This window comes from Microbacterium sufflavum, from assembly GCF_023101165.1.
Taxonomy (GTDB): domain Bacteria; phylum Actinomycetota; class Actinomycetes; order Actinomycetales; family Microbacteriaceae; genus Microbacterium; species Microbacterium sufflavum.
The window spans coordinates 1236867-1466346 of the sequence record NZ_CP078076.1 but is presented as its reverse complement, the minus strand read 5'-3'; the positions used below and the strand labels follow the sequence as shown (position 1 = coordinate 1466346).

Here is a 229480-nt window from a genome sequence, read left to right as displayed (position 1 = left end):
CTCGTCATCTTGTCGCCGGGGTCGTCGCTCGCGATCAACAGGTTGAGCAGGTAGTCGGAGCTGCCGAGCGCGCCGGTGATCCCGGCGACGATGGCCGCGAAGAACGGGTCGCCGAAGAACCGCGTCGTGTCTTCCGGCACGATCAGCGCGATCGCGTGCGTCTGTCGCGAGGCGAGAGAGCGGGCCGCCCGGTTGGGCACGTAGTTGAGGTCGTCGATCGCGGCGCGCACGGCCGCGAGGGCCTCGGGGCTCACCGCCGTCGAGCCGTTCACGACCCGCGACACGGTCGAGCGGGAGACACCCGCCGCGGCCGCGACCTCTTCGATGGTCGCCCTGGGCGACATCACCGCACGCTCTCTTCCATGGCCCTATTGTCGACCACGCGATGCCCCGCCGGAGACCACGGATCGCCGGGCGACGCCGCGCCGCCCGCCCCGATCAGGCCCTGGCCGGCTCACCGGGGACGGGCGCCAGCTCCCTGGCCGCGATGATGCGACGGTACTCGTGCGCCGAGTCCTTCAGCGCGCGCTCCTGGGTGTCGTAGTCGACGCGCACGATGCCGAACCTCTTGTCGTAGCCCCACGCCCACTCGAAGTTGTCGAACAGCGACCAGTAGAAGTAGCCGCGCACATCCACGCCCCCCTCGACCGCATCGAGCACCGCGTCCAGGTGCAGGCGCAGGAACTCGGTGCGGTCGGCATCGTGCACGCGCGTCTCACCGTCCTCCACCACGGGCTCGTCGTCGTAGGCGGCGCCGTTCTCCGTGACGTACAGCACGACCCCGGCGGGCTCGGCGTACTCGGCCCACACGCGCTGCAGCAGTCGCGTGAGCCCCTCCGGCTGCACCTCCCAGTGCTGCGCCGTGCGGGGCAGCCCGCGCTCGACCGCGTGGATGCCGTCGCTCGACGGGTACGGGCTGCGCGTGGGCCGGGAGGTCGCCGGGCCGCCCTCCTCGGCGGTCGCGGTCGTCGCGGGCGCCGTGCCGGAGACGAGGTCGCCGTGGTAGTAGTTCACGCCCTGCGTGTCGATGGGCTGCGCGATGGTCTCGAGGTCGCCGTCGTGCACCGCGGCCTCGAACCGCGCGACCGCCTCAGGGTCGACCGCGCGGATGTCCTCGACGACGTCCGCGGGGTAGGAGCCGCGGTAGATCGGGTCGAGGAACCAGCGGTTGAACTGCCCGTCCAGGCGCCGGGCGGCATCCACGTCGGCGGGGTTCTGCGGGTCGGCGGGGTCGGCGACGGTGTGGTTGAGCGTGATGCCGAGGTTGAGCGACGAGTCGCGCCCGCGCAGCTCCTTCACCGTGGCGCCGTGGGCGAGCAGCAGGTGGTGCGACGCGAGCAGCCCCTCCGCGATGCTGGTGTGCCCCGGCGCGTGCTCGCCGCCCGTATAGGAGAGGAACGACGAGCACCACGGCTCGTTCAGCGTCGTCCACACGTTCACGCGGTCGCCCAGCGCGTCGTGCACGGTGCCCGCGTAGTCCAGGAAGCGGTCGACGACGTCGCGGTTCGTCCATCCCCCGCTCTCCTGCAGGGCCTGCGGCAGGTCCCAGTGGTACAGCGTGAGCCAGGGCAGGATGTCGGCCTCGAGCAGCTCGTCGACCAGGCGGCTGTAGAAGTCGACGCCCGCGCGGTTCACGGCCCCGCCGTCGGGCCGCACGCGCGACCACGACGTGGAGAACCGGTACGTCTGCAACCCGAGGTCCTTCATGAGCGCGACGTCCTGCGGGTACCGGTGGTAGTGGTCGCACGCCACATCCCCGTTGTCGCCGCCGACCACCGCGCCGGGCTCGCGCGCGAACGCATCCCAGATGGAGGCGGTGCGCCCGTCCTCGAAGGCAGCGCCCTCGATCTGGTAGGCCGCCGTCGCCGCGCCGAAGAGGAAGTCCGAGGGGAAGGCACGCGTCATAGGGGTCATCCTTTCACCGCGCCCGCCATGATGCCACTGACCAGCTGCCGTCCCGCCGCCACGAAGAGCACGAGGAGCGGGAGGGTCGCGAGCACCGCACCGGCGAGCACGATCGAGTAGTCGATGTAGTAGCCCGACTGCAGCTGGCTGAGGGCCGTCTGCAGCGTGGGGTTCTGAGGGGAAAGCACGATCAGGGGCCACAGGTAGTCGGTCCACGCGGTCATGAACGTGAACAGGCCGAGGATCGCCATGGCCGGACGGGCGGCGGGCACCCCGACCGTCAGGAACGTGCGGAACTGTCCGGCGCCGTCCATGCGGGCCGCCTCGATGAGCTCGTCCGGGATCACGTCCACCAGGTACTGCCGCATGAAGAACACCCCGAACGCGGTCACCAGGGTCGGCACGATCACCGCGCCGATGGACCCGGTCCACCCGAGCTCGCGCATCAGCATGAACAGGGGGATGATGCCGAGCTGCGTCGGGATCGCCATGGTCGCGATCACGAACACCATCAGCCCGTCGCGTCCCCGGAACCGCAGTTTCGCGAAGGCGTAGCCGGCGAGGGTGGAGAAGGTGACGACCGAGAGCGTGATGATCGAGGAGATCAGGACCGAGTTGCCCAGTGCGAGCCAGAACGGGATCGCGTCGAACACCTTGGCCGCGTTGGCGAGGAAGTTCCCGCCCGGGATCAGCGGCAGCGTCTCCCCCCTGGTCGCGTTGGTGCCGCTGGCGACCACGAACGACCACCACAGGGGGTAGGCGCTGCCGAGCACGAAGGCCGCGAGCAGCCCGTAGGTGAGGAATCCCGGGCGGCTGCCGATGCCGGCGGTGCCGGATGCGGCGCCCCGACGGCGGCGGATGCGCTCCGGGACGCTGAGGGCCTGCGTGGCGGTCATCGCGCCTCCTCCTTGCTGGTGCGGGCGCGACGGCGGGCCGCGCGGTTCTTCGGGGCGTCGCCGGTGGAGATGCGCCGCGAGACGAGGAAGTTGATCAGGCCGATGCCCACGATGAGCAGGAACAGCAGGATCGCGACCGCGGAAGCCTCACCCAGGTTGCGCCGGAAGAAGGCCAGCTCCCACAGGAACAGCACCGTGGTCTGGAACTGCCGGTCGCTGCCGCCGATGCCGCCCGCGGTGGAGACGTCGAACAGCCGCGGTTCCGCGAAGATCTGCAGGCCGCCGATCGTGGCCGTGATGATCACGAAGATGAGGGTGGGGCGGATGGTCGGGATCGTGATGGAGAAGAAGCGCCGCGCAGATCCGGCGCCGTCGAGCGCGGCCGACTCGTACAGGTCCCGCGGCACGGCCTGCATCGCGGCGAGGAGGATGAGGGCGTTGTAACCGGTCCACCGGAAGTTCACCATCACCGCGATCGCGATGTGCGACAGGACCGTGTCGTGCTTCCACTGCTGATCCGCGATGCCGATCAGGTTCAGCAGGTTGTTGGCCAGGCCGTCCGCCTCGTTGAAGATGCTCGAGAAGATGATGGCCACGGCGACCGGGGTCACCACGAACGGGATGAGCACGCTCATGCGCCAGAACGTCGGGGCGCGCAGACCGCGGTCCAGCAGGTAGGCGATCAGCAGGGCGACCGCGAGCTGCGGGATCGCGGAGAGCAGGAAGATGCTGAGCGTGTTGCGGATCGAGTTCCAGAACATGCCGTCGCCGAGGATCTCGACGAAGTTGCCGAGCCCGACGAAGTCGCCCTCGCCCTTCAGCAGGTCCCACTCGTGCACGGCCACCCACACCGTGTACAGCAGGGGGAAGAGGCCGACCAGTCCGAACAGCAGGAAGAACGGCGAGATGTAGAAGTACGGCGACGCGTTCTGGTCGAAGCGGGAGAGGCGGTGCCGCCAGGGCCGCTTCGCACCGGTGTCGGCGGGCGGACGCTGCGACGACGCGGGCACCGTGTCGGGGCGGTCGTGCGTGAGTGTCATGGGGTGTCCTCGTTCGGTGGGGGCGCCCTTCGTCTCGCTCGGCTCGCTCAGGAACCGGAGGCACCGGTTCCTGAACGAGGAGCGCCGGCGACGAGACGAAGGACGCCCCGAGTGATCAGCCGACCAGCTCGTTCAGCAGGCCGATGGACTGGTCCCACGCGCCCTGGGTGTCGGTCTCGCCGCGGTCGAGGCTGCTGAGCGCCGGACCGAACACGTTCTCCTGGATCACGGAGTCATCGGCGCCCTTGAACTGCGCGACGACGCCCTTGGCACGCTCGGCGAGGATCGCCCCGGTCGGCGCGTCGTTGAAGAACGCGTTGGGGGTGGCGTCTGCGGCGAGGGTCTCCTGGGCCTTCACGGTCGAGGGGAAGTTGCCCGCGGCGGCGGACTGCTTCACCTGCTGCTCGGGCTGCGTGAGCCAGTCGGCGAGCTCGGCCGCCGCCTCCTTGTGCTGCGAGGTCTCCGGGATGGAGAGGAACGCACCACCCCAGTTGGCCGCGCCACCGGGGAACACGTCGGCGAAGTCCCAGCCGGTCGAGGCGTCGCCGCCGCCGGCCTCGATCTGCCCCTGCACCACGCCGAGCATCCAGCCCGGGCACACGAACGTCGCGAAGGTGCCGTCGACGAACGACTTGCCGCCGTTCCAATCCCACGCGGTCTGCGCGGCGGACTGGCCGCCTTCGGTCGCGGCGCCCAGCAGCTCGAAGCGCTTCTTCAGCTCGTCGTTGCCCTCCACGTTGAGCTCGCCGTCGGCGGTGTAGTAGCCCTCGTCGAGCTGGTTGACCATGGCGTTCCACACGAAGCCGGAGTGGTCGTACCAGGCCTTGCCGGTCTTGGCCGTGTAGTCGGCGCCCACCTGGAAGTAGTTGTCCCAGTCGCCGTTCAGCAGCTCGGCGACGGACTCGCGGTCGCTGGGCAGACCGGCGGCCTCGAACGCGGCACCGTTGTAGCAGATGCCGCTCGGGCCGATGTCGGTGCCGTAGCCGATGACGCGGCCCTCGGCGTCGGTGGCCTGGCCGTACTTCCAGTCGACCCAGTCGTCCTTGCGGTCCTCGATGCCGTAGTCGCGCAGGTCGACGAACGTGTCGGACACGTCCATGATCGCGCCGAGCCAGCCCTCCTCGATCGCCACGATGTCGCTGAGGCCGGAGCCGGCGGCGATCTTGGTGAACGCGTCGGTGCGGGCGTTGCCGCCGGTGTCGATGTTGGTGGCCTCGATCTTCACGTTCGGGTGCGCCTTCTCGTACTCGTCGTAGAGGTCGTCGTAGCCGAAGGTTCCGAACGTGGTGACGGTCAGCGTGATCTCCTCGTCGGCGCTGCCGGCGTCACCGCCGCCGTTGCCGCCGGAGCAGCCGGCGAGGGCGAGGGCGGCGACGGATGCCAGGGCGACGGGCGCCAGGATCCGGGTGCGGGCACGTGTGTTCACAGTTCACTCCTTTGTGGGTGGTCGTGCGGTGTGGTGCATCGGGATGGCATGGGAGCGCTCCCACGGCCATGGTCTGCAACCATATGGGAGCGCTCCCACGGTGTCAAGCGCGGCAGCACCCGGGAACGCGGCGTACCCTTGACCGGTGCCCGAAGCCACGCTCTCCCCCGCCCTCATCCGCGCCGAGTCGCTCATCCGCAGCATCCCCGACTACCCCGAGCCCGGGATCGTCTTCCGCGACATCACCCCCCTCCTGGCCGACGCCGAGGCGCTGCGGGTCACGACCGAGGCGATCATCGAGCCCTTCGCCGGGCAGTTCGACGTGGTCGCGGGCATCGAGGCGCGCGGCTTCATCCTCGCCGGCGCCGCCGCCATCGCTGCCGGGGTCGGGCTCATCCCCATCCGCAAGGCCGGCAAGCTCCCGCGTCCCGCCGCCTCGGTCGACTACGCCCTGGAGTACGGCACCGCCACGATCGAGATGCACGACGACCTCCCGGCGGGCTCCCGCGTGCTGCTCATCGACGACGTGCTCGCCACCGGAGGCACCCTCGCCGCGGGCCGACAGCTCGTCGAGCGTCTGGGCAGCCACGTCGCCGGGATCTCCGTGCTGTTCGAGATCGACGGCCTCGGCGGCCGCGACGCGATCGGCGACCTGCACACCGTCTTCCACTCCGCCTGACCCCGCGGGGAGCGCCGGTGCGAGGGCAGTAGACTGGGGGCGCCCGTCCACCCGCGACTCCTGGAGCCGTCATGCCCACCATCGTCGTCGACGTCATGCCCAAGCCCGAACTGCTCGACCCCCAGGGGAAGGCCGTCTCCGGCGCTTTCGCCCGCCTGGGCGTGGACGGCTTCACCGACGTGCGCATCGGCAAGCGCTTCGAGCTCACCGTCGAGGGCGAGGTCACCGAGGAGGTGCTCGCCGAGGCGAAGCGCCTCGCCGACGAGGTGCTCTCCAACGCCGTGATCGAAGACGTCGTCGGCATCGAGGTGGCCGAGTGACCACGCGCATCGGGGTCGTCACCTTCCCCGGCTCGCTCGACGACGTCGACGCACAGCGCGCCGTCCGCCTCGCGGGCGCCGAACCCGTCGCCCTGTGGCACGGCGCACACGACCTCGAGGGCGTCGACGCCCTCGTGCTGCCGGGCGGTTTCAGCTACGGCGACTACCTGCGCGCCGGGGCCATCGCCGCCCTCTCCCCGATCATGACCGAGGTCAAGGAGGCCGCCGCGAAGGGCCTGCCCGTGCTCGGCATCTGCAACGGCTTCCAGATGCTGGTCGAGGCGCACCTGCTGCCCGGCGGACTGATCCGCAACAACCACCAGCACTTCGTGCGCCGCGACCAGCGCCTCACGGTCGAGAACGCCGACACCGCGTGGACGAACGCCTTCCGCACCGGCCAGGAGATCGTCATCCCGCTGAAGAACGCCGACGGCGGCTACATCGCCGACGAGCAGACGCTCGACCGCATCGAGGGCGAGGGCCTGGTGGCGTTCCGCTATGCGGGCGTGAACCCGAACGGCTCGCTGCGCGACATCGCCGGGCTCACCAACGAGGCGGGCAACGTCGTGGGGCTCATGCCGCACCCCGAGCACGCCACCGAGCCGGGCTTCGGCCCCGACACGACCGCGGCCATGCGCAGCGGCGTCGACGGCCTGGGCTTCTTCGCGAGCGCGATCGCCGCGGTCGCCCGCGTCGCCGCCTGACGCACGGGCGCACGCCGAAGCCTCAGCCGCGCGACCTCTGACGCACGGGCGCCCCGCAGGTCGGCCGCGGCGTCACTCGCCCGAGGACGCGGCGGCCGCGGGAAGCGCGAACGGGTTGTCGGCGGCTGCCGCCAGCAGGTACCACGCGGTCGTGCCCGTGTGCAGGCTCGCGTAGTAGAAGTCGCCGAAGCCGGAGTCGAGTCCGTCGGTCGAGGTCGCCACGATGCCCTTGCCGTCGCCGTTCACCGCATCGCGCTGCGCCAGGCGGATGTCCGCGAGCAGCTCGTCGGCCTGGGCGGCGTCGCCCGCGGCATCGCGCAGCCGGAGTGCCAGGGCCAGGTGCCCGCTGCCCTCGAACCACGCCTTGGACACGTCCACATCGCTGATCGAGGGGCCGCGGTACGGGCCGTCCGTGGCCATCAGGTGCCCGAGCGTCCAGTCCAGGGCGGCACCATAGCGGGCGTCCCCCGTGCCGAGCGCGCTCCAGGTCTGCGCATCGAGCGGGACGGGACGGGTGTTGACCGTGCTGCCGTCGAGCAGGGTGCCGGTGTCGACGTGGCCGTCCGCGCTCTGCATCGCGGCGACGAATCCGGCGGCGACGGCCGAGCGCTGCGCCCACACGGCGTCGCCCGTGAGCTGGGCGAGCTGGGCGAAGAAGCCCGCGACGTCGGTGTTGTGCTCCGTCGACTTCCACTCCAGCGAGGCCCCGGTGTCGGTCTGGCCTCCCGTGTAGCCGTACGGCGCCCTGGTCATGTCAGCGGTGTTGTCCTGGATCCAGTTCGCGGTGCGCAGCGCGCCGTCGAGGTACCGCTGCTCGCCCGTCGCGTGGAAGAGGCGCGCGAGGGCCATGCCCACCCAGGCCTGGTTGCCGGTGAAGCTGCCGGGCCCGGTGATCTCGACGCGCCCCTGACGGATGCCGTGGGGCTCGTAGGAGGCGCGCGTGCGCCCGTCGCCGATCGGGTCCTCCTCCTGCACGAACAGCAGGGTGTCGCCGATCGCGCGGGCGCGGCGCAGGTCATCCGGCAGGCCGCGGGCCGTGTAGGCGATCACGACCAGCGCGTCGTCGTACACGAAGGAGGGGGTGAAGTCCCACGTCGGGGTGGTGAAGAAGCCGCCCTGATAGCTGCGCGGGAGGCAGTGGCCCGCGCCGTCGCAGAACTCGTCCACCCTGGCGTCGAGGAACTCGTAGGCGAGTGCGACGGATGCCGCGGGGTCGGCCGTCACGTCGGTTCCGGTCTCGGCGCGCGGGGCCCGACTGTCCGACATCGCGGGTGCGGCACCGAGCAGGACCACGGCGGCGACGAGCGCGGCGACGGCGCTGATCGGGGCGGACCGGCGCACGGTGACCAGGGGCGACACGACACGAGCGGTGCCCGGTCGGCGCGGGGGACGGGACGGAGCGGGGGGCACGGTACCGAATGTGCCAGATCGCGACACGCCGCTGAAGAGCCTTTCGTCCACATCTCCCGTGCGATATGGCGAGGGCCCGCGCGTGTAGCAAAGCCGACCCGGGCGTGCAAGGCGTTTGCGGCCTCTCGGCAACGATCCGACGATGGGAGCCAGTCCACGATCCCCCGGAAAGGACGACCATGTCCCGCGACCAGTACACCTTCACGAACCCCGCCGAGCTCTACGCCGACATCCAGCCGCAGAAGCAGCACATGCCGGAGCCGGGCCTCGACGCCGACCTGACCCCGAAGGCCGACCTCGGCGAGGACACCTACCGCGGCACGGGGCGTCTCACCGGACGCAAGGCCCTGATCACCGGGGGCGACTCCGGCATCGGCGCCGCCACCGCGATCGCGTTCGCCAGGGAGGGCGCCGACGTGGTGATCTCCTACCTGCCCGAGGAGGAGGAGGACGCGAGCCGCATCGCCGGACTCCTCCGCGATGCCGGAGCGACGGTCGCCACGATCCCCGGCGACCTGCGCGACCCGGAGTACTGCCGCACGCTCGTGGCCGAAGCCGTGGCCGCCCTGGGCGGGCTCGATATCCTCGTCAACAACGGCGGCAAGCAGGTGTACCGCGAGTCGCTGACCGACCTGACCGACGAGCAGTTCGACGACACGTTCAAGACCAACGTGTACGCCATGTTCTGGATCACGAAGGCCGCGCTCCCGCACCTGCCCGCCGGGTCGACCATCATCAACACCACGTCCATCCAGGCGTACTCGCCGTCGGACATCCTGGTCGACTACGCCTCCACGAAGTCCACGATCAACGCGTTCACGAAGGGTCTCGCCCAGCAGCTCGCGCCGAAGGGCATCCGCGTGAACGCGGTGGCGCCGGGCCCGATCTGGACGCCGCTGCAGCCCAGCGACGGACAGCCCCAGGAGAAGATCGAGAAGTTCGGCGAGGACACGCCCCTCGGCCGCATGGGGCAGCCGGCCGAGCTCGCGCCGGCATATGTGTTCCTCGCGTCGCCGGAGTCGAGCTACGTGATCGGCGAGACGCTGAACGTGAACGGCGGCATGCCCACGCCGTGACCGTGCCCCCATCGCCCGGCCGCTGTCGGCGACGGGAGCGTCCGGGCGATGGAAACAGCACGCCACCGACCGGGTACGCGGACTGCTCCGAACCGATTCGATCCGCGTGGTGGTGAGAGTGTAAGCGTTTGCAGTAGCCTGTTCGCATGGCACAGCTCGAACAGTTCGCAGCCCCCGGTACCGAGTGGTGGCGCAGCGCCGTCATCTACCAGATCTACCCCCGCTCCTTCGCGGACGCGTCGGGCGACGGCATCGGCGACCTGCCGGGGATCACGCGCCGGCTCGACTCCCTGCAGGAGCTCGGCGTCGATGCGATCTGGCTCAGCCCGTTCATGACGAGCCCGCAGCGCGACGCCGGCTACGACGTCGCCGACTACCGCGACGTCGACCCGCTGTTCGGCACCCTCTCCGACTTCGACGACATGCTCGCCGCCGCACACGACCGCGGCATCCGCGTGATCGTCGACCTGGTGCCCAACCACTCGTCCGACCAGCACCCGTGGTTCCAGGCGGCCCTCGCCGCGGGACCGGGCAGCCCGGAGCGCGCGCGCTACATCTTCCGCGACGGCAGGGGCGAGAACGGCGAGCTGCCGCCCAACAACTGGGAGTCGGTGTTCGGCGGCGGCATGTGGCAGCGCGTGACCGAGGCCGACGGCACGCCCGGCCAGTGGTACCTGCACATCTTCGACGCCACGCAGCCCGACTTCGACTGGAACAACGAGGAGGTGCAGGAGGAGTTCCGCTCCATCCTGCGCTTCTGGCTCGACCGTGGGGTCGACGGCTTCCGGGTCGACGTGGCCCACGGCATGATCAAGACCGAGGGGCTGCCCGACTACACGCCCCCCACCGACGCCGACTCCATGGGCGGTGGCGAGTCGAACGTGCCGTACTGGGGCCAGGACGGCGTGCACGAGATCTACCGCGACTGGCACCGCGTGCTGGCCGAGTACGACGGCGACCGCGCGCTGTGCGGCGAGGCCTGGATGCCGACGCTCAAGGAGACCGCGCTGTGGGTGCGGCCCGACGAGATGCACCAGACCTTCAACTTCCCGTACCTCATGACCGAGTGGGACGCGAAGGCCCTGGGCGATGTGATCCGCGAGTCGCTCGACGAGTTCGGCGCGGTCGGCGCGCCCAGCACCTGGGTGCTGTCGAACCACGATGTCGTGCGCCACGCCTCGCGCCTCGCCCTCACGTCCGAGAACCCGCAGGGCGAGGGCATCGGGCCGAACACGCCCGACAAGCCCGACACCGCGATCGGCCTGGCGCGCGCCCGCGCCGCCACGACCCTGATGCTGGCCCTCCCCGGCTCGGCGTACCTGTACCAGGGCGAGGAGCTCGGGCTGCCCGAGGCTATGGAGATCCCGGACGAGTTCCGGCAGGATCCCACGTGGTTCCGCACCAACGGCGAGCGCTACGGCCGCGACGGCTGCCGCGTGCCGCTGCCCTGGGAGGCCGAGGCCCCCGCGTTCGGCTTCAACGACACCGGGCTGTCGTGGCTCCCGCAGCCCGCGGACTGGGCGGCCCATGCGCGCGACGTGGAGGAGGTCGACCCCGCGTCGACCCTCGCCCTGTACAAGCGCCTGCTCGCCGGGCGCCGCGAACACGGCTTCGGCACCGGCTCCCTCGTGTGGGAGGACGCGGGGCCCGACGCGGTCGCGTTCCGCCGCGGCGAGGTGCACGTGCTCGCCAACCTCGGCACCGCCGCGCTCCCCCTGCCGGACGGCGCCCTGATCGTGCTGCGCAGCCAGCCCTTCGACGGCCCCGACCTGCCGGTCGACACCGCCGTCTGGTACACCACCGCGGCCTGACCCGCCCGTTCCCGTCGCGGTCGCAGACGCTGCCCGCAGCGCGCGACCGCGACGGAACAGGAACCCCAGGAGGACCCATGGCGAGCATCGACGAGGTCGCCCGGCTCGCCGGCGTCTCCACCGCGACCGTCTCCCGTGCGCTGAGCGGACGAGGGCAGGTCTCGGAGTCGGCGCGCGAGCGCGTGCGCGCGGCCGCGCAGTCGCTCGGCTACGTGGTGTCGTCGCGGGCCTCGAGCCTCGCCTCGGGTCGCACGCGCAACATCGGCGTGGTGGTGCCGTTCCTCGACCGGTGGTTCTTCAGCACGGTGCTGTCGGGGGTGTCCGCCGCGCTCATGCGCGCCGGCTACGACATCACGCTCTACAACATCACCGCCGACGAGGACGTGCGCCGCGACGTGTTCGACACGTTCCTGCGGCGGCAGCGCGTGGACGCGGTGATCGCCGTGTCGATCGAGCTCGACGAGGACGAGACGCAGCAGCTGCTCGACCTCGGACTGCCGGTGATCGCGATCGGCGGCCCGAACCCGAAGCTCGACACGCTCACGGTCGACGACGTCGCGGTCGCGCAGCTCGCCACGGAGCACCTCATCGGACTCGGCCACACCCAGATCGCGCACATCGGCGCGAACCCCGAGTTCGACCTCGACTTCCACATCCCCACCAACCGCCGACTCGGGTTCGAGCGGGCCCTCGCGACGGCCGGGATCCCGCTGCAGCCGGCGTTCCTCGAGCCCGCCGACTTCACGGTCGAGGGCGGCTACCGGGCCGCGAAGCAGCTGCTGGGCCGCCCGGGCCCGCGCCCGACCGCGGTGTTCGCCGCCTCGGACGAGATGGCGATCGGGGCGCTCCTCGCCGCCCGCGACCTCGGATTCCGGGTGCCGGAGGACCTGTCGATCGTGGGCATCGACGGCCACGAGCTCGGCGAGTTCTTCCGTCTCACCACGGTCGACCAGTTCCCCCTCGGGCAGGGCGAGCGCGCGGCGGATGCCGTCCTGGCGAAGCTCACCGATCCCGAGGCCGTACGGCCCCCGGCCGCGCTGCCGTACGAGCTCAACGTGCGCGGCACGACCGCCCGCCTGGTCTGACCCGCTGCGGCCGAGACGGCCCCCGCGGGAATCACCCTGGTGATCCTGCGAGAGCCACCTGTCCCCCCCTTTGCGCCCTCGATACCGTGCCGAGCAGACACGTGTTTCGACCGGAGGGAGACATCATGGCTCGGGAGTTCCAGGGGAAGATCGCGCTCGACGTGCGGGATTCGACACCGGATTGGGGGGCGTACGAGCCGACCAAGGCTCCGGAGGGTGCACCCAACGTCCTGGTCATCCTGTTCGACGACACGGGTCTCGCGGCGTGGGAGCCGTACGGCGGGCGCATCCACATGCCCACCCTCCAGCGCCTCGCCGACAACGGCCTCACCTACTCGCAGTGGCACACGACCGCCCTGTGCTCACCCACCCGGTCGACGTTCCTCACCGGACGCACGCACCACCAGAACGGCTACGCCACGATCTCCGAGTCCGCCACCGGGTTCCCCGGCTACAACGGGCACATCCCGAAGTCGAACGCACCGCTGGCACGCATCCTCCGCGACAACGGCTGGTCGACGTACTGGGTCGGCAAGAACCACAACGTGCCGATCAACGCGATCTCCAGCGGCTCCGATCGCAGCGAATGGCCCCTCGGGCACGGCTTCGACCGGTTCTACGGCTTCATCGGCGGTGAGACCAACCAGTGGTACCCCGATCTGGCCGTCGACAACCACTACATCGACCAGCCCTACCAGCCCGAGGACGGGTATCACCTGTCCAAGGATCTCGCGGACCAGGCGATCCGGATGCTGCGCGACGCGAAACAGTCCACCCCGGACAAGCCCTGGTACCTGTGGTTCTGCCCCGGCGCGAACCACGCCCCGCACCACGCCCCGCAGGAGTACATCGACAAGTACAGGGGCATGTTCGACGACGGCTACGAGGCGTACCGCGAGTGGGTGCTGCCGCGCATGATCGAGCGCGGCATCCTGCCGGAGGGCACGCAGCTGACCGACATGAACCCGATGACGCCCGGCACGTTCGCCGAGGTCGACAGCGTGCGCCCGTGGGCGGAGCTCACCGACGAGGAGAAGGCGCTGTTCTCGCGGACCGCGGAGGTGTACGCGGGGTTCAGCGAGTACACCGACGCGCAGGTCGGCCGCATCATCGAGCACCTGGAGAAGTCGGGACAGCTCGACAACACGCTCATCATCTACGCGGCGGACAACGGCGCCTCGGGCGAGGGCAGCCCGAACGGCTCGATCAACGAGAACCTGTTCTTCAACGGGTACCCCGAAGACGTCGCGCGCAACCTGACGATGATCGACAAGCTCGGCGGGCCCGACGCCTACAACCACTACCCGACGGGCTGGGCGATGGCGTTCTCCACGCCGTTCCGCATGTTCAAGCGCTACTCCTACGCGGGCGGCTCGGCGGACCCGCTGATCATCCACTGGCCCGCGGGGATCACGGCGCGCGGCGAGGTGCGCAGCCAGTACCACCACTGCACCGACATCGTGCCGACGATCCTGGAGGCGTGCGGCGTCGAGGCGCCGACCGTCGTGGACGGCGTGGAGCAGACGCCGATGCCCGGCGTGCCGATGAACTACTCCTTCGACGCCGCCGACGCCCCCACCACCAAGCAGACGCAGTACTACGAGATGCTCGGCACCCGCGGCATCTGGAGCAAGGGGTGGAAGGCCGTCGCCGAGCACGGCCCCGTCCCGATCGGCCTGGGGCACTTCGACGAGGACCGCTGGCAGCTGTTCCACGTCGACGAGGACCGGGCGGAGGCCGTCGACCTCGCCGACCGGTACCCCGAGAAGCTGGCGGAGCTCACGGCGCTCTGGCTCGAAGAGGCGAAGAAGTACGACGTGCTGCCCCTGAACGACCTGGGCGTCGCCGACTTCATCAAATACGAGTACCACCTGCCGGTGCCCGCCGACGGCCGCTTCACCTACTACCCGGAGACGACCGAGGTGCAGGAGCAGCTCGCCGCGCGCACGCAGCAGGTGTCGTTCAAGATCCTCGCCGAGGTGGACTTCACCGCGGCAACCGAGGGCGTGATCGTCGCCCAGGGCTCCCGATTCGGCGGTTACAGCCTGTACGTGCAGGACGGCACGCTGTCGTTCGTGTACAACTTCCTCGGCATCCCGCCCGAGCAGCGGGTCAGCACCCCCGCGCCGACCGAGGGCCGGCACATCGTCGGCGTCGGCTTCGAGAAGGAGGGCACCGGCGACCACGGCGAAGCGCTCGGCACGCTCACGCTCTACGTCGACGACGAGGCCGTCGAGTCGATCCCGATCCGCACCCAGCTCGGCCGCTACGCCCTCACGGGCGAGGGACTGAGCGTCGGCTACGACTCGGGCGACACCGTGACCACCGCCTACCCCAACCGCTTCGCCTTCACGGGCGGTGAGATCCACCAGGTGGTCTACGACGTGGCCGACGACCACTACGTCGACGTGGAACGGGAGTTCGCCGCGAAGCTCGCCAGCGACTGAGGCCCCGCGACTCCGGCGCGCTACCGCACCGTGCCGTCACGCCAGGTGCGGTAGCCGCCGTCGAGGTTGCGCACGTCGCGTCCGTGCTGCCGCAGCAGCCGCGTCGCGATGTGACCGCGGAGCCCCACCTGGCAGTGGACGACCAGTGGCCCCGCCGGCAGCTCGTCGAGGCGGTCGCGCAACTCGTCCAGCGGGACGTTGAGCGCGCCGGGGATCGCGCCGGCCACGTGCTCCGCGGGGGAGCGCACATCGATGAGCACGGCCCCGGCGCGCACGGCGTCGTCGAGCCCGTGCCACTGCACGGTGGGGGTGGTGCCGGTGCGCGTGTTCTCGGCCACGTAGCCGAGCATGTTGACCGGGTCCTTCGCCGAGCCGAACTGCGGCGCATAGGCGAGCTCGAGCCGGGCGAGACCCGCGGCCGTGACGCCCGCCTGCATCGCGGTGGCGATCACGTCGATGCGTTTGTCGACCCCGTCGCGACCCACCACCTGCGCGCCGAGGATGCGGTCGCTCGCCGGGTCGGCCAGCAGCTTCATCGACAGCGTCTCCGCACCGGGGTAGTAGCCCGCGTGCGAGCCCGGGTGCACGTGCACGGCGTAGAACTCACGACCGGCGGCGTGGAGCTGCCGTTCGCTCCAGCCGGTCTTGGCGAGCGCGAGCCCGAACACGCCGACGATGCCGGCGCCGACGGCCGGTGACGCAGCCTCGACCCGGCCCGCGATGAGGTCGGCCACCATCCGGCCGTGCCGATTCGCGAGTCCCGCCATCGTGATGAGTGCGGGGCCGCCGCCCACCAGGTCGCTCTTCTCGACACCGTCGCCCACCGCGAACACGTCGGGGGCGCTGGTGCGGCAGGCGTCGTCCACCGCGATCCCGCCCGTCTCGCCGATCCGGATGCCCGCGTCCCGCGCGAGCCCGACCTCGGGCACCACTCCCGACGCGTCCACCACGAACTCGGCGGCCACGACGGTCCCGTCGCTCAGGGTCACGGCACCCGGCGCGGACGCGGTGATCTCGACGCCGAGCCGTACGTCCACCCCGCGCACCCGCAGCTCCTCGGCGAGCGGTGCGACCATCTCGGGGTCGAGCGGGGAGAGCAGCTGGGGCCCGCGCTGCACGAGCGTGACCGCGGCGCCACGGGCGACGAGGTTCTCGACTGCCTCCAGCCCCGTGTAACCGCCGCCGACCACGACCACGGGCAGCCCGGGCCGTGCCGCGGCGTGGATCGCGTCGGCATCGTCGACCGTGCGCAGGCTGCGCACGGGCGGTCCCGCGTCGGGCTCGTCGCGGCGCGGGCGGGCTCCGGTGGCGAGCACGAGGCGATCGTACGGCTGGAGCATCCGCTGCCCGTCGGGCCCTTCGACCTCGACGACGCGGCGGTCGGTGTCGATGTGCACGACCTCGTGGCGCACGCGCACGTCGAGCCGGAAGCGGCGGTGCAGCGACTCGGGGGTCTGCAGCAGCAGCGCCTCGCGGTCCTGGATCACCCCGCCCACGTAGTACGGGAGGCCGCAGTTGGCGTATGACACCTCCGGCCCGCGCTCGAAGACGACGATGTGCGCGGACTCGTCCAGTCGGCGCAGTCGGGTGGCGGCGGACATCCCGCCCGCGACGCCGCCGACGATCACGACCGTGAGGGGCGCGGCGCTCATCGGCCGAACAACCGCGACAGGAAGCCGCCGGTGGGCTGCTCATCGGCGTGTCCGCCGCACCAGTCCGACCTCGGTACGGTCTGGCGGACGGCGTCGACGTGCTGACCACATCCCGCCCAGGTGGTCTTTCCGCAGGTTCGGCAACGGACGGCTCGGCACATGGGTGACTCCTCTCGATACCCCGATGGGTATCCATCACTATACCCCTGGGGGTATAGTGGAGTTCTCAGCCGACGATCAGGGAGCCGCCATGTCTACCACCGATGCCGAGACGCAACGCAAGATCGCCAACCGCCTCAAGCGCGCACAGGGTCAGCTCGGCGCCGTGATCGCGGCCGTCGAGGCCGGCAGCGACTGCCGAGCGGTCGTCACGCAGCTCTCCGCCGTCACCTCCGCGCTCGACAAGGCGGGCTTCCAGATCATCGCCACCGCGATGAGGGACTGCCTCGACGGCCCGGAAGAGGAGGACGGCGTCTCCCTGCCTGAGCTCGAGAAGCTGTTCCTCTCGCTCGCCTGACGGCGGGCCGGACCGCCGCCGGGCGGTCGGGGTCAGACGGCGGGGACGTGCGGCAGGGCGTGGAACCGGCGGTCCACGTACACCAGCGGGCGGGCGGGTCGCCCCGGCAGCACCTCCAGGACCTCCGCGATCACGACCGTCGAGGAGCCGACGGGCACGGTGTGCAGCGGGCGGCAGCGCAGCGCGACCCTCGCCTCCGGGAGGTGCGGCTCGCCGGTCGGCAGCGTCGTCCAGCCCTGCTGCGACGTGAACCGCTCGGCACCGCTCACGGCGAAGCTCTGCGCGAGGTCGGAGTGCTCGTCGTCGATCAGGTGCACCACGAAGCTCGGCGCGGACAGGATCGCCCCGGCGCTCCCGGTCGCCCGCGTGACGGAGAACATGATCGCGGCGGGATCGACCGCCACGGACGACACGCTGGAGGCGGTGAGGCCCACCGGACCGTCGGGGCCCTGAGCCGTGATGATCGCGACACCGGCGGGGTGCGCGCGGAACGCGGCCTTGAGTCCCTCGCCGACGGCGGACGGGACGGGGGCGGCGGGGTGGGGGCGGGGGTCGATGGTCATGCGGGGAACTTCCGGGTCACCCATTAACCGTAAGACCTCAAACGCGCTTGAGCTCAAATCGAGCGATTCCGTCCGGCCGCCCTCGGCGCGTCCGCCTCAGCCGATGCGGAACCCCGCCGCCAGCAGCACCTCCTCGCGCGAGCTCGGGCCGACCAGCAGCGTGAACGCGCCGGGCTCCACCCGGCGCAGCCCCGCGGCGTCGACGATCGTGCACTCGGCGGCCGGCACCTCCACCCGCACCCGCACCGACTCCCCCGGCGCCACGTCGACCTGGCGGTACGCCTTGAGCTCCCGGTCGGTCCAGCTCACGCTCGTGACCTCGTCGCGCACATACACCTGCACGGTCTCGCGCGCGGGCCGGGCTCCCGTGTTCGTCACGGTCACGTGACCGACGACCGTGTCGTCCGGGGTGAGAGCCTCCGCCTCCAGCTCCAGGTCGGAGTACTCGACCGTGGTGTACGAGCGCCCCTCGCCGAACGCCCAGGCGGGCGACTGCGTGAGGTCGGCGTACCGGTCGCCGTGCTGTCCGCGGATCTGGTTGTAGTAGGTCGGCTGCTGTCCCACGTGGCGTGCGAACGAGATCGGCAGCCGGCCGGACGGCTCGACCAGGCCCGCCATGACCTCGGCCAGCGCGCGACCACCCTGCATCCCGGGGTTGGCCGCCCAGATCACGGCCGCCGCGCGCTGCGCCGACGCCGGGAGCACGAGCGGCTTCGACGCGAGCAGCACGATCACGACCGGCGTGCCGGTGTCGATCAGCGCGTCCAGCAGCGCGTTCTGGCCGCCGATGAGCTCGAGCGTGGCCGTCGAGCGGCCCTCACCCACGAGCTCGATCCGGTCGCCGACCACCGCGACCACGACGTCGGCGGCCTCGGCGTCGGCCACGGCCTCCGCGATCATGGCCGCGTCGGGCGCGCACGGCCGCACCACCGGCGGCCGCGGCTGCTTGTCGGGGAAGTGCGTGCCCCGCGGGTCGTCCTCGAGGGTGAGGATGTCGGCGCCGCGCGTGTGCGTCACCCGCCAGCCGTCCACCGCGCGCAGCCCGTCGAGCACGGTCGTGATCATGTCGCGCGGCTGCCCGTCGAGCCACCCCGCCTGACCCGAACCTCCCGCCCAGTCGCCCAGCTGCGTCTGTGCGTCGTCGGCCAGGGGTCCCGTCACGGCGATGCGCAGCGGGGCGGCGGGGTCGAGCGGCAGCACGCCGTCGTTCTCCAGCAGCACGAGGGAGCGTCGCGCCGTCTCCAGGTTCAGCTCGGCGTGCGCGGCGCTGCCCACCACGGACGACAGGTCTGCGCGTGGCAGTCGCGGATCCTCGAACAGCCCGAGCTCGAACTTGAGCGTGAGGATGCGGGCGACCGCGTCGTCGAACGCGTCGTCGGGCAGCAGCCCCTGAGCCACCGCGTCGAGCGCGCCCTCGAAGAACCCGGGCGTGGTCATGACCATGTCGTTGCCCGCGCGCACCGCGGCCGCGGCCGCCTGGGTCAGGTCGGGCTGGATGCGCTGCTCCCACACCATGCGCCCGACGTTGTCCCAGTCGGTGATGAGGGTGCCGGTGTACCCCCACTCGTCGCGCAGCACGTCGCTGAGCAGCCAGTCGTTCAGGGTGATCGGCACGCCGTCGGTGGTCTGGTAGCCGAGCATGAACGTGCGGCAGCCCTCGCGGGCCACGCGCTCGAACGGCGGCAGGAACCAGGAGCGCAGCTTGCGGCGCGAGATGTCGGCCTCGCTCGCATCCCGTCCGCCCTGCGTCTCGGAGTACCCCGCGAAGTGCTTGGCGGTTGCGAGGATCGCGGTCGGGTCGTCGAGCCCGTCGCCCTGGTAGCCGCGCACCATGGCGCTCGCGAGCTCGCCGATCAGGAACGGGTCCTCGCCGAACGTCTCGTTGATCCGGCCCCACCGCAGGTCGCGCGCGATGCACAGCACCGGCGAGAAGGTCCAGTGGATGCCGGTGACCGCGACCTCCTCCGCGGTCGCCCGCGCGACACGCTCCAGCAGCCCGGCGTCCCACGTCGCTGCCATGCCCAGCTGGGTGGGGTAGATCGTCGCACCCGGCCAGAACGAGTGGCCGTGGATGCAGTCCTCGCCCACGAGCAGGGGGATGCGCAGGCGGGTCTGCGCCGTGAGCTCGTTCGCCCGCACGATGCGCTCGGGAGACGTGTGCAGGATCGAGCCGACGTGACGCCGCAGCACGTGGTCGTCGAGGTCGTCACGGGCGTCGAGCTGCAGCATCTGCCCGACCTTCTCCTCCACGCTCATGCGGGAGAGGAGGTCGGCGACCCGCTCGGGGATCGGCAGGGAGGGGTTCTGGTACGGAAGGGTGGTCGTCGGGAGCAGAGAGGTCATCACTTCGTGTTCTGTGTCGTCGTATCGGTGGTGTCGGTCGTCGGCAGGGGGACGGAGCGCACGGCCGTGACCGGGGCGTTCACGTCGAGCCCCTTCTTCTTCATGGCCCGTGCGCGCTCTCCGGCGGAACGCAGCCGCGGGTTCACATACTCGTCGATCCCGAAGTTGATCAGCGACAGGGCCACGCCGATGATGGCGATGCAGAGCCCCGCGGGCACGTACCACCACCACAACCGGGGGAAGGCGCCGTTCTGCTGCGCCCAGAACAGGATCGTGCCCCAGTTGAGGTTGCTCACCGGGATCACCCCGATGAACGCGAGCGTCGTAAGGCCGAGGATCGCGGCGGTCACGGTGCCGACGAAGCTCGACGCGATGAGCGCCATCAGGTTCGGCAGCATCTCGACCGTGATGATGCGGCGCAGCGGCTCGCCGTTGGCGCGGGCAGCCTGGATGAAGTCGCGGTTGCGCAGCGACATGGTCTGCGCCCGGAGCACGCGCGCACCCCACGCCCACCCGGTGAGCCCGAGCACGGCGGCGATCACGATCAGCGGCGGGTTGTCGAACTGCGACGCGATGATGATGATCAGCGGGATGCCGGGGATCACGAGGAAGACGTTCGTCAGCGCCGACAGCGACTCGCTCTTCCAGCCGCGCACGTACCCGGCGATCACGCCGACCGTGATGGCGATGATGGTGGCGATGAACGCGGCGAGGAAGCCGACGACGATCACCCCGCGCGTGCCGTAGATGATCTGGCTCAGCACGTCCTCCCCCATGTGCGTCGTCCCGAGCCAGTGCTCCCACGACGGCGGCTGGCGGAGCGCGGTGCGGTCCTTCTGGGTGGGTCCGTATGGGGCGATCCACGGGGCCAGGATCGCGACGAGCACGAAGATCCCGAGGATGATCAGCCCGGCCAGAGACTTGGGGTTGCGGAACATCGCGAACGCCTGGCCGAGCTGCGACCGGAACGTCGCGCGGTGCGGGTCGCCCGACGGGGCGGTGCGCAGGGTCGCGGTCTCCGGCATGCCCGAGGCGACCGGGGAGCCGTCGGGGGCGGTGCCTGCGGCGGTGGTGGGAACGGTCATGTCAGGCCTCCGTCTGGCGGGTGCGCGGGTCGAGGTAGGCGTAGACCACGTCGGCGAGGATGTTGGCCACGAGCACCGACAGCGTGATCACCAGGAACACGCCCTGCATGAGCGCGAAGTCCTTGGCGTTGGTGGCGTCGAGCAGCAGCTTGCCGACACCGGGATAGCTGAACACCATCTCCATGACGATGGTGCCGCCCACGATGAAGCCGATCGACAGCGCGAAGCTCTGGATCTGCGGGAGCACGGCGTTGCGGGCGGCGTAGGCCCACAGCACGCGCCGGTTCGGCATGCCCTTCGCCTGCGCGACCGTGATGTAGTCGTCGTCGAGCACGGTCAGCATCATGTTGCGCATGCCGAGCACCCAGCCGCCCAGCGAGGCCACCACAATGGTGAGCGCGGGCAGGGTGCCGTGCATGATCACCTGCCCGATGAAGTCGAGGCTCCACTCCGGCGACTGCCCCTTGTCGTAGGCGTGCGACGACGGGAACCACTTGAGCGTCGACGAGAAGACGGCGATCGCGATGAGCCCGAGCCAGAAATACGGGATCGTGTTGAAGAAGGTGGTCACCGGGATGATCGCGTCGAGCCTGCTGCCGCGCTTCCATCCCACGATGGCCCCGGCGACCGTGCCGATCGCGAACGAGATGATCGTCGCGATGCCGACCAGCCCGAGCGTCCACGGGAGGGCGGAGGCGAGCACCTCGGCGACCGGACGCAGACCGTGCAGCGTGGAGATGCCCAGGTCGCCGCGCAACAGCATGCCCCAGTACTCGATGTACTGCTGCCACACCGATTTGTCGGAGTCGATGCCGAGCAGGATGCGCAGGGCGTCGGCGGCCTCCGGGCTCACGTTGGGGTTGCGCGCGAGGTACGAGCTCACCGCGTCGCCCTTCATGAGCCGGGGCAGGAAGAAGTTGATCGTGATCGCCGCCCACAGGGTGAAGAGGTAGAAGCCCGCGCGCCCGGCGAAGAAGCGCCACGGCACGCGACGCCGGCCACGGTCGACCGCCGTCGCGGTGGTGCCGACCTCGAGGGCGTCGCGCGCGACGAGGTCGTTGTCGTCCAGCTGGGGGAAGGCGGTACTCACCGCACACCTCCGTTCGTGGTGGCGGCGAAGTGCTTCTCCGGGTCGGGAGAGGCGGCGCGCAGCTCGCGGGTGTAGGGGTTCTGCGGGTTCAGGATGACGTCGTCGGCGGTGCCGTACTCGACCACGCGGCCCTGGTTGAGCACCATGATCTCGTCGCTGAAGTGGCGGGCGGTGGCCAGGTCGTGCGTGATGTAGAGCACGCCGAGTCCCTCGTCACGCTGCAGCTCGGCGAGCAGGCTCAGCACGCCGAGACGGATCGACACGTCGAGCATCGACACGGGCTCGTCCGCCACGAGCAGCGACGGGCGGGAGGCGAGGGCGCGGGCGATGGCCACACGCTGCCGCTGGCCGCCCGACAGTTCGTGCGGGCGGCGGTCGATCACGGCGTCGGCGTCGAGCCGCACGCGCGCGAGCAGGCGCCGCACCTCGGCATCGGTGTCCTTCTTCGGCACGACGTCGTCGAGGCGGATGGGCCGCTCCAGGTGGTAGCGGATGGAGTGGGAGGGGTTGAGCGAGGCGAACGGATCCTGGAACACCATGCGCAGCTGCTGGCGGTAGCTCCGCAGCCCCCTGCCGCGCCACGGGATCGGGGTGCCGTCGAGCAGCACCTCCCCGCTGGTGGGGGTCTCGAGCTGGGTGAGGATCTTCGCAATCGTGGACTTGCCGCTGCCGGACTGCCCGACGAGTCCGATCGTGCGGCCGGACTCGAGGGTGAAGCTCACGTCGTCGAGGGCCTTGATCTGGCCGGCGCCGCGCACGGTATAGCTCTTGGTGACGTGTCGGAACTCGAGCGTGGTCATCGCACCAGCACCCCTCTCTCGCCGGTCAGCCGGGGGAACGACGACAGCAGCCGCCGCGTGTACTCGTGCTGCGGCGCGTTCCAGATGCGCTCGGCCGTGTCGAGCTCGACGATCTCGCCCTCGCGCATGATCGCGATGCGGTCGCTGATCTCGAGCAGCAGCGGCAGGTCGTGGGTGATGAAGACGACCGAGAACCCGAACTCGCGCCGCAGCTGCGAGATCTGCTTCAGGATCTCGCGCTGCACCAGCACGTCGAGCGCCGTGGTGGGCTCGTCCATCACCATCAGCTGCGGACGCAGGGCGAGCGCCATCGCGATCATCACGCGCTGGCGCATGCCGCCCGACAGCTCGTGCGGGAAGGACCGGTGGCGCTGGCGGCCGACCTTCACGATCTCGAGCAGCTCCTCCGCCTCGGCCCTGCGCTGGCGGCGGTTCATGTCGGGACGGTGGATCTCGAACACGTCCTCCAGTTGCGAGCCGACCGTGGCGACCGGGTTGAGGGCGTTCATCGCGCCCTGGAACACCATCGACACCTTGTCCCAGCGGAATCGCTGCATCGCGTCCACGTCGAGCGCGTTGATGTCGATGTCCGCTCCGGAGGCATCGTGGAAGGTCACACTGCCCCCGGTGATGACGGCGGGAGCACGCAGCAGCCGCTGCACGCCGTAGGCGAGCGTGGTCTTGCCGCAGCCGCTCTCCCCGGCGAGCCCGAGGATCTCGCCGCGCTGGAGTTCGAGGGTCACGTCCTTCACCGCCGAGACGGGCGTATCGACGTCGTACACGACCGAGAAGTCGCGCACGGTGAGCAGGGGGTCTGGCATGGGGTGTCCTTCGTGGGAGGCGTCCGTCGTCTCGTCGCTCTGCTTCTCGCTCAGGAACCGGTCGCCGAGGGCGAACCGGTCCCTGAGCGGTCGGAGCGAGACGACGGGTCTACTCGGCGGGCTTCAGCTTCGTGAGGATCTGCACGATGTTCGGCTGCGTGGGGTCGGCCGACGCGTACGTGTCGGTCTCCGACGGCCAGCCGACGTAGTTGCGCGTGTTGAACTCGCCCAGCAGCGGGTGGGCGCCCAGCGGGATGGCCGGCACCTGCTCCGAGAAGATCGTCTGCAGCGTGTCGATCGCGGCGGTGCGCTCCTCGTCGGACGAAGCGTTCGCGTACGTGTTCAGCGCCGTCGTCGCGGCGGGGTCGTCGAAGCGGCCGAAGTTGAAGCCGGCCTTGCCCTCGGGGGAGATCCACCGCGGGTCCATGGTCGAGGTGTACAGGCCGTAGGCGGTGCCGCTGTCCTCCAGCCAGTGGATGATCGCGGAGAAGGTGCCGTTGTCGCGGGGGTCGGCCCAGCCGCCCCAGTCGGGCATGTCGATCTTGACCTCGGCGCCGATGCCGTCCTTCACGTCTTCGGCGATGAGCTCCTGTGCGGTGTTCCAGTCGCTCCAGCCGGACGGGACGGAGAGCGTGAACGACACGGGCGTGCCGTCCGGGTCGATCAGGGCGTCGTCCTTCCAGGTGTACCCGGCGGTCTCGAGCAGGTCGCGCGCCTTGTCGGCGTCGACCTTGTAGTCCACGCCCTGGAACTCGGGCTGGATCTCGTCCTCGAGGATCGACGACAGGCCGGTGACCGACCAGACGGGCTCACTGGCGCCTTCGCGGGCGATGTCGACGTAGGCGTCGCGGTCGATCACCCAGGCGAGCGCCTGCCGGAAGGCCGGGTCGTCGAACGGCTTCTGCTGCAGGTTCATGAACAGCGTGGCGGAGCCGGTGGTCGGGGAGGCGAGGAACTGGTTGTGCTCGGGGTCGGCCGAGAGGAACTGCTCCTCGATCTGCGGGATGAACGCCTGGGCCCAGTCGGCGTCGCCATTGGCGAGAGCCGTGGTGAGGGCGGTGTTGTCGCCGTAGGAGACGTAGTGCAGCTCGGGCACGGCGAGGTCGCCGGCCCAGTAGTCGTCGCGGGCGTCAAGCGTGACCGACTCGGTCGACCAGTTCGCCATCGCGTAGGGGCCGGTGCCGACGAGGTCGTCGCCCTTGACGGGGTCGGTGGCCGGGTCGTCGAACTTCTCCCAGATGTGCTTCGGCACGATCGGCACGTGGAGCACGCGCGCCTGGTTGACGTACTTGGAGTCGCCGAAGCTCAGCACGACCGTGTCGCCGTCGACCTCGGCTCCCTCGTACTTGAGGCCGGCGGTGTCGAGCGCGGGGATCGAGGCGGTCTCGAAGGAGAAGACGATGTCGTCGGCGGTGAACGGCTCGCCGTCGCTCCAGGTGACGCCCTCGCGGGGGACGACCGTGAGCTGCGTGTAGTCGTCGTTCCACTCGAGGCTCTCGGCGAGCCACGGCGTGGTACCGCGGTCTCCCGTCTGGTTCACCAGGGCCAGGGTCTCGAACACGACCTTGGCGTAGCCGTACTTCGACGCGGCGGAGTCGCCGACGAACGGGTTGTTCGACTCGGTGGTGATGGCGCCGTCCGGCTTGGCGATGGTGAGGGCGGCGCCGCCGGCTGCGGTGTCGTCCGACCCTCCGGACGAGCATCCGGCGAGGGCCGAGACCCCGAGTGCGGTGATCGCGGTGGCGGCGATCAGAGACGTTCTGAGCTTCATTGCTTCTCCTTGGGCACGGTCGTTGTGCGGCGGCGGTTTGCTTACTGTCGAGAAAGTAAGCTGAGGTGAGGTTACCGAGGAGTAAGTTGGTTGGCAAGCGGGGCCGGTTGAGGAGAGGACGACGCATGTCGGAGAGCGATCACGCCGTGCGGGTGCGCCCGGCGACGCGGGAGAAGCGCGAGCAGATCCTCAAGGCGGCCATCGAGATCTTCGGCAACAAGGGCTCGACCAACGGCACCCTCGCCGACGTCGCCGAGCAGGTCGGCATCACGCACGCCGGGGTGCTGCACCACTTCGGCTCGAAGCAGAAGCTGCTGCTCGAGGTGCTGGCCTACCGCGACCAGGACGACGTCGCCGGGCTCGCCCAGAAGCACATCCCCGACGGTCCCGAGCTGTTCCTGCACCTCGTGCGCACGGCCCTCACGAACGAGAAGCGCCCAGGCATCGTGCAGGCGTACACCGTGCTCTCGGCGGAATCGGTGACCGACGACCACCCCTCCCGCCCCTACTTCGAGGACCGCTACACGACCCTCCGCCGCGAGGTCGCCGCCGCCTTCGGCGAGCTCTGCGCGCAGGAGGGCGTGACCGAGCCCGACACGATCGCGGCGGCGTCGGCCGCGATCCTCGCCGTGATGGACGGCCTGCAGCTGCAGTGGCTGCTGCACCCGGACGCGGTCGACCTGGCCGACGCCAGCGCCTTCGCGATCCGCGCGATCGTGAACGGCGTGCTCCACCCCGGGCCGGAACTCGAGTCCTACGCCCGGCCCTGACCGCGGGCTAGGCTCGGCCCATGGCCATCGATCTCGAAGCGCTCTACATCGACCTCCACCAGCACCCCGAGCTCTCGTTCCAGGAGACGCGCACCGCGGGCATCGCCACCCAGCACCTGCGTGACCTCGGGCTCGACGTGGAGGAGGGCGTCGGCGTGACCGGCGTCGTCGGCGTGCTGCGCAACGGCGACGGCCCCGTGGTGTGGGTGCGCGCCGACATGGACGCCCTGCCCGTGGAGGAGCAGACCGGCCGCGCGTACGCGAGCACCGCCAAGGGCGTCGACCCGTCCGGCACCACCGTGCCCGTCATGCACGCGTGCGGCCACGACATGCACGTGACCGCGATGATCGGCGCGGTCGAGAAGCTCGTGGCGGAGCGCGAGGACTGGTCGGGCACGCTCGTGGTGCTCATCCAGCCCGCGGAGGAATACGGTGCCGGCGCCAGGGCCATGCTCGACGACGGCCTGCTCGCCCGGTACCCGAAGCCCGACGTGGTGCTCGGCCAGCACGTGACCCCGCTCCCCGCGGGCGTGATCGGGGTGCGCAGCGGCACGCAGATGGCCGCGTCGGACGGCCTCACCGTCACCCTCCACGGCCGCGGCGGCCACGGCTCCCGGCCGCACGCCACGATCGACCCCGTCGTGATGGCGGCCGCCACGGTGATGCGCTTGCAGACCATCGTGTCGCGCGAGATCGACCCGCAGGGGGTGGCCGTGGTCACGGTCGGATCGATCCACGCCGGCCTCAAGAACAACATCATCCCGGCCGAGGCGAAGCTCGAGCTCAGCCTCCGCTACCCGAACGACGAGGTGCGCGAGAAGGTGCTCGCGAGCGTGGAGCGCATCGTGCGCGCCGAGGCCACCGCATCCGGCGCCGAGCGGGAGCCCGAGATCCGCACCGACCACACCCTGCCCGCCACGATCAACGACGAGGAGGCGACCGAGCGCGTCACGACGGCACTCCAGCGTGCGCTCGGCGAGACCGCCGTGATCGACCCCGGCATGTTCACCGGCAGCGAGGACGTCTCCTGGTTCGCGCGGGACGCGGGCGTGCCGCTCGTGTTCTGGTTCTGGGGTGGCGTGGATCCCGCACGGTTCGCCGAGGCCCTCGCCGCCGGCCGCCTGGAGCAGGACATCCCCACCAACCACTCGCCGTTCTTCGCCCCCGAGATCCACCCCACGATCGAGGTCGGCGTCACGGCCATGTCGGCCGCCGCGCGCGAGTTCCTCGGCGCGTAGCGGGGCGACACCCGAGCTGGGCGACGCCGGAGCGGGGCGGCTCCGTTCGGCGACGCGCGGGGGGCTGCGACCCACGGCGACGCGGATCAGTGGCCGCGGATCAGATCCCGCGCACCGTGACGCGCTCGCGGCCGAGCTGGCTGCTGCGGTTGTTGAGGCACCGCGTGCACAGCAGCTCCATGCGCCGCGGATGGCCGCCGCCGCAGACGCACTCGGTCGTCACCCGCCACGCGGCCGCCCTGCCGCACGACACCGGGGCGTCGCGACCGGCGTCGACGGCGGTGTGAGGGGTGTCGGACCCGGTGTGCGGACACTCGCAGCGCGGACCCTCGTCGAGGTCGGGCAGGAGCGCCGGGTCGGTGTGCGGACGGTCGTCCGTCGCGTGCGACGTGCGGGCGGGCGAGGCGGCGGAGGTCATCGCCGTCATGCTCCCACGATCCGCGGCACGGCGCGACGGGTGGCCCGGGTCACACGCCCACGATGCGCGGAGCCGGCGGGGGCGGCGGGGCGAGCTGCCGGCGCGGGACGCCGTGCGCCTCGCGGTGCAGGCGCTCCATGCGGCTGTCGAGCTCGGCGGCCGCATCCGCCGCGTCGGTCAGGCTCTGCACGAGGTGCGAGGGCACCTGGTTGGAGAACTTGTAGTAGATCTTGTGCTCCAGGCTCGCCCAGAAGTCCATCGCGATCGTGCGGAACTGCACCTCCACCGGCACCGAGAGCGCGCCGGTCGACAGGAACACGGGCACCTCGATGATCGCGTGCAGGCTCTTGTAGCCGTTCGCCTTCGGCTGCGCGATGTAGTCCTTCACGGTGCGCACGGTCACGTCGTCCTGCGCGGTGAGCAGGTCGAACAGCCGGTACACGTCGGCGACGAAACTGCACGTGACCCGCACCCCGGCGATGTCGGTGATCTCGGCGCGGATGCGCTCGAAGTCGGGCTCGTCGATCCCCTTGCGCGCGAGCTTCTCCACGATGCTGTCCGGCGACTTCAGGCGGCTCTTCACGTGCTCGATCGGGTTGTAGGCGTGGTCGTGCGTGAACTCGTCGCGCAGGATCGAGATCTTCGTCTCCACCTCCCGCATGCCGAACTCGTACTCGCGCAGGAAGCGCTGCAGCTGATCGCGCAGCTCCTTGGCCTCGCTGATCATGGCTTCGTCGACCGGGATCACGCTCATGGGATCGACGTTATCGATCCGTGATCGGAAAGCGCTGTGGATTATCACGGTCACGCGGGAGCGTCCGGCGCGTCCCGACCGAGCCCGGCCTCCCTGGCACGGACGATCAGCGCGCTGCGATCGGGCACCGCGAGCTTCGCGAGGATGCCGGACAGGTAGTTGCGCACGGTCTTCGACGACAGCACGAGCCGCCGGGCCACCGCCTGGTTGTCGAGGCCGCGGGCGATGAGGTCGAGCACCTCGCGCTCGCGGTGCGTGAGCTCGGGGAACACCACGGGCCCGGTCGTGCGCGCGCCCGACAGCAGGTCGATCGCGCGGCGCCCCACCTCGGCCGTGAGCAGCACGTCACCCGACGCCACGGCGCGCAGCCCCCGCTCGATCTCGTCCGGCAGCGCGCTCTTGAGCAGGTAGCCCCTGGCGCCGGCGCGGAGGGCGGCGAACACCGAGTCGTCGTCGCCGAGCATCGTCACGATGAGCACGCCGATGCCGGGGGCCGCCCGCACGATGCGCCGCGTCGCCTCGATGCCGGATCCCGCCCCGAGATCCACGTCCATGAGCACCACGTCGGGCTGCGCGGCCAGCACACCGTCGACCGCCTCGTCCTCGGTGCCGGCCCTGCCCACGACCCGGAACCCCTCGATCGACTCCAGGAAGCTCGACATGCCGAAGGCGAAGACCGGGTGGTCGTCCACCACGAAGATGCGCACGGCACTGTCCGCCGCGTCCACCGCGCTGGACTCCTCTGGCATGCCGCTCACGCTAGCGCTCCCGCCCCGCGGCGCACCACCGCGGGCCCACGCTGCTCCGGGGGGCGACGTGCGGGGAGGGACACCCGGCGGGAGCAGCCCCCGCTCCCGCCGAGTCCGCCGTGCGAGCCCGCAGCCCGCCGGCGGTCGCCTCGCCCGCACCGGTCCCCATGATCCCGCTGCGACGACCGCGACCCGGTCCCCTCGTGCGCTCGTCGACCCGATCGACCGCGCATTGTCCCCTCCTCCTGCCGACCCGCGTCGGCACGGTGTCCTCCACCGCCACCGACGCTAGGGGTCCCTGCGTCCCGGCTCCGAGGGCACCGTGTCCCGACCGCCCGGGAGATCCGGCCCGGGACGCCCCGCGACCCTGGTCAGGCCGCGCCCCCTCCGGCACACTGAGGCTCGGAGAGGAGCGCCGATGAGCGGAGCCGCCGCCCCCACGGCGCGAGCGCACGGACCCTCGCGCGTGCTCGGAGTGGCGACGACGGCTGCGCTCCTGCTGGCGTCGTGGGGTCCCGCGCTGATCGGTGCGCTGCTGTGCCTGCACTCGTCCGGCGGCATCGAGGCCGTCGGCACGCTCAGCGCCGCCCTGGCGTTCGGCGGTGCGGCCGCACTCCTGCCCGTCCGCGGCGGTCACGGCGGTCGCGGCGGCCCCCTGCTCCCGCTCACCCTCGCCACGACGGGGGTGGGCGGTGGGGCGGCCACGCTCGCGGCGGGACTGCGCGCGGCCGGGGTCGACCGCGGGCTGTGGCTCGACCTGCTGGGCGTGGCGTGGATGCCCGGTGGTCTCACGGTCGCCGGGGTACTGGGGGCGGCGGTGCTGCTTCACGCCCGAACGCTGCTCGCGGCGGGCGCGTCACTGTCCACGGCCCTCGCGGTGTCGAGCGCCGTGGAGCTGGACCGCGGGACGCCGCTTCCGTTCACGGCCGCCCTGTGGATCGTCTGGCTGGCGCTGGCGCTGTGGTCGGGCGCGACGATCCTGTGGGTCGCGCGGCGACGCTCCTCCCCCGACCGGGAGGCGGCCGTATGGCTCGCGATCGCCCACTTCGCCCTGCTGCTGTGCGGCGTGGGCGGCTTCACGGTCACGACGGACGGCGGCGGCTCCCTGCTCGGCACCGCGTTCGCCGCGGCCGTGCTGCCCGCGTGCGTGCTGTTCGCTGCGGCCTCGTTCGTGCTCACCGCGATCGCCCGCGCCCCCGACGCCGTGGAGCCGGCGCGGGCCCGGTTCGCGGTCGGAGTGCTCCTGGTGTCCGCCCTGCTGGCCGCCTACGGTGCGGTCGCCGCGACGATCGCGCAGCTCGCGCCACTGCCGCCCACGAGCGCGGGCATGGTCGCCGTCGTGCTGATCGCGGTCGGCGCGGAGCCCGTGCGCCGCGGCGTGCAGCGCGCCGTCGACCAGCTGCTGTACGGCCGCTCCGCCGAGCCGCGTGCACTGCTGCGCACCGTGAGCACGGAGGCGGGCGGCGGCAGCGGCCGCGCGTCGCTGGAGGTGCTGGCCGAAGCGCTGCGCCGGTCGCTCCGCCTCGGCGGGGTCGCGATCGCCTCCTCCGGCCCCGAGCACTCCCGCGGACAGGCCGGCACGCTCGATCCCGCGACGCGGGAGGTGGTCGCCCTGCTCGCGGCCGGCGGCGCGTGCGGGACGGTGGAGGTGAGCGGCACCGCCGGTCGGCGCGTGGAGCCGCGCAGCCTCGCCGCGCTGCGCCGCATCGGCGGGGTGCTGAGCGTGGCGGTGCTGCTGGCCGACGCCGACGAGGGTCTGCGCGTCGCCAGAGACGGCGCGCGGCGGATCGCGGCCAGCGAGCGGCGGTTCGCACGGGGCGAGATCGAAGCGGGACTCGAGCCCGTGCTCGTCCGGGTGCGCGGGGCCCTGCGCGCGCTCCCGCACTCTCCGCGACCCGACCTCGTGCTGCGCGAGGCCTCGGCAGCACTGCAGGCGGCGACCACCGAGGTGCGCGACCTCGCCCGCACCCTGCTGCCCGGGGCGCTCGACGCGGGCGACCTGACCGGCGCGCTGACCGAGCTCGCCGCGCGCTTCCCGGAGCCGGTGCTGCACGCCGAGGTGCGGCGGGCGCCCGAACACCCCGAGCACCTGTACCACCTGGTCGCTGAGGCGATGCTGCGCGCCCGCCGGGAGGGCGGGGTCGAGCGGATCGAGGTCACGGTGGGCCCCGCCGACCGCGCGGTGCTGCGGGTGGTAGGGGCCGCGGTGCGGGTTGACCCGATCGTGCGGGCGCTGCACGCCAGGGTCGCCGAGCGCGTGCCCGGGGAGGAGCCGACCGGGCGCCGCGCGGTCACGGTGACGGCGGTGCCCGCATGACCGGCGGCGGTGCTCGGCGTCTCGCGGGGGTCGCGGTGCTCGCGAGCGCCTGGGGTCTGGCGGCCGCGTCGATCCTGCTGGCGTGGCGGTTCGAACTCCCGGCGGCCCCCGTCGCCGGCACCTTCCTCGCTCCGGCCCCGCCGGCCGCGCAGGCCCGGTTCGACGACATCGGCCTCACGGTCGCGGCGGTGTACGCGCCCCTCGCCGCGGTGCTCCTGGTGCGTCGTCCGCAGCCGGTCGCCGTGCTGCTCGCAGTGCACGCCGTGGGCTCGGGGCTCGCGGCGTTCGGCGTGCAGTACGGCCTGCTGGCGGTGGACCGCGGCGGACTCCCCGGAGGCGCACTGCTCGCCTACGCGGGCGGCTGGGCGTTCGTTCCCGGGACCTTCCTGACCGCGGTCGTGCCGCTGCTGCTGCTCCCCGGCCGGCGCGCCGCCCTCGACCGTGGGCTGCTGTGTCTCGTGGTGACGGCGGCCGGCGTGGCCACCGTCGCGTCCCTCACCCAGCAGGGCGCCGGACCGCTCGACAACCCGCTCGCCCCGGACTGGCCGTGGTACCAGGCGATGCTGCCCGGCGCCTACGGGGCCGCGGCCGCCGTGACGCTGTGCGCCTCGACCGCGGTCGCCGTGATCGTGCTGAAGCGGGCACTCCGGTCACCGCGGTCGCAGCGGTACGCCCTGATCTGGCTGCTGGTCGGGCATGTGTTCCTGACCGCCTCCTACGTGGTCACGGTGCTGCCCGCCTCGCTCCAGCTCGCAGCCCCGCTGTGGGTGTTCGGCACCATCGCGCCCATCGTCGGGCAGATCTTCTATCCATCGGCGGTGCTCGTGATGGGTCTGCAGCATCGGCTGCGCGGCGTCGACGTGACAGTGAGCACGGTGCTCACGACCAGCATCCTGGCGGTGCTCGCCGCGACGGGCTACCTGCTGATCGTGACAGCGATGGAGACGGTCGGCCCTCCGACGCCACTGGCCGTGTTCGCCACCGCGGCGCTGGTCGCGATCGGGCTGCTGCCGATGCGGCGCCTCATCCGCCGGCGGGTCGACCGCCTCGTGTACGGCGACGCGGGGGCGCCCGAGCGGCTCGTGGACACGCTGGGGGCGGAGGTGGGCGAGATCGCCACCGGCGCGGACGGCCTGCGCGCCCTGGCGACGGCGCTGCGGGCCACGCTGCGCCTCGGTTCGGTGCGCCTCCGGGTCGCGGCGGACGACGCGGGCGGTGACGGCGAGCACCTCGGCACCACGGACGTCGTGGTGGGGGATCCCCGCGGCACGACCACGGCCTTCGCGGTGGACGGCGATCCCGGTGTCGTGCTGGAGGTGACCGGGGAGGTCGACGGGGTGCCCGTTGGGCGCAGGACCACCGAGGCGATCGCGGATCTGGGCCCGGTGATCGGCGTGGTCGTGCGGCTCGCGGAGGCATCGACCGCCCTCGCCGAGGCACGGCGGACGGCGGCGGAGGCGCAGCACGCGGAACGACGGGCGCTGCGCCGGGAGCTGCACGACGGGCTCGGGCCCGCGCTGTCCGGAGCGGGGTTCTCGCTCGCCGCGGCCACCAACCTGCTCGCACGGGGTGACCGGGCGGCGGCGGAGGAGACGGCCGCCCGCGTCGCCGAGCTGCTGGAGGCGCAGACGGCGACCCTCGCCCGGCTCGCCCGCGGCGGCACGACCCCGGTGCACGACCTCGACGGCGAGCTGCGGCGCCTGGTGTCCGCACTGGGCGCGGCGGGGGCGGCCGTGCGTCTCGTTCCGGGTGCCGACCCCGATCTCGACCCCGCCCGTGCGGGCATCCTGCTGCGCATCGCCGCGGAGGCACTGCTCAACGCCGTGCGGCACGCCGGCGCGCGCGAGGTGGTGGTCACGCTCGGCGGCCCCGGCGAGCGGCTGCTGTGCGTGCAGGACGACGGCCGCGGGCTCCCCGATCGTCGAGGGGCCGGCGTGGGGCTCGCGTCGATGCGGGAGTGGGCGGACGAGGCGGGGTTCCGCGTGGGCTGGGACCGACCGCCGGGCGGCGGCACCCGGGTGAGCGTGCACGCCGCCGCGGTCAGCCCCGGCTGAGGCCCGCCGTCACGACCTGCCGGGCAGCGGGGTGCCGGTGGCAGCCGCCCGGTCCGTCGCGGTGTCCCCGGACGAGACCCCGCGGCGCCCCAGCAGCATCCACAGCGAGGCGAACGCGAGCCCGAGGCCACCGACCGGTCCGGCGAGCCCCGGCACGCCGGTGAGGATGTACCCCGCCGCGATCAGCAGCACCAGGGCCCCGAGCAGCGTCCCGAGGATGCGCGAGGCCGACCGCTCGAACCAGGCCATGGCGGCGAGCGCGGCCAGCGACACGAGCACACCGAACCACGGGATGAACGCGCCGAAGTCGGTGAGCGCGTAGAACACCAGCAGACCCTCGTCGCCGAAGCTGCCGAACTCCGGGCCGCCGTGGCCGTACAGCCCGAGCGTGCCCTTCCAGGCGTAGCCGAACGTGAGCCCGGCGGCCGAGGTCACGAGCCCCGCGGAGAACACGCGCGCCGCGACCGAGGTGGATCCGCGTTCGACGCGCACGCGCCAGGAGCCCTGCAGTACCAGGAGGCAGGCCACGGCCGCGAAGCCGAGCAGGAACCCGATCTTGTTGCCCACGGGGTCGAGCCCCGCCATGTCTTCGGCCGCTGCGGAGAGGATGCCACCGCGGGCGTAGTCGGCCTCCGACCACGGCCGCACGTCGAACACCACGGTGGCGGTGACGCCGAGGAGCCCGGCGGCAACGCCCCAGAGCAGCCACAGTCGGCCGCCGCGGCGGGTGGGGGGTCGGTGTCCGCGGGGGCGGGTGGCGGTGTCGGTCATGGGTGGCTCCTGTTCGCTCGAGGCGCCCGGACGGACGCACCGTCACTCTGCGCCGTCCCGCGTCCCGGGAACGAGGGTCGTCGATCACGGATCCGCGGGCGATCGACCGGGCGGCGGGGAGGGCGACCGGTCAGGCCGACGCGACGGGCGCCGACGCCTGCCGCTCCCGCGCGTCCTCCACGTCCTGCCCGGAGAGGAGCCCGGGGAGCCCGCGGCCGCGACGCGTGGTGAACAGCAGCACGACCGCCACGGGGTAGAGCACCGACGAGATCAGGTCGAACGGGAAGCCGAGCAGGGCGAGCGCGCCGATGCCGCCGATGCCGCCCGCCCACCGCAGCAGGCGCGCGAGCATCATCGGCAGGCGCGAGCCGGTGTAGCGCAGCTGCACCGCGACATCGCCGACCGAGCGACCGGTGACGAGGATCAGAACGAGCCACAGGCCCGAGGCGGCCACCGTGCTCACCAGCTCCGACGCAGCGCCGTCGAGCACCGCCGCCCGGTCGTCCACGACGTACGCGAGCCAGAGCTGCACGGTCACGGCGACGACAGCGCTCACGAAGAAGTACGCCAGACCGTCGCACAGCATCGCCAGGGCCCGGCGTCCGCGCGTGACCGGGCGCGGCTGATCCGCATCCGCGGCGGCGCGCGAGCCGCGCAGGGCGCGCGGCACGACGAGTGCGAGCGTGCAGCCCACGACCGCGCCGATCGTGTTGGTCATCAGGTCGCCGACGTCGAAGAACCGGTACGCGCACGGGTACAGTCCCCACACGCCGGTCAGCTGCGTGGTCTCGACCAGCAGCGAGAGCCCGAGACCGGCGAGCAGGGCGACCACGACCCCGCGGCCGGCCAGCACCCGCACGAACGCCCCGAGCGGGAGGAACAGCAGCACGTTGAAGGCGAGCTGCAGGAACGCCGGGTGACGCAACGGCTGGGGAGACGCGAACGCGCGCTGCAGATCGTGCACGACCGACATCGGGTCGATGATCGCGCCGACGCAGCGGATCGTGTCGGGGTCGGGCAGCGGCAGCAGCGTGTACGTCCAGATCGCCCAGAAGTAGATCAGGGCGCCGAGCCACAGCATCGTCCGTCCGAAGCTGAGCCTCCCGCGGCGGCGGTAGCTGATCGCGACGAACGGCACGAACAGCACGATGCCGACGGCCATTCCGATCGCGATCGCGATGACACCCAGAACGACCTGCTCCCCCATGGAGAACAAGGCTACGCGGTGCCCGTAAGGATTCCGTCAGGGTGCGGAATGCGACCGTAGGGATTCCGTAAGGATCTTGTGAGGGCGCCGCGCGCGGGCGTAGTGTCGCCGGACGTGTCAGAAGAAACCCGACTCGGCGCGGACGCGCCGCCGCGAGCGAAGCGCATCCTCATCGGCGACCCGCTGACGAGCGAGCAGGTCGACGAGCAGCTGCTCCCCAAGCGCATGGCGCTGCCGATCTTCGCCTCCGACGCACTGAGCTCGGTGGCCTATGCGCCGCAGGAGCTCGTGATGATCCTGCTGATCGGCGGGCTCACGTTCCTGTCGTTCACGCCGCTCGTCGCGATCGCCGTCGTGGTGCTGCTGCTCGTGGTGGTGCTCAGCTACCGTCAGCTCATCAAGGCCTACCCCTCGGGCGGCGGCGACTACGAGGTCGCGTCGAAGAACCTCGGCGAGATCCCCGGCGTGATCGTGGCGGCGGCACTCCTGGTGGACTACGTGCTGACCGTCGCGGTGTCGGTCGCCTCGGGCGTGGACAACATCATCTCGGCCGTGCCGGGGCTCGACCCCTTCCGCGTCGAACTCGCGGTGGGCTTCGTGATCCTCATCATCATCGTGAACCTGCGCGGCGTGCGCGAGGCGTCGCTGGTGTTCGCGATCCCGACGTACGTGTTCATCGGCTCGGTCGGCATCATGATCGTCACGGGCCTGATCCGCACGGTCTTCGGCGACGCCCCCGTCGCGTCCAGCGCGGACTTCAGCGTGCAGGCGGAGAGCCTGAGCCAGGCGGCCGTCATCCTCCTCATCCTGCGCGCGTTCTCGAGCGGATGCTCCGCGCTCACCGGCGTCGAGGCCGTGTCGAACGGCGTGCCCGCGTTCCGGGCGCCCAAGGTGCGCAACGCCCAGTCCACGCTCGTGCTCATGGGCACCATCGCGATCTGCCTGTTCTCCGGCCTCACCGCCCTCGCGCTCATCACGGGCGTGCACTACGCCGAGAACCCGTGCGACCTGATCGGCTTCGACTGCACCACGCCGCAGCCGAGCCTGATGGCGCAGATCGCGGCCGCGACGTTCGGCGGCGGCAGCATCCCCTTCTTCATCGTGCAGGCGGCGACCGCGTGCGTGCTGCTGCTCGCGGCGAACACGGCCTTCAACGGCTTCCCGCTGCTGGGCGCGGTGCTCGCGCGCGACGGCTACGCCCCCAAGTCGCTCAACACCCGTGGCGACCGCTTGGTGTTCTCGAACGGCATGATCCTGCTCGGCATCGCGGCGATCGCGGTGCTGGTGGTGTTCCAGGCCCGGCTGACGACACTGATCCAGCTGTACATCATCGGGGTGTTCGTGTCGTTCTCGCTCGGGCAGATCGGCATGGTGCGCCACTGGCGGCGCGTGCTGCGAGAACCGGCCGCGGGACCGCGAGACGGCACAGCGGCGACCGACCGCCGCTCGGCGAAGGTGGGCCTGCTGATCAACTCGGCCGGGGCGACCCTCACGGTGCTGGTGCTGGTCATCGTGACCATCACCAAGTTCACGCACGGCGCCTACCTGGTGTTCTTCGCGATCCCGGTGCTCGCGTTCCTCATGATCGGCGTGAAGCGGTACTACCGCGACGTGGAGCACGAGATCGCGATCGACGACACCACCCGCTTCGGGGCGTCGGGCGACGTGGCGATCGTGCTCGTGAACCATCTGCAGAAGCCGGTCATGAAGGCCATCGACTACGCGATCGCCGCCAAGCACGACAAGACGCTCGCGGTGCACGTGGCCGTGTCGGCCGACGACGCGGCGGCGCTCCAGCGCGAGTGGGCCGAGCACCTCGTGCCGGTGCCCCTCGTGATCGTCGAGTCGCCGTACCGCTCGTTCGCGCAGCCGGTGACGCAGTTCATCCGCCAGTACCGCGAGAAGCACGGCTCCTCGGTCGTGACCGTGTATCTGCCGCAGTACATCGTGGGCCACTGGTGGGAGTCGTTCCTGCACAACCGGCGGGCACGTCGACTCGCGAACCAGCTCATGCTGGTGCACGGCGTCTCGATCACCCTGGTGCCGTGGCTGCTCGACTCGTCCGAGCTCATCTACGGTCGCCGCTCCCGCCCGCTACCGGGCCAGGAGCGTGCCGGTCGCCCGGTCGTGGTGTCGGGCCGCCGCGCCCACCGCCCCGCCGGTCCCCCCTCGGCGGAGTGAGTCCGGCGGGTTCCGCGCGCGCCGGCTCAGCCGAGACCGCCGGGTCGAGGCCGCACCTGCCATGCTCCATGGCAGTCATTTCGGATCATACTGTCGTCATATGAGGTAGTCTGGAGGGTGAGATGAGCGCGCGCACTGCCCAGGGGAGAAGAACGATGTATCTCGTGCTGGCTCTCGCCGTGGTCAGCGCCGCCGGGAACGCGGTGGTCTACGAGTTCCTCCCCGGGGAGAATCCGATCTTCCTGCTCAACGTCGCGATCTCCCTGCTCGTCGCGGTCGCCCTGCTGGCCCCCGCGCTGCGCCGGAAGCTCTGGCCGCGGAAGTGAGGAATCAGGACCAGTCGACGACGGCGCCGAGGATGCCCGCGGCCTCGGCGTACCGGGAGGGATCGGCGTTCGCGTAGGTGAGTCGCACGTACGCACCAGCGGGCTCCGCCGGGAACCACTCGCCACCCGGGGCGATGAGCAGGCCGCGGAGCTCGCACTCCCGCACGACCCGGCCGACGTCCGTCCCCTCCGGCAGCCGCGCCCACAGGTTCAGGCCGCCCGCCGGCACGTTCTCCACCGTCACCCCGGGCGCGTGCGCTGCGAGGCTCGACACCAGCAGGTCACGGCGCGTGCGCAGCTGCTCGCGGAATCCGCGCAGGTGCGTGCGCCAGGCCGGCTGCGTCACCACGTCGAGCGCCGCGGCCTGCAGCAGCCCGCTCACGTACATGCCCTCGGCAGCCCGGTCCACGAGGATCCGCTCACGCGCCGGGCCGCGGGCGATCACCGCCGCCACGCGCAGCGCGGGCGAGACGCTCTTGGTGAGCGAGCGCACGTACACCACGTGTCCGTCGTCGTCGGCCGCGGCGAGGGGATGCGCGCCGGCGTCGATGCCGAGGTCGTGCGCCCAGTCGTCCTCGATGAGGAACGCCCCGTGCCGCCGCACGATCTCGAGCACCGCCTCCCCCGTCGCGGCCGACCAGCGCGCGCCGCTCGGATTCGCGAACGTCGGCTGGGCGTAGAACGCCCGCGCTCCCGTCCGCGCGAACGCCCGCTCCACCTCGTCCGGGTCGGGGCCGGCGGGTCCGGAGGGGATCGGCACCAGTGCGACCCCCGCCTGCTCCGCCGCCAGGAGCGCCCCCCAGTACGTGGGCGACTCGATCAGCAGCGGCCGCCCGGTGCCCACGACGGCCCGGAAGATCGAACTGAGACCGCTCTGGCTGCCGGCCACGACCAGTGCGTCCCTGGGTGAGGGTGCCGCGATGCCGGAGGGGACGGTCGCCGCCAGCTCCGCGGCGAACCATGCCTGGAGCTCGGGGAGACCGGCGGCCGGGGAGCGCGTCACCGCGGCGGGGGTGCGCGACGCCCGGACGAGCGCCTGCCGGACCAGGCGCTCCGGCAGCAGCTCGGGCGAGGGATAGCCCGAGTGCAGGCCGATGACGTCCGGGGCGGCGGTGCGCTGCGTCGCGGAGAGACCCGAGGAGCGCATGGGGGCGGGGCCGAGCGCGGCGGTCTGCCAGCTGTGGTCCAGCGCTCTGGGGGCCCGCGCGGCCCGGACGAACGTGCCGACCCCCGGCCGCGTGTCGATCAGACCGCTGCGCGCGAGCTGCTGCACGGCGCGCTGCACCGTGACCGGGCTCGCCCCGTACTCGGCGACGAGCGCGCGACTGGACGGGAGCCGGGCACCGGGTGCGGCCGACGCCACCCAGGCCCGCAGTCCACGGACGATGCGCTCGGTGCTATCCTGACCCATGAGAGAACAGAGTAGCGCTACTGCCCTTCGTTCGACAGCGCTATCCAGATATGCAGGACCAGCCTGGGGGCTCCTCGGGGTCATCGCCTTCTCGTTCACGCTGCCCTTCACCCGCGTCGCGATCGGCGGGTTGTCGCCCCTGTTCATCGGTTCGGCCCGGGCCGTGGTCGCCGCCGTCCTCGCCGCGATCGTGCTCGCCGCGTTCCGCGCCTCGCCGCCCTCCGCCCGGCAGTGGGCACGGCTCGCGGTCGTCGCGGGCGGAGTGATCGCCGGGTTCCCGCTCCTGACCTCGTTCGCGCTCACCACGGCCCCCGCGAGTCACGCCGCGGTGGTGATCGGCCTGCTCCCGGCCGCCACCGCCGTCGCCGTCGTGGTGCGCACCGGAGAGAGGCCGGCGCGGTCGTTCTGGGCCTTCGCGGCCGTGGGCGCCCTGGCCGCGGTCGGCTTCGCTGCCCTGCAGGGCGGGGGACTCGGCACCCTCCACGTCGCCGACCTGCTGCTCTTCGGGGCCGTGCTCGCCGCGGCCGTCGGCTACGCGGAGGGCGGCCTGCTCGCGCGCGAGCTCGGGTCGTGGCAGACGATCTCCTGGGCGCTCGTGCTCGCCGCTCCCCCGATGGCCGCGCTCGCCGTCGTCGCCGCCGTCGCGCAGCCGCCCGCCGCGACACCCGTGCAGTGGCTCGCGTTCGCCTATCTCGCCGCGGTCAGCATGTTCCTCGGCTTCTTCGCCTGGTACCGCGGACTCGCGATCGGGCCGATGGCGCAGGTGAGCCAGATCCAGCTCGTGCAGCCGGTGATGGGTATCGCGTGGGCGGGGTTGCTGCTGCACGAGCAGATCGGCTGGCCCACGGTCGCGGGAGGACTGGCCGTGATCGCCTGCGCGGCCCTCGCCGTACGCACCCGGCAGTCCGGGGCCGCGCGGCGCGGAGCCCGCCCTAGGCTGAGGGCATGACCGAAGGCGTTCCCTGGCCCGTCCGCACCCCCCGGCTGCAACTGCGTCCGTGCACCCTCGACGACCTCGACGCGATGTGGGAGTGGCGACGCCTGCCCGAGGTGAACCGCTGGCTGGGCCTCGCGCCCGACACGATCGAGGCGTTCCGCGAGCGCCACCTCGAGCCCGCCCGACTGGCGTCGCTGTACCTGATCGAGCGCCTGCCCGAGCACGAGGGTGACGCCCCCACCCCCATCGGCGACCTCATGATCCGCATCGAAGACGCCTGGGCGCAGCTCGAGGTCGCCGAGCGCGCCAAGGGCGTGGAGGCCGAGCTCGGCTGGGTGCTCGACCCCGCCTCCACAGGCCGCGGCTATGCGACCGAGGCGGTGCGGGCGGCGATCGAGGTGTGCTTCGGCCCGCTCGGCCTGCGCCGCGTGCACGCCGGCTGCTTCGCCGACAACGAGCCCTCCTGGCGGCTCATGGAGCGGCTCGGCATGCGCCGGGAGGAGCACAGCCGCAAGACCGCCCTGCACCGCTCGGGCGAGTGGCTCGACGGCATGAACTACGGTCTGCTCGCCGAGGAGTGGCCGGTAGGGAGCTGACCCCCGGCACTAGCCGGCGACGAGGGCCAGCACGGCGACCGCGGCGATCACCGTGGGCACCGCCGCCACCGTCCCCCACAGCATGAAGCGGCTCCAGCGGATCTCCACGCCGAGCGCGGTGATGCGGTGGTGCCACAGCAGCGTCGCGAGCGAGGCCCACGGCGTGATCAGCGGGCCGAGGTTCACGCCGATCAGCAGCGCCATGAGCGCGACGGGGTCGCCCGCCGCGGGCTCGAGCACGAGGTAGGCGGGAAGGTTGTTGATGGCGTTGGCGCTCACGGCACCGAGCGCCGCGAGCCGCAGGAGGTCACCGAACCCGTCGCCCGCGATCGGCGCGGTGAGCACGTCGAGCGCACCCCGCGCGTGCAGCGTCTCCACCAGCACGAACAGCGCGGCGGCCAGCGCGACCGCCTGCCAGGGCACCAGTCCCCACCGCAGAGCCCTGCGCCGCCGCACCGCGAACACCGCCACGAGCGCGACCGCGGCGACCGTCGCCGGGATCCACACGTCGTGGCTCAGGGCGAGCGCGGGCATGAGCACCACGAGCACGCCCGTCGCGGTCCAGAACAGCACCGGATCGGCGGGGCGCCGGGGCGGGGGCGTGCGGTAGCGCGAGAACACGGTGCGCCGGTGCACGAGGGTGAGCAGCAGCACGGGGACGAGGATGCCGACGAGGGTCGGCGCCCAGCTCAGCGCGACGAACGCGGCGGGCCCGTCGCCGATCTGCCGCGCCGCGAGCAGGTTCGTGAGGTTCGACACCGGGAGGGCCAGCGAGGCCGTGTTCGCGAGCCAGACGGTCGCCAGCGCGAACGGGATCGGCGGGACACCGATGCTCTGCGCGAGCACCACCACCACGGGCGTGACGATCACCGCCGTCGTGTCGAGCGACAGGAAGACCGTGCTCACCACCGCGAGCGCGATCACGAGCAGCCACAGCAGCGCCACCCTGCCCCGACCCCACCGGGCGAGCCGCTGCGAGACCACGTCGAACACCGCCGCGTCCCGCGCGAGCTCCGCGACGATCGTGATCGCAACGACGAAGCCCAGCACCGGAGCGGTCCGCAGCCCGAGCGCCTCGGCGTCGTCGCTCGGCAGGAACCCGGTGACGACGCAGACCGCCGCGACCGCGACGAGGGCGAGCACCAGCACGGCCCCTGGCCTGATCCGGTGTCCGCGCGTCCCCACCTCGCGAGCATAGGGCCGGGCGTGAGAAAGCCGCATGCATCGGCGGACGTGGCGTAGGGGAACCGTGAGGATCGACGGAGGCGGCGACGCCCGGGAGTTGGATCGGGGTCGTGCTCGACATCATCTACCTCGCGCTGACCCTCGCGCTGTTCGCCCTCGTGTCCCTCGTCGCGAAGGCGGTGGACCGCGCATGATCGTGTTCGAGATCATCGCCGCGGTGCTGGCCGTCGCCGCGATCGTGTACCTCGTCGTCGCCCTGGTCGCCCCGGAGCGGTTCTGATGGACGCGACGATCCTGTTCGGGGTGCTCCAGGTCGCGGCCGTCGTGGTCGTGCTCGTGCTGCTCTACCGCCCCCTCGGCGACTACATCGCCCACGTCTACACTTCCGCGAAGGACCTGCGGGTGGAGCGTGGGCTGTACCGCGTGATCGGGGTCGACCCGCGCTCGGAGCAGACCTGGCGCGCGTACGCCCGGAGCGTGCTGCTGTTCTCGCTCGTGGGGCTCGTGCTCGTCTACGCGCTGCAGCGGCTGCAGGCGTTCCTGCCGGAGTCGCTCGGGCTCCCCGCCGTGCCCGAGGGCCTCGCGTTCAACACGGCCGCGTCGTTCGTCGCGAACACGAACTGGCAGTCGTACTCGCCCGAGCAGACCATGGGCTACACCGTGCAGCTGGCCGGCCTCACGGTGCAGAACTTCGTGTCGGCGGCGGTCGGCCTCACGGTCGCGATCGCGCTGGTGCGGGGTCTGTCCCGCCGCGGCTCCGCGACGATCGGCAACTTCTGGGTCGACCTGACCCGCGGGCTCGGGCGGCTGCTGCTGCCGCTCGCCCTGATCGGCGCGGTCGCCCTGCTGGCCGGCGGCGTGATCCAGAACTTCGCAGGCTTCACCGACGTGACCACGGTGTCCGGGGGCGCGCAGACGATCCCCGGCGGACCCGTCGCGTCGCAGGAGGCCATCAAGCTGCTCGGCACGAACGGCGGCGGCTTCTTCAACGCGAACTCCGCCCACCCGTTCGAGAACCCCACCGGGTGGACGAACCTGATCGAGGTGCTGCTGATCCTGGTGATCCCGTTCGCGCTGCCCCGCACGTACGGCCGCCTGGTGGGCGACCACCGCCAGGGCTACGCGATCGTCGCCGTGATGGGCACGATCTTCCTCGCCTCGACGGTCGCCCTCTCGGCACTGGAGCTCGCCGGCCGGGGCGCCGCACCCGAGCTCGCGGGAGCCGCGATGGAGGGCAAGGAGCTGCGCTTCGGGATCCTCGGTTCGACGCTGTTCGGCAGTGCCAGCACGCTCACCTCGACGGGCGCCGTCAACTCGATGCACGACTCGTACACGGCGCTCGGCGGCATGATGCCGATGCTGAACATGATGCTCGGCGAGGTCGCCCCCGGCGGGGTGGGCTCGGGGCTGTACGGCATGCTGGTGCTCGCGATCGTCGCGGTCTTCGTGGGCGGGCTGCTGGTCGGCCGCACGCCGGAGTGGCTCGGCAAGCGCATCGGCCCGCGGGAGATGACGCTCGCGAGCCTGTACATCCTCGTGGTCCCGGTGCTCGTCCTCGGCGGCACGGCCCTGAGCTTCGCGATCCCCGGCATCCGGGACGACGTGGAGTCCACGAGCATCCTCAACCCGGGCGTGCACGGCATGAGCGAGGTGCTGTACGCCTTCACCTCGGCCGCGAACAACAACGGCTCCGCCTTCGCCGGGCTCACCGCGAACACCCCGTGGTTCAACACGGCCCTGGGCGTGGCGATGCTGCTCGGCCGCTTCCTGCCGATCGTGCTGGTGCTCGCGCTCGCCGGGTCGTTCGCGGCGCAGGAGCGCATCCCCGCCACGACCGGGACCCTGCCCACCCACCGGCCGCAGTTCGTCGGCCTGCTCCTCACGGTGACCGTCGTGGTCACCGCCCTCACCTACTTCCCCGTGCTCGCACTGGGACCGCTCGCCGAAGGACTCTGACATGACCCTCCTCACCACGCCGTCCGCGCCCGAGAGCGCCACGGCCTCCGCCCCCGCTGCGACACCGCGGTCGTTCGGCTGGTCGCAGCTCGTGCAGGCGCTGCCCGGCGCCGTCCGCAAGCTCAACCCCGCCACGCTCGTGCGCAACCCCGTGATGCTGCTCGTCTGGGTGGGTGCGGCCTTCACGACCGTGCTCGCGATCGCGGAGCCCTTCCTGGGCGGACCGGCCGACTCCGGTGGCTCGCCCGTTCCCCTCGCGTTCACGTGGGGCATCGCGGTGTGGCTGTGGCTCACGGTGCTGTTCGCGAACGTGGCCGAGTCGGTCGCGGAGGGCCGGGGCAAGGCGCAGGCCGCGAGCCTGCGCAAGACCCGCACCAGCACGATGGCCCGCCGCGTGGTGCGCCACGATCCCGCGGCGGATCCCGCGGCCGAGCGCGCCGAGACCGTGGAGGTGTCGTCGGCGGAGCTGCAGCGCGACGACGTCGTGATCGTGACCGCGGGCGAGCTGATCCCGGGCGACGGCGACATCGTGGCGGGGATCGCGACCGTCGACGAGTCGGCGATCACGGGCGAGAGCGCCCCGGTGATCCGCGAGTCCGGCGGCGACCGCAGCGCCGTCACCGGCGGCACCCGGGTGCTGTCGGACCGCATCGTGGTGCGCATCACGTCGAAGCCCGGCGAGACCTTCGTCGACCGGATGATCGCGCTGGTCGAGGGCGCGAGCCGTCAGCGCACCCCGAACGAGATCGCGTTGAACATCCTGCTCGCGAGCCTGTCGATCGTGTTCGTCGTGGTGGTGCTGGCGCTGAACCCGATCGCCTCGTACGCCGCCTCCCCGGTAAGCATCCCGGTGCTGATCGCTCTGCTCGTCTGCCTGATCCCGACCACCATCGGCGCGCTGCTGTCGGCCATCGGCATCGCCGGGATGGACCGCCTCGTGCAGCGCAACGTGCTGGCGATGTCGGGCCGCGCGGTCGAGGCCGCGGGAGACGTGACCACGCTGCTGCTCGACAAGACGGGCACGATCACGTACGGCAACCGGCGCGCGCACGAGGTGCTGCCGCTGACGGGCGTCGACGCGGAGGAGCTGCTGCGGGTCGCCGCCCTGTCGTCCCTGGCCGACCCCACGCCCGAGGGCGCCTCGATCGTCGAACTGGCCACCGCACGCGGCCTCCGGGTGGAGGCGCCGGAGGACGCCGTGGTCGTGCCGTTCACCGCGCAGACCCGCATGAGCGGACTCGACCTCTCCGACGGCACCGAGATCCGCAAGGGCGCCGGCTCCGCGGTGTCGGCCTGGCTGGGCCGCGGGACCGACGCCGAGCTGACCTCCCTCACCGACGGTGTCGCGAGCAGCGGCGGCACACCCCTGGTCGTGGCGGTGCGCGCCACCGGCGAGGACGGGCGCGTGCTGGGCGTCGTGCACCTCAAGGACATCGTGAAGGACGGCCTGCGCGAGCGCTTCGACGAGCTGCGCAGCATGGGCATCCGCACGGTCATGATCACCGGCGACAACCCACTCACCGCGCAGGCCATCGCCGCGGAGGCCGGGGTCGACGACTTCCTCGCCGAGGCCACCCCCGAGGACAAGCTCGATCTGATCCGCCGCGAGCAGCAGGGCGGGCGGCTGGTCGCGATGACCGGCGACGGCACCAACGACGCCCCTGCCCTCGCGCAGGCGGACGTGGGCGTGGCGATGAACACGGGCACGTCGGCGGCGAAGGAGGCGGGGAACATGGTCGACCTCGACTCCGACCCGACCAAGCTCATCGACATCGTGCGGATCGGCAAGCAGCTCCTCATCACGCGCGGCGCGCTGACCACGTTCTCGCTCGCGAACGACATCGCCAAGTACTTCGCGATCATCCCGGCGATGTTCATGGGGGTGTTCCCGGGACTCGCGGCGCTCAACATCATGCAGCTGCACTCGCCCGCGTCTGCTGTCACGAGCGCGATCATCTTCAACGCGATCGTGATCGTCTTCCTCATCCCGCTGGCCCTGCGCGGGGTGGCATACCGCCCCGCGAGCGCCTCGCAGATCCTGCAGCGCAACCTGCTCGTCTACGGCCTCGGCGGCGTGATCGCGCCGTTCCTCGGCATCAAGCTCATCGACCTCGTCGTGAGCCTCCTCCCCGGCTTCTGACCCTCGCGCGAAAGGCACACCATGTCCTCCACCACCCGCACCACGATGCGCACCGCCGGGGTCGCCGTCCGCGCGATGCTCGTGCTCACCCTCGTCCTCGGCGTCGGCTACACCCTGCTCGTCACCGGCATCGGCCAGCTGCTGCTCCCCGCACAGGCGAACGGCTCGATGCTGCCCGACGACCGCGGCAGCGCCCTGATCGGACAGTCCTTCACCGACGCCGACGGCGAGGCCCTGCCGCAGTACTTCCAGTCGCGCCCGTCCGCGGCGGGCGACGGCTACGACGGCACCGCCTCGGGCGGCAGCAACCTCGGACCGGAGAACCCCGACCTGGTCGCGACGATCGCCGAGCGCACGGCCGAGGTCGCGGAGCGCGAGGGTGTCGACCCGTCCCTGGTGCCCGCCGACGCCGTGACCGCCTCCGGCTCCGGTCTCGACCCGCACATCAGCGTCGCCTATGCCCTGCTGCAGGTGCCGCGGGTGGCCGCCGCGCGCGACCTGCCCGAGGACGAGGTGCGTGCGCTCGTGGAGTCTAGGATTCAAGGGCGGGACCTGGGGTTCCTCGGCGAGGAGCGGATCAACGTCGCCGAACTCAACCTCGCACTGGACGACCGGGAGGGTGAATGAGCGCAGCGCGCACGGATCGCCCGCCGGAGCACCAGCGCCGGGGGCGCCTGCGCGTGCTCCTGGGCGCCGCCCCCGGGGTGGGCAAGACGTTCGAGATGCTCGCGGAGGGGCGGCGCCTCTTCGACGAGGGCCGCGACGTGGTGATCGCGGTCGTGGAGACCCACGGCCGGGCGGCCACCGCGGCCCTCACCGCCGGGCTCCCCGAGGTTCCGCGACGCGTGGACGAGCACCGCGGGGTGGTGCTGACCGAGCTCGACCTGGACGCCGTGCTCGACCGCGCACCGGAGATCGCCCTGGTCGACGAGCTCGCGCACACGAACATCCCCGGCTCGCGCCACCCCAAGCGCTGGCAGGACGTGGAGGAGCTGCTGCGGGCGGGCATCGACGTGGTGACCACGGTCAACGTGCAGCACATCGAGTCGCTGAACGCCGTGGTGGAGAAGATCACCGGCATCGCGCAGCAGGAGACCATCCCGGATGCCGTGGTGCGCGCAGCCGACGAGGTCGAGGTGGTCGACCTCGCCCCGCAGACCCTGCGCGACCGGCTGTCGGCGGGCCTGGTGTATCCCGCGGAGCGGATCGACGCGGCGCTGTCGAACTACTTCCGTCTGGGCAACCTCACCGCGCTGCGCGAACTCGCACTGCTGTGGCTCGCCGACGAGGTCGACAGCGCGCTGCGCAGCTACCGCGCCGAGCAGGGCATCGAAGGCTCCTGGCAGGCGCGCGAGCGGGTGGTCGTCGCGCTGACGGGTGGTCCGGAGGGCGAGACACTGCTGCGCCGCGGAGCCCGCATCGCGGCACGGTCGGCCGGGGGCGAGCTGCTCGCGGTGCACGTGACCGCCCAGGACGGCCTGCGCGGCGAGACCCCGGGCGCCCTGGCTGCTCAGCGCGCGCTCGTGGAGTCGCTCGGCGGTACGTATCACCAGGTGGTCGGCGACGACATCCCCGGCACGCTCGTGGAGTTCGCGCAGGGTGCCGACGCCACGCAGCTCGTGATCGGGGTGAGCCGCCGCGGCCGCCTGACGGCCGCGCTGACCGGACCGGGCATCGGCTCCGAGGTGATCCGGCGTTCGGGCGACATCGACGTGCACATCGTGACCCACGCGGCCGCGGGCGGGCGACTCGCGCTGCCCCGCATCACCGGCGGGGCGCTGGGGTGGCGGCGCCAGGCGCTCGGTTTCGGCGTCGCGCTCGTGTTCGGCCCCCTGCTGTCGTGGCTCATGTTCACCTTCCGCAGCCCGGAGTCGATCACCGCCGAGGTGCTCGCGTATCAGCTGCTCGTGGTCGTGGTGGCGCTGATCGGCGGCATCCGCCCCGCGGTGTTCGCCGCCGTGCTGTCGGGCATCACGCTCGACTTCCTCTTCGTGGCGCCGCTGTTCACGATCACGATCGCGCATCCGCTGCACGCCCTCGCGCTCTCGCTCTACGTGGTCATCGCGATCCTGGTGAGCATCATCGTGGATCAGGCCGCCCGCCGGGCGAGGACGGCGCAGCGCGCGACGGCCGAGGCGGAGCTGCTGGCGGCGGTCGCGGGCAACGTGCTCCGCGGCGACAACGCCGTGCTCGCGCTCGTGAGCCGCACCAGGGAGGCCTTCGGGCTCAGCGGCGTCCGGCTGCTCACGCCCGACGGGCAGGTGCTCGCCAGCGACGGCGAGCCGGTGCCGGACGGCCGCGCCACGACCATCCCCGTGGGGGCGGCCGGCGGCGGGCCCCGCGCCCTGCTGGAGCTGAACGGCGAGCCCCTCGCGGGTCCGGAGCGCCGGCTGCTCGACGCGATCGTGGCGCAGCTCGCCGCGGCGATCGAGCACACCGACCTGCGGGCGACCGCGCGCGAGGCGGAGGCGCTGGCCGAGACCGACCAGGTGCGCAGCGCCCTGCTCTCGGCGGTGAGCCACGACCTGCGCCGGCCCCTGGCGTCGGCGGTCGCGGCGATCGGCGGTCTCCGGACCGCGCAGGGCCTGTCGGCGACCGACCGCGCGGAGCTCCTCGCCACCGCCGACGAGAGCCTCGCGACCCTGTCGACCCTGGTGACCGACCTGCTCGACGTGAGCCGGGTGGAGGCGGGCGTGCTCGCGGTCTCGGCCTCGCGCGTGGACGCGGCCGGTCCCGTGCTCGCGGCGGTCGACGAGCTCGGTCTCGGGCCGTCCGAGGTCGACCTCGCGCTCGACCCCGCCCTGCCCGCGCTGTTCGCCGACCCGGTGCTGCTGCAGCGCGTGCTGGTGAATGTGATCGCGAACGCCCACCGTCACGCCCCCGAGGGCAGCCGGGTGCTGGTCACCACCAGCCGTCTGGGTGAGCGCGCGGAGATCCGCATCGTCGACCGGGGCGCGGGTGTGGCGCCCGAGCGCCGCGACCGCATCTTCCAGCCGTTCCAGCGCTTCGGCGACACCGACAACACGACCGGCCTCGGCCTCGGGCTCGCGCTGTCGCGCGGGTTCACCGAGGGCATGGGCGGTACCCTGACACCCGAGGACACGCCGGGTGGCGGACTCACGATGGTCATCTCCCTGCCGCTCGCCGCAGGGCCTGCCGACACGGAGGGCACGGAGTGAAGCTCCTCATCGCCGACGACGACCCCCAGATGGTGCGGGCGCTGCGCATCACGCTCGCCGCGCACGGCTACGAGGTGGTCGTCGCCGCGGACGGCGCCGCCGCGATCGCCGCCGCGGCGCAGTCGCACCCCGACCTCATCATGCTCGACCTCGGGATGCCGCGGCTCGACGGCATCGAGGTGATCCAGGCGCTGCGGGGGTGGACGACCGTGCCGATCATCGTCGTCTCCGGTCGCACGGGTTCCGCCGACAAGGTCGAGGCGCTCGACGCCGGGGCCGACGACTTCGTCACCAAGCCGTTCCAGGTGGACGAGCTGCTGGCGCGACTGCGGGCGCTCTCCCGCCGCGCGGTGGCCGCCAACGGCGAGTCGGTCGTGGCCTTCGGCGACGTGGTGGTGGATCTGGCGACCAAGACGGTCACCCGCTCCGGTACCCGCGTGCACCTGACGCCGACCGAGTGGCGCATGCTGGAGCACCTGGCACGGCACCCGGGGGCGCTGGTCACCCGGCAGGATCTGCTGAAGGAGATCTGGGGCAGCGCGCAGGTGTCCGATTCCGGCTACCTGCGCCTGTACATGTCGCAGTTGCGCAAGAAGCTCGAGAGCGAGCCCTCCTCGCCCGTGCACCTGCTGACCGAGGCGGGCATGGGCTACCGGCTGGTGCTCTGAGGCGCGAGGGTCGGCGGGGTCACTCGACGCCGGCGCACGACGGCCACGACCCCCACGAGCAACAGGACCGCGGCCACCACGATCGCGGCGATGGCGGTCGGCGTGCTCTGCGGCTCGCCGGTCAGACGACCGACCGCGAGCCAGGCGAGCCCCCACGCGGTGGCGAGGGCGGGCGCGAGACGCCCGGTGAACCACGCGCTCGCGGCACCGATGAGCAGCACCACGGCGAGCACCGCGATGGCCCACACCTCCGCCTGCTGCTCCGCGCTCTCCGGGACGGTCTGCGTGAGCCAGGCGGCGGTGTTGGCGACGGTGGCGATCGTGACCCAGCCGAAGTGGAGCCCGTTGGCGCCGTCGGTGAGCACGCGGTCGACGGCGCTGCGGGCGGGGAATCTTCCCAGCAGCACGATCACACGCGCGAGCACGGCGAGCAGCAGCGCGATCACGAGCACCGTGAGCCACAGCGTGAGGTAGCGGGCGGTCACGAGCCACAGGCCGTTGAGCACCATCGACAGGGCGATCCAGCCGCCGACGGCCTCCTGCCGGGGGTCCTGGCGGCGGGCGGGGAGGGCCTGCCACGCCGTGTAGGCGAGCAGGCCGAGGTAGATGAGCGACCAGATCGAGAACGCCGGTCCGGCGGGCGCGAGATACGAGCCCTGAGCAGACAGCGCACCGTTCTGCAGTTCGTCGACCGAGGTGCCGCCGAACGCGCCGGCACCGATGGCGGCGGCGATCAGCATGAACACGGCCGCCGCGATCACCAGGCTCTGGCGGAGGATGCCTTTCGTCGAAGTCTCCATGCCGGGACTCTAGGGTGACGGCACCGCCGCCGCAGTGCCCTTGACAGCCCCGCCGCCGATCGCTAACCAGGTAAGAGACTTGTGCCACCTCGCGTCATTCACCCGGCGGGTAAGATGTTACGTTTGACAGCACTCTGTTCCGCACGACCTGGGGGTGACCGCCGTGAGGATCGCACTCGTCTGCGACTACGCACTCGACCGCATCGGAGATGCGCAGGCCGTCGTCCTGCGCGAGGCGGAGCTGCTGCGCTCCGCGGGCGACGAGGTGGTGGTCATCGGCGCCGCGCAGCCGGGGAGCGCGCCACGCCCCGTGCCGCCGGGGGAGGCACCGATCCTGATGGCCGCCGCGTGGGTCATCCCGGGCGTCGAGATGCCGGCGATCCGCAACAGTCGTGCCCTGCGAGCGCGGCTGCGGCGCCTGTTCCGGGAGCGGTCGATCGACGTGGTGCACGTGCACTCGGAGTTCGGCCTCACCGCCGCGGCGATCCGGGTGGCCCAGGAGCAGGGCATCCCCGTCGTCCACACGGTGCACACCTTCTTCTGGCAGGGACCGGACCTGCGACGATTCGACCGGGTCGCGGCGGCGGCCGTCCGCGGACTGGCCCGCGTGCTGCGCGGACGGCCTCCTCGCACCGCCCTCGCCGACACCCCGCGCGCGATCGATGCCGCGGTGCGCAGCGTCACGCTCGACGCCGCACTGGAGGCCGACGCCGTGATCTCGCCCTCGGCGCATCAGGCCGAGGCCCTGCGGATCGCCGGGCTGCCGGAGGTGGAGGTGGTGCCGAACCCGATGCCACCGCGCGCGATCCCCGGGGTGCCGCTCCAGGCGGTCGAGCTGCCGCTGCAGGTGCTGTGGGTGGGCCGGCTCACCCTCGAGTCGGGGATCCTGGAGTTCGTGCGCGCGGTGCGACGGGCCGGGGAGGACCTGCCGCCGGGGTCGCTCGTGGCGCGGATCGCGGGAGACGGGCCGCTGTACGCCGAGGCGCGCGAGGTCGCGGGGACCGCGGCGCCAGACGGCGGGAGCAGCATCCAGTTCCTCGGTCGCGTCGAGCCGGAGAGCATCCAGCCCCTGCTGCGCGACTCGCACCTGCTGGCCGTCACGTCGTTCGGGCTCGACCCGCAGCCGGTCGTGGTCGCGGAGGCGTTCCGGGCGGCGCGGAGCGTGCTGTACGTCGACCCTCGGCTGCGGGAGGGCCTGGCCGAGGCGGGGATCCTGTGCGGCTCACCCGATGCGAAGGGCATGGCGGCGATGCTGCGCGAGCTCGTGCATCACCCCGGGATCGTGGTCGAGCGCTCGCTGCGCACCGTGACGGCGTCGCACCCGTTCCAGCCGGAGCAGCACCTGCGGGGCGTGCGCGAGGCCTGGGATACGGCGGCTCGGCGGGCGGCCGACGACGACACCTGACGAGAGGTGCCGAAGCTCAGGCGGTGGCGAACGCCGCGTCGATGAGCACCTCGGCTGCCCGGCGCGCGTGCACCGCCGCCTGGGGGTCGGCCGAGATCGCCGCGGTGCTCTGCGCCCCCTCGGCGAGGATCGAGAGCTGGGCGGCCAGCGTGGCCGGGGCACCGGTGTCCGCGACCAGCGCGGCCATGTACTCCTGGAACGAGGCCTTGTGCGCGCGGACGATGGAGGCGACCTCGGGGTTCGTCCCGCCGAGCTCGCCGAATGCGTTGATGAACGCGCAGCCGCGGAAGCCGTCGCTGCAGAACCAGTCCTCCAGGTAGCCGTAGACGGCGAGCAGCCGCGCGCGGGGCCCGTCGCCCGCGGCGGCGACAGCGGCGGAGAGACCCGACTCCCATTCGGTGTGCCTGCGGGCGAGGACCGCCGAGACGATATCGGTCTTGGCGGGGAAGAGCGAGTAGAGGCGACGCAGCGACACGCCGGCGGCCGTGCGCAGCTCGTCCATGCCGACGGCCGCGTATCCCTTGCGGTAGTAGAGCTCCTCCGCGGCGGAGAGGATGCACTCGCGAGCGTCGTCTTCGGTCATGTGCAGAAGTCTACTTGACATGAGAACGCTCGTTCTCTAGATTGGACACATCGAGCGAGAACGATCGTTCTCACCGGAACCGAAAGGACCAGGATCATGTGCTACATCACCGTCGGGAACGAGAACAGCACCCCGATCGAGCTGTACTACGAGGACCAGGGATCCGGGCAGCCCGTCGTGCTGATCCACGGCTACCCGCTCAACGGACACAGCTGGGAGCGCCAGACGCGTGAGCTGCTCGCCCAGGGCTACCGCGTGATCACGTACGACCGCCGCGGCTTCGGCCAGTCCTCCAAGGTGGGCAGCGGTTACGACTACGACACCTTCGCCGCCGACCTCAACACCGTTCTCGAGACCCTCGACCTGCGCGACGTCGTGCTCGTCGGCTTCTCGATGGGCACCGGCGAGCTCGCCCGCTACGTCGGCCGCTACGGGCACGAGCGCGTCGCCAAGCTCGCCTTCCTCGCCTCGCTCGAGCCGTTCCTCGTGCAGCGCGACGACAACCCCGAGGGCGTGCCGCAGGACGTGTTCGACGGGATCGAGGCCGCCGCCAAGGGCGACCGCTACGCCTGGTTCACCGAGTTCTACAAGAACTTCTACAACCTCGACGAGAACCTCGGCACCCGCATCAGCCAGCAGGTCGTCGACGCCAACTGGAACCTCTCGGTCACCAGCGCCCCGGTCGCCGCCTACGCGGTCGTGCCGACGTGGATCGAGGACTTCCGCGGCGACGTCGAGGCCGTGCGCGCGGCCGGCAAGCCCACGCTCATCCTGCACGGCACGAAGGACAACATCCTGCCGATCGACGCGACCGCCCGCCGCTTCCACCAGGCCGTCCCCGAGGCGACGTACATCGAGGTCGAGGGCGCGCCGCACGGCCTGCTCTGGACCCACGCCGACGAGGTCAACGCCGCCCTGAAGGACTTCCTCGCGAAGTAACCCCTCTCCCCCTCCTCCACCCACCCACCCACCCCGGCTCGGGGATCGAAAACGCACCTCCGGACGCCCCCGGGGGGGCGTTTTCGATCCCGCCACCGACCGAACGCGGGGGGCGGGCGGAGGCGGGATCGAGAACGCACCCCCGAACCGGCCCGGGGGGGCGTTTTCGATCCCGCCACGGGACGAACGGACAGGGCGGGCCGAGGGGCGGGGTCAGGCGTCGCGCGAGCGCCAGAGCAGCCAGACGAAGTACGGGGCGCCGATCAGCGCGACCACCAGGCCGGCCGGGAGCTGCGCGGGCGCGATGACCGTGCGACCGATCGTGTCGGCCACCGCGACCAGCAGCCCGCCCAGCAGCACGGCGACCGGGATCACCCGCGCATGCCGCGCCCCCACCAGCGCCCGGGCGGCGTGCGGCGCCACGAGCCCCACGAAGCCGATCACCCCGATCGCCGTGACGCTCAGCGCGGCGAGCACGGCCGCCACCGCGAGCAGCAGCAGGCGCACCGGCTCCAGCCGGATGCCCACCAGCCGCGGCGTGTCCTCGTCGAGCGACAGGACGTCGAGCTCGCGGCGGCTCGACACCACGAACGGCAGTGCGATGACCAGCACGATCACCAGCGGGAGGATCTGCTCCCACGCGCGACCGTACGTCGTGCCGGACAGCCACGTGTAGATCCGCGGGGTGTCCCACGGGTTCGACCGCAGCAGGAAGAACGTCGTGAGCGAGACCGTGAAGTACGACACCCCGATACCCACGAGCAGGAACCGGTCCGCGCTCAGACCTCCTCGCCACGACAGGAGGTAGACCAGGGCGAATGCGAGCAGCGAGCCCGTCACGGCACCCGCGATCATGCCGCCCGTCGACGCCGCCGCGCTCGTGATCACCAGCACGGCCCCCAGCCCGCCGCCACCGGTGACCCCGAGGATGCTCGGGTCGGCGAGCGGGTTGCGGCTCACCCCCTGGATCAGCGTGCCGGAGAGGGCGAGCGCGCCTCCCGCCACGACCGCGGCCACGACCCGCGGGGCCCGCTCGTCCAGCGCGAACGCGATCGGCGGGGCCGCCCGCCCCTGCAGCCACAGGGCGATGTCGCCCGTCAGCAACCACGTGTGGCCGGCGAGCAGCCCGAGCAGCAGCACCCCGGCCACCCCGAGCGCCACGACCACCAGGGTCACGCGGAAGCGCACGCGGCTGCGCACACCGAAGCGCACGCGCGGCGGCTCGCGGGTGGGGCCGGCGTCGCGCAGCCGTCGGGCCATGAGCACCAGCACGATCGCGCCCAGCAGCGTCGTCGCGACCCCCGTCGGGATGAGGATCGCGGCCTCGGCGCCGATCAGCGCCCGCAGCAGGGCGTCGGCCAGGATCACCACGATCGCGCCGAGCAGCCCCGCGGCCGGGATCAGCAGCAGGCGCCGGTTCAGGCTGGGCACCACGCGGGACAGCAGCCGCGCGAGCACCGGCGCGCACAGTCCGACGAAGCCCATCGGTCCCGCGAGCGTGACCGACACGGCCGTCAGCGTGACCGCGAGGAGGATGCCGATCGCCCGCGTGGAACGGATCGGCACCCCCAGCGACGAGGCCGTGTCGTCGCCGAGCGCCAGGATGTCGAGGCGTCGGGCGAGCACCAGGGCCAGCACGGTGACGACCACCACGACCGGGGCCGCCTGGAGGAACGCGGTCAGCCCGAGCTGCGACAGGCTCCCGCTCCCCCACGCGAGCAGCCCGGTGGTCTCCTCGTCGAACAGGATCAGCAGGGTCGAGGTGCCCGCCTGGAAGGCCAGCGCCAGGGCCGTGCCGGCGAGGATGAGGCGCGTGGTGGACGAGCCGGCACCGCCCGCGAGCCCGAGCACGATCCCGGCCGCCACGAGCCCGCCCGCGAACGCCACCGCCCCGGACGCCCACACGGGCACGGCGATCCCGAACGCGGCGAGCGCCGTGACCGCCAGGTACGCTCCCGCGGTCACCCCCAGCGTGTCGGGCGAGGCGAGCGCGTTGCGGGCGAGCGACTGCAGCAGGATCCCCGCCACGCCCAGGGCGACCCCGACCGCGACGCCCGCGGCCAGGCGCGGGATCCGCGAGCCCCACAGCACGTCGGCCGGGGGCAGCACGGCCCCGCTCGTGCCCTGCGTGAGATGCCAGCCGGCGACCGCGACCAGCAGCACCGCGAGCAGGACGAGCACCCCGACCCCCGTCAGGAGGGCCTTCGGCCCGCGGCCCTCCGCCTCGACGGAGACGGCGGTCGCGCGACGCTCCGGCGCCGCGGGATCCGTCGTGTCGTCGAGGCGGAGGGTCTCGGTCACTTCGAGAGCACCTCGACGAAGCCGTCGACGATCTGCGCGGTCGAGCGGGGGCCGCCGAACGTCCAGATGCCCGCGGGGAACGCGGTCAGGCGGCCGTCGGCCACGGCGGGCAGCGAGGTCCAGGCCGGGTTGTCGGCGAGGGCGTCCATGATGTTCTCCGAGTCGGGGTCTTCCGTACCGGTGTAGAACAGGTTGGCGTCGCCGACCGTGGTCATGCCCTCCACGTCGGTCTGCCCCAGGCCGTACACCGGGTCGACCGTCCCGGTCCAGGCGTTCACGAGTCCGAGCTGCTCGCCGACCTCGCCGACGAGCGAGCCCTGGCCGAACGGCCGCAGGGCGACGTTGCCGCCGTCGACCCAGCCGTCGAAGAACACGAAGTCGCGTGTCGCGAGCTCGCGGTCCGCCAGCTCGGCCTTCGCGTCGTCGAGGTGCTGCTGGAACTCCGCGGTCACGTCGTCGGCGCGCTCCTCACGACCCGTGACCTGCGCGATCAGGTCGAGCGTGTTCAGCATCTTCGCGATGGGGTCCTTCGCATCGGCGCCCACCGTCGCGAGCACCGGCACGTCGTACTCCTCGAGCTGGGCCACGATCGGGTCGTCCGTCCCGCGCACCTCGACGATCACCAGGTCGGGGTCGGTGCCGAACAGGGTCTCCAGGTTCGGCTCCTGCCGCGTGCCCACATCCACGACGTCGTCCGGCAGCTCCTCCGCCGACACCCACGTGGAGTAGCCCTCGGCGTCGGCGACGGCGACCGGGGCCACGCACAGCGTCAGCGCGTCCTCGATCTGCTGCCACTCCAGCACCGCGATGCGCTCGGCCGGCCGGTCGAGCTCGACCGTGCGGCCCAGGTCGTCCGTCACCGAGACGGCACCGGACGAGGTCGAGGTCGCGTCGTCGGCGCAGCCCTCGCTGGTCGAGACGGGCGCTGCGGCGTCCGAGGCGGACGGCGTCTGCGTGGTGCCGCACCCGGCGAGCGCGAGGGTCAGCGCACCACCGAGGGCGAGCACGGCCAGGGGGGTCTTCTTCATCGGGTGTTCCTCCAGGGGTGGGGGTGGATCAGAGTGCGGTGCCGGCGCGATGCCGGGCGTGATGGCGGCCGCGCGGTCGCACGCGCACCTGCCCGGTCTCGTCGTCGACGACGGTGTCGATGCGCAGCCCGTAGACCTCCGACAGGTTCTCGCCCGTGAGCACCTCGACGGGGGTCCCGGCGGCGTGCACGCGCCCGCGGTGCAGCAGCACCACGTCGTCGGCCACCGAGGCCGCGTGGTCGAGGTCGTGCAGCACCACGCCGAGGGCGGTGCCGTGGTCGTCGGCGAGCTCGCGCACCAGGTCGAGCGTCTCCACCTGGTAACGCAGGTCGAGGTGGTTGGTCGGCTCGTCGAGCAGCAGCACCCCGGTGTCCTGGGCCAGCGCGGTCGCCAGCCACACGCGCTGCAGCTCTCCGCCCGACAACTGGTCGACCGGGCGGGCGGCCATGTCGGACAGCCCGGTGAGCGCGAGCGCGCGGGCCACGGCTGCCCGGTCGGCCTCGGTGATGCCGGCGAAGCGACCGCGGTGGGGGTGCCGCCCATACGCGACCACGTCGGACACCTCGATGCCGGACGGGTGGGGACGCGACTGCGACAGCATCGCCACGGTCTTCGCGAACTCCTTCGCCGACAGGGCGGCCGCATCCCGCGGCTCGTCCCCGCCGACGCGCACCGTGCCGCCGTCGATGCGGTGCAGGCGGGCGAGGGCGCGCAGCACGGTCGACTTGCCGCTGCCGTTCGGGCCGATCAGCGCCGTCACCCGCCCGGGGGCGAGGCGCAGCGACACGTCGTGCACCACGCGGGAGCGGCCGTAGCCGAGCACCAGGGAGTCGCCCTGCAGGGCGGGCCGCCCGTCGGTCGCGGTCACGTCAGCCCCGCATCGCCACGCCACGGCGCCAGTAGCCCATGAACGCGACCTGGCGGCGGTCGATGCCGAGGTCCTTCACCAGGTGCCGGCGCAGGGTCGTGACCACGCCGCTCTCCCCCGCGATCCAGAAGTAGCGCTCCACCGGGGTCGCGGTCGCGGGGTCGATGTCCTCGCCGAGACCCGAGTACTCCGGCGTCTCCCACAGCAGGTCTTCCGTCTCGACGTCCTTCACCCGGATCTCGTCGGTCGCGTCGGCGTCTCCGAGGTAGCCGAGCACCGCGGGGATGAGCCGGAGGCCGTGCGGCTCGCCCACGTCGCGGGGCAGCCAGTGCACCTCCACCCCGGCGGGCGGGTCGATGCGCAGCACGTCGGCCGGCGACGGCACCTCGATGAACGCGACGCCGCGGAGGTCGCGCGGCGCGTCCTCCAGGATGCGGGCGATCGCGGGGGCGGCCGTCTCGTCGCCCGCCAGCACCACGGAGTCGGCGCGACCGGGGCGGTACTCGGCACCGCCGTGCGGAACGACCCCGCGCCGCGGACCGACGAGCCACAGCTCCTGCCCCACGGCGGCCGCGCTCGCCCACCGCGATGCCGGCCCGGTGAGCCCCGGCTCCAGGTGCAGCACGAAGTCCACGTCCACCTCGGTCGTGTCGTCGGCGGCCACCCGCAGCTCGCGCACCGAGTACGTGCGCATCGCGCCGCGCTCGGCCTCCGGCACCGCGAGGTAGGAGCCCCACCAGTCGTCCGTGGAGCGGTCGATCTCGGGCAGCACCCCGGACGCGGGCGGGAACACGAGCTTGATGCGACTGTCGAACACCGCGCCGGGGGTGCCCAGTTCACGCAGGTCGTCCCCGCCGAGGGTCACCCGCACGAACGAGGGCGACACGCGTTCCACGGCGCGCACCTCGGCGCGGGTGAGGAGGTAGGTCGGGCGTTCGGTCGTGGTCGTCTCAGCGGACATGATGCCTTCCGATGGGGGTGACCATCGGCTTCCCGGAGACCGGGTCGACGGTGATCTGGTTGGGCAGCCCGAAGACCTCTTCCACGAGCTCGGCGGTCACCACGTCCTGCGGCGACCCCGTGGCGTGCACGCGGCCGTCCTTCATGGCGACGAGCTCGTCGGCGTAGCGGGCGGCGAGGTTGAGGTCGTGCAGCACCATCACGATCGTGGTGCCACGGGCGACGCTCAGGTCGGTGAGCAGGTCGAGAACCTCGACCTGGTGGGCGACGTCGAGGAACGTGGTCGGCTCGTCGAGCAGCAGGATGTCGGTCTCCTGCGCGAGGGCCATCGCGATCCACACGCGCTGACGCTGTCCGCCGGAGAGCTCGTCGATGCTGCGGTCGGCGAGGTCGCTGATGCCCGTGGCGTCGAGCGCATCGGCGACGACCTCGTAGTCGTGCGCGCTCCAGCGCGACAGCGCCCGCTGGTGCGGGTGGCGTCCGCGCCCGACGAGGTCGGCCACCGCGATGCCCTCCGGGGCCACGGGCGACTGCGGGAGCAGCCCGAGGATGCGCGCGACCTCCCTGGTCGGGCGGGTGTGCACGGACGTGCCGTCGAGCACCACCTGGCCGGCCACGGGCGACAGCAGCCGGGCGAGGGCGCGCAGCAGGGTGGACTTGCCGCAGCCGTTCGCGCCGACGATGGTCGTGATCTTGCCCGGGGCGATCTGCAGGTCGAGCCCCTCGACCACGGTGCGGTCGCCGTAGGAGAGCGTCACGCTCTCGGCGGACAGGGTGTGGGCGGCGGTCACAGGGAGCCTCCGGTGCGGTTGGTGCGGATGAGGAGGTAGATCAGGTACGGCGCGCCCACGACCCCGGTGACGACGCCGACGGGGTAGCGCGTGCCGAGCGCGAACTGGCCGATGAGGTCGCCCGCCAGCACCAGCACCGCGCCGACGAGACCGCTGGGCAGCAGCAGGGTCGCGCCCGGTCCGGTGAGCCGGGCGGCGATCGGTCCCGCCATGAAGGCGACGAACGCGATGGGGCCGGTGGCGGCGGTCGCGACGGCGAGCAGCGCGACGGCACCGAGGATGAACACCACGCGGGTGACGCCGACGCGCACGCCGAGGCCGGCCGCGGAGTCGTCGCCCAGCTGGAGCGCGCCCAGGGCCCGCCCCTGCGTCAGCAGCAGCGGCACCAGCACGACCGCGGCGATCGCCATCGGCAGCACCCGCTCCCACGAGGCGTTGTTGAGGCTGCCGGTGATCCACTGCATGGCGGTCTGGATGTCCCAGTTCGCGGCGCGGGAGAGCAGGTAGGCGATGACGCTCTGCAGCATCGCCGCGACCCCGATCCCGATCAGGATCAGTCGGGCGCCGGCGAAGCCGCCCTTGATCGCGAGCAGGTAGATCGCGAGCGCGGTGACGAGGGCGCCGGCGAGTGCGAGCAGCGACACCATCGGGCCGTTGAGCGAGAGCACGACGATCCCGAAGACCGCGGCCGCCCCGGCGCCGTGCGAGATCCCGATGATGTCGGGGGAGGCGAGCGGGTTGCGCAGCATGGTCTGGAAGGTGACGCCGGCCATGCCGAACGCGAGCCCCGCGAGGATGGCGAGGATCGCCCGCGGCAGCCGCAGGTCGCCCACGGTGAACGACGCCCCCGGCACGGTCTCGCCCAGGATCACGCGGATCACCTCGTCGAGCGGATAGAACGTGTTGCCCACCATGAGCGCGACCGTGAACAGGGCGAGCACGACCACGGCCAGCGCGACCGTGACGAGCGCGTGCCGGCGGTGACGGGCCCGGCGTCCGGCGATGACCCTGGCCGTGCGGGCGGCCGCGGACTCCTCCGCGCGGACGAGCGTGTGCTCCGTGGCGCTCACAGCTCCCTCACCCTCTGTCGGCGGACGATCCAGATGAAGAACGGCGCCCCGATGATCGCGGTGATGATGCCGACCTGGATCTCGTCCGACGACGGCGAGATCACCCGGCCGACGATGTCGCTCGCGGTCAGCAGGGCCGCTCCCGCGAGGGCCGAGAAGGGCAGCAGCCAGCGGTGGTCGGTGCCCACGAGCAGGCGGCACAGGTGCGGCACGATGAGCCCGACGAAGCCGATGGGCCCGGCGATCGCGGTCGCGGCTCCGGCCAGGATCACCGAGCCGAGCGCCGAGACCGCGCGCGTACGCGCCACGTGCTCGCCGAGCCCCGTGGCCATGTCGTCGCCGAGTGCGAGGGAGTTCATGCCGCGGGCGGTCACGAAGCACAGCAGCGCGCCGACCGTGAGCACGGGGGCGGTGATCGCAATGCGCGGCCACTCGGCTCCCCCGACCCCGCCGATCTGCCACGACTGGAAGGTCTGCAGCAGATCGACCCGCGGCAGCATGACCGCGCTGATGAGCGAGGCGAACGCGGCCGAGGTCGCCGCGCCCGCCAGGGCGAGCTTGAGCGGGGTGGCGCCGCCGCGGCCGAGCGACCCGACGGCGTAGACGAACACCGCGGCGGCCGCGGCGCCGGCGATCGCGAACGCCATCTGGCCGTACGGGTTGCTCAGCCCGAAGAACGCGATGCCGAGCACGACCGCGAACGACGCCCCGTTCGAGATGCCGAGGATGCCGGGCTCGGCGATGGGGTTGCGGGTCACGGCCTGCATGGTCGCCCCGGCAAGCGCGAGCGCGGCGCCCACGAGCAGCGCGAGCACCGTGCGCGGGAGGCGCTTGACCACCGCGGCCTGCCCGATCGTGTCGGACTGTCCGCCCAGGGCGGCGAGGATGTCGTCGAGGGAGACCGCGCGTGCCCCGAACGACACCGAGAGCACCGCCAGCACCAGCAGCACCACGACCCCGGCGCACAGCCAGAGGGTGCGCGCCAGCACCGGGCGCCGCAGGGCGGCGGCGTCCGGTGCGAGCACGGGTGCGGAGATCACGGTGACTCTCGGCGGTGGTGCGACGCGGTTACGGCGCGAGCGGTGCGGCCAGGATCGCCAGGTAGTCGTCGAGGCCCCACGGGATGGACAGCGGCGACGGGTTCGCCGAGGCGGCGATGGGCGTGGCGTTGGGCAGGATCGCGACGCGGCCCTCGGCGATCGCGGGGATCTTCGACAGCAGCGGGTCGGCCTGCAGCGTGGCGAGGGTCGTGTCGTCGCCGTAGGTGACCAGCACGTCGACGTCGTCGAACTTCTGCGCCTCCTCGGCGCTCACCTCGAGGTTGAACTTGTCGCTGCCCACGCTCTCCTCCACGATCGCGGGGAACGGCAGGCCGAGGGAGTGGAGGTACCCGGGGCGCGTGTCCGCGGCCGTGTAGTAGCCGATGGTGCTGAGGTCGCTCGGGTCGAAGTAGGCGAACAGCACCTTCTTGTCCTTCAGCACGCTGTGGGCCTCGAGCGCGGTGTCGGCGTCGGCGTGCAGCTCATCGATCAGTGCCTCACCCTCGTCCTTCAGCCCGAGCGCGGTGGCGTTCATCTCGATCATGTCGTCGACCGATGTGCCCCACTGGACCTCGGGGTAGGCCACGACCGGCGCGATCTTGGAGAGCGTGTCGTACTCCTCCTGCGTCAGGCCGGAGTAGGCCGCGAGGATCACGTCGGGCTCGGTGTCGGCCACGGCCTCGTAGTCGATGCCGTCGGTCTCGTCGAACAGCGCCGGGGTGTCGCCGCCGAGCTCGTCGAGCTTCTCCTCGACCCAGGGGAGGATGCCGTTGTCGTCGTCGTCTCCCCAGGTGGCCTTGCTCATGCCGACCGGGACGATGCCGAGCGCGAGCGGGACCTCGTGGTTGGCCCAGGCGACCGTGGCCACGCGCTCGGGCTTCTCGGTGATCGTGGTCTCGCCGAAGGCGTGCTCGATCGTGACGGGGAACGCGTCGTCGGAGGCGGGGTTGCCGCCCGAGGAGGAGGTCGACTCGGGGGCCGAGGACGAGCAGGCGGCGAGCGACACGGCGAGCGCGGCGGCCGCGCCGATGGCGAGCAGGCGAGAGATGCGCACAGGCGTTCCCTTCGGGATGGGAGGAGGGGTGGCGGCACGAGAACGCGCCCGGCCTTTGGTAAGCCTCGCCTAATCTAACCCGAAGTTAGGTCATCCTCAATTCGAGGACACCGCACGGAGGTCCGGAGGGATGCGAAAAGCCGGTCGGATCCGATGGATCCGACCGGCTTCAGGAAGTCAGCGCACGCTCAGAGAGCGCGGATGTTCGCCGCCTGCATGCCCTTGGGGCCACGCTCAGCGTCGAATTCGACCTTCTGGTTCTCGCGGAGCTCCTTGAAACCGGAGCCGGCGATAGCCGAGTAGTGGGCGAAGAGGTCTTCCGTGCCGTCATCAGGAGCGATGAAGCCGAAGCCCTTCTCCGCGTTGAACCATTTCACAGTGCCAGTGGCCATGTGTTTTCTACTTTCTGTTAAGCCGGCCGCTGACGCGGCCTGCACCGCACCGGAAGATCCGACACGCGTGCTCGGTCACGCTACCACGGCGGACCTGCCCGACGTCGGGTCGAGGGCCTGCCGTGTGAGCGCCGCCTCCGTGCGCGTGCTGACCCCGAGCTTGCGCAGCACCGCCGACACGTGCACGCTCACCGTCTTCACGCTGATGAACAGGCGCTCACCGATCTGACGGTTGCTGAGCCCCTCCGCGATGAGGTCGAGCACCTGCTGCTCCCTGGCGGTCAGCAGTTCCGCGTCGGCGGGCGCTGCTCCGGCACGCAGGCCCGCGGCGTCGGCGAACCGTGCGATGGCGGCCCGCAGCGGGGCGTGGTCCCACTCCTCCGCGAGCGCGGCGGCCTCGGCGACCACGGCGGAGGCGGCCGCGCGCTCGCCCTCTCGCACGTGCACCTGCGCGCGCTCCAGGCGGAGCACCGCGCGGAAGGTCACCGGCACGTCGTCGCCGTCAGCGCGGCGCAGCGCCTCCTCCACCTTCTCCGGTCGCGGGTCGAGCAGGGCATCGAGAATCAGCCCCCAGGCGTCGTGCTGCAGCTGGTCGGGCTGCGCCAGCCAGGCGTCGCGGATCGTGGCCGAGGCCGCCTCGACGTCGACCCCCCGGGACCGCAGCTCCGCGATGATCGCCCCGCCCTCCAGCAGCAGCCGACGCTGATGCAGCAGCGCCGGCTTCTCGTCGTGCACCATCGCGAGGATCGCGTCGAGCGCACCCGTGAGGTCGCCCTCGCTCTGCGCCACCGCGACCGTCATCGTCACGAGGTCGTACCAGATCTGGCGTTCCGAGCCGCCGGTCTCCTCGAACGCCGGCCGCCACTCGCGCAGCATCTCCGCCGCCTCGGTCGACCGGCCGCGCCACGCCAGCACCCGCACGCGCGTCATGCTCATGTACATGCGGAACACCCGCAGCGTGCCCTGCACGAAATCGCGCGACAGCATCTCCTCGACGCGGTCGATCTCGCCGAGCTCGAGCAGCGGGACGATCATGTTCTGCGCCATGATCGTGCCCGACGTGCGCTCGACGCGCAGCTCCCGCGCCCGGCGCAGCCCCGCTTCGGCCACCGCGACCGCCTCCCGGTACCGGCCGAGCAGCGTCAACAGGTCGGAGTAGTTCACGCGGTAGCGCATCTCGGCGGTCGAGCCGTCTGCCAGCACCCTGGCCCGTTCGAACTCCCGCACGCCCGCCTCGACGGCGCCGAGGTGCGCCAGTGAGCCGCCGCGCATGTTCGCTGCGATCGACTGCTGGTCGCGCGACCCCGCGGCCGCGGCCCGGCGCTCGGCCTCGTCGGCGAGCCGGATCGCATCCTCCCGGTCGCCCGCGATCATCAGGCGACCGGCGAGCTGGTTGAGCAGCTCGGCGCGGAACGCCTCATCGGGCACGTGCTCCTCTGCGATGGCCAGCGCCTCGCGGAGCAGCGGCACGGCCCCGAGCCGCCCCAGGTTCACCAGGAACAGCGCCTTGTTGCGCAGCAGACGGGCGTGCAGTCGCGGGTCGACCGTCGTCGCATCGACCTCGGCGAGCGCGACGTTGGCCACCGCGAGAGCGCGCTCCCCGTCGCCCGCGTTGCGCAGCACCGACCCGAGCACGTGCAGCAGTTCCGGGCGCTCGAACCCCGTCGCGGCGGCGGCGTCGGGCACGAGCGGCCACAGCTCGAGCACGAGCTCGCCGAAGCGCGCAGCACTCGCGAAGGCATACTGCGCCTTGGCCTGCCGCATGGCCTCGGCGGCGGCCGTGATCGCGCGACGGTCGTCTTGCGCGAGCTGCCAGTGATACGCGAGCGCGGCGGCATCGCCCCGGTCGGCGGCCCCCTCGCTCTGCTCCTCCAGCGCCTCGGCGTAGGCGCGGTGCAGGCGGGCGCGCTCCCCCGGGAGCAGATCGTCGTGCACGGCCTCGCGCAGCAGCGCGTGCCGGAACCGGTAGTCGTCGTCTTCCACCACGATGATGCCGCTGCGGGCGGCCTCGCGCAGGGCCTCGTCGAGACGTTCCTCGGGCAGCCCGGCCAGGCGCGTGACGAGCGGGTGGCTCAGGGGACGCTCGGCGCCGGAGATGACCCGCACCACACGCCCTGCGTCGTCGCCGAGACGGTCGAAGCGTGCCAGCAGCAGGTCGCGCAGGCTGTCCGGCAGCGGGCCCTGGGAGCACCCGGCGATCTCCTCCACGAAGAACGGCACGCCCTCGGCGCGCACCTGCAGCCGCTCGAGCGCGGACGGCGACGGCGCGCGCCCGGTGATCTGCTCGACCAGCTCGCGGACGGCCTCGTCTTCCAGACGCGACACCGTCAGCCGCTCCAGCAGCCGCGCCCTCGTGGCCTCGCCGATGAAACGGCTCACCGCGTCGCCGCGACGCACGTCGTCGGTGCGGCAGGTGATGAGCAGCAGGATGCGACCGCGGTTCCACGCCCGCAGCAGGAACGACAGGATGGCCAGGGTCGAGTCGTCGGCCCAGTGCAGATCTTCCACCACGAGCACCTGCGGCGACTCCTCCGCCGCGGCCTCGACCAGTGACGCCACGGCGTCGCGCAGACGCTCCGGGCTCGTGCGCTCGCGGTCGGCGGGGGCGTCGACGAGCTCGGGCAGCAGCATACCGAGCGCCTCGATGCCCACGCCGACGACCGCTCGCACGCGCTCGACGCCCATCCGCGCCACGATCGACCGGAGGATGCCGGTGAGAGGGCCGAACGGCATGCGCGACGCGCCCAGGTCGAGGCACCATCCGACATGCACGTCGGCGACGTTCGCGACCTCGGCGCCGAACTCGCGCGCCAGGCGGGACTTGCCGATCCCGGCCTCGCCCTCCACCAGCACGGCCGCGGGCACGCCGTCGCGCGCTCCGTCGAACAGACGGCGCACCTCGGCGAGCTCGGCGTCTCGCCCGACCATCGCGGCGCTGGGGGCTGGGGCCATGCCTCCATCGTCCCACCCACCGCCGACATCGGGGTCGCGGTGCGGGAACGGCAGCAGGACCGCGTCGGTCACCGGGCGACCGCGGGCTCGCACGGCCGGCACTCGCGCTCCGCGACAGCCGCGCGCGAGACGACCCCGCGCTGCACGAGGCGACGCAGCAGCCGCCGCACGGGCCCGTCCGCCCGCGGCACGATCTGGTCCGCGTGCTCGATCAGGCGGCGGCGCTGCTCGACGGCCGTCGCGATGCGCTCCTGCTCGTGAGCGGTCACCTGCTGGGTCAGATAGGGGTGCTCGAACATGATCTCTCCTCGGCGGTTCGGTGTATCCCTACACTCCGCTCTGAGGCCCCACCGCCACATCGGACGGATGCCCTATCTTCCGCGCGCCCCGGCGCGACACCCGCCTAGGGAGTGGCGACGACGGAGGCGGTCCGCGCGACGGGCATGCCGTCGAAGGGAGAACTCATGCGGCGGGCGGCCCGCTCATGACCGCGTGGACGGCGAGACGCAGGGTCTCCTTCTCGGCATCGACGCGCACCGTCTCGGAGGGCAGCGCGCGTTCGGTCGCGATGCCCGACGTCACGGTGGCGAGGAACCGCGCGCGCTCCTCGATCCCACCCGCAGCGATCGCACCCTCGTCGACCAGGGTCGTCAGCCACTGCTCGATGCGGTGGCGCCCCATCCGTTCGAGCGCGAGGTAGGTCGCGGCTTGGTCCTCGGAGGGAGGCGTGGCGACGTACGCCTCGTAGAGCGCTCCCCACTGTTGCCTGGCGCGTTCGCCCACGCCCACGTGGGAGAGAAGCAACTGCAGGCACGCGGTCAGGCGCTCTTCGGGCGTGAGGGAGCGATCGTCGATGGGGTCGTCGGGAATCTCCAGGTCGTACATCCCCGCGACCACCGTCTCGATGAGTTCCCGCTGGGTGGGGAAGAAGTGCCGCAGCGAGCCGGTGCTCACCTGGGCACGCGCGGCCACGCCCCGCACGCTCAGTCGAGCCGTGGGGTTCTCGCCGAGCATCGTCGCCGCCGCGATGAGGATCTTCGAGCGGGTCCCCGGCTCCTTCGATTCAGCGCCCATGCCCGCCTTCCGCAAACCATCGATCTATCACAGTGTGATAGCTTAGCCCCTCGTTCACTAGCACGCTGTACTAATCGAGACGAGGACCGCGACGATGGGAATCGCGAACTGGCGCAACCGCCGCGTCCGCCACGGGTCAGGAGAACCACTGCGGCGGTACCGCTGGTGGCAGATGTTCAGCCGATCGCTGCGCTCGATCACCCTGGCGTCACCGGACGGCACGGCATCCATCTACACCGTCGACGTGCGCCACGGGGGTGACATGACCGACGGGGAGGTCCGCGCCCGCCTCTACGTCGACGGCGCACTGCGGTCGTACGCGAAGATGCCCACCCGCTTCGCGGTGCCCGGCGGCCACATCGAGGTCGCGATCACCGGCTTCGGGCTCAAGCGGTGCCATTACGTGCGCCCAGACGGCACCGAAGAACAGCTGTCACCCGATCCGCGATCGGCCGAGGGGCGCCGCGCCCGCCTGCACCACCGGCATCCCCGGGCGAGCCGTGCGATCGGCCTCATCTCCCTCACCCTCGTCGTCGTCGGACTCTGCGTCGAGGTTCCCCAGATCATCGAGGCTCTTTCGCAGATACCGCTGATCGCCGCATCGGTGGGCACCTTCACGTCCCCCATCCAGCTCCCCCTGCACATCAATCTGCTCATCGGGCTCGCGGCCGTCGCCGGCAGCACGGAGCGGGCCCTGCGGATGCGATCGAGCTGGATCGATGAACTCGCCAGTTGAGACCCCACGAAAGGAAACACCATCAGGAACCGCTCGCCGATCCGCAGCCGACGGAGGAACGATCATCGACGGCGATGGGTGGCACCGGTCGCCGCTGTCACCGCGGTCGCATCGCTGCTGCTGGCCGGCTGCACCGCCGCGACGCAGGACGACCGGGACGCCGCGCCCGAATCGGAAGCCGTGCAGGACTCGGACCTCGAGCGGTACAGGGGGCAGGAGCTCGACTTCGGGGCCTGTGACCCCGCGCTCGTGAGGTCGCAACCCGCCGTCCCTCAGGTCATCGATGCGGCGGAGAGCGCCGAGTGCGCGATGCTCACGGTGCCCCTGGATTACGAGGACCCCGCGGGTGAGACCATCGAGTTGGCGGTGGCCCGCATCGCAGCCACCGGCGAGGACCGCATCGGCTCGGTCGTGCTGAATCCCGGCGGACCAGGCGCGGCGGCGACGACGTTCGCCCCTCTGGTGGCCGCCCTGTGGTCGGGCGGGCCCCTCACCGACCGCTTCGACATCGTGGGCTTCGACACCCGGGGGGTCGGCCTCAGCCGCCCCGCCGTCGATTGCTACACCGACGACGAGCGAGACGCCGACGCTCCCCTCGCGGCACTCGGAGAGTGGACGGACGATTCCGCCCGCGAGATCGTCGAGAAGTGCGCCGATGGCACGGGCCGAGGCGATGTGCTCGCCCACCTCGGAACCCGCGATACCGCTCGCGACATGGACATCCTCCGAGCCGCGCTCGGCGACGAGAAGCTCACCTTCGCGGGTGTGAGCTACGGCACGCGCCTCGGAGCGGTCTATGCCGAGATGTTCCCGCAGAACGTCCGCGCCCTCGTCCTCGACGGCGCGGTCGACCCGCTCAAGAACACCCGGGAGCGTCGGATCCACCTCAGCGAGGGGCTGCAGGCGTCCTTCCAGCGCTTCGCCGACTTCTGTGCGGCCCAGGCCGATTGCCCTCTCGGCGCCGATCCCGCACGGGCGACGAGCGAGGCGCAGCGGCTCCTGCGGCCGCTTGTCGATGAACCGCTGATCGCCGCCGACGGCCGCGAGGTCGGCTTCCTCGCCGCCGGCGAAGGCATCGTCGCCGGGCTGTACTCCGAGGCGAGTTGGCCCGCGATCGCGGCAGGGCTGGCGGAGCTGAAGGCAGGTCGGCCGGATGCCCTGCTCGCGCTGCGCGACGGGTCATACGGCCGCTCCGAGAGCGGCGAGTACACGAACTCGTACGAGGCGCTCTTCGCGATCAACTGCCTGGACGAAGAACGCTTCACCGCCGAGGAGATGGCGAGGCTCGGCGAAGACCTCAACGATGCCGTACCGTTCCTCGACCCGGGGACCGCTCCCCCCACCCAGGACGGCTGCGAGTACTGGCCGTCCGAACCGACACTCGGCTACCCCTACGCGACGGACATCGACGGGCTTCCCGAGGTGCTCGTGGTGTCGGCCACGGGAGATCCGGTGACCCCTCACGACGGAGGCATCAGCCTCGCCGACACCCTCGGCGCCCGACTGCTCACCGTCGACGGCAACCAGCACGGCACCATCGTCTCCCGCAACGAGTGCATCGACGAGATCGTCGCCGACTACCTCGTCGACCTCGAACTCCCCGAGGACGGAGCGCGCTGCGCGCTGTGACCTCCTCCCTGGCGGCGCCTGGTCCCTCACCTGCTGCTCGCGCACGGCGAGGGACACGGGCACACCTCTCACTTGCTGTCGATGTGACCGATCGGATGGCCGCCGTCCGTGAACGCGGCGCGAGCAGCGGGCCAGCTGGTGTCGTCGACGTGCAGAGCGGTCCGCAGGTAGGCGGTGCTCATCCGCTGGATGACGGCGACCCGCTCGGGGTGCTCGTCGGTGGTCTCGGCGACGTCGTACCCCACGATGCCGCCGAGGGAGTGCTCGGCACCGTGGAGCGTGAGGAGATCCGTCGCACCGGGGCTGTGCGTATAGGCATCGGTGAACCAGTCCGGTCCGCGGCTGGACATCGCGGACTGGTCGTGGTCTCCGGCGACGACGAGGGTCGGCGTGCGAAGCTCCGCGAAGGACGGACGCATGAAGGGGAAGTTCGTCCGTGCGAAAGGGTGAAGGTGGTCGCCGCCGACACCGGTCGCCGCGAACAGGATGCCTGCGGTGACGCGTCGGTCGGACATGTCGTCGCCGACCGTGCCCGAGTCGTCGACGATCCGCGCCCCGAGCACGGACTGCGCGGTCTGTCCGCCCCAGGAATGACCGGTCGCGGCGACGCGCGTGCGATCGATGCGGCCGGAGAGACCGGGAACGGCGGCCTCGATGGTGTCGAGCTGGTCGAGGATGCGAGTGAGATCCGTGATCCGTTCGGTCCAGATCGTGGGGAACACCGGGTGATCGAACCCGAACCCGTTGCGGCGCGAGTCCAGATGCGTCGGCTGGATCACGACGAACCCGCGGGAGGCCCAGAACGCGGTGAGCGGCGCATACCCATCGAGGTTCCAGCCGTTGCCGTGGGAGAACAGCACGACGGGAAGGTTCGATCCCGTCGCGGGAGCGGACACCCGCACGTCGAGGGGAACCGCTCGGCCGGGCGCGGACACCGCCACGGGAGCGACGGAGACGACCGCGCGTCCGGCACCGATGATGCCGTCCAGCGTGTCGACGATGGATGAGGTCACGGCGAGTTCCTTTCCGAGGGGTGCAGCGCTCTGCGATAGTGGATATCGGAGCGCTGTTCCGCAACATTACGGAACAATGCTCCGTAATGCAAGCGAGCGCCGTCGAGGGAACCGGAGCAGGACATGAGCGAGGTCGAGAGCGAGCCGTCGCACGATGCGCGGCCGCAGCGAGCGGGTCGCCCGCGCCGGAGCGAGCAGGCTCTGCTCGAGGCGGCGGCAGCAGTGTTCGTGACGTCCGGGGTCGATGCTCCGGTCCGAGAGATCGCAGCGAAGGCGGGAGTCGGCGTCGGGACGATCTATCGTCACTTTCCGACGCGTTCCGAGCTGGTGGTCGCGGTGTACCGGCACCAGGTCGAAGCGTGCGCCGACGCCGGTCCCCGCCTTCTTGCGGAGAGCGCGACCCCCGAAGCCGCCTTGCGGGCGTGGGTCGCCCTGTTCGTGGAGTTCCTGGTCACCAAGCATGGCCTGCCCGGCGCACTGCAGGGCGACAGCGCCGGATCCGACGCCCTGCACACCTACTTCGTCGACCGTCTCGTCCCGGTGTGCGCCTCGCTCCTGGAGGCAGCGCGCGGGTCCGCGGAGGGGACGCCCGCGATCGATGCGTACACCGTGCTCCGAGGCATCGGGAACCTCTGCATCGGCGCGACCGGCGACGCGCGGTACCGGGCTGCCGACCTGGTGCAACTGCTCATCTCCGGCGTGCTCGCACCCGAAGCTCGCTGACCCCCTCGTCGAGCCGGCGTCAGCCCGCGCGCAGCGGCGAGCGCCGGGCCGAGGGACGCGACGCCTCCGGCACCAGGATCGCCAGCACGCGCACGAGCGTCGTCAGCCACAGCAGCCCCAGCCCGACCACGATCGCCTCGAGCGCCGTGACCGCGTACAGCCCGAACGGCAGCCACAGCACGACCGCCACCACCACGAGCACGCCCACCGCGATCGACGTCGCCACGAGCGCCGTCGGTCGCCCCGGTACCGCGACCGTGGTCAGTGCCGCGGCGGCCAGGAACAGCACGAGCGCCGCGAAGGCCGCGATGTCGTGCGGCAGGGGTGCCCGGTACAGGGGCAGCAGCCCCACGGCGGCGAGCGCCGCACCCGCGGCCGCCCACAGGCCCACGATCACGGCGATGCGCGGCAGGGCGTCGTCGCCCCGCAGGCGGTGCAGGTCACGGCCGATGTACGCGCCGACCGTGGCGACGAGCAGCCCGGCGACCACGAGCGTGCCGTTGAACGCCCACCCCACGCCGAGCTGCGAGAAGTTCTCCTCCCACCACCGCGGGTCGACCGCCGTCACCATCGCGAACAGCGTGCCGATCACCAGGAAGCCGAACAGGAGCCCGGCGAGGTCGGCCGTGCGCAGCCCGACCCCGGCCCCGAACGCGAACCGGCCGCCCACGGCCGCCGCGACCCCGGCGAGCAGACCGCCGCCCACCGCCCCGAGCTCGAGCCCGCGCAGCCCGACGGCCAGCACCTCCGCTGTGAGCAGCACGCCCATCACGGTCACGGCGCCGAACGCGAGCGTGAGTGCGCCTGCCGAGAGGTGCGACACGATCACCTGCCAGCGCGGCATCCCGGTGGTCTCGCCGCGACGGTGCCGCAGTGTGCTCACCGCGAAGGCCCCCGCGGCGATCACCCCGGCGACCACGGCGACCGGCATCGCCAGACCCGTCTCGCCGGTCAGCGGCCTGGACGCCCCGCGCAGCACGACGAGTCCCGCGCCGACGCCGAGCACGAAGCACACGGCGGTCGCCGCGACCGCTGCGGCCTCGGCGCGCAGCCTCCGGTCCCTCTCCATGCGCTCATGCAAGCACGGGGCGCCGACGTGCGCACCCCCGACTCCGCGCACGCCGGACACGCGACGAGGCCCGGAGCCCCGTGCGCTGCGGTGCTCCGGGCCTCGTCGATCTCCGGTCGCGCGCCCTCCGGTCGCCCGCGGATCAGGCGTCGACGTCGCCGCGCCAGGCGCCCGTCTCGACGCCGCGCCCCTCGATGAACTCCTTGAAGTTCTTGAGGTCCTTCTTCACGGCGTGCGAGCCGGCGCCGACGAGCGCGCCCACCTTCTCCAGCAGCCCCTCCGGCTCCCAGTCGAGCTGCACCGTGACGCGGGTCGACGTGTCGTCGAGCTTGTGGAAGGTCACCACCCCCGCGTGCTCGGTCTCGCCGCCGACGCTGTTCCAGGCGACACGCTCATCCGGGTGCTGCTCGGTGATCTCGGCGTCGAACTCGCGCTCCGCTCCACCCACGTTCACCTTCCAGTGCGTGTGGGTGTCGTCGGTCTGCGTGATGGACACGACCTCGTCGAGGAACCTCGGGAAGCTCTCGAACTGCGTCCACTGGTTGTATGCCGTGCGGACGGGAACGTCGACGTCGATGGTCTCGATGATCTGCACCATGGGATGCTCCTCTGCTGTTCGTCGTTCGTGTGCTTCCATTCAGGCGTCACGAGCCGGTATCGGCCACGGGGTTGACATCGCAGCGCGGATCGACGACGGTCCTCAGCTCGACGTCATCCGGCCGAAGGGCGCCTCGATGTCGGCCATCTCCATCTCAGCGGTGGCCTGGATGAGCGCCTGCAGCTCGGCGTCTGCTCCCGGCGCGAACTCCTCGGGGCGCTCGGGCGCGATGACGGACGGCACGCCCTCCGGCGCCTGCTGGTCGGCGATCAGCTCGGTGCCGTCGCCCGACGGCGACATCCCCTGGAAGATGCGTCCGGCCTCGGAACGGTCGTCCAGGTCGAACGAGTACTGCGTGCTCTGCAGACCGAGGTCGAGCAGCCGCTTCACCTCGGGGAAGCTCTCGGCGTTCGTCTTGGGGATCGGCAGGCTGGTGCGCCAGTTCACCCCCAGGGTCTCGAGCGCCTTCGCGTAGGCGTTCTCGTGCGCCTGGTCGCGCACGATGAGGTACGAGATCGTGGAGCGCGCCGTCTTGTTCGCCGTCATCTCGTACAGGCGGCACTTCTGCAGCCTGCCGGTCGACTCGAGCATGAGGTTGTAGAGCAGGTCGAGCACGAGGTTGCCGGAGTTGTACACGTAGCTGCCCATCCACGGGTTCCCCGCCGCGTCCACCGGCAGGGCGCCCTGCGCGCCGACCAGGTAGTGGTGGATGTTGCTGTGGTCGAGCGCGATCTCGAGCGGCACCGCGCCGCCGGCTCCCGGTGCATCTACCGGGGCGTCCTTCTTGCCCTGATACGCCGGAGAGCCGTCGAGCAGCCGGGAGATGGTCGTGCCGATCAGCTCGACGTGGCTGATCTCCTCGGTGCCGATGCCCTGGATGAGGTCGCGATACGGCTTGCCGGCGGGACCACGGAAGTTGATGCTCTGGAACAGGTACTGCATCATCGTGCGCATCTCGCCGAACTGGCCGCCCAGACCCTCCTGCAGCGCGTTGGCCGCCGCGGGGTCCGGTTCGTCGACCTCGATGTCGTTGATGAGCTGCTGCAGGTGGAAGTACATGTCGGCCTCCTCGCCGGGTCGCTTGTCGCTGGGGTGGCCCACTCTCCGCCTGGCCGGCGGATCCACCACCCCGATGGACGGGCCCGTAGTCGGCGCGTATCATCCCGCGCCCGCGGGCGCACTAGCGTGGAGGCCATGCGCATCCCCGCCGCGATCCGCGCCTCCCAGCGGTCACCGCTGCTGCAGGTCGTGAAGTCGGCCGCGGCCACGATCGCGGCCTGGCTGATCGCGGGCTGGGCCTTCCCGGGGCAGCTGCCCGTGTTCGCGGCGATCGCGGCCCTGCTGGTGGTGCAGCCGAGCGTCAACCAGTCGCTGTCCAAGGCGCTGGAGCGCAGCATCGGCGTGATCGTGGGGGTGGTGATCGCCGTCGCGCTGGGGCTCCTCCTCGGCTCACCGAGCTGGATCGTGCTGCTCGCGATCGTGGTGGCGATGCTCGTCGCCTGGATCTTCCGGGCCTCGCCGGGCACCGGCAACCAGGTCGCGATCTCGGCGATGCTCGTGCTGGCCCTGGGGTCGTCGAGCCCGGAGTATGCGATCGCCCGCATCGCCGAGACGCTGATCGGCGTGGTGATCGGCATCGTGGTGAACGCCCTGATCGTGCCGCCCGTGCTGGTCGAGCCGGCACGGCGCGACGTCGGACTCCTCGGGCGCGAGCTCGCGGCGAGCCTGGACCGCCTCGCCGATGCCCTCCCCGAGCCGCAGACCCCCGCGCGGCTGCAGGAGCTCATGCTCGAGGTGCGGCTGCTCCGACCGATGAAGGATGCCGCCGAGGCCGCGATCGCCGCCGGGGAGGAGTCGCTCACCCTCAACCCGCGCCGCTCGACCCACCGGGCCGACCTGGCGGAACTGCGGCAGCTGCTCGACCGCCTGTCCCCCATCGTCACGCAGACCATCGGGATGACCCGCGCCTACTTCGACCACTACGACGACCGCCTCGGCGAGGAGCCGGCGGTGGCCGCGATCGCGGAGCAGCTGCGCCGGGCGGGGCACGACGTGCGGCTCGCAGTGCAGTCGTCCGCGCCGGCGCCCGAGCCCGAGGCGCTGACCTCGGCGATCCCGGCCCTCACGGCGCCGCTGGTGGTCCGTCCGCCGTCGTCGCAGCACTGGATCCTCGTCGGGTCGCTCATGGAGGACCTGCGGCGGATCCGCGGGGAGCTGCTCGACGAGGAGTGACCGCGCGTACCCTGTGAGCATGGCCGGTATGACCGTGGACGCCGCCGTGGCCGAGCTCGCGGCGCTCGAAGATCCGAAGCAGCGCGCGGCGAACGAGAAGCGCGGCGACGACCACGGCATCAACCTCAGCCGGATGCGCGCCCTGGCCAAGCGGATCGGGACCGACCAGGCGCTCGCGACCGCGCTGTGGGCGACCGGCGACACCGCCGCCCGGCTCTTGGCGATCCTGATCTGCCGGCCGCGGGACTTCACCGCCGACGAGCTGGACGCCCTGCTGCGCGACACGCGTCCGCCGAAGGTCAACGACTGGTTCGTGAACTACGTCGTGAAGAAGTCGCCGCTCACGGAGGAGCTCCGCACCCGCTGGTTCGACGACCCGGATCCCACCGTGGCCGCGGCCGCCTGGTCGCTCACGACCGTGCGCGTCGCGAAAGAGCACGACGGGCTCGATCTCGACGCGCTGCTCGACCGCATCGAGCGTGACCTCGCCGACGCGCCGCCACGCTTGCAGTGGGCGATGAACGAGACGCTCGCGACGATCGGCATCTTCCACCGGGAGCACCGCTCCAGGGCCATCGACATCGGCGAGCGCCTGCGTGTCCTGGCGGACTACCCCACCGCTCCCGGCTGCACCTCGCCGTTCGCCCCGCTGTGGATCGCCGAGATCGTGCGGCGCCGCGAGGGCTGACGCTCGAGCGCGGCGTGGCGGGACCCGGTTCGCGCAGTGGCGGGTAACGTTATACACTTTTCTGATCGCGTGCACTCTGGGGGTGACCGCACTGGGCGGTCTCTGGTGTGCGCGGTGAAGACCACACACTGGGGAGAACCATGGCCACGCAAGATGAGCTGAACCAGCTGATCGACGACATCGCCCACGACATCAACGGCTTCATCGGCGCATCGATCGTCGACCTGGAGTCGGGGCTGCCGATCACGTCGAGCTCGACCCGAGCGGATTTCGATCTCGATGTCGCCAGCGCCTTCAACGCCGAGATCGTGAAGAACAAGAACCGCACGATCGAGGCGCTCGGCCTCGACGCCCACCTGGAGGACATGCTGCTCACGCTCGACACGCAGCTGCACCTCCTCAAGCTCATCGACGGCGGCATGTTCCTGTACATCGCGGCCGATCGGCAGGCGACCAACCTGGCGATGCTGCGCTCGTCGGTGAACCGCCACGTCACGGCGCTCGCCGCTTGACCGAGGAGGCCGTCGGGAGCGGCCTCGGAAGCTCGCGGCCACGCAGGGCACACTCCTCGGAGAAGCCGCTGAGGCGCTCTCGTTGGCGACGAGCAGACATGCCGACCCGATATCGCATGATCTTCGCGGGGCCCGTCGGCGCCGGCAAGACCACCGCGGTGCGCGCTCTGAGCGACGTGCCGCCGGTCGACACCGACGTGCCGATGAGCGCCACCGCGGCCCAGGGCGAGGACAAGACGACGACCACGGTCGGGCTCGACTTCGGCACGTGGCGGCCGACACCCGAGGTCTCTGTCGCGCTCATCGGCGTACCGGGGCAGCGCCGGTTCGCCGCAGCACGACCGAACGTGTCGCTGCCCGGCACCCGCATCCTGCTCTGGGTGCGGGGCGATCAGCCCACCATGACCTCCGACACGGCGGAGTGGTTGCGCCTGTTCCCCGCCGAGCTGCATCGGCTGATCATCGTCGTCAGCCACAGCGACAACCGATCGATCGGCTCGATCCGTCGGGCTCTCGCCGACGTGCTGCAGCAGTACGCGGTGCCACCCTCGCGCGTGCTCGCGGCCGACGCCCGCGACCGCGACAGCGTGATGCGCGTCGCCAGCGCTGCGCTCGACCTTCCGGAGGAGAACTGATGAGACCACACGGTGACGCGGAGGCCGCTCCGCACGACCCGTCACGCATGCACCCCGACATCGCCGGCAACTGGGCGCTCTGGTCGGGCATCGTGAACCAGTCCGCCATCACCCGGCTGGAGCAGCTGAAGAGCCGCTTCCCCGAGCTGACCTCGGCCGTCCTCGGCACCGCCGACGGCCTGCACATCGCCTCGATCGGACTCGACCCGCAGTCGGGCGAGCACCTCGCGGCCATGAACGGTTCGCTGTTCGGCGTGGCCCGCGCCGAGGCGGAGATCATCTCGGGCGGTACCGAACCCACGCTGTCCGCGATCGTCTCGCTGTCGGTGGAAGACAGCCAGATGGCGCTGCTGAGCTTCATCCTCGCGCCGTACGGGCAGCTGCTGCTGTCGGTATCGGCCGCGGAATCGCAGCTCGGCGCGGTCATCGTGCACGCGCGGTCCACGGCCTACGAGCTGCTGACCGCACTGGGCGTGACGGGAACGGGAGTCTGATGCAGATGCGATGATCGAGGGACCATGACTTCCCCGCCGCGGCTCGAGCCCGCCACCGTTCCCGACGCGGCCGATCCGGACGCCGTGTACCTGACGTTCGTGGAGTGGGTGGAGTCGACGGGCATCCGGCTCTACCCCGCCCAGGACGAGGCGCTCATCGAGATCGTCTCGGGGAACAACCTGATCCTCTCGACGCCCACCGGAACCGGCAAGTCGCTGGTGGCGGTGGGGGCGCACTTCGCCGCGCTCGTCGGCGACCGTCGGAGCTTCTACACGGCGCCGATCAAGGCGCTCGTGAGCGAGAAGTTCTTCGCCCTGGTCGACGTCTTCGGCGCCGAGAACGTCGGCATGATCACGGGCGACTCCTCGGTCAACGCGGACGCTCCCATCATCTGCTGCACCGCCGAGATCCTCGCCAACCTCGCCCTGCGGCACGGCAGCGACGCCGACGTGGGACTGGTTGTGATGGATGAGTTCCACTTCTACGCCGACCCGGAGCGCGGGTGGGCGTGGCAGGTGCCGTTGCTGGAGCTGCCGCAGGCGCAGTTCGTGCTCATGTCGGCGACCCTCGGCGACGTGACCGCACTCGCTGCCGACCTGACCCGACGCACGGGCAGGGAGACCGCGACGGTCACGGGTGTCGAGCGCCCAGTGCCGCTGCACTTCTTCTACGAGACGACGCCCATCCACGAGACGATCGACGACCTGCTCGCCACCGGGCAGGCGCCGGTCTACATCGTGCACTTCTCGCAGTCGGCGGCCATGGAGCGCGCCCAGGCGCTGTCGAGCACGAAGGTCGCGTCGCGCGAGCAGCGCGACGAGATCGCGGCCCTGATCGCCGAGTTCCGCTTCACCACGGCGTTCGGCAAGACGCTGTCGCGGTTCCTGCGCGCCGGCATCGGCGTGCATCACGCGGGCATGCTCCCGAAGTACCGCCGCCTGGTCGAGCAGCTCGCCCAGCGCGGACTGCTACGGGTGATCTGCGGCACCGACACGCTGGGGGTCGGCATCAACGTGCCCATCCGCACGGTGCTGCTGACCGCCCTGACGAAGTTCGACGGCACGCGGATGCGGCAGCTCAACGCCCGCGAGTTCCATCAGATCGCGGGGCGTGCGGGGCGTGCGGGCTTCGACACCGCGGGCACCGTCGTGGCCCAGGCTCCGGAGCACGAGACCGAGAACCTCGCCGCGATCCGCAAGGCCGGAGACGACCCGAAGAAGAAGCGGAAGATCATCCGCAAGAAGGCGCCCGACGGGTTCGTGTCGTGGGGCGAGCCGTCGTTCCGCAAGCTCATCGACGCGACACCCGAGACGCTGACCTCGCACATGCAGATCACCAGCGCCATGATGCTCAACGTGATCGCGCGCGGCGGCGACGTGTTCGCCCACATGCGCCGCCTGGTCTACGACAACCACGAGACCCGCGTCCGACAGCGGGAGCTGGCGCTCCGGGCGATCGGCATCTTCCGCACGCTGCGGGAGTCGGGAGTCGTGCAGCGCACCGCCGACGGCGACATCCGCCTCACGGTCGACCTGCCGCCGAACTTCGCCCTCAACCAGCCGCTGTCGCCGTTCGCCCTCGCCGCGTTCGACCTGCTCGACCCCGACCCGTCCGCGGGGACCGGCACGGGCTCGTACGCGCTCGACATGATCTCGATCGTGGAGTCGACGCTCGACGACCCGCGCGCCGTGCTCAGCCAGCAGGAGTTCCTCGCCCGCGGCGAGGCGGTCGCGGCGATGAAGGCGGAGGGGATCGAGTACGACGAGCGGATGGAGCTGCTGGAGCAGATCACCTACCCACGCCCGCTCGACGAGCTGCTGGACGCCGCGTTCGAGACGTTCAGCGCCGCGCAGCCGTGGATCCGCGACTTCTCCCTCCGCCCCAAGTCGGTCGTGCGCGACATGTACGAGCGGGCCATGTCGTTCGGGGAATACGTCGCGTTCTACAAGATCGCCCGGTCGGAGGGCGTGGTGCTGCGCTACCTGTCCGACGCCTACCGCGCGGCATCGCAGACGATCCCCGAGGAGCGCAAGGACGAGGACCTCCGCGACCTCATCGCGTGGCTGGGCGAGCTCGTGCGCCAGATCGACTCCAGCCTGCTCGACGAGTGGACCGAGCTCGCGACGGGCACCGACAACGGCGGCTTCGACCCGCACGCGCCGGACGAGCCGATCGTGCCGCCCGCCCCGAAGCGCCTCACCGCCAACACCCGGGCGTTCCGCATCCTGGTGCGCAACGAGCTGTTCCGTCGCGTGCAGCTGGCCGCGCGGGAGGACGTGGCGGCGCTCGCCGAGCTCGACCCCGGCTTCGGCGCCGACGCCTGGTCGGACGCGCTCGACGGCTACTTCGCCGAGCACGACGAGGTCCTGACCGGTGCCGACGCCCGCAGCTCCCGGCTGCTGCTGCTCACCGAGGGCCCGACGGCCTGGACCGCGCGGCAGATCCTCGACGACCCCGCGGGCGACCACGACTGGGGCATCAGCGCCACGATCGACCTCGCCGCCTCAGACGAGGCCGGCGAGGCGGTGGTCACCGTGACCGCCGTCGACCGGCTCTGAGCCGGCGCGGGACCGACGGGCGTCAGGCCTGCATCACCGCGAGCACGTTGCCCGCCGGGTCGCGGAACCACGCGATGTCGGGCCCGCGTCCGTCGCCGCGCACGATCCCGCGGTCGTCCGAGGGGAACACGTCGTCGGGGTAGATTTTCGTCTCGACCCCCTTGGCGCGCAGCTCGTCGACCGCGGCATCCACATCAGCCACCGGGAAGTTCAGGATCGTGAAGCTCGCCGGCTCGTGGTTCGGTTTGTCGTACACGAGGATGCTGCCGCCGCTGGCGAGCCGCAGCTCGAGGAAGCCCATCGCATTCCGGGCGACCTCGAGCCCGAGGGTCTCGCCGTAGAACCGTTGCGCCGCGTCGAGGTCGTCGACACTGAAACCGCTGAACGCATCCTGCACCGTGAACGCCGTCATGTTCCCAGGATCCGCCGTCGCAGGACCCCTGTCGACCCCCTTCACGACGCAGCCCGCACCAGTCGCGTCACGAGATCGACGTGACCGAATCCCGTTCGACGATACGGATGTGCGAGCCGAGCGTGACGTCGCGCGGCGGCCCCCCGCGCAACTGCTGCACCAGCTCGTCGACCGCAGCGGTTCCGAGCTCTTGCAGTGGGAGTTCCAGGGTCGTCAGCGCCGGCGTCAGGTACGCCGCCATCGGCAGGTCGTCGTACGACAGCAGAGACACCTCGTGCGGAACCCGGCGCCCCAGGACCTGCAGAGATTTCAGGGCTCCGATCGACTGCGGCAGCGTGCCGGCGTAGATCGCGGTGATGTCGGGCCGCTCGCGCAGGATCTCCTCGACGGCGGCGTACCCGCCCGCCTCCGAGAAGTCGGCGTGGACCACGTGCGGTATCGGCGCATGCGACCGAGCGGCGGCCTCCAGGAACCCCCGTTCCCTGTCCCGTGCCGGGCTCAGCCCGCCGGGGCCCGAGATGTGCGCGACCGCGCGGTGGCCCAGGCCATGCAGGTACTCGTACGCGACCCGGCTCGCGAGTTCCAGGTCCACGGTGACATTGCGTCCGGAGTCCGGCACGGTGCGGTTGACGAACACGTGGGGGATCGCAGCGAGGCGGCCCGACTCGATGAGCGGGTGATCCTGTCGGGCACTCGCGATGAGCAGGCCATCCACGCGACCGGCGTCCACCAGGTCGGTGAAGTCGGCCCGCGCATCGGTCTCCTCATTGTCCTCGGCCAACAGCACCACGTAGCCGAGATCGTGCGCGCGCTGATAGGCGCCGCGGGCGATGCGGGCGTAGACGGGGTTCGTCAGGTCAGGGATCAGCAGCGACAGCGCACCGGTGGTCGATGCGGCGAGCGCTCGCGCCCCGGCGTGCGGAGAGTACTGCAGGCGCTCGGCAGCGTCGAGCACGCGCGCGCGGGTGCTGGGCCGCACATTCAGCGTCTCGTCACGGCTGAGGATCCGGGAGGCGACGGATTTGGTCACGCCGGCGAGTTCGGCGACGTCGATCAGACGGACTCGCCCGCGAGCTGGGGGTGAATCGGGCACGCGTCATCTTCTCATGCGGGCTGTGCCGGGCCCGGGGTCCCCGAACCCGGCACAGCGGTCTTGCGTCAGCTCGCCGGCGATCAGGCGTCGCGGCTGTAGTCGACGTACACGGTCTTGCGCTGGGTGTAGCGCTCGAAGCCGTGATGCCCGTCATCGCCGCCGAGACCCGACATCTTCCACCCCGTGTGGAAGCCCGACACCTCTTCCGGGCCCACCCGGTTGATGTACACCTCGCCGAACGCGAGTGCGTCCGTTGCGCGCAGGGCCGTGCGGATGTCGGTCGTGTAGACGTAGGCGGTGAGACCGTACGGGGTGGAGTTGGCGAAGTCGAAGACCTCGTCCTCGTCGTCGAACGGCACGATCGGCAGCACCGGCCCGAACACCTCCTGCTGCACGATGTCCATCTCGTTCGTCACACCCGTCAAGACCGTCGGGGCGTACCAGAACCCCGGATTCCCTTCGGACCCCGACGGCCGCCCGCCGCCGATCTCGACCTTCGCACCGGCCGCCACCGCCGCCGCCACCATGTCGTCGACCTTCGCCCATTCCTCCGCCGACACCTTCGGGCCCATCTGCGAGTCCTCATCGAGCGGATCCCCCACCCGCAGGCCGCGGACCTTCTCGACGAGCCGAGCGACGAACTCGTCGAACACCGACCGGTGCACGTACGTGCGCTCGTTGCAGGTGCACACCTGACCGCAGTTCATGAACCGCGCCTCGAATGCGTCCTGCACGGCGCGTGGAAGGTCGGCGTCGCCGAACACGATGAAGGGGGCCTTGCCTCCCAGCTCGAGCGACACCGGGATGACCTTCTTCGCCGCGCGCTCGAGGATCTCGACCCCCGCCCTCGTGGACCCGGTGACCGTGATCATCGACGTGTCCGGGTGGTCGATCAGCGCCGTCCCCACGACGCTGCCGCGCCCCGTGAGCACGCTGAGGAGCCCGTCGGGAACGCCCGCGTCCTGACAGATCCGCGCGAGGGCGAGGGACGAGAGCGGAGTGACATCGCTCGGCTTGACGATGATGGCGTTGCCGGTCATCAGCGCGGGAGCCACCTTGCGAGCGAAGATCGCTGCCGGGAAGTTCCACGGGATGATCGCCACGACCACACCCAACGGCTCCTCGCGGATGATCAGCTGACGCTCCGCACTCGACGGCGTGACGACCTCGCCCTCCGTGCGGTACTTCTGGCTCATCGCAAAGTCGAAGAACGCCCGCACGCCCTGGATCTCTCCGCGTGCCTCGGTGATGGTCTTGCCCTGCTCGGCGACGACCAGCTGCGCCAGCTCTTCCGCGTTCTCCTCGACGCGTCGGATGATCTCGGCCAGGACGGCCGCGCGCGCGGTCGCCGGGCGACGCGCCCAGTCGCGCTGCGCACGCACCGCGGCCGAGACCGCGGCATCGACGTGCGAGGCGTCGGCGGCGGGGACCTCGGCGAACACAGTACCGGTGGCGGGGTTGACGACCGGACGGGTGTCTTCTGCGTCGCGCCAGTCACCGCCGACCAGCATGCGCGGCGTGGTGCCGAGTAGGGTTCCTTCGCCCAGGAGCGGGCGGGGAGTGATGGTGGACATGCAAGCTCCTCGAATCGAGACGATCAGTTGAAGTAGGTTCCGCCCTCGACGTTGAACGTCTGGCCGGTGATGTAGTCGGAGCCGGATCCTGCGAGGAACACCGCCATCGGCACGATGTCCGACGGCACGGAGGTGCGCCCGAGGGGGATGGTCTCACCGATGCCCTTGAACGTCTCGCCCTCGGCCTTGCCCGTGATCGCGCCGAACTGCTTGTCGACCTCCTTCCAGTAGGGAGTGTCGACGACACCGGGGGCGATCGCGTTCACATTCACGCCGTACGGCGCAAGGGCGAGCGCGACCGACTGCGTGACCGAGATCACCGTCGCCTTCGAGGCGCAGTAGGCGGTGACCAGGGCCTCACCGCGGCGACCCGCGACCGAGGCCATGTTGATGATCTTGCCGCTGCGCTGACGACGCATCGGTTCTGCCGCCGCCTGGGTGAGGAAGAACAGCCCCTTCACATTCACGGCGAAGATCCGGTCCCACTCCTCGGGCGTGGTGTCCCACACCGCCTTGATCAGGCCGATGCCGGCGTTGTTGACGAGCACGTCGAGGCGGCCGTGCTCCTCGACGACGTCGGCCACGAGCTGTGCGGACGCGGCAGGATCGGCCACGTTCAGAACTCGAGCGGAGGCATGTCCTCCGCTGGCCTCGATCTCGCGGACGACGGTCTCCGCGCCCTCCAGGTTGAGGTCGGCGATGACGACGTGGGCGCCTTCGGCGGCGTAACCGAGCGCCATGGCACGGCCCATACCCGAGGCGGCGCCGGTGATGAGTGCGATCTTGCTGTCGAGAGTCGACATGTGGGTTCCCTTTCTCGAAGGAGTGGTGGTGGTCAGTGTTCTCGTCGCCGGCTGAGGAGCGTCTGCACGATCATCGCCAGGACGAGGAACACGCCGGTGAACAGGTCCTGGACATAGGCGTTGAGCGAACCGAGCTGGTTGATGAGGTTGTCGATCATCGCGATGAGGAGCACGCCCGAGAGCGCGCCCAGCATGGTTCCGACCCCGCCGGTGAGCAGCACTCCGCCGATCACCGCCGCGGCGATGGACTTCAGCTCGTACGTCGACCCCAAGCTGGCGACGCCGGACGAGAGCCGCGAGGCCAGCAGCGCGCCGGCGAGCCCGGCCAGTGCACCGCTGATCGTGTACACCTGCACCTTCACGCGCGTCACGTTGACGCCCATCATCCGGGCGGCTTCCTCGTTGCCACCCAGGGCGAACATCCGCGACCCGAACGGGGTGCGGTTGAGAACCACGGCAGCGACCACGAACGCCAGCAGCAGGATCCAGACGAGGTTGGGCAGGCCCAGGGTGCTGCCGTTGGCGATCGACGTGAAGACGCCGGAATCGATCACGATGCTCGAATTCGCGAGGGCCACCGCGATGCCGTTCACCGCCAACAGTGCCGAGAGGGTGATGATGAAGGGCGCCATGCGGGCCTTGCCGACGAGGATGCCGTTGACGAGGCCCAGCACGGTTCCGGCGACGATGGGCGCGAGCAGAGCCGCCACCCACCCGGCCGGTGCCGCCAGCGCGGCGAGCACCGTGCCGAGGCCGATCATCGAACCCACCGAGAGGTCGATCCCGCCGGTGATGAGCACGAAGCTCTGCCCGATGGTGATCAGCCCGATGAAGCAGGCAGCGGTGACGATGTTTGCGGCGTTGTCGATCGTGCCGAACGACGGTGACACGAACGTCGCCACGATGCCGACCGCGACCAGCACGCCCACGATCCCGTAGCGCTGCATGCCGGATGCCCATCGCCCCGGGCCGTGCGACGACGCGCTCGTCCGTCGCGAGGGATCCTGCGCCAGGGCCGTCATCGTGCGTCCTTCCCAGCACGCTGCAGGAAGAGGGCGACCACGATGAGGACCGCCTTCAGTACCTGCGCGTACGCGAAATCGAGGTTGTTCATGATGAACGTGGTGTCGAGCACCTGGAGGAAGACCGCTGCGGCGACCGTGCCCCCGATGTTGATGCGACCGCCGACGAGCGGCGTGCCGCCGATCACCACGGCGGCGATCGCGGTCAGCTCCAGATGGATGCCGATGAAGCTGGGATCGGACGCCCCGATGCGCGCCGACACGAAAGCGCCGGCGAGACCGGCGAGACCGGCGCTGAGGGCGTAGATCGCGATGAGCGTGCGGTTGCGCGGCGTACCCGTGAGGTGGGCGGCCGCGCGGTTCGAGCCCGCGAAGAGCGCGTACCGTCCGAACGTCGTCTTCTTGACCAGCAGCCACATCGCCGCCGCCACGACGACCGCGATCAGTGCGACGGCAGGGATGCCGAACAGCACGGCATTGCCCAGCCACTCGAACAGGCCGTCGCCGGGCAGCGGGCTGCGCGCCCCACCCGAGAGGGCTTGAGCGAGGCCGCGGACGGCGACCAGCAGCCCGAGGCTGGTGATGAGCGGGTTGATGCGCAGGTAGGCGATCATGGTGCCGTTGAGCACACCCAGAGCCGCTGCGACCAGAACTCCCGTCAGCAGCGCCACCACCTCGCCGTACCCGAGATACAGCGCGATCATCGCGGACGACAGCGACATCACCGACCCGACCGACAGGTCGATCCCCCCGGTTCCGATAGCGAGTGTCTGGCCGACCGCGATCAGCACGATCGGAGCGACGGCGAACAGCACGTTCTGCAGGGTGGCGACGGTCGCGAAGCCGGAGGTGGCCACCAGGTTGTAGACGATGAGCACCACCAGCGCGATGTAGACGGTCGAGGTGCGCGCGAAGTGCGCGAGCTTCTCCCGGGGTGTGCGCTCGGGGATCACCACCGACGTGGTCGTGGTCGTAACGCTCACGGGTTCCCTCCCGTCATCGTCAGAGAGCCGGCAGAGGCGGCCGAGAGCAGACCGACGACATCGGCCGGATCGACGGCGAGCGGATCGAGCTCGCCCACCACCGCTCCCTCGCTCAGCACGACGAGCCGGTCGCACAGGGCGAGCAGCTCCTCCGTCTCACTGGAGGTGACCAGCACACCGATACCCCGTTCGGCCAGGGAACGCACCACCCGGTGCACCTCGGCCTTCGCGCCGACATCGATCCCGCGGGTGGGGTCGTCGAGCAGCACGACCTTGGGCTCGGTGGCGATCCACCGCGCCAGCAGCACCTTCTGCTGGTTGCCGCCGGACAGCTCGGAGATCGGCTGCTCCACACCCGCGGCCTTGAGTCGCAGCTCGTCGGCGAACCGGGACACCAGGGCGCTCTGCTCCCGTGGTCGCACCACACCGAAAGTCGACAGTCGGCCGAGGACCGCCGCGGTCAGGTTCTCGCGCACACTCAGTCCGGGGAAGATGCCCTCGTGGCGCCGATCCTCTGAGAGGTAGGCGATCCCGGCTCGCAAGGAGCGGGCAGGAGAGGACCGCGTGAGCGCTGTCCCCTCGAGTCGGATCGTGCCCCCGTCCGGGCGGATCGCCCCGTACACGGCTTTGCAGATCTCCGTCCGCCCGGACCCCAGCAGACCGAGCAGTCCGACGATCTCGCCACGGCGCACGGCGAACGACACGTCGTGGAGGCGATTGCCCCACGTGAGCCCCTCGACGTCGAGCACGGTGTCCCCGTCGTCGAGCGCGGCCATGCGCTCCCGGTGCTGCGCCGGGTCGCGCTGGGTGTCGTTGAGGGCGATGCCCCCGAGCATGGCGGCCACGAGCTCGGCCGGAGGCAGCTGCGCCGGGGTGCTCTCGAGGACGAAGCGCCCGTCGCGGAGCACCGTGAAGCGGTCGCACAGCTCATACAACTCGGACATGCGGTGGCTGACGAGCATGATCGCCAGCCCCTCGTCCCGCAGCTGCCGGACGACGCCGAACAGGATGTCGATCTCGGTGCCGTTGAGCGCCGACGTGGGTTCGTCGAGGATCACCGCCCTCGCCTCGAAGGCCACCGCGCGTACGATCGCGACCATCTGCTGCATCCCCAACGACAGCGACGACAGCGTCGCCCTGGCCGAGATCCCCAGACCGAACCGGTCGAGGATCGCCTGAGCCTCGGCGACGGCAGCCCGCTTGCGCAGGAACCCCGCCCGCCGCGGCTCGCGCCCGAGGAGGATGTTCTCCGCCACCGTGCGCTCCGGGATGAGGTTCACCTCCTGATAGACGGTGCTGATGCCCGCAGCCTGGGAGTCCTTGGGCCGTTGGAACCGTACGGGACGACCGTCGAGCAGAACCTCGCCGCCGTCCTGCTGGTAGAACCCGGTGATGATCTTGATGAGCGTGGACTTTCCGGCGCCGTTCTCGCCGTTCAGCCCGTGCACCTCGCCGGCCCGGAGCGTCAGCGACGCCCCTTTGAGGGCGCGGACCCCGTTGAAGCTCTTCGTGATGTCGCGGGCTTCGAGGATCACGTTCGTCTCGGGCGACCTCATGCGCCCGTCCTCTCGCGCAGTGTCATGGCGGGGCTCAGTACGCTCGTCCGGAGTCGAGCGCGTCTTGGGCATTCTTCTTCGTGTAGAGCTCGTCCTTCATGATGATCTTCTGCGACACCGGGTCTCCGGCGAACCAGTCCTTCAGCAGGTCCAGCGCGGCGGGTCCGAACCGGGGGTTCGTCTCTACGATCGCGGCGATGTCGCCCGAGGCGACGTGCTTCACCGCGTCCTTCGTGCCGTCGATCGACACCACGGTGACGTCGGCGCCCGGCGTCAGTCCGGCCTGCGAGATGGCCGTCAGAGCGCCCAGCGCCATGGTGTCGCTGTGCGTATAGACCGCGTTGATGTCGGGGTTGGACGACAACAGCTGCGCCAGGACCTCCTGCGCCTCACTGGTCGCCCAGTTGCCGGTCTGCTGGGCGACCACGTCGATTCCGGAGGCGTCCTTGGTCGCTGCGGCGAACCCCTTGGTGCGCAACGTCGCCACGTCGCTCCCCGGTGCGCCCTGGATCTCGGCGACCACGCCCTTGCCGCCCAGGGCGTCGATCATCGCCTCACCCGCGCGCTGCCCCTGCTTCTCGAAGTCGGAGCCCATGAATGAAATGAAGTCGGTGCAGGGCTGGCCCGCGGTCTCGCGGTCGATCGTGATGACCGGAATGCCCTTGGCCTTGGCTGCCTCGAACGCGCTCTGCAGGCCCGTGGCGCTGATGGGCGCCACGATCAGTGCGTCCACGCCCTGGTTGATCATCGACTGGATGTCGCTGAGCTGCTTGGCCTGGTCGCTGTTGGCGTTCGTGTAGACGAATTCCGACCCGGCGTCTTCGACGGACTGCCGCACCGACGCGGTCTCGGTCGCTCGGAACGGGTTCTGCTCGTTCTCCGACTGCGAGAAGCCGATCTTCAGCTCCGACAGCTTCTTGTCGGATGGCTTCGGGTTGACGCAGGTGGCTTCCGAGCTGCTCTCGACGACCTGCTCGGTACCCTTGCCGTTCGCCGCCGCACCGCCGCCGTCGTCGAGCGGCTTCGCGCAGCCGCTGACCGCGATGAGCATTCCGGCAGCCAGGGCGGCCGCCGTGATGATGCGCGTGGATCTCATGACATCTCCTTTGATTTCTGATGGACAGCCGTCTGCTGTGGCGGCGGCCGAGGGTCAGGCTCGCAGCGATGCGAGCCGGTCGAAGTCGAGGTCGAGGCCGTGACCCGGCCGATCCGGCGCGGTCACGACGCCGTCGACGATCGGCATGGTCTCTGCGAGGTACGGCTCGAGGCTGAAGCCGTGCGCCTCCATGTAGGTGCGATTCGGTGCCGCGGCGAGGCAGTGCACGGTGAGGTCGTGCACCCCGTGGCTGGTCACCGGCAGGTTGTGCGCCTCGGCGAGCGCCGCGATCTTGCGGAACACGGTCATGCCTCCGCAGTTGCTCACGTCGGGTTCGGGGTACGTGACGGCCTCGGCGTCGATCGCGGCGCGGAACTCGTACAGCGTGTGCAGGTTCTCTCCGGCGGCGATGGGCAGCCCTCCGGCGGCCAGCACCCGAGCCTGGCCGCGCAGGTCGTCGGGGATCACCGGCTCCTCCAGCCACAGCAGGTCGAAGGCGCGCAGCTCACGGGCGGCCGCGATGGCCTGATCCGCCGACCAGCGCATGTTCGCGTCGACCATGAGCGGGAAGCCGTCGCCGAGGTGCTCGCGCATCGCGGCGACACGTGCGACGTCCTCGCGCAGGTCGGGACGACCGACCTTCATCTTGATCGCACGGAAGCCCTGGGCACGGAACCCGTCGGCCTGGGCGAGCAGCTGCTCGGTACTGAACTGCAGGTCGATGCCACCCGCATAGACGGGCACGCGCGGGTCGAAGCCGCCGAAGACGCGCCAGAGGGGCTGACCCATCCGGCGGGCCTTCAGATCCCACAGCGCGATGTCGACCGCGGAGATCGCCGAGGTGACGTGCCCGCCGCGACCCGCGTAGTGCAGGTGCCACCACATCTTCTGCCACAGCGCGTCGATCAGATCGGCGTCCTCACCGCGCAGGATGTCGCCGAGGTAGGGGTCGATCATCCGCGCGACCGCGTCGCCTCCCGCGTTGACCGTGTAGGTGTACCCCATTCCGGTAGCGCCATCGGCATCGGTGATCCGCACGACGATGAGCTCGAAGTCGAGCATGTCGCCGTGCATGCTGTCCGACAGAGCGGTCGCCAGCGGCACCCGGTACAGGTCGGTACGAACGTTCGTGATCTTCGCCATTGATGAGTGCTCCGAATCGAGGAGTCCTGCGGACCCCGCTAGAAAACCGATTTCCTAACCATACACAGATCGGCTACTGTTGCCAACCATCCGGTTCGCCGCACGGGAGCGGACGGTGTCATCGCCACGAAGGAGAGGACGACGCATGCGGATCGTCATCACGGATTGCGACCACGATGCGATCGCGGAGGAGACCGCCGTCGCCGCCGCGCACGGGATCGCGCTGAAGCTGTTCCAGTGCCGCACGGAAGACGAGGTGATCGCCGCAGCAGCCGGTGCAGACGCGATCCTCGTGCAGTACGCCCCCATCACGGCGCGCGTCCTCGACGCGCTCCCGCAGCTGCGAGCGATCGGTCGGTACGGGGTCGGTGTCGACACGGTCGACGTGGCAGCCGCGACAGCGCGCGGCGTCGCGGTGTGCAATGTGCCCGACTACGGGACCGAGGACGTGTCGGATCACGCGATCGCGCTCGCCCTGTCCCTCGTGCGGGGGGTGACCGAGCTGGACCGCCGGACCCGCGCCGGCACCTACGCCCTCAGCGGTGTGAAGCCCCTGCACCGCATCTCGGCCCTGACCTTCGGCGTGGTGGGAGTCGGCCGCATCGGTGCCGCCACCGCGCGCAAGGCCGCCGCTCTCGGCTTCGCCGTCGTCGGCCACGACCCCCGCACCGAGGCATCGGGCGGAGGGGTGACGCTCGTCGGGCTCGACGAGCTGCTCGCGACAGCCGATGTCGTGTCGCTGCACGTGCCGCTCGACGAACGCACCCGTCACCTCATCGACGACGACGCGCTGCAGCGAATGAAGCCGGGAGCGATGCTGGTGAACACCTGCCGCGGCGGGGTGGTCGACACGGCAGCGCTCGTGCGCGCCCTCGGCGACGGCCGCATCAAGTCGGCCGCGCTGGACGTCTTCGAGGAAGAGCCGCTCCCGCCCACCAGCGCGCTGCTGCAACTGCCGTCCGTCGTGGTCACGCCGCACACCGCCTGGTACAGCGAGGAGTCCGAGGCCGAACTGAAGAGGCGGACGATCGAGAACGTGGTGGAGTTCTGCGCCGGACGCGCACCGCGCGACCTGCTGAACCCGGAGGTGAGCAAGTGAACGGAAACTCCATGAGAGCCGCGATCTGGGAGGGCCCGGATCTCGTCCGCATCGCCGACGCCCCGCGCCCCGCTCTCCGCGCGGGCGAGTCGCTGGTGCACGTCGAGCTGACCGGCCTGTGCGGCACCGACTTCTCGATCCTGCACGGCACTCATCCGCGCGCCGCGGCCCCCCTGATCCCGGGACACGAGGTCACCGGTCGGGTCGTGAGCGGTGACGACCCCGAGCTGCACGGGCGACGGGTGGCGGTGCTTCCGCTCCTCAGCTGCGGCACGTGCACCCCCTGCCGCGACGGCCTCGCGCACGTCTGTGAACGGCTCGGCCTGTACGGGATCGACGAGCCCGGCGGGCTCGCGGAGTTCGCCGCCTTCCCGCACGACCGGCTTTTCCCGGTCGACGACGCGGTGCCGGTGCGGACCGCGGCGCTTATCGAGCCGCTCGCCGTCGCGGTGCACGCGGTCCGGCGGTCGGGGCTGACCGGAGGAGAGACGGTGGCGGTGTTCGGAGCCGGTCCGATCGGCATCCTCACCGCGCTCGTCGCGCAGCACTATGGCGCCCGACGAATCCTGGTCGTCGAGCCGGGCGATGACCGACGCGCCCTGGCCGAGACGCTCGGTTTCGAGACGCTGCCCGCGACGGACGATGCAGCGGAGGCTATCCGGGCGGCCATCCCCGGCGGCGCGCGCATCGTCTTCGACTCCGCCGCCCACCCCTCGGTCGCCCGGCAGCTGCCGCGTGCGGCCGCGGTGCGGGGCACGATCGTGCTGGTCGGCGTCTACAAGAAACCGGTCGAGCTCGACCTGCAGGCGGTGACCTTCACCGAGCAGACGCTCGTCGGGGTGCGGGTGTACACGACCGCGGACTTCCGCGATGCCGTGGGCCTCGTGGAGAGCGACGCCCTCGGTCTGGAGCGTCTGCCGGTCTCGGTGTATGACCTGGCCGAGACCACGCAGGCGTTCGCGGAAGCCACCTCAGCGGGCGCCGCCCTCAAGGTGCTCGTCGCTCCAGACACCGTGGCGGCGGCGGAGGCCCAGCGATGAGCGCCGCGCCGTTCCGGCTCGACGGACGTACGGCGGTCGTCACCGGAGCATCGCGCGGGATCGGTGCCGCGGTGGCGGAAGGACTGCTCCGTGCCGGTGCCGATGTCATCACGATGCAGCGCGGCGGTCATGCCGCGCACCTCGAGGACGTCGCGCGGGAGTGCGACGCCTCCCTGTCGGCGGTCGCGGTGGACCTTGCCTCCGTCGACTCGATCGATCGCGCCTGCGACGAGGTGCTGGCCCGGGGAACGGTCGACGTGCTCGTCAACAACGCGGGCATCCAGGCGCGGCACGCCGCCGAGGCCTTCCCGCTGGACGAGTTCGAGGCGGTGCTCGCCGTGAACACCCGCGCCGCCTTCCGGCTCGCACAGCGCTTCGGCGCGGTCATGCTGGAGCGGGGTTCCGGGCGGGTGGTGAACATGGCCTCGCTGCTGAGCTTCCAGGGCGGGCTGCGCGTGGCCGCCTACGCCGCGTCGAAGGGTGCCGTGGCGCAGCTCACCAAGGCGCTGTGCAACGAGTGGGCGGCCCGCGGCGTCAACGTCAACGCGGTCGCGCCGGGCTACATCGCGACCGACATGAACGAGGCGCTGCTCGACGACGGCATCCGTCGGACCCAGATCCTGGAACGGATCCCGGCCGGGCGCTGGGGCAACCCGGACGACCTCGCGGGCGCGGTCGTGTTCCTCGCCTCCGATGCGGCGGCCTATGTGCACGGTGTCGTGCTGCCCGTCGACGGCGGATGGCTCGCCCGGTGAGCGGCCCGGAGCCGAGCGCCACGGTGCCTGCGGTCGACGTCGTCACGCTGGGTGAGACCCTCGCGCTGTTCCGCTCCACAGGCGTCGGGCCGCTGGCCCACAACACCGACTTCACGCTGAGCGTGGGCGGAGCCGAGAGCAACGTCGCCATCGCCGTGACACGGCTGGGCGGCACGGCGGCATGGTGCGGGCGCGTCGGTGACGATGCCTTCGGCGAGCTAATCCTCCGGGAACTGCGGGCAGAGGGCGTCCGCGTGCACGCCGTCGTCGACGCCGCAGCCCCCACGGCTCACATGGTGCGGATCGCCCGCACCCCGGTGCTGGCTCAGGTGACCTATGCCCGCGCGGGCAGCGCGGGCTCCCGGCTCGGTCGGACGGACGTGCCCCAGGAGGTGCTGCGCGCTGCACGGATCTTGCACGTGACCGGAATCACAGCCGCGCTGTCGACGACCGCCCTCGACACCGTGGTCGGCACGATCGCCGACGCCCGCGCCCACGGGGTGACCGTGTCGTTCGACGTGAACCATCGCGCCGCCCTCTGGGACGCCGCCACGGCATGCGCCGTGTACCGACGGCTGCTTCCCGAGGTCGACATCGTCTTCGCGGGCGCCGACGAGGCACAACTCGTGCTCGACCAGGACGCGGAGCCGGAGCAGCTGGCGCGACGGCTCGCGGACCTCGGGCCCCAGCAGGCGGTGGTGAAGCTCGGCGCCGAGGGATGCGTGGCCGTGATCGACGGCGAGCGGCATGCGGCACCGGGCATCGCCATCGAGCCGGTAGACACCGTCGGCGCAGGTGACGCGTTCGTCGGCGGCTACCTCGCCGAACTCGCGGCGGGGCGAGAGCCGGCCGAGCGCCTGGCGACTGCGAACGCCGCCGGAGCGTTCGCCTGCCTCAGCCCCGGCGACTGGGAGGGGCTCCCGCGCCGATCCGAGCTCGGACTGCTCTCGGCGACGGAACCCGTCATCCGCTGACCCCCTTCACGACGCAGCCCGCACCAGTCGCGTCACGAGATCGACGTAGGGCACGCCCGCGGCGGCGAACATGCGCGGCACCTGTGACGCCGCGGTCATGCCCGGCATGGTGTTGACCTCGTTCAGCACGGGCCCCCGCTCCGTGAGGAAGAAGTCCATGCGGGCCACGCCGTCGCAGCCGAGGGCGTCGAACACGGCCACCGCCGCCCGCTGCAGGGCGCTCGTCTGCGCGGGATCCAGCTGCGCGGGAACCGTGAAGCGGGCGGAGCCGTCGTACTTGGTCGCGGTGTCGAACAGTCCGGGCGCGTGGATCTCCAGGGGCGGGGCCGCCCACCGCACGCCGCCTCTCTCGCGGATCACGGCCACGTCCACCTCCCGGCCGCGCACGACCTCCTCGACGAGGATCCGCCGGTCGAAGCGCGCGGCCTCCCGCAGCGCCCCCAGCAGCTCGCCCTCCGCCGACACCAGGCTCACACCGTGGCTCGACCCGGCTGAGACAGGTTTCACCACCACGGGCTCGTCGAACTCCGCGTCGCCGAGGTCCGCCGCCCCCACCAGCCGCCCCCGCGCGGTGCCGATGCCGACCGCCTGGGCCACGAGCTTCGTGGTCCACTTGTCCATGCCGATCGCGCCCGCCCGCAGCCCGGAGCCGACCACGCGCACCCCGGCGAGTGCGCACAGGGCCGCGAGCGCACCGTCCTCCCCGAGCACCCCGTGCACGGCGGGGAACACGACGTCGACCGTGGCCAGGAGCCCGAGCGCCTGCTGCAGTGACTCTGCCGCGCTCCCGGCCGTGGGCAGCGCGTCGGACCGCCACACGCCGTCGCGGCCGATGGTCGCACACACCACCTCGTGGTCGCCGAGTCGCAGCGCTGCGGCGACCGCGGCCGCCGACGCCAGCGACACGTCGTGCTCGGAGTTCTGCCCCTCGCCGATCACCAGCACCCTGGTCGTCATGCGATCCCCCTCTCCACGCGCGGGCCGATGCCGGTGACGATGGTGTGCGGGATGGTGCCCGCCCACCTCGCCCAGTCCTGCACCGACGGCACCGCGCCGCCCTCCGGTCCGAACACGGTCGCGACGGCCCCGCGCGGCACCGCGGTCGCTCCCGTGTCGATCACGATCTGGTCCATCGACACCCGCCCGACGACGGGGTGCCTGCCACCGTCGAGCTCCACGCCGGCATCCCGCGCGAGCTCGCGCGGGATGCCGTCGGCGTATCCGACGCCCAGGACCGCGAGGTGCGTCGCCCGATCCGTCACGTGCGCGCCGCCGTACCCGACCGCGGTGCCCGCCGGCACGAACGCGCTGTGCACCACCGCGGCGGTGAACCGCGCCGCGCCGGTCAGCACGGTGGTGAGCGACGGATCGATGCCGACGAGCCCGGCCCCCACGCGCACCAGGTCGAAGTGCGTCGCCGGATCGGTCAGCGCGCCGGAGGTCGCGGCGAGGTGCACGAGCACCGGACCGAAGCCGGCGCGGAGCACCGCGTCGCGGCCGTGCCGCATCCGCAGCACCGCCGCGGCGTTGGCGGCCGGATCGGCCTCATCCGCGCGCGGCAGATGCCCCATCACCCCGACCACCTCGACGCGGCCGCGCGCCGCCCTGGCCAGCCGCAGCAGCTCAGGCCAGTCGGCGAGCGGGCAGCCCCCTCGCGCCATCCCGGTGTCGAGGTGCAGGTGCACCCGCACCGGGGCGACCGCGTCCGCGATCAGCGCCCTCAGCTCGTCGACGGAGCCCAGCGCCACGTCGATCCGGTCGAGCGCGGCCGCGACCGCGTCGATCCCGCCCGGGTTCAGCCACGACAGGATCGGGACGGCCAGCCCGGCCGCGCGCAGCGCACGGCCCTCGGCGACGTCGGTCACCCCGAGCCACGTCGCACCCGCGGCGACGGCAGCCTCGGCGACCGCGACCGCCCCGTGCCCGTAGCCGTCGGCCTTGACCACGGCCATGATCTGCGCGGACGTCGACTGCCGCACGCGCGACACGTTCTGCGCCACGGCCTCGGGGAGCGTGCACAACCGCGGGCGCGGGAGGCGGGACGGCGGTGTGGAGCGGACACCGGAGGGGGCGGCGACGGATGCGACGTCGCGCCCGGGCCGGGCAGGCGCGGGGCGGACGGGCCCGGAATGGGCGGGCGCAGGAACGGCCGGCGCGGATGCGACAGACCCGGACGCGACAGACCCGGGCGCGACAGACCCGGACGCGACAGACCCGGGCGCGACGGACGCGGGCGCGGAAGCAGGGGCGACGGCGGGATCGCGCAGGCCCCGGGCCGTCACCCGGGTCACGAGCGCATCCTCGGGTCTTCGGTGGGATCGGCATACATCTGCGGGCAGCCGTCCGCCGCAGCGTCGGGGCGCAGCTCGTAATGCCAGGACTCGTTCGCATAGGTCTGGCACAGGCCGTAGCGCCAGCCGCGCTGCGCCAGCCAGTCGAGTGCGGGCAGCGGTCCCAGGTCGACCGCGTCACCGGACACGTGCGCGGAGGTCTGCGGCGTCGCGACCCAGCGGCGCGCCTCCGCCTCCGAGCCGTACTCGGCGATCGCGTCCTGCAGCATCCGCTCCTGCAGCTCGGCGGAACGCCAGCCGCTGTTCACGCGGAACCCGACGCCGTCGACCTCCGCGTCGGTCGCGGCCCGCTGCAGGGCGGCGAGCAGATCGGGGTCGAGGTTGCCGACACTCGGCCGCTCCACGTCGAACACGGTCGGCTGGTCACCGTCGGCGATCGTGCCGTCCGCATCGCCGTGGTCGGTCCCCGCGCCGCCGGAAGACAGATCGGGGAACGGGGTCGGCGCCGGAGACGGGACGGTCCGTCCGGCGTCGGCGGAGGCGGCGGCCAGCGACTGCTGCACCGCGAGCGCGCCGAGGACGACGAGGGCCAGCGCCAGCAGCGCCGCACCGAGACGACGGCGACGCGACCGCGGTGGTCGGGGGTTCGTGCGGGTGTTCATGGTTCCAGTGAAGGAAGCGCGCGGTTGCGAGGGCGTATGCGCTTTTGCATACGTTCGCGATATACCGCGGTGCGTAGGATCACAGCCATGCGTGTGCTGATCGTCGAGGACGAGCCCTACCTCGCCGAGGCCGTCCGCGACGGGCTGCGCCTGGAGGCCATCGCGGCCGACATCGCGGGCGACGGCGACACCGCTCTGGAACTGTTGAGCATCAACTCGTACGACATCGCCGTGCTCGACCGCGACGTGCCCGGCCCCTCCGGCGACGACATCGCGCGGTGGATCGTCGCGTCCGGCAGCGGCATCCCGATCCTCATGCTCACCGCCGCCGACCGGCTCGACGACAAGGCCACCGGGTTCGAGATCGGCGCGGACGACTACCTCACCAAGCCGTTCGAGCTGCGGGAGCTGGTGCTGCGCCTGCGGGCCCTCGACCGGCGCCGCCAGCGCTCCCGGCCGCCCGTGCTCGAGGTCGCTGGTCTCCGGCTCGACCCGTTCCGCCGCGAGGTGTACCGCGACGACCGGTACGTGGCCCTCACCCGCAAGCAGTTCGCGGTGCTCGAGGTGCTCGTCGACGCACAGGGCGGCGTGGTCAGCGCCGAGGAACTGCTGGAGCGCGCGTGGGACGAGAACGCGGACCCGTTCACGAACGCCGTGCGCATCACGGTGTCGTCGTTGCGCAAGCGTCTGGGCGAGCCCGGCATCATCCGCACCGTTCCCGGCGTGGGGTACCGGATCGAGGCGGACGCTGATGCCTAGGCGCCGGGGGATGAGCGCCCGGCTGAAGCTGACCCTCAGCTACGCCGGGATCGTCGTGGTGTCCGGGGTGCTGCTGCTCGCGGCCGTCGCGCTGTACCTGCTGCGGTACATCCCCGACGTGCAGATCATCGCCGACATCCGCGTGCCCAACCGCTCCGACCTCATCCGCGCGTTCGTGCCGGTGGCGATCGCGGTCATGGTCGCCCTGCTCGCGATCGGGCTCGGCGGCGGCTGGCTGCTCGCCGGACGCATGCTGGCGCCCCTCGAACGCATCAGCGACGCCGCGCGCCTCGCCGCCCAGGGGTCGCTGTCGCATCGGGTGCGCCTGGAGGGGCCGCGCGACGAGTTCCGCGACCTCGCCGACGTGTTCGACGGCATGCTCGAGCAGCTCGAGGCGCACGTGGCCGAGCAGCAGCGGTTCGCGGCGAACGCCTCGCACGAACTGCGCACGCCCCTCGCGATCTCGCAGACGCTGCTCGAGGTCGCCCGCGACGACCCCGACCGCGACGCGGAGGAGCTGATCGCCCGCCTGCGCGAGGTGAACACGCGCGCGATCGCGCTGACCGAGGCGCTGCTGCTGCTCAGCCGTGCGGAGCAGCGCACGTTCCCGAGGCAGCTGGTCGACCTGTCGCTGCTGGCCGAGGAGGCGGTGGAGGCGCTGCTGCCCCTGGCCGACCGCCGCGGGGTCGCGGTCGAGGTGGGTGGGGCCGCCGCGCCGATGCTCGGGTCGTCCGCCCTGCTGCCCCAGCTCGTCACGAACCTGGTGCTCAACGCGATCGTGCACAACCTGCCCAGCGGCGGGGCGGTGGCCGTGCGCACGCACATGATGCCGCAGGCCGTCGCGCTCGTCGTGGAGAACACGGGCGAGCGCCTGTCGGAGCACCGGATCGCGACGCTGGTGGAGCCGTTCCAGCGCGGGTCCGAGCGTACTCGCGACGACCACGCCGGTGCGGGGCTCGGGCTGGCGATCGTGCAGCGCATCACCGAGACGCACGGCGGCACCCTGGTGCTGACGCCGCGCGCGGAGGGCGGCCTCGTCGTGACGGTGTGGTTCCCCCTCCCGTACCCGCGCTGACCCCCGGGCCGCGGCGATCTCGCTGCACCGCGTCTGCACGATAGTGTTTCGCCATGATGCCCGAAAAGCCGCGCGAACGCGGTGCTCTCTCCCGCCGCACGATCGTCCACGCGGCGTGGGCCGCACCGGTCATCGCGTTCTCTGCCGCTGCTCCCGCCGCAGCCGCCTCGCTCGGCACCCCGGAGCTGACGCTCAGCGCCTTCGCCCTCGACGCGAACTACGCCTGGGGCACGGTCACCCTCTCCCGCCCCGGCACCGCCGATCTGACGCAGACGTTCGATTTCCAGGGCGACGGAGCCTCCGGCTGGGAAACGATCTACACGGGACAGTCGACGAACTCGTCGGGCTACTACGCCAGCACGCTCCCGCGGTCGGTGATCGGCGCGTACACGCAGCTCCGCGCGGTCGCCAGCGTCACCGGGTACGGCCCGGTCTCGAGCGCCCCCGTCGCCCTCTCCGACATCTGGGCCTGAGTCGTCCGGAGGGTCACCAGGGGCTGGGCTCGTAGTCCTTCAGGAAGACGCCGTGGATGTCCTCGCCCGCCTCGCCGCGCACGATCGGGTCGTACACGCGGGCGGCGCCGTCGACCAGGTCGAGCGGCGCGTGGAAGCCCTCTTCCGCCAGCCGGACCTTCGTGTAATGCGGACGCTCGTCGGTGATCCAGCCGGTGTCGACGGCGGTCATGAGGATGCCGTCCTTCTCGAGCATCTCCCCCGCGCTGGTGCGGGTGAGCATGTTCAGCGCGGCCTTGGCCATGTTCGTGTGCGGATGGCCCGGTCCCTTGTAGCGGCGGGAGAACTGCCCCTCCATCGCCGACACGTTCACCACGTACTTCCGGTGCGCGGACGACGCGGCCATCGAGGCGCGCAGACGGCTGATCAGCAGGAACGGCGCCGTCGTGTTGGCGAGCTGCACCTCCAGCATCTCCAGCGGATCGACCTGGTCGACCGACTGCACCCAGCTGTTGACGCGGTTCACGTCGGGCACGAGCCCGCCCGCGTCGATCGCCGTGCCGTCCGCGTGCTTCTCCAGCGACGACGAGCCGGGGGCCATCGCGAGCCGGGCGAGGTCTTCGGCCGTGAGCGCCTGCCCGCCCTGCTCCGCGACCGTGCCGCCGAGCGCCGCGACCGACAGCAGCGGGTGCGCATCCACCGATGCCTGCAGCGCCTGCGGATGCGGATCGGCGGTGTGGCCGAAGGTCTCCATCTCCGGCAGCGGCCCGTCGGGCAGGGGCTGCAGCTCCGCGTCGGCGAGCAGCGAGTACGCGCCCGGTGAGCGGCGCACGGTCTGCGCGGCGTTGTTGATGAGGATGTCGAGCGGGCCCTGAGCGGCGACCGAGTCGGCGAGCCCGATCACCTGGGCGGGGTCGCGCAGGTCGATGCCGACCACGCGCAGGCGGTGCAGCCAGTCGCTCGCGTCGGGCAGAGCCGAGAAGCGGCGCACGGCATCGCGCGGGAACCGGGTCGTGATGGTCGTGTGCGCCCCGTCGCGCAGCAGCCGCAGCGCGATGTGCATGCCGATCTTGGCGCGACCGCCCGTGAGCAGGGCGCGCTTGCCGGTGAGGTCGGCGCGGGCGTTGCGCTTGCCGTGGCTGAAGCGCGCGCAGTCCGGGCACAGCTGGTGGTAGAACGCGTCGACCAGCGTGTACGGCTGCTTGCAGATGTAGCAGTTGCGCGGCTTGAGCAGCTCCCCCGCGATCGGGGCGTCGACCACGCTCGACGCCAGGTCGTTGCCGCGGGTCTCGTCGTCGATGCGGTCGGGAGCGCCCGTGGCGGTGCGGGCGACCACGGCCTTGTCGGCCTCGGCGATCGCATCGCGGATCTGCTTGCGGCGCACGCGCTTGACGTCTTTGAACATCGCGGCGGTCGCCTGGCGCACGGCGATGAAGTCGGGGTGCTCGTTGTCGATCGTGTGCAACTCGCGGAGCACCCGCAGCGTCGTGGCGAGGTCGTCGGGGTCGATGCCGGGGCCCAGGTCGGGGGTGGCGTCGGGGGCATCGGTCATTGTGCCGATTCTACGCGAGTCGCCTGGGTGCCGACCCCGCGCCTCCGACGCTCTCCCGGCGCTCAGGCGATGCCGCCGCCGTCGACCACGAGGGCTGCGCCCGTGACGTAGGAGGAGTCGTCGCTCGCGAGCCACACCACGGCCTGCGCAACCTCCTCTGGCTCGCCCATGCGGCGCAGCGGGCGGTCGGCGGCCTCGGCCAGGAAGGAGTCCGCGTCCTGCGCGAGCTGGCGCGCCTCGTCCCGCAGCATGCCCGTGTTCACGTCGCCCGGGTTGACCGAGTTCACGCGGATGCCGGCGGGCCCGTGGTCGATCGCGAGCGCACGGGTCATGTTCACCACGGCGCCCTTGGACGCGCAGTACGACAGGGCGCGGCCGCCGCCCTTCAGACCCCAGCCCGAACCGGTGTTGACGATCGAGCCGCCGCCCGCGGCCTCCATGATCGGCACGACGTGCTTGCACATGAGGAAGATGGCGCGCACGTTCACGCCGAACACGAGGTCCCACTCGTCGACCTCGATCTCGACCGCGGTCTGGCGGCGGATGATGCCGGCATTGTTGAACACCACGTCGACCCCGTCGAACTCCTGCACGGCGGTCGCGACGACCCGCTCGATGTCGGGCTCGCGGGACACGTCGGCGGCGACCGCGACCGCCGTGCCACCGGCCTCGCGGATCTCGGCGGCCACGGCCTCGGCCGCCTCGGCGTTCAGGTCGACCACGGCGACGGCGGCACCCTCCGCCGCGAGCGCGAGGCAGGTGGCACGGCCGATGCCGCCCGCGCCGCCGGTGACGATGGCCTTCTTGTTCTGGAGTCGCATGGGGGTCCTTTCGGGGGTCAGACGGGGGAGAGTTCGGGTGCGGTCACAGGGTAGAGACTGCTCGTGCCGACGCCGGTGACGACGCGGATGTGCCCGGCGAGCCGGGCGTCGAGCACGGGATCGCCCGTGTCGACGAGCAGGGGCCGGCCGTGCAGGTCGACGAGCTTCTGCTCGGGCGCGACGACCAGCAGGGGGTCGTCGCCGAGCGCACGGAGCACGGCCGCGGAGAGCTGCTGGTTGCCTCGGCCGAGCAGGAACCCCTGTCCGCCGATCACGGTCACCACGGCCTGCGCGGCGCCGAGCGCGAGTTCGTCCCGCAGCTGCCGTTCGCTCGCGCCGCGGACGAGGAGCCGCCCGTCGAGCACGACGTCGACCCCGAGGGGCGTGCCATCGAGGCCGAGCTGCCGCGCGATCTCGGCCGTGGTGCCGCCGGGGCCGAGCAGGTAGCGCACGCCGGGCTGCATCCGGGCGACCGCGCCGCGGGCTGCGGCCTCGACGGCGGCGGCCTCGGTCGCGGGGGTCGGGGCCTTTCGCGCCTGCGTGCGACCGGCGTGCACGGGCACCCGCACGAGTCCGTACAGCGTCGGCTCGACCCTGGCCCGGCGCATCGCGGCCTCGTCGATGTCGAGCACCTCGCGCTCCGCCGTCGGGAGCCCGCCGTGGTCGATCCAGTCGGCCGCGAGGGCTCCGGCCGCGCGCGGGCTCACCGCGAACACGGGCGAGTACATCTTCACGCCCGCGGGCACCCCGAGCACGGCCGGGGTGCCCGCGCGACCGCGGAGTTCGGTCGAGGTCCGGCCGGGAGCGGGAGCCACGGTCGCGCGACCGTCAGTTTTCTCCGGAGTTGTGAGCGCCGCAGCGAGGTCGAGCCCCGCGACCGCATCGCGCAGTGTGCCGTCACCCCCGACGACGAGGATCAGCTCGACCCCGTCCGCCGCGAGGGCCGCGACCGCCCGGGACGTGTCGGCGGCCTCGGTCCGGACGGCCTCCGCGGGGGTGGAGAGCACGCGGGGCCGGAGCCCGGCGGCGCGCACCGCGTCGGCACCCAGGACTCCTGCGGCCGTGGCCACCTCGAGCCCCGGGTGCCGCGCGGCCAGGGTCGTCAACGCCGAGGCCGCGCGCTCCTGCACACGCGAGCGCGCTCCGCGCTCGACGGCGAGGCGCTGCACCTCCGGCCCGTCGGAGCCCGCGAGACCCGCGGGTCCGCCGACGCCGGCGACGGGGTTGACGACGAGACCGATCACGACGCGGCGGCCTCCGCGGCGAAGTACTTGCGGCGGTACGCGCGCCACGTGACGGCCCAGCGCTCCGGGTCGTCGAGGTCGTCGTGGTGCGTGTGGTGCACGGTCTGGTTGTGCGGGGCGGTGCGCACGACCTCGGGGTTCTCCCTGGCCTCGCGCGCGACCTCGGCCAGCGTCGCAGCGTACTCGTCGAGCTCGCTCATGGAGTACGACTCGGTGGGCTCGAGCGTGAACGGCTGCGGCACCACGTAGGGGTGGTGGCTCGTCCAGTAGTGCATGCCGAAGTCGGTCATGCGCACGCCGATCTCCTCCGACGACACACCGGTCTCCTGGTACAACTCCTCCCACGAGTACCGCACCTGCTCGATGCGGCGACGGCCGGTCGCGTACGGCGCCGAGGCCCCGGGGATCGCGAGCACCTTCGCCATCAGGTAGTTGTTGTTGAGCACCGCGGTCTCGGCGGCGGCGAGCAGCCCGTCCGCGCCGAGCGCCATGATCCACGAGTAGGCCTTCACGAGCGCGGGGATCACGCCGAAGAACGGCCCGACCGCGCCGATGGACCGCTCGCCCGCCTCGGCGACCGCGAACGTCCCGTCATCCTCGCGCACCACGCGGGGGCCCGGGAGGAACGGGGCGAGGGCCGCGCTCACGGCGTTGGCGCCCGAGCCGGGGCCGCCGCAGCCGTGCGGGGTGCCGAACGTCTTGTGCAGGTTGAAGTGGCACACGTCGAACCCGGCGTCGCGGGCCCGGGTGATGCCGAGGATGCCGTTCGCGTTCGCCTGGTCGTACGAGGCGAGGGCGCCCACGGCGTGCGCGGCGTCGACCCACTCGCGGATCGCGGGGTTGTAGATGCCCGTGTCCTCGGGGTTCGTGACCATGATGGCCGCCGTGCGCGGGGACAGCGCCGCCTTGAGCGCGTCGAGCGACGGGTAGCCGTCGGCGTCGGGATACACCGTGATGACCTCGTAGCCGGCGGCCTTCGCGGCTGCCGCGTTCGAGGGGTGGCTGAAGATCGTGGTGATGACCTCCCGGCGCTGCTCCGCCTCGCCGTTCGCCTCGTGGTAGGCGCGGATCATCGCGATGTTCGACCAGATCGCCGCGGAGCCGCCCTGCGTGTGCAGCGAGACCTCGTCCATGCCGGAGATCTCGGCGAGCATCCGCTCCAGCCGCCACACGATCTCCAGCACGCCCTGCGCGTCGGCCGGGTCCTGGTGCGGGTGCATCGCGGTCAGCTGCGGGGTGCCGGCGAGCTGGTCGTTGATCTTGGGCGCGTACTTCATGGTGCAGGTGCCCTGACCGATGTCGACGTTGAAGTCGGCGCCGAGGTTCTCCTGCGACAGGCGCAGGTAGTGCTTGAGCACGCGCATCTGCCCCATCTCGGGCAGCGCGGGAGCGGCGGGGCGGCGCAGGGCGGGCGGCAGGTCGGCGACCACGTCGCCCACGGCGCTGCGCACCTCGGGCTCCACGGCCGAGACGAGCACGCCGCGCTCGCCCGGGGTGGAGAGCTCGAAGACGATCGGCTCGTCCCATCGGGCCTGCTGGAAGCGGCGGAGTGCCGGCTTGGGGGCGACGGGGAGGCTCATCGGTTCTGCTCCTCTGCGAGCTCGGGGGCGACGACCGCGGCGAGCGCGGACGCGAGACGGTCGATGTCGGACTGGGACGTGAGCTCGGTCACGCAGACGAGAAGGCGGTGCTCGTCCACGACCACGCCGGGCTCGATGCCCTGTGCGCGGAGGGCGGACACGACCTCGGCGGCCGGCACGGGCAGCGTGACGGTGAACTCACGCAGGTGCACGGCGTCGTCGTCGAGCGTGACCCCGGGCAGCGCGGACAGGGACTGCTGCGCGTAGCGGGTGCTGGCGAGCAGCACCTCCCCCAGCTCGGCCATCCCGGCGGGTCCCATCAGCGACAGGTACACCCCGGCGGCGATGCCCCAGAGCGCGGCGGCCGTGCCGACCCACTCCTTCCCCTCCTCGCGGTGCGCGAACGAGGTGCGGTCGTAGGCGACGTCGCCGAACCCGTACTCGCCGGGCACGTCGGTGGTGGCGAGACCGAACAGGCGCGACGGCATCTCCATCACGAACCGGGGGTCGTCGTGCACCGCGATGAAGCCGCCGTGGGCTCCGCCGAACCACTGGTGCAGGCCGAGCGACTGGATGTCGCCCGTGACGATGTCGGCTCCGGCGAGCGCGGGCGGCGCGAGCACGCCGTAGCCGATGGGGTCGGTGCCCACCACGAGTACGGCGCCCGCAGCGTGCGCGGCGTCGGCGATCTCGCGGAGCGCGGCCTCGACCGCGCCCGTGGCGCTGGGCGTCTCTACCCAGACCGCGGCCACGTCGTCGCCGAGGGCCGCGCGGACCGCGGCCACGTCGGCGGTGCCGTTCACGGTGGGGAGGTGGTCGAGGGTCAGGTGCGCCCGGATGTAGTCGTGCACCTTCGAGGTCTTCGCGGGCAGCACGTCGCTGGCGACCAGCACGCGCGGGCGTCCCGTGAGGCGTCCGGCCATGGCGAGCCCGGTCGCGGTGGCCTGGTAGCCGTCGTAGGTCGGTACGTTCACGACGTCCATCTCCAGCAGCTCCGCCATGAGCGACTGGTACTGGAACAGCGCCTGGAAGCGGCCGTGGTCCTCGTACGGCTCTCCGGCGTAGGCGGTCAGGAACTCGCTGCGGCCGATCACCTCGTCCACGACCGCGGGCACGTAGTGGTTGTAGGTGCCCGCGCCGAGGAAGCTCAGGCGCTCCTGCGTGGAGCGGTTCTTCGCCAGGAGCCCCCGCACGTGCCGCGCGAGGTCCTGCTCGGCGACGAACGGCGCCGGCAGGTCGAGCGGGCGGCCGAGCCGCAGCGCCTCCGGCACGTCGGCGTAGAACTCGTCGACGGTCTCGGCGCCGACGGCCGCGAGCATCGCGGCGCGCGACTCGGGTGCGGTGTTGGGGATGTACGGATGCACGAACGGGGCGGTCATGCGTCCTCCTTCACGGGGATGGGGGTGGCGGTCGGGATGGTGTCGGCGCGGGGCGAGGCGAGCACGGCGACGCCGTAGCGGTCGAGGTCGAGCCGGTCGCTGTGCCGGGCGCCGGTGAGCAGGTCGAACCCGGGGCCGGGCAGCTCGACGGCGACGGGCGCGCGTCCGTGATTGAGGTAGAAGGTGTAGTCGGTGGTGTCGTCCGCGCGGGTGACGACCTCCACGTCGAGGTCGACGTGGTCGCGCGCCGGAAGACCCGCGGTGCGCAGCACGTCACGGAACAGCGGCAGCATGCCGTCGTGGTCGATCATGGCGCTGACGTACCAGGCGGAGCCGCGGCCGACCGGGCGGCAGGTCACGGCGGGGAGCCCCGCGAGCTCTCCGCTCGCGTACGTGCCCCGGACCTGCACGTCGTCGTCGGCCTCGATCCACTCGCTCCAGCTCGGGACGGTCAGGGTCTCGCCCGCGTAGGCGATCTGCTCCGTCTCACCGTCCGCGAGCGGCCACTGCTCGTCCACCTCGATGCCGAGCAGCGTCCGCAGCGGGCCGGGCGCGCCGCCGTCGTGCACCTTCTCCGTCGCGTCGACCACCCCGGAGAAGGGCCCGACGACGAGGTGGCCGCCGCGCTCCACGAAGGCCGCGAGTGCGTCGGCGTGCTCCTGCTCCGCGATGTACAGGTTCGGCACCACGACCACGTCGTAGCGGTCGAACGGACCGGCGGCACGCACCGCGTCGACGGGCTGGCCGAGGGCGTACAGGGCCCGGTGCCAGGCGCGGGCCTGCTGCGCCCACTGCAGCCGCTGCGAGGGGAGCGACTCCGCGGCGCTCGATCCCCACCAGGAGTCCCAGTCGACGACGAGGCCGACGCGGGAGCGCACCCGGGTGCCGCGCACGGCCTCCAGCTTCTGCAGTTCGAGGCCGAGGGCCTTGGTCTCGCGGAAGCTGCGCGACCTCTCGCCGCGGTGGCCGAGCATCGAGGAGTGGAACTTCTCCTGGCCGTACTTGGCCTGCCGCCACTGGAAGAACATCACGGCGTCGGAGCCGTGGGCCACGGCCTGCAGGCTCTCCACGCGGATCTTGCCGGGGGCCTTGGGCACGTTCACGTCGCGCCAGCTGGTGGCGCTCGCCGACGACTCCAGCAGCAGCCACGGCTGCCCGTCCTTGAGCGCCCGCATGAGGCCGTAGTTGAGGGCCGCACCCACGTGTGAGGTGGGGTCGGCGGGGTCGGGGTAGGCGTCGTCGGTCACGACGTCTTCCACCGCGGCGAAGTCCCAGTAGTCGAGGTCGCGGAACATGCTCATGAAGTTCGTGGTCACGGCGATGTCGGGGGTGACCTCGCGCAGCACGTCGATCTCGATCTGGAACAGCTCCAGCAGCGCGTCGGAGGAGAACCGTTCGAAGTCGAGCAGCTTGGTGGGGTTCACCGGTCCCGGCGCGCGCTTGGGGGTCTCGATGTGCTCCCACGACGTGTAGCGCTGGCCCCACACGTTCACGCCCCACGCCTCGTTGAGGCCGTCGAGGTCTCCGTAGCGCTCCTGCAGCCAGCGCCGGAAGTGGCGGGCCGACTCGGGGCACCAGCACCGCGAGGTGTGGTCGCCGTATTCGTTGGAGATGTGCCACATCGCCAGGCCGGGGTGCTCGCCGTAGCGTTCGGCCATGGCACGGGCCATGCGGGCGACGTTCTCGCGCCAGATGGGCGACGAGGGGCAGTAGGTCTGGCGGGACCCGAACTCGAGGCGGTGTCCGTCGGCGTCCCACGGCGCCATCTCCGGGTGGGCACGCAGCAGCCACGAGGGCGGGGTGGCGGTCGCGGTGGCGAGGTCGATCGCGATGCCCGCGTCCCACAGCAGGTCGATGATGCGGTCGAGCCACGCCCAGTCGTACACGCCGGGCTCGGGCTCGAGCTGCGGCCAGCTGAAGATCGGGAGGCTCACCATGTTCACGCCCGCTTCGCGCATCAGGCGGATGTCCTCGTGCCAGGTCTCCTCCGACCACTGGTCGGGGTTGTAGTCGCCGCCGAACGCGAGCGCATCCAGGCGCACGCGGCGGAGCGGCTGGTCGGCGCGGGGTCCGGACACGGAGGCTCCTCTCTGAGTCACGGGCCGCCGTGTCGGCGCTCTGGCGCATTCCGACGTCCCGCTGTATTCTGTATACAACACACTAGGTTGCCGTCCGGCCGGGCGTCAACCCATAGGCTGACGGGCAGGCGGCAGAAGGGGAAGGTCATGGCGATCGAACGCAAGAACCTGCGCTCGCAGGTGCGCGAGGAGCTGCTGACCCGCATGCGCGCCGGACTCGTGCAGCCGGGCGAGGGCATCAACGAGGTGCAGCTCGCGACCGAGCTCGGAGTCAGCCGCACACCGCTGCGCGAAGCCCTCATCGCCCTCGAGTCCGAGGGGCAGATCGAGAGCGAGAACGGCAAGGGCTTCCGGTTCGTGCCGCTCAGCGCGTCGGAGTTCCGCGACCTCGCACCCGTCATGGCCGCCCTCGAGAGCCTCGCGCTCGAGCTGAGCCCGCCCGACGAGCTGCGGACGATCGGCGCCCGGCTCAAGGAGATGGCCGACGCCTTCGCCGACGAGCTCGTGGAGCACCAGCTCGTCATCACGAAGGACGACGAGTGGCACAGCCTGATGCTTTCGGCCTGCCCCAACACCCGGCTCCTCGCGGTGATCGACAGCGTGCGCAGCTCGTTCCACCGCTACGAGTCGCTGCTCGTGCCGGAGGACGTGAAGGTCGAGCGCGTCGCCGCCGAGCACGCCGAGATCGCCCGGCACCTCGCGGCGGGAGACGTGCCCGCCGCCGTCCAGGCCCTCAAGCTGAACTGGACGAACGGCATGCAGCGCATCCTCGACAACGCCACCAGCAGCTACTTCACCGCCTGACCCGGCCACGGCTCACCGCGACAGCGTCACGGCGAGGTCGATGAACAGCGCCGCCGACCAACCGAACGCGGTCGTGGCCGTGCGTGCCTTCTGACCCGTGCGCGGGTGGAAGTACTCGTGCGGGCCGCCGCCGTGGATCACGAGCGCCACGGTCTGCTCCCGCAGCTGCCGTGCGCGCTCGGCGAAGCCGGACGCCTCCAGGCCTTCCGCCACGAGAGCGGCCGTGTTGACCCACACCGGGCCGCGCCACATCCGCTCCTCCGAGAAGTCGGGGTCGGACGCGGCGACCGTCGGCAGGCCCCACGGCAGCGCGAACCGCTCCGGGTCGTCCACCGCGGCACGCAGCGCACCGGCGATCTGCTCCGGCAGGGTTCCGGTGAGCAGCGGCATCAGGCCCACGACGGTGTCGCTCGTGAGCGTCTCGCCGCCGCCGAACGCGAGGAAGCGCTCGCGCTCGGGGTCCCACATGCGCAGCAGCAGCTCCTGCGTCGCCTCGGCGCGCTCGCGGAACCGGCTCACGTCGGCGCCGGGCTCGTATCGGGAGAGCAGGTCGGCGAGCTCGCGGTCCTGCCGCACGAGGTAGGCGCCCAGGTCGGGGGCGGCCGTGGGAAGCGGGCCGTCGAAGATCGGGCTGTCGTCGAGACCTGAGGAGTAGGGGTGTCCGTACTCGGGCATGCCGTCGTGGTCGAGATCGCTGCCCGCGAACCACCAGTCCTGCGAGCGGACGACCGTGGCGAGCTGGCGCCGTGCCCACTCCGGCGCGTCCTCCACCTCCAGCACCGCGCGCAGGGCCCATGCGGCGAGCGGCGGCTTGGTCAGCGGCACGGGCGCCGTGGGGTCGGCGATCTGCGAGCCCGCGCGGCGCAGGTTCGCGCGGTCGCTCTCTGGCAGGTCGTCGCTCGTGGCGAGCACGCCCTCCTCGTGCACGACGTCGGGGAGCTGTCCGTCGGGCTGCGGGAACCGGAACGCGATGTCGAGCTGCTCGCGCGCGAGCGCGGGGTCGCCGTGGCGGAGGCCGACGGCGATGAAGTACGCGTCCCACTGCCACAGTCCCACGTAGCCGATCTTCGACGGCACGATCGCTCTGGCGTCGCCGAGGGAGGGCAGCTCGACGATGTTCGCGCCGAGCACCCACCAGCAGAAGGCGGTCATCTCCTGCAGGTCGTCGCGCACGCGCGGGCACCGGGCGAACCAGTCGTCCCAGACGTGGGCCGTGGCGGCGAGGGCGGCCCGGTGATCGCCGGACTCGACCGTGACCGAGCGGTCGGGAGCGACGCGGAGGCGCAGTCCCTCTCCGAGCGCGTGCTCCTCGATCCGGCCGTCCGGGTGCGTGAGCCGCACGCGCAGGCCGGCATCGCCGCCGACGCTCAGCGTCGCCGGGGCCGCGAAGGTGAGCGTGGCACGCTGCGTCTCCGCACCCGCCCCCGGTTCCTGAGCGGGCGCAGCGAGACGAGGGGCCCCGAACGCGATCCTCTCGGGTCGCACGTCGGCCACCGGCAGCACGGCGCCGTCCGCGTCGAGCACCTCCACGAGGTCGAGCACGCGGCACTCCGACAGCCGCCGCTCGTACTCCGAGGTGTGCACGCGCACGCCGTCGCCCTCGCCGAACACGAGCACCCGCGACCGGGGCAGCGTGAACGGCGCGGTGATCAGGTCGAGGTGCCGGCCGGCGAGCCCGGCGAGGTCGAGGTCGTCGGCCATCATCGCCCGCCCAGGCCCGACGCGGCCATGCTGTTGAGGATCTTCCGCTGCCCGATCACGAACACGATCAGCATCGGCACGGTCGCGATGGCCGAGGCCGCCATGACCAGCCCGTAGTTGATCGAGCCGAACTGCCCCTGGAACGAGGTGAGCAGCAGCGGCACCGTGAACAGGTCGGGGGTGTTGAGCAGCACGAGCGGGAACAGGAACGCGTTCCACACGCCGAGCGCCGTGATGATGCTGAGCGCGGCGAGTCCCGGCTTGAGGTTGGGCAGCACGATGCTCCAGAAGATGCGCCACCGGCCCGCGCCGTCGACCAGCGCCGCCTCCTCCAGCTCGCGCGGCAGGGCGAGCACGAACTGCCGCATCAGGAACACCGCGAATGGGTTCGCGATCATGCCGGGCACGATCAGCGCCAGGTGCGAGTCCACCCACCCGATCTGCGACATCAGCAGGTAGAAGGGGATGAGCGTGACCTGCGCGGGGATCATCTGTGTCGCCAGGAACACGATGAACAGCACCTTGCTGCCGCGGAAGCGGATGCGCGCGAACGCGTAGCCCGCCATCGATGCGGTCAGCAGCGTGCCCACCACGACCAGCACCGCGATGTAGGCGCTGTTCAGATATGCCTGCCCGAACGGCACCGCGTTCCAGGCGTCGGCGTAGTTCTCCACCGTCCACGGGTTGGGGAGGAACTCGAGCGGGTTCTTCAGCAGCTGCGGCAGCGTCTTGAACGACGTCAGCAGCATCCACACGAACGGGAACACCATCGAGATGCCGGCGATCGTGAGCACCACGTGGAGCGCGGTGGCTCCGAGGCGACGGCGGGCGCGGTCGGCGCCGGGCCCTCCGCGACCGCGGCGACGATAGCCGGGGGCCGTGAGGGCGACGGTCGAGTCGGTCGCGGGGGCGGCCGGCTCGATGAGCGAGGGCGTCTGGAGGGTCATGCCGGGTCATCCTCGTAGTGGACGAACTTCTTCTGCGCGCCGAACTGGATCGCGGTGATGACGAGGGTCAGCACGAGCAGGATCACGCTCGCGGCGCTCGACGGACCGAACTCGAACCGCCCGAAGCCCAGATCGAAGATGTGGTAGACGATCGTGCGGGTGGCGTTGTCCGGGCCGCCGCCGGAGACGAGCACGTAGACCGTGTCGAACGTCTGCAGCGACGAGATGAACGCGATCACCGACGAGAAGAACACGATCGGGGAGAGCAGCGGCAGGCGGATGCCGGTGAACAGTCGCCAGGCGCCGGCGCCGTCGATGCGGGCGGCCTCGATGACCGAGGGCGAGATGTTCTGGAGCCCGGCGAGGAAGATCACCACGTTCAAGCCCATCGACGACCAGATCGTGACGATGCAGACCGCGAGCAGCGCGAGCTTGGGGTCCTGCAGCCAGTCGGGCGGGGTGATGCCGAACACGTTGGCGATGGTGGTGGACAGCAGGCCGTCCGCGCGGAACATCTGCTGCCAGATCATGGCGACCGCGACCGTCGACGTCACGACGGGCGCGAAGAACAGGATGAGGTAGAGCGTGCGGGTCTTGAGCCGCTCCAGCGCGACCGCGACGATCACGGCGAGCGTGAGGCCGATCGGCACGGTGATGACCGCGATCAGCAGGGTGTTGAGGATGGCGCGGCCGAGGAGCGGGTCGGTGAGCTGCTCGGCGAAGTTCGCGAAGCCCACCCACTCCAGGTCGCTCAGCCCGTCCCACTCCGCGAAGGCCAGCACCAGGCTGGCCCCGAACGGCAGGATGACGAACAGGGCCATGCCGAGCAGCTGCGGGGCGACGAACACGTAGCCCCAGCGGCGGTCGCGGCGGCGCCACGCGGCCTCGGGGCGCAGGGGCGGGGCGGATGCCGCAGGCTCGGCCTGCGGCATCCGTCCGTTCTCGGTGAGAGTGGTCACCGGTCTACTTCTCCGACCGTTCCGCGACCACGTCGGCGATGGTGTCGAGCGTGGTCTGCGCGTCGACCTTGCCCTCGTAGAGCTTCTGGAACTCCTCCGCGATGGCGACGGGCAGCCCGGGGATGCGCGCCTCGGCGGGGTAGTCCTCGAAGCCGATGTCGCGCATGTCGAGGAAGGTCTGCGCGTGCGCGGGGTAGTCGCCCTCCAGCACGACCTCGTCGGCGCCCTTGATGGACGGGACCGCGTTGCCGCCGCCCTCGAGGCGGAAGGTCTGTCCCTCTGCGGAGAGGAACTCGGTCCAGAACGTGAACGCGGCGTCCTTCACCTTGGTCTTGCCGTTGATCGCGAGGAACGACGTGGCGACGCCGGTCGGGGCTTCCGCTCCATCGGGGGTGGGCCAGCGCACGATGTCGTAGCTGTCCTGCTCGCCCGCCGCGCTCACGGTGCCGATCGTGTAGCGGCCCTGCACGAAGAACCCGGCCTTGTGCGTCACGAACACGCTGTCGGCACCGGCGCCGTCGGGGAGGGTGTCGGCGACCACGAAGGTGCCGTCCTGGAAGAGGTCGCCGAACTGCTGCATGGCCTCGACCGTGTCGGCGTCCTCGTTGGCGACGAACGTCCCCTTGTCGTCGTACGGGGCGTCCAGGCCCTGCGACGACAGCCAGCTCCAGTGGGTGGCCCAGTAGTTCCAGTACATGGTGCCGGTGAGGCCCGCGTCGTGCAGGGCCGCGTTCATCTCGAGGAACTTGTCGGTGGTCCACTCGCCGTTCTCGGCCAGGGTCGCGGGGTCTTCGGTGATGCCGGCCGCGGCGAGCGCCTGCTTGTCGTACCAGAACACGTCGGGGTTGGAGTCGTTGGGCGCCGCGTAGACCTCGTCGTCCTTCTCGGCCGCACCGAACAGGCCGGGGAAGAAGTCGTCGTAGGCGGTCTTGCTGTCCTTCGAGTCCATCAGCTCGCGCAGCGGCATGAGCCGGTTCGAGTCGACGAACTGCCCGATCATGTCGTCGCCCACGTAGAACACGTCGGGCGCGGTGTTGCTGGTCAGCTGGGCGAGCAGCTTGGAGTGGTAGTCGCCGTAGCCGGCCACGGGCTGCAGCTTGACGGTGATGTCGGGGTGGCGCTCCATGAAGTCCTTGTTGAACTCCTCGTAGCGGGTGAGCTCCTCCGGAGTGCCCCAGGTGGACCACACGACGGTGGCCTTGCCGTCGGCGTCGACGCTGCCGCCCCCGCCGCCACCGCTGCACGCGGCGAGTCCGAGTGCGAGCGCTCCGGCGGCGCCCAGGGCCAGATACCGTGTCGCAGCACGTGCCATCTCGCTACCTCTTTCATCGTTGAAGTTCGGGTCGGATCACCCCGCGGGGCTCTCCAGTATTCTGTATACAGAACGCAATCCTGTCAAGGGTGAGCCATCGCCGCACGACGAAGGGGCGGACCCCACCCGGATCCGCCCCTCCTGTCCCGTGGCGCTCAGTGCCCGGCGGCACCCACCACCACGAACTCGTTCGGGATCACGTCGAGCGTGGCCTCGGCCGCCACCTCGCCCGTGTGCAGGTCGACCGCGACGATGCGCTTCTTCGCCGGCTCGGTCACATAGGCGATGTCGCCCACCACCCGCAGGCCCGGGTGCGGGTCCTGCCACTCGGCCGGGCTCTCCCACGCGTCGATGACCGACCAGGAGTCCTGCACCGCACCGGACTCGTCGAGCACGGTGAGGCTGCCGTCGGCGCCCAGCACCACGATGTCGTCGTGGGCGCTGCGACCCACACCGCGCCACGTGTACTCGGCCGGGGCATCGACCACCGAGAGGCTCGCGGCCGCGGTGTCGACCAGCACCAGCTGCGACAGGAAGTAGCCCTCCTGGTCGGGATCCGTCTTGTAATCGCCGACCGCGACGGCGCTGGTGTCGGTCACGTAGGCGTTGCCGGTGCGCCCGAACTCGTCCGGGGCGTCGAGCTTGGTGAAGGCGCCGTCCGCGAAGAGCAGCACACCGTCCTCGCAGCCGAACATCACGACCTCCCCCTTCAGCGCGCCCTCCCCGTGCACGCTCGGGCACCGCTCGTCGCGCGCGAGCTCGGTGCCGTCCGCCGCCAGGTGCCGCACGCCGCTCCGGGCCTCGGCCGTGCCGATCGTGGACAGGACGGTGCCGTCGGACAGCTCGATGGCCACCCCGTGGTGCGCCGCCTCCGACGCGATGGTGTCGAACTCCGGCAGGGTGCCCGTGCCGACCGCGTCGGTGTCGAACACGCGCACCTCTCCGGTGCCGTCGTCGAACAGCGCGGTGCGGCCGGCGTGCGGGGTCGCGTGTCCGGCAGCCACCGCCTCGAACACCTCCCCGGTGAACTCGACGGCCCCGGAGGCGAGACCGGTGTCGAGCACGTGGAAGCCGTCCTCGGCCGTGACGAACACATGGCCGTCGTGGTCGCCCGCGCCGTTCACGCGCAGGAATCCGTCGAGCTCGGCCTCGCCGACGGTCTCGAGGGTGTCGCCGTCGAGCACGACCACACCACCGTCGTAGGTGAGGGCGACGCGGGTGTCCGCCTCGTGATGGTCGTGCTGCTCCGGCGCGGCACCGGTGGTGTTCTCGGACGCGGGGGAGGCTCCGGCGCATCCGGCGAGGGCCACGGCGGCGATCGCGCCGAGGGCGCCCAGCGCGAGGCGGCTGCGGGGTCGGGACATGGGTTCGTCTCTCTTTCTTCTCAGGGTGCGCGGATGCGCGGCAGCGCGGGGCGCCGAGGACTCTGGGTCAGCCGACGAGCTGGAGGAACACGGCCTCGAGGTCGCTGAAGGTACGGGTGATGCGCGCGTCACCGTGGTCGATCTCGTAGACCGTTCCCGCGGCGGGATCGGCGACGTAGACGCGTCGTGCGGACACCCGCAACTCCACGCGGTCTCGCAACGCCGGGTCTGCGATGGTCGCCGCGAGCAGGGGCTCGGTGCGGGCCAGCACGGATCCGTCCGGCGCCAGCACGCGGAGCCGTCCCTCCGCGTCGACCGCGACCGTGCGACCGGCGTCGTCACCGATGGCGACAGCGCGGATGAGCGGGACGTCGGAGGGGAGCAGCGTCCAGGTGCGCTGACGGACGTCGAGCAGCCACGCACCGTCGTCACCGGCGACGCCGGCGAGGTCCGCCCGGTCGGCGCGACCGTCGAGCCGCGTCGCCGCGGGGGCACCGGCCGGATACGGGATCGCCTCGCCGACGATCTCACCGCCCACCTGCCGGGTGAAGAGCACGGCCCCTTCCGCGCACGCGAAGACCGCGCCAACGCGGGTGAGGTCGGCGTCGGAGACCGCGCCGCACGGCATCTCGGCCGCGGCGGCAGGGGCGCCCTCGCCGTCGACGATCCGGATGGTGCCGGAGGCGGTGGGCACAAGGAGCCGGTCGGCGAACGGGAGGACCGGGCCCGCGTGCGCCAGGTCGAGCCGGGCGGTGCCGAGTCCGCCGGCGAGGTCGTCGTGCGGGAGCACGACGACCTCCGCGCCGCCGAAGCCGATCGCCGTGCTCTGACCGGCCCCGCTCACCCGCACCTCTCCGTGGCCGTCCAGCGAACCGAGCTGCCGCGGCTCGCCCTGGAACGAGTGCGTGTGGTCGCCGTGCGGCACGGTCCAGCGCCCGGTATCGACCACGTCCACGGTCGCGTCGTCGCCGTCGGTGCGGGCGAGGAACACGAGGCGCCCATCGCCCGACACCGCGGCCCTCCCGGCCCCGGCGTCAGTGAGGACGACGCGCTCCTCGGTGTCGAGATCGAGGAGGGTGAGGGCGCCCCGCTCGTCCGCGACGGCGAGGGCGAGGGCGGGCGCAGCGACCTCCGCGGCGCCGCCCGAGTCGATGCCGTGCGCATCAGGATCCGCCGTCGCAGCGGGCGCGACCGGGGAGGCGCACCCGGCGGCGGCGAGGAGGACGAGGAGGGCGGAGGGGGCGAGGGCTGCCCGCCGGAGGAGTGCGAGGTTCATGACTCTGTCACCCTATTGAGAACGATTCTCAATCTCAAGTCAGCAGGTGAGGGAACGGGCCTGCGGCCCGTCCGGTGCGACGAGCGAGCGGACGAACGTCCGAGGCGGGGCGTAGTGTCGCACCATGAGCAGCGCAGAACCCCTCCCGCGGCACGGCGTCATCCCCTCCTATCTGCTCGCGCGCCTCGCCGAGTCCGGCCGCTTCCCCAGGGCGGCAGCCGCCGCCCGGCAGACCCTCACGGCCGGTCGTCCACCGTTCCGCGCACGCATCGACCTCTCGATCGACGAGAACGGCGACCTCGTCGCCCAGCTGTCCGACGCGCCGAACCGCACGATCAGCGACGCCGGCAACACGCAGCAGCTGCCGGGCGCCGTGGTGCGCGGCGAAGACGACGCGCCGGTCGACGACCCCGCCGTGAACGAGGCCTTCGACGGCCTCGGCGCCACGTTCGAGATGCTGCTGGCCGCCTTCCAGCGCAACTCGCTCGACGACGCGGGGGCGCCGCTCGACGCGACCGTGCACTACGGCGTCGACTACGACAACGCGTTCTGGGACGGCGAGCGCATGGTGTTCGGCGACGGCGACGGCGAGGTGTTCCGCGGCTTCACCGGCTCGCTCACCGTGATCGGGCACGAGCTCGCACACGGGGTCGTGCAGCACACCGCGAACCTGGAGTACCAGGGCCAGCCCGGCGCCCTGAACGAATCGATCGCCGACGTCTTCGGCGCGCTCACCGAGCAGTACGCGCAGGGCCAGACCGCGGCGCAGGCGAGCTGGCTCATCGGCGCCGAGATCTTCACCGAGGCCGTGCAGGGCGCGGCGCTGCGGTCGATGATCGCCCCCGGCACGGCCTACGACGACGATGAGCTCGGCAAAGACCCGCAGCCCGACCACATGAGCGGCTTCGTCCGCACGACCGAGGACAACGGCGGCGTGCACATCAACTCGGGCATCCCCAACCGGGCGTTCGCCCTGTTCGCGCGCGACCTCGGCGGCAACGCCTGGGAGCGCGCGGGAACCGTCTGGTACCGGGCGCTCACGGGCGGGCTGTCGAGCACGGCCACGTTCACGGAGTTCGCCGACGCCACGGTGGCCGCGGCCGTCGCGGTCGACGAGGAGACGGCGGCCGCGGCTCGACGGGCGTGGAGCGCCGTGGGAGTCTATGAGCATGAGCGAGGACCCGGCACCTCCGAGTGACGCCCCCGTCGTGATCGCCGTCGTGCGATCGGGCGGCATCGCGGGCATCCGTCGCCAGTGGCGTGTGGAGGCGGAGCCGTCCGACGCGGACGAGTGGATCACGCTCATCGACCTCTGCCCGTGGGACCAGGACGCCGACGCGTCACCCGGGGCCGACCGCTTCATGTGGAGCATCCGCGCGCGCACGCCCTCCGAGCGCCGGGAGCGCGAGCTGCCCGACTCCGCGCTCGAGGGCCCCTGGCGGACGCTCGTCGAGGCCGTGCGCGCCGCCTCGACCCGCGACCCCGCCTGAGCCCGGCCCGCGGGCAAGCGATCAATCCCGTGTGAATGCGACCGCGGGCCGTGCGGCCGGGGTCATGATGGACTCCATGGGACTCTTCCAGCAGCGACCCGAAGAAGAAGAGCAGCAGTGGGCTCTGCCGTCCGAGCCGCTCGAACGCTCCGACGCCGACCTCCTCGACACGGCCCCCGCGGTGGACCCCCTCACGCTCGGCCTCGGCGCCCCGGCGTCCGTGAGCTCGATCGTGTTCCCGGTCGCACCGCCCGCGCCCGATGCTGCGACGGTCGAGAACAGCGACCCCGAGGACTGACCGCGCTGCCCTCTCGCGCGGCCGCGTCGGCCCCCACCGATACGGTGGAAGGATGACCATCACCGCCGCCGCAGACGGCTCCGCCCTGGGCAACCCCGGCCCGAACGGCTGGGCCTGGTACATCGACGACGCCAACTGGGCGGCCGGTGGTTCCCCGCACGGCACCAACAACCAGGGCGAGCTGCGGGCCGTGCTCGAGCTCCTCCGCGCGACCGCCGGCACCGACGAGAAGCTGCTGATCGAGTGCGACAGCCGCTACGTGATCGACTCCGTGACGAAGTGGATGCCGGGGTGGAAGCGCCGCGGATGGCGCAAGTCCGACGGGGGCCCCGTGCTCAACCGCGACCTGCTGGAGGGCATCGACGAGGCGATCCGCGGACGGGACGTGGAGTTCTCGTGGGTCAAGGGCCACGCGGGGCACCCCTTGAACGAGGCAGCGGACGAGCGCGCGAACGCCGCGGCGAAGGCATACCAGCAGGGGCAGGAACCGCGCCGGGGCCCGGGCTTCACCCTCGCGACCGACGCCGGTGCCGCGGTCGCCGCCTCCGCCCCCGTCGCCGCGCACGCCGCGACCACCAGCTCTCCCGAGAGGACAGCCCCGGCCGCGAAGACCACCTCCCTCGCGACGGCGACCTCCGCTCCGGCCGCGGGTTCCGACCGCATCACCGGGGCGCCCACAGCCTCCGGCCCCGCCGCCACCCCCGTCTCCGAGTCGTACGCGGAACCGCTGTGGGCGGAGCCGTCCGACCTGCTCGACGGCCTCGACCGCCCCGACGACGACCCGATCGAACTGCGGATCCCGCTGTCGCCCGATGAGCACGCGCGCCTCCGCGACCGCGCCGAGGCGCAGGGCGTCTCGCTCGAAGAGGCCCTGCGTCGGCTGATCTGAGCGCACGGCGCAGCCACCCGCGACGCGGCGAGCGCTCGGGTGGACTCCGTAGACTCGGCGGATGATGGTGGGGACGGTGACGCGGCGGTGAGGACCCGTACGGTCTTCGGCCTGCTCCGTCTGAGCGCAGCCGCCATCTGCCTCGTCGCCCTCATCCACCGCATGGCCTGGGGCCTGGCGTCGCACACCATCGCGAGCCAGAACTTCTTCGCCTACCTGACGAACCAGTCCAACCTCGCGTTCGTGGTGCTGCTGTCGATCGCGGGGGTGCTCGCCCTGCGGCGTGCGCGAGACCCGCGGTGGCTCACGGTGGCGCTGGCGCTCGTGCTGACGTGGACGATCACGGCCGGCCTGGTGTTCGCGATCCTGGTGTGGCAGGCGGGTGTGCGCGGCATCCGCATCGACGTGCCGTGGTCGGATCAGGTGCTGCACTTCTACCTGCCGGCGGTCACGGTCGCGGCCTGGGCGCTGGCTCCGGGGCATCGAGCCGTGCCGTGGCGTGTGGTTCCGATCACCCTCGTGTATCCGGTGCTGTGGGGTGTCGCGACGCTCATCCGGGGCCCGCTGATCGGCTGGTATCCGTACTACTTCCTCGACCCGCGGCAGGTGAGCGGTCCGCCCGAGTTCGTGATCTCGTGCGCGGTGGCCCTGGCATCGTTCAGCATCGTCGCGACCGCCCTGGTGCTGATCAGCCGGATGCCGTTGCCGCGGCGGTTGCGCACCGACGCGGATCCCGGGCCCGACGATCCCCCGGACGACGACCGCGGTAGCCCGGCCGGTGCGGTCGATGCGCGCGAGCGGGTCGGCGCGTCGGCTCAGACGTAGACGGTCAGCGACGCCAGCGCCGCGTCGAACGCGTCGTCGTCGCTGAGTTCCGCGAACTCCGCGGCGGCCGCACCGCCGACGATGCCCACCAGCACGTTCTCGCCCGTGACGGGGCGCAGATTGATCCAGGTGGGGATGACCGCGTCGGTGCCGACCGCGTGCCACACGGCCTCGTCGTTCTCCCAGAACGCCTCGTCCCACCGCAGCCACACGGTCTCGATGGCCCCCATGCCGAGCGCCGAGATCGCGCCGCGGTTGGCGAAGGGCAACGGCGGGTCGAACTCGATGCTGCGGTCCTGCAGCACCCCGAGCGGCACCGTCACCACCACCCGGTCGAACGAGAGGGCCTCCCCGGTGCCGAGGCGCACGCTCACCCCGGTGTCGTCGTAGGCCAGGCGGGCAACCGGGGAGTTCAGGCCGACCTGCACTCCGTCGAGCGCGTGCTCCACGAACGGCACGAGGCTGTCGCGGGTGGCGGCCGGGTCGCCCGTGGGCAGCGGCGGCGCGAACCAGCTGGAGAGCTCGCCGGCTGCGGCACCCGTGCGCGCGGCGAGGATGTCGAGCAGGGCGGCGGTCGAGGGATCCGCGGGGTCGATGCCCGCGGCGGTCAGCGCGTCAGTGACCGAGACGTCTTCCGGGGCGGCCTGGGCGGCGGCGATGGCGGTGGTGACGGGCACGGGGTCGACGGGTTCGATGTCGCCGTCCGGGGTACGCCACAGCGAGCCGGTGAGGTCGACGGTTCCCACGTCGCCGGCGCGCAGCCGGTCGAGCACCTCGGCGTCGTCCTCGCCGAACAGCCAGGCGCCGAGCTGCACCGGCACCGGCCAGGAGTCGTCGCTGCGGGTGAAGACGCGCCCGCCGACGCGGTCGCGCGCCTCGAACACGGTCACCTGCAGGCCCCGGTCCGCGAGGAGGGCGGCGGCGGTGGCTCCCGCGAGGCCCGCGCCGATCACGGCGACGCGCTCCCCCGATCCCGCGGCATCCATCAGCTCGTCGACCACGCGCTCCCCCGAGGCGATGGCTCCGCGCACGGTGCCGGGGGCGTCTTCGTCGGTGGCTTCGCCCGCGAAGAAGAGGCGATCGTCGACCGGGCGGCCGAGGGCGGCGCGGGCGTCGGCGAGCACTCCGACGGGGGTGAAGCTGGCAGCTCCCAGGGCGAACGGGTCGGTAGTCCAGGTGCTGCGGATGCTGCCGGCAGGGGCCGGGACGCCGGGCGGGGGCTCGGGCTCACGCGTGCGGGTGGGCGTCGGCGTGGGCTTCGGCTCCGGCGTGCAGGAGGCGAGAAGCACCGAGACGGCACCGGCTCCGGCGCCGAGGAGCAGGGTGCGGCGCGTGATCCTCATCGTGCCGCCACTTTATCCCGCTCCACCCCGGTCCGCCGCCGCACCTCCGCGACGGGCGGTCCACAACTCCCCGGAAACGGCGAGCAGGGACGCGGAATCGGCCGGATCCACGAGGGACCCGGCCGATTCCGAGGAGTCGTGGACGACGCGGCGGTCAGACCGCCAGCAGTTCGCGTTCCAGGCGGGCGAACGAGGCCTCCATGCCGTCGGCCATGCCGGTGGCGAGGATCATGTCGCGCGTCTCCTTGTCGGGGTACTCGATGAGCACCGTGACGAGCGTGGCGCCGTCCTCCTCGTAGAGGCTCAGGTCGTTGACGGTCTCGGTGGGCATGCCCCGCATGCGTTCGGTGGTGACGGCGCGGCGCGGGGCGTCGATCAGCAGCGCCTCGCCCTCGAACCCGAACGGCTCGCCCTCGGTGTCACCGACCGGCGCCCAGGAGTTGCGGTACGACTGGCCGACCTCGGTCGCTGCGATGCATTCGGTCATCTCCCACCCGTCCGGGCCGAGCATCCACTGGCGGATGAGGTCGGGCTCGAAGTGCGCGCGCCACACCAGCTCGCGCGGACCCTCGACGAGCCGGGTGATGCGCACGTGGGTGTCGTCGAGCAGCTCCACCCGGGTGCCCTTGCCCTGCGCGTAGTCGCGGAGGTCCTGCAGCACGGCGTCGAGCTGGCCCATCGCCATCTTGATGCCCTCGACCTGACCCATCTCGACGACCTGTTCGAGCGCGTCGACCGAGTCGAAGTGGCTCGTGGTGACCATGCGGGTGCCCTCGGGCGTGGAATCGAACGTGAAGCTCATGCGCTGCGCGGGGAAGCCGTCGAGGGGCTTTCCGTGCTCGTCGGCGAAGGAGTCGAGCACCTCGAAGCGGTGCGGTTCCTCGATGGCGAGGAACTCCCAGACGCCCGTCGACTTCTCGCCGCGAGGTCCGTTCATCGTGTAGACCGCGCGGCCGCCGACCGTGTGGTCCCACGCGGTGAAGGTGGCGGGCCAGCCGGGAGGACCCCAGAAGCGCTCGAGCTGGCGCGGATCGCTGTACGCGTTCCAGACCCGCTCGATGGGGGCGGCGAAGTCGGCCGTGACGGTCATCGTGAGGTCGTCGGCATCGGTGGTGACGTCGGTGACGGGCATGTCAGTCTCCTGGGTTCTCTCGTGCGTTGTCGGTGGTGTCGCTGTCGGGGCGACCGGCGGGCGTCTCGGCCAGCAGGTCGTCGAGCCGGGCGATGCGCGACCGCCACAGCTCTTCGTAACGGGCGAGGAGCGCCCTGGCGCGGGCGATCATCTCGGGGTTCGCGCGGACGAGCCGCTCGCGTCCCTCGGCGCGCTTGACGATGAGGTTCGCGGCCTCGAGCACGGCCACGTGCTTCTGGACAGCCGCGAACGACATCTCGTATTCGGCGGCGAGGGTCGAGACGGACTGCTCCCGCTCGATCGTCCGGCGCAGGATGTCGCGCCGGGTCGACGTCGCCAGTGCGTGGAACACACGGTCGACCTCCGCTTCGCTCAGCTCTGTTCGTGCAACCATTTGGTTGTACGTTATGCCTGGCGTGCGGGCGTGTCAAGAGGTACTTGATTGACTGGCTGGTCGCACCGTCTCGCCGGAGTTGTCGAAATGCGCGGGTGCCGTTCGTGGTGTGAGTGTCCGGAGTCCTCGGGCTCCCCTCACCCCGGAAGGCGGCACCCGTGCATACTGATCCGATGATGGCGCTGCTGCTCCACGACACGGCAACGCACCAGGGGTCCGTCGCGTGGCAAAGGCGAACGGCCCTCGCCGATCGCCGGATCGCCGTCCCGCCCGCGCCTCGCGGGAGCGGTGCACGACTCGCTCCGATCCGGCGCGTCTTCGCGGCCCTGTCGACGCGGAGGGCGTCGTGACACCGACGCCCTCCCGCGCGGGGGATGCCATCACGCGGACGCATCGGGAGGAATGGACCCGGATCGTCGCCGGACTGGCGCGCCGCTTCGGCGACCTCGATCTGGCCGAGGAGAGGGCCGCGGAGGCGTTCGCGGCAGCCGTGGAGCACTGGCCGGCGCACGGCATCCCGCCGAACCCGGCCGGCTGGGTGACGACCACCGCGAACCGCCGTGCGATCGATCGGCTCCGTCGCGAGGCACGTCGCGACGAGAAGCACCGGGAGGCGATGATGCTGCACGACACAGACCCGCCGGCGTCCGCGGGCGTGGTGGAAGACGATCGGCTGCGCCTGCTCTTCATCTGCTGCCACCCGACGCTGCCGCTGGAGGCCCGCGTCGCCCTGACGCTGCGCATGGTGGGCGGCCTCAGCGTCGCGGAGATCGCCCACGCGTTCCTCGTGCAGGACACCACGATGGGCCAGCGCATCTCCCGGGCGAAGGCGAAGATCAAGGCCGCCCGGATCCCGTTCACGATCCCGCGCGCGGAGGACCTCCCCGCCCGCACCGACGCCGTCCTGACCGTGCTGTATCTCGTGTTCAACGAGGGGTATCTCGCGTCCGGCCCGGACTCGCCCCCGCTCCGGCGAGACCTGACCGCCGAGGCGATCCGCCTCGCGAGACTCGCCCACGACCTCCTCCCCGACGACCCGGAGGTGACCGGGCTTCTCGCCCTCATGCTGCTCACCGAGGCGCGAGCCGCCGCGCGCGTGTCCCCCGACGGCGAGCTCGTGCGGCTGGACGAACAGGACAGGTCCGCGTGGGACCGGTCCGCCATTGCGGAGGGCCTGCAGCTCCTGCACTCCCGAGCCGACGAGCGGGAGGCCGGGCGTCCGGGACGGTATCCGCTGCTGGCCGCGATCAACGCGGTGCACGTCACCGCCGCCGCCGCGCGGGACACCGACTGGGATCGGATCGTGTCGCTGTACACGCGGCTCGAGCAGATCGATCCGAGCCCCGTCATCACCCTCAACAAGGCGATCGCGGTCTCCGAGTTCGACTCCCCGCAGGTCGCCCTCGCGATGATCGAGCCGCTCGCCGAGACCCTCGACGGCCACCACGCCTTCCACGTCGCGCGTGCCGAGCTGCTGCGTGCGCTCGACCGACCGGCCGAGGCCCGCTCCGCCTACGACCGCGCGATCGCCCTCGGCGGCAACACCGCCGAGACCGCACACCTCATCCGCCGCCGCACCCACCTCACAAGAAACGGAGACACCCCATGAGCAGCACGTACCTCGTCATCCACATGTCCGATTCCACCGGGACCCCGCTGGCCCGCGCGGAGGATCAGGAGATCCTCGAACGCTGGGCGACCGAGGGCGACGCGGCGGGGCGCCTCGGAGACGGCGGCCCGGTCGCCGGACCCGAACAGGCGAAATCCGTCGCGGTCCGCGACGGGAAGACGATCATCACCGACGGCCCGTTCCCGGAGTTCAAGGAGTGGTTCGCGGGTTACGACCTCGTCACCGCCGACTCGATCGACGAGGCCGCCGCCTTCATGGCGAAGCATCCCGTCGCGATCGCGGGCCGGATCTACATCCTGCCGCTGGTGAAGCTCCCCTGGGACGAGTCCTGACGTGCCCCCAGGACAGATTCCATTCACGTGAATCCACCTCCGATATTCCGGCGTAGGCTGGAGGGAAGGACGGACCGTCCGAGAAGATCTCCCGGCACCGCGCCCGCCCGGAAGAGGAGTCTCTCGTGGCTCAGTACGACGTCTCGAACCGCTCGGCGATCGTGACGGGAGCAGGCAGCGGCATCGGCCGCTCGGTCGCGCTGCTGCTGGCGCAGAACGGCGCGTCGGTGGTCGTGAACGACCTGAACGCGGAGCACGCGCAGGCCGTGGTCGACGAGATCCGCGCCGCGGGCGGCACCGCCGAGGCCTCGGTCGGCGACGCGACCGACCCCGCCTGGATCGCCTCGTCGGTCGAGCTCGCGAACTCCCTCGCGCCCCTGCGCATCGGCGTCAACAACGCCGGCATCGGCGGCGCCACCGCCCCGACGGCCGACTACGAGGAGGACGCGTGGGACAAGGTCATCGCGATCAACCTCAACGCCGTGTTCCGCAACATGAAGGCGCAGATCCCGTCGATCCTCGCGAACGGCGGCGGCTCGGTCGTGAACATCGCCTCGATCCTCGGCAGCGTCGGCTTCGCGGGATCGCCCGCCTACGTCACGGCCAAGCACGGCGTGGTCGGCATGACCAAGACGGCTGCACTGGAGTACTCGGCGCAGGGCGTGCGCGTGAACTCGGTGGGCCCCGGCTTCATCGACACCCCGCTGCTGGCGAACATGGGCGACGAAGCGAAGGAGTTCCTCGTGTCGAAGCACCCGATCGGTCGGCTCGGGCAGGCCGACGAGGTCGCGAACCTCGTGGTGTTCCTCGCGAGCGACGCCGCGAGCTTCATCACCGGCAGCTACCACCTGGTCGACGGCGGCTACACCGCCCTGTGACAGACGGAGCGGCATCCGGCGGCCGGGAACCCGAATCCCAGGCGGCCGGATGCCGCTCGATGGCGAGGCGGAGCCCCCGCTCCGTTCTCGCCGAGGCCATCACCGCACGTGGTCCGAGAGCCCTTCGAGAGGACCACGATGGGCGGTGAGGCTGGCTTGCATCCTCCGTTTTCAGGCGGTCATCGCGTGCAGTTCACGCGATGCCAGCTCGAGCGACAGCTCGGAGTCGGTGAGGTCGAGGCCTCCGGTGGAGCTCGCGGCCTGCATCAGGCGCGCCAGGAGCGGTCGGTGCAGCTCGACCGTGGAGTCGAGGGCGAAGCGCACCGGGATGGACGCGTGCATCCACAGCGTCTCCGCCTGTCCGTCTCCCGTGGGCACGGTGAGAGCAAACGGCTCATTGCGGCGGAGCTTGGTGACGGTTGCGGCTCGGAGATGCGCGAGCACCTCGTCGTCGATCTCGATCGGAGCGGTGGCATTCGCGTACGTCAGGGTTCCCATGATCTCTCCTCGTGCAGAAAGCTGGACGAGGATATTTTACTAGTTTAACTAGTTAAATCAAGTCGGGTCAGGGGAGGTCGCCGAGCTCGTCGGTCAGGCGCCGCAGGAACCGCGAGATCGCAGCCGCCTCCTGCTCGGTGAACTCGTCGGCGAGCGCCGCCACCCGCACCGACAGTTCGTCGCCCTGCGAATGGAGGTCGCGCAGGGAGGGACGCAGCACCTTGGACCGGGCATCCAGCGGATGCGGCGCGACCACGATCTGCCCGCGCTCCGACAGGCGGCGGATCACGCTCGTCACCGCCGCAGTGCTGATGCCGAGGAAGCCGGCGAGGTCGCGGGGGGTGAGGGGACGCTCGGCCGGCGCGGTGCCGATGAAGTGCATCGCGGCCCGGTCGGTGTCGTTGGGCTCGCGGCGGGCGGCGAGGCGGCGGTTGAGCTGGGCGTCGGCGCGACGGAAGTCGTCTACATCGCGCGCGAGCGACGACGTCGCCACATCCGTGCTGGTCTTCCCCATGCCGAGTACTCCTTCCCCGCAGCCCATGGTACCTCGACAGTCTGACAACGAGGCAGACTAGCGATTATTCCGCGCGATCGGGCACTTCCGGGATGCGATGATGGAAACACATCGCCCCCGAAAGGATGCCATGCCCGAGCGATTCAGTCTCGAGGAGGCGTCGTACATCAGCTACGCCGATCTGCTCGAACGCCTGGAGGAGCGCTTCCCCTCCGTCACGCGACGCCGGATCGAGCAGATCATCGGCGCCGAGACCGACGCCATCACGGGCGGCCTCCTGCGCATCGTCCCGGCCGAGGTCGAGACGGGCGCGATGGAGATGCTCGAGCGGGAGGCCGGGTCGAGCGACGAGGGGGAGGTCGCGTGACCGACAGCAGAGGCGAGTTCCACGCCTCCGGATACTGGTACCCCGAGAGCGACACCGCCTCCACCGTCGACGTGCTGAACATGCTGCGCCGCTACCGCAGCGCCGAGACCGCCATGCGCGCCCGCACCCGCGCGTCGATGGGCATGAACGAGACCGACCTCGTGGCCCTGCGCTTCCTGCTCCGCGAACAGCGGGCCGGGCGCATCGTGCGACCGATCGACATCGCCCGGATGCTCGACATCTCCACGGCATCGACCACCACGCTGATCGACCGCCTGGAGCGCGGAGGTCACGCGCGCCGCGAGCCGCATCCGACCGACCGTCGCGCGGGCATCGTCGTCCCCACCGTCAGCAGCGATGAAGAGGTGCGCGCGACGCTCGGCGCCATGCACCGCCGGATGCTGAGCCTCGTCGATGAGCTGTCCGACGCCGAACGCGGCACCGTGATGCGTTTCCTGGTCGGCATGACGGCCGCGATCGAAGAGGCTGCGGAGGCCGACGGGGAGCATGGCGACGCCGAGGCCGCGAAGGAGATGGCCTAGAGCCCTTCCGCGATCTGCTTGATCGCGGCGAGGCGACGGTCCCACTCGCGGCCGATCGCGTCCAGCGCGGTGGCGGTGTCCGACAGCTCGGCGCCGATCACGCGGAACCGCACCTCGCGGCCCACGCGCACCGGTTCGACCAGCCTGACCTCCTGCAGCACACCGAGGTGCTTCGCGATGGCCTGCCGCGAGACGGGCAGCCGCCCGGCGAGGGCGGACGCGGAGGCGTCGCCCTCGCCGAGCGCGGTCAGGATGCTCCACCGCGTCTCGTCGGCGAGGGCCGAGAGCACGGGCAGAAGGGTCGGCGCCGTCACGTGCGGTCCTCGACGAGTGCGACGAGCTTGTCGAGCTCGAGCTCCCAGCCGGTGCGGTGCGACTCCAGGTTCGCGCGCGGGTCGGACGTGCGGTCGAACCCGCTCTCCACGACCGTGAGCTGCGTGCCGCCGTCGACCTCGTCGAGCGTGAAGGTGAAGACGGTGGAGGTCGCCTCGTCGATCCGCTCGGGCAGGCTGCCGAGCGCGTCGTCGTTGTTCCACCGGTAGGTGATGCGGCGCGGGGCGTCGAACTCCTCCACCCGCAGCGGTATCACGTCGTAGTCGGGGAACGTCATCGTCCCGGTCGCGCCCACCCCGGAGCCCGCGAGCTCCGTGCGACCGAACCAGCGCGACACGTGCTCCGGCTCGGCCACCGCCTGCCAGACCTTGCCGATGGGGGCGTCGATGCGGATGGTCCGACGGACGGAGAAGGCTTCCTCGTCGACCACCGCTGCGTCACTGCGAGTCATGTCCACCATGATGGTTCCTTTCTCGGGTCGGCGTCGGAATGACGACGACTGCAACTCTAGCGTTGCACAGCGCCCTCTCTCTTGCAACCCTTGTATTGCAGATCAGTCGCGCGGTCGCCGCCCGTCGAGGAAGCCCGACAGCAGCACCGCGACCAGGGCCGCCGCCGGGGCGACGATCAGCCCGGCCGCCAGGCTCTGCGTCTCCGCGAGATATCCCACGAACGGCGGCGACAGCAGGAAGCCCAGGCGCAGCAGCCATGACACGAGCGTCAGCCCCACCCCCGGACGCAGTCCCGGCAGCTCGTCGGCGGCGTGCATGGCGGCCGGGATGAGCGTGGCGATCCCGAACCCCACGGCGGCGAACCCCAGGATCGTGCCGGGAACGCTCGGGAAGGCGAGCGCGAGCGTCATCCCGACCGCCGCGATCAGGCCACCGACCGCCGCCACCGCGCGCTGCCCGAACCGATCGGTCAGGGGGTCGCCCAGCAGCCGCCCGATGAACTGCGCACCGACGAGGGCGATGAAGCCGAGCGGGGCGATCGCGGCGGCAGCCCCCAGCGAGTCGCCCAGGTACAGCGTGGCCCACGAGTTGCCCGCATCCTCCGCGACCGCACCCGCCATCGCGATGAGGGTCAGCGCCACGATCGCGACGATCGTCCGCGGCGGCACACCTCGGCGCACCTGCCCCGCCAGCTCGCCCGGCTCGGCCGCGGCCTCCTCCGCGTCGTCGTCGCGACCAGGGAGGCAGAAGCCCAGCGCCACGAGCGCGACCGCGGCGAACAGCGCCGTCGAGATCCCCAGGTGCACGGCGAGCGGCAGGTGCAGCGCGATCGCCCCGGCGGCCATGACCCCGCCCAGCACGGCACCGATCGACCAGATCGCGTGGAAGCCGTTGATGATCGAGCGGCCGTAGCGCTTCTGCACGCGGAGGCCGTGCGCGTTCTGGGCGACATCGGTGATCGCGTCGGAGGCTCCGCCCAGCAGCAGCGCCAGGGCGAACAGCACTCCCGACGGCGCGAGGGCGGCCGACAGCAGCCCGAGGCTCGTGAGCACCGTGCCGATCACGGCGACGCGGGCCGAGCCGAAGCGCCGGATCAGGACGGCCGCAAGCAGCCCGGCCGCGATGGCTCCCGCGGGGAAGGCCGCGATCGCGACGCCGTAGCCGAGGTTGTCCAGGCCGAGGGCGGACTTGATCTCGGGGTAGCGCGGGAGGATGTTCGCGAACAGGGCGCCGTTGGTGAGGAACAGCGCCGAGACGGCGATCCTGGCGCGGCGCGTCTGCCGGTCGGGCCGCGTGCGTCGAATCGATTCGATAGAAGTCACGAGTACGACCGTACCCCGTCGGGCGTCCCCTCGGCGACCGCCCGCGACCGACGCCGCGATCGAGGCCGCGAGCGAGGCCGCGAGCGAGGCCGCGAGCCGGACGGCTATCCGCGCACCGCGACCGCCGCAAGCCCGTTCCGATCGTCCGCTCCCCCGCCTACGCTCGGACCATGAGCGAGCTCACCCAGCCCACCGGGCGCGAAGAGATGCTGCGGGCCGTCCCCCGCGCCGACGGTTCCGCTCCCCGCGCCCTCGTCCTCGGCGCCACCGGCTACATCGGCGGCCGCCTCACCCCCCGCCTGCTCAACGCCGGCTACCGCGTGCGGGTGCTCGCCCGAGACGCCGCGCGCGCCGCGTCGTTCACCTGGGGGGACGACTGCGAGATCGTCGAGGGATCCGCCGACGACGCCGACGCCGTCGCCCGCGCGATGGACGACGTGGACGTCGTGTACTACCTGATCCACTCGATGTCCGCGGGCAAGGGCTTCGAGGAGAGCGACGAGCGGGCCGCGCACACGGTCGCCCGCGCCGCCGCCGCGGCGGGAGTGCGGCGCATCGTCTACCTCGGCGGACTGCACCCCGACGACGTGACGCTCTCCCCCCACCTGCGCTCCCGGGTGCGCGTCGGCGAGATCCTGCTCGACTCCGGCGTGCCGACCCTCGTGCTCCAGGCCGGGGTCGTGATCGGCTCCGGCTCCGCATCCTTCGAGATGATCCGCCACCTCACCGACGTGCTGCCCTACATGCCCGCGCCGAAGTGGGTGCGCAACCGCATCCAGCCGATCTCCGTGCGCGACGTGCTGCACTACCTGCTCGGTGCCGCCCGCCTCGACCCCGATGCGAACCGCGCGGTCGACATCGGCGGCCCCGACGTGCTGCGCTACGGACAGATGATGAACGGCTACGCGGTCGAGGCGGGGCTCCGTCAGCGTGCGATCGCCGCGCTGCCCGTGCTCACGCCCGAGCTGGCCTCGCACTGGGTGAACCTCGTGACGCCGGTGCCGCGATCGATCGCCCGACCGCTCGTGGCATCCCTGCAGAACGAGTGCATCATGAAGGACCACGCGATCGACGAGCTGATCCCTCGGCCGGACGGCGGCCTCACCCCGTACCGCCGCGCCGTCGCGCTCGCCCTCGGCCGCGTCGACGCCGACGCCATCGAGACCAGCTGGCAGGACGCGGAGGTGTCCGGCGCGCCCAGCGACCCGCTGCCGAGCGACCCCGACTGGGCCGGACGCACCGTGTTCACCGACGCCCGCTCGGTGCGCACGCACGCCTCCGTCGCGGAACTGTGGCGCGTGATCCTGGGCATCGGCGGCGAGAACGGCTGGTACTCCTCGCCGCTGCTGTGGGCCGTGCGTGGCTGGATGGACCGCGTGGTGGGCGGCGTCGGTCTGCGCCGCGGCCGCCGCAGCCGCACCGCCGCTCGGGTGGGCGACGCGATCGACTTCTGGCGTGTCGAGGCCGTGGAGCAGACCGACGCCGGGCACCTGCTGCGGCTGCGCGCCGAGATGAAGGTGCCGGGGGAGGCGTGGCTCGAGCTGCGGGCGGTGCCAGACGGCGCGGGTGCGCGGTATGAGCAGCGGGCGATCTTCTTCCCGCGCGGCCTCACCGGACGGCTGTACTGGCTGGCCGTGCTGCCATTCCACGGCCTGATCTTCTCGGGCATGGCCGCCCGCATCACCGCCGCCGCAGAGACCCCGGCGGACGCGGAGACCCCGGCAGACGCGGAGACCCCGCCGGACGCAGAGACCCCGGCGGACGCGGAGACCCCGGCGGACGCGGAGACCTCGGCGGACGCGGACACCCCGCCGGACGCGGAGACCCCGGCGGACGCGGACACCCCGCCGGACGAGGAGACCCCGGCGTCCTGAGCCACGGCCGCCCTCACCCGCGCGGTCGCCTGAGCCGAGGGACCCGGGTGCCGTCGCGCGCCCGGGCCCTCCGCGGCGTCAGCGGACGGGCGGACCCTCGGCCCCGGGCTGCGCGGCCTCGTCGGGCTGATCCAGGGTCTCGTCCATCGCGGCGTCCACTGCGGCTTCGACGTCGGCCGGCGGGACGATGTCGATCGCCTCGGTCGCCGCCTCGTACACCTCGGCGAGGGTGTCGTCGACCGTGTCCTCGTCGATCCATGCCAGGTCGTCCTCCGAGTGGTCGTACTCGACGGGCACGAGCGCGAAGTCGTCGCCGTACTCCTCCAGTCCGGCCATCACGCTGTGCCGCACGGCGGCGCGGGCGTAGCGGTCGCGCAGGATCATCGGGTCGCGCCGCAGATCCTTCATGAACGCGATCATCATGAACGCCATGATGATGGCGAACGGCAGGGCCGCGATGATCGTCGCGTTCTGCAGCGACTGCAGGCCGCTGCCCTCCGCGCCGCTCACGAGCAGCACCGCGGCGATCACGCCGACCAGCACACCCCAGACCACCGCGACCCAGCGCGACGGCTCTGGGCGCCCCTGCTGGGAGAGCGTGCCCATCACGAGCGAGGCGGAGTCGGCGCCGGTGATGAAGAAGATCGCGATGAGCAGGATGAGCACGATGCTCGTGACGAGGGGGAACGGCAGGTTCTCCAGCACGCCGAACAGCACCTCCTCGGGCGGGTCGACCACGAGTCCGGCGCCGTTCATCTGCTGCTGGATCGCGGTGGTGCCGAAGATCGCGAACCACACGAGCGAGATCGCCGACGGCACGACGATGACCACCGACACGAACTGGCGCAGCGTGCGCCCGCGCGAGATCTTCGCGATGAACATGCCGACGAAGGGCGACCACGAGATCCACCACGCCCAGTAGAAGATCGTCCAGCTCGACAGGAACGCCTCCGCGGCCTCACCCTGCGAGGCCGAGCGGCCGATCATGGTCGGCAGGTCGCCGAGGAACTGCACCGCGACCGACGGGATGACGTTCAGGATGAGCAGCGTCGGCCCGACGAAGAACACGAAGAACGCCAGCAGGATCGCGACGACCGCGTTGATGTTCGACAGCGCGCGGATGCCCTTCGAGACCCCGGAGACGGCCGACGCGATGAAGCACGCCGTGAGCACGGCGATGACGGCGATCAGGATGCCGTTGCCGAGCGGGCCGATGCCGCTCACCAGCTCGACGCCGTGGCCGATCTGCAGCGCACCGAGCCCGAGAGACGCGGCCGTGCCGAACAGCGTCACGATGATGGAGAAGATGTCGATCGTGCGGCCGACCGGGCCCGTGGTGCGGTGCTCGCCGAGCAGCGGCGCGAAGATCGACGAGATCAGCGGGGTGCGACCGCGGCGGTAGGCGCCGTAGGCGATGGCCCCGCCGACGAGCGCATAGAACGCCCAGGCCTGCGGGCCCCAGTGGTAGAGCACCTGCGTCTGCGCGGTGTGCATGGCCTCGAGCGTGTTCGCCTCGACCGTTCCGGGTGGCGGGTTCTCGAAGAACGTCAGCGGCTCCGCGGCGCCCCAGAACACCAGCCCGATGCCCATGCCGGCCGCGAAGAGCATCGAGATCCACGAGAACATCGAGAACTCGGGCTCCTCGTCGTCACGACCCAGCGGGATGCGCCCGTAGCGGCTGAAGCCGACGAACAGCATGAACACGAGGATGATCGTCGCGATCGTGGTGAAGAAGAAGCCGAAGTACTCCACGACCCACGCGAGCACGGTGCTGGTGGTGCCGGCGAGGTTGTCGCCCGCGAACACGCCCCACGCGATGAACCCGAGGGCGAACGCCGCCGCCACACCGAACACGAGCGGGTCGGTGCGGTAGGTGCGACCGGTCTCCTCGACCGAGACACCCGGCACGAGCGCGGGGTGCACGCTGCGCGGCGGAACCGTGGTGATGTCGCGCACGATCTTGCGCGCGGCCTCTCCCGCGGTGCGGTGGGTGCCGGTGGGGGTCTGCGGACCGTCGGAGGGGGAATGCTTCTCGACCGGGTTGTCCATGAGAACCCATCCTCCCATGCGGGCCGCCTCGGCCCGGGCCGCCTCCGCCGGAGCCGCCGCGTTCTCCTGCGGCCGGGCGGGTCTAGCGGCCGCGGCGCCCCGCGAAGAGCGCCCCGAGCAGAGGCAGCACGGAGACGCACAGCAGCGTGATCCCGAGCGGGGGCACCGGGGCGACCAGCAGCGCGCCGCCCACGAGCATCGCGGCGAACAGCACCCCGGAGGCGATGCGGCGCGCGATGCCCTCCAGCCGATCGAGGCGCCGCTCCAGTCGCGAGGTGTCGAACGACACAGTGCCGTCGTCGATGCGGGTGATGATGCGGTCGATGCGCCCAGGGAGGCGCCACGTGGTCGCGGCGTTCTCCATCGCCTGCTGGGCCATGTCCTGCATCAGGTTGCCGGACTCGTCGCGCAGCAGCCGAGCGGCGTAGGGCTCCGCCGCGTCCCACACGTTGAACGCGGGGTCGAGGCCGCTGCACATGCCCGAGGTGAGCGACACCGCCCGGATCAGCAGCAGCAGGTCTTCCGGCAGCTGGAGCGGGAGGCGGCGCACCATGTCGCCGAACTCGTCTGCGAAGTCGGTGAACTCGCGCGGGTCGACGCGGCTCAGCTCCGCGAAGCCCATGCCGCCGAAGCGGGCGAACAGTGCCGTCAGGGCGCGCTCGAGATCGGCGGTGTCGGCGGTGGGCAGCAGCACGCCGATCTCCTTCGCGGCGGCCACGAGTCCGCGACTGTCGCGCGCGGTGACCGCGATCAGGAGCATCCGCAGCCCCTCGCGGAGGTTGTCGGGGACCTCGGCCATCATGCCGAAGTCGATGAACGTCAGACGGAAGCCCCCGTCCGTGGGAACCGGGGTGACGAAGATGTTGCCGGGATGCGGGTCGGCGTGCACGAAGCGATGCGTGAACACCTGGTCGAACATGACCTCGGCGAACGCGTCGGCGACGGCCCGCGGTTCGATGCCGGCCGCCCGCAGCGCCTCGGTGTCGTTGATCTTGATGGCGGTCACGTCGGACAGCGTCAGCACGCGGCGGGTCGTGCGCTCCCACACGATCTCGGGCGCCGCGACCCGCGGGTCGTCGGCGAAGTTCTCGCGGAACCGCTCGGCGCTACGGGCCTCGTGCAGGTAGTCGATCTCCTCCAGGCTCGTGACGGCGAACTCCTCCACGAGGGCGGGCGCGTCCACCCGGTCGGCGACGATCCGCACCCGCGTGAGCCAGCGGGCGACCCGGCGGAGGGCCGCGAGGTCGACCGCGACGATCTCGTCGATACCCGGGCGCTGCACCTTGACCACGACCTCGTCGAGCCCGGTGTCCTCCGCGTCGAGGGCCGAGAGCCGCGCGCGGTGCACCTGACCGAGCGAGGCCGCGGCGACCGGGGTGTCGTCGAACCAGGCGTAGGCGCGCTCCAGGGGGATGCCGAGCTCGGCCTCCGCGAGCGCCCGGATCTGCGGGGTGGGCACCGCGGGCACCTCGTCCTGCAGACCCTCCAGCTCCTTCGTGATCTCGGGCGGGAGCACGTCGAGGCGCGACGACATGAACTGCCCGACCTTGATCATGAGTCCGCCGAGCTCGACCGCGAGGGTGTGGAAGCGCCGGGCGAAGCGCTGCATCCGGCGCGGGCGGGTGCGCTCCGCGACCGCGGCGAGCCCGAAGCGCGGAAGCACCAGCTCGAACCACCAGATCTTCACGAACTCGCGGCTCGCGAACGACAGGATGCGGCGGTACCTGGCGCGATGGACGCCCTGGGCTACCGCTTCCGTCATCGCGTCATCCTTCCGCCGTTCCGCGCCGGATGCCGCACGACGCGGTCAGTCCTGGGCAAGGATCGTGTACAGCCTACGGCGGGCGTCGTCGAGCACCTCGATCGCCTGCTGCACCTGCTCCGCCGAACCGCTGCGACCGACCTGCGCGGCCGCGGCGGCCAGGTCGACGCCGGCCTTGGGCAGCGCGCTGTAGCGAGGGTCGCGTCCGCGGTCCTTGTCGGAGGTGGACACCCACGGCGCCGGGGTCTCGGTGGTCTCGTCGGCGACGGCGCGACCGGCCTCGGTGAGCGCATAGGTCTTGCGGCCGTTCTGCTCCTCCGCCTCGATCAGCCCTTCATCGGCGAGCAGCTGGAGCGTGGGGTACACGGAACCGGCGCTGGGCTTCCAGGTGCCGCCGCTGCGCTCGGCGATCTCGTTGATGATCTGGTAGCCGTGCATGGGACGCTCGGCGAGGAGCGTGAGCACGGCGGTGCGGACGTCGCCGCGCGCCATGCGGGAGCCGCCGGACGGGCGCGAGTCGAACGATTTGCGGAGCTGATCCATCGCCTCGAAGAGCGCGCCGGCAGGACCGTGGGGTCCGCCGAAGAGGTTGCCGAGGCCGGACGCGAAGTCACCGGCACCGCTGCCGCCGGTGTTCCCGGTTCCGCCGAACGGGTTGGAGGGGAATGCGTTGCTCATGATGACCTCCCAGTCGTGAACGATAGTTAACGATATATCGCTCACGCTGGGCGTGGGGTGGGAGTTTCGACCGGCGCGAGCAGGGCCGCGCCGGTCGCGGTCGCGTCCACCCCGAACTCGGCAGGAAGGACGCGGGCCCGCGCCGGGCCCGGCATCGCCACGGCCCGGTAGGCCCGCGCCACCTCGTCCAGGTACCGCTCTCCGATGCCCGCGACACCCCCGCCCACCGCCACCACCTCGACGTCGAGCACCGCGTTGACCGCGGCGAGAGCGCGCCCGAGGAACTGCGCCCCCTGCGCGATCACCTCCGCCGCCGTCCGGTCGCCCGCACGGGCCAGGGCATCCACCTCGCGCAACGGGAGCGGTGTCCCGGTGCGCTCCCGGTACGTCCGTTCGAGTCCGGGCCCCGACGCCACGGCCTCGACGTGCCCGGGCGCCCCGCAGCCGCAGCGCCTCCCGGCGAGCTCGGCCGGCAGCGCCAGCTCGGTGTGCCCGACCGATCCCGCGGTGCCGGTCGCCCCGGCGCGGAGCCCGTCCGGGAGCACCACGGCCCCGCCGATGCCCGTGCCCACCGCGACCATCAGCAGCCCGCCCGCTCCGCGACCCGCTCCCTGGGCGGCCTCCGCGACCGCCGCCGCGTGCACGTCGTTCACGACCACGACCGCAACCCCCGTGGCACGCTCGAGTGCCGCGCGCAGCGGGAACCCCGCCCACCCCCGGATCGCGTCCGTGGCCGAGGTGATGGATCCGTCGGGGGCGACCACGCCGGCCGTGCCGACACCGACCGCCGTCACGGGCTCGCCGTCGGCGACCGCGCGGACCGCCTCGACGACCGCCCGCACGATCGCGTCCCCGCCCTCGCGCGCCGGCGTCGCGCAGCTGCGCACGGGCGTCACCCGGCGACGGCCGCCCGCGGGATCGGGCTCGAATCCGGCGACCGCGATCTTGGTGCCGCCGATGTCGACCCCGACGATCACACCCGCTCCCCGGCTTTCGGGGTCGCCGCGACGAACCGGCGCGTGAGCGCGATCGGGTCGGTGATCGCCCCGCCGACGACCACGGCGAAGGCCCCGGCGTCGAAGGCCGCTCGCACCTGCTCCGGTGTCTGGTAGCGGCCCTCCGCGATGGTCGGGATGCCGGCCGCGGCGAGCGCGGCGACGAGATCGAGGTCGGGTCCGTCCTGCCGCGGCGAGTGCGGCGTGTAGCCGGAGAGGGTGGTGCCGACCACGGCGGCGCCCGCCTCCCACGCCCTCCTGCCCTCCTCCGCGGTGGAGACGTCGGCCATCACCGGGAGCCCGGTGGCCTGCGCGATCCGGCCGAGCAGGCCGAAGTCCGTGCCGAGCTGCTCGGTCGTGGCGTCCACCGCGATCACGTCGGCCCCCGCCGCGGCGAGGCCCTCCGCAAGAGCGACGTCGGGCGTGATCACGTTGCGCACACCGTTCCACACCTTGTGCAGTCCGATCAGCGGCACCGCCGTCGCCGACCGCACCCGGCGGAGGTCCTCCGGTCCGTTCAACCGCAGCCCGCTGGCACCGCCGAGCAGTGCCGACTCCGCGAGCGCACCGATCACGTGGGTGTCGCGGGCCGGGGTGCCCGCTGACGCCTGGACCGAGGCGACGAGGCTGTCACGGAGCAGTTCGAGGGTGTCGTGTGTCACTTGATCGCTCCTGCGCTGACGCCGCCGATGAAGAACTTCTGGCCGATGAGGAAGATCACCACGGCCGGCAGCGTGAACATCACGCATGCCGCCATGAGCGGTCCCCACGCCACGTCGTTCTCCCCGAAGAAGGCGTACAGACCGATCGACAGCGTGTACGTCGACTGGTCGTTGAGATAGATGAGGGGATTGAGGAAGTCGGTCCACGCCCACACGAACTGGAAGATCGCCGCGGTGACGATGGCCGGGCGGGCCAGGGGCAGCACGATCGTCGCGTAGGTGCGGAACTCGGAGGCGCCGTCGAGGCGCGCGGCCTCGATCAGCTCGTCGGGCACCGCGAGCAGGAACTGCCGGATCATGAAGATGAAGAACGGCGTGCCCAGGAAGGCCGGCACGATCAGCGGCAGGTAGGTGTTCGTCGCCTCGAGCCCGTTCCACACCAGGAACAGCGGGATGAGGGTCACCTGGGGCGGCAGCATCATCGTGGCCAGAACGAGGATGAGCAGCGGGCGGGCGCCGCGCCACTTCACCTTCGCCAGCGCATAGGCCACCAGCGGGCACGAGATGACCGTGCCCAGGATGCTCATGCCCGACACGAACAGCGTGTTGCCGAGGTAACGCCACACGGGGATCTGCGCGAACGCCTCGGCGAAGTTGTCCATGGTCCACTCGGCCGGAAGCAGGGTGGGCGGCGAGGAGAACACGTCGCCCGGCGTCTTGAACGCGGTCGACAGCATCACCAGCAGCGGGAAGAGGAACAGCAGGGCGAGCAGCGCCACCGACACCTGCTGCCGGACGCGGCGCAGCGTGCGGCGCGTGCGGCGGGGCCGGCGGGCGGGGGTAGAGATCTCAGCGTGTGCCATCGTGCACCCACTTCTTCGACGACGCGAGCACGATGAGGCTCACGATGAGCGTGACGATGAACAGCGTCCAGGCCATGGCCGAGGCGTAGCCCATCTTCAGGAACACGAACGCGTTCTGGTACAGGTACATCGCGTAGGAGAGCATCGACTGCCCGGGCCCGGAGCCGGCCTGATTGAGCCGCTCCTGCGACAGGATGTAGGGCTGCGTGAAGATCTGCAGGAAACCGATGATGCTCACGATCACCTGGAACAGGGTCACCGGAGACACCGTCGGCCAGGTGACGCTCGTGAACCGGCGCCAGACTCCCGCACCGTCGAGCTCGGCCGCCTCGTACAGCTCCTTCGGCACCTCCTGGAGGGCCGCGAGGTAGATGATCATGGTGCCGCCGACGGTCCACAGCGACATCATGATGATCGCGGGCTTGGTCCATTCCGGCTGCTGCAGCCACGCCGGCCCTTCGATGCCGAACCACGACAGGAAGTGGTTGATGAAGCCGTACTGGGCGTTGAGCAGCCAGCGCCACAGGTAGCCGCCGACCACCACGGGCACGATCGAGGGCAGGTACACCAGCGCGCGGTACAGCGGCTGGCCGCGGACGGGGGTGTTGAGCAGGTGGGCTCCGGCGAGCGCGATGCCGATCGCGAGCGGCACCCCGAACACGGTGAGCACGGCGGTGTTGGCGAGCGACTTCCAGAACACCCCGTCCGCGAACATCTGGGTGTAGTTGTCCAGGCCCACCCACTCGGGCGCCTGGAAGAGGTTGAAGTCGGTGAAGCTGTAGTACGCCGAGGCCACGATCGGGTAGGCGAACAGGAACAGGAAGCCGACGATGAACGGCGCGGCGAAGGCGAGACCGATCAGCGTCGTGCGGCGGCTGCGGCGCCGCCGGACGGGGGCGCCGGGCCCGGCGGGAGTCGTCTCCCGCCGGACCCGGGGTGTGGTGGCCGTGGTCACGGAGCGCCGCTCACTTCGAGGAGTAGGAGGACATCCGCTCCTCGACGGTCGCGATCGCCTCCTCCGGGGTGGCCGTCAGCCGCACGACCTCGTCGAACGCGGTGGCCAGGTCGGTCGCGTACTCCGCGCTGTACGGGCGGCTCGCGAGGGACTTGGCGTTCGGCGAGGAGGCCGCCTCGGCCCAGACGCCGAAGTCCTGCAGCTCGTCGAAGGCCGCGCTGCCGGCGAGGGAGGAGCGGCCGGGGAGGTTGCCCAGCGCGACGGCGAACTTCTCCATCGGCTCGTCGCTGACGAGGTAGGCGAGGAACGTCGCCGCCTCTTCCTTGTGCTTCGAGTTGGCGGGGATGAACAGGGTGCTCGCGGTCACCTGCGTGCTGTTCTCCAGCTCGGGGGTGGCGGCGGGGATGGCGGTGACGCCCCATTCGAAGTCGGGGGCGATCTTGGCCGCGCTGGCCGAACGCCACTCGCCGTCGATGATCATGGCGACCTGGCCGCTGAAGAACGGGTCCTGCGCCGAGAGGTACTCGCCCTGACCGGAGACGAACGTGGCCATGGCGTCGGCGCCCACCGGCTCGATCACGTTGTCCTGGTACCACTGCAGCGCTTCGAGGTTGCCGTCCTCCGCCGGGGTCGGGCCGTCCTCTCCGTCCCAGCTGCCGCCGAACGCGTAGCCGAGAGTGGTGAGCGTGGTGCTGTCGTTGGCGGAGCCGAGGCCGAGCTGGGTGATCTTGCCCGAGGCGTCCTTCTTGGTGAGCTTGGGGATGGCGGCGGCGAGCTCGTCCATGGTGGTGGGCGGGGTCACGCCCGCCTCCGCGAGCAGCTGGGGGTTGTAGAGCAGCTGGAAGCTGTGGATGGCGATGGGCAGCGAGTAGATCTTGCCGTCGTAGGTCATCTGCTCCATCGCGCTGGGCACGAAGTCGTCGACGTCGATGTCCTCCGCGGCGATCGCGTCGTCGAGCGGGGCGAGGATGCCCTTCGAGGCCCAGGCGCCGACGGTGTTCCCGAAGTTGTCGGAGATGTCGAACGAGCCGTTGGACGACGACATCGAGGTGAGCTGCTTCTGGGTGTCGGGGCTGGAGACGCCCTTGACGACGATGTCGTCCTGGCTGGCGTTGAAGTCGGCGATGATCGCCTCCAGGGCCTTGGCCTCCTCCCCTCCCCACAGGTACGAGAACGTGATCTCGGTGGGGCCGTCGGCATCGCTGCCGCCTCCCGCGCATCCGCTGAGGGCCACGACCGTCGCTGTGGTCAGTCCGGCGGCGACCAGGGCGCGCCGGCGCATGTGCTGCTTCATGTGCATGGGGAGTTCTCCGCTCATCGTTGACCTTGCAAAAGGATTGGAATAGACCAATTCGGAACCGCTGAGAACAGACATTGACACACCTGGGGGCGGTCGTCAAGATTGGGTTAGTCCAAATGAGGGGGAAGCCATGACGATCGAGGGTGTGACGAAGCACGAGCGGGTGCGCCGGCATCTCGAGGAGGTCATCCAGCAGGGCCTGGCGCCGCACGAGAAGCTGCCGACCGAACGCGATCTCGCCGAGTCGCTCGAGGTCAACCGGCAGACGGTGCGCCGGGCGCTCGACGAGCTGGAGCGCGACGGGCTGGTCTACCGGCTCCAGGGCGCCGGCACCTTCGTCAGCGCCTCGCGCATCAGCAAGGCCTTCGAGCTCACGTCGTTCTCCGAGGACATGCTCGCCCGCAATATGCGGCCAGGATCGCTGTCGGTCGACGTGTCCACCGCCGCGGCGGGGCAGACCACCGGCTACGCCTTGAACCTCAGCCCGCAGTCGCCGGTGGTGCGGATCCGCCGCGTGCGCACCGCCGACGACATCCCCATCTGCCTGGAGGTGTGCTCGATCGCGGCCGACGCCGTGCCGGGGCTGGAGGAGGGCATCGTGGGCGACTCGCTCTACGAGGATCTGCGCACCCGGTTCGGCATCTCGGCCGTGCGTGCCGACCAGGAGATCCACGCGGTCGTGCTCGACGAGGAGCAGGCCGCGGCCCTGCAGACACCCCCGTTCTCGCCCGCGTTCCTCGTCAAGCGCACCACCTACGACGCCCGCAGCCGGCCGCTGGAGTACGCCGAGTCGGTGTACCGGGGCGACCGCTACTCCTACCTCCTCTCGATCTCCCGCCCCTGAGCGTTCGCGCTCCCGACCGGCAATCCCTTCACCGACGAAAGGCTCCTCGTGTCCGACCCGACCCTCCGCCCGCGCATCGCCCTGCTCCCCCTCGACGACCGGCCGGTGAACGTGAAGCTGCCCGGCGACGTCGCCGCGGTCGCGGGCGTGACGCTCGACGTGCCGCCCGCCGAGATCCTCCCCGCATACCGGACGGCGGGCGACGCGGACGCGCTCGGCGCCTGGCTGCGGGAGCGCGCGGCCGACCCGGCGACCGTGCACCTCGTGGTGTCGGTCGACATGCTGCTCTACGGCGGACTCATCGCGAGCCGGACGAGCCACGACACGACGCGTGACGTGCTGGCGCGTCTCGACGTGCTGCGCGAGGTGCGGCGGATGCGCCCCGAGCTGCCGATCTCGGCCGTCTCCCTGGTCACGCGCGCCAGCAACTCGTACTCCGCGGCCGAGGAGCCGGAGTACTGGACGGCGCACGGCAAGGAGATCCACGCCCTCGGGGGCGACGCCCATCGGCTGCTCGGCGAGACCGATGTGCTGCCGCTGGAGGAGCTGACACCCGTGCCGGCCGATGTCGTGTCGGACTACGCGACGCGACGCCTGCGCAACCACATCGTCAACCTCTCGACCCTCGGACTGGTCGAGGACGAGACGCTCGACTTCCTCGCGATCACCGCCGACGACACCGCGCCGTTCGCGGCGGGAAGCGCCGAGCAGGTGTGGCTGCGGCACTGGATGCGGATGCTGCCGTCGGGGCGTCGCGTGCTCATGTACCCGGGCGCCGACGAGGTGGGGGCGGCGCTCGTCGCCCGAGCTCTCGCGGGGAACGCCGGGGTGACGGTGTCGTTCGCGGTGGCGTGCGCCGACGCCGCGGGGATGGAGCGGATCCCGCCGTACGAGAACATGTCGCTGGCGGCCTCGGCGAGCCGGCAGATCCGCGCGGCCGGTGCCGTCGAGGTGGCGGCGGACGCCGACGTGACCCTGGTGCTGCACGCCCCCGACCCCGACCGGCACGACATGTTCCGCGGGCGGCCCGATGCGGTCGACACCGCGGCCGTCGCCGGCACCGTCGCCCTGGTGCGGGAGCGGCTGGAGGCGGGCGAGCGGGTCGCGCTGGCCGACGTGCGGTATCCGAACGGGGCGGACGAGGCGCTGGTGCGCGCGCTCGCCGACGCCGACCTGCTCGGGCGGCTGGAGGCGTTCGGCGGCTGGAACACGGCGGGGAACACGCTCGGCAGCGTGGTCGCGGTCGCGGCCGCCGCAGTGGTCGGCCGCGCCACGGGGTCGTTCGACGAGCGGGCGGCGCGGATCGCCCTGCTGACCCGGCTGCTGGACGACTTCGCGTATCAGGCCGTCGTGCGCACGGACTCCGGGCCGTCGCTGTTCCCCGACATCTACCCGATGGCGGACGACGCGCGGGTGGCCGAGGCGTCGCGGGTGATCCGTGCGGAGCTGACGGCGCTGCTGGAGTCGATGCTCCCCGCCGACGGCGTGCGCATCGACGAGCTGACGCTGCCGTGGCGGCGGTCGTTCGAGATCGGCCTCGTGCTGCGGTAGCTCCGGCGGCCGGCGTTCGCGCTTGCCTTATCGAACGATTAACGATAGATTCCTGTTGTTTTCGACGGGAGGTGTCACATGGCCAAGGGAACGACGATCGCGCTGCAGGTGGTGATCGCCCTCGCCCTGCTCGGGTCGCTGGTGGTGCAGACGGTGATCGCGCCGCTCCTGTACGCCGACCTGGAGGGGGAGGCGACGTGGGCGCGCATCACGCTGGTCGCGATCCTGGTGCTGGGCGTCGCGACGATGCAGGTGTTCGGGGTGTGCGTGTGGATCCTGCTCCGGAAGGTGCGGCGGGGATCCCTCTTCTCGACATCCTCGTTCCGCTTCGTCGACACGATCATCGGGGCGATCCTGGCGGCGGCGGTGCTCGCGTGGGTGCTCGCGGCCCTGCTCGCCCCGGGCGAGATGGCGCCCGGCGTCGTCGCGCTGATCGGCGGTGCGGGAGTGGTGCTCGCCGGGATGGCCCTGCTCGTCGTGGTGATGAAGGCGCTGCTGCGGCAGGCGATCGACCGCGACGCGGAGGCGCGGGCCCTGCGGTCCGAGCTCGACGACGAGGTGATCTGATGCCGGTGGTCGTCGACATCGACGTGATGATGGCGCGCCGGAAGATCGGTGTCGGCGAGCTGGCGGAGCGCATCGGGATCACCCCCACCAACCTCGCCGTGCTGAAGAACGGCCGCGCGAAGGCGGTGCGGTTCACGACGCTCGATGCGCTGTGCGTGGCGCTGGACTGCCAGCCGGGCGACCTGCTGCGGTGGGTGCCGGACGACGGGGCGCCCGCGGACTAGCCCGGCAGTACGGAGTCGAGCAGCCCGGGGAAGCGGGCGTCGAGGTCGTCGCGGCGGAGGGTGAGGGTGCGGCGCCGCCCGTTGGGCTCGTTGCGGATGACGCCGGCCTCGCGCAGCACCTTCATGAAGTGCGACTTGGTGGACTTCGGCAGGTTCGGGTCAGTCGCGTGGCAGGAGGCCATGTCGAGGGGACCGTCGGCGAGCTGGCGCGCGATGGCCAGTCGCTCGGGGTCGCTGAGCGCGAAGAGCACCTCGGTCAGCTGGATCTCGGAGCGCTCCGGGTGGGGCAGGTCGCCAGGCATGGTTCGAGAATAGTTGAACAATGGTGCGAGGGCGAGTACGCTCCGAGAGTTCGATGATTCTCGAACTGTCAAGGAGCCGCGCATGACCACCACCGAGCCCATCGTCACCGCCCCGCCCGCCGCGCCCCGGCACCCCCGCCCGACCGCGACGCGCACCCGGCTCGGGTTCGTGCTCGTCGTGGTCGCGCAGATCCTGATGATGGCGGGAGCGAGCGCACCCTCGCCGTTCTACCCCGTGCTCGCGCACGACATCGGGTTCGCGCCGGTCGTGATCAGCGCGGTGTTCGCGGTGTACGCGGTCGCACTGCTCCTGACGCTCCTCACCGCCGGGTCGCTGTCGGACCACGTGGGGCGGCGACCGGTCGCGGTCGTGGGGTTCCTGCTGCTCGCGGGGAGCATGTTCCTGTTCTGGCACGCCGACGCCGTGTGGGTGCTGTTCGTGGCGCGGATTCTCCAGGGCGTCGCGAGCGGGGCACTGATCTCGGCGCTGTCGGCGACGGTGCTCGACTTCGCCCCCGGGGGTCGAGCGAAGACGGCCGCGCTGTGGAACGCGCTGAGCCCCGGCATCGGACTCGCGCTCGGCGCGCTCGTGTCGGCGGTCATGCTCGACCTCACCCGGGAGGCGCTGCTCGACGTGTTCGCCCCGCTCACCACGGTGTACGTGCTGCTCGCAGCGCTGTTCCTCGTCGTGCCGGAGACGGCTCCGCGGCGGCCGGGCGCGTGGGCGTCGCTGAGCTTCCGCCTGTCGATCCCCGCCGCGATCCGGGGCGACTTCTGGCGCGGAGCCCCGGCCGTCGTGGCGGGGTGGGCCACGGGCGGGCTGTTCCTGTCGCTCGGCGCGAACATCGTGGCGCGTGAGCTCGGCGGCGTCGCGCACCTGTGGCAGGGCCTCGGCGTGGTGCTGCTCGCCGGGGTCGGGGCGGTCACGGCGTTCGCGATGCGCGGGCGCTCGGCGCACACGAGCGTGCTGTTCGGCACCGCGGCGCTCGGCCTCGGCACGCTGCTGTCGCTCCTCGCGCTCGGGGTCGGCTCCCTCCCCTTCTACCTGGGCGCGGCCGCGGTCACGGGCATGGGCTTCGGCACGGCGTTCTCCGGTGTGGTCGCGTCGCTCGCACCGCGCATTCCCCCGACCGAACGCGCCGACACCTTCGCGGTGCTGTACGTGCTCGCCTACCTCGCGTTCGGCGTGCCCGCCGTGGTCGCCGGGTCACTCGTCGGCGTGGTCGGGCTGGAGGCGGTGTGCGTCGGGTACGGGGTGGTGGTGATCGGGCTCGCCGCGGTGGCGTTCACCCTGCGGGTGCGGGCGGGGCGGTAGCTCCGGGGGTCAGGGGGTCGTCATCGGGGTGGTCGACACGTCGATGATCCCGAGCGGGAAGGGGCTCACGACGGACCAGGACCCCGAGGTGAACTGCTCGAGATCGATCGACTGGAACCACACCTGCGACACCACGACGGCGATCACGACGAGCACGCCGGCTCCGTACATCGCGCGCTCCAGCGTCCGCAGTGCCGCACGCTCGTCGGCAGCCTTCGTCACGCGACCGAGCGCGATCAGGAAGATCGCTGCGAGGGCGACGTAGACCAGCACGTTGGACTGAAGCGCCATCGAGACGCAGACGGGGGCCTGGTCGACCGACCGACCCTCGGAATCGACGAAGCCGCCGCTGCCGTCGTAACCGCCCGGGCAGTAGCTCTTGCTGCCCGTCATAAAGGCGGAGTAGACGACGCCCGCGACCACCATCCAGATCAGAGTTCGTCGAATGCCCGCGATCACCACGGCGCCCGGGAGTGCAGAGGCGGCGGTCTCGATGTGCTGCGACGGTGGCGGCGTGAGCGACACGGGGTCTCCTTCGCGGTCGGTCCCCTTCATCATGGCGGAGGTGGCGGCGGAGAGGAAGGGTGCAGGTGCGCACGCAGCGGCCCCGCGCGCCCGGAGGCGACGCGCGGGGCCGACTGCCGCACCTCAGCGGCGGCGCCACACCGCGACGGTTCCCGCGCCGACCACGGCGAGCGCGGCGGCACCGAGGAAGAGCCAGGAGAAGCCGCCCGTCATCGCCTCGGCGGCAGGGACACCGGCGGCATCGAGCGCCGAGGTGCGCAGTCCCGCGATCGTTCCGAGGACCGCGAGGCCGACCGCTCCTCCGATCTGCTGGCTGGTGTTGATGAGTCCGCCCGCCAGTCCCGCCTCTCCCCCGTCGACCCCGTCGACCGCGAGCTGGGTCGTGGCGACGAACGCGCCCCCGAGTCCGATGCCGATCAGCAGCGTCGGGCCGAGCAGGTGGACGAGGAAGACCGCATCGGACGGAGCGAGCGCGAGCCACACGAGCCCACCGGCGAGCACGAGGAGCGAGGCGGCCAGCACGCGTCGAGCGCCGGCGCGACCGATCAGCGCCGGGACGACGCCCGCCACGACGACCAGGGCACCGGCGAGCGGCAGCTGGGTGAGGCCGGTCGCGAGCGCGTCGTACCCGAGCACGGCCTGCATGAACACGGAGAGCGCGAAGAACAGCGCGACCATGGCGGCGCCGCCGAGCAGCATCACGACGTTGCCGAGGGCGAGGTCGCGGTTGCGGAACACCGCCAGCGGGAGGAGCGGCTCCGGCGCGCGACGCTCGATCAGGAGGAACACGGCGCCGAGCACGAGCGCGACGGCGAAGAGCCCGAGGGGCAGAGGGTGGACGAAGCCGAGTTGCTCGACGGCGCTGAACGCGCCGACGAGGGCGACGAGTGCCGCGGTCACGCTGATCGCACCGGCCGCGTCGAGGCGACCGGAGGCGCGGACCGTGTCGCGGGTGATGAGGAGCGGGACCGCGATGAGCACGACCGCCCCGACCGGGACGTTCACGAAGAACACCGACTGCCACCCGAGGGTCGCGGTGAGCACGCCGCCGAGGAGTACGCCGGCCGCGGAGCCGATGCCCGCGACGGCACCCCAGACGCCGAGGGCTCTGGTGCGTTCGGCGTCGTCGGGGAAGAGGTGCGTGAGCAGGGCAAGGGCCGCGGGGGCGAGCAGCGCGGCGGATGCCCCCTGGAGGGCGCGCGCGGCGAGGAGCATCTCGGGCACGACCGAGAGTCCCGCGAGGGCCGAGGCGACGACGAAGCCCGCGGCGCCGAGCAGGAACACGCGGCGGTGGCCGTAGCGGTCGGCGAGCCGCCCGCCGAGGAGCAGGAGGCCGCCGAACGCGAGCACGTAGGCGGTGATGACCCATGCGAGCGCGGCCGTATCCATGCCGAGCTGCTGCCCGAGCACCGGAAGGGCGATGTTGACGATGGAGGCGTCGAGCACCACGAGGAACTGCGCGAGCGCGAGCACGCTCAGGGAGAGCCAACGGCGGGTGCTGCGCAGAGGGGCTGCGGCGGAGGTGAGCGGAGTGAGGGTGGTCATGGTTCTCTCTTCTCTGTCGTGTCGGTCGGTGTGGATGAGGGGAGAGTGATTACTCACTCACTCTTGCGGGCACGCGAAAGGGTGCGACCGCGGGCGGCTCACTCGGGGTGGGTGATGCCCGCGGTCAGGAGGGAGACCCAGTCCTCGGGTCGGCCGTCGAGCTGCGTGGTGACGATGAGGTGGCAGAGCTGCCCGTAGGCGATGAAGCGCTGCACGCCCTCGTCGCTGCCGCCGGAGCGGGACTGGACGTAGGTGGTGATGCGCCCCAGGCCCGCGCGCAGCGCCTCACCGACCACCTCGATGTCGGCCACGGACTGCGCGTGCACCTGGAGCATGAGGAGCGTGCGGTCGGAGATGAGGTGCGCGTAGGCGTCGCCCATCGCTTCGAGCACGGTCGCGGGCTTCTGGTCCTGCGCGGCGTCGGCACCCTCCTCGAGGGCGACCAGGATCGCGTCGAAGCACGCGTCGAGTGCAGCGACGAAGAGCGCCTCCTTGCCGGAGTACAGCTTGAACACGTAGGCCGGGGAGATCTTCGCCTCGCCCGCGACATCGGCCACGGTCGTGCCGTGGAAGCCCCGGCGCGCGAACGCACGCAGAGCCGCAGCAGCCACGAGCGGACGGCGTGCGTCGGCCGTGGAGAGGGCGGAGCTTCGGGTGGCGGGCATGAGAGTGACTGTACACTCACTCTTGCGGGCGGGGCAAGAGGTGTGGTGGTTGCGCGGGGCTGTGGGGGCAGGGAGGACGGTGCAAGAGGTCGCGGTGATTGCGCGGACTGCAGCGGCGGGAGGTCCTGGGCAGAAGCGCCGTGGGTTCGCGGGGCTGTGGCGGCAGGGCGATGGGACTTCCGGGTCGGTGTGTCCGCATAGGCTGGATCGTCTGCCTCTTCCTCTGAGGCACCTTCCCCCTGGAGCCCCCATTGTCTGCAACGACGGCCATCGACCGCGCCCGCTATCGCGACCACCCGTCGGTGCTCACGGCGCTGAAGAACCCGCGGATGCTGACGCGCGAGGTGCTCGCCGGGCTCGTCGTGGGGCTGGCGCTGATCCCGGAGGCGATCGCGTTCTCGGTGATCGCGGGGGTGGACCCGAAGGTGGGACTGTTCTCGTCGTTCATCATGGCGGTGTCGATCGCGTTCCTCGGCGGGCGCCCGGCGATGGTGACCGCGGCGACCGGGGCCGTGGCGCTCGTGATCGCGCCGGTCGCGCCGACGTACGGGCTGGACTACTTCATCGCGACGGTCATCCTCGCCGGGATCTTCCAGGTCGTGTTGGGGGTGCTCGGGGTCGCGAAGCTCATGCGGTTCATCCCCCGCAGCGTCATGGTCGGGTTCGTGAACGCGCTGGCGATCTTCGTGTTCAGCTCGCAGTTCCCCCAGCTGATCGACGTGCCATGGCTCGTGTATCCGCTCGTGGCGCTCGGGATCGTCGTGATGCTGGTCATGCCGAAGCTCACGAAGGTCGTGCCGGCGCCGCTCGTATCGGTGATCATCGTGACCGGGGTGGTGCTCGCGTTCGGCATCACGGTGCCCACGGTCGGCGATCAGGGCGAACTGCCGCGCAGCCTGCCGGAGCTCTTCATCCCGAACGTGCCGCTCACGTGGGAGACGTTCACGATCATCGCGCCGTTCGCCCTCGGGGTGGCGCTGGTCGGGCTGATGGAGTCGCTGCTCACCGCGAAGCTCGTCGACGAGATCACCGACACCCACTCGAACAAGACGCGCGAGTCGTGGGCGCAGGGCGTCGCGAACGTGTTGTCGGGGATCTTCGGCGGCATGGGCGGCTGCGCCGTGATCGGTCAGACCATGATCAATGTGAAGGCCTCGGGTGCGCGGACCCGCATCTCCACGTTCTGCGCCGGGGTGTTCCTGTTCCTGCTGGTGGTGGTGTTCGGCGACTTCGTCGGAACCATTCCGATGGCGGCACTCGTGGCCGTGATGGTGATGGTGGCGATCGGCGCGTTCGACTGGCACTCGATCAAGCCGTCGACGCTGAAGCGGATGCCGAAGAGCGAGACCTTCGTGATGCTCGCCACGGTCGTGCTCGTGCTGATCACCCACAACCTGGCGGTGGGCGTTGTGGGCGGCGTGCTGGTCGCGTCCGTGCTGTTCGTCCGGCGGGTGGCGCACTTCGTGACGGTGACGCGTTCGGTTGCGGGCGACATGGTGACGTATGTCGTGCAGGGGGAGTTGTTCTTCGCGTCGAGCAACGACCTCACGACGCTGTTCTCCTACACGGACGACCCATCTCGCGTTGTTGTTGATCTGTCGGGGTCACACGTGTGGGATGCGTCGACCGTCGCCGCGTTGGACGCGATCGAGACGAAGTACGCGGCGCTGGGGAAGACGGTGGAGATCGTCGGGATGAACGACTCGAGCGGGACGATGCACGGGCGGTTGACGGGCGGGTTCGAGTAGAGGCCCCCGGGTGACGGAGCGCTGCTAACGTCAAGCAGCTGTGGCTGCATACGTACGTCCCCGGTTTAGGCCATCATCGTGAGTGGTCCATCAGCGGGCCGACGACGAACGGGGCATGAGGATGGACGACGGGGACCTGTCCGAGATTGAGTTGGTCATCGATGGGGATGGAATCTCCCTGATCGGCCGGCGCGAACTTGTCGAGGAGTTTATTGAGGCCAACAAATTACGGTCTCGCGAGCTGGATCTGTCCAAGCTCAAGACCGCATTCGGAGCCGGGGCGGCTGTCATGAAGGCCGGCTCCGAAATAGCGGCGAACTCGGGGCGCTGGATGAAGCTGACAGAAGAGTCGTGGGCCGCCGCGCAGGCCCTTCCCAAGGTCACAAACTCGACGAGCAAACAGCTGCATGCAACTCTTCGGGCACCTAATGGTCAGTTCGCGAAGAACCTGCAGTTCCTCAAGACACCAGGGTCGATCCTCACAAACCCTGCGATGCTCGCTGGTGTCGCCGGAATCATGGCACAGGTTGCGATGCAACAGACCATGGACGAGATCACTGACTACCTCGCCGCAATCGATCAGAAGGTCGATGACGTACTGCGCGCGCAGAAGGACGCCGTGCTTGCGGACATCATCGGCGTGGACATGATGCTCGAAGAGGCACTCACGATCCGCAAGGAGGTCGGCGGCATCTCCGAGGTGACCTGGTCGAAAGTGCAAGCGTCCTCGATGACGATCGCCCGCACGCAGGCATACGCCTTAAGGCAGATCGAGGCGTTAGCGGGGAAGCTCCAAAGCAAGTCTGTCAACGAACTCGCTGACTCGTCCAAAAAGATCGACGGCGAGGTACAGGAATGGCTCGCCGTCCTCGCACAGTGCTTCTATTTGCAGGAGGCGATGGGGGTGATCGAACTCGACCGGGTCCTCCAGACATCCCCCGAGGAACTGGAGCAACACCGAGTTGGCCTGCAGAGAGCTCGCATGAACCGTGCGGAACTGATCACTCGGACCACGCGACAGCTGCTCGACCGGGTCGACGAGGCCGCAACTCTGGCGAACTCGAAAGTCCTGTTCAACCCGATCGAGTCTCCGGCCATCGTGCGCTCCAGAAACAAGGTGAGCGACTCTGTCGGCACCTTCCACGAGCGACTCGGGATCGAGGCGTCAGCGGAGGTGCGAGAGTCGCGACGCTGGTCGTCAGCGGCCACGGACACTCGCGACGACCTACTCAAGGCCGGCGCGGATGGATTGGACGCCGCGTGGCGCATTGGCGCGGAGAGCATCCAGGTCGCCGGGCGGGTCGGCGCCGAAAGCGTGGACAAGGCAAAGGAGATCGCTGGGTCCTTCGCAGACCTTGCTGGACGCACTTTTCGTCGGCATTCACCGAAAGACACGGCGGGCGAGTGAGTGACCAGGCGGGGCACGGGACTGGAGAATTAATCTCAAAGACCTTCCTCAGCACGTTCGCGATGCCGAAGCCCGTGCGGATCACGGGTCGGAGTTCGAGCATCACGAACTCGTTCGTGAACGGCATCATCCCGGTGGTCGTGCCAACCGAAGCAGAGGTTCGCGCAGCCCTCGAGATTCTCGGCATGCTCGATCGTGTGAGCTGCAGCTACTGCGGCGACACGAGCACGGAATGGGACCATCTTCGTCCTCTGGTGAGCAACCAGCGGCCGACGGGATACATCTCCGAGATACACAATCTCGTACCCGCCTGCGGCAAGTGCAACCAGAGCAAAGGCAATAAGGACTGGCTGACCTGGATGCGCAGCTCGGCCCCGCTCTCTCCGAGATCTCGCGGTGTCGCCGACATTGAAGATCGCATCGCTCGCTTACAGGAATACGAGCGCCAAGCATCCCCGACCCGAGTCGACTTCGAAGCGGCCGTCGGCCCCGACCTTTGGCAGCGGCACTGGGCGCACCACACGCACCTGCTGGAGCTGATGCGCGTGGCCGATCAGGACGCGCAGGAGATCAGAACCCGCGTGCGGGAAGCCCATGAGGCCAAGAGACAGACGGCGACCTGATGGCATCCGTGATCACCTGGCTCGACGTATCGGCGGACGAGCAGCGACGGATGCGGGAACTCGCGGCGATGTTCACGCAGCGTGACAGCCGGGACGAGCTGGGCATCGGGCAGCTCCGGGACGGCATCGGCGACGCGCTGTTCCCCGGCACGTCGACCCTGCACACCCGCGCGCGCTACCTGCTGTTCGTGCCGTGGTGCTTCCAGCACGCCGCCCAGTCGAGGTCGCGGGTGAAGGGCGGCACACGCCAACCCGATGCGACCGAGCTGGATCTCATCGACGCCCTACGGTCGTCGCGCGATGCGGATGGGCTGCTCGGCGAACGGGCAGGCCGCGACCTGCGGAACCTGCCGTCGTCGGTGTACTGGTCGATGCTGCAGCGGTACGGCATCCTCACCCGACCGGCGAGCCGTGCGGAGGCGTTCGAGGCGTCGACCCCGCACGTGCACGTCGACGACGACGGTCTGACGACGACGAGCTCCCTGTGGTCGGCCCCGCCGATTCCGAAGGACTTCCCCGACGAGGTGGCAGACGGCTTCGCACTCACCGCGGAGGAGGCCAGCTGGCTACGGGATCGCGTGCTCGAACACGCCCCCGGGACGATGCTGGCGCACCTGGTGCAGCATCGACCGGACGACGACAGCACGGCCCCGTGGCACGATGCGGCTGCCACCCGTGCACCGCAACGCGCGGCGACGGTGCTGCACCACGCGCAGCACTTCGCGACGATCCTCCACGGCGCGCAGCTGCTCTACAACCTGCTCCTCGCCGAGGAAGCGGACCGTGCAGAGCTCCACGACGACTACCGTGATCGCCTCGCCCGGTGGCCTGCGGAGCTCGCGGCAGGCTACGACGAGTGGCGTCTCGACGACCTGCTCGGCGTTCTCCGCGAAGAACGAGGCAGTCGGCTCCCGGTCGCACCTGCCGCGCAGCGGTTCGTGCAGAACTGGACGACGCTCGTGCAGCGCAGCGATCCGAACTCGCTCGCCGATCTGCCGGAAGCACGAGCGATGATCCGGGAGCGGGAGAAGATCAAGGGCGCGAAGACGCGGCTCGGCAACCCGCGACGGCTCGAGACGTGGAAGGGGGCGTCAGGCACTGCGCTGCTGACGTTCCGTTGGGCGACCGTCCGACAGTTCACCCGCGACATCCATGAGGGGCTGGCCCGTGCTTGAACCCGACTCGCGCTCGCTGCTGTCCGAGCTGCTGCGTCCTCCGGCCGGATTCCACCTGTCGCACGCGGTGGGCACGAGCTTCACGATGACCCTCGAAGCGGCACTGTCGGTCCCCCTGGCGTTCGCGGGTGCGGTGGAGGTCGACGACGAGGTCGGCATCCTCGGGGCCGTTCGGCGGGCCACGCAACGCATCGACCTGTTCGCGCAGGCCGGATGCCTGGGACTGGGCACGGCGAGCGAGCTCGTCACCGTGCTCGAGCCGATGGTGCACCCGGTGCGGATGCCGGGGAGCCGCCTGTTCCACCCGAAGGTCTGGTTCCTGGAGTTCGAGCGGGACGGGGAGCGCCGCTACCGCTTCATCTGCAGCAGCCGGAACCTCACGAACGACCGCACCTGGGATGCCGTCGTCTCCCTCGACGGCGTGCCCGACGAGGACCTCGATGCGGAGGCCGTCCGCTCGAACCACGCGATGGCCGCCGTACTGCGCTGGCTGATCGACGACGGTCGTACAGCACCGGCGCTCGCACCCGAGCGTGCGGCCCGCATCGCACGGCTGGCCGAGGCGTGGACCGGCATCCGCTGGGAGCACCCGGACCACGTGCGGGCGCTTCGGGTGCACGCCTTCGGGATCGGGCTGCCGTCGAGCGACGCGGGGCCGCGTCTCAGCGGCATCCGCACCGCCATCGTCTCTCCGTTCGTCACCGATGAGGGCGTCCGGATCCTTCGGGCCCGGCCAGGCGGCGAGACGACTCTGCTCAGCCGTCCCGAGGCGCTGGACCGGCTGCACCCCGCGACGCTGCAGGGGCTCTCGCTGCGCGTGCTCGACGAGATGGTGGATCAGGCGCTCGCCGACGCCGAGACGTCGGCGATCTCTGCCGGAGAACTGCGCGGGCTGCACGCGAAGGTGGTGGTGCACGACCACGCCCACAAGCAGTCGACGGTGCTCGTCGGGTCGGCGAATGCCACCGGGCCGGCCTGGTCGAACAACGTCGAGGTGATGGTCGAGGCCGAGGGGCCGAAGTCACACGTCGGGGTGGAAGCAGTGCTCGGGTCGCTCGCTCCGCTGATCGAGGAATACGCGACAACGGGCGGCGCCGAGAGCAGCCAGGAGGAGGAGGCCGACCGTCGGCTGGAGAATGCACTGAGGGAGGTCGCCCGCGCCCGCCTCGTGCTTCGAGTGAACGCGGAGGGCGAGTACACGGTCACCGCGTGGGCGGAGGCTGCGCCGACAGCGGACGACCGGTACACGCTGAGCTGGCGGATGCTGTCGCAGCCGGAGCCGATCCCCGGACCGCTGCCGACCGCCGACGACCCCTACGAGTCCCCGGGTCTCCGTCTGGAGCAGATCACTCCGTTCGTGGTGATCGCCCTCACGGATGGTGACGGCCGCCGGCGCGAGACCCTGGTGGTCGCCGACCTACTCGACGACGTGCCTGGTCGGGGCGACGCGATCGTCGCCGCTCACCTCACCGAGCCGACGGCAGTGGCGCGTTTCATCCGGCTCATGCTGCAGGACGGCAGCCTCACATCGATCGGGATCGGCGGCGGTGGCGCGTTCTCTTCGGCGTTCGGCGCGGGGGTCGCGGAGAGCGGTGCCGGACTGCTGGAGCTTCTCGTGCGCGCGTCGGCCACGAATCGGTCGGGGCTCGTGGACGTGGAGCGGGTGCTGCGGCATGTGCCGGAGGATGCGCGCGGCAGCGCCCTGCCGCCGGGGTTCGCCGAGGTGTGGGCTGCAGTGATGGAAGCAGCGGGTGTGGAGCGATGACGGGTCTCGACGTCGAGGCGGTGATGCGCGGGCTCAAGGGCTTCCAGCAGGACGCGGTGGAGCATGTGATCGACCGCTTCTACGGGTCAGGGCGTGTCGACGGCAGCGGGCGGTTCCTCGTCGCGGACGAGACCGGGTTGGGCAAGAGCGTGATCGCGCGGGGGATCATCGCCAGGGCCATCCAGGAGTTGAACGAGGTCGATGCGGTGAAGCGCATCGACATCGTGTACATCTGCAGCAACGCCGACCTCGCCAACCAGAACCTGCAGCGTCTGAACGTCACCGGCGACAAGCACCTCGCGATGGCGACACGGCTCACGCTGTTGGCGCGGGAGAGCCGCAAGCTCGCAGCCGCCGACGACACGAGCCGCAAGAAGGTGAACCTCGTTTCGTTCACCCCGGGCACCTCGTTCAAGGAGGGCGGCTGGCGGTCGGGCAACGGCGACGAGCGGGCACTGCTGTGCGTGCTGGCGGAGGATGCGCTCGGGGTGGACGAGGACGAGCCGACGCGCTGGCTCTTCCAGGGGGCGGTGCAGTCGGCGAGGAACTTCGGGGCGCGGGTGCAGTGGACGCGAGACCGTCTGGGCGAGGACGGCGCCGATCCCGAGATCGCCGGGCGCTACCAGGAGGCGATCATCGGGGACGGCCTGTGGGCGCGGTTCCTCGAGCTCCGCGAGGAGACCCGGACCCTGGGCGAACGCCCGACCCGTGGTCGACTGTGGCACGAGGTGATGGAGCTCGTCGCGAAGCTGCGTCGGCATCTGGCGCGGGCGGGGGTGGACGCCCTCGAGCCCGACCTCATCATCCTCGACGAGTTCCAGCGCTTCCGCCCGCTCCTCGATCCGACGACCGAGGGCGGTGAGCTCGCCCATGACCTGTTCAACGCCGATGGCGCCAAGGTCCTGCTCCTCTCGGCGACGCCGTTCAAGCCCTATACGACACAGGCCGAGGTCGGCGAGAACCACCATGCCGATTTCCTCAGGCTCATCGAGTTCCTGACCGACGAGGACGACGCGCGTGTCAGATCAGTCAAGGAGGCGCTCGACGCGCACCGGTTCGCCATGATCACCGACGGCGATGCCGAAGCATCCGCGCACCGGGTGCGGGAGGTGCTGCTTCCGTATCTGTCGCGGTCGGAGCGGCCTCCGCTGGCGCGCAACCAGGACATGGTGGTCGACCGCCCGCTCGACGGCGCGGTGCCGACCGCGGCGGAGATCTCCGACTGGTCGGCACTGCATCGGCTCGGCACCCACATCGGGGCGCGGGTGGATCTGGAGCAGTGGAAGTCGATCCCGTACTTCGCCTCGTTCATGGACACGTACAAGTCGGGGAGCAGTGTTCGGGACGCGCTCGACCGGGACGATGTCACGGTCCGCGAACTGCTGGCGGCGACCAGAGGGCTGACGCGGGACGACGTGAGTGCGCGGGTGGAGCTCGATCTCGGCAACGGTCTCTTGCGCGCGCTGGCCGCTGACACGGTCGGGCGCGGCTGGTGGAAGCTGCTCTGGATGCCGCCGTCGATGCCGTATCTGCGGCCGGGCCCCGTGTTCTCGAGCGTGGGGGATGTCACGAAGCACGTCGTGTTCTCGGCGTGGAACGGGGTGCCGACCGCGGTCGCCGGCCTGCTCAGTCACGAGGCCGCTCGCCGCGCGTATGCGGGGTCCGACCGGTCGACGGATTCGTCGAGCAGTCGGTTGACGTGGGCGATGAGCGAGGCGGGGCGGCCGTCGCAGATGAACTCGCTGGCGTTGTTCTGGCCGCATCCGACTCTGGCCGAGTCGTGGGATCCGCTGCGGGCGGCGCGTGCGGCCGGCAGGCTCGTCGATGCGGAGGCGTTCACGGCGAGCGCGGCCGCCGAGGATGACGCTGCCGAGCCGTCGCATGCTTTCTTCGCGACAGCCGGTGCCGTGCCGGCAGGCGTGAACGCCCTGTCGGTGCTGCGGGTGCTCGACGCGCGGTCCGGCCGTTTCGCGGACTATGTGCGGGCAGCGGTCGACGCGATGGATCAGAGCCCCAGCGCGCACCGCGACCTGGCCCGTTTCGGCGCGCACGCCCCGGGGTCGATCGCGTATCGGGCGTTGCGGGGCGCGGCGTCGGAGGACGCGACGGAGGCGGGTGTGTGGCATGCGGCGTGGGTGCTGTCGCTCGGTCTGCGTTCGCTGTTCGCCCGGCCGGATGCCGCGGCCCTCCTCGACACGGTCGGCGCCCCGGGTGCGCACTACTGGAGCGCCGTGCTGGACTACTGCGCGGACGGGAACCTGCAGGCGGTCATCGACGAGTACGTGCACCAGTTGCGCAGCGACCTCGGTGGCGGGCTGCTCGACGACGAGGGGCTGTGGAAGGTCGCGACGAGTGCGGCGTCGGCGGTGCGGACGAATGCGGCAACGCTGCGCGGGCACGAGGCGACTGCCGAGCGTGCACAGATCCCGTTCCCGACGAGGTTCGCGGTGCGGTACGGCGGCACGGGCACGGACGCCGACGAGAAGGTCGCGGCACGTCAGAGCGAAGTGCGCGCGGCGTTCAACAGCCCCTTCGCCCCGTTCGTGCTGGCGTCGACGAGCATCGGTCAGGAGGGGATCGACTTCCACTGGTGGAGCCATGCCGTCGTGCACTGGAACCTGCCGTCGAACCCGGTCGACTTCGAGCAGCGCGAGGGTCGGGTGCACCGGTTCATGGGCCACGCCGTGCGCAAGAACGTCGCCGCCGCGCACTGGGCGGACGTGCTGTCCTCGACGGACGGGGCGTGGGACGCCGCGTTCACTGCCGCGCTCGCGTCACCCGACACTGAACGGCTCGGCCAGTTCGCGCCGTGGTGGGTCTACGAGGGAGACGCCCGCATCCACCGGCGGATCGCCTCGTTCACGTTGAGCCGCGACCACGACAAGTACGAACGGCTGCTCGACGCCTTGACCCTGTACCGCCTCACCCTCGGGCAACCCCGACAGGAGGACATGCTGCGGCTGATGCAGCAGGGTGGCGTGGACCGGGACCTTACGGTGGGGGCGCTCGACCTTCGGCCACCGGGGCGGGGGTGACGCTGACGACGGACTCGGTGCGTTCGATTGGCACAGCGTGAAGCTGTCCAAGCTGAAGCGGATGCCGAAAAGCGGGACCATCGTGATGTTGGCGACGGTCGTTCTTGTCTTGCTGACGCACAACCCGCGGTCGGCGTCGTCGATGCGGTGCTGGTGGCATCGGTGCTGTTCGTGCGGTGGGCGGCGAACTTCGTCTCGGTACCCCGGTCCGTCTCCGGCGATACCGTGACCTACGTCGTGGACGGCGAGCTGTTTTTTGCATCGAGCAACGACCTCACGACGCTGTTCTTCTACACGGAGAATCCGGAGCGCGTGGTGATCGACCGGTCGGACTCACACGTGTCGGGCGAACGACTCGAGCAGAACGATGCACGGGCGGTTTACGGGCGGATTCGAATAGAGAACCGAACGATGCGCTCGGCGGGTCTCAAAACTCATAGCTCGCGACGACGCATCAAGAGCGGACACGCGTCGATCCGTCTCAACATGCGGAGTCGAGTATGCGAGAGCATAGGCATATGTCTGTCTCTTTTACATCGACGCCGGATGCAACGACGCCCGACAGCGAGGAGACGTCGGGACTGCTCCGGCGCTCGCTGAGGCCGACGAACCCGCAGGTCACCCTCTGGGACCTGTTGGATGACATGTATCGTTCGGCGACGAATGAGCGAGACAAGGGCTCAAAGTTCGAGCGGTTCCTCAAGAGCTACCTGCAGACAGAGCCAAAGTACGTGGACCTGTTCTCCGATGTGTGGATGTGGCAGGAGTGGCCGGGGCGTGCTGGCCGACCTGACACAGGCATCGATCTGGTCGCGCAGGATCGGTACACCGGTGAGTTCACCGCCATTCAGGCAAAGTTCTATGATCCCGCTCGGTCCCTGCCGAAGCAGGAGATCGATTCGTTCTTTACCGAGCTGGGCAAGGCTCCGTTCGCTAGCGGGATGATCGTCACAACGGCTCGGAATTGGTCCAAGCATGCTGAGGCGGCGCTGAACGATCAGTCGAAACCTGTGCAGCGGGTCGATCTGAACAATCTCGCTGATTCCCGCATTGACTGGTCGCTGTTCGACCCGCGCACTCCTGAGGTTCTGTATAAGGGTCCGGGTAAGGCTCCACGCAAGTACCAGCGCGAGGCGATCGACGATGTGATCGCCGGGTTCGCGACGCACGATCGCGGCAAGCTGATTATGGCTTGCGGCACGGGAAAAACGTTCACGTCGCTGAAGCTCGTGGAGGAGCATGTCCCCGTTGGTGGCTCGGTGCTGTTCCTCGTGCCGTCGATCGCGCTGCTGCAGCAAACGCTGAACGAATGGACTGCGCAGGCGGATGTCCCGATCCGGCCGTTCGCTGTGTGTTCGGATTCCTCGGTGGGGCGCAAAGAGAACGAGGACGTCTCCGCCCACGATCTTGGATTCCCCGCGACGACCGATCCGGCGAAGCTGCTCCACCGCTTCCAGATCTCCACAGGTGAAGAAGCTATCTCGGTCGTGTTCTCCACTTACCAGTCGATCGATGTGATCCACCAGGCACACCAGCTAGGCCTTCCAGAGTTCGACCTGGTGATCTGTGACGAGGCGCATCGCACGACCGGCATCTCTCAGCCCGGTAGTGACGACAGCGCGTTCGTCCGCGTGCATAACACCGAGTTCCTCGCGGCGAAGAAGCGGCTGTATATGACGGCCACCCCGCGCGTGTACGTCGAGGACTCGAAGGCGAAGGCCGCGAAGGACGGCGTCGTCACCTACTCGATGGATGACGAACACACCTTCGGCCCGGAATTCCATCACCTCGGTTTCGGGCGCGCCGTCGAGATGGGACACCTCTCTGACTACAAGGTGCTCATCCTCGCCGTCGATGAAGAATCTGTCGCGACTAGCTTCCAAGACCTCCTCGCACGCGAGGGCGACATGAACCTCGATGACGTCGCCCGCATCGTCGGATGCTGGAACGGTCTCTCAAAGCGCGGCGTGAATGGCGAGCGCCTTTCGATCACGGATGACGCGCCTATGCAGCGCGCGGTCGCGTTCGCGCGGAACATCAACGAGTCCAAGGCAATCGCGAATCAGATGAACGTCATCGGACGCGAACTGCTCATGAACGCCCGCAATGGCGACTCCGCTCTCGAGCTGCAGGCCAAACACGTCGACGGCACGTTCAACGTACTAGAACGCTCGGCCAGGTTGGATTGGTTGCAAGCGGGAGAGGCGGCGAATGAATGCCGCATTCTCACGAACGCGAAGTGCCTCACCGAGGGCGTGGACGTTCCCAGTCTCGACGCCGTGCTCTTCCTTAACCCCCGCAACTCGCAAGTCGACGTCGTCCAGGCTGTTGGTCGGGTGATGCGCCGCGCTGAGGGCAAAGAGTATGGGTACATCATCCTGCCGATCGCGGTGCCTGCATCGCAGGACCCCGGGACGGCACTGAACGACAATAAGAAGTACAAGGTCGTCTGGGACGTGCTTCAGGCCCTGCGTGCGCACGATGACCGCTTCGAGGCGATGATCAACAAGATCGACCTCGACAAGAAAGCCAATAACCGGATCGATGTCATCGGCATCGGCGGAGCCGGCAACGACCGCGACCCCGGCACGGCATCGTCGGATGCTGACGCGAGCGCAGCCCTGTTCTCAATGGCGAACGCCGCCGAGTGGCAAGACGCAATCTTTGCCCGGATGGTGAAGAAGGTCGGCGACCGCCGGTACTGGGAAGACTGGGCCGGCGACGTCAAAGACATCGCCGACCGGCAGGTTACTCGCATCCAGACGATCCTCGACACCGTGTCCGAGGCGCAGACTGAGTTCGCCGGCTTCCACGAAGCGCTGCAGGCGAACCTCAATGACGGCATCACCAGCCGTGACGCCGTCGACATGCTCGTGCAGCACCTCATCACCAAGCCGGTGTTTGATGCGCTGTTTGAGGACTATGCGTTCAGCGAGCACAACCCGGTTTCCCAGGTGATGGACCGCATGCTCAGCGTGCTCGATGGGTACAACCTCGACTCCGAGACGGCACAACTGGAGAACTTCTACCGCTCCGTCAGGGTACGCGCGGAGGGCATTACGAGCGCGGCGGGCAAACAGAAGATCATCACCGAGCTCTACGAGCGGTTTTTCAAGCTCGCCTTCCCGCGCGTCGCGGAGAGCCTCGGCATCGTCTACACGCCTATGGAAGTCGTCGACTTCATCCTGCGTGCCGTCAATGATGCTCTCGGCGAGCACTTCGGCGCGAGCATCAGCGACGAGGGTGTACACGTGCTCGACCCCTTCACCGGCACCGGCACATTCATCGTGCGGTTGTTGCAGTCCGGGCTGATCGACCAGGCAGATCTGCTGCGCAAGTACACGAAGGAGCTGCACGCAAACGAGATCCTACTCATGGCGTACTACATCGCCGCGATCAACATCGAAGCGACCTTCCACGCCCTCCAGCAGGATCAGGCACGTGAGCGCGGCGAGGATGCGGATGCTGTCGGTTATGAGTCGTTCGGTGGGATCGTGCTCACCGACACGTTCCAGATGACCGAAGACGGCGACGCGCTCGACGAGCGCATGTTTACCTCGAATAGCGACCGCGTCGTCGAACAGAACGCGCTCGACATCCGCGTAATCGTCGGCAACCCGCCCTACTCGGTCGGGCAGACCAGCGGCAACGACAACAACGCTAATCTGAAATACCCGACCTTAGATCGCGCAATCGAAGAGACCTACGCGGAGCGATCGGTCGCGTCATTGAAGCGGAATCTATACGACTCCTACGTCAGAGCTATTCGCTGGGCTTCCAACCGCGTGCTGAGATCCGACCAGGGTGGCATCATCGGATACGTCTCGAACGGTGGCTACATCGATTCGAATTCGGCGGATGGGCTTCGCAAGACCCTCAGCCGCGAGTTCCACGACATCTACGTCTACAACCTCCGTGGTAACCAACGCACTGCTGGTGAACAGAGTCGCAAAGAAGGCGGCAAGATCTTCGATTCGGGATCGCGGAACACCGTCGCGATCCTGTTGCTCATCAAGCGCCCCGGAACGGTCACCGACAGCACTCTGCATTACAAGGACATAGGCGACTACCTCACCCGCGACGAGAAACTCACCACGGTCGACGGCGCATCCATCGGCACACTCGACTGGCAGACGATCACCCCGAATGTCGAGGGTGACTGGATCAACCAGCGTGATCCGAGCTACGACGCCTATCCCACCATCGGGAGTCGCGACAAGACCGAGGAGAAACTATTCGAACGTTTCGGCACGGGGGTCGCTACAAGCAGGGATGCCTGGGTGTACGGGGCGAATTCACGCGAACTTGCCGCCCGAGTCGATGAATTCATTGGAGTTTTCAACGCTGAACAACGTGCATGGGTCGATTCCGATAACGCTGAGCCGCTTGAACGTATGATCACAAGTGACAAGCGCAAGATCAGCTGGTCAGTTGGCCTCAAGAATAGACTCTTGCAGGGGCAGGCGATTGATCCCAGTTCGGGGAGCATCCGGATCGCCGACTATCGCCCATTCAATCGCCAGTACGTATTCGTGCACTCTCAGATCCTCGAGCGGCCCGCAGCGATCGAGCGTTACTTTCCGGAAAGGACCGACGCCACTCTCTCGATCTACCTCACGTCCCCCGCTACGCACTTTCCTGACTTCGCCGCGCTGATGAATCGCAACATCCCCGACCTTCATCTGCTTGACTCCGGGCAAGTATTCGCCCGCTATTCCTTCTCCCAGCCCGACGCCAATCAGCTCCTCGCTGAGCCGGAACGCAGCGACAACATCACCGACTGGGCACTCGGCGAGTACCAGAACGAGTACGGTGTTCAGGTCACGAAGGATGACATCTTCTTCTATGTCTACGGGCTGCTGCACTCACCCGAGTACCGCGACCGCTACGCCGCCGACCTGAAGAAACAGCTGCCACGCATCCCGATGGTGCCGGGTCGGGATCGGTTCGAGGCGTTCGTCGACGCTGGGCGGACGCTGTCGGAGCTGCACATCGGGTACGAAACGATAGAGCCGTATCCGCTCACCGAGTCCATTCGCCTGGGCGCACCGGAGGATGAGTTCGACCGGTTCGCGGTCCAAAAAATGAAGTATGCCGGAAAGGTCGGTGCGTGGAACAAGACCCGCATCACCTATAACGCGTTCATCGATCTCGACGGCATCCCTGCAGACGCCCAGCGCTACATGCTCGGTAGCCGGTCAGCGCTCGACTGGATCATCGAGCGCTATCAGGTCAAGACCGACAAAGCTTCCGGCATCGTCAACGACCCCAACGACTGGTCACGCGAGCACGAGCAGCCTCGATACATCATCGACCTCATCGGCCGCATCACTCGGGTGAGCCTCGACACGATGAAGATCGTCGACGCCCTGCCCGACCTCGGCATCTGAGACGGCCCAGGTCGCGAAGCTCAAGGAAGAACCGTATGTCAGAAGAATCACTCGTTCCCATTTGGCCGATGCTCGTCGTCCCTACGCTGCAGATTCTCTCGGATGGGCAGAGCCGCCATCGTCGCGAGGTCTTCGATGCCGTCGCCGATTACGCGAACGTCGGAGACGAGGCGCGCGCCGAGACTCTGAAGTCCGGGGGTACCCGCTTCGAGCAGCGCATGGGATGGGCGCTGAGCAACCTCAGCAAGGCAGGGTGGGTTGATCGACCCGAACGCGGACGGTACCTGATCACTGAAGCCGGTCGCGCGGCTCTGGCACGGTACCCCGACGGATTCGACTACGGCCTGGCCAAGGTTGTGTTCGCACCGTTCTGGCCCGAGAAGACAAAGGCCGACTCTGCGGAAGCGAGCCCATCACCACAAGCAGACGGAGTCTCCGACCCGGTGGAGGTGATCGAAGACGCGATCGCTCGTATCGAGGCCCGCGTCGGCGACGAGCTTCTCGACCGGTTGCGCGACAGCCATCCCGACTTCTTCGAGCAAGCAGTCGTCGATCTGCTGCTGAGGATGGGATACGGTGGTGCGGCCCAACGGGGCAAGCGCATCGGCGGAACCAATGATGAGGGCGTCGACGGCCTCATCGACCAAGACGCGCTCGGCATTGATCAGGTCTACATTCAAGCCAAGCGCTACAAAGAAGGCAACAACGTCGGACGCGAGGCGATCCAGGCGTTCGTCGGAGCCCTGCACGGCTTCGGGGCATCTCGCGGGGTGTTCCTCACGACCAGCGCGTTCACCAGCGGCGCAATCGAGTACGCGAACAAGGTGCCGTCGCGGATCATCCTGATCGACGGCTCCCGACTCGTAGAGCTCATGATCGCGTATCGCGTCGGCGTTCAGGAGGAGAAGCACTTCAGCGCCGTTGAGGTCGACGAGGACTACTTCAATTGACCGCCGACTTCCACCTCGTGCGAGCCGAGATTTCCCGATAGACCCGTCGCTACGAGAATCACTTTTGCGAAAGATGCGAACAAGGGATGGGCTCCGACAATGGGTTTCTCGCTTCACCACCGCATCGCCAGTCACTGCAAAATCCAAGAGATGCGTGGCGATATCGTCGGGTCATGGGGACGACGCCTGCCGCGAAGCGACATCACTACGTGCCGCAGTTTCACCTGCGAGGATTCGCCGACGGTGAGACCATCACCACTGTCGAGCTGCCCGGCGACCGCTCATACCGCCAGCCTGTTCGCAAGGCCGCTGCCGAGAACCACCTGTACTCGTTACCCGGTCATCAGGACGGTGCTGACATCTTCGAGAAGGCGCTCTCTCAGTTGGAGGGCGACGTGGCGAGTATCTTCGCGGACATCGGCTCCGGTACGTGGCCTCTGGGCGAAGATGATCGCGGCAAGCTCGCCTACTACGTATCACTCCAGATGGCTCGTGGCCCTGAGCAGAAGCGCAACATGGAGAATCTGGCTCGCCAGGTCACCCGCATGGAAATCGGCTACGGTGGTCGCGCTGGTATGAAAGGCTGGGCCGAGAAGAACCTCGGTCTCGACGTGGACGATGCGACGGCTGCGATGTTGTGGGACGACGCGGCGCAGCCTGACGGTCCGCCTATCCGAATCTCGCAGGCCGCGCATATCGAGCGGACTCTCGAACTGGCAGACTCTCTGCACAAGTACATGTCTGGCCGCCCCTGGACGTTGATGTCCTTCGACAAGCGGTCCCTCATCCTCTCGGACGTTCCCGTCGGCCTCGTCCGTCGGGACGACGATGACGAGTACTGGATGGGCGTTGGCGTACTCACGGCATGGGGCATCACTTTCCCGCTCACCCGGAAGCTGGGGCTGCTGATGAACGACCCCACGTATCTCATGGACAACGGCGTCCCAGTGGAAGACACTCGCGCGGGACGCTTCGACTTCATGCAGACCGGTACGACTGCCATGGAGAAGCTCTTCAATGAGCACACCGCTGCTAGCGCCAGCATGCGCCTCTTCCACCATCCCGACGATGCCCGGTTCGTCCCGTCCGGTCTGCGCGGGCCGTCACCGGTGACGATGTCGTTGCGAGGGGTGTCAAAGGAGTTCACAGGCGAACCGCACAATTTCCCGCGTGTGCCGCGAGAGGAGACCAACGACGAGCCGTGACACTCGTCGGACTTCTCTGCACCGGCTCAAATAACGGTGCCCCTGTCCATTCTCGAGGTGTACGGCGGCCGGAACCTTGGTCGCTCTTCTCTAAGACGTGTCGCAACGCCCAAGGTGAGAAAACCTGACCCAACCCCTTCGGAGACGATGATCTGCTGACGTTCATCCGGAACATCTATGGTGTGCTGTTGACACGCGGGATGCGCGGAACGTACGTCTACGTGTGCGATCCGGCGCTGCGAGAGCGTGTAGCCGCGACGCTCAGGCGCTAGCCCCCAAACCGCTCCCCCGAACTCACCTGCTGCGCCACGCGCCTCAACGCGAGCAGCAACGGCTCCACCAGCACCGAACCCAACACCACGTACCGCACCGCCGCCTCTGCGGACCCTTCCGGCACCCCTGCGATCTCGGCGTCCGCGATGCGTCGCGCCGACCGAAGGTACTCGCGCATCACGGGCTTCGGCACCACGAAGCCGGCGCGCTCCAACCCGTCGAGCGCCCGAGCCACTGCGTGCAGCACGGCCGGGTCACACGCCCCCGGCGTCCACCCGAGCCCGGCGACCAACGCCTCCGTGTCCGCCAGGTCCAACGAATCCTCGACGGGCGGCGTGATCGCGGCGTGGGCGGTCCCGAGCAGAGCGTTCGGACTGGCAGGCGGATCGTCCAGCGCCCCCAGCACCCGACGCGTCTCGGCGATGCTCACGCCGGCGTCGAGCAGCGCCCTGATCACCCGCAGCCGCTCCACGTGCTTCTCGCCGTACGCGGCCTGGGTCGGCGACGTCCGCTCGCCCTCGGGGAGCAGCCCCTCTCGCAGGTAGTACTTGATCGTCGGCACGGTCACGCCGGTCTGCGCCGACAGTTCGGAAATCCTCATGGCCACCCCTTGACATCGATAGTAGCGCTATCCAGTATGGATAGTGACGCTATCCAATCGAAGGAGACACCATGTCCCAGGTCGTCACGGGCCGCATGACCCACCACTACGACGGCGAGCTCGTCGTGTTCCACATCGGCATGCAGATCAACCGCTGGTGGCGGCCCGACCTGTGGCTGCCCGCGTTCGTCGCGATGCCCCGGATGCTCCGCGAGCTGAGCACGGACCCCGACTCCGGGCTGCTCGGCTACCAGCTTCTCCTCGGCTCGGGCGGCCCCTACGTCGTGCAGTTCTGGTCGTCGGTCGAGAAGCTCTACGCCTACGCCTCGAATCCGAACCAGGAGCACCGCCCCGCCTGGACCGCCTTCAACCGTGCCGCCCGCAAGGCGCCCGGCGCGGTCGGGGTTTGGCACGAGACGTTCCTCGTCGACACCGCCGAGAGCGTCTACGTCTCCACCAAGCGCATGGGACTCGCCGCCGCCACGCAGCACGTCGAAGTGCCCCGCCGACTCGACCGCGCCCAGGCGCGCTTCACCGACGGACGGACGGAGGCGACGAAGCCGCTAGCCTCACCACATGCCCCGTGATCTGGCCAGCTTCCAGGTCGCCGATGGTGACTTCTGACCACATCCTTCCCTGCATATCACCGCGCCGGCGCCGTTCGGGGTAGCGTGCCACTGGTCCCCTCGGCAGACAGGTGCTCCACCCGGCGCCGCCCCCGGCCGCGGACGACCCCGCGCGTGCACCCGCGCGCGGAAAGGACCTCGCGCACCACCCTGCGCGAGCCCGACCGGAAGGCGATGATGCCCGGCACCTCGAAGACCCCGTCCCACTCGGTCTGGCGGCGCAAGCCCGTCAGCGACATGACGGAGGAGGCCGCACGCAGCGGCCTGCACAAATCCCTCGGCCTGTGGCAGCTCACGGCAATCGGCGTCGGCGGCATCATCGGCGTCGGGATCTTCTCGCTCGCCGGACTCGTCGCACACGGCGACGCCGCCAACCCGGGTGTGGGACCGGCCGTGCTCATCTCGTTCCTCATCGCCGGGCTCGCCTCCGCAGCCGCCGCCCTGTCGTACGCCGAGTTCGCCGGCATGATCCCCCGCGCCGGCTCCGCCTACAGTTACGGGTACGTCGCGCTCGGCGAAGTCGTCGGCTGGTTCATCGGCTGGGACCTCCTGCTCGAATACGTGGCCATCGTCGCGGTGGTCGCCATCGGCATCTCCGGCTACCTCGACGCGTTCCTCTCCGGCTTCGGCATCCACCTGCCGCTCTCCGTCACCGAGACCGCCGACGTGCCGGGCGGCGCCATCAACGTGCCCGCCATCGTCATCTGCCTGCTCGTGACGTTCCTCCTGAGCCGCGGCACCCAGACATTCGGACGCTTCGAGCTCGTCGCCGTCGCCATCAAGATCGCCCTGATCCTCGGCATCGTCGGCCTCGGCATCTTCTACATCAACACCGAGAACTACGACCCCTTCATGCCCAGCGGCTTCGGCCCCGTCTTCACCGGCGCCGCCACCGTGTTCTTCGCCGTCTTCGGCTACGACGCCATGAGCACCGCCGCCGAAGAGGCCAAGGACGGCCGCAAGCACATGCCGAAGGCGATCATCCTGTCGCTCATCATCGCGATGCTGCTGTACGTCGCCGCGACCCTCGTGCTCACCGGCATGCAGAACTACACCGAGATCGACCCCAAGGCCGGCTTCGCCTCCGCGTTCACGGGAGTGGGCCTGCCCGTCGTGGCCGCCATCATCTCCGTGTTCGCGGTGCTGTCGATCCTCACCGTCATGCTCACTTTCCTCCTCGGCGCGACCCGCGTCTGGTTCTCGATGAGCCGCGACGGACTCCTCCCCGGCTGGTTCAGCAAGGTCGACCGCCGGGGCGTGCCGCAGCGCGTCACCTGGATCGCCGGCATCGCCTCCGCCTTCTTCGCCGGCGTCTTCCCCATCCGCGCGGTCGCCGACCTGACGAACATCGGCATCCTCGCCGCGTTCGTCGTGGTGTGCGTCGCGGTGATCGTGTTCCGCTACACGAAGCCCGACGCCCCGCGCACGTTCCGCCTGCCCTTCATGCCGGTGGTCCCGATCATCGGCGTTAGCTTCTCCCTGTTCCTGATCTCCCAGCTGCACTGGGAGACCTGGCTGCGCTTCGCCGTCTGGCTCGTGATCGGCCTGATCATCTACTTCCTCTACGGCCGCCGCCACTCCCTCATGAACCCCGACAGCCCCCGGCACCGCGCGGAGAAGAAGTCGTGAGCGGGAGCCCGACCCGCGGAACCGCCCGGGAGCGGGGAACGGTCGTCACGCTGGTGCTGCTCGGCACGGCGCTTCCGACGGTCGCGACCCTCCCGCTGTTCCACGACGTCGCGTGGGTCCTCTGGCTCGCTGCTCTGATACTTCTCGGAGTCGCGTTGGCTGTGGTGGGAAAGGTGCTCCGCAGACGCGGCTAGCCAGAAGCGATCACTCGTTCGTCTCCGAACCGCGGCCGCTATTCCGTCCCGGACGCGGATCCCATCCTGATCGCCGAGTTCACGTACAACCCCGCCACGAGAACCAGCACGACACCTCCCACGAAGACGAGTGGCGGATTCGGGAACTGCCCCGCAGCGATCGACGCGCACGCCCCCTGCGCGAAGAAGAACAGAGCAAGCGCGATGCTCATGCGGCGGGCGTACGTCATCCTCCACCACGGCCTCCTGGCGTCCGACTCTGCCGGCCCGCGAAACGTTCGCGCCGACACGATCGCCGCGGAAACGAGCGCCACGACGGCCCAGATGACGCCGAGCTCGAAGCTCACGGCGCTCAGAGGGACAAGGACAAGCGGCATTCCGATCACGACGACGAGGACATATCCGACCTGCCCCGAGGGCTCCTTGATGCGCATTGCTGTCTCCCTTCCCCCGACCGCGGCGAAAGACGTGCTCGCGAAATCCGACGCGACCCATCCCCGCACAGCCCCCGCGATCGATTCGTCATGAACGCTGGCACAGGGGCCGATGCGGAGTCCAGAAAAGTGCACGCCCTCCAGCCGTTGTATATCGGTGGTGGAGGCTCAGCCCTGGGCAATCCCGCGGAGGAGCAGGAGCACCGTCTCCTCCACGCGCTCGGCGCTCAGGGGCTGACCGATCAGCGCGGCGTACGAGGCCATCGCGATGAACTGATCCGCGATCGCGGCGGCGTCCACGTCTGCCCGCACGTCACCGGCCGCACGACCGCGCGCGATGCGGTCGCCGACCCACTCGCGGATCGGCGCCGCGAGCTTCTCGTTCAACACCAGCCCGAGCTCCGGATCGGCCGCGGTGACCTCGATCAGCGCCCGCGCGAGCGCCACCCCCTGCGGCCGGGCGAGCCCCGCGGACACCGCCGTGAACCAGGCCCGCAGATCCGCGTCGAGGTCGTCGGTCATCGGTACCGCCACATCCGACCCGGGCAGGGTGCCCTCGAGCAGCGCCTCGCCGAGGATCGCGGCCTTCGTCTTCCACCATCGGTAGATGGTCTGCTTCGACACCCCGGCCGCCTCCGCCAGACCCTCGATCGTCACGGCCTCGTAGCCGTCCTCGGCGAGCGCGCGACGCATCGCGTCCAGCACGGACTGGCGGGCTTTCTCGCTGCGAGGACGGGGCACCCATCGAGCGTACAGAGGCGTACACTGGAACATAAGTAGACGCACCGTTGCGAAACCCGAGCAAGGAGAAAGAGCATGGCCCTCACCGCACACTCCACCATCGGCGACTGGATGAACGACCCGACCGGCGGCCCGCTCATCCGTGGACTCTTCGAGCAGACGGGCGCCGACCCCGAGCTCCTCACCCCCGTGCTCGGCCTGCCCCTTCAGCAGCTCGTCGCCATGAGCCAGGGCCAGCTGCCGCAGTCGGTCGTCGACGACCTGGTGCGCGCCGCCAACAACGGCGAGATCCCCGAAGACGACGCCTCCGAGGGGTGGACCGAGAAGGTCACCGCCGGCCGCTTCGCCGGCAAGACCGTGATCGTCACGGGCGCCGCCTCCGGCATCGGCAAGGCCACCGCCTCCCGCATCGCCCGCGAGGGCGGCCGCGTGATCGCGAGCGACATCGCCGCCGAGAAGCTCGACGCCCTCACGGCCGAGCTCCCGGAGGCCGACATCGTCACGGTCGCGGGCGACCTCACGAAGCAGGAGGCCATCGACGCGGTGCTCGCCGCCGCGGGCGACCGCATCGACGGCCTCGCCAACGTCGCCGGCATCAACGACGACTTCTCCCCCGCGGGCGAGACCCCCGACGCCGTCTGGGACCGCGTCATCGCGATCAACCTCACCGCCCCGTTCAAGCTCATGCGCGCGGTCATCCCCGTGATGGAGAAGGCCGGACACGGCGCGATCCTCAACGTGTCGAGCGAGGCCGGACTGCGCGGCAACGCCTCGGGCAACGCCTACACGGCCAGCAAGCACGGCATCATCGGCGTCACCAAGTCGGCAGCCTTCATGTACGGGCCGAAGGGCATCCGCGTGAACTCCGTCGCCCCCGGCGGTGTCGCCACCGGCATCCCGATGCCCCCGCACATGTCGGAGTACGGTTCCGGCCGCCTCGCCCCGTTCCAGCAGGCCATCCCCACCGTCGCGACCGCCGAGCACCTGGCCGCGTCGATCACGTTCCTGCTGTCGGACGACGCCGTGAACATCAACGGCGCCATCCTCGCCTCGGACGGCGGCTGGTCCGTCCAGTAACGCGACTGCGTGAGACCGACGCCCCCGCCGACCCGAACGGCGGGGGCGTTACTCGCGTGCGGGCGCGGGTCTGATGCGGCGGGTGAGAGCGGCAGTACCGCGGGTCGAGGTGCACTGTCGTTACGATGCCCGGATGACGTACCTCGACCTGTGTGAGCGCTTCATCGATCGGGAGTTCCCGGCGGCGGAGATCGCGGTGATCGGCGGCAGCACGGCCCGCGGCGACCGGACAGCCTCCAGCGACATCGACCTCCTCGTGATCGGCGACGCGCTGTTTCCGAACGGCGGGACGAGCCTGGCCGCGACCTACCGCTTCGAGGGAGAGATCTTCGAGGTGTTCGCGTACACGCACGACGGCTACCGGGAATGGGCGCGCGGCGGGATCGATCAGCACCGGCCCGTCATCGTCCACATGCTCGTCGAAGGCGAAGAGGTGCGCGGCGGCCAGGCCCTCACCGCCCTCCGCGAGGAGTGGGGCGCGCGACTCGCGGACGGCCCGACCGTGGACGAGCATGAGCTCGCGCTGCGGCGCTACATGATCACCGACCTGCTCGACGATCTGCGCGACGCCACCGACGAGCTGGAGCGGAACGTCATCGCCTGGACGCTGTTCTCCCGGGTCGCGGAGCTCGTGCTGCTCGCCGAACGGCACTGGATCGGAACGGGCAAGTACCTCCCGCGGCGGCTCCGCGACCTGGACCCGGTGCGCGCCGAACGCCTCGCCGCACCCCTGCTCCACGGCGACCTCACCGCGTTCGCGGCTCACGCGGACGAGGAGCTCGCCCGTGCCGGCGGCCGCGTGCAGGACGGCTTCGTCCGCTGACGGCTACACCACGCCCACAAGCTCGTCCCGCACCCAGGACCGCAGGGTCGTGGGGGTCGTGGTCACGAGCGAGCGCGGTTGCTCCGGGGTGAAGTCGTCGCGCAGCCCGGTGGACATGCCCAACACGGCCTCCGCCATCGCCTCCGGCATGCCCGCAGCCTTCAGGCCCTGACGCAGGTCGTCGTCGGCGATGCGCTCCACCGTGACCTCGCGGCCGAGCTCGTGCGTGAGGATGCCGGCGACCTGCGCCCAGCTCAGATCCTCCGGCCCGTGCACCGCCTGCACCCGCCAGCCGCTCCACTCGCGGTTGAGCAGGGTGAGCGCGGCGACCTCGGCGATGTCGCGCGGCGCCACCCACGGCATCGTCGAATCGAGCGGCAGCACCGTCGACAGCCGCCCGGCCCGCAGCGACTCCGCGTCGAGCAGCAGGTTGCTGAAGAAGTAGCCGCAGCGCAGATGGGTCACAGCGATGCCCAGAGCGTCGAGCGCCACCTCGGTCGCGGCGAGCCCATCGATCTCGCCCGCGCCGTGACGCTTCTCGGCACCGACGCTGCTCTGGAACACCACCCGCCCGATGCCGTTCCGTGCGACCGCGCCCACCAGGGCGTCCGTCGCCCGCGCGTATTCGGCGAGCGGATCCTCCGACATCACCGACGGATCCACCCAGTACAGGGCGTCCACGCCCCGGGTCGCGGCGCTCACCTCCTCCGCGTTCTGCGAGTCGGCGCGGGCGATCTCGACGTGCGGCCGTAGCTCCGCCGCGATGCGGTCGGGGGTGCGCGTGAGCAGGAGCGGACGGACGCCAGCGCGCACCAGCATCCGCGTCAGGTGACGGCCGACATGGCCGTTCGGGGTCGTGACAGCGATGCGCATGAGGGATCCTCTCGTTCGATGTCCGCCCACGTTAGAACGAGATACGGCCTGATCCTGGCCGTATCTCGCGGGATCATGGAGGCGTGGACACTCCGTCGAACCGCACGCTCCGTCTCCTGTCCCTCCTGCAGACCGGCGGCGAGTGGAGCGTGCCCGAGCTCGCCGCACGCCTGGAGGTGAGTGCCCGGACCGTCCGCCGCGATGCGCAACGCCTCCGCGACCTCGGCTACGACGTGCACTCCCGACCCGGACCCGGCGCCGCCTACCGCCTGCGCCCCGGCACCCGCATCCCTCCGCTGCTGCTCGACGCGGACGAGGTCACCACGATCATCACGGCTCTGCTCGTGCTCGAGACCGGGGACCCCGCCGACCCCGCGCCCGCGGTCGCCCGCGCCAAACTCGAACAGACCCTGCCGCCCGCGCTGCGCCGCCGAGCCGCCGCCACCGCCCTGTCGACGCAGATCCTCCAGCCGGAGACGGCCGCCGTGGACTGGGCACTCGTCGGCAGCCTCGCCGACGCGGTCGCCCAGGGCTCGCGCCTCACCTTCGACTACACCGACCAGCACGGCACCGCCTCCGCGCGGACCATCGAGCCGCACCGCCACGTGCGGCGGACGTCGCGGTGGTACGTCGTGGCATTCGACCTCGATCGCGACGACTGGCGGCTGTTCCGCCTCGACCGGATGCGGCACGCGCGGATCCTTCCGGGCACGCACACCCCGCGCGACTTCCCCTTCGCGTCGGTGGAGGCGTGGCTCACGAGCGACTTCGGGCGGACAGACGCGACGGTGGCGGGATCCGCAGGAGTGATGTGAGATGTGGTGAGCCGCGGTGCGCGGGCTGCGGGTGCGGGGTGCGGGCTACGGGGTGAGACGGCGGAGTCTCGTGCGCAGACGCGCACGCCGCCCGGGTCCGCGGAGCGCACCCGCATCGGTCCGCAAGGCCCTGTCCCCCCTCCCGAGCCGCCCGTACACTCCCGGGCATGCTGAAGATCGTGTCGATCGTGATCCGCGTGAACGACCTCCCGGCCCAAGCCGCGTTCTGGAAAGCCGCCCTCGACTATGTGGAGCGCGACCCCGCCGAGGACGACTGGCTCGTGCTGAAACCGCGCGATGCCGAGACGCCGTGCATCGCGCTCGACGCCCACCACTCCGAGCGTGTGCTGCCGCCGCGCATCCACCTCGACATCTACGCCGAAGACCAGGCCGCCGAGGTCCGGCGACTGGCCGGGCTCGGGGCGCGCGAGGTGCACTGGGACGGCCGACCCGACGACGCGGACTACATCATCATGGAAGACCCCGAGGGCAACCGCTTCTGCATCGTCGACCGTCCGGACTGGCGCGGCTGGGCGGCCTGAGCCGCCACCGGGCGCGGGCCGTGCGGGGTGGAAAACACACCGGAAGCCGCCCGGAGAGGAGCGATTCCGACCCCGCACGCCAACCGAGCCGCGGTCGCCCCCGTGCGGGGTGGGAAACGCACCGGAAGCCGCCCGGGGAGGAGCGGTTTCGACCCTGAACCGCCACCGGGCGCGGGGTCACACCCCGGCGCCGCGGGCGCGAGCCGCCCGGACGAGGGCGGCGTTGCCGGGGGCATCGGTGCCGTCGGGAAGCAGCAGCACGTCCTCCAGGCCGATCCGCGTGTCGAGCCCGAGCTCCACGGCGAGGTCGAGCGCGGCCCAGGCCGACCGCTCCTCCCCGTGCAGCAGGATCGGCAGGTCGGGCTCCTCCTTGGCCACGTGCGCGACCAGGCCCTCCGCGTGCGCACGCACCACCTCGGCCGCCTCGTCGGGTAACTCGACGAGCACCCGCACACAGTCCCCGCGCACCGGCGAGTGCCGCCACACCTCCAGGCCCGCCGCGTCCCAGATCCCCGCCTCCACGCCGATCCCGCGACGCCGCAGCAGGGCGGCCACCTCATCGGCCCCCGCCTCGTGCCAGTTCACCGAGGCGTAGTCGGGCAGCTCGGTCCACGACTCGATCGCGGCGAGCCGTCGCGACACGTCGGGCTCCGCCCACGCGCCGGTGGTCACGCCCACGGGCACCCCGGGGCATGCCGCGCGGACGGCCCCGAGCCACCGCTCCACGTCCCGCGAGTCGAGCGAATCGCGGCCCGACGCATCCTTCGGGTGCACGTGCACCTCCGCCGCACCGGCCTCGAGCGCCGCCGCGGCGTCTTGCGCGACCACCGTCTCGTCGGCGCTCAGCCAGGGATGCGACGCCACCTCGCGCGCGCCGTTCGCGCACACCTGCAGCAGCATCGGCGCGTTCACCACATCAGGTCGCGCGGGTGCGCCTCGTTCGGAGCGACATCCTCGGACGGCCCTTCCTCGGTGCGCACGAAGTGCTGCACCTGTCGCGCGACCGCCGCCCCGCGACCGACCTTCACCGCCTCGTCCATCGACTCGAAGCTGCTCCCGAGCGTGTGCGACTCGCCCTGGATGCGGTTGAACCAGATCCCGTTGCGCGAGAAGGTCTCGATGTCACCTGCGGCCATGCCCCTGCCTTTCGTCGTCCCTCCTTTCTACGTGGGGCGACCGACAGCGAAGAGGGCCTTGACACCGTGTTTCTGCCCACGGCGCCGGCCGCATCTGCGCACCACTCCTCCGATCCACGGCGGACCTCGCGCACCCTGACCGCCGCCGCGCGGCTTCGCTGATAACGTTCCCTTCAGATCGCGGACACCACGGCTCGGAGGCAGCAATGAGCGAGAGGGCGCACCGGCCGACCGTGAAGGAGGTCGCCCAGCGCGCGGGCGTCAGCCCCATGACGGTGTCACGCACGCTGTCCGGCGGCGTGAACGTGAAGCCCGAGGTGCAGCAGCGGGTGCTCGCCGCGGTCGCCGAGCTCGGGTATCACCGCAACGAGAACGCCCGCAGCATCCGCCCGGGTCACAGCAGCGGACTCATCGGCGTCGCGATCACCAACATCGCCAACCCGTACTACAGCACCTTCGCACTCGGCGTGGAGGAGGAGGCCGCCCTCACCGGACGCCGCATCCTGCTCGGCAACACCTCGGAGGACGCCGCCCGCGAGGCCGAGCTCGTCGGCGACTTCCTCGGGCGTCGCGTCGACGGACTCATCGTGGTGCCCGCGAGCACCACCTCCACGCACCTCGCCCACTCGCAGAACCAGGGCGTGCCGGTGGTGCTGGCCTCGCGCCGCATCGACGGGCTCGCGGCCGACAGCGTGGTGCTCGCCGACGAAGACGGCGCGTTCCGCGGCACCACGGCCCTGATCGACGGCGGTCACACCCGCATCGGTTATCTCGGCAACGCCCTGTCGATCTTCACCGGCGAGCGCCGCCATGCCGGGTTCGTGCGGGCGATGGAGACGCGCGGCGTCCGGGTCGACCCGCACCTGGTCGCCACGAACCAGCAGACCGTCGAGCAGGCGCGCGATGCCACCCGCGCGCTGCTGCGGGCCAAGAACCCGCCGACGGCGATCTTCTGCGCCAACAACCGCAACGCGATCGGCGCGCTCAAGGAGATCAGCACGCAGCTCGCCACGGGGCTTCGTGCTCCGGCCGACTTCCCCGAGCTGCTGAGCTTCGACGACTTCGAGCTCGCCGAGCTGTCGCCCGTGCCCATCAGCGTGATCGACCACGACCCGCGCGAGCTCGGTCGCACGGCCGCCCGCCTGCTGCTCGACCGTCTCGACGGCGGCGACCGCGAGGCGCCCGCCCGCGAGGTCGAGCTGCCGGTGTCGCTCCGCGGCGTGCGCTGAACCACCCCTCGCCGCGGATGGTTGACACTCCTCGTCCGCGTTGATAACGTTACCAATCATCGACGAGGAGGCCGGATGGAGCTGTGCATCGATTTCGGGGGAACCGAGATCAAGCTGGCCGTCATCGACGGCGACCGCGTCCTCGCGTCGAACCGGCTCCCCGTGCGCGGCACCGCCGCCGACCTCGCCGACGCGGCCCTCGACGCCCGCCGTCTCCTGAGCGAACTCGGTGCCGAGGCCGACGCCGTGGGCATCGCCGTCCCCGGCGTGGTCGACCCCGCGACCGGTCGCATGCGGCACGCGAACGCCAAGTACGACTTCCTCCGCGACTTCGACCTCGGCACCTGGGCCCGCGCGGAGTTCGGGCTGCCCGCCGTGGTGGAGAACGACGCCCGCGCGGCACTGATCGGCGAGACCTCCGCGGGCAGCGCCCTCGGCGAGCGCGACGCCGTGCTGGTCACACTGGGCACGGGCATCGGTACAGCCGCGCTCCTCGACGGGGTCGCGCTCCGCGGCCGCACGGGTCACGCGGGCATCCTCGGCGGACACCTCACGGTCGACCTCGACGGCCCCACCTGCCCGTGCGGCAACATCGGCTGCGGTGAAGCGCTCGCCAGCACCCGCGCCCTGCCGGCGGGCGTGAGCATGACCGAGGTCTTCACGACCGACGCGCACCCCGAGCTCCGCGACCGCTTCCTGCATGTCTGGGGCGCGGTCGTCACGAGCCTGGTGCACTCCTACGACCCGGCCGTGGTGATCCTCTCCGGGGGCATCCTCCGCGCGGGCGCCGCGATCAGCACGCCCGTCGACGAGTACCTGCGCGCACGCCTGTGGCCGTCGCTCACGCCCCCGCGCCTCGTCGTGCCGCCCGAGCCGGAGCTCTCGGTCGCCCGCGGCCTCAGCGTCCTCGCCCGCGACGCCGCGGCGTCCGCCACCGCCGCCTCATCCGCACCCTCGAACCCCTCGTCGCGCCCGGCCCCATCGGGGACCCCGGAGCCGACGACCGCACCCCGCACCGCACCACCGCAGGAGGACCAGTGACCGCGCCGATCAGCGACATGCACGAAGGGCACACCACCCGGGGTCGCTACGACACCCAGCCGACCGTGGCGCTGCCGCCGGGCGAGCGCATCCTGCGCGGTGCCGAGGCGTGGGCCGCCGCCGCCGAGCTCGCCGAGGCCCGCGCCCGCGTGACGGGCACGGCGCCCGTGCTGCTGGTGGACACCTACCCCGGCGTCGACGTGCCCGCGCTCGCCGCCCAGGTGGAGGCCGCCCTTCCCGCCTGGACCCTCACCGACGTGGAGACCGCGGCGCGTCCGGTCGCCGAGGTCGAGCGGCTGATCGCCCCGAACCTCACCGACGACCGGGTCTTCGGCGTCATGAGCCACTTCACCCTGGACGACTTCTACGACGCCGAGCGCCTCGACGCGCTCGCGGCCGCGGTCACCGGAACCCCGACGGTCGTGGTCGGCTGGGGCGCGGCGCTGCTCGAGGACCGTCTGGCCGGAGCCTCCGCGACCGTGCTGGTCGACATGGCCCGCTGGGAGATCCAGCTGCGGCAGCGCCAGGGGGCCACGAACTGGCGCGCCGACAACCCCGGCGAGGACAACCTGCGCAAGTACAAGCGCGGGTTCTTCGTGGAGTGGCGGGTGGCCGACCGCCACAAGCGCACGCTGTTCGACACGCTCGACTTCGTGCTCGACGGCAACGCGATCGCCCCGGCCGAACCGCACCCCGACTCCCCCGACGCGGGCATGATCACGGGCACGGCCTTCCGGCAGGCCCTGAAGGATGCGGCGCACCGCCCGTTCCGCGTCGTGCCGTTCTTCGACCCCGGCGTGTGGGGCGGGCAGTGGATGAAGAACCTCATCGGGCTCGACCCCTCGAAGGACAACTACGCGTGGTGCTTCGACTGCGTGCCCGAGGAGAACTCGCTGCTGCTGGAGGGCGACGGCGGCGTGATCGAGCTGCCCGCGCTCGACCTGGTGTTCAGCCGCCCGGTCGATCTGCTCGGCGCCAAGACGTTCGCGCGCTTCGGGGCCGAGTTCCCCATCCGCTTCGACTTCCTCGACACGATGGACGGCGGCAACCTCAGCCTGCAGGTGCATCCGCTGACGGACTACATCCAGAACACGTTCGGCATGCACTACACGCAGGACGAGAGCTACTACATGCTCGACGTCGGCGACGACGCGGTCGTGTACCTGGGCACCAAGGAGGGCATCGACCCCGCCGAGATGCTGCAGGATCTGGCGACCGCGCAGGACGGCGAGCACCCGTTCCCCGCCGAGAAGTACGTCAACTCGTTCCCCGCCCGCAAGCACGACCACTTCCTGATCCCCGCGGGCACCGTGCACGCATCGGGGTCGAACTCGATGGTGCTGGAGATCTCGGCGACGCCGTTCATCTTCACGTTCAAGCTGTGGGACTGGGGCCGCGTGGGCCTCGACGGCATCCCCCGCCCCGTGCACCTCGACCACGGCGCCCGCAACATCCAGTGGGGCCGCGACACCACCTGGGTGATGGAGAACCTGGTCGACCGCGTCGAGACCCTGCACACCGATGACGAGGTCACCGAGGAGCGCACGGGACTGCACGAGCTGGAGTTCATCGAGGTGCGCCGGCACTGGTTCGCGCAGGGCGCCGATCACGACACCGACGGCACGGTCAACGTGATCAACCTGGTGGAGGGCGACGAGGTGCGCGTGGTCAGCCCCACCGCGGCGTTCGAGCCCTTCGTGATCCACTACGCCGAGACGTTCATCGTGCCGGCCGCGGTGGGCGCGTACCGGATCGAGCGCACCGAGAACTCGCGGAGCCCGCGCTTCGCGACCGTCAAGGCCTCCGTGCGCGGCACGCGCACGGGTGACAACTGAACATCGACACCCGACACACAGCACGAGACATCACCGCGAGGATCCCACCCGGGAATCCCTTGCACCGCCGTCATCACCTCGGTATCGTGAGACCAGATTTCTGGTAACGATACCAACACGAACAAGGGAGTTCTGAATGATTTCGCGACGCACGATCGCCGCCGCCGCGGCCGGTCTCCTCCTCGGCACCCTGGCTCTCGCCGGCTGCTCCGGCGACTCCGGAGGCGGAGGCGCCGAAGGCGGAGAGATCACCGGCACGCTCAACTTCTACACCGACAAGGCGGCGTGGAAGCCCGACTTCGAGTCGCTCAACGAGGTCAGCGGCGACGCCGTCGACATCACCCTCAAGACCACCGGCTACTCCGACGCCAACCAGTACGACGCCTTCATCAAGCAGTCGTTCCGCACCGACAAGTCGCCCGGCCTGTTCACGTGGCACACCGGCGACTCGCTCAAGCAGCTGGTCGACGAGGGCCTGGTGGCCGAGACCACCGACATCTGGAGCAAGGCCGTCGACGAGGGCTGGGTGAGTCAAGACCTGCGCGACAGCTACACGTTCGACGGCAAGCAGTACTGCGTGCCCATGAACATCGCCTACTGGATCATGTTCTACAACAAGGCCGCCTTCGCCGACAACGGCATCGAGGTGCCCACCACGTGGGACGAGCTGAACACCGCCGCCGAGACCCTGAAGGACGCCGGGGTCACCCCGTACTACCAGACCAGCGTGCTGTTCACCTTCCAGTGGTTCCAGCACCTCGTCGCCTCCACCGACCCCGACCTGTACGCCGGGCTCACCACGGGCGACGTGAAGTACACCGACCCCGAGGTCGTCGATGTCATGAACGTGTGGCTCGAGGAGCAGGAGAACGGCTGGTTCAGCGACGCGGGCAGCACCACCGACCCCGCGGTCGGGCTCAAGCAGGGCGACTACGCCATGATCAACTTTGGCACGTTCTTCGCCGGCAACCTCGAAGGCGCCGGCATGACCACCGACGACTACGGCATGTTCGCGATCCCCGCGGTGAACGGCGACCTCGACACCACCCCGGTGGCCGTCGAGTCCGGCCCGATCTGCACGGCCGAGAACTCGAAGCAGCGCGACCTCGGACTCGCCTACGCCGAGTGGTGGATGTCGCCCGAGGCGCAGACCGCGTGGAACGACGCCCACGGCGACGTGGCGTTCAACCCGAAGGCCGAGGTCGCCGACCCCGCCCTGGCCGAGCTCGGCGAGCAGATCGCCGGCGACGACTACTCCCTCTACGACCGGTTCTTCGAGGCCATGCCCACCGAGATCGTGACCACCGCGATCGAGCAGTTCGGCGCCTTCAACGCCAACCCGGGCGACCCGATGCCGTTCCTGGAGAAGATCCAGGCGACGGCTGACAAGTACTGGGCAGAGCAGGAGTAAGCGAGCGGATGGCGCATCAGAAGACGCCGTACCAGTGGTCCGCCCGGGGCTTCGTCGCCCCGGGCGTGATCCTGGTGGCGGTCCTGCTCTACCTCCCGCTGCTGTGGACGGTGTTCCTCAGCTTCACGTCGTACAACGGCCTCGGCAGTCCCGACTGGATCGGGCTCGACAACTACGTCGAGATGTTCACCGACGCCGACTTCGTGGGCTCCGCGATGAACACCGTGCTCTGGGTGATCGGCACCCTGATCATCCCGGTCGGCATCGGCCTGGCGATCGCGCTGCTCACCTGGAACCTCGGCGGGGGCATCTGGCTGCGCCTCCCGTTCCTCATCCCCTACGCCCTCTCCGGCATCGGCGTCGGCGTGGTGTGGTCGTTCATCCTCTCCTCGGGCGGCGCGCTCGACCAGGCCCTCGCGGCGTTCGGGATCACCGACCCGCCCCGGTGGCTGCTCGACGCCCCGCTCAACACCGTCGTGATGATCATCGCCTCGTCGTGGCAGGGCGTCGGCGTGAACGCGCTGTTGTTCACGATCGGGCTCCAGGCCATCCCGAAGGAGCCCCTGGAGGCCGCGCGCATCGACGGCGCCGGCGGCGTCCGCCTCTTCACGAGCATCCTGTGGCCCATGCTGCGCCCGCTCACCGCCGTGGTCGTCGGGCTCTCGATCGTCGCGAGCCTCAAGACCTTCGACATCGTGTGGGGCATGACCAAGGGCGGACCAGGCACCGTCTCCGAGACCCTCGCGCTGACGATGTACAAGGAGACGTTCGTGAACAGCGACTACGGCCTCGGCTCCGCGATCGCGGTGTTCCTGACCGTGATCACCCTCGTCGCCTCGGTGCTGTACCTGCGCCAGCAGCTCTCCCCGAAGAAGGAGATGTGATGTCGAAGATCATCCGCACCGCCGTGCTCGTCGTCCTCGGGATCGTGTGGCTGCTGCCCGCGTACCTGCTGGTCGTGAATGCCATGAAGGACCCGACCACCTTCACGTCGAAGGAGTCGTGGATCCCCACCGACTTCCACCTGTTCGAGAACTTCGGCCAGGCGCTCGAGCTCTCCGGCATCGGCGACAGCATCGTCAGCACCCTCATCTACTCGATCGTGTCGCCCACCATCGCCGTGCTCGTGGGTGCGGCGGCCGGCTTCGCGATCGTGGCCCTGCGCCTCAAGCGCGGCTTCCTGTGGTTCGTCGTGATCTTCGGCGGCACGGTGTTCCCGCTGCAGATGGTGCTGCTGCCCCTGTTCGACGCCTACTCCCGCACCGGGCTCTTCGACACCCGGCTCGGCATGATCATGATCTACACCGTGATCTCGGTGCCGTTCTCGGCGTTCGTGATGCGCAACTTCTTCACCGGCGTCGCGCACAACGTGTTCGAGGCCGCGGTGCTCGACGGCGCCACCACCTGGCGCATCTTCACCCGGATGTACCTGCCGATGGCGTCGAGCGCGCTGGTCGCGATCTTCATCCTGCAGGCCACGTTCGTGTGGAACGACCTGCTGCTCGGCCTCACGCTCAGCCAGTCCGACGACATCCGCCCCATCATCACCACGCTGTCGGGCATGCAGAGCACCTACGGCGGCGCGCAGATGTCGGTCGTGCTCGCCGCGGCCGTGCTGGTGTCGCTGCCCACCGTCATCCTGTTCCTCTGCACCCAGCGGTTCTTCGCCAAGGGCCTCGCGCTCGGCCAGTACTGATCCCCCTCCGCCTCGAAAGGCATCATGAATCCCCTCATCCCCACCGTCGAGGATCTGGCCGCCGATGCGGTCACGCATCACTACGACGACATGATCGCGCCCACGGGCCTGACGAACATGCTCGGCACGGTGCGCGTCGATCACGACCTCACCGCGCTCAGCGCCGTGCAGTTCCCGCCCGTGTCGCAGGGGCTCACGCAGACCGCGGTGCTGTTCGTCGACGGCCGGCTGTTCGCGTCGTACGGCGTCGCCGTCACGCACGAGTGGCGGCCCGACCGGGTGGTGCGGCGGGCGACCGTGGGCGAGCTCGAGATCGAGACGACGACCGTGTGCGTGCCGGGAAGGACGGCGGTGGCCATCGACATCGCGGTGCGCAACACCGGAGCGACCGACCGCGAGGTGCGCATCGGACTCTCGGCCGCGGCACGCGTGACCCGCTCCGCCGACGCCTGGCTCGACGCCGAGTCGCCCTCCGAGCGCGACACCGCCACGGTCGACGGCGAGTGCCTCGTCTTCGCCTCCGCCGATGCCGCGGCGTGGAGCGTGCAGGGCCTCACCGGAGGATCCGCCGCGCTGAGCGGCGTGGCCGAGCTGCCCGACGCGTTCGACACGGGCATCGGCGGCAACGGTCGCGGCGGCGAGCTGTCGGCCGTGCTCACCGTGCCGGCGGGCGCCGTCTCCCGCACGGCCTACGTGCAGGCGCTCGGCCTCTCGCGCGACGATGCCGCCCGCACGTACGCGCTCGTGTCGGCCGACGTGCCCGCGGCCCTGTCCGCCGCGCAGGAGTTCTGGAACCGGCAGCTGCGGGCCGCGTTCGACCCCGCCGACACCGAGTTCTCGGGCGCCCTGCCGCTGCTCGACACCGCGTCCGAGCCGCTGCGGCGCCTGTACTGGTGGGCGGTGCTCGGGGTGATCTGGTTCCGCCGCGACTTCGCCGGCAACGTGCTCGGGCGGTCGTACGACACGCTGATGCCCAACTACTGGGGCACCACCACGTTCATCTGGGACTACAGCCTCAGCTCCGTCAGCCACGCCCTGCTCGACCCCGACGAGATGCGGGCGCAGGTGCGGCACTGGATCTCCCTCGACATCCACTCGCACTTCGGCACCTCCTCGCTCACGGGCGGCCCCGTCGGCCGCTGGTACTCGGTGAACGACTACGCCATGACCCGGCTCGTGCACGACTACGTGCGGTTCACCGGCGACGTGGCCTTCCTCGACGAGATCGTGGGGGATCAGACGGTCGCCCGGTCGGTGCGGGAGTGGGCGACGAACTGGAAGGAGTTACGGCGCGACACCGCGCTGGCCGACTACGGCGAGATCGACAACCTGCTGGAGTGCGTCAGCTCCTACACGCACGAGGTCGCGAGCCTCAACGCCGCGAACGTGTGGAGCATGCGCACGGCCGCCGACCTCGCCGCACTGCAGGGAGACGAGACCGCCGCGGCCGAGCTGCGCGCCGAGGCCGAGGCGCTGCTGCCCGCGGTGATCGAGCGGTATCTCCCCGGGACCGGTATCTTCGCCGCCGGGCAACCCGACGGCACGCTGCTGCCGGTTCGCCACTGCTACGACTTCAGCATCGTCGGCACCACCATCGCCGACGACCTCGCCCCGGGCGTGCGCGACGACATGGTCGCGTTCTTCCAGCGGGAGCTGCAGACCGACAACTGGATGCGGGCGCTCTCGCCCTGGGACCCCGACGCCAGCTACAGCCCGCGCCCCGACCACCAGTGGAACGGCGCCTACCCCGCCTGGCCCGCCGACGCCGGGCGCGCGCTCGCCGCCCTCGGAGCACCCGAGGTGCTGACGGCCTGGGTCGAGGGGCTCTCCCGCACCGCGAACCAGGGCCCGATGGGCCAGGCGCACTTCGTGGACGAGGCGGTGCCCGGCATCAACGGCGGCGCCCGCAAGGCCCCGCCCCAGCTGCCGTACATCATCGACTGGGCGTGCTCGTCGTCTGGCGCCTGGATCGAGCTCGTGATCGAGGCGCTGTTCGGGGTGTCGGTCGCCGCGGACGGCACGGTGCGGGCCGCCGGCTGCGTGGCCGCCCTCGACCCGCACGCCGTGCTGCGCGGCCTGCGCGTCGGCGAGCGCGCGTACGACATCGACGCGGCCGGAGGGATCACCCGCACCCCTGGCCGATGACGCCCTTCCTCGCGCTCCGCTCTCTTGAGAGCCCGCGCCGCCGACGAGACGACGGGCCCCCAGACGCACCACCCCCGCACCACCCGAACACGAAGGAGTGATCGATATGAGAAGACGCACGATTGCGGCAGGTCTCGCCGCCGCAGCCCTCGGCGCCGGAGCGCTGTTCGCCGCACCCGCGACGGCCGCGGCGCCCGCCGGCGGAGGACACGGCAGCGGCCCCGGCCAGTGCTCCCTGGTGGACAAGACGCTCACCGCCACCGCGAGCGTGAACCAGGGCCTCACCGACACGTTCACCACCTACGGCAACACGGGAGGCGAATGGACCGGCGGCGACAGCACCTACTCGCTGCCGCTCGGCAAGGGGAAGACCGGATGGTTCTTCTCCGACACGTTCCTCGGCACCGTGAACCCCGACGGCTCGCGGCCCACCGATTCCCCCTTCGTGAACAACTCCGTGGTGGTGCAGGACCGCCGGGGGAACCTGACCACGATCACCGGCGGCACCCCCGACGACCCGGCCGGCATCATCCCGCCCGAGCCCGACGGCAAGTGGTACTGGATCGGCGACCCGACCCCCGGCCGCGACGGGACCGTGCAGGTGCCGCTGCTGCAGTTCGCGCGCACCGGCACCGGCCAGTGGGACTTCGCGTGGACCGCGAACCGGCTGGCCAGGCTCGACGGGCAGACACTGCAGCTGGAGTCGATCGACGACCTGCCCTCCGCGACGGGCATCAACTGGGGCTCGTGGACGCTGGAGGAACGCGGCACGACGTACGTCTACGGCATCGCCGACCCGGGCGGGGTGCGCTCCGCCTACGTCGCCCGCGTGCAGGACCGCGACGGCCTCACGGGCACCTGGACCTACTGGAACGGCACCGGATGGTCGGCCGCCGAGACCGACGCGGTGCCCGTGGTGCCGTACGTCGCGAACGAGTTCAGCGTCGCTCCCTACCGCGACGGCTACCTGCTCGTGACGCAGGACACCTCGGAGCTGTTCAGCACCCGCATCGTCGCGCGCACCTCGTGCTCGCCGATCGGCCCGTTCACCGACCCGGTCGAGCTGTACCGCACGCCCGAGACCGGAGCGCTGGGCAGCTACGGCGACCCCGACGTGTTCACCTACAACGCGCACGAGCACCCGAACCTGCGCCAGGGCAACCGCATCCTGGTGTCGTACAACGTGAACACGTTCGACAACGTGGGCGACGTGTACGACGACGCCTCGATCTACCGCCCGCGGTTCATCGACGTGCAGCTCAAGGTCACCGGATGACCGACGACCGCACGGCGCTCCGGGGGCTCCTGGCCTCCGGGGCGCCGGTCACCTGGGTGTGCACGGGCGACTCGATCACGCACGGCCTCATCCACACCCGCGGCGCCAGGAACTACGTCGAGCACCTGCACGAGCTGATCCGGGGCGACCGCGGGCGCGTGCAGGACACCGTGATCAACACGGCCATCACGGGCTGGCGCGCCGACCTGATCCTCGACGACTTCGAGCGCCGCGTGGCCCACTGGCGGCCCGACGTGGTGACGCTCATGATCGGCACGAACGACTGCACCACGCAGTGGCTCGACCCCGTGATCGAGGTGTCCGCGTTCGCACGGTCGATCGCGGAGTTCGTGCGACGCGTGCGCGACCTCGGCGCCGTGCCGGTGCTGCAGACCCCGCCCGCGGTCGACCTGCTCCATGCGCCCGACCGCGCCCGCATCGGCGACTTCGCGCAGGCGATCCGCGACGTCGCAGGGGCCGAGGGCGTGATCCTGGTCGACCAGCACGCCGCCTTCACCGCGTTCTCCGCGGGCACCGGTCCGGGCAACGAGGACATGCCGTGGGGGCTGCTCGACGACGCGTTCCACCCGAGCGCCGCCGGGCACGCCCTGCTCGCGCTCGGCCTCGCCGACGCCCTGGGCCTGTCCGACGCGGATGCCGCCGCGGGCACGGGCTCCGCGGTGCTCGCGGACCTCTCCGCCCGCGTCGCCGTGGCCCGCCACCCGCAGTGGCCCCCGGTCTGACGCGCGACGGTCATCCCGGCTCCGCCTCACGCTGTCGCGGGCAGCCTCGATCAGGCGGGCGGGCGGAGGCGTCCCGAGGCCGCGGCGGCCACGATCGCCACGGTCGCGACGGCCATGCCCGCGACGGCGACGGCGGAGGCGCCCCCGGCGTCGAGCGCGAGACCGCCGATGAGCGACCCGGTCGCGATGCCCGCATTCACCGCGGACGCCGGCAGCGACGCCGCCAGGGGAGCACCGCGACCCGACAGTGCCACGACCCGATGCTGGATCGACGGCGCCGTGCCCATGCCGAACAGTCCGATGCCCAGCACCGCGAGGCCGACGATCCACGGGTGACCGCCGCCGATGAGGAGCAGCGCCAGCGACCCGAGCACACCCACGGCTCCGATGACGAGCATGCGGGCGGCGTTCTGGTCGGCGAAGCGCCCGCCCAGCGCGGAGCCGAGCGTCGTCGAGACGCCGTACAGCAGCAGGTAGACGGTGACGAGCGGGCCACTCACCCCGGTGACCTCGGCGAGGAACGGCACGAGGTAGGTGATCGCGGCGAGCATGGCCGCGAAGGTCAGGAAGCTCACGCTCAGCACCGCGAGCACGCGCGGGGCGAACGCCGCCCGTGCCTGTCCGAGCGCTCGGCCGCTCTCCGCGGTCGGAACGGAGGGCAGGACGGCGATCAGGAGCACCAGCACGACCGCCGCCGCGGCGGCGACCGCCGCGAACGAGCCGCGCCATCCGACCGTCTGGCCCAGGAGTGTGCCGAGCGGCAGCCCCAGTGCGCTGGCGGTCGCGAACCCCGAGATCACGACCGCCATCGCCCGCCCCGACCGCTCCGGGGGAACGATCGCCGTCGCGGTGACCATGCCCGCCGCGATGAACAGCCCCTGCACGGCTCCGACGACCACTCGGACGCCCAGGAACAGCGCGTAGTCGGCGAACAGCGCGGGGAGCAGGGTGGCCAGCAGGAACACCGTCGCCGACACGATCAGCACGGCGCGGCGATCGAACCGGGTCGTGAGGAAGGTGAGCAGCGGTCCTCCGACGGCGAGGCCGAGGGCGTTGGCGGTGACGAGAGCGCCGGTCGCCGACAGCGAGACGGCGAGATCCTCGGCGATCAGGTCGATCATTCCCACGACGAGCATCTCGGCGCAGCCCATCACGAAGGCTCCGGCGAACAGCACGGTGAGGACGACGGCGGGACGCACGCGGGTGCGGATCTGCGCGGTGGTGGTCATGGGTTTCCCTGGATCGAAATGCAAGGCCAGAGTTGCACATCGATCCAGGGAGCGCAACTGTGCAGTTGCAGATTGCCTCAGTGGGCGACGTCGAGCACCCAGGTGACGCCGAAGCGGTCGGTCACCATGCCGAAGCCGGGCGACCACGACGACGCGGCCAGCGGTTCGATCACGCTCGCCCCCTCCGTCAGCGCCCCCCAGTAGCCCTCGAGCTCGGGGAGGGTGTCCGCCCGCAGCGACTGGAAGAACGCGCGGTCGGTGAGGGTCGCGCCGTTCTCCCGCCGCGTCGAGCCCGCCGTGGTCGCCGGGTCGTCCAGCCCGGGGATGTCGTACGCCATGAGCCGGATCCCGTGGTCGCCGTCGAGCTGGCCGAACACGATCCTGTCCGCACCGGGCGCGTCCGCGGGCATGCCCACCTCGGCGTAGGTCGCGGCGTGCACGGTGCCACCGAACACCGAGCGGTAGAAGTCGAGCGCCTTCCGGGCCGTGCCGCGGAAGTTCAGGTGCGTGGTGGTGGTGAGGGACATGGGCTTCTCCTGGTTCTGCGGGCTGCCGTTCAGCGCCGCGGTGAGTCCACGATCACAGGGGTAGCGGTCGGTTTCTGTCCTCTCCCTCCCGCACAATGAAGGCGTGACCGGAAGCTCCTCCCGCATGCTCGCGCTGCTGTCGCTGCTGCAGGCGACGCGCGACTGGCCGGGCCAGGAACTCGCCGACCGCCTCGGCGTCACACCCCGCACCGTCCGCCGCGACGTCGACCGGCTGCGCAACCTCGGCTACCGCATCGGATCGAGCAAGGGCCCGTACGGCGGCTACCGCCTCGAAGCCGGGTCCGAGCTGCCGCCGCTGCTGTTCGACGACGACCAGGCGGTCGCGATCGCGGTGGCACTGCAGGGCGCGAGCGCGAGCGGCGTCGATGTGACCGAGGCCGCGGAGCGCGCCCTCGCGACCGTGCGGCAGGTGATGCCCTCGCGGCTCCGGCACCGGATCGACGGCATCCGCTTCACCGGCGCGGCGGCCGAGGTGCGGGTGGACCCGGGGGTGCTGGAGGCGGCGAGCGCGGCGGTGCGCGACCGGCGGGTGCTGCGCTTCGACTACGGCGCGGCGGCGGACCGCCCCCCTCGGCGCACGGAACCCCATGCCGTCGTGGCGCGCGAGGGCCGGTGGTACCTGCTGGCGTGGGACCTGGAGGCGGCGGACTGGCGCACCTACCGGCTCGACCGGATGCGACCGCGGGTGCCGAGCGGGCCGTCGTTCACGCCGCGACCGCTTCCCGCGGAGGATGCCGCGACCTCCCTGGCGGCGCGGGCGAAGGGCTCGACCACGGAGGACCGCTGGCCGTGCGTCGGCGAGGTCGTGATCGAGCTTCCGGCGCGGGAGGTGGTGCCGTGGGTGGGCGTCGGCGAGGTCGAGGAGCGGCCGGACGGGCGCTGCCGCGTGACAGTGGGTTCGTGGTCGTGGGTGGGCGTGCTCGCCGCGGTCGCCCGGTTCGATGCGCCCTTCACGGTGGTCGGACCGGAACCCCTGCGCGAGGCGGCGGAGACGCTCGCGGCCCGGTTCGCCACGGCCGCGGACCCGCCCTCCTGATCCAGGAGTACATGGACGATCCGGATACCGTGCGAGTTCATCGCGTGCTCCACACGAAGAGAGACATCGCTTCCGTCCTCACCGCCCGCATCTGACGCCCAACCCTCGCGGGAGAGCCGCCTCACCCGCGCCGGTAGACTGAAGACGCCCCGCCGGCCCCTTCCCTTGGAGTGCGCGTGACCACCCCCTCTGCACCTTCCCCCCAGCACGTCCCCGACTCGGTCGAGAACGCGATCGCGACGCCCGAGAAGGAGCAGCCGTACGGCGCGCTCGGGCTCAAGGACGACGAGTACGCGCGCATCAAGGAGATCCTCGGCCGCCGCCCCACCTCGGGCGAGCTGGCGATGTACTCGGTGATGTGGTCGGAGCACTGCTCCTACAAGTCGAGCAAGAACTACCTGCGACGCTTCGGCCAGAAGGTCTCCGACGAGATGAAGGAACGCCTCATGGTCGGCATGGGGCAGAACGCGGGCGTCATCGACGTCGGCGAGGGCTGGGCCGTCACCTTCAAGGCGGAGTCGCACAACCACCCGAGCTTCATCGAGCCGTTCCAGGGTGCGGCCACCGGCGTCGGCGGCATCGTGCGCGACATCATCTCGATGGGCGCCCGCCCGGTCGCGGTCATGGACGCGCTGCGCTTCGGCGCGATCGACCACCCCGACACCGCCCGCGTGGTGCACGGCGTCACGAGCGGCATCAGCTTCTACGGCAACTGCCTCGGCCTGCCGAACATCGGCGGCGAGACCGTCTTCGACTCGGTGTACCAGGCGAACCCGCTCGTGAACGCGCTCGCGGTCGGCGTGCTGCGCCACGAAGACCTCAAGCTCGCCAACGCGACCGGCGTGGGCAACAAGGTCGTGCTGTTCGGCGCCCGCACGGGTGGCGACGGCATCGGCGGGGCGAGCATCCTCGCCTCCGACTCGTTCGACTCCACCGGCCCCACCAAGCGCCCCGCGGTGCAGGTGGGCGACCCGTTCGCCGAGAAGGTGCTCATCGAGTGCTGCCTGGAGCTGTACCGCGGCGAGCTGGTCGAGGCGATCCAGGATCTCGGCGCCGCCGGCATCTCCTGCGCGACCAGCGAGCTCGCGGCAAACGGCAACAGCGGCATGCACGTCTCGCTCGACAACGTGCTGCTGCGCGACCCCACGCTCACGGCCGAGGAGATCCTCATGTCGGAGTCGCAGGAGCGCATGATGGCGATCGTCGCGCCCGAGAAGCTCGACGCGTTCATGAAGGTCGTCGACAAGTGGGAGGTCGAGACCTCCGTGCTGGGCGAGGTCACCGGCGACGGGCGTCTCATCATCGACTGGCAGGGCGAGCGCATCGTCGACGTCGACCCGTCCACGGTCGCCGTCGACGGCCCCGTGTACGACCGCCCGGTCGCGTACCCCACCTGGATCGACGCCCTGCAGGCCGACGCCGCCGAGAACCTGCCGCGCGCCAACGACCCGGAGACGCTGCGCGAGCAGTTCCTGTCGCTCGTCGCGAGCCCGAACCTCGCCGACACCCGCTGGATCACCAACCAGTACGACTACTACGTGCTCGGCAACACCGCCCTGAGCTTCCCCGACGACGCGGGCATGATCCGGGTCGACGAGGAGTCGGGCCTCGGGTTCTCCATCGCGACCGACGCCAACGGCCGCTACTGCCAGCTCGACCCGTACGCGGGGGCGCAGCTCGCGCTCGCGGAGGCCTACCGCAACGTGGCCGTGACGGGCGCCACGCCCACCGCGATCACCGACTGCCTCAACTTCGGCTCCCCCGAGAACCCCGAGGTCATGTGGCAGTTCGGGCAGACGGTCGACGGCCTGGCCGACGGCTGCTACGAGCTGGGCACCCCGGTCACCGGCGGCAACGTCTCGTTCTACAACCAGACCGGCGACGTGCCGATCCACCCGACCCCGCTCGTCGGCGTGCTCGGCATCATCGACGACGTGTCCCGCCGCATCCCGTCGGGGTGGCAGGACGAGGGGCAGAACATCTACCTGCTCGGCACCACGCAGACCGAGCTGTCGGGCTCCGCGTGGGCCGAGGTCGTGCACCAGCACCTCGGCGGTCGCCCGCCGAAGGTCGACCTCGCGGGTGAGAAGCGCCTCGCGGGCCTGCTCGCTGCGGCCCGCGACGAGTGGCTGATCTCGTCCGCGCACGACCTGTCCGAGGGCGGCCTGGCGCAGGCGCTCGCGGAGGGCGTGATGCGCTTCGGCGTCGGCGCTCGTGTGTGGCTCACCGAGATCATGGACCGCGACGGGGTGGACGCCGCCACCGCGCTGTTCTCCGAGTCGACCGGTCGCGTGATCGTGACCGTGCCCCGCGAGGACGACGTGAAGTTCCGCGGGCTGTGCGAGGGCCGCGGCTACCCGGTGATGCGCATCGGCGTGACCGACAGCGAGCCGCAGCTCGAGGTGCAGGACGTGTTCACCGTGTCGGCCGCCGAGCTGCGCGAGCGCTCGCAGGCCACGCTGCCGTCGTACTTCGGCCCGACCGTGACGGAGCCGGTGGACGCATGAGCGACAACCTCAGCGAGGACTACGGCGACCTCGGCGAGAAGCGCAACCGGCGCATCCGCATCGTGGCGTGGACGGTCATCGTGGCGCTGATCCTCGGTGGCGGCGGCGCGACCGTGCTCACGATCCTCCTCGGCTGAGCCGGGCGGCTCCGCGGTTCCTGGGCGCCCTTCGTCTCGCTTCGCTCGCTCAGGAACCACGCCGGCGACAAGACGACGGGCGTCAGCGGAAGAGGAAGCGCGTCAGGGCGACGACCGAGCCCGGGTCGTGGGCTTCGCGGCCGAGCGCCTCGACGATGATCGCCCCGAGGATCGCGCGACCGAGCTGCTCGACCGGGGCGTCGTCGGCGAGCTGCCCATCCCGGATGCCGCCGCGCAGCCGCTCGACGAGGTACTTCTCCACGCCGAGGCTCTCGCCCAGGTGCGCGCCGACCGAGGCGTCTTCGGTGGCGGCGGCGACGAGGGAGCGCAGCAGCACCCCGCCCTGCGGCTCCTCCAGGATCGCGAGGACGCTGCGCAGCCACGTCTCGACGTCGGCGGAGAGGTCTCCCGTGTCGGGCACGACGAAGTCGACCGGGACCAGGAGCCCTTCGGCCAGGCACTCGCCGATGAGAGCCCCCCGCGATGGCCACCAGCGGTAGATGGTCTGCTTGCCGACCCCGGCCTCTTTCGCGATGCCCTCGATCGTGAGCCGGTCGTAGCCCTGGTTGTGGAAGAGCCGAGCCGTGGCGGCGAGGATCGCCTCGCGGGCCGCGGTGCTGCGCACAGGGCCGCTGCGATGCACGTTCACCATGCGTTCAGGATAGCCACAGAACCCTAGACGAGACGTGCCGTATGATCTTTTCGTCTGAAGGAGATCACGTGGCCTCACTGCTGTTCCGTCTGGGTTCTTTCGCTGCGCGCAGGGCGTGGACGGTGATCGTCTCGTGGGTCGTGATCCTCGGCATCGGCGTCGGCGCCTTCCTCACCCTCGGCGGCACGCTGAGCAACAGCTTCGACATCCCCGGCACCGCGTCGGGCGCGGTCACCGACCAGCTCGCGAAGAAGCTGCCCGACACCGCGGGCGGCACCGGCACGGTCGTGTACCGCACCGACGACGGCGAGCCCTTCACCGAGGAGCAGAAGCAGGCGATCTCCGACCTCGCCGCGAGCGCGGAAGACCTCGACGGCGTCGCCTCGGTGGTCGACCCGTTCGACGCCCAGCAGCAGCAGGCCGACCAGGCGCAGCAGCTCACCGACGGGCAGGCGCAGCTCGACAGCGGACGCGCCCAGCTCGACGCCGGACAGGCGCAGCTCGACGCAGGTCGCACCCAGCTCCAGGGCGGACTCGATCAGCTCACCGCGGCGCGGGCACAGGCCGAAGCCGCCGGAGCGCCCGCGGAGCAGACCGCCGCCCTCGACGCGCAGCTCGCCGCCCTCAACGCGCAGCTCGCACAGCTGGAGGCGCAGCAGGCGACGATCGACGCGAACCGCACCGAGCTCGACGCGAACGCGGAACAGGTCGAACTCGGCTCCCGCCTGCTCGACCTGACGGACGGCATCGGCGTCGTCTCGGAAGACGGCTCCACCGCGATCGTCAACGTGTCGTTCACCGACCCGCGCCTGGAGCTGTCCGAAGAGGTCAAGCAGTCCACCATCGCGCACTTCCAGGACGAGAAGATCGACGGGGTCACGGTCGACTTCGGCACCGACATCGCGCAGGGCGTGCCCGAGATCTTCGGCGTGGGCGAGGCCATCGGGCTCGCGTTCGCCGCGGTCGTGCTCATCGTGATGCTCGGCTCGCTGATCGGCGCCGCGCTGCCCATCGTCACGGCGGTCGTGGGCGTCGGCGTCGGCGTCACCGCCTCGCTCGCCTTCTCCGGCGTGGTCGACATGGCCTCGGTCACCCCCGTGCTCGGTGTGATGCTGGGTCTCGCGGTCGGCATCGACTACTCGCTCTTCATCGTCAACAGGCACCGCAAGCAGCTGCTCGCCGGGTCGCCCGTGCGCGAGTCGATCGGGCTCGCCACGGGCACCTCGGGCACGGCGGTCGTGTTCGCCGGTACGACCGTGATCGTCGCGCTGCTCGCGCTCAACGTCACCGGAGTGCCGTTCCTCGGGCTCATGGGCACGGTCGGCGCGGTGTGCGTCGCGGTCGCGGTGCTCGTGGCCATCACGCTCGCCCCCGCGATCCTCGGCCTCGTCGGCACGCGACTGCTGAGCCGCAAGGCCCGCGCGACGATCGGGCAGGAGCACGCGGCGGGCAAGCCCGTGCGCCGCATGTCGACCCTGCGCGCCGTGGTCACCGCGGTCGTCAGCATCGTCGCGCTGCTCATCATCGCGATCCCGTCGATGTCGATGCGCCTGGGGCTGCCGGACGGGTCGAGCGAACCGTCCGACTCCACCAGCTACCGCGCGTTCCAAGCGGTCGAGGAGCAGTTCGGCGAGGGCGCGAACGGTCCCCTCCTGGTGACCGCGACGCTGGACGACGCCGTGAGCGACGACGACCTGCTCGCCACCCAGGTGACGGTGGCGGAGAAGATCGCGGAGCAGGACGACGTGGCCGCCGTGGCACCCATCGCCACCTCCGACGACAACACGCTCCTCGCCTTCCAGGTGCTGCCGGAGGAGGGGCCGAACAGCGCCTCGACCGAGAAGCTCGTGCAGGACCTGCGTGCGCTGCCCGCGATCGACGGCGACATCACGCTCGGCGTCGCCGGTCAGGCCGCCATCAACATCGACATCTCCGAGGCCCTGGCGGCGGTGCTGCCGCTGTACCTCGTGGTGGTGGTCGGGCTGTCGCTGCTCATCATGATCGTGGTGTTCCGCTCGCTGCTCGTGCCGCTGATCGCGACCGGCGGCTTCGTGCTGTCGCTGTTCGCGACGTACGGCCTGATCGTCGCGGTGTTCCAGTGGGGCTGGGGCGCCGACCTGATCGGCCTGCACAGCACCGGGCCGATCCTGAGCTTCCTGCCGGTGATCCTCGTCGGCATCCTGTTCGGGCTCGCGATGGACTACCAGCTGTTCCTCGCCTCGGGCATGCGCGAGGCCTACGTGCACGGCGCCTCCGCACGAGATGCCGTCGCCCAGGGCTTCCGCGCCGGCCGCTCGGTCGTGATCGCCGCGGCGCTCATCATGGTGTCGGTGTTCGGCGGGTTCATCTTCTCCGAGTCGACCATCATCCGCTCGATCGGGTTCGGGCTCGCGTTCGGCGTGCTGCTCGACGCCTTCGTGGTGCGGATGCTGCTGATGCCCGCGCTCATGCATCTGCTCGGCCGTTCGGCGTGGTGGCTGCCGCGGTGGCTCGACCGTCTCATCCCGAACGTCGACATGGAGGGCGCGGCGCTGGAGCGCGACCACCCCGCCGTGCACACCGACTCCATCCCCGCGGTGCAGCCCCCGCGCACCCGGGCGGAGCGCCGCGCGCACGAGTGAGCCGCGCGGCAGGCGCGCGCCGGTGTCGGAAGGCGCGCCTAGAGTGGGCGGATGAGTGAGGATCCGCGCGTGCTGCTGGAACGACTGCGCGCCGAGGCGGAAGGGCGGGTGCGCGCGACCGCGGCCACGCTCGACGAGCTCATGCACGACCGCGAGGGCTCGAACGACGACGACGAGCACGACCCCGAGGGTGTGACGCTGTCGTCGGAGTGGTCACGGCTCACCGGGCTGGCCGAGGCTGCGGCGGTGGAACTGCAGCAGGTGGACGACGCGCTGGCCCGTCTCGATGCGGGCACCTACGGCGTCTGCGCGAACTGCGGGAACCCCATCCCCGCCGGGCGGCTGGAGGTGCGACCGTTCGCCGAGTACTGCGTCGCCTGCGCGGAGAAGCTCGGCCGCTGACACCACGTCACGGCACGGCGTAGCACGGCGTAGCATCGCGGCATGCCCATCCACCTGGAGAACGTCGGGATCGCCGTGCGCGACCTGGAAGCCACGATCGCCTTCTTCACCGACCTCGGGCTGGAGGTGGTCGGGCGCGACGAGGTGAGCGGCGAGTGGGCGTCGACCGCGGTGGGGCTCGACGGCAACCACGCGAGGATCGCCGTGCTGCAGACGCCCGACGGCCAGGGGCAGCTCGAACTGTTCGAGTACCTCCACCCCGCCGCGATCGAGACCGAACCCACACTGCCGAACGAGATCGGCATGCACCGCGTCGCCTTCTCCGTGGACGACATCGACGCGTCACTGGCCATCGCTGCCCGGCACGGCTGCCACCCGCTGCGCGGCGTCGCCACCTACCGGGACGTGTACAAGCTCACGTATCTGCGCGGCCCGAGCGGCATCATCGTGATGCTCGCGCAAGACCTCACGAGGAGCTGAGATCGGCCGCGTGGTCACCGGTGCGGGCGTTCGATATCTGGCGCCCGAGGAGTCGCGCGGAGGAACGTCACCCACCTCCGCGGCGCCGGAGCATCAGAGCGCGCGCGTGATCTGCTCCAGCACCGCGATGGGCTCGCGCAGCTGGGCGACCGGGACCGGGGTCTCGCCGGTGAGCAGCATCCGCACGAACGCGTCGACTCCGGGCCGTACGTAGTCGGGGCCGACCTCGATGTCGCGCTCGACCGTGCCGCCCGTACCGACCGCCGTCACGTGGAACGGCACGGCCGCGTCGCCCTCGGGCCGCACGAAGTCCAGCACCACCGGCACGCCGCCGACGCGGTAGCGCGCGACGACACGGCCGTCGGCCCGCTCGACCTCCACGCCCTCCGCCGCGCCGGGCAGCAGGTGCTGGGCGACGTCGGCGTGGTGGATGCCGTAGAAGAAGAGGCCGCCGTGCGGGCTGTCGGCGTCGGCCGGGCCCGAGACGGTGAGCGACTGGAGCGCGCCGACCCCGGCCACGGCGTCGGCGATGGCCGCGGTGTCGTCGAGCCAGCGGAGCGTCGAGAAGGAGGTGACGGTCGTGCCGCCACGCTCGGCCGCGGCGAGGATCGCGTCGGCGTCGTCGAGCGTCGTGGCCAGCGGCTTGTCGACCCAGACGGGAGTGCCGGCCTCGAGGAACGGCACGGCGAGCGCGCGGTGGAGCGCCCCGTCACGGCTGGTCACGATGAGCGCGTCGACCGCGCCGTTGAGCTCAGACACCTCGGGGGCGATGCGGGTGATGGCTCCGAGCTCGGCGAGCTCCCTGGTGCGCTCCACCTCGCCCGCGACGAGGGCCGAGACCCGCACCGGGAGGTCGGCAGCCTCCTCCCCGTTGAGGTGACGGACGATCTCGGTGGCATGAGTGTTCTCGATGCCGACGATCGCGACGTTCTTCGTCTCCATGCTGTCCTCCTCCACGGCGACCGGCGGAGGACGACGATGCCGCGCCCCCGCCCGGCCGGCTCTGCGCCCACCCTAGCCGCGGTCTGCCTCGCGGCGCGGGTCCACCACCGCGGACGCTGCCGATCCGAGCCGACGGACGGCCGCCGGCGCCCGGCCCCTGCGCAGTAGGCTGAACCCATCATGGACGAGTTCATCCAGGGCTTCTGGACCTTCGCGGGGCACTACTGGTGGCTCGTCTTCCCGCTCATGGGCATGGCCGGAGGCGTGGCGAAGGCGTGGGAGCGCAGCTCGAAGCGCCGTCACGAACGCCGCCTGGAGACGCTGCGCATGAAGGCGCAGCTGAAGACCGCCGAGATCGAGGCCCGCGCCCTGGGCCGCGAGGCGAAGCGCCACGGCCCGTCGGTGGTCGACACCACGGCCCCCGTGTCGACCGACGACCTGCTGACGCGGCTGTTCGCCGAGCACGACGAGATCACGGCCCGCTGGCTCGACTACGAGCTCGACGTGGCGAAGCTGATCGCCTTCCCCGCGATGAGCGACGGACGGCAGCCGCTCACCGCCGCGTTCCTGCGCGCCAAGAAGACCGCCGACGCGCTGCGCCCCGCCTCGGCCGATGCGCCGCTGTCGGAGCACCAGATCGCGGAGTACCTGCAGGCCGTGGGCGACTACGCGGTGGCGTTCGAGATCGCCGAGAAGGATGCCCGCCGGCTGCGCGACTCCACCTTCACGGAGGCGGAGCGCAAGCGCCTCGACCGCGCCCAGCAGCTGCTGAAGGTCGCGGTCGACGAGTCGGCGACGCAGGCCGAGCGCAACGTGGCCTACAAGCGCGTGCGCGAAGAGCTCGACGGCCTGATCCTGCTGTCGGACGAGGCCGTGACGGTGCTGGAGAAGCAGGTCGCCCGCGAGCTCCCCGCCACTCCCGCCGCCCCCGCCGCGACGCCCGAGGCCCAGGCCGAACCGGAGCCCGAGCGCATCCCGGTCGCCGACCCCCTGCACCGCACCCCGCCGCAGCCGCCGCGCGACCTCGCCTGACTCACCACACCCCCGACGGCCTCTGGCCGCGGCACGGCGCACTCAGCGAAAGGAGCCGTGCCGCGGACACAGGCCGCCGGGGTCACGTCAGCTCAGGTGCACGCGCTCGGTCCGCTGCCGCTGCTGCCCGAGCCCCTCGATCTCGATCGTCATCTCATCGCCGTCCTGCAGATAGGGGAAGCGTCCGGAGAGCGCGACGCCCTGCGGGGTACCGGTGTTGATCACGTCGCCCGGCTCCAGCACCAGGTAGTGACTGAGCTCGTGCACCAGTTGCAGCACCGGGAAGATCATGTCGGCCGTGGAGGAGTCCTGCCGCGGCTCGCCGTTCACGAAGGAGCGGAGGCGCAGCGCCTGCGGGTCGACCTCGTCGGCGGGCACGAGCGCGGGGCCGAGGGGGTTGAACGTCTCGGAGCACTTCCCCTTCGACCACTGCCCGCCCGAGACGTCGAGCTGGTACGCCCGCTCCGACACGTCGTTGGAGATGGTGTACCCGGCGATCACGTCGCGGGCGGCCTCGGGCGACGGGAGGTAGCGGGCGGTCCTGCCGATCACCACCGCGAGCTCTACCTCCCAGTCGACCTTCTCCGCACCGGGCGGCAGCAGCACCACGTCGTTCGGGCCGACCACGGTGTTGGGGTGCTTGAAGAAGAGCACCGGGTGCGCGGGCGGCTCTGCGCCGGACTCGGCCGCGTGCGCGGCGTAGTTCTGGCCGATGCACAGGACCGCGGTCGGGCGGGCGACGGGAGCGCCGAGGCGGAGGCCGTCGACGTCGGCGACGGGCAGCTCGTCGCGGCGCAGGGCCTCGCGGGTGCGGGCGATGCCGTCGGCGGCGAGGAACGCCCCGTCGATCTCGGCCGTGAGGGGCGCGAGGTCGCGGATCACTCCGGCGTCGTCGCGGACGTAGGGGCGTTCGTGGCCGGCGGGGCCGAGGCGCAGGAGTTCCATGTCGGGCTTTCGGGTCAGCGGGCGGCGGCGAACGACGGGTTGACGATCGGCACGGACTCGCCCGCGAACGACCGGATGATGTTCTGGGCCGCGTGCACCGGCAGGTCGGCGAGGGCCTCGGGGGAGTACCAGGCGGCGTGCGGGGTGAGCAGCACCTGGTCGAGGTCGCGGAGCGGGGAGTCGGCGGCGAGCGGTTCCCCCGCGAAGACGTCGAGCGCGGCGCCGCCGAGGTGTGCGTCGCGGAGGGAGGCGGCGAGCGCGTCCTCGTCGATGAGCGGTCCGCGGCAGGTGTTCACGATCACGGCGCCCGGCTTCATGGTGGCGAGGGCGGCCGCGTCGATCAGGTGCCGGGTGGCGTCGGTGAGGGGCACGTGGAGGGTGAGGATGTCGGCGCGGGCGATGGCGTCGGGGATCCCGACGGGCTCGCAGCCCGCCTCGCGCACGGCGTCGGCGGGGGCGTACGGGTCGGCGACGAGCACACGGAAGCCGAGGCCGCGGAGTCCGCGCGCGACGAGCGAGCCGATACGGCCGAAGCCCAGCACGGACACGGTGGTGGTGGAGGGGCGCACGGCGAGCGGTCGGGCGTCCACGGCCTTCCAGGTGCCGGCGCGCACGGCGCGGTCGTAGGCGGGGAGTCCGCGCGCCTGGGTCATGATCATGGCCACGGTGTGCGCGGCGACCTCTTCGATGCAGTAGCTGGGGGTGTTGGCGACGGCGATGCCGCGGGCGGTGGCGGCGTCGACGTCGATCATGTCGTACCCGATGCCGACGCGGCTGATGAGGCGCAGGTTGGGCATCCGGTCCATGAGGTCGCCGTCGATGCGTGCCCACTGCACCACGAGTCCCTCGGCCTCGGCGCCGAGCACGGCGATGTCGTCGGGGCTGCCGGAGGCGGCGCGATCGGCGCGCAGGCCCGCGCCGCGGAGGGTGTCTTCGATGACGGTCCCCGGGAGGTCGCAGTCGGTGACGAGGATGAACGGCGCAGTCATGGGAGCGATGCTATAGCATCTAGCAAAGCGGTGTACAGCGGCTGACAGCGACCGGTTCTTGCTATAGCGTTTAGGCATGACTGTTCGCCGCGCACTCATCACCGGCGCGAGTTCCGGCATCGGAACCGCCGCCGCCCTCGAACTCGCCCGCGAGGGCGCCGCCCTCTGGATCACCTACACCGGGCGCGAGGCCGAGGCCGAGCGCGTCGCCGAGGAGTGCCGGGCGGCCGGTGCCGCCGAGGTGCTGGTGTCACGGCTCGACCTGCGCGACCCCGAATCGATCGACGCGCTCACCGACCGCATCACCGTCACCTGGGGCGAGCTGCACGTGCTCATCAACAACGGCGGAGTCTGCCCCTACACGCCCTACCCCGACATCGACATCGAGGAGTGGGACTTCGTCCTCGAGACCAACGCGCGCGGCACCTTCCTGCTCACCCGGGCGGCACTCCCCCTGCTGCGCGCCGCCGAGGGCGACCGGTCGGTGGTCAACATCGCCTCGATCGCCGGACAGGTCGGCGCCCTGCAGACCGGCATCCACTACGCCGCCAGCAAGGGGGCGCTGCTCGCCATCACCCGCAGCTTCGCGCGACACCTGGCCTCCGAGGGCATCCGCGTCAACGCCGTCACCCCCGGCCCTGTCGCCAGCGCCATCACCGACCAGCTCCAGGGCGAGGGGCGCGCGAAGCTCGAAGCCGGCATCCCCCTCGGCGCGTTCGGCCAGCCCGAGGACGTCGCCTGGATCATCGCGTCGCTCGCCTCGGAGCGCGCCCGCTTCATCACCGGAGCCACCTACGACGTCAACGGAGGAGTTCGCATTGACTGACCGCACCGCCCTCGACCGTTCCGCGCACGACACCGTGCAGGCACAGCTCGACGCGTTCAACGCCCACGACCTCGGCGCGTTCGTCGCCACCTACGCCGACGACGCCGTCATCACCGGTGTCGCGCCCGAGCCCATCGTCGGCGCCGAAGCCATCCGCGCGTTCTACGAACCCCGGCTGCAGAACCCCGAGCTCTCGTGCGTCATCGAGTCGAGCGTGCTCTTCGGCGCGCGGTGGGTCGTGGCGCAGGAGCAGGTGATCAACGCGGGTGTCGCGACCGAGACCATCGCGACCTTCGACGTGGTGGACGGCCGCATCGCGCGGGCGTCGATGCTCAAGGCCTGAGGCGCGGAGGCGGGGTCACCTGCGGCGGTACACGTCCGCACGGTGGGCGATGCGCAGGACGTACACCGTGCGAGTCTCCTCGTCGACGCGGACCACCACGCGATAGGCGATCCCGACATACCCGCTGCGCTGGCCCTCGAGTTCGGCACCGAGCGCCTTGGTCGTCCGCATCGGGTTCTCAGCGAGGGGGCCCTCCAGGAACCGGAGAACGGCATCGGCGAGCTTCGGCTCCAGTCGGTGGAGTGCTCGCACCGCGGGACCCGTGAGCTGGACGTCGTAGTGCTCCGCGGTCACCGCCGACCCAGTTGCTCTCGCACCTCGGCCAGACTCAACGTGCGTCCTGCGGCGATGTCTGCATCGGCTTCCGCGACCTCTTCCGCGTGCTGCGGATCTTGCAGGAGCGCGAGAGTCGCCTGCAGTGCTTGAAGGTCGTCGACACTCAGCATGACCACCGCGGGACGCCCGTGACGAGTGATGGTCACCGCCTCGTGCGTGGTGTCCACCGACTCCACCAGTTGAGAGAACCTGTCCTTCGCCTCGCTGACTGAGACCGTCTGCATAGTCATAAACATAGGCTAAATTCAAGCCCGATTTCTGGCCAGTATTCTCGGCGACGGCCCTCCACCGAGCCCGTCACTCGTGCTCGGGGAGGATCGGCGTGGACCAGCCGGGGTCGCGTCCGAGCTGTGCGGCGCGGGAGACGGAGGTCGCACCGTAGCGGTCGCGCAGGGTGTCGAGCACCGAGTCGAGGCGGGCGTCGTCGCCCCAGTCGATCGGGAGCTCCGGCTGCACGCGGTCGGCGCGGTCGAGCTGCGACAGGGAGAGGCCGAGCAGCGTGATGCCGCGGTCGGCGACCTCGGACTGCGCAGCGGCGAGCAGGGTGCGCGCCACCGTGAGGAGGATCGCGGTGCGGTCGGTCGGCGCGCCGAGCGTGCGGGAGCGGGTGGCCTTCGTGAAGTCGCCGAAGCGCAGTCGCAGCACCACCGTGCGGCACACGCGGTCGCCGTCGCGCAGCCGCCGGGCGAGCCGGTCGACGATCTGCGTGAGGATGAGGTCGAGCTCCTCCGCCGACCGCGGCCGCGAGCCGAGCGCGCGCTGCGAGCCGATCGACCCGCGCCGCCGTGTGGTGTCGACCGGGCGCGGATCCCGCAGTCGCGCGAGCGCGTGCACGTGCGCGCCCGTGGCCTTGCCGAGCATACGCTCCGCCGTCGCCGCCTCCAGCTCCGCGAGCTGGCCGACCGTGCGCACGCCGTAGCGGTGCAGCTTCTCGGCCGTCACCGCGCCCACGCCCCACAGCCGCTCGACCGGCAGCGGTAGGAGGAACTGCTCCTCGCGCTCGGGCTCCACGACCAGCAGACCGTCGGGTTTGCTCACGGCGCTGGCGACCTTCGCGAGGAACTTGGTGCGCGCGACCCCGACCGAGATCGCGAGCCCGACCTCGCGTCGCACACGCTCCCGCAGGCGCACGGCGATCTCCTCCGGCGTTCCCGCGATGCGCCGCAGCCCGCCGACCTCCAGGAACGCCTCGTCGATCGACAGCCCCTCGACCAGCGGCGTCGTGTCGCGGAAGATCGCGAAGACGTCTGTGCTCGCGGCGGAGTACGCCTCCATGCGCGGCGGCACCACGACGGCGTCGGGGCACAGCTCCCGCGCCTGGCGACCGCCCATCGCGGTGCGGACGCCGCGGGCCTTCGCCTCGTAGCTCGCCGCCAGCACGACCCCGCCGCCCACGATCACCGGTCGACCGCGCAGCTCGGGGGCGTCGCGCTGCTCGACCGACGCGTAGAAGGCGTCGAGGTCGGCGTGCAGCACGGTGGCTTCCCCACGCATCCGTTCTCCCGTCGACGAGCGGATCGTCGCACGGACCCCGGACATCGGTGCGGGCGCGTCGTCACGCGGGGATCGCTCGGAAACCCCACCGGCGACGAGACGAACGGCGCTCAGGCACCACGCCGGCGACGAGACGAACGGCCCTCAGGCACCACGCCGGCGACGAGACGAACGGCGCTCAGGCACCACGCCGGCGACGAGACGAACGGCCCTCAGGCACCACGCCGGCGACGAGACGAACGGCGCTCAGGAATCGGCGGCGTCAGGCGTCGAAGCGGGCGCGCAGGGCGGGGTCGACGGCGATGTCGCCGAAGGACGCGGTCCAGGCGCCGTCGACCGCGATGGACTGACCGGAGAGGTACGGGGCCTCATCCGAGAGCAGGAATGCGGTGACGGCGGCGACCTCCTCCGCGCGGGCGATGCGTCCCATCGGCGGGCCCTCCGCGAGCGCGCGCTCCTCCGCAGCGGGGTCGGCCGCTCGGGCGATCTGCGCCTCCAGGTGCGGGGTGCGCACGCCGCCCGGCGCCACGGTGTTCGCACGTATGCCGAGACCACCATATGTCACCGCGACACTGCGCGTGAGCGCATCGATGCCGCCCTTCGTGAACTCGTAGGCGGCGTGGTCCACGAAGCTCGCCCGCCCGTGGATCGACCCGATGTTCACGATCGCCCCCGGCAGGCCCTGGTCCACGAATGCCGACACCGCGGTCGAGCAGCCCCACAGATAGCCGAAGCCGTTGATGCCGATGATCTCCCGCACCGCGGTCTCGTCGAGCTCGTGCAGGGGAGTGCGCCGGGTGATGCCGGCGTTGTTCACCCACCCGCCCAGTGGTGCGCGCGCACGGGCCGCGGTCGCCGCGCGCGCGTGCGCCTCCCGGTCGGACGCATCGCCGAGCACGACCTCCGCCAGCACGCCCGCCTCGACCGTGCCGGAGCCCGGGGAGCGTTCGAGCCCCACCACGATCCAGCCGTCGGCGGTCAGGCGCTCGGCGACCGCGCGGCCGATGCCCTTGCCGCTGCCGGTGACCACGACACTGCGCGGGGAGTCGGTCATGTCAGTCCCTCTCGAATCGGAACACGGCGGGGTCGAGCCCGAACCCGAGGCCCGGGGTATCGCTCGGTGTCACGGCGCCGTCGAACCGCGGGCCGCCCGTCACGAACGAGGGCGCGGGGTCGTACGGGTTCACGCCGCGCGCGAAGGTCTCGACCTGGATGCCGAGGTGTGCGGTCACCTCGGGGTAGACGTGGCCCGACACGGGTACGCCCCGCTCGGCCGCCCACGCGATCAGCTCCCGTGCGGGGGTGACTCCGCCGATCGCGACCACGTCGAGGCGCAGCGCATCGACCTCGCCGACCTCCACCAGCGCCTTCAGCACCGCGGGGTCGGTCACCTCGTCGCCCACCGCGACCGGCAGCCCCGACTCGCGCCGGATCCGCGCGACACCCGCCGCGTCCTCCGGCAGCAGCGGATCCTCGAGCCACGCCAGGCGCGGGTCGCCCCACTGCGCGATCTCGGCGAGGGCCGTGTCGGCGTCGGGCCAGCCGAAGCCCACGTCGACCACCAGCCCGGTCGTGTCGGGCAGCTCTGCGTTCAGCAGCGCCAGCAGCTCGCGCATGTATGCCGGATCGGGAATGCGGGAGATCTTCACCTGCGACCACCCGTCCGCCTGGGCCAGCACCTCGTCCGCGACCTCCCGCGGCGTGCGCTGCGGCGATGGGTACGCGGCCACGAGCATCGCGTCGCGGGGAGCGTCGCCCGTGCCGAGCAGGCGCCACAGCGGCACCCCGGCCCGCCGCGCGGCGATGTCCCACAGCGCGATGTCGACGAGCCCGATGGCCCGGCGCACGAGCCCGACCCGTCCGACGATCGCGCTCCCCCGCAGCATCCGCCCCCACGTGCTCGCCGGGTCGTCCGCGTCGGTGCCGACCGCGTGCGAAGCGACGAGCCGCTCCACGATCTCGGCCATCGGCGCCTCGCGCGACAGGCAGTACGCGACGCCGGTGGTGCCGTCACCCGCGGTCGCCCGCACCGCGGTGTACTCGCGGCGCGTGACCGTCATGGCCCCGAGCTGCAGGGGCGCGGGCAGCGGCAGCACCACCGTGGCGGTGTCGACGCGGGCGATCGCGCTCATTCGGGCTTCTTCGCGAGGGGCACGCCGTAGTCCACCATGAACCCGCCGTCGACGTACAGCGTCTGGCCGTTCATGTAGCGCGACTGGTCGGAGACGAGGAAGCTGACCGCCGCGGCGATCTCGCTCGCGTCGGCCAGGCGCTTCGCGGGGATGCGCGACAGGATCGTGTCGAGGCTCAGCGTGCCCTGCTCGACCCCCTGCCGGAAGACGCCGGTGTCGACGTAGCCCGGGGCGACCGCGTTCACGCGCACGCCCCGCGCCGCCCACTCGGCCCCGGCGGTGGAGGTGAGCCCGATCACGGCGGCCTTGGTCGTGGCGTAGGGCGCCCGGCCCGCGGAACCGCGTGAGGAGATGGACGAGATGTTGACGATGCGCCCCTCGCCGCGGTCGAGCATGCGGCGCCCGGCGGCCTGGAGGGCGGAGAACACCCCGTGCAGATTCACGTCGACCACGGCCGACCACTCGTCCCACGTGAGGTCTTCGATGCCGCGGTGCCTCTGGATGCCCGCGTTGTTCACGAGAACCTCGATGGGCCCGAGCTCGGCCTCGATCTCGCCGAACACCCGATCGACCGCGGCGTGATCGGTCACGTCGAGCTCGCGCCACAGGACGCCGGCGGGGTTGTCGCCCGCGGTGAGGCCGGGCACGCGGTCGGTCGCCACCACGCGGTACCCGTCGGCGGAGAGCCGCTGTCCGATCTCCCAGCCGATGCCGGCGGAGCCTCCGGTGACGATGGCGACGGGGCGCTGCGCGGTCATGTCTCTCCTCAACGACGGGGATTTGCTATAGCAAGTGTAGCGGCCGCGGGTCAGTCGTCGAGCAGGCTCGCGACGAGGGTCACCGCGTGCGCCTCCAGCAGCTCCAGGGCCCCGGCGGCCAGGGGGGTCTGCCAGGCCTGGTAGGCGCCGCGGTCGTAGGCCTCGCGCGTCGGGAGGTAGACGAAGCCCGGGCCGTTCGTCAGGTTCATCACCACGATGGGCGCCGCGGGGAACCGTTCCCGCAGCGTCGTCTGCAACCGGGAGTAAGCCTCGCCGGGATGCCCCACGATCACCGCGTCGCCCCAGCGCCACGCCCACACCGGGTGCTGCACGGTGGGCCCGTCGATGTAGCCGTCGCGCAGGTTCCGCGCCCGGCCCAGACGCTCGTCGCGGGAGCGGGGGTCGATGTCCTTCCACTCCTCCGCCAGCTGGTCGAGCGTCGGCAGGTCGCGCAGGGGGAGCTCGACGGCCGCCACGACCCCGCGCGCCCCGTCTCCGCCGTCGACCGGCCGCCCCGCCCAGATCGCGAGCGGCGCGCCCGACTCGACCACACCGTCCAGCGTCAGCTCCTCGCCGGGCAGCGGCAGGGCGTCGAGCGCGGCGAGGACCGCGTGTCCGAGCGAGCGTCCGTGCCGGTCGGCCACGGTCACGTCTCCCGTGTACTGCTCGCGCGGGGCCAGCTCGCCCGATGCCCCCTGCACGAACAGGCACGGCTCACCGGTCGCGGCCTCGACGATCTCGCGCATCGCCCCGACGTAGTCCGGCGACACCTCGCGGCTCTGCCAGGCGAGCGTGGTCGGGTGGCAGGCGTAGTTCACCAGGGTCGCCCGCACCCGGCCGTCGACGCTGATGCGACCGATGGTCACGGTGTCATCGGCGGTGCCCTGCGGGTTGTAGCCCACGAGCGCCCGTCCGTCGAGGTCGAGCTCCCGTTCCGCGGCGAGGGTGCAGGTGCCCGTGGTCCACTCGATCAGTCCGGGGCGGGCGCCGTCGAGCGCTTCCCGTCCGGCCGCGACCCCGGCGGCGGACAGCGCCTCCAGGTAGCCGGGGATGAGCTCGCCCCCGGGCAGGTGCGCGTCGGCGGCGCACAGCACCGCGCCGGCGTGCGTGTGCGACAGCGACAGCATGAGCTGGTCGGGTTCCAGGCCGAGACCGTCGAGGATCGCGCCGCGCACCCCCTGCTCGTCGGCGACCCGGCGCCACCAGGTGCCATCAACCGCGAGCAGCACGCGGGGGCGCTCGTCGGCCCCGATCACCGCGAGCGCGGTCAGCTCGAACGGGCGATGCGCCCCCTCGGAGCGCTCCCAGTCGGCGGGACCCCAGTTCTTGGCGCGGATGCCCACCGGGGGCGTGATGTCGCGCCGGGCCACACCGATGCGGGCGCGCGTGCGCGGAACGCGGATGCGGTCGCCGAGGCGCGTGGCAGCTGCCGTGTCGTTCACTCCAGGTCCTCCCTGTCGTCCATCATGGCCGTCGCTCACACGCTCAGCACGTCGGCGATCAGCACCCGGTCCCCGGCCTCGGGCACCGTGGTCTCGACCCCGCGCTCCACGGAGTCGCTGTAGAGCAGCGTGGACGGCTCCGCGAACCCGTCGGCCAGCCGCAACCGTCCCCCGACGAACTGGGAGCCGGTGATGCGCGCATGGTTCACGCCCGCACCGATGTCGGCGTGCGCCGCACCGTTCGCGACCGTCGAGGTCACCCCGCTCAGACGCCAGGTGACGACGCCGTCGCCGGCCGCCCGCGACAGCAGGGCGACGTCGGCCCGCTCGGTGCCGAGCTCCACGCCCTCCACGGCGATGAGCTGGTCGCGCACGGCGGTCGCCGACAGCAGCACGTCGCGCACGGTGCCACCGCGGATCGTGACCCGCGACGCGCCGAGCTCGAACGGCGCGCCGGAGGCCGGGCCGCTCAGCCGGCAGTCGACGAACTCGACCGGTCCCGAACCGCGGGCCTTGGTCCCGTCGATGCCGCCGATGGTGCAGCGCACGAAGCTGACCGGGACCGTGACGGGCGTCTGCACGAGCACCTGGTCCTTCGGCAGCGCGAACGTGGAGTCCTCGATCTTCGTCGGCCGCGAGGACCGTGCCGACCGCTGCCCGATCGCCAGCAGCCCGGCGGTGCAGCCGCGCACCTGGGCCCCGTCGGCGTTGATGGTCATGGTCGCCTGCGGGTCGAACGTGGAGCGGCCGATCACCCGCACGTTCTCGAGCGTCAGGTCGCTGATCTTCGTGCCCGCGACGAACCACGAGCACACGTGGTCGCGCACCGTGATGCGCTTGGCGGCCGTGCCCCACTGCGCCCCGGAGTTGGCGATGTCCATCAGCCCGGAGTTGCCGATGAAGGTGAGGTCGTGCTCGTACTGGCCGTGCGTCGTGAACGGGTTGCCGCCCTGGTCGTCGCCGTCGCCGTGACAGTTCTCGACGATGCAGTACGCGCTCGCGGTGAGGTCGTTCAGGTGTCGCGCGTTCGACGACGTGCAGTCGGCGACCCGCCCGTAGAGGCTGTAGATCTGCTGCGTGAGGTACCCCGCACCGCCGTAGAACACGGTGGGCGGGTTCTCGACCGAGCAGCGCTCGGTGGTGAAGTGGGTGTTCCACCGCCGCATGATCACGGGCCACCAGGTGCGGCTGGCGTGCACGTCGGCGACGTCGCAGTGGACGGCGTACTCGAAGGCGATCGGGTGCGACCCTGTGCGCTCGCGCGGATCGGGGAAGGACCCGTCGGTGGGTCCGTCGAACGGTCCCGCGCCGAGGAACCGCATGTTCGCGATGCGCACCCCGACGACCGGCTCCATCCGGCGCCAGGTGAGCCGGCGACCGGTGTCGAGCGGCCACCCGTTGAGGTAGTCGACGCGGATGTGCGTGGCGTCGAGCTGCTGCGTCACCTGCACGAACCGCTGCAGCTCGCGCTCGTCCCGCCCGCCACCGGCGACCTCGTCGCACTGCACCGCCCACCAGGTGTCGACGGCGAACGGGGTGGCGTCGGGCACCGCGACCGCGTCGGTCAGCTCCGCCCACGGCTCGGCCAGCCGGTGCTCGACGACCACGTCTGCCGCCACCCCGGTGAAGAACATGACCGCGCCGAACGGGTTGTCGGCGGTGTTCGGCTCGATCCCCTCCGTGGTGACCAGGTGCCCGCCGAAGTCGATCTCGATGTGCGAGCGGGTGAAGACGTGCCGCCGCTGGAACAGCAGGTCGGTCTGGGCCTCGATGCGCCGGACGGCGGGGTCGTTCACCAGCGCGTCGAGCGCGTCGTCGGCCGCCGTCTCGGGTCCGATGATGCCGAAGACCCGGAAGTCGACCGTGCCGTCGTGGAGCAGCACCCACTTCGTGTGGCGCTTGCCGGCGACGACCGTGCCGCCGTTGACCGCGGTGTCGGCCTCACCGGCCCCCACGTACACGAGCAGGCCGGCGTCGCCGGGCGCGTGATACCCGGCGACGATCGCCAGCTCGCCCTCACGCGCCCGCAGCCCGGCCAGCTCGGCGACGGTCTCCGCCCTCGTGACGTCCTTCGAGCCGGCCGCGACGGGGGCCGCCTGCGCGGACGACGCGCCGACGACGGAGCCGGCCGCACCGAGCGCGACGGCGCCGAGCCCGGTCATCAGGGCGCGACGCCCCGTCGAGCGCACACCCTGTTCGGTGCCGGTGGTGGTGTCGGACATGACGACTCCTTCGTTATCGACGGCGGGTCGGGACGTGGTGTCCCGTCGGTGTCATCCGCGCGCTCCCGCGGCGGTGGGGGCCGGGACGACCGCGGTGACCGCCCCCTGCGCCTGCCAGAGCGCCGCGGCCTCGGCCCGCCGACGCCGCTCGAGCACCGGATCGGCCACCGGGATCGCGGCCATGAGGCTGCGCGTGTACTCGTGCTGCGGGTTCGCGAACAGGGCGTCGCGCGCGCCGACCTCCACGATCCGCCCGTGCTGCATCACGGCCACGGTCGACGACATGTACCGGATCACGGCGAGGTCGTGGCTGATGAAGAGGTACGTCAGGCCGAGCTCGGTCTGCAGGTCGCGCAACAGGTTCAGCACCTGCGCCTGGATCGACACGTCGAGCGCCGACACCGACTCGTCCAGCACCAGGAACTCCGGCTCCAGCACGAGCGACCGCGCGATCGACACCCGCTGGCACTGGCCGCCCGACATCGAGCGCGGGAGCCGGTGCGCGAACTCCTCGTCCAGCCGCACCCGGTGCATCGCCTCGCGCACCTTCTCGGCCCTGGTCGCCCTGGTGCCGATGCCGTGGGCGAGCAGCGGCGCCTCGATGATCTGCGCCACGGTCTGCCGGCGGTTGAGCGCCGAGAACGGGTCCTGGAACACCATCTGCATGCGGCGGCGCAGCCTGCGCAGCTCCTCGCCGCGCAGGTCATGCGGACGCTGCCCGTCGAACACCACCGCGCCGCCGTCGATGCCGCCGAGCGCGAGCACCGCCTTCGACACGGTCGACTTGCCCGACCCCGACTCGCCGACGAGCCCCACGGTCTCACCGCGGCGGATCTGGAACGACACGTCGTCGACCGCGGTCACGCGGCGTCCGGAGCCCAGCGTGAACACCTTCGTCACGCCCTGCACGTCGACCAGCACGTCGCCCGACTCCCTGGCCCGGTCGACCGCGCTGATCGTGTCGGCGGCGCCCTTCGTCTCGTCGAAGGGCCCCTCGCTCACGGACCGGGGGTGGGATGGCCCCGCACCGTGCGGCTCCGGGGTGGGCGGTGCGAGGTGAAGGGCGTCCACGGTCGGGATGGGCTGGTGCACGTCCACCGTGAGGTCGACCACGGCCCCCAGCAGCGCCTGCGTGTACGGGTGCTCGGGCGCGGCGTAGATCCGGTCGACGGGGCCCTCCTCGACCACGCGCCCGTGCCGCATCACGTGGATCCGCTCGCAGAAGCCGGCCGCGACGCCGAGGTCGTGCGTGATGAGCACGACCGCGGTGCCGTGGTCCTCCGCGAGACGGTCGAGCAGGTCGATGATGCGCGACTGCGTGGTCACGTCGAGGGCGGTGGTGGGCTCGTCGGCGATCAGCACCGCGGGCCGCGACGACATGGCCATCGCAATCATGACGCGCTGCCGCATGCCGCCGGAGAACTCGTGCGGGTACTGGCTCAGGCGCTCCTCGGGCAGCGGCACGCCGACCTCGGTCAGCAGCTCGACGGCCCTGGCACGCGCGGCCTGCCGCGACACCCGCTCGTGCAGCCGGATCGCCTCGACGAGCTGGTGCCCGATGGTGCGCACGGGGTTCAGCGATGACATCGGGTCCTGGTAGACCATCGCGATCTCGCCGCCGCGCACCTTCGTCATCTCGCGCGTGCGGAGAGTCAGCAGCTCGCGGTCGCGCAGCCGGATGCTGCCGCCGAGCTTCGCGCCGTCGTTGAGGCGCATGATCGACAGGGCGGTGAGCGACTTGCCGGAGCCGGACTCGCCGACCAGGCCGATCCGCTCGCCGGGGCGCACCGCGAAGCTGATGCCCTTCACGGGCGTCACGTCGCCGTAGGAGACGGTGAGGTCCTGCACCCGCAGGACGGGAGCGGCGTCGGTCATCGGCCCTTCCCCTTCCGGTCGCCGCCGAACTGGTCGGCGAGCACGTTGAGCAGCCAGATGGTCACGAAGATGAACAGCGCGGGGAACAGCACGTACCCGATCGACTGGTACATCTTCTGGTAGCCCTGCTGCACGAGGGTGCCCCAGGTGGCCTCGGGCGGCGCGATGCCGAGCCCGACGAAGCTCATCGACGCCTCCAGCAGGATCGCGTTCGCGGCGTTGATGGCGGCCTGCACCACGATCGGTCCCTTGGCGTTGGGCAGCACCTCCGCGAACAGCAGGCGGCTGCGCTTCGAGCCGAAGGCCACGGCCGCGGTGAAGTAGTCCTCCTGCAGCTCGCTCAGCACCGACGACCGCACCAGCCGCGCGGTCGTGGGGGTGAGCAGGATGCCGATGATGACGGCGAGCTTCACGGGGTCGGCGCCGAACGCCGAGATGAACACCAGCGCGAACAGGATCTGCGGGATCGCCATCACGGTGTCGGCCAGGCGCATGAGCAGCTCGTCGACCCAGCCGCGGGCGAACGCGGCGGCCATGCCCCAGGCGATGCCGAGCACCATCGCCACGAGCGTGGCACCGGCGGCGATGAACACGGTGAGCTGTCCGCCGTACAGCACGCGGCTGAACAGGTCGCGGCCGAGCTCGTCGGTGCCGAACAGGTGCACGGCCGAGGGCGCGGCGAAGCGGTCGGGCGACTGGGCCGCGGGGTCGAACGGCGCGATGACGGGCGCGAGCACGCAGGCCAGCACGATCAGGGCGAGCAGCGCGAGGGGGATCCACGAGGCGACGGCGAGCCGGCGGCGCGGACGGGTCGAGCGCAGGGCGAGGGTGAGGGTGTCAGCCACGGCTGCTCCTTGCACGAAGACGCGGGTCGAGCACGCCGTAGAGCAGGTCGACGATCAGCGTCGTGAGGATGAACATGGCGGAGATCAGCAGCACCACCGACTGCAGCACCGCGTAGTCGCGCTTGAACACGGCGTCGATCGCCAGCGAGCCGAGCCCGGGAACACCGAACACGTACTCCACGATCACGACCCCGCCGAGCGTGTATCCGACGATGAGGCCGAGCATGGTGAGCCCCGGGATCAGGGCGTTGCGCAGCGCGTGCCCGAGCACCACCCCGCTCGCCGACTGCCCCTTGCCGCGGGCGGTGCGGATGTAGGGGGCGTCGAGCACCTCGACCATCGACGCCCGCAGGAACCGCATCAGCAGCGGCGCGGCGGCGAAGGCGAGGGTGAGGGCGGGCAGGATCATGCGCACGAGGTTGTCGGCCGGGTCGTCCGCGAACGGCGTGTAGCCGCGGGCGGGCAGCCACTTCAGCTGCACGGCGAACACCACGATCAGCACGATGCCGATGAGGAACTGCGGCAGCGCCATGCCCGCGGTGGAGATGGCCGTGAGCACGCGGTCGACCACGCCGAGCGGGCGCAGCGAGGCGATCACGGCGGCCGGGGTCGCGATGAGCACGGCCAGCAGGATGCCGATCAGCGTGAGCTCGAGCGTGGCGGGCAGGCGCTGCGCGATGAGCTCGGTCACCGAGAACTGGTTGAAGTACGACTGTCCGAAGTCGCCCGTGACGACGCCGCCGATCCAGCGCAGGTACTGCTCGATGACCGGGGCGTCGAGCCCGGCCTCCTCGCGCAGACGCTGGAGCATCTCGGCGTCCACGCCCGGCGTCGAGCCGAGACGGGTAATCACGGGGTCGCCCGGCAGCAGCCGGAGCACCACGAACACGAGGAGCGAGGTGGCGATCAGCATCGCGATGCTGATCGCCACCCGCCGCAGGACGGAGAGGAGCACGTCAGCCCTTCAGCTGCGCGTTCTCGAGGTGCAGCTGCCCGCCGCCCTCGACCCACACGCCGTCGACCTTCGTGCTGGTCGCGGTGACCACGGTGGACTGCAGCGGCACGATCAGCGGCACCTGCTGGTTGATGATCGTCTGCACGGTGCTCCACTTCTCGGCACGCGCGGCCTGGTCGGGCTCGGCGACGGCGGCGGCGAAGGCCGACTGGAACTCCGGGTCGACCCAGTTGCACTCGCAGCGGCCCTCCAGATAGAAGTTCAGCGAGTAGGCGGGCTCGGGCGGCGTGGACTGGAAGTTCGGCACGATGTAGCCGGGGAAGCTCTTGCCCGCCGGGTAGAACGAGTCGACCCAGGTGCCGACGTCGTTGTTGTCGATCTTCAGGGTGATGCCGATCTCCTTGAGGCTGGCCTGCAGGATCTCGCCGCTGGTGTTCCACTCCGGGTACTGGCCGGCGACGCCCCACCAGGTGAGGGTGCTGCCCTCGGTCACGCCGGCCTCGGCGAACAGCTCCTTGGCCTTGTCGAGGTCGTAGGAGTAGTCGGTCAGGTCGCCGCCGTACCAGGGGTTCACCTCGCCGAGGGCGTTGTTGGTCGGGGAGACCGTGCCCTGGCCGTAGTACGCGGCGTCGAGGATCGCCTCGCGGTCGATCGCGTATGCGAGGGCCTGCCGCGCACGCACGTCGTTGAACGGCGGGGAGGTGGTGTCGACCTCCCACGACGGCCACTGGCTCGGGTTCTCCGGCTTCACGAGCGCGATGTCGCCGCCGGCCTCCAGGCCCTCGACGTCGCCCTGCGGCACCGACCACAGCACGTCGATGTCGCCCGAGCGCAGTCCGGTCACGGCGGCCGTGGACTCGGCGGCCTTCACGATCCTGATCTCGTCGAGCGCGGGGGCGTCGCCGAAGTACTCGGGGTTGGGCACGAGCGTGAGGCTGTCGTCGGGTGTGAAGGCGTCGACGATGTAGGGACCGGTGCCGATGGGCTCCTTGTCGATGGTGTCGAGCGCGTCGACGTCGAGCATCTTGACCCACACGATGCCGGCGTCGAACGTGGCGATCGGCTCGGAGAGCGTGATGACGACGGTCTTGTCGTCGGGGGCGGTGACGTCGGTCACCATGTCGATCTTGTTCTTCTCCTGCGTGGCGGTCTCGGGGTCGAGGTAGTACTCGAAGGAGGCCACGGCGTCTTCCGCGGTGAACGGGTCGCCGTTGGAGAACGTGACGCCGTCACGGAGCGTGAACGTCCACGTCTTCTGATCGTCCGAGGTCTCCCAGCTCTCGGCGAGGTCGCCGACGATCTCGCCGGACTCGTCGGTGGTGGTGAGGCCGTTCCAGAGCAGCGGGAACAGCACCTCCTCCCACGCGAAGGTGCGGATGGCCGGGTTGAGCTGCGGGATGCCCTGGGCCGCGGCGACGGTGAGCGTGCCGCCGTCCTGGGCGGAGCCGTCGGGGGTGGATGAGGTGCTGCAGCCAGCGGTGATCAGCGCGGCGGTGAGCAGCGCTGCTCCGCCGAGAAGGACGCGACGACGCGACATGGGTGCCTCCAGGTGTCGGGTGATGCTTCGGGTAAGGGTGTTCGCTATAGCATGTAGCAAAAGCGCGAGGGCGTCTAGAGCGAACCGGATCGGCGGGGTTACGTTCTCGTTACGCCCGCCGATCCGGGCGGCTCAGCGCGCGGCGGGCGCCGACTGCGGCGCCGGTGCGGGCGCCGTGGTGAAGTCGGCGCGACGGCTCAGCACGAACGCGATCGTCGCCCCGAGCAGGGTGAGCCCGGAGATGAGCAGCAGACCCCACACGGCGGATCCCGTGGTCTGGCTGATCCAGCCGATCGCGTACGGACCGGCGAACCCGGCGAGGTTGCCGACCGAGTTGATGAACGCCAGTCCCGCCGCCGCGGCCGTGCCGGTGAGCACCATGGGCGGCAGGCTCCAGAACAGCGGCGTGGTCGAGAACAGGGCGGACATCCCGACGCACAGCGCCGCGAGCGCGAGGATCGGAGTGCCCTGCGCCGCGACCGCTGCGATGAGCGACAGGGCCGTGATGCTCAGCGTGATGCCGATCTGGAGCGGGATGTTGCCCTGCTTCCGCGCGGCGCGCTCCCACGGCAGCATCACCAGCGCCGCGCAGAGGTTGGGCAACGCGACCAGCCATCCGGTCGTGGCATTGGAGAAGTCGCCCATGCTCTTCACGATCGTCGGCAGCCACATGCCCAGGCCGTACGCCCCGAACACGACGCCGAAGAACAGCACGATCAGCGTCCACAGCCGCCCGTTGCGGAAGACCTCGCCCAGGCGGAGGCGGCCGTGGCGCTGCTCCGTGGCCTGCGTCTCGGCGGCGAGCGTGTCGGTGATCCACCGCTGCTCGGCCGGGTTCAGCCAGCGGGCGTCCTGCGGGCGATCGGGCAGCCAGAAGAACACGACGAACGCGAGCAGCACGGCGGGCACGCCCTGCAGGAGGAACACCAGCTGCCAGCCGTCCAGACCCCACAGTCCGTGGAGCTCGAGCATCCAGCCCGACAGCGGTGCGGCCACGGCGTTGGCGATCGGGTTCGACAGCACGAACACGGCGAGCACCTGCGTGCGGTACTGCCGCGGGAACCAGAGCGTGAGGTAGAGCAGCACGCCGGGGAAGAACCCGGCCTCCGCGATGCCGAGGATGAAGCGCGCGATCGCGAACTGCGTCTCGTCCTGCACGAAGGCGGTGAGGGCGGCGACGATGCCCCACGAGATCATGATGCGCGCGATCCACTTGCGGGCGCCGAACTTCTCCAGCAGCAGGTTGCTGGGCACCTCGAAGAGGAGGTACCCGATGAAGAAGATGCCGGCCGCGAAGCCGAACGCCGCCTCGGTGATGTTCAGCGCGGCCGTCATCTCGAGCTTGGCGAAGCCCGCGTTGTTCCGGTCGATGTAGGCGACGAGGTAGAGCAGTCCGAGGAACGGGCCGAGCCGCCAGATCGCCTTCTTCATGGCCGCGGCTCCCACCGCGGCGTCGGCGGCGCGCTCCTGGGCGGCCGAGTCAGTGCCGGACATGACAACTCCTTCGTCATCGCTAGGTTTTGCTATAGCATCTAGCACCAGCGTCGTTCTGTCCAGTCCTGTCGCGGATGCCATAGCATCGAGCGAGCGAAGAGGCCCCACGCGACGAGCACCGGGCCGCGCGAAACCGAGAAGGGCCCCGGATGCGCAGCGTGTCGGATCAGAACATCGCCGAACAGGTCACCGACGAGCTTCGGGCCGCCATCCACTCGGGCGAGCTCGCGCCGGGCGAACGGCTGGTGGAGCGCAAGCTCGCGGAGCGGCTCGGCGTGAGCCACATCCCGGTGCGCGAGGCGCTGACCCGCCTGGCCGAGGAGCGCCTGATCACACGCGAACCCCGCCGCGGCGCCCGCGTGGCCCAGCTCACCGCGCAGGACCTGGAGGAGATCTCGAGCCTGCGCATCGTGCTCGAGCAGTTCATGGCCATCCGCGTGCAGGAGCGGTGGAACGAGGAGTCGGCGGCACGCCTCGGCGCCATCATCCAGGCGATGTCCGATGCGGCGCCCGGCGACATCGCGGAGGTGCTGCGCCAGGACCGGCTGTTCCACGAGACGCTGGCCGACCTCGCCGAGCACCGGTTCCTCGACGAGCTCAGCGCCCAGCTGCGTGGTCGGATCGCCGGGTTCATCCAGGCCGCGAACGCCGCGCTCGACCCCGCCGAGCAGGAGGAGCACGTGCGCAGCCACCAGCAGATCATCGACGCCGTGGCCAGCGGCGACCCCGATCGCGCCCGCGCCGTGATCGCCGAGCACGTGACGCGCGCTGTCGAGCGCATCACCCCGACGGTCGAGGCGGAGGCCGAGTGACCGCGACCGGCCGCCGCACCATCGTCCTGACCGGTGCTTCCGACGGCATCGGCGCTGCCGCCGCGCGTCAGCTCGCCGACGCCGGGCATCGGCTGATCCTGGTCGGGCGCTCCCCGGAGAAGACCCGCGCCGTCGCGGAGGAGATCGGAGCCGAGCATCACGTGGCCGACTTCGCGCGGCTCGACGACGTCCGCTCCCTCGCGACCCGCATCGACGCGGCCGTGGGCGACGACGGCATCGATGTGCTGGCCAACAACGCCGGCGGCATCTTCGGCGACCGCACCCCCACGGTCGACGGCTACGAGAAGACGCTCCAGGTGAACCACCTGGCGCCGTTCCTGCTGACGAATCTGCTGCTGCCCCACCTGCTCCGGGCGCGCGGCGCCGTGATCAACACGTCGAGCGTGGGCCACCGGCTGTTCGGGCACCTCGACCTGGACGACCTCGACAACCATCGCCGCTTCAGCCCCAACAAGGCCTACGGCGACGCGAAGCTCGCCAACATCCTGTTCGCGAAGAGCCTGCACGAGAGGTTCCACGCGCGGGGCCTCAGCGCCGTGGCGTTCCACCCCGGCACGGTCCGCACGAACTTCGCGGCGGACTCGTCGAGCATCATGCGGCTGGTGTACCGGTCGCCGCTGCGGCACGTCCTCCTGATCGGGACCGACCGCGGAGGGGCGACCCTGCGGTGGTTCATCGACGGGACCCCGGGCGAGACCTGGACCTCCGGCGCGTACTACGACGAGCGCGTCCTCACCACCCGGGTGAACCCGCAGGCGAACGACCCCGTGCTCGCGGAGGCCCTGTGGCAACGGAGCGCCGAGCTCGTCGGACTCCCCGCCGCCGAGGACTGACCCCGCGGACGCCGATCGCCCGCGGTCGTGACACGAGGAGCGCCCCCTCGCGCACCGGTGTGTGAGGCACCGGCGCCCGAGGGGGCGCAGTCCTGTCGAGCGGAGTGGCTCGACGCGGGGTCAGTTCCCGCGCGTGTTCACGAACGGATCCAGACCCGCGTCCTTGAACGACTCGAGCATGCCGGGGCCGTTCTCGATCTGGAGCGTGCACTTCTCTCCTGTGCCCAGGGCACCGGGCGAGTTGAACCGCACGAGCGCCTTCAGGTTCGGGTAGTCCTTGAGTGCATCGGGGATGTCGCGGTGCCAGTCCTGCGCGAGCGCCGGGTCGGACGTGTTGTACGAGGTGCCGTACTCGGACAGGATCTGCGGCTTGGTGCCCAGGCTGCCCTGCGTGAAGAAGTGGTACTTCTGATCGATCTTGTCGGCGAAGGTCGTCCACCCGGTGCCGTTGCACGTGTAGAAGTTGTACGGGTCGTAACCCACCCAGTCCACGTAGGAGTCTCCGGGGTAGCCCTGCATGATGCGGTCGTCGTTCCCGTCGCCGAGGTACCCGGTCGACACCCAGGCCCACGCGACGTTGGTCACGCCCTTGGCCTCGAAACGGTCATGGATGTGGCGGTAGGCGCTGGCGTAGTCCGCCATCGTGCCCTTCTCCTCGTTCGGGCCGTTGTCGAACTCGGGATCGAACGCGATCATGACCTGCTTGCCGAACGCCTTGACCCGGTCGGCGGCGGAATCGATGTACGAGTCCATCTCGCCCTTGGTGATGCGCGACCACGCGATCATGGTGTTGGTGTCGGAGACGCGCGACTGCCACGAGAACAGCAGCGTGCGGTCCTGACCCAGCGTCTGCTCCTCCGCGTCGGGGAACTGCCCCTGATGCACGTGGGTGGAGAAGTCGTGGTACCGCATGGTCATGTCGAACTTGCGCCCGACCTTGGCCTCGAGATCGGTGACCGAGGTCACGAGGTTCGATCCGCCCTCGGTGGCGTACACGCCCCACAGGGCGCCGCACGACGGGGCCAGCATCGCCTGGGCACCGCAGGCGTCGGGGTCGCTCGTCGCCGACCCACTCCCGTCCGTCGCCGGCGCGGGCGCGGGTGCGGGTGCGGGTGCGGGGGCGGGGGCCGGCTCGGGTGCGGGAGCGGGCTCCTCGGCCGGAGGTTCCTGCTCGCTCGCCGGCGGCGCGACCTGCGTGGAGTCGTCCTCCGGAGCCGGGGCCGGAGCCGGAGCCGGAGCCGGGGCGGGTGCGGGAGCCACGGCCTGACCCGACGGGGTGTCTTCCCGCACGAGGTGTGCGTCGAAGCTCACATTGGGGGTCGCGTGGTAGTTGGCCAGCACCTGCACCGCGATGGTGTTCTCGCCCTCGTGGAGAAGGTTCACCGGGATCGAGAATGACACCGGGTTCGAGCGGGCGGAGGTGGTCGACGGCGCGGCGGTGGCGTAGCTCTTCGCCGTGATGTCGCCCGTCGGCGCGTTCTTGCGCCCGACCTCGGTGCCGTTGATCCACACCACGATGCCGTCGTCAGCCCAGGTGTTGAGCCACGACCACTCGGGGAGGTCCGAGGTGAGCGTGAAGCTCTTGGTGAAGAAGGTCGACAGCGGGCGGTCGGTCGACGACGGGATCTTCGTCGCGACGCGTCCGACCCGCGAACCGGCGCCGAACGGAGCCTTCGCGGTGTCCCACGACGACGAGCCGGTCTGCCAGTCCGACGAGGGCGTCGTGGTCGACCGGTAGTACGACCACTCCGACCCCCTCTCGATCACGGAGGCGATGGCGTTCGACGCCGCGTCTGCGGCGGAGGCCGAGGAGGGTGCCGCGATGGCACCGGAGCCGATCACCGCGACGGCGGCGAGAGAGGCGAGCAGGGTAGAGCGGACAGGGTGAATCGAATTACGTAGTGATCTCATCATTTCGAAGGGTCAGGAAGACCGCCCGGATCTCTCGGGACGTCACCGGGTTCTTCTGGTTCGGATGCGGGCCGAGCTTTCCCCCTCGATGCATCCTGCGAACAGATAGCGGTGTCCACCCTATGCGACAGAATGTAACGCGTTACCCATATTCCAGAGCGATACGATCCCGACGGCCGCGGGAGAGCCGACGAACGGCCCTCCCGCGGCGCACCCTCACACCAGCAGATTCGCGGTGTCGACCACGCGGTCGCCCGCGTCGGGGAAGGCCGTGCGAGTCACCCCGGCCTCGACGTTCCCGGTGTGCAGCAGCGTCGACTCGGCACCGAACGCGTCGGCCCCCAGCTCGAGCCTGCCGCCCTCGAACCGGTTCCCGACCGCGCGGTAGTGCGTCGCGCCCGAGGTGAGGGAGACGTGGTTCGTGCCGCCGTCGCCGCGGAAGGTGCTGTCGCTCAGGGTCACGTGCAGCTCGCCCGCGCCCGTCCGCCCGATCCCCGTGCCGCCCTTCGCCGCGATGTCCGCACCCGCGAACTCCAGCGTCTGCCGCTCGCCCCTGGCCGCCGCGATCCGCACGTTGCGCAGGGTCGCGCCCTCGAACCGCAGCCGCTCGGACGACGACGCGAGGGGCGCGGAGTCCTCCGCGGCGGTGAGGGTCGAGCCGCGGAACGTCACGGCGCCCGCCCCGCCGATCTTCACGCCGCCGACGTTCGTGAGCACGGTGTCGACGAAGGTGACCGGGGTCGTGACCGTCGCGTTGGTGAGGTCGCCCGGAGCGACGAACGTGATGTGCGAGTCGGCGATCACGGTCGGGCGGGCGGAGTTGTCCGACGCCTGAGTGATGATCAGGGTGTCCGACGCCGTGCACCCGCGCAGCTGCGCGCCGTCGGCGTTGATCCACAGCATGCCGGAGCCCGACAGCGACGGCTTGCCGATCACCTGCACGTCCTCCAGCGTGAGGTCGGTGATGCGCACGCGCGCCACGAACCACGAGCACACGTGCTTGCGCACCGTGATGCGCTTGGCGGCCGAGCCCCACGCAGCACCCGAGTTCGCGAACGTCATCAGGCCGGAGTTGCCCGTGTAGGTCAGGTCGTGCTCGTACTGCCCGTGCGTCACGAACGGGCCCTGGTCGTCGCCGTCGCCGTGGCAGTTCTCCACCAGGCAGTAGGCGCTCGCCGTGAAGTCGTTGAGGTGCCGCGCGTTCGCGGTGTGGCAGTTGGCGACGTACCCGTACAGGCAGTAGATCTGCTGCGTCAGGTAGCCCGCGCCACCCCACGTGACGGAGGTCGGGTTCTTCAGCGTGCAGCTCTCGGTGCTGAAGTACGTGTTCCAGCGACGCTGGATGAGCGGCCAGAACGTGGCGGTGCCGTCGATGTGGTCGACGTCGCAGCGCACCGCGTACTCGAACGCCAGCGGGTGCGAGCCGGTGTACTCGTCGGTCCCTCCGCCCAGGAACTTCAGGTTCGACACCGTGATGTCCTGCACGGGCTTCACGTGCCGCCACGTCATGGTGCGGTCCTTGCCGAGCGGCCAGCCGTTCTTGTAGTTCACGCGGATGTGCGTGCCGTCCACGATCTGGGTCACCTGCACGAGCCGCTGCAGTTCGCGCTCCCAGCGACCCGAGAGCGCGTTCACCTCGGCCGCGTACCACTCGCCGACCGCGAAGAACGAGGAGTCGGCGACCGGGAAGACGTCGGCGAGGTCGGGCACGTTCTCGCCGAGCCGCGCCTCCTGCACCGCCTCGGTCACCTCGCCGCGGAAGAACATGACCGCGGCGAACGGGTCGTCCTTGCCGGCGTTCTCGATGCCCTGCGTGGTCATGAGGTGGTGGTGGAAGTCGAACGCCAGGTGGGAACGGGTGAACCGGTGCCGGCGCACGAAGTTGAGGTCGGAGTACGCCTCGATGCGGCGGACGCTCGCGTCGCCCACCAGCGCGTCCAGCGCGTCGTCGGCCGGGACGGAGGCGTCCATGATCCCGAACACCCGGAAGTCCACCGTGCCCTGGTGCACCAGCACCCAGACGCCGCCCTTGGGCCCCGCGAGCACCGTGCCGCCGTTGGCCGCAGGGCCGTCCTTCTTCACAAAGCGGTACAGGCCGGCGCCGCCGTCGCCCGGAGCCGCGTAGCCGCTCGTGCGCACCAGGTCGCCGTCCTTGCCCTTGCGAGCCGCGAGCGCCGCAGCCGTGCCGGCGTTCGCCACGGTCTTCGAGCCCGACGAGTCCTGCGGCGCCACGGGCCCCACGGCCTGCGCGGCGCTCGGGGCGGCCGCCGCCGCGACACCGCCGAGCGCGGCGGCACCGAACCCGGCGAGCAGCATGCGCCTGCTGCGCAGCGCGGCGGTCTCGGTCATCTCCTGCTGGGTCATGCTCATCCTCCTTGCGGCGTCGTCGCCGCGGTCAGGCGTCCGGCCGTCCGGCCGAGCCGCGTCCTCCCTCGAGTCCCCCGACCCCAGCACCCCGGGCTCCCGCCCGGACGATCCACCCCGCGTCAGCCGGCGGGGTCGTCCCCGCGCGCGATCACCGCGGTCATGCCATCCACGCCAGCGCGGCGCGATCCACCGTGTGGGCGAGCGGTCGGCCCTCGAAGAACGCCGCGACCTCGTCCGCCACGATCCGGCCCTGCCGCAGCCGCCCCTCGTGGGTGCCGGCGGCGCGATGCGGCGTCACGAGCACCCCGGGGAGCGTGCGGAACGGGCTGTCGGCGCCGAACGGCTCCTCGTCGAACACGTCCACCGCGGCGCTCAGGCGGCCCGTACGCACCTCGTCGATGAGCGCGGCCTCGTCCACCAGCCACGAGCGGGCCGTGTTCACCAGCCCCGCGCCGTCGGGCATCAGCGCGAGCTCCCGCCGACCGAGGAGGTGATGCGTCTCGGGCAGCGTCGGCGCGTGCACCGCGACGATGCGGGCGCGACGAAGCGCCTCGTCCAGCGGCACCAGCTCGGCACCGAGGGCGGCGGCCGCGGCGGCGTCGATCGTGGGATCCACCAGCAGCGGCTCCGCGCCCAGCGCCGAGATCAGCGGCAGGTACGCACGACCCGTCCGCGACGCGCCGATCACCGCGATGGGCGCCCCGAGGATCTCGTGCTGCGTGCCCACCGCGGCCGCGTCGTACCAGCCGCCCGCGCGCACCCCGTGCGACAGCTCGGGCAGCCGGTGCAGCAGCGCGAGCGTGAAGGCGAGCGACACCTCGGCGACCGGGCGGGCCATGGCGTCGCCCGCCTGGGTCACCGCGACGCCCCGGTCGAACAGCTCCCCGGTCGCGAACGCCTTGACGGACGCGCCCGTGTGCGCCACGAGCTCCAGCGCCGGAAGGCGCGCGAGCAGGGCGGGGTCGAACGGCGGGGCACCCCAGCTCGTGATCACGACCCGTGCCCCGCGCAGCTCGGCGGGGTCGAGGTCGTCGAGCGACTCGACCCGCACGAACCTCCCGCCCGCGGCGGCCGCGGCACGGTGCAGGCGCTCGAGGTCGGCGGGCGCGAAGAACTCCGCCGACAGCGCCTCCGGAACCGCCGCCACGACGACCGCGGGCGCCGCGGCGCTCATCGCAGCCAGTCCTCGAGGTGCGCGGCGATGAACGCGTCGTCGTTCAGGGCCGGGTAGGCACGGCGCACCCGGGCGATCTCCTCCGCCTGCCCTGGCGAGAGCCCCTCGGCCGGGTCGAGGCACCACGTGCCGTCGAGCAGGCCCTGCTGGCGCAGCATCTCGTGCACGCCCGCGATCACGCCGTGGAAGTCGTTGCCCGGGTCGAACACCGCCTGGTTCACGTCGACCATGTCGGAGGCCAGCAGCCCCAGCTCGCGGTACGCCTCGGCGTCGCCGTCCATCGCCTGCCGCGCCCGCTCCAGCAGCGCGACGGCCGCCCGCGTACCCACGGCCCACTGGCCGAGCAGCCCGCCGACGAAGCGCAGCGTGCGCGGGCCGGACGGCGAGTCCACGTGGAACTCCGACAGCAGGTCGGCGACGATCGCGTCGTCGTTTCCGGTGTACAGGGCGATGTCGTCGGCGCGACCGGACGCCGCCACCCCGCGCACCAGCTCCAGCGTGCGGTAGCGGTCGAACGGCGCGGCCTTCACCGCGACCACGGAGGGGATCGACGCGAACTCGCGCCAGAAGTCACGGCCGAGCACGGGCCCGCCGATCGCGGTCTGGAGGTAGAAGCCCACCACGGGCAGCACCTCGCCGACGGCGCGGGCGCGTTCGAGCAGGGCACGCTCGTCGGCGCCCGCGACGCGGGGACTCACCAGCACGGCGTCGTACCCCAGCCCGCGCGCGAGCTCGGCCTCGGCCACCGCCTGCGCCGTGCCACCCGCCACACCGGCGATGCGCACGACCTCGGCACCCGCGCGGGCGTCGAGCTCCTCCGCGGCGAGCGCGAGCACGGGCTCGAACAGGGCGTGCTCCGGGTCGCGGATCTCGAACTGGGTCGTGTGCACCCCCACCGCGACACCACCGGCGCCCGCGTCGAGGTAGTAGCGCGTGAGGGCGCGCTGGCGGCGTTCGTCGAGCGTGCGGTCGGCCGTCAGCGCGAGCGGGTGCGCGGGGATCACGGCACCGCGCGCGAGCGTGGCCGCGGCCTCGGGTCGCAGCACCGGCACGGTCGCGGTGTCCGCGGACGACGACATCAGAACTTCCCGTCCCGCACGGCCCACTTGGTGGGCTTGGCGATCATCGGCAGGCCCGCGTCGATCCAGGAGGCCTGCATGCGGATCAGCTCCTCGGCCGACACGGACGGGTAGCCGAACAGGGCCATGCAGCGGCGGGCGTCGCTGAGCAGCGCGGTCGGCTGCGGCTCCTCGACGATCGTGACCTCGCGGTCGAACAGGCTGCCGAAGCCGCGGGCGACCGACTCCACGCTCAGCAGCTCCGGCCCGGTGAGGTTGATGACGAACGGGTCGGTCGACGCGTGCGCGAGGCTGCGCAGCACCACCTCGTTCGCGTAGCCCTGCCAGATCACGTTGACGTTGGCGGTGGCGACCGACACGGGCTCGCCCGCGTGCACGGCCGTGCCGATGTCGGCCAGCACCCCGTAGCGCAGGTCGACCGCGTAGTTCAGGCGGATGATGGCGACCTTCGTGCCGCGCTCCTGCGCACCGAACTCGAACACCCGCTCCCGTCCGAGGCACGACTGGGCGTACTCGCCGATCGGCGCCGGGGTCACGTCCTCCGACGCGCCGCCCGACGACGCGGGCACGAACGGGTACACGTTGCCGGTGGACAGCACGGCGATCGCGCTGTCGCGGTAGCGGCGGGCCACCCGGTCGGGCAGGGCGGCGTTGACCTCCCACGCCCACGACGCGTTGGTCGCCGCACCGAACTTCGCGCCGACCATGAACACCACGTGGGGGGCGTCGGGAAGGGCGGAGAAGTCGTCGTTCTCGATCAGGTCGAACGGCACGACGATCACGCCCGCGGCCTCCAGGCGCTCGCGGATCGCGGCGTCGCCGAAGCGCGAGACCGCGTACACGGCGTCGTCCGTCCGGCCGGCCGCGTCCATCCCGCGGCGCGCGAGCATCGCGAGCGTCGGGCCCATCTTGCCGCCGGCGCCGAGGATCACGAGGTCGCCCGATCCGCGTGCCAGGTCGGCCACGAGCGCGTCGCTCGGCGTGGCCAGGACCTCTTCGAGCTCGGCCTCGGAGGCGAAGCTGTGCTGAGTCATGTGGTGCTTTCCCTTCTTCTCAGCCCTTGATCCCGGTGCCGGTCACGCCCTCCTGCACGTACCGCTGGGCGATCAGGTACGCGAGGAAGATGGGCAGCAGCGCCACGACGGAGCCGGCGAGCATGGTGCTGAGCGGCACGTTCTGCTGCTGCAGCGACGAGATGCCCACGGTGAGGGTGAACATCGAGTTCGACTTGGCGATGATGAGCGGCCACAGGAAGTCGTTCCAGTGCCACAGGAACACGAAGATGCCGAGGGTGGCGAGGATCGGCTTGCACAGCGGCAGCACGATCCGCAGGAAGATGCGGAACTCCCCCGCACCGTCGATCCGTGCCGCCTCGAACAGCTCGTCGGGCAGCCCCTGGATGAACTGCCGCATCAGGAACACGGCCTGCGCGTTCGCGAGCGTCGGCAGGATCAGGCCCCAGTAGGTGTCGATGCCGCCGAGGTTCGCCATCAGGATGAACGTCGGGATCAGCGTCACGTGGAACGGCACCATGACCATCGCCAGGAACGACCAGAACATGACCTCCTTGCCGCGGAAGCGCTTCTTGGCGAAGGCGTAGCCGGCGAGCGCGGAGAGGAACAGCACGGCCACGACCGACACGAGCGAGTAGACGAGCGTGTTGAACAGCCAGCCGAGGATGTTCTGACCGCCGAGCACCTGCGCGTAGGAGTCGAACGAGATGTCCGTCCAGGGCAGCAGCGAGCCGGGGAGCTCGACGACCATGCCGGGCTTCAGGCTCAGCACGACCATCGCGTAGAACGGGAAGAAGCTGAGGATGCCCGCGAGGCTCAGCCAGATCCACCGCACGACCACGCCCCAGCCGGTGGGCTCCAGCGCGCGGAACGAGCGGCGCTTGCGGGGCGCGGGCTGCGGGGTCGGCGCGGCGGTCTGCGTCGGGGGCTGCAGGAGAGCGGTCATTTCTGCTTTCCGATCACGAGGCGCTGGATGAGGGCGACCACGAGGGTCATGACGAACAGGGCGACGCCGACGGCGGCCGCGTAGCCGTAGTCGAAGTAGCGGAAGCCCTGGTCGTACAGCAGGTAGACGAGCGAGTAGCTGGCGTTCGCCGGACCACCCTGGGTCATCACGTAGATCACGTCGAACACCTGGAAGGCCGCGGTGGTCTCGATCACCGCGAGGAAGAAGAACGTGGGGCGCAGGTGCGGGAGGATGATCCACCGGAACCGCTGCCAGGCGTTCGCGCCGTCGACCAGCGCGGCCTCCTCCAGCTCGCGCGGCACGTCCTGCAGCGCCGCGATGAGGATCATCATCCCGTAGCCGAACCGCGACCACACGCCCACCACGACGATCGCGGGGATCACGAGCACGGTGCTGCCGAGCCACGAGCCGCCCAGCCCGAGCGGGGCCATCAGGGCCGACCAGGGGCCGTTCGCGGAGAAGATCCACACGAAGATCGAGCCGGCGAGCACCAGCGAGGTGATGACGGGCAGGAAGAAGATCGACCGGAAGAAGCGGGCGCCGCGGAAGGCCCGTCGCACGCCGAGGGCCATCACGGTCGACAGCACGAGCGCGATCGGCACCGCCAGCACCGTGTAGGTGACGGTGGTGCCCAGCGCCCGCCAGAACAGCGGATCGGCGACCAGGCGCTGGAAGTGGTCGAGTCCGCGCCACGCGATCTCGCCGGAGATGTCGTAGTCGAAGAAGCTCAGCGCCACGCCCGCGATGCTCGGGCCGAAGCGGAAGGCGATGAACAGCAGGAAGGCGGGGAGCACGAACAGGAACGCGATGCGCGCTTCCCGCCGGGCGAGCACCCGGGCGACGCGCCCTGCGGGCTTGGGTGCCGTGGTGGCCGTCGTCATTGTCGTTTCCTCACGTCGGGGGCGGAGAGGAGGGGGCGTGCGGCGGCTGTCCGCACGCCCCCCGTCGCCTCACTTCTGCAGCAGCGGGGCTGCGGCGGCCGCGGCGTCCTTCAGGGCGTCGGCGGGCGACTTCTGGCCGAGCAGGGCGGCCTGGATCTCGGGCGACAGCACACCCATCAGGGCGCGGGAGCTGGCGTCGAGCTGACCGACGGTGGTGTCGGGCACGTACTTCTCGACCTCGCCGAGCAGCGGGTCGTCGGCGTACAGCGGCTCGGTCGTGCTGAGTGCGGAGAAGTAGCCGGCGGCGGTCAGGTACGGCTCGACCACGTCGGCGCCGGTGGCGTACTCGGCGAACGCGGCGGCGGCGTCCTTCGCCTTCGAGCCCTTGAGCACCGAGAGCGAACCGACGGTGCCGTACGCGACGGACTCCTTGTCGCTGAGCGGCGCGAGCACCTTCACGTTCTCCTCGCCCCAGAACGGCGCGACCTCGGTGACCGCGTTGTTCCAGGTGCAGGCGACCTTGCCCTGCGCGATCGCGGTCTGCTCGAGCGGCACGTTGGTGGTGAGCGCCTCGGGGTCGAGCGCGCCCTCCTCTGCCAGGTCGGTGAGGAAGGTGAGCGCCTTCTCGCCGGCCTTGCTGTCGAAGCCGACCTCGCCGTCCTCGGTGTAGACCTCGCCGCCCGCCTGCCACAGCAGCGGGTAGTAGGTGAGGTTGAGGGTGTTCTCGGCGGACGCCGGGTAGTTCAGGGCGTACATGCCCTTCTCCACGAACGCGGGTGCCATCTCGGCGACGTCGTCCCAGGTCTCGGGGTACTCGGTCACGCCGGCGGCCTCGAACGCGGCGGCGTTGCAGATGAGCGGCTGGGCGCTGGTGAGGATGGGGGCACCGAGGATGTCGCCGCCGATGGTGACGGACTCCTTGACGTTGGGCAGCAGGTCGTCCTGACGCTCCGTGCTGAGCAGGTCGTTCAGCGGAGCGATCGACTTCTGGTAGGCGGCGAGCTGATCGGGGATGAGGTAGACGACGTCGGGACCCTTGCCGGCCGCGATCGCGGTCTGGAGGGCCTCGTCGCGGTTGGCCCACGGGAAGATCTCGTAGGAGACGTTGACGTTCTCGTTCTCCTTCTCGAACGCCTCGATGGTCGAGTCCCAGAAGTCCTTGTGCACCGCCTCGTCGGCGATGACCGGGTAGAGCCAGACCGTGATGTCCTGCTCGCCCTCTGCGGTGGTGCCTCCGCCGGCCGAACATCCGGCCAACAGGGTGGCGGCCGCGACTCCCGCGACGACGCCGGTGATCTTGCTGACGCGCATGGTGCTCCTTTGCGTAAACCGTGCTGAGTACGGTTCATTATGACATTGGGCTGGGATAATTCGTCAAGTACAAGTTCTCAGACGCTTGTTTCCAGCGTGTTTCTCGATCGTCAACGACAAAACACGATGTGAGAACCGGGTGTGCTAATTTGATCGCACCAACGACGGGGACGAAGGAGGCACCGCACATGGGCGTGACGAGTCCGCTGTCGATCGTGGCGCGCTGCGCCCTCCAGCTGCGCGACACGGGACCGGCGACCGTGAGCGATCTGTCCCGCTCGCTGGAGGTCTCCCGCACCTCGGTCGAGAACGCCGTGACCGTGCTCAGCGACTCCGGGCTGCTGGTCGACGCGCCCGCGCAGAACGGCGGAGGGGCCGGACGACCCGCCCGCCGGTACGCGTTCCACGCCGCCGCCGGCACCGTCGTGGGCGTCGACATCGGCGTCGCGAGCGTCCGGGTCGTGCTGTCCGACCTCGCCGGAGCGGTCGTCGCCCAGCACACCTACCCCGGCGTCTCGGCGCAGACCGACGGGGCCGCCAAGCTCGCCGCCGTCATCTCCCACATCCGCGGCACCCTCGCCGACACCGGCATCCCCGCGTCGCAGGTGCGCGCCGTCGGCGTCTCCCTCCCCGGGCTCGTCGACGACGCCGGCCGCGTGACCACCTCGGTCGTCATCCCCGAGTGGTCGGGCATCGACATCGGCTCGCAGCTGCGGCACGCGTTCGGGT

General features: G+C 71.0%; 211 protein-coding genes (2 of these 211 only partly in view). 95 read left to right on the top strand and 116 right to left on the bottom strand.

Annotated features, from left to right (window positions below; all coding sequences use genetic code 11):
• The 5 genes from KV394_RS07240 to KV394_RS07220 form a co-directional block, all read right to left on the bottom strand.
• A protein-coding gene (locus KV394_RS07240; RefSeq protein ID WP_275090546.1) for a LacI family DNA-binding transcriptional regulator crosses the window boundary here: on the bottom strand, positions 1–347 show its 5' portion. The gene continues 652 nt to the left of window position 1, outside the view; 347 of the gene's 999 nt are visible here — the first part of the coding sequence; its start codon is at positions 345–347; the stop codon falls past the left edge of the window.
• Between the two features lie 91 nt (positions 348–438).
• Entirely contained in the window at positions 439–1905 is a 1467-nt protein-coding gene (locus KV394_RS07235) for a GH1 family beta-glucosidase (RefSeq protein WP_247982688.1), read from the bottom strand.
• Between the two features lie 5 nt (positions 1906–1910).
• Positions 1911–2801, bottom strand: coding sequence for a carbohydrate ABC transporter permease (locus KV394_RS07230; protein ID WP_136032796.1), 891 nt, complete (start codon positions 2799–2801; stop codon positions 1911–1913).
• Positions 2798–3841 (bottom strand): carbohydrate ABC transporter permease, encoded by a 1044-nt coding sequence (locus KV394_RS07225; RefSeq protein WP_136036124.1) that lies wholly within the window; start codon positions 3839–3841, stop codon positions 2798–2800. The genes KV394_RS07230 and KV394_RS07225 overlap by 4 nt, the downstream gene beginning before the upstream one ends.
• Positions 3842–3956: 115 nt before the next feature.
• Entirely contained in the window at positions 3957–5267 is a 1311-nt protein-coding gene (locus KV394_RS07220; protein ID WP_247982687.1) for an ABC transporter substrate-binding protein, read from the bottom strand.
• Positions 5268–5412: 145 nt separating this feature from the next.
• On the opposite strand from KV394_RS07220, the gene KV394_RS07215 reads away from it, so the two are divergent.
• The 3 genes from KV394_RS07215 (at position 5413) to purQ (ending at position 6970) form a co-directional block, all read left to right on the top strand.
• Positions 5413–5946, top strand: coding sequence for an adenine phosphoribosyltransferase (locus tag KV394_RS07215; RefSeq protein WP_136032790.1), 534 nt, complete (start codon positions 5413–5415; stop codon positions 5944–5946).
• A 71-nt stretch (positions 5947–6017) separates the two neighbouring features.
• Complete coding sequence (gene purS, locus KV394_RS07210) at positions 6018–6266, top strand: phosphoribosylformylglycinamidine synthase subunit PurS (RefSeq protein WP_136032788.1); 249 nt, start codon at positions 6018–6020, stop codon at positions 6264–6266.
• A complete protein-coding gene (gene purQ, locus KV394_RS07205) occupies positions 6263–6970 on the top strand; it encodes a phosphoribosylformylglycinamidine synthase subunit PurQ (protein ID WP_136032786.1) in 708 nt (235 codons plus the stop codon). The genes purS and purQ overlap by 4 nt, the downstream gene beginning before the upstream one ends.
• Positions 6971–7042: 72 nt before the next feature.
• Here the strand turns inward: purQ and KV394_RS07200 are convergent, their stop codons facing one another.
• Positions 7043–8329, bottom strand: coding sequence for a hypothetical protein (locus KV394_RS07200; RefSeq protein WP_247982686.1), 1287 nt, complete (start codon positions 8327–8329; stop codon positions 7043–7045).
• Between the two features lie 230 nt (positions 8330–8559).
• Between KV394_RS07200 and KV394_RS07195 the strand changes: the two genes are divergently transcribed.
• The 4 genes from KV394_RS07195 (at position 8560) to KV394_RS07180 (ending at position 14799) form a co-directional block, all read left to right on the top strand.
• Positions 8560–9456, top strand: a complete 897-nt coding sequence (locus KV394_RS07195) for an SDR family oxidoreductase (RefSeq protein ID WP_247982685.1) — start codon at positions 8560–8562, stop codon at positions 9454–9456.
• Between the two features lie 146 nt (positions 9457–9602).
• Complete coding sequence (locus tag KV394_RS07190; RefSeq protein WP_136036125.1) at positions 9603–11267, top strand: glycoside hydrolase family 13 protein; 1665 nt, start codon at positions 9603–9605, stop codon at positions 11265–11267.
• A 77-nt stretch (positions 11268–11344) separates the two neighbouring features.
• Positions 11345–12352 carry a LacI family DNA-binding transcriptional regulator gene (locus tag KV394_RS07185; protein WP_136045602.1) on the top strand — a complete coding sequence of 336 codons (1008 nt, stop codon included), beginning with the start codon at positions 11345–11347 and terminating at the stop codon, positions 12350–12352.
• 125 nt (positions 12353–12477) lie between these two features.
• Positions 12478–14799, top strand: a complete 2322-nt coding sequence (locus tag KV394_RS07180) for an arylsulfatase (RefSeq protein WP_247982684.1) — start codon at positions 12478–12480, stop codon at positions 14797–14799.
• 20 nt (positions 14800–14819) lie between these two features.
• On the opposite strand, the gene KV394_RS07175 is transcribed toward KV394_RS07180, so the two are convergent.
• Positions 14820–16451 carry an FAD-dependent oxidoreductase gene (locus KV394_RS07175; protein WP_247982683.1) on the bottom strand — a complete coding sequence of 544 codons (1632 nt, stop codon included), beginning with the start codon at positions 16449–16451 and terminating at the stop codon, positions 14820–14822.
• 250 nt (positions 16452–16701) lie between these two features.
• Between KV394_RS07175 and KV394_RS07170 the strand changes: the two genes are divergently transcribed.
• Positions 16702–16968: a metal-sensitive transcriptional regulator gene (locus KV394_RS07170; protein ID WP_136036129.1), complete on the top strand. Its 267-nt coding sequence runs from the start codon at positions 16702–16704 to the stop codon at positions 16966–16968.
• A 32-nt stretch (positions 16969–17000) separates the two neighbouring features.
• Here KV394_RS07170 and KV394_RS07165 read toward each other — a convergent pair whose 3' ends face one another.
• The 7 genes from KV394_RS07165 to KV394_RS07135 form a co-directional block, all read right to left on the bottom strand.
• A complete protein-coding gene (locus KV394_RS07165; protein WP_136032772.1) occupies positions 17001–17531 on the bottom strand; it encodes a flavin reductase family protein in 531 nt (176 codons plus the stop codon).
• Between the two features lie 96 nt (positions 17532–17627).
• The gene (locus KV394_RS07160) at positions 17628–19874 is read right to left on the bottom strand and encodes an exo-beta-d-1,3/1,6-glucosidase (RefSeq protein ID WP_136045600.1); all 2247 of its coding nucleotides are present in this window, start codon (positions 19872–19874) and stop codon (positions 17628–17630) included.
• Positions 19874–20959 (bottom strand): ABC transporter permease, encoded by a 1086-nt coding sequence (locus KV394_RS07155; RefSeq protein ID WP_205814343.1) that lies wholly within the window; start codon positions 20957–20959, stop codon positions 19874–19876. Before KV394_RS07155 ends, KV394_RS07160 begins: the two co-directional genes overlap by 1 nt.
• Position 20960: 1 nt before the next feature.
• Positions 20961–22049 (bottom strand): ABC transporter permease, encoded by a 1089-nt coding sequence (locus KV394_RS07150; RefSeq protein WP_247982682.1) that lies wholly within the window; start codon positions 22047–22049, stop codon positions 20961–20963.
• Entirely contained in the window at positions 22046–22849 is an 804-nt protein-coding gene (locus KV394_RS07145) for an ABC transporter ATP-binding protein (protein ID WP_247982681.1), read from the bottom strand. The genes KV394_RS07150 and KV394_RS07145 overlap by 4 nt, the downstream gene beginning before the upstream one ends.
• Positions 22846–23670 carry an ABC transporter ATP-binding protein gene (locus KV394_RS07140; RefSeq protein ID WP_136045599.1) on the bottom strand — a complete coding sequence of 275 codons (825 nt, stop codon included), beginning with the start codon at positions 23668–23670 and terminating at the stop codon, positions 22846–22848. The genes KV394_RS07145 and KV394_RS07140 overlap by 4 nt, the downstream gene beginning before the upstream one ends.
• 109 nt (positions 23671–23779) lie before the next feature.
• Positions 23780–25441, bottom strand: a complete 1662-nt coding sequence (locus tag KV394_RS07135) for an ABC transporter substrate-binding protein (RefSeq protein ID WP_247638220.1) — start codon at positions 25439–25441, stop codon at positions 23780–23782.
• 125 nt (positions 25442–25566) lie between these two features.
• Here KV394_RS07135 and KV394_RS07130 point away from each other — a divergent pair, with 125 nt between their 5' ends.
• Positions 25567–26211 (top strand): TetR/AcrR family transcriptional regulator, encoded by a 645-nt coding sequence (locus tag KV394_RS07130; protein WP_136045515.1) that lies wholly within the window; start codon positions 25567–25569, stop codon positions 26209–26211.
• Between the two features lie 20 nt (positions 26212–26231).
• Positions 26232–27449, top strand: a complete 1218-nt coding sequence (locus KV394_RS07125; protein WP_247982680.1) for an amidohydrolase — start codon at positions 26232–26234, stop codon at positions 27447–27449.
• 100 nt (positions 27450–27549) lie between these two features.
• Here the strand turns inward: KV394_RS07125 and KV394_RS07120 are convergent, their stop codons facing one another.
• From KV394_RS07120 to KV394_RS07110, 3 genes are read right to left on the bottom strand one after another with little or no spacing between them, the layout of a single operon-like run.
• Positions 27550–27876, bottom strand: a complete 327-nt coding sequence (locus KV394_RS07120; RefSeq protein WP_247982679.1) for a hypothetical protein — start codon at positions 27874–27876, stop codon at positions 27550–27552.
• A gap of 40 nt (positions 27877–27916) precedes the next feature.
• Entirely contained in the window at positions 27917–28621 is a 705-nt protein-coding gene (locus KV394_RS07115; protein WP_247638218.1) for a GTP pyrophosphokinase, read from the bottom strand.
• A gap of 50 nt (positions 28622–28671) precedes the next feature.
• Positions 28672–29370, bottom strand: coding sequence for a response regulator transcription factor (locus tag KV394_RS07110; RefSeq protein ID WP_247982678.1), 699 nt, complete (start codon positions 29368–29370; stop codon positions 28672–28674).
• Between the two features lie 418 nt (positions 29371–29788).
• Here KV394_RS07110 and KV394_RS07105 point away from each other — a divergent pair, with 418 nt between their 5' ends.
• On the top strand, positions 29789–31687 hold the full coding sequence (locus tag KV394_RS07105) for a hypothetical protein (RefSeq protein WP_247982677.1): 1899 nt from the start codon (positions 29789–29791) through the stop codon (positions 31685–31687).
• The gene (locus KV394_RS07100) at positions 31684–33741 is read left to right on the top strand and encodes an ATP-binding protein (RefSeq protein WP_247982676.1); all 2058 of its coding nucleotides are present in this window, start codon (positions 31684–31686) and stop codon (positions 33739–33741) included. The genes KV394_RS07105 and KV394_RS07100 overlap by 4 nt, the downstream gene beginning before the upstream one ends.
• Before the next feature lie 9 nt (positions 33742–33750).
• On the opposite strand, the gene KV394_RS07095 is transcribed toward KV394_RS07100, so the two are convergent.
• Both KV394_RS07095 and KV394_RS07090 read right to left on the bottom strand, forming a co-directional pair.
• Positions 33751–34512 (bottom strand): hypothetical protein, encoded by a 762-nt coding sequence (locus KV394_RS07095; RefSeq protein ID WP_247982675.1) that lies wholly within the window; start codon positions 34510–34512, stop codon positions 33751–33753.
• 130 nt (positions 34513–34642) lie between these two features.
• Complete coding sequence (locus tag KV394_RS07090; protein WP_136045413.1) at positions 34643–35719, bottom strand: VanZ family protein; 1077 nt, start codon at positions 35717–35719, stop codon at positions 34643–34645.
• Positions 35720–35944: 225 nt separating this feature from the next.
• On the opposite strand from KV394_RS07090, the gene KV394_RS07085 reads away from it, so the two are divergent.
• Together KV394_RS07085 and KV394_RS07080 are read left to right on the top strand one after the other, a co-directional pair.
• Positions 35945–37900 (top strand): APC family permease, encoded by a 1956-nt coding sequence (locus tag KV394_RS07085; protein WP_407665467.1) that lies wholly within the window; start codon positions 35945–35947, stop codon positions 37898–37900.
• A gap of 155 nt (positions 37901–38055) precedes the next feature.
• Entirely contained in the window at positions 38056–38226 is a 171-nt protein-coding gene (locus tag KV394_RS07080) for a hypothetical protein (RefSeq protein WP_247982674.1), read from the top strand.
• A gap of 4 nt (positions 38227–38230) precedes the next feature.
• Here KV394_RS07080 and KV394_RS07075 read toward each other — a convergent pair whose 3' ends face one another.
• Positions 38231–39637 (bottom strand): aminotransferase-like domain-containing protein, encoded by a 1407-nt coding sequence (locus tag KV394_RS07075; protein WP_247982673.1) that lies wholly within the window; start codon positions 39635–39637, stop codon positions 38231–38233.
• Between KV394_RS07075 and KV394_RS07070 the strand changes: the two genes are divergently transcribed.
• Both KV394_RS07070 and KV394_RS07065 read left to right on the top strand, forming a co-directional pair.
• Positions 39636–40586, top strand: coding sequence for a DMT family transporter (locus KV394_RS07070; RefSeq protein WP_247982672.1), 951 nt, complete (start codon positions 39636–39638; stop codon positions 40584–40586). The genes KV394_RS07075 and KV394_RS07070 overlap by 2 nt on opposite strands.
• The gene (locus tag KV394_RS07065; RefSeq protein ID WP_247982671.1) at positions 40583–41170 is read left to right on the top strand and encodes a GNAT family N-acetyltransferase; all 588 of its coding nucleotides are present in this window, start codon (positions 40583–40585) and stop codon (positions 41168–41170) included. The genes KV394_RS07070 and KV394_RS07065 overlap by 4 nt, the downstream gene beginning before the upstream one ends.
• Positions 41171–41179: 9 nt before the next feature.
• Here KV394_RS07065 and KV394_RS07060 read toward each other — a convergent pair whose 3' ends face one another.
• Positions 41180–42355: an SLC13 family permease gene (locus KV394_RS07060; protein WP_247982670.1), complete on the bottom strand. Its 1176-nt coding sequence runs from the start codon at positions 42353–42355 to the stop codon at positions 41180–41182.
• Between the two features lie 190 nt (positions 42356–42545).
• Between KV394_RS07060 and KV394_RS07055 the strand changes: the two genes are divergently transcribed.
• Genes KV394_RS07055 through KV394_RS07030 form a run of 6 tightly spaced genes read left to right on the top strand, consistent with a single transcriptional unit; the run spans position 42546 to position 50298 of the window.
• Complete coding sequence (locus KV394_RS07055; protein WP_136032743.1) at positions 42546–42635, top strand: potassium-transporting ATPase subunit F; 90 nt, start codon at positions 42546–42548, stop codon at positions 42633–42635.
• Positions 42635–44311: a potassium-transporting ATPase subunit KdpA gene (gene kdpA, locus KV394_RS07050; RefSeq protein WP_136045409.1), complete on the top strand. Its 1677-nt coding sequence runs from the start codon at positions 42635–42637 to the stop codon at positions 44309–44311. The genes KV394_RS07055 and kdpA overlap by 1 nt, the downstream gene beginning before the upstream one ends.
• 1 nt (position 44312) lies before the next feature.
• A complete protein-coding gene (kdpB, locus tag KV394_RS07045) occupies positions 44313–46451 on the top strand; it encodes a potassium-transporting ATPase subunit KdpB (protein ID WP_247982669.1) in 2139 nt (712 codons plus the stop codon).
• 21 nt (positions 46452–46472) lie between these two features.
• Positions 46473–47078 (top strand): potassium-transporting ATPase subunit KdpC, encoded by a 606-nt coding sequence (kdpC, locus tag KV394_RS07040; RefSeq protein ID WP_247982668.1) that lies wholly within the window; start codon positions 46473–46475, stop codon positions 47076–47078.
• The gene (locus KV394_RS07035) at positions 47075–49630 is read left to right on the top strand and encodes an ATP-binding protein (RefSeq protein WP_247982667.1); all 2556 of its coding nucleotides are present in this window, start codon (positions 47075–47077) and stop codon (positions 49628–49630) included. The genes kdpC and KV394_RS07035 overlap by 4 nt, the downstream gene beginning before the upstream one ends.
• On the top strand, positions 49627–50298 hold the full coding sequence (locus tag KV394_RS07030; protein WP_136032732.1) for a response regulator: 672 nt from the start codon (positions 49627–49629) through the stop codon (positions 50296–50298). Before KV394_RS07035 ends, KV394_RS07030 begins: the two co-directional genes overlap by 4 nt.
• Here the strand turns inward: KV394_RS07030 and KV394_RS07025 are convergent.
• On the bottom strand, positions 50280–51098 hold the full coding sequence (locus KV394_RS07025; RefSeq protein WP_247982666.1) for a tryptophan-rich sensory protein: 819 nt from the start codon (positions 51096–51098) through the stop codon (positions 50280–50282). The two genes, KV394_RS07030 and KV394_RS07025, sit on opposite strands and share 19 nt — an antisense overlap.
• A gap of 163 nt (positions 51099–51261) precedes the next feature.
• On the opposite strand from KV394_RS07025, the gene KV394_RS07020 reads away from it, so the two are divergent.
• Positions 51262–52503: a glycosyltransferase family 4 protein gene (locus KV394_RS07020; RefSeq protein ID WP_136032727.1), complete on the top strand. Its 1242-nt coding sequence runs from the start codon at positions 51262–51264 to the stop codon at positions 52501–52503.
• Positions 52504–52519: 16 nt separating this feature from the next.
• Here KV394_RS07020 and KV394_RS07015 read toward each other — a convergent pair whose 3' ends face one another.
• Positions 52520–53086 (bottom strand): TetR/AcrR family transcriptional regulator, encoded by a 567-nt coding sequence (locus tag KV394_RS07015; protein WP_247982665.1) that lies wholly within the window; start codon positions 53084–53086, stop codon positions 52520–52522.
• Positions 53087–53182: 96 nt separating this feature from the next.
• On the opposite strand from KV394_RS07015, the gene KV394_RS07010 reads away from it, so the two are divergent.
• Entirely contained in the window at positions 53183–54025 is an 843-nt protein-coding gene (locus KV394_RS07010; protein ID WP_247982664.1) for an alpha/beta fold hydrolase, read from the top strand.
• Positions 54026–54238: 213 nt separating this feature from the next.
• On the opposite strand, the gene KV394_RS07005 is transcribed toward KV394_RS07010, so the two are convergent.
• The 12 genes from KV394_RS07005 to KV394_RS06950 form a co-directional block, all read right to left on the bottom strand.
• Entirely contained in the window at positions 54239–56326 is a 2088-nt protein-coding gene (locus KV394_RS07005; protein WP_247982663.1) for an iron ABC transporter permease, read from the bottom strand.
• The gene (locus KV394_RS07000) at positions 56323–57354 is read right to left on the bottom strand and encodes an ABC transporter substrate-binding protein (protein ID WP_247982662.1); all 1032 of its coding nucleotides are present in this window, start codon (positions 57352–57354) and stop codon (positions 56323–56325) included. The genes KV394_RS07005 and KV394_RS07000 overlap by 4 nt, the downstream gene beginning before the upstream one ends.
• A 28-nt stretch (positions 57355–57382) precedes the next feature.
• Positions 57383–58222, bottom strand: coding sequence for an ABC transporter ATP-binding protein (locus tag KV394_RS06995; protein ID WP_282187149.1), 840 nt, complete (start codon positions 58220–58222; stop codon positions 57383–57385).
• 1 nt (position 58223) lies between these two features.
• Positions 58224–59183, bottom strand: a complete 960-nt coding sequence (locus KV394_RS06990) for a siderophore-interacting protein (protein WP_136045867.1) — start codon at positions 59181–59183, stop codon at positions 58224–58226.
• Positions 59173–59973 (bottom strand): ABC transporter ATP-binding protein, encoded by an 801-nt coding sequence (locus tag KV394_RS06985; protein WP_247982661.1) that lies wholly within the window; start codon positions 59971–59973, stop codon positions 59173–59175. The genes KV394_RS06990 and KV394_RS06985 overlap by 11 nt, the downstream gene beginning before the upstream one ends.
• The gene (locus tag KV394_RS06980; RefSeq protein WP_136032712.1) at positions 59970–61043 is read right to left on the bottom strand and encodes a FecCD family ABC transporter permease; all 1074 of its coding nucleotides are present in this window, start codon (positions 61041–61043) and stop codon (positions 59970–59972) included. Before KV394_RS06980 ends, KV394_RS06985 begins: the two co-directional genes overlap by 4 nt.
• On the bottom strand, positions 61040–62083 hold the full coding sequence (locus KV394_RS06975) for a FecCD family ABC transporter permease (RefSeq protein ID WP_247982660.1): 1044 nt from the start codon (positions 62081–62083) through the stop codon (positions 61040–61042). The genes KV394_RS06980 and KV394_RS06975 overlap by 4 nt, the downstream gene beginning before the upstream one ends.
• 28 nt (positions 62084–62111) lie before the next feature.
• On the bottom strand, positions 62112–63137 hold the full coding sequence (locus KV394_RS06970; RefSeq protein WP_136032707.1) for an iron-siderophore ABC transporter substrate-binding protein: 1026 nt from the start codon (positions 63135–63137) through the stop codon (positions 62112–62114).
• A 188-nt stretch (positions 63138–63325) separates the two neighbouring features.
• Entirely contained in the window at positions 63326–63529 is a 204-nt protein-coding gene (locus KV394_RS06965) for a cold-shock protein (protein WP_025104028.1), read from the bottom strand.
• 75 nt (positions 63530–63604) lie between these two features.
• Positions 63605–66481, bottom strand: coding sequence for a helix-turn-helix transcriptional regulator (locus KV394_RS06960; RefSeq protein WP_247982659.1), 2877 nt, complete (start codon positions 66479–66481; stop codon positions 63605–63607).
• 68 nt (positions 66482–66549) lie between these two features.
• On the bottom strand, positions 66550–66780 hold the full coding sequence (locus KV394_RS06955; protein ID WP_247982658.1) for a hypothetical protein: 231 nt from the start codon (positions 66778–66780) through the stop codon (positions 66550–66552).
• Positions 66781–66943: 163 nt separating this feature from the next.
• Positions 66944–67555: a TetR/AcrR family transcriptional regulator gene (locus KV394_RS06950; protein ID WP_247982657.1), complete on the bottom strand. Its 612-nt coding sequence runs from the start codon at positions 67553–67555 to the stop codon at positions 66944–66946.
• A 94-nt stretch (positions 67556–67649) separates the two neighbouring features.
• On the opposite strand from KV394_RS06950, the gene KV394_RS06945 reads away from it, so the two are divergent.
• Positions 67650–68291 (top strand): hypothetical protein, encoded by a 642-nt coding sequence (locus tag KV394_RS06945; protein ID WP_136045205.1) that lies wholly within the window; start codon positions 67650–67652, stop codon positions 68289–68291.
• Positions 68292–68369: 78 nt separating this feature from the next.
• On the top strand, positions 68370–69920 hold the full coding sequence (locus tag KV394_RS06940) for an alpha/beta hydrolase (RefSeq protein ID WP_247982656.1): 1551 nt from the start codon (positions 68370–68372) through the stop codon (positions 69918–69920).
• Positions 69921–69988: 68 nt separating this feature from the next.
• Here KV394_RS06940 and KV394_RS06935 read toward each other — a convergent pair whose 3' ends face one another.
• Positions 69989–70933: an alpha/beta hydrolase family protein gene (locus KV394_RS06935; protein ID WP_136045207.1), complete on the bottom strand. Its 945-nt coding sequence runs from the start codon at positions 70931–70933 to the stop codon at positions 69989–69991.
• A gap of 123 nt (positions 70934–71056) precedes the next feature.
• Here KV394_RS06935 and KV394_RS06930 point away from each other — a divergent pair, with 123 nt between their 5' ends.
• A complete protein-coding gene (locus KV394_RS06930; protein ID WP_136045208.1) occupies positions 71057–71656 on the top strand; it encodes a TetR/AcrR family transcriptional regulator in 600 nt (199 codons plus the stop codon).
• A gap of 19 nt (positions 71657–71675) precedes the next feature.
• Here KV394_RS06930 and KV394_RS06925 read toward each other — a convergent pair whose 3' ends face one another.
• From KV394_RS06925 to KV394_RS06915, 3 genes are all read right to left on the bottom strand, one after another.
• Entirely contained in the window at positions 71676–72725 is a 1050-nt protein-coding gene (locus tag KV394_RS06925) for a DUF998 domain-containing protein (RefSeq protein WP_240745391.1), read from the bottom strand.
• A gap of 142 nt (positions 72726–72867) precedes the next feature.
• Entirely contained in the window at positions 72868–73323 is a 456-nt protein-coding gene (locus tag KV394_RS06920) for an SRPBCC family protein (protein WP_247982655.1), read from the bottom strand.
• A gap of 102 nt (positions 73324–73425) precedes the next feature.
• Positions 73426–74382, bottom strand: coding sequence for a manganese catalase family protein (locus KV394_RS06915; protein ID WP_247982654.1), 957 nt, complete (start codon positions 74380–74382; stop codon positions 73426–73428).
• Positions 74383–74517: 135 nt separating this feature from the next.
• Between KV394_RS06915 and KV394_RS06910 the strand changes: the two genes are divergently transcribed.
• The 6 genes from KV394_RS06910 to KV394_RS06885 all read left to right on the top strand — a co-directional run bounded on the left by KV394_RS06910 (position 74518) and on the right by KV394_RS06885 (position 80443).
• On the top strand, positions 74518–75555 hold the full coding sequence (locus KV394_RS06910; RefSeq protein ID WP_136032684.1) for an FUSC family protein: 1038 nt from the start codon (positions 74518–74520) through the stop codon (positions 75553–75555).
• Positions 75556–75574: 19 nt separating this feature from the next.
• The gene (locus KV394_RS06905) at positions 75575–76243 is read left to right on the top strand and encodes a DNA alkylation repair protein (protein ID WP_136045493.1); all 669 of its coding nucleotides are present in this window, start codon (positions 75575–75577) and stop codon (positions 76241–76243) included.
• Between the two features lie 140 nt (positions 76244–76383).
• Complete coding sequence (locus KV394_RS06900) at positions 76384–76755, top strand: roadblock/LC7 domain-containing protein (protein WP_247982653.1); 372 nt, start codon at positions 76384–76386, stop codon at positions 76753–76755.
• Positions 76756–76853: 98 nt separating this feature from the next.
• Positions 76854–77390: a GTP-binding protein gene (locus KV394_RS06895; RefSeq protein ID WP_136045495.1), complete on the top strand. Its 537-nt coding sequence runs from the start codon at positions 76854–76856 to the stop codon at positions 77388–77390.
• Positions 77390–77884 carry a roadblock/LC7 domain-containing protein gene (locus tag KV394_RS06890; protein WP_136036683.1) on the top strand — a complete coding sequence of 165 codons (495 nt, stop codon included), beginning with the start codon at positions 77390–77392 and terminating at the stop codon, positions 77882–77884. Before KV394_RS06895 ends, KV394_RS06890 begins: the two co-directional genes overlap by 1 nt.
• 24 nt (positions 77885–77908) lie before the next feature.
• Positions 77909–80443, top strand: a complete 2535-nt coding sequence (locus KV394_RS06885) for a DEAD/DEAH box helicase (RefSeq protein ID WP_247982652.1) — start codon at positions 77909–77911, stop codon at positions 80441–80443.
• A 22-nt stretch (positions 80444–80465) separates the two neighbouring features.
• On the opposite strand, the gene KV394_RS06880 is transcribed toward KV394_RS06885, so the two are convergent.
• The 9 genes from KV394_RS06880 to KV394_RS06840 all read right to left on the bottom strand — a co-directional run bounded on the left by KV394_RS06880 (position 80466) and on the right by KV394_RS06840 (position 90125).
• Positions 80466–80855, bottom strand: coding sequence for a VOC family protein (locus tag KV394_RS06880; protein ID WP_136036685.1), 390 nt, complete (start codon positions 80853–80855; stop codon positions 80466–80468).
• A 67-nt stretch (positions 80856–80922) separates the two neighbouring features.
• Complete coding sequence (locus KV394_RS06875) at positions 80923–81948, bottom strand: LacI family DNA-binding transcriptional regulator (RefSeq protein WP_205814383.1); 1026 nt, start codon at positions 81946–81948, stop codon at positions 80923–80925.
• Between the two features lie 80 nt (positions 81949–82028).
• Positions 82029–83522, bottom strand: a complete 1494-nt coding sequence (locus KV394_RS06870; protein ID WP_247982651.1) for an aldehyde dehydrogenase family protein — start codon at positions 83520–83522, stop codon at positions 82029–82031.
• A gap of 23 nt (positions 83523–83545) precedes the next feature.
• Entirely contained in the window at positions 83546–84325 is a 780-nt protein-coding gene (locus KV394_RS06865; RefSeq protein WP_247982650.1) for a glucose 1-dehydrogenase, read from the bottom strand.
• 32 nt (positions 84326–84357) lie between these two features.
• Positions 84358–85347 (bottom strand): ABC transporter permease, encoded by a 990-nt coding sequence (locus tag KV394_RS06860; protein WP_136032665.1) that lies wholly within the window; start codon positions 85345–85347, stop codon positions 84358–84360.
• Positions 85344–86330 (bottom strand): ABC transporter permease, encoded by a 987-nt coding sequence (locus KV394_RS06855; RefSeq protein WP_168443130.1) that lies wholly within the window; start codon positions 86328–86330, stop codon positions 85344–85346. Before KV394_RS06855 ends, KV394_RS06860 begins: the two co-directional genes overlap by 4 nt.
• Positions 86327–87886: a sugar ABC transporter ATP-binding protein gene (locus KV394_RS06850; RefSeq protein ID WP_247982649.1), complete on the bottom strand. Its 1560-nt coding sequence runs from the start codon at positions 87884–87886 to the stop codon at positions 86327–86329. Before KV394_RS06850 ends, KV394_RS06855 begins: the two co-directional genes overlap by 4 nt.
• Before the next feature lie 34 nt (positions 87887–87920).
• Positions 87921–88982 (bottom strand): ABC transporter substrate-binding protein, encoded by a 1062-nt coding sequence (locus tag KV394_RS06845; protein WP_205814384.1) that lies wholly within the window; start codon positions 88980–88982, stop codon positions 87921–87923.
• Positions 88983–89036: 54 nt separating this feature from the next.
• A complete protein-coding gene (locus KV394_RS06840) occupies positions 89037–90125 on the bottom strand; it encodes a mandelate racemase/muconate lactonizing enzyme family protein (protein WP_247982648.1) in 1089 nt (362 codons plus the stop codon).
• A gap of 145 nt (positions 90126–90270) precedes the next feature.
• Here KV394_RS06840 and KV394_RS06835 point away from each other — a divergent pair, with 145 nt between their 5' ends.
• From KV394_RS06835 to KV394_RS06820, 4 genes are read left to right on the top strand one after another with little or no spacing between them, the layout of a single operon-like run.
• The gene (locus KV394_RS06835; protein WP_247982647.1) at positions 90271–91224 is read left to right on the top strand and encodes a C-terminal binding protein; all 954 of its coding nucleotides are present in this window, start codon (positions 90271–90273) and stop codon (positions 91222–91224) included.
• An 11-nt stretch (positions 91225–91235) separates the two neighbouring features.
• Complete coding sequence (locus KV394_RS06830; protein ID WP_247982646.1) at positions 91236–92264, top strand: zinc-dependent alcohol dehydrogenase; 1029 nt, start codon at positions 91236–91238, stop codon at positions 92262–92264.
• Positions 92261–93019, top strand: a complete 759-nt coding sequence (locus KV394_RS06825; RefSeq protein WP_247982645.1) for an SDR family oxidoreductase — start codon at positions 92261–92263, stop codon at positions 93017–93019. The genes KV394_RS06830 and KV394_RS06825 overlap by 4 nt, the downstream gene beginning before the upstream one ends.
• A complete protein-coding gene (locus tag KV394_RS06820) occupies positions 93016–93993 on the top strand; it encodes a sugar kinase (protein WP_247982644.1) in 978 nt (325 codons plus the stop codon). Before KV394_RS06825 ends, KV394_RS06820 begins: the two co-directional genes overlap by 4 nt.
• A 6-nt stretch (positions 93994–93999) precedes the next feature.
• Here KV394_RS06820 and KV394_RS06815 read toward each other — a convergent pair whose 3' ends face one another.
• The 3 genes from KV394_RS06815 to KV394_RS06805 all read right to left on the bottom strand — a co-directional run bounded on the left by KV394_RS06815 (position 94000) and on the right by KV394_RS06805 (position 96946).
• A complete protein-coding gene (locus KV394_RS06815) occupies positions 94000–94950 on the bottom strand; it encodes a D-alanine--D-alanine ligase family protein (RefSeq protein ID WP_247982643.1) in 951 nt (316 codons plus the stop codon).
• The gene (gene alr / locus KV394_RS06810; protein WP_247982642.1) at positions 94947–95993 is read right to left on the bottom strand and encodes an alanine racemase; all 1047 of its coding nucleotides are present in this window, start codon (positions 95991–95993) and stop codon (positions 94947–94949) included. Before alr ends, KV394_RS06815 begins: the two co-directional genes overlap by 4 nt.
• 287 nt (positions 95994–96280) lie before the next feature.
• On the bottom strand, positions 96281–96946 hold the full coding sequence (locus tag KV394_RS06805; RefSeq protein ID WP_136033945.1) for a M15 family metallopeptidase: 666 nt from the start codon (positions 96944–96946) through the stop codon (positions 96281–96283).
• 87 nt (positions 96947–97033) lie between these two features.
• Here KV394_RS06805 and KV394_RS06800 point away from each other — a divergent pair, with 87 nt between their 5' ends.
• From KV394_RS06800 to KV394_RS06790, 3 genes are read left to right on the top strand one after another with little or no spacing between them, the layout of a single operon-like run.
• The gene (locus tag KV394_RS06800) at positions 97034–97705 is read left to right on the top strand and encodes a response regulator transcription factor (RefSeq protein ID WP_136033943.1); all 672 of its coding nucleotides are present in this window, start codon (positions 97034–97036) and stop codon (positions 97703–97705) included.
• Between the two features lie 10 nt (positions 97706–97715).
• A complete protein-coding gene (locus KV394_RS06795; protein ID WP_136033940.1) occupies positions 97716–98780 on the top strand; it encodes a sensor histidine kinase in 1065 nt (354 codons plus the stop codon).
• A 53-nt stretch (positions 98781–98833) separates the two neighbouring features.
• Positions 98834–99253: a hypothetical protein gene (locus KV394_RS06790; protein ID WP_136045216.1), complete on the top strand. Its 420-nt coding sequence runs from the start codon at positions 98834–98836 to the stop codon at positions 99251–99253.
• Between the two features lie 13 nt (positions 99254–99266).
• Here the strand turns inward: KV394_RS06790 and KV394_RS06785 are convergent, their stop codons facing one another.
• The 6 genes from KV394_RS06785 to KV394_RS06760 all read right to left on the bottom strand — a co-directional run bounded on the left by KV394_RS06785 (position 99267) and on the right by KV394_RS06760 (position 107886).
• Positions 99267–100784, bottom strand: a complete 1518-nt coding sequence (locus tag KV394_RS06785) for an SDR family NAD(P)-dependent oxidoreductase (protein WP_247982641.1) — start codon at positions 100782–100784, stop codon at positions 99267–99269.
• A 62-nt stretch (positions 100785–100846) separates the two neighbouring features.
• Positions 100847–101605: an SDR family NAD(P)-dependent oxidoreductase gene (locus tag KV394_RS06780; protein WP_247982640.1), complete on the bottom strand. Its 759-nt coding sequence runs from the start codon at positions 101603–101605 to the stop codon at positions 100847–100849.
• 17 nt (positions 101606–101622) lie between these two features.
• Positions 101623–102849 (bottom strand): ATP-NAD kinase family protein, encoded by a 1227-nt coding sequence (locus KV394_RS06775; protein WP_247982639.1) that lies wholly within the window; start codon positions 102847–102849, stop codon positions 101623–101625.
• A complete protein-coding gene (gene gcvPB / locus KV394_RS06770) occupies positions 102846–104429 on the bottom strand; it encodes an aminomethyl-transferring glycine dehydrogenase subunit GcvPB (RefSeq protein WP_136032991.1) in 1584 nt (527 codons plus the stop codon). Before gcvPB ends, KV394_RS06775 begins: the two co-directional genes overlap by 4 nt.
• The gene (gene gcvPA, locus KV394_RS06765) at positions 104426–105808 is read right to left on the bottom strand and encodes an aminomethyl-transferring glycine dehydrogenase subunit GcvPA (RefSeq protein ID WP_247982638.1); all 1383 of its coding nucleotides are present in this window, start codon (positions 105806–105808) and stop codon (positions 104426–104428) included. The genes gcvPB and gcvPA overlap by 4 nt, the downstream gene beginning before the upstream one ends.
• Entirely contained in the window at positions 105805–107886 is a 2082-nt protein-coding gene (locus KV394_RS06760; RefSeq protein WP_247982637.1) for a beta-galactosidase, read from the bottom strand. Before KV394_RS06760 ends, gcvPA begins: the two co-directional genes overlap by 4 nt.
• 147 nt (positions 107887–108033) lie before the next feature.
• Here KV394_RS06760 and KV394_RS06755 point away from each other — a divergent pair, with 147 nt between their 5' ends.
• Entirely contained in the window at positions 108034–108690 is a 657-nt protein-coding gene (locus KV394_RS06755) for a GntR family transcriptional regulator (RefSeq protein WP_136036827.1), read from the top strand.
• Between the two features lie 12 nt (positions 108691–108702).
• Here the strand turns inward: KV394_RS06755 and KV394_RS06750 are convergent, their stop codons facing one another.
• From KV394_RS06750 to KV394_RS06725, 6 genes are all read right to left on the bottom strand, one after another.
• Positions 108703–110394 carry an amylo-alpha-1,6-glucosidase gene (locus KV394_RS06750; RefSeq protein WP_247982636.1) on the bottom strand — a complete coding sequence of 564 codons (1692 nt, stop codon included), beginning with the start codon at positions 110392–110394 and terminating at the stop codon, positions 108703–108705.
• Positions 110391–111338 (bottom strand): carbohydrate ABC transporter permease, encoded by a 948-nt coding sequence (locus KV394_RS06745; protein ID WP_136036829.1) that lies wholly within the window; start codon positions 111336–111338, stop codon positions 110391–110393. Before KV394_RS06745 ends, KV394_RS06750 begins: the two co-directional genes overlap by 4 nt.
• The gene (locus tag KV394_RS06740; RefSeq protein WP_136036830.1) at positions 111335–112297 is read right to left on the bottom strand and encodes a carbohydrate ABC transporter permease; all 963 of its coding nucleotides are present in this window, start codon (positions 112295–112297) and stop codon (positions 111335–111337) included. Before KV394_RS06740 ends, KV394_RS06745 begins: the two co-directional genes overlap by 4 nt.
• Before the next feature lie 4 nt (positions 112298–112301).
• On the bottom strand, positions 112302–113609 hold the full coding sequence (locus KV394_RS06735; RefSeq protein ID WP_136032976.1) for an ABC transporter substrate-binding protein: 1308 nt from the start codon (positions 113607–113609) through the stop codon (positions 112302–112304).
• A 155-nt stretch (positions 113610–113764) separates the two neighbouring features.
• Positions 113765–114973 carry a hypothetical protein gene (locus tag KV394_RS06730; RefSeq protein ID WP_247982635.1) on the bottom strand — a complete coding sequence of 403 codons (1209 nt, stop codon included), beginning with the start codon at positions 114971–114973 and terminating at the stop codon, positions 113765–113767.
• Between the two features lie 67 nt (positions 114974–115040).
• A complete protein-coding gene (locus KV394_RS06725; protein ID WP_247982634.1) occupies positions 115041–116249 on the bottom strand; it encodes a hypothetical protein in 1209 nt (402 codons plus the stop codon).
• 124 nt (positions 116250–116373) lie between these two features.
• Between KV394_RS06725 and KV394_RS06720 the strand changes: the two genes are divergently transcribed.
• The 5 genes from KV394_RS06720 (at position 116374) to KV394_RS06700 (ending at position 119751) form a co-directional block, all read left to right on the top strand.
• Positions 116374–117447, top strand: coding sequence for a M4 family metallopeptidase (locus KV394_RS06720; RefSeq protein WP_136036834.1), 1074 nt, complete (start codon positions 116374–116376; stop codon positions 117445–117447).
• Positions 117419–117739 (top strand): protealysin inhibitor emfourin, encoded by a 321-nt coding sequence (locus tag KV394_RS06715; protein WP_206251976.1) that lies wholly within the window; start codon positions 117419–117421, stop codon positions 117737–117739. The genes KV394_RS06720 and KV394_RS06715 overlap by 29 nt, the downstream gene beginning before the upstream one ends.
• 76 nt (positions 117740–117815) lie before the next feature.
• Positions 117816–118037 carry a hypothetical protein gene (locus tag KV394_RS06710; RefSeq protein ID WP_247982633.1) on the top strand — a complete coding sequence of 74 codons (222 nt, stop codon included), beginning with the start codon at positions 117816–117818 and terminating at the stop codon, positions 118035–118037.
• Positions 118038–118089: 52 nt separating this feature from the next.
• Positions 118090–118926 (top strand): ribonuclease H family protein, encoded by an 837-nt coding sequence (locus tag KV394_RS06705; protein WP_247982632.1) that lies wholly within the window; start codon positions 118090–118092, stop codon positions 118924–118926.
• A gap of 87 nt (positions 118927–119013) precedes the next feature.
• On the top strand, positions 119014–119751 hold the full coding sequence (locus KV394_RS06700; RefSeq protein WP_240744618.1) for a Pr6Pr family membrane protein: 738 nt from the start codon (positions 119014–119016) through the stop codon (positions 119749–119751).
• On the opposite strand, the gene KV394_RS06695 is transcribed toward KV394_RS06700, so the two are convergent.
• The 3 genes from KV394_RS06695 to KV394_RS06685 all read right to left on the bottom strand — a co-directional run bounded on the left by KV394_RS06695 (position 119742) and on the right by KV394_RS06685 (position 122620).
• Positions 119742–121094 (bottom strand): flavin monoamine oxidase family protein, encoded by a 1353-nt coding sequence (locus tag KV394_RS06695; RefSeq protein WP_247982631.1) that lies wholly within the window; start codon positions 121092–121094, stop codon positions 119742–119744. The genes KV394_RS06700 and KV394_RS06695 overlap by 10 nt on opposite strands.
• A 154-nt stretch (positions 121095–121248) precedes the next feature.
• Positions 121249–122226 carry an SRPBCC family protein gene (locus KV394_RS06690; protein ID WP_247982630.1) on the bottom strand — a complete coding sequence of 326 codons (978 nt, stop codon included), beginning with the start codon at positions 122224–122226 and terminating at the stop codon, positions 121249–121251.
• A 1-nt stretch (position 122227) separates the two neighbouring features.
• Entirely contained in the window at positions 122228–122620 is a 393-nt protein-coding gene (locus tag KV394_RS06685; protein ID WP_206251981.1) for an ArsR/SmtB family transcription factor, read from the bottom strand.
• A 346-nt stretch (positions 122621–122966) separates the two neighbouring features.
• Here KV394_RS06685 and KV394_RS06680 point away from each other — a divergent pair, with 346 nt between their 5' ends.
• From KV394_RS06680 to KV394_RS06670, 3 genes are all read left to right on the top strand, one after another.
• Positions 122967–124229 carry an RNA polymerase sigma factor gene (locus KV394_RS06680; protein ID WP_247982629.1) on the top strand — a complete coding sequence of 421 codons (1263 nt, stop codon included), beginning with the start codon at positions 122967–122969 and terminating at the stop codon, positions 124227–124229.
• Entirely contained in the window at positions 124226–124582 is a 357-nt protein-coding gene (locus KV394_RS06675) for a YciI family protein (RefSeq protein WP_136036844.1), read from the top strand. The genes KV394_RS06680 and KV394_RS06675 overlap by 4 nt, the downstream gene beginning before the upstream one ends.
• 125 nt (positions 124583–124707) lie before the next feature.
• Positions 124708–125460, top strand: a complete 753-nt coding sequence (locus tag KV394_RS06670) for an SDR family NAD(P)-dependent oxidoreductase (RefSeq protein WP_206251995.1) — start codon at positions 124708–124710, stop codon at positions 125458–125460.
• 171 nt (positions 125461–125631) lie between these two features.
• On the opposite strand, the gene KV394_RS06665 is transcribed toward KV394_RS06670, so the two are convergent.
• Positions 125632–125958 carry a DUF7882 family protein gene (locus KV394_RS06665; protein ID WP_247982628.1) on the bottom strand — a complete coding sequence of 109 codons (327 nt, stop codon included), beginning with the start codon at positions 125956–125958 and terminating at the stop codon, positions 125632–125634.
• A 67-nt stretch (positions 125959–126025) separates the two neighbouring features.
• Complete coding sequence (locus KV394_RS06660) at positions 126026–126472, bottom strand: MarR family winged helix-turn-helix transcriptional regulator (protein WP_136032937.1); 447 nt, start codon at positions 126470–126472, stop codon at positions 126026–126028.
• 130 nt (positions 126473–126602) lie between these two features.
• Between KV394_RS06660 and KV394_RS06655 the strand changes: the two genes are divergently transcribed.
• Together KV394_RS06655 and KV394_RS06650 are read left to right on the top strand one after the other, a co-directional pair.
• The gene (locus KV394_RS06655) at positions 126603–126839 is read left to right on the top strand and encodes a hypothetical protein (RefSeq protein ID WP_136032935.1); all 237 of its coding nucleotides are present in this window, start codon (positions 126603–126605) and stop codon (positions 126837–126839) included.
• On the top strand, positions 126836–127381 hold the full coding sequence (locus tag KV394_RS06650; protein ID WP_206251996.1) for a MarR family winged helix-turn-helix transcriptional regulator: 546 nt from the start codon (positions 126836–126838) through the stop codon (positions 127379–127381). The genes KV394_RS06655 and KV394_RS06650 overlap by 4 nt, the downstream gene beginning before the upstream one ends.
• Here KV394_RS06650 and KV394_RS06645 read toward each other — a convergent pair.
• From KV394_RS06645 to KV394_RS06635, 3 genes are all read right to left on the bottom strand, one after another.
• Positions 127378–127695, bottom strand: coding sequence for an ArsR/SmtB family transcription factor (locus tag KV394_RS06645; RefSeq protein ID WP_247982627.1), 318 nt, complete (start codon positions 127693–127695; stop codon positions 127378–127380). The genes KV394_RS06650 and KV394_RS06645 overlap by 4 nt on opposite strands.
• Positions 127692–128165 carry an SRPBCC domain-containing protein gene (locus KV394_RS06640; RefSeq protein ID WP_240744617.1) on the bottom strand — a complete coding sequence of 158 codons (474 nt, stop codon included), beginning with the start codon at positions 128163–128165 and terminating at the stop codon, positions 127692–127694. The genes KV394_RS06645 and KV394_RS06640 overlap by 4 nt, the downstream gene beginning before the upstream one ends.
• 102 nt (positions 128166–128267) lie before the next feature.
• Complete coding sequence (locus KV394_RS06635; protein WP_247982849.1) at positions 128268–129479, bottom strand: MFS transporter; 1212 nt, start codon at positions 129477–129479, stop codon at positions 128268–128270.
• Positions 129480–129658: 179 nt separating this feature from the next.
• On the opposite strand from KV394_RS06635, the gene KV394_RS06630 reads away from it, so the two are divergent.
• Positions 129659–131362: an SDR family oxidoreductase gene (locus tag KV394_RS06630; RefSeq protein WP_247982626.1), complete on the top strand. Its 1704-nt coding sequence runs from the start codon at positions 129659–129661 to the stop codon at positions 131360–131362.
• Positions 131363–131440: 78 nt separating this feature from the next.
• On the opposite strand, the gene KV394_RS06625 is transcribed toward KV394_RS06630, so the two are convergent.
• The 8 genes from KV394_RS06625 to KV394_RS06590 all read right to left on the bottom strand — a co-directional run bounded on the left by KV394_RS06625 (position 131441) and on the right by KV394_RS06590 (position 140644).
• Entirely contained in the window at positions 131441–133411 is a 1971-nt protein-coding gene (locus KV394_RS06625; RefSeq protein ID WP_240744665.1) for a BCCT family transporter, read from the bottom strand.
• An 82-nt stretch (positions 133412–133493) separates the two neighbouring features.
• A complete protein-coding gene (locus tag KV394_RS06620; protein WP_247982625.1) occupies positions 133494–135173 on the bottom strand; it encodes an ABC1 kinase family protein in 1680 nt (559 codons plus the stop codon).
• A 45-nt stretch (positions 135174–135218) separates the two neighbouring features.
• On the bottom strand, positions 135219–135851 hold the full coding sequence (locus tag KV394_RS06615) for a PadR family transcriptional regulator (RefSeq protein ID WP_247638164.1): 633 nt from the start codon (positions 135849–135851) through the stop codon (positions 135219–135221).
• Between the two features lie 41 nt (positions 135852–135892).
• Positions 135893–136828 carry an ROK family protein gene (locus KV394_RS06610; protein ID WP_247982624.1) on the bottom strand — a complete coding sequence of 312 codons (936 nt, stop codon included), beginning with the start codon at positions 136826–136828 and terminating at the stop codon, positions 135893–135895.
• Entirely contained in the window at positions 136825–137508 is a 684-nt protein-coding gene (locus KV394_RS06605; protein WP_205814397.1) for an N-acetylmannosamine-6-phosphate 2-epimerase, read from the bottom strand. The genes KV394_RS06610 and KV394_RS06605 overlap by 4 nt, the downstream gene beginning before the upstream one ends.
• Positions 137505–138371, bottom strand: a complete 867-nt coding sequence (locus tag KV394_RS06600) for a carbohydrate ABC transporter permease (RefSeq protein ID WP_247982623.1) — start codon at positions 138369–138371, stop codon at positions 137505–137507. Before KV394_RS06600 ends, KV394_RS06605 begins: the two co-directional genes overlap by 4 nt.
• Positions 138358–139326 (bottom strand): carbohydrate ABC transporter permease, encoded by a 969-nt coding sequence (locus tag KV394_RS06595; protein WP_247638162.1) that lies wholly within the window; start codon positions 139324–139326, stop codon positions 138358–138360. Before KV394_RS06595 ends, KV394_RS06600 begins: the two co-directional genes overlap by 14 nt.
• 10 nt (positions 139327–139336) lie before the next feature.
• A complete protein-coding gene (locus tag KV394_RS06590; protein WP_168443142.1) occupies positions 139337–140644 on the bottom strand; it encodes an ABC transporter substrate-binding protein in 1308 nt (435 codons plus the stop codon).
• A 112-nt stretch (positions 140645–140756) separates the two neighbouring features.
• Between KV394_RS06590 and KV394_RS06585 the strand changes: the two genes are divergently transcribed.
• The 4 genes from KV394_RS06585 (at position 140757) to KV394_RS06570 (ending at position 143812) form a co-directional block, all read left to right on the top strand.
• On the top strand, positions 140757–141470 hold the full coding sequence (locus KV394_RS06585) for a GntR family transcriptional regulator (RefSeq protein ID WP_136034445.1): 714 nt from the start codon (positions 140757–140759) through the stop codon (positions 141468–141470).
• Between the two features lie 48 nt (positions 141471–141518).
• The gene (locus tag KV394_RS06580) at positions 141519–143021 is read left to right on the top strand and encodes a DUF4127 family protein (protein ID WP_247982622.1); all 1503 of its coding nucleotides are present in this window, start codon (positions 141519–141521) and stop codon (positions 143019–143021) included.
• Positions 143022–143099: 78 nt separating this feature from the next.
• Positions 143100–143588, top strand: a complete 489-nt coding sequence (locus tag KV394_RS06575; RefSeq protein ID WP_247982621.1) for a DUF2975 domain-containing protein — start codon at positions 143100–143102, stop codon at positions 143586–143588.
• Complete coding sequence (locus tag KV394_RS06570; protein WP_206252005.1) at positions 143588–143812, top strand: helix-turn-helix domain-containing protein; 225 nt, start codon at positions 143588–143590, stop codon at positions 143810–143812. Before KV394_RS06575 ends, KV394_RS06570 begins: the two co-directional genes overlap by 1 nt.
• Here KV394_RS06570 and KV394_RS06565 read toward each other — a convergent pair.
• On the bottom strand, positions 143809–144114 hold the full coding sequence (locus KV394_RS06565; protein ID WP_247638159.1) for an ArsR/SmtB family transcription factor: 306 nt from the start codon (positions 144112–144114) through the stop codon (positions 143809–143811). The genes KV394_RS06570 and KV394_RS06565 overlap by 4 nt on opposite strands.
• 82 nt (positions 144115–144196) lie before the next feature.
• Here KV394_RS06565 and KV394_RS06560 point away from each other — a divergent pair, with 82 nt between their 5' ends.
• A complete protein-coding gene (locus tag KV394_RS06560) occupies positions 144197–145429 on the top strand; it encodes an MFS transporter (RefSeq protein WP_247982620.1) in 1233 nt (410 codons plus the stop codon).
• Positions 145430–145438: 9 nt separating this feature from the next.
• Here KV394_RS06560 and KV394_RS06555 read toward each other — a convergent pair whose 3' ends face one another.
• From KV394_RS06555 to KV394_RS06545, 3 genes are all read right to left on the bottom strand, one after another.
• A complete protein-coding gene (locus tag KV394_RS06555; RefSeq protein ID WP_247638157.1) occupies positions 145439–145954 on the bottom strand; it encodes a hypothetical protein in 516 nt (171 codons plus the stop codon).
• A gap of 123 nt (positions 145955–146077) precedes the next feature.
• Positions 146078–147499 (bottom strand): MFS transporter, encoded by a 1422-nt coding sequence (locus KV394_RS06550; protein WP_247982619.1) that lies wholly within the window; start codon positions 147497–147499, stop codon positions 146078–146080.
• A 98-nt stretch (positions 147500–147597) separates the two neighbouring features.
• The gene (locus KV394_RS06545; RefSeq protein ID WP_247982618.1) at positions 147598–148164 is read right to left on the bottom strand and encodes a TetR/AcrR family transcriptional regulator; all 567 of its coding nucleotides are present in this window, start codon (positions 148162–148164) and stop codon (positions 147598–147600) included.
• A gap of 251 nt (positions 148165–148415) precedes the next feature.
• On the opposite strand from KV394_RS06545, the gene KV394_RS06540 reads away from it, so the two are divergent.
• From KV394_RS06540 to KV394_RS06490, 10 genes are all read left to right on the top strand, one after another.
• Positions 148416–149912 (top strand): SulP family inorganic anion transporter, encoded by a 1497-nt coding sequence (locus KV394_RS06540; protein WP_247982617.1) that lies wholly within the window; start codon positions 148416–148418, stop codon positions 149910–149912.
• A gap of 115 nt (positions 149913–150027) precedes the next feature.
• Complete coding sequence (locus KV394_RS06535) at positions 150028–151320, top strand: hypothetical protein (RefSeq protein WP_247982616.1); 1293 nt, start codon at positions 150028–150030, stop codon at positions 151318–151320.
• Positions 151321–151436: 116 nt separating this feature from the next.
• On the top strand, positions 151437–151943 hold the full coding sequence (locus KV394_RS06530) for an HNH endonuclease signature motif containing protein (protein ID WP_247982615.1): 507 nt from the start codon (positions 151437–151439) through the stop codon (positions 151941–151943).
• Complete coding sequence (locus KV394_RS06525) at positions 151943–153118, top strand: DUF6361 family protein (RefSeq protein WP_247982614.1); 1176 nt, start codon at positions 151943–151945, stop codon at positions 153116–153118. Before KV394_RS06530 ends, KV394_RS06525 begins: the two co-directional genes overlap by 1 nt.
• Entirely contained in the window at positions 153111–154883 is a 1773-nt protein-coding gene (locus KV394_RS06520; protein WP_247982613.1) for a phospholipase D family protein, read from the top strand. The genes KV394_RS06525 and KV394_RS06520 overlap by 8 nt, the downstream gene beginning before the upstream one ends.
• Positions 154880–157918, top strand: coding sequence for a C-terminal helicase domain-containing protein (locus KV394_RS06515; RefSeq protein ID WP_247982612.1), 3039 nt, complete (start codon positions 154880–154882; stop codon positions 157916–157918). Before KV394_RS06520 ends, KV394_RS06515 begins: the two co-directional genes overlap by 4 nt.
• 518 nt (positions 157919–158436) lie before the next feature.
• Positions 158437–163308: a DEAD/DEAH box helicase gene (locus tag KV394_RS06505; protein WP_247982611.1), complete on the top strand. Its 4872-nt coding sequence runs from the start codon at positions 158437–158439 to the stop codon at positions 163306–163308.
• A 68-nt stretch (positions 163309–163376) separates the two neighbouring features.
• Positions 163377–164258, top strand: coding sequence for a restriction endonuclease (locus tag KV394_RS06500; protein ID WP_247982610.1), 882 nt, complete (start codon positions 163377–163379; stop codon positions 164256–164258).
• 173 nt (positions 164259–164431) lie between these two features.
• Positions 164432–165463, top strand: a complete 1032-nt coding sequence (locus KV394_RS06495) for a DUF4238 domain-containing protein (RefSeq protein WP_247982609.1) — start codon at positions 164432–164434, stop codon at positions 165461–165463.
• 152 nt (positions 165464–165615) lie between these two features.
• Entirely contained in the window at positions 165616–165735 is a 120-nt protein-coding gene (locus tag KV394_RS06490; RefSeq protein WP_323131767.1) for a DNA/RNA helicase domain-containing protein, read from the top strand.
• On the opposite strand, the gene KV394_RS06485 is transcribed toward KV394_RS06490, so the two are convergent.
• A complete protein-coding gene (locus tag KV394_RS06485; protein ID WP_247982608.1) occupies positions 165732–166337 on the bottom strand; it encodes a MerR family transcriptional regulator in 606 nt (201 codons plus the stop codon). The genes KV394_RS06490 and KV394_RS06485 overlap by 4 nt on opposite strands.
• Before the next feature lie 71 nt (positions 166338–166408).
• Between KV394_RS06485 and KV394_RS06480 the strand changes: the two genes are divergently transcribed.
• From KV394_RS06480 to KV394_RS06470, 3 genes are all read left to right on the top strand, one after another.
• The gene (locus tag KV394_RS06480; RefSeq protein ID WP_247982607.1) at positions 166409–166924 is read left to right on the top strand and encodes a DUF4188 domain-containing protein; all 516 of its coding nucleotides are present in this window, start codon (positions 166409–166411) and stop codon (positions 166922–166924) included.
• Positions 166925–167140: 216 nt separating this feature from the next.
• Positions 167141–168592: an APC family permease gene (locus KV394_RS06475; RefSeq protein WP_247982848.1), complete on the top strand. Its 1452-nt coding sequence runs from the start codon at positions 167141–167143 to the stop codon at positions 168590–168592.
• The gene (locus KV394_RS06470; RefSeq protein ID WP_247982606.1) at positions 168589–168786 is read left to right on the top strand and encodes a hypothetical protein; all 198 of its coding nucleotides are present in this window, start codon (positions 168589–168591) and stop codon (positions 168784–168786) included. Before KV394_RS06475 ends, KV394_RS06470 begins: the two co-directional genes overlap by 4 nt.
• A gap of 38 nt (positions 168787–168824) precedes the next feature.
• On the opposite strand, the gene KV394_RS06465 is transcribed toward KV394_RS06470, so the two are convergent.
• Both KV394_RS06465 and KV394_RS06460 read right to left on the bottom strand, forming a co-directional pair.
• Complete coding sequence (locus KV394_RS06465; protein ID WP_247982605.1) at positions 168825–169220, bottom strand: hypothetical protein; 396 nt, start codon at positions 169218–169220, stop codon at positions 168825–168827.
• Between the two features lie 168 nt (positions 169221–169388).
• Complete coding sequence (locus KV394_RS06460) at positions 169389–169961, bottom strand: TetR/AcrR family transcriptional regulator (protein ID WP_247982604.1); 573 nt, start codon at positions 169959–169961, stop codon at positions 169389–169391.
• Between the two features lie 75 nt (positions 169962–170036).
• On the opposite strand from KV394_RS06460, the gene KV394_RS06455 reads away from it, so the two are divergent.
• Together KV394_RS06455 and KV394_RS06450 are read left to right on the top strand one after the other, a co-directional pair.
• Positions 170037–171038 carry an SDR family NAD(P)-dependent oxidoreductase gene (locus tag KV394_RS06455; protein ID WP_136045469.1) on the top strand — a complete coding sequence of 334 codons (1002 nt, stop codon included), beginning with the start codon at positions 170037–170039 and terminating at the stop codon, positions 171036–171038.
• A 133-nt stretch (positions 171039–171171) separates the two neighbouring features.
• Complete coding sequence (locus KV394_RS06450; protein ID WP_247982603.1) at positions 171172–171861, top strand: nucleotidyltransferase domain-containing protein; 690 nt, start codon at positions 171172–171174, stop codon at positions 171859–171861.
• 3 nt (positions 171862–171864) lie between these two features.
• On the opposite strand, the gene KV394_RS06445 is transcribed toward KV394_RS06450, so the two are convergent.
• Entirely contained in the window at positions 171865–172734 is an 870-nt protein-coding gene (locus KV394_RS06445; RefSeq protein WP_247982602.1) for an NmrA family NAD(P)-binding protein, read from the bottom strand.
• 83 nt (positions 172735–172817) lie between these two features.
• On the opposite strand from KV394_RS06445, the gene KV394_RS06440 reads away from it, so the two are divergent.
• The gene (locus KV394_RS06440) at positions 172818–173549 is read left to right on the top strand and encodes a helix-turn-helix transcriptional regulator (protein ID WP_247982601.1); all 732 of its coding nucleotides are present in this window, start codon (positions 172818–172820) and stop codon (positions 173547–173549) included.
• Positions 173550–173716: 167 nt separating this feature from the next.
• The gene (locus KV394_RS06435; RefSeq protein WP_247982600.1) at positions 173717–174091 is read left to right on the top strand and encodes a VOC family protein; all 375 of its coding nucleotides are present in this window, start codon (positions 173717–173719) and stop codon (positions 174089–174091) included.
• Between the two features lie 177 nt (positions 174092–174268).
• Here KV394_RS06435 and KV394_RS06430 read toward each other — a convergent pair whose 3' ends face one another.
• Both KV394_RS06430 and KV394_RS06425 read right to left on the bottom strand, forming a co-directional pair.
• The gene (locus KV394_RS06430) at positions 174269–175003 is read right to left on the bottom strand and encodes a 3-keto-5-aminohexanoate cleavage protein (protein ID WP_247982599.1); all 735 of its coding nucleotides are present in this window, start codon (positions 175001–175003) and stop codon (positions 174269–174271) included.
• On the bottom strand, positions 175000–175227 hold the full coding sequence (locus KV394_RS06425; RefSeq protein ID WP_136034486.1) for a hypothetical protein: 228 nt from the start codon (positions 175225–175227) through the stop codon (positions 175000–175002). The genes KV394_RS06430 and KV394_RS06425 overlap by 4 nt, the downstream gene beginning before the upstream one ends.
• 206 nt (positions 175228–175433) lie before the next feature.
• Here KV394_RS06425 and KV394_RS06420 point away from each other — a divergent pair, with 206 nt between their 5' ends.
• The 9 genes from KV394_RS06420 (at position 175434) to KV394_RS06380 (ending at position 186603) form a co-directional block, all read left to right on the top strand.
• Complete coding sequence (locus tag KV394_RS06420) at positions 175434–176456, top strand: LacI family DNA-binding transcriptional regulator (protein WP_136045474.1); 1023 nt, start codon at positions 175434–175436, stop codon at positions 176454–176456.
• A 75-nt stretch (positions 176457–176531) separates the two neighbouring features.
• On the top strand, positions 176532–177497 hold the full coding sequence (locus tag KV394_RS06415) for an ROK family protein (protein ID WP_247982598.1): 966 nt from the start codon (positions 176532–176534) through the stop codon (positions 177495–177497).
• Positions 177494–179332, top strand: coding sequence for a class I mannose-6-phosphate isomerase (locus KV394_RS06410; RefSeq protein ID WP_247982597.1), 1839 nt, complete (start codon positions 177494–177496; stop codon positions 179330–179332). The genes KV394_RS06415 and KV394_RS06410 overlap by 4 nt, the downstream gene beginning before the upstream one ends.
• 136 nt (positions 179333–179468) lie before the next feature.
• Positions 179469–180743: an ABC transporter substrate-binding protein gene (locus tag KV394_RS06405; protein ID WP_247982596.1), complete on the top strand. Its 1275-nt coding sequence runs from the start codon at positions 179469–179471 to the stop codon at positions 180741–180743.
• A gap of 8 nt (positions 180744–180751) precedes the next feature.
• Positions 180752–181627 (top strand): carbohydrate ABC transporter permease, encoded by an 876-nt coding sequence (locus KV394_RS06400; RefSeq protein ID WP_136031436.1) that lies wholly within the window; start codon positions 180752–180754, stop codon positions 181625–181627.
• Positions 181627–182439, top strand: coding sequence for a carbohydrate ABC transporter permease (locus KV394_RS06395; protein WP_136031434.1), 813 nt, complete (start codon positions 181627–181629; stop codon positions 182437–182439). Before KV394_RS06400 ends, KV394_RS06395 begins: the two co-directional genes overlap by 1 nt.
• A gap of 24 nt (positions 182440–182463) precedes the next feature.
• Positions 182464–184584, top strand: coding sequence for a hypothetical protein (locus KV394_RS06390; RefSeq protein ID WP_247982595.1), 2121 nt, complete (start codon positions 182464–182466; stop codon positions 184582–184584).
• A 106-nt stretch (positions 184585–184690) separates the two neighbouring features.
• Positions 184691–185860 carry a DUF4185 domain-containing protein gene (locus KV394_RS06385; RefSeq protein ID WP_247982594.1) on the top strand — a complete coding sequence of 390 codons (1170 nt, stop codon included), beginning with the start codon at positions 184691–184693 and terminating at the stop codon, positions 185858–185860.
• Positions 185857–186603 carry an SGNH/GDSL hydrolase family protein gene (locus KV394_RS06380; RefSeq protein WP_247982593.1) on the top strand — a complete coding sequence of 249 codons (747 nt, stop codon included), beginning with the start codon at positions 185857–185859 and terminating at the stop codon, positions 186601–186603. The genes KV394_RS06385 and KV394_RS06380 overlap by 4 nt, the downstream gene beginning before the upstream one ends.
• Before the next feature lie 50 nt (positions 186604–186653).
• Here the strand turns inward: KV394_RS06380 and KV394_RS06375 are convergent, their stop codons facing one another.
• Together KV394_RS06375 and KV394_RS06370 are read right to left on the bottom strand one after the other, a co-directional pair.
• Positions 186654–187832 carry an MFS transporter gene (locus KV394_RS06375; RefSeq protein WP_247982592.1) on the bottom strand — a complete coding sequence of 393 codons (1179 nt, stop codon included), beginning with the start codon at positions 187830–187832 and terminating at the stop codon, positions 186654–186656.
• Between the two features lie 77 nt (positions 187833–187909).
• On the bottom strand, positions 187910–188359 hold the full coding sequence (locus KV394_RS06370; RefSeq protein ID WP_247982591.1) for a VOC family protein: 450 nt from the start codon (positions 188357–188359) through the stop codon (positions 187910–187912).
• Between the two features lie 103 nt (positions 188360–188462).
• Here KV394_RS06370 and KV394_RS06365 point away from each other — a divergent pair, with 103 nt between their 5' ends.
• The 3 genes from KV394_RS06365 (at position 188463) to KV394_RS06355 (ending at position 192060) form a co-directional block, all read left to right on the top strand.
• The gene (locus KV394_RS06365; RefSeq protein ID WP_247982590.1) at positions 188463–189416 is read left to right on the top strand and encodes a helix-turn-helix transcriptional regulator; all 954 of its coding nucleotides are present in this window, start codon (positions 188463–188465) and stop codon (positions 189414–189416) included.
• 176 nt (positions 189417–189592) lie between these two features.
• The gene (gene purL, locus KV394_RS06360; protein ID WP_136031417.1) at positions 189593–191923 is read left to right on the top strand and encodes a phosphoribosylformylglycinamidine synthase subunit PurL; all 2331 of its coding nucleotides are present in this window, start codon (positions 189593–189595) and stop codon (positions 191921–191923) included.
• The gene (locus KV394_RS06355; protein ID WP_168387183.1) at positions 191920–192060 is read left to right on the top strand and encodes a hypothetical protein; all 141 of its coding nucleotides are present in this window, start codon (positions 191920–191922) and stop codon (positions 192058–192060) included. Before purL ends, KV394_RS06355 begins: the two co-directional genes overlap by 4 nt.
• 82 nt (positions 192061–192142) lie before the next feature.
• On the opposite strand, the gene KV394_RS06350 is transcribed toward KV394_RS06355, so the two are convergent.
• On the bottom strand, positions 192143–192712 hold the full coding sequence (locus KV394_RS06350) for a TetR/AcrR family transcriptional regulator (protein WP_136031414.1): 570 nt from the start codon (positions 192710–192712) through the stop codon (positions 192143–192145).
• 68 nt (positions 192713–192780) lie between these two features.
• Between KV394_RS06350 and KV394_RS06345 the strand changes: the two genes are divergently transcribed.
• From KV394_RS06345 to KV394_RS06335, 3 genes are read left to right on the top strand one after another with little or no spacing between them, the layout of a single operon-like run.
• On the top strand, positions 192781–195333 hold the full coding sequence (locus KV394_RS06345; RefSeq protein WP_247982589.1) for an MMPL family transporter: 2553 nt from the start codon (positions 192781–192783) through the stop codon (positions 195331–195333).
• Positions 195334–195384: 51 nt separating this feature from the next.
• Complete coding sequence (locus KV394_RS06340; protein WP_247982588.1) at positions 195385–195735, top strand: TraR/DksA family transcriptional regulator; 351 nt, start codon at positions 195385–195387, stop codon at positions 195733–195735.
• 42 nt (positions 195736–195777) lie between these two features.
• Entirely contained in the window at positions 195778–196215 is a 438-nt protein-coding gene (locus KV394_RS06335; RefSeq protein WP_206252034.1) for a VOC family protein, read from the top strand.
• A gap of 93 nt (positions 196216–196308) precedes the next feature.
• On the opposite strand, the gene KV394_RS06330 is transcribed toward KV394_RS06335, so the two are convergent.
• A complete protein-coding gene (locus KV394_RS06330; RefSeq protein ID WP_206252035.1) occupies positions 196309–197157 on the bottom strand; it encodes a Gfo/Idh/MocA family oxidoreductase in 849 nt (282 codons plus the stop codon).
• 180 nt (positions 197158–197337) lie between these two features.
• On the opposite strand from KV394_RS06330, the gene KV394_RS06325 reads away from it, so the two are divergent.
• The gene (locus KV394_RS06325) at positions 197338–198189 is read left to right on the top strand and encodes a hypothetical protein (protein WP_247982587.1); all 852 of its coding nucleotides are present in this window, start codon (positions 197338–197340) and stop codon (positions 198187–198189) included.
• An 87-nt stretch (positions 198190–198276) separates the two neighbouring features.
• Here KV394_RS06325 and KV394_RS06320 read toward each other — a convergent pair whose 3' ends face one another.
• A complete protein-coding gene (locus KV394_RS06320; RefSeq protein WP_247982586.1) occupies positions 198277–199134 on the bottom strand; it encodes a fumarylacetoacetate hydrolase family protein in 858 nt (285 codons plus the stop codon).
• 14 nt (positions 199135–199148) lie between these two features.
• Positions 199149–200123, bottom strand: coding sequence for a C-terminal binding protein (locus KV394_RS06315; protein WP_136045985.1), 975 nt, complete (start codon positions 200121–200123; stop codon positions 199149–199151).
• 76 nt (positions 200124–200199) lie between these two features.
• On the opposite strand from KV394_RS06315, the gene KV394_RS06310 reads away from it, so the two are divergent.
• Positions 200200–200949, top strand: a complete 750-nt coding sequence (locus KV394_RS06310) for an SDR family NAD(P)-dependent oxidoreductase (RefSeq protein WP_136030038.1) — start codon at positions 200200–200202, stop codon at positions 200947–200949.
• Positions 200942–201292 (top strand): nuclear transport factor 2 family protein, encoded by a 351-nt coding sequence (locus KV394_RS06305; RefSeq protein ID WP_247982585.1) that lies wholly within the window; start codon positions 200942–200944, stop codon positions 201290–201292. Before KV394_RS06310 ends, KV394_RS06305 begins: the two co-directional genes overlap by 8 nt.
• A 15-nt stretch (positions 201293–201307) precedes the next feature.
• Here the strand turns inward: KV394_RS06305 and KV394_RS06300 are convergent, their stop codons facing one another.
• The 13 genes from KV394_RS06300 to KV394_RS06240 all read right to left on the bottom strand — a co-directional run bounded on the left by KV394_RS06300 (position 201308) and on the right by KV394_RS06240 (position 216382).
• Positions 201308–201586 (bottom strand): type II toxin-antitoxin system RelE family toxin, encoded by a 279-nt coding sequence (locus tag KV394_RS06300; protein ID WP_247982584.1) that lies wholly within the window; start codon positions 201584–201586, stop codon positions 201308–201310.
• A complete protein-coding gene (locus KV394_RS06295; protein WP_247982583.1) occupies positions 201583–201858 on the bottom strand; it encodes a type II toxin-antitoxin system Phd/YefM family antitoxin in 276 nt (91 codons plus the stop codon). The genes KV394_RS06300 and KV394_RS06295 overlap by 4 nt, the downstream gene beginning before the upstream one ends.
• A gap of 67 nt (positions 201859–201925) precedes the next feature.
• Positions 201926–203122 carry a DNA polymerase IV gene (gene dinB / locus KV394_RS06290; protein ID WP_247982582.1) on the bottom strand — a complete coding sequence of 399 codons (1197 nt, stop codon included), beginning with the start codon at positions 203120–203122 and terminating at the stop codon, positions 201926–201928.
• A gap of 262 nt (positions 203123–203384) precedes the next feature.
• The gene (locus KV394_RS06285; RefSeq protein WP_247982581.1) at positions 203385–204176 is read right to left on the bottom strand and encodes an SDR family NAD(P)-dependent oxidoreductase; all 792 of its coding nucleotides are present in this window, start codon (positions 204174–204176) and stop codon (positions 203385–203387) included.
• Between the two features lies 1 nt (position 204177).
• Complete coding sequence (locus KV394_RS06280; RefSeq protein WP_247982580.1) at positions 204178–205254, bottom strand: enolase C-terminal domain-like protein; 1077 nt, start codon at positions 205252–205254, stop codon at positions 204178–204180.
• Positions 205251–206012: an SDR family NAD(P)-dependent oxidoreductase gene (locus tag KV394_RS06275; RefSeq protein ID WP_247982579.1), complete on the bottom strand. Its 762-nt coding sequence runs from the start codon at positions 206010–206012 to the stop codon at positions 205251–205253. Before KV394_RS06275 ends, KV394_RS06280 begins: the two co-directional genes overlap by 4 nt.
• 50 nt (positions 206013–206062) lie before the next feature.
• The gene (locus KV394_RS06270; RefSeq protein ID WP_247982578.1) at positions 206063–207454 is read right to left on the bottom strand and encodes a hypothetical protein; all 1392 of its coding nucleotides are present in this window, start codon (positions 207452–207454) and stop codon (positions 206063–206065) included.
• 35 nt (positions 207455–207489) lie between these two features.
• Entirely contained in the window at positions 207490–209676 is a 2187-nt protein-coding gene (locus KV394_RS06265) for a DUF4148 domain-containing protein (protein ID WP_247982577.1), read from the bottom strand.
• A 51-nt stretch (positions 209677–209727) separates the two neighbouring features.
• Entirely contained in the window at positions 209728–211551 is a 1824-nt protein-coding gene (locus KV394_RS06260) for a dipeptide ABC transporter ATP-binding protein (protein WP_136044485.1), read from the bottom strand.
• Positions 211548–212396: an ABC transporter permease gene (locus KV394_RS06255; RefSeq protein ID WP_205814303.1), complete on the bottom strand. Its 849-nt coding sequence runs from the start codon at positions 212394–212396 to the stop codon at positions 211548–211550. Before KV394_RS06255 ends, KV394_RS06260 begins: the two co-directional genes overlap by 4 nt.
• Positions 212389–213351 carry an ABC transporter permease gene (locus KV394_RS06250; protein WP_136030059.1) on the bottom strand — a complete coding sequence of 321 codons (963 nt, stop codon included), beginning with the start codon at positions 213349–213351 and terminating at the stop codon, positions 212389–212391. Before KV394_RS06250 ends, KV394_RS06255 begins: the two co-directional genes overlap by 8 nt.
• 1 nt (position 213352) lies before the next feature.
• Positions 213353–214888: an ABC transporter substrate-binding protein gene (locus KV394_RS06245; RefSeq protein ID WP_247982576.1), complete on the bottom strand. Its 1536-nt coding sequence runs from the start codon at positions 214886–214888 to the stop codon at positions 213353–213355.
• A gap of 132 nt (positions 214889–215020) precedes the next feature.
• Positions 215021–216382, bottom strand: a complete 1362-nt coding sequence (locus KV394_RS06240) for an MFS transporter (protein ID WP_136030063.1) — start codon at positions 216380–216382, stop codon at positions 215021–215023.
• A gap of 149 nt (positions 216383–216531) precedes the next feature.
• Between KV394_RS06240 and KV394_RS06235 the strand changes: the two genes are divergently transcribed.
• Together KV394_RS06235 and KV394_RS06230 are read left to right on the top strand one after the other, a co-directional pair.
• Positions 216532–217194, top strand: a complete 663-nt coding sequence (locus KV394_RS06235; RefSeq protein ID WP_136030065.1) for a GntR family transcriptional regulator — start codon at positions 216532–216534, stop codon at positions 217192–217194.
• Complete coding sequence (locus tag KV394_RS06230) at positions 217191–218048, top strand: SDR family NAD(P)-dependent oxidoreductase (RefSeq protein WP_247982575.1); 858 nt, start codon at positions 217191–217193, stop codon at positions 218046–218048. Before KV394_RS06235 ends, KV394_RS06230 begins: the two co-directional genes overlap by 4 nt.
• 120 nt (positions 218049–218168) lie before the next feature.
• Here KV394_RS06230 and KV394_RS17370 read toward each other — a convergent pair whose 3' ends face one another.
• The 8 genes from KV394_RS17370 to KV394_RS06180 all read right to left on the bottom strand — a co-directional run bounded on the left by KV394_RS17370 (position 218169) and on the right by KV394_RS06180 (position 228751).
• A complete protein-coding gene (locus KV394_RS17370; RefSeq protein ID WP_282187146.1) occupies positions 218169–219890 on the bottom strand; it encodes a glycoside hydrolase family 26 protein in 1722 nt (573 codons plus the stop codon).
• A 285-nt stretch (positions 219891–220175) separates the two neighbouring features.
• Positions 220176–222323, bottom strand: coding sequence for a peptidase C14 (locus KV394_RS06210; RefSeq protein WP_247982574.1), 2148 nt, complete (start codon positions 222321–222323; stop codon positions 220176–220178).
• A gap of 160 nt (positions 222324–222483) precedes the next feature.
• Entirely contained in the window at positions 222484–223500 is a 1017-nt protein-coding gene (locus KV394_RS06205) for a hydroxyacid dehydrogenase (protein WP_136030481.1), read from the bottom strand.
• On the bottom strand, positions 223497–224579 hold the full coding sequence (locus KV394_RS06200) for a dihydrodipicolinate synthase family protein (protein WP_247982573.1): 1083 nt from the start codon (positions 224577–224579) through the stop codon (positions 223497–223499). The genes KV394_RS06205 and KV394_RS06200 overlap by 4 nt, the downstream gene beginning before the upstream one ends.
• Positions 224579–225613, bottom strand: coding sequence for an NAD-dependent epimerase/dehydratase family protein (locus KV394_RS06195; RefSeq protein ID WP_247982572.1), 1035 nt, complete (start codon positions 225611–225613; stop codon positions 224579–224581). The genes KV394_RS06200 and KV394_RS06195 overlap by 1 nt, the downstream gene beginning before the upstream one ends.
• A gap of 19 nt (positions 225614–225632) precedes the next feature.
• Positions 225633–226538 (bottom strand): carbohydrate ABC transporter permease, encoded by a 906-nt coding sequence (locus KV394_RS06190; protein ID WP_136030487.1) that lies wholly within the window; start codon positions 226536–226538, stop codon positions 225633–225635.
• Complete coding sequence (locus tag KV394_RS06185) at positions 226535–227440, bottom strand: carbohydrate ABC transporter permease (RefSeq protein ID WP_247982571.1); 906 nt, start codon at positions 227438–227440, stop codon at positions 226535–226537. The genes KV394_RS06190 and KV394_RS06185 overlap by 4 nt, the downstream gene beginning before the upstream one ends.
• Positions 227441–227509: 69 nt before the next feature.
• Positions 227510–228751: an ABC transporter substrate-binding protein gene (locus tag KV394_RS06180; RefSeq protein ID WP_136030491.1), complete on the bottom strand. Its 1242-nt coding sequence runs from the start codon at positions 228749–228751 to the stop codon at positions 227510–227512.
• A 188-nt stretch (positions 228752–228939) separates the two neighbouring features.
• On the opposite strand from KV394_RS06180, the gene KV394_RS06175 reads away from it, so the two are divergent.
• Positions 228940–229480, top strand: the start of a protein-coding gene (locus tag KV394_RS06175; RefSeq protein WP_247982570.1) for an ROK family transcriptional regulator. 629 nt of this gene lie beyond the right edge of the window; the window shows 541 of its 1170 coding nt (coding positions 1–541); its start codon is at positions 228940–228942; its stop codon lies off the right edge, out of view.

Bases quoted from the DNA above. Each gene is read 5' to 3' on its own strand.
- KV394_RS06915 (WP_247982654.1), bottom strand. From the start codon at position 74,382: ATGTACTTCCACCTGCAGCAGCTCATCAACGACATCGAGGTCGACGAA.
- KV394_RS06480 (WP_247982607.1), top strand. From the start codon at position 166,409: ATGTCCCAGGTCGTCACGGGCCGCATGACCCACCACTACGACGGCGAG.
- KV394_RS06960 (WP_247982659.1), bottom strand. From the start codon at position 66,481: ATGGCCCCAGCCCCCAGCGCCGCGATGGTCGGGCGAGACGCCGAGCTC.
- KV394_RS07120 (WP_247982679.1), bottom strand. From the start codon at position 27,876: ATGACGGCGATGACCTCCGCCGCCTCGCCCGCCCGCACGTCGCACGCG.
- KV394_RS07145 (WP_247982681.1), bottom strand. From the start codon at position 22,849: ATGACCACGCTCGAGTTCCGACACGTCACCAAGAGCTATACCGTGCGC.
- KV394_RS06880 (WP_136036685.1), bottom strand. From the start codon at position 80,855: ATGACGGCGTTCACGGTGCAGGATGCGTTCAGCGGTTTCAGTGTCGAC.
- KV394_RS06690 (WP_247982630.1), bottom strand. From the start codon at position 122,226: ATGCCCGTCACCGACGTCACCACCGATGCCGACGACCTCACGATGACC.
- KV394_RS06850 (WP_247982649.1), bottom strand. From the start codon at position 87,886: ATGAGGTCGCCCGAGACGAACGTGATCCTCGAAGCCCGCGACATCACG.
- KV394_RS06445 (WP_247982602.1), bottom strand. From the start codon at position 172,734: ATGCGCATCGCTGTCACGACCCCGAACGGCCATGTCGGCCGTCACCTG.
- KV394_RS06910 (WP_136032684.1), top strand. From the start codon at position 74,518: ATGCGCATCCCCGCCGCGATCCGCGCCTCCCAGCGGTCACCGCTGCTG.
- KV394_RS07100 (WP_247982676.1), top strand. From the start codon at position 31,684: ATGACCGGCGGCGGTGCTCGGCGTCTCGCGGGGGTCGCGGTGCTCGCG.
- KV394_RS06660 (WP_136032937.1), bottom strand. From the start codon at position 126,472: ATGGGGAAGACCAGCACGGATGTGGCGACGTCGTCGCTCGCGCGCGAT.
- KV394_RS06385 (WP_247982594.1), top strand. From the start codon at position 184,691: ATGAGAAGACGCACGATTGCGGCAGGTCTCGCCGCCGCAGCCCTCGGC.
- KV394_RS07185 (WP_136045602.1), top strand. From the start codon at position 11,345: ATGGCGAGCATCGACGAGGTCGCCCGGCTCGCCGGCGTCTCCACCGCG.
- KV394_RS07070 (WP_247982672.1), top strand. From the start codon at position 39,636: ATGAGAGAACAGAGTAGCGCTACTGCCCTTCGTTCGACAGCGCTATCC.
- KV394_RS06695 (WP_247982631.1), bottom strand. From the start codon at position 121,094: ATGAGGATCACGCGCCGCACCCTGCTCCTCGGCGCCGGAGCCGGTGCC.
- KV394_RS06340 (WP_247982588.1), top strand. From the start codon at position 195,385: ATGAGTGAGGATCCGCGCGTGCTGCTGGAACGACTGCGCGCCGAGGCG.
- KV394_RS06260 (WP_136044485.1), bottom strand. From the start codon at position 211,551: ATGACCGACGCCGCTCCCGTCCTGCGGGTGCAGGACCTCACCGTCTCC.
- KV394_RS06320 (WP_247982586.1), bottom strand. From the start codon at position 199,134: ATGGAACTCCTGCGCCTCGGCCCCGCCGGCCACGAACGCCCCTACGTC.
- KV394_RS06415 (WP_247982598.1), top strand. From the start codon at position 176,532: ATGGAGCTGTGCATCGATTTCGGGGGAACCGAGATCAAGCTGGCCGTC.
- KV394_RS07170 (WP_136036129.1), top strand. From the start codon at position 16,702: ATGTCTACCACCGATGCCGAGACGCAACGCAAGATCGCCAACCGCCTC.
- KV394_RS06865 (WP_247982650.1), bottom strand. From the start codon at position 84,325: ATGTCGACTCTCGACAGCAAGATCGCACTCATCACCGGCGCCGCCTCG.
- KV394_RS06625 (WP_240744665.1), bottom strand. From the start codon at position 133,411: ATGGACAACCCGGTCGAGAAGCATTCCCCCTCCGACGGTCCGCAGACC.
- KV394_RS06550 (WP_247982619.1), bottom strand. From the start codon at position 147,499: ATGACCACCCTCACTCCGCTCACCTCCGCCGCAGCCCCTCTGCGCAGC.
- KV394_RS06575 (WP_247982621.1), top strand. From the start codon at position 143,100: ATGGCCAAGGGAACGACGATCGCGCTGCAGGTGGTGATCGCCCTCGCC.
- KV394_RS06495 (WP_247982609.1), top strand. From the start codon at position 164,432: ATGGGGACGACGCCTGCCGCGAAGCGACATCACTACGTGCCGCAGTTT.
- KV394_RS06640 (WP_240744617.1), bottom strand. From the start codon at position 128,165: ATGACTCGCAGTGACGCAGCGGTGGTCGACGAGGAAGCCTTCTCCGTC.
- KV394_RS06525 (WP_247982614.1), top strand. From the start codon at position 151,943: ATGGCATCCGTGATCACCTGGCTCGACGTATCGGCGGACGAGCAGCGA.
- KV394_RS06240 (WP_136030063.1), bottom strand. From the start codon at position 216,382: ATGTCCGGCACTGACTCGGCCGCCCAGGAGCGCGCCGCCGACGCCGCG.
- KV394_RS07055 (WP_136032743.1), top strand. From the start codon at position 42,546: ATGATCGTGTTCGAGATCATCGCCGCGGTGCTGGCCGTCGCCGCGATC.
- KV394_RS06795 (WP_136033940.1), top strand. From the start codon at position 97,716: ATGAGCGCCCGGCTGAAGCTGACCCTCAGCTACGCCGGGATCGTCGTG.
- KV394_RS07125 (WP_247982680.1), top strand. From the start codon at position 26,232: ATGGCCATCGATCTCGAAGCGCTCTACATCGACCTCCACCAGCACCCC.
- KV394_RS06895 (WP_136045495.1), top strand. From the start codon at position 76,854: ATGCCGACCCGATATCGCATGATCTTCGCGGGGCCCGTCGGCGCCGGC.
- KV394_RS06785 (WP_247982641.1), bottom strand. From the start codon at position 100,784: ATGACCGATGCCCCCGACGCCACCCCCGACCTGGGCCCCGGCATCGAC.
- KV394_RS06815 (WP_247982643.1), bottom strand. From the start codon at position 94,950: ATGACGACCAGGGTGCTGGTGATCGGCGAGGGGCAGAACTCCGAGCAC.
- KV394_RS06195 (WP_247982572.1), bottom strand. From the start codon at position 225,613: ATGACTCAGCACAGCTTCGCCTCCGAGGCCGAGCTCGAAGAGGTCCTG.
- KV394_RS06310 (WP_136030038.1), top strand. From the start codon at position 200,200: ATGACTGTTCGCCGCGCACTCATCACCGGCGCGAGTTCCGGCATCGGA.
- gcvPB (WP_136032991.1), bottom strand. From the start codon at position 104,429: ATGAGCCTCCCCGTCGCCCCCAAGCCGGCACTCCGCCGCTTCCAGCAG.
- KV394_RS06210 (WP_247982574.1), bottom strand. From the start codon at position 222,323: ATGACCCAGCAGGAGATGACCGAGACCGCCGCGCTGCGCAGCAGGCGC.
- KV394_RS06425 (WP_136034486.1), bottom strand. From the start codon at position 175,227: ATGGCCGCAGGTGACATCGAGACCTTCTCGCGCAACGGGATCTGGTTC.
- KV394_RS06620 (WP_247982625.1), bottom strand. From the start codon at position 135,173: ATGACGGAAGCGGTAGCCCAGGGCGTCCATCGCGCCAGGTACCGCCGC.
- KV394_RS07160 (WP_136045600.1), bottom strand. From the start codon at position 19,874: ATGACCTCTCTGCTCCCGACGACCACCCTTCCGTACCAGAACCCCTCC.
- KV394_RS06665 (WP_247982628.1), bottom strand. From the start codon at position 125,958: ATGGGAACCCTGACGTACGCGAATGCCACCGCTCCGATCGAGATCGAC.
- KV394_RS06330 (WP_206252035.1), bottom strand. From the start codon at position 197,157: ATGGAGACGAAGAACGTCGCGATCGTCGGCATCGAGAACACTCATGCC.
- KV394_RS07065 (WP_247982671.1), top strand. From the start codon at position 40,583: ATGACCGAAGGCGTTCCCTGGCCCGTCCGCACCCCCCGGCTGCAACTG.
- KV394_RS07085 (WP_407665467.1), top strand. From the start codon at position 35,945: ATGGCGCTGCCGATCTTCGCCTCCGACGCACTGAGCTCGGTGGCCTAT.
- KV394_RS06925 (WP_240745391.1), bottom strand. From the start codon at position 72,725: ATGGAGAGGGACCGGAGGCTGCGCGCCGAGGCCGCAGCGGTCGCGGCG.
- KV394_RS06945 (WP_136045205.1), top strand. From the start codon at position 67,650: ATGGGAATCGCGAACTGGCGCAACCGCCGCGTCCGCCACGGGTCAGGA.
- KV394_RS07165 (WP_136032772.1), bottom strand. From the start codon at position 17,531: ATGACCATCGACCCCCGCCCCCACCCCGCCGCCCCCGTCCCGTCCGCC.
- KV394_RS06350 (WP_136031414.1), bottom strand. From the start codon at position 192,712: ATGGTGAACGTGCATCGCAGCGGCCCTGTGCGCAGCACCGCGGCCCGC.
- KV394_RS06565 (WP_247638159.1), bottom strand. From the start codon at position 144,114: ATGCCTGGCGACCTGCCCCACCCGGAGCGCTCCGAGATCCAGCTGACC.
- KV394_RS06485 (WP_247982608.1), bottom strand. From the start codon at position 166,337: ATGAGGATTTCCGAACTGTCGGCGCAGACCGGCGTGACCGTGCCGACG.
- KV394_RS07110 (WP_247982678.1), bottom strand. From the start codon at position 29,370: ATGCCAGAGGAGTCCAGCGCGGTGGACGCGGCGGACAGTGCCGTGCGC.
- KV394_RS06420 (WP_136045474.1), top strand. From the start codon at position 175,434: ATGAGCGAGAGGGCGCACCGGCCGACCGTGAAGGAGGTCGCCCAGCGC.
- KV394_RS06400 (WP_136031436.1), top strand. From the start codon at position 180,752: ATGGCGCATCAGAAGACGCCGTACCAGTGGTCCGCCCGGGGCTTCGTC.
- KV394_RS06500 (WP_247982610.1), top strand. From the start codon at position 163,377: ATGCTCGTCGTCCCTACGCTGCAGATTCTCTCGGATGGGCAGAGCCGC.
- KV394_RS06200 (WP_247982573.1), bottom strand. From the start codon at position 224,579: ATGTCGTCGTCCGCGGACACCGCGACCGTGCCGGTGCTGCGACCCGAG.
- KV394_RS06585 (WP_136034445.1), top strand. From the start codon at position 140,757: ATGACGATCGAGGGTGTGACGAAGCACGAGCGGGTGCGCCGGCATCTC.
- KV394_RS06920 (WP_247982655.1), bottom strand. From the start codon at position 73,323: ATGGTGCAGATCATCGAGACCATCGACGTCGACGTTCCCGTCCGCACG.
- KV394_RS07025 (WP_247982666.1), bottom strand. From the start codon at position 51,098: ATGGAGACTTCGACGAAAGGCATCCTCCGCCAGAGCCTGGTGATCGCG.
- KV394_RS06545 (WP_247982618.1), bottom strand. From the start codon at position 148,164: ATGCCCGCCACCCGAAGCTCCGCCCTCTCCACGGCCGACGCACGCCGT.
- KV394_RS06590 (WP_168443142.1), bottom strand. From the start codon at position 140,644: ATGAGCGGAGAACTCCCCATGCACATGAAGCAGCACATGCGCCGGCGC.
- KV394_RS06405 (WP_247982596.1), top strand. From the start codon at position 179,469: ATGATTTCGCGACGCACGATCGCCGCCGCCGCGGCCGGTCTCCTCCTC.
- KV394_RS06235 (WP_136030065.1), top strand. From the start codon at position 216,532: ATGCGCAGCGTGTCGGATCAGAACATCGCCGAACAGGTCACCGACGAG.
- KV394_RS07130 (WP_136045515.1), top strand. From the start codon at position 25,567: ATGTCGGAGAGCGATCACGCCGTGCGGGTGCGCCCGGCGACGCGGGAG.
- KV394_RS06515 (WP_247982612.1), top strand. From the start codon at position 154,880: ATGACGGGTCTCGACGTCGAGGCGGTGATGCGCGGGCTCAAGGGCTTC.
- KV394_RS06655 (WP_136032935.1), top strand. From the start codon at position 126,603: ATGCCCGAGCGATTCAGTCTCGAGGAGGCGTCGTACATCAGCTACGCC.
- KV394_RS07010 (WP_247982664.1), top strand. From the start codon at position 53,183: ATGTGCTACATCACCGTCGGGAACGAGAACAGCACCCCGATCGAGCTG.
- KV394_RS07225 (WP_136036124.1), bottom strand. From the start codon at position 3,841: ATGACACTCACGCACGACCGCCCCGACACGGTGCCCGCGTCGTCGCAG.
- KV394_RS06395 (WP_136031434.1), top strand. From the start codon at position 181,627: ATGTCGAAGATCATCCGCACCGCCGTGCTCGTCGTCCTCGGGATCGTG.
- KV394_RS06720 (WP_136036834.1), top strand. From the start codon at position 116,374: ATGAGCAGCGCAGAACCCCTCCCGCGGCACGGCGTCATCCCCTCCTAT.
- KV394_RS06715 (WP_206251976.1), top strand. From the start codon at position 117,419: ATGAGCGAGGACCCGGCACCTCCGAGTGACGCCCCCGTCGTGATCGCC.
- KV394_RS07115 (WP_247638218.1), bottom strand. From the start codon at position 28,621: ATGAGCGTGATCCCGGTCGACGAAGCCATGATCAGCGAGGCCAAGGAG.
- KV394_RS06355 (WP_168387183.1), top strand. From the start codon at position 191,920: ATGAGCGACAACCTCAGCGAGGACTACGGCGACCTCGGCGAGAAGCGC.
- KV394_RS06190 (WP_136030487.1), bottom strand. From the start codon at position 226,538: ATGACCGCTCTCCTGCAGCCCCCGACGCAGACCGCCGCGCCGACCCCG.
- KV394_RS06885 (WP_247982652.1), top strand. From the start codon at position 77,909: ATGACTTCCCCGCCGCGGCTCGAGCCCGCCACCGTTCCCGACGCGGCC.
- KV394_RS07135 (WP_247638220.1), bottom strand. From the start codon at position 25,441: ATGAAGCTCAGAACGTCTCTGATCGCCGCCACCGCGATCACCGCACTC.
- KV394_RS07095 (WP_247982675.1), bottom strand. From the start codon at position 34,512: ATGACCGACACCGCCACCCGCCCCCGCGGACACCGACCCCCCACCCGC.
- KV394_RS07195 (WP_247982685.1), top strand. From the start codon at position 8,560: ATGTCCCGCGACCAGTACACCTTCACGAACCCCGCCGAGCTCTACGCC.
- KV394_RS06600 (WP_247982623.1), bottom strand. From the start codon at position 138,371: ATGGCACACGCTGAGATCTCTACCCCCGCCCGCCGGCCCCGCCGCACG.
- KV394_RS06950 (WP_247982657.1), bottom strand. From the start codon at position 67,555: ATGGGCGCTGAATCGAAGGAGCCGGGGACCCGCTCGAAGATCCTCATC.
- KV394_RS06280 (WP_247982580.1), bottom strand. From the start codon at position 205,254: ATGAGCGCGATCGCCCGCGTCGACACCGCCACGGTGGTGCTGCCGCTG.
- gcvPA (WP_247982638.1), bottom strand. From the start codon at position 105,808: ATGACCGCCCCGTTCGTGCATCCGTACATCCCCAACACCGCACCCGAG.
- KV394_RS06370 (WP_247982591.1), bottom strand. From the start codon at position 188,359: ATGTCCCTCACCACCACCACGCACCTGAACTTCCGCGGCACGGCCCGG.
- KV394_RS06965 (WP_025104028.1), bottom strand. From the start codon at position 63,529: ATGGCCACTGGCACTGTGAAATGGTTCAACGCGGAGAAGGGCTTCGGC.
- KV394_RS06755 (WP_136036827.1), top strand. From the start codon at position 108,034: ATGGCGATCGAACGCAAGAACCTGCGCTCGCAGGTGCGCGAGGAGCTG.
- KV394_RS06725 (WP_247982634.1), bottom strand. From the start codon at position 116,249: ATGAACCTCGCACTCCTCCGGCGGGCAGCCCTCGCCCCCTCCGCCCTC.
- KV394_RS06845 (WP_205814384.1), bottom strand. From the start codon at position 88,982: ATGAGATCCACGCGCATCATCACGGCGGCCGCCCTGGCTGCCGGAATG.
- KV394_RS06750 (WP_247982636.1), bottom strand. From the start codon at position 110,394: ATGATGGCCGACGACCTCGACCTCGCCGGGCTCGCCGGCCGGCACCTC.
- KV394_RS06435 (WP_247982600.1), top strand. From the start codon at position 173,717: ATGCTGAAGATCGTGTCGATCGTGATCCGCGTGAACGACCTCCCGGCC.
- KV394_RS06705 (WP_247982632.1), top strand. From the start codon at position 118,090: ATGACCATCACCGCCGCCGCAGACGGCTCCGCCCTGGGCAACCCCGGC.
- KV394_RS06840 (WP_247982648.1), bottom strand. From the start codon at position 90,125: ATGGCGAAGATCACGAACGTTCGTACCGACCTGTACCGGGTGCCGCTG.
- KV394_RS07235 (WP_247982688.1), bottom strand. From the start codon at position 1,905: ATGACGCGTGCCTTCCCCTCGGACTTCCTCTTCGGCGCGGCGACGGCG.
- KV394_RS06560 (WP_247982620.1), top strand. From the start codon at position 144,197: ATGACCACCACCGAGCCCATCGTCACCGCCCCGCCCGCCGCGCCCCGG.
- KV394_RS07000 (WP_247982662.1), bottom strand. From the start codon at position 57,354: ATGAAGAAGACCCCCCTGGCCGTGCTCGCCCTCGGTGGTGCGCTGACC.
- KV394_RS06900 (WP_247982653.1), top strand. From the start codon at position 76,384: ATGGCCACGCAAGATGAGCTGAACCAGCTGATCGACGACATCGCCCAC.
- KV394_RS07155 (WP_205814343.1), bottom strand. From the start codon at position 20,959: ATGACCGTTCCCACCACCGCCGCAGGCACCGCCCCCGACGGCTCCCCG.
- KV394_RS06800 (WP_136033943.1), top strand. From the start codon at position 97,034: ATGCGTGTGCTGATCGTCGAGGACGAGCCCTACCTCGCCGAGGCCGTC.
- KV394_RS06735 (WP_136032976.1), bottom strand. From the start codon at position 113,609: ATGGCACGTGCTGCGACACGGTATCTGGCCCTGGGCGCCGCCGGAGCG.
- KV394_RS07140 (WP_136045599.1), bottom strand. From the start codon at position 23,670: ATGCCAGACCCCCTGCTCACCGTGCGCGACTTCTCGGTCGTGTACGAC.
- KV394_RS06265 (WP_247982577.1), bottom strand. From the start codon at position 209,676: ATGTCCGACACCACCACCGGCACCGAACAGGGTGTGCGCTCGACGGGG.
- KV394_RS07035 (WP_247982667.1), top strand. From the start codon at position 47,075: ATGAGCGCAGCGCGCACGGATCGCCCGCCGGAGCACCAGCGCCGGGGG.
- KV394_RS06380 (WP_247982593.1), top strand. From the start codon at position 185,857: ATGACCGACGACCGCACGGCGCTCCGGGGGCTCCTGGCCTCCGGGGCG.
- KV394_RS06710 (WP_247982633.1), top strand. From the start codon at position 117,816: ATGGGACTCTTCCAGCAGCGACCCGAAGAAGAAGAGCAGCAGTGGGCT.
- kdpC (WP_247982668.1), top strand. From the start codon at position 46,473: ATGTCCTCCACCACCCGCACCACGATGCGCACCGCCGGGGTCGCCGTC.
- KV394_RS06535 (WP_247982616.1), top strand. From the start codon at position 150,028: ATGAGGATGGACGACGGGGACCTGTCCGAGATTGAGTTGGTCATCGAT.
- KV394_RS06870 (WP_247982651.1), bottom strand. From the start codon at position 83,522: ATGTCCACCATCACTCCCCGCCCGCTCCTGGGCGAAGGAACCCTACTC.
- KV394_RS06890 (WP_136036683.1), top strand. From the start codon at position 77,390: ATGAGACCACACGGTGACGCGGAGGCCGCTCCGCACGACCCGTCACGC.
- KV394_RS06315 (WP_136045985.1), bottom strand. From the start codon at position 200,123: ATGACTGCGCCGTTCATCCTCGTCACCGACTGCGACCTCCCGGGGACC.
- KV394_RS06790 (WP_136045216.1), top strand. From the start codon at position 98,834: ATGATGCCCGAAAAGCCGCGCGAACGCGGTGCTCTCTCCCGCCGCACG.
- KV394_RS06450 (WP_247982603.1), top strand. From the start codon at position 171,172: ATGACGTACCTCGACCTGTGTGAGCGCTTCATCGATCGGGAGTTCCCG.
- KV394_RS07175 (WP_247982683.1), bottom strand. From the start codon at position 16,451: ATGAGCGCCGCGCCCCTCACGGTCGTGATCGTCGGCGGCGTCGCGGGC.
- KV394_RS06570 (WP_206252005.1), top strand. From the start codon at position 143,588: ATGCCGGTGGTCGTCGACATCGACGTGATGATGGCGCGCCGGAAGATC.
- KV394_RS06275 (WP_247982579.1), bottom strand. From the start codon at position 206,012: ATGACCGCGCAGCGCCCCGTCGCCATCGTCACCGGAGGCTCCGCCGGC.
- KV394_RS07105 (WP_247982677.1), top strand. From the start codon at position 29,789: ATGAGCGGAGCCGCCGCCCCCACGGCGCGAGCGCACGGACCCTCGCGC.
- KV394_RS06285 (WP_247982581.1), bottom strand. From the start codon at position 204,176: ATGACCGACTCCCCGCGCAGTGTCGTGGTCACCGGCAGCGGCAAGGGC.
- KV394_RS06390 (WP_247982595.1), top strand. From the start codon at position 182,464: ATGAATCCCCTCATCCCCACCGTCGAGGATCTGGCCGCCGATGCGGTC.
- kdpA (WP_136045409.1), top strand. From the start codon at position 42,635: ATGGACGCGACGATCCTGTTCGGGGTGCTCCAGGTCGCGGCCGTCGTG.
- KV394_RS06465 (WP_247982605.1), bottom strand. From the start codon at position 169,220: ATGCGCATCAAGGAGCCCTCGGGGCAGGTCGGATATGTCCTCGTCGTC.
- purS (WP_136032788.1), top strand. From the start codon at position 6,018: ATGCCCACCATCGTCGTCGACGTCATGCCCAAGCCCGAACTGCTCGAC.
- KV394_RS06825 (WP_247982645.1), top strand. From the start codon at position 92,261: ATGAGCGCCGCGCCGTTCCGGCTCGACGGACGTACGGCGGTCGTCACC.
- KV394_RS06185 (WP_247982571.1), bottom strand. From the start codon at position 227,440: ATGACGACGGCCACCACGGCACCCAAGCCCGCAGGGCGCGTCGCCCGG.
- KV394_RS06630 (WP_247982626.1), top strand. From the start codon at position 129,659: ATGAGCGAGCTCACCCAGCCCACCGGGCGCGAAGAGATGCTGCGGGCC.
- KV394_RS06905 (WP_136045493.1), top strand. From the start codon at position 75,575: ATGGCCGGTATGACCGTGGACGCCGCCGTGGCCGAGCTCGCGGCGCTC.
- KV394_RS06295 (WP_247982583.1), bottom strand. From the start codon at position 201,858: ATGACTATGCAGACGGTCTCAGTCAGCGAGGCGAAGGACAGGTTCTCT.
- KV394_RS07090 (WP_136045413.1), bottom strand. From the start codon at position 35,719: ATGGGGGAGCAGGTCGTTCTGGGTGTCATCGCGATCGCGATCGGAATG.
- dinB (WP_247982582.1), bottom strand. From the start codon at position 203,122: ATGCGTGGGGAAGCCACCGTGCTGCACGCCGACCTCGACGCCTTCTAC.
- KV394_RS07015 (WP_247982665.1), bottom strand. From the start codon at position 53,086: ATGACCGAAGACGACGCTCGCGAGTGCATCCTCTCCGCCGCGGAGGAG.
- KV394_RS07190 (WP_136036125.1), top strand. From the start codon at position 9,603: ATGGCACAGCTCGAACAGTTCGCAGCCCCCGGTACCGAGTGGTGGCGC.
- KV394_RS06205 (WP_136030481.1), bottom strand. From the start codon at position 223,500: ATGAGCGCCGCGGCGCCCGCGGTCGTCGTGGCGGCGGTTCCGGAGGCG.
- KV394_RS07230 (WP_136032796.1), bottom strand. From the start codon at position 2,801: ATGACCGCCACGCAGGCCCTCAGCGTCCCGGAGCGCATCCGCCGCCGT.
- KV394_RS06505 (WP_247982611.1), top strand. From the start codon at position 158,437: ATGTCTGTCTCTTTTACATCGACGCCGGATGCAACGACGCCCGACAGC.
- KV394_RS06745 (WP_136036829.1), bottom strand. From the start codon at position 111,338: ATGACCCTCCAGACGCCCTCGCTCATCGAGCCGGCCGCCCCCGCGACC.
- KV394_RS06930 (WP_136045208.1), top strand. From the start codon at position 71,057: ATGAGCGAGGTCGAGAGCGAGCCGTCGCACGATGCGCGGCCGCAGCGA.
- KV394_RS07180 (WP_247982684.1), top strand. From the start codon at position 12,478: ATGGCTCGGGAGTTCCAGGGGAAGATCGCGCTCGACGTGCGGGATTCG.
- KV394_RS06675 (WP_136036844.1), top strand. From the start codon at position 124,226: ATGAGCAGCACGTACCTCGTCATCCACATGTCCGATTCCACCGGGACC.
- KV394_RS06805 (WP_136033945.1), bottom strand. From the start codon at position 96,946: ATGAACACCCGCACGAACCCCCGACCACCGCGGTCGCGTCGCCGTCGT.
- KV394_RS06780 (WP_247982640.1), bottom strand. From the start codon at position 101,605: ATGCGACTCCAGAACAAGAAGGCCATCGTCACCGGCGGCGCGGGCGGC.
- KV394_RS06455 (WP_136045469.1), top strand. From the start codon at position 170,037: ATGGCCCTCACCGCACACTCCACCATCGGCGACTGGATGAACGACCCG.
- KV394_RS06990 (WP_136045867.1), bottom strand. From the start codon at position 59,183: ATGTCCGCTGAGACGACCACGACCGAACGCCCGACCTACCTCCTCACC.
- KV394_RS06180 (WP_136030491.1), bottom strand. From the start codon at position 228,751: ATGCGCGTCAGCAAGATCACCGGCGTCGTCGCGGGAGTCGCGGCCGCC.
- KV394_RS06245 (WP_247982576.1), bottom strand. From the start codon at position 214,888: ATGTCGCGTCGTCGCGTCCTTCTCGGCGGAGCAGCGCTGCTCACCGCC.
- KV394_RS06830 (WP_247982646.1), top strand. From the start codon at position 91,236: ATGAGAGCCGCGATCTGGGAGGGCCCGGATCTCGTCCGCATCGCCGAC.
- KV394_RS06475 (WP_247982848.1), top strand. From the start codon at position 167,141: ATGCCCGGCACCTCGAAGACCCCGTCCCACTCGGTCTGGCGGCGCAAG.
- KV394_RS06335 (WP_206252034.1), top strand. From the start codon at position 195,778: ATGCCCATCCACCTGGAGAACGTCGGGATCGCCGTGCGCGACCTGGAA.
- KV394_RS06955 (WP_247982658.1), bottom strand. From the start codon at position 66,780: ATGTTCGAGCACCCCTATCTGACCCAGCAGGTGACCGCTCACGAGCAG.
- KV394_RS06860 (WP_136032665.1), bottom strand. From the start codon at position 85,347: ATGACGGCCCTGGCGCAGGATCCCTCGCGACGGACGAGCGCGTCGTCG.
- KV394_RS06730 (WP_247982635.1), bottom strand. From the start codon at position 114,973: ATGTCCCGACCCCGCAGCCGCCTCGCGCTGGGCGCCCTCGGCGCGATC.
- KV394_RS06685 (WP_206251981.1), bottom strand. From the start codon at position 122,620: ATGGTTGCACGAACAGAGCTGAGCGAAGCGGAGGTCGACCGTGTGTTC.
- KV394_RS07075 (WP_247982673.1), bottom strand. From the start codon at position 39,637: ATGGGTCAGGATAGCACCGAGCGCATCGTCCGTGGACTGCGGGCCTGG.
- KV394_RS06325 (WP_247982587.1), top strand. From the start codon at position 197,338: ATGGACGAGTTCATCCAGGGCTTCTGGACCTTCGCGGGGCACTACTGG.
- KV394_RS06375 (WP_247982592.1), bottom strand. From the start codon at position 187,832: ATGACCACCACCGCGCAGATCCGCACCCGCGTGCGTCCCGCCGTCGTC.
- KV394_RS06835 (WP_247982647.1), top strand. From the start codon at position 90,271: ATGCGGATCGTCATCACGGATTGCGACCACGATGCGATCGCGGAGGAG.
- KV394_RS07080 (WP_247982674.1), top strand. From the start codon at position 38,056: ATGTATCTCGTGCTGGCTCTCGCCGTGGTCAGCGCCGCCGGGAACGCG.
- kdpB (WP_247982669.1), top strand. From the start codon at position 44,313: ATGACCCTCCTCACCACGCCGTCCGCGCCCGAGAGCGCCACGGCCTCC.
- KV394_RS06615 (WP_247638164.1), bottom strand. From the start codon at position 135,851: ATGAGCAACGCATTCCCCTCCAACCCGTTCGGCGGAACCGGGAACACC.